Source organism: Serratia sp. NGAS9 (assembly GCF_009905295.1).
Lineage (GTDB): Bacteria > Pseudomonadota > Gammaproteobacteria > Enterobacterales > Enterobacteriaceae > Serratia > Serratia bockelmannii.
This window is the reverse complement of sequence record NZ_CP047605.1, coordinates 3,028,988-3,259,673: the sequence shown is the minus strand read 5'-3', so window position 1 is coordinate 3,259,673 and position 230,686 is coordinate 3,028,988. Positions and strand designations below refer to the sequence as shown.

Annotated in this window: 204 protein-coding genes, 3 tRNA genes, 4 pseudogenes and 1 riboswitch (2 of these 212 cut by a window edge); of the genes and pseudogenes, 90 read left to right on the top strand and 121 right to left on the bottom strand. The window is 59.4% G+C overall.

The genetic code is table 11. The features are described from left to right. Together GUC32_RS15545 and GUC32_RS15540 are read right to left on the bottom strand one after the other, a co-directional pair. Positions 1-490, bottom strand: the 5' end (the start) of a protein-coding gene (locus tag GUC32_RS15545) for an integrase arm-type DNA-binding domain-containing protein (RefSeq protein ID WP_014229917.1). 779 nt of this gene lie to the left of the window's left edge; only the first 490 of its 1,269 coding nucleotides appear in the window; the start codon lies at positions 488-490; its stop codon lies beyond the left edge, outside the window. Between the two features lie 161 nt (positions 491-651). Next, positions 652-727: transfer RNA gene (locus GUC32_RS15540), tRNA-Asn, on the bottom strand. A 338-nt stretch (positions 728-1,065) separates the two neighbouring features. Here GUC32_RS15540 and nac point away from each other — a divergent pair. After that, positions 1,066-1,989, top strand: a complete 924-nt coding sequence (gene nac, locus GUC32_RS15535) for a nitrogen assimilation transcriptional regulator NAC (RefSeq protein WP_049209467.1) — start codon at positions 1,066-1,068, stop codon at positions 1,987-1,989. 36 nt (positions 1,990-2,025) lie between these two features. Here nac and GUC32_RS15530 read toward each other — a convergent pair whose 3' ends face one another. Further along, on the bottom strand, positions 2,026-3,489 hold the full coding sequence (locus tag GUC32_RS15530; RefSeq protein WP_025303406.1) for an AMP nucleosidase: 1,464 nt from the start codon (positions 3,487-3,489) through the stop codon (positions 2,026-2,028). Positions 3,490-3,626: 137 nt separating this feature from the next. Beyond that, positions 3,627-5,930 (bottom strand): phosphatidylglycerol--membrane-oligosaccharide glycerophosphotransferase, encoded by a 2,304-nt coding sequence (gene opgB / locus GUC32_RS15525; protein ID WP_049209465.1) that lies wholly within the window; start codon positions 5,928-5,930, stop codon positions 3,627-3,629. 285 nt (positions 5,931-6,215) lie between these two features. Here opgB and GUC32_RS15520 point away from each other — a divergent pair, with 285 nt between their 5' ends. Further along, positions 6,216-6,956, top strand: a complete 741-nt coding sequence (locus tag GUC32_RS15520; protein WP_049205539.1) for a transporter substrate-binding domain-containing protein — start codon at positions 6,216-6,218, stop codon at positions 6,954-6,956. On the opposite strand, the gene GUC32_RS15515 is transcribed toward GUC32_RS15520, so the two are convergent. From GUC32_RS15515 to GUC32_RS15500, 4 genes are read right to left on the bottom strand one after another with little or no spacing between them, the layout of a single operon-like run. After that, positions 6,957-7,892, bottom strand: coding sequence for an ABC transporter substrate-binding protein (locus tag GUC32_RS15515; RefSeq protein ID WP_049205541.1), 936 nt, complete (start codon positions 7,890-7,892; stop codon positions 6,957-6,959). A gap of 35 nt (positions 7,893-7,927) precedes the next feature. Beyond that, positions 7,928-8,695, bottom strand: coding sequence for an ABC transporter permease (locus GUC32_RS15510; protein ID WP_043140003.1), 768 nt, complete (start codon positions 8,693-8,695; stop codon positions 7,928-7,930). Further along, positions 8,692-9,432: an ABC transporter ATP-binding protein gene (locus GUC32_RS15505; RefSeq protein WP_025303401.1), complete on the bottom strand. Its 741-nt coding sequence runs from the start codon at positions 9,430-9,432 to the stop codon at positions 8,692-8,694. The genes GUC32_RS15510 and GUC32_RS15505 overlap by 4 nt, the downstream gene beginning before the upstream one ends. Further along, positions 9,429-10,112 (bottom strand): TenA family protein, encoded by a 684-nt coding sequence (locus GUC32_RS15500; protein WP_043140011.1) that lies wholly within the window; start codon positions 10,110-10,112, stop codon positions 9,429-9,431. Before GUC32_RS15500 ends, GUC32_RS15505 begins: the two co-directional genes overlap by 4 nt. A gap of 62 nt (positions 10,113-10,174) precedes the next feature. Beyond that, a riboswitch (TPP riboswitch) is annotated at positions 10,175-10,277 on the bottom strand. 149 nt (positions 10,278-10,426) lie between these two features. Here GUC32_RS15500 and GUC32_RS15495 point away from each other — a divergent pair. The 4 genes from GUC32_RS15495 (at position 10,427) to gap (ending at position 14,386) form a co-directional block, all read left to right on the top strand. Beyond that, positions 10,427-11,449: an LLM class flavin-dependent oxidoreductase gene (locus GUC32_RS15495; RefSeq protein ID WP_025303399.1), complete on the top strand. Its 1,023-nt coding sequence runs from the start codon at positions 10,427-10,429 to the stop codon at positions 11,447-11,449. Between the two features lie 13 nt (positions 11,450-11,462). Then, positions 11,463-12,197 carry an SDR family NAD(P)-dependent oxidoreductase gene (locus GUC32_RS15490; RefSeq protein ID WP_369435314.1) on the top strand — a complete coding sequence of 245 codons (735 nt, stop codon included), beginning with the start codon at positions 11,463-11,465 and terminating at the stop codon, positions 12,195-12,197. 126 nt (positions 12,198-12,323) lie between these two features. Further along, positions 12,324-13,298, top strand: coding sequence for a GlxA family transcriptional regulator (locus tag GUC32_RS15485; protein WP_060447871.1), 975 nt, complete (start codon positions 12,324-12,326; stop codon positions 13,296-13,298). Between the two features lie 77 nt (positions 13,299-13,375). Continuing rightward, positions 13,376-14,386 (top strand): type I glyceraldehyde-3-phosphate dehydrogenase, encoded by a 1,011-nt coding sequence (gap, locus tag GUC32_RS15480; RefSeq protein ID WP_369435313.1) that lies wholly within the window; start codon positions 13,376-13,378, stop codon positions 14,384-14,386. Between the two features lie 54 nt (positions 14,387-14,440). Here the strand turns inward: gap and GUC32_RS15475 are convergent. Both GUC32_RS15475 and mtfA read right to left on the bottom strand, forming a co-directional pair. Next, a tRNA-Asn gene (locus GUC32_RS15475) sits at positions 14,441-14,516 on the bottom strand. A 99-nt stretch (positions 14,517-14,615) separates the two neighbouring features. Then, positions 14,616-15,416 (bottom strand): DgsA anti-repressor MtfA, encoded by an 801-nt coding sequence (gene mtfA, locus GUC32_RS15470; RefSeq protein WP_025303395.1) that lies wholly within the window; start codon positions 15,414-15,416, stop codon positions 14,616-14,618. 92 nt (positions 15,417-15,508) lie between these two features. On the opposite strand from mtfA, the gene GUC32_RS15465 reads away from it, so the two are divergent. From GUC32_RS15465 to GUC32_RS15450, 4 genes are all read left to right on the top strand, one after another. Beyond that, positions 15,509-15,598, top strand: a tRNA-Ser gene (locus tag GUC32_RS15465). A gap of 476 nt (positions 15,599-16,074) precedes the next feature. Next, positions 16,075-17,562, top strand: a complete 1,488-nt coding sequence (locus tag GUC32_RS15460; RefSeq protein WP_043140020.1) for a UbiD family decarboxylase — start codon at positions 16,075-16,077, stop codon at positions 17,560-17,562. Then, positions 17,552-18,022 (top strand): MarR family winged helix-turn-helix transcriptional regulator, encoded by a 471-nt coding sequence (locus GUC32_RS15455; protein ID WP_049203986.1) that lies wholly within the window; start codon positions 17,552-17,554, stop codon positions 18,020-18,022. The genes GUC32_RS15460 and GUC32_RS15455 overlap by 11 nt, the downstream gene beginning before the upstream one ends. Positions 18,023-18,178: 156 nt before the next feature. Beyond that, the gene (locus GUC32_RS15450) at positions 18,179-18,811 is read left to right on the top strand and encodes a helix-turn-helix domain-containing protein (RefSeq protein WP_025303392.1); all 633 of its coding nucleotides are present in this window, start codon (positions 18,179-18,181) and stop codon (positions 18,809-18,811) included. Positions 18,812-19,005: 194 nt separating this feature from the next. On the opposite strand, the gene GUC32_RS15445 is transcribed toward GUC32_RS15450, so the two are convergent. Both GUC32_RS15445 and GUC32_RS15440 read right to left on the bottom strand, forming a co-directional pair. After that, positions 19,006-20,055 (bottom strand): hypothetical protein, encoded by a 1,050-nt coding sequence (locus tag GUC32_RS15445; protein ID WP_127146042.1) that lies wholly within the window; start codon positions 20,053-20,055, stop codon positions 19,006-19,008. Between the two features lie 35 nt (positions 20,056-20,090). Beyond that, positions 20,091-20,423: an NIPSNAP family protein gene (locus tag GUC32_RS15440; RefSeq protein ID WP_060447869.1), complete on the bottom strand. Its 333-nt coding sequence runs from the start codon at positions 20,421-20,423 to the stop codon at positions 20,091-20,093. Between the two features lie 183 nt (positions 20,424-20,606). On the opposite strand from GUC32_RS15440, the gene GUC32_RS15435 reads away from it, so the two are divergent. From GUC32_RS15435 to GUC32_RS15425, 3 genes are all read left to right on the top strand, one after another. After that, the gene (locus GUC32_RS15435) at positions 20,607-20,807 is read left to right on the top strand and encodes a hypothetical protein (RefSeq protein ID WP_016927170.1); all 201 of its coding nucleotides are present in this window, start codon (positions 20,607-20,609) and stop codon (positions 20,805-20,807) included. Between the two features lie 76 nt (positions 20,808-20,883). Further along, positions 20,884-21,282 (top strand): type II secretion system pilot lipoprotein GspS, encoded by a 399-nt coding sequence (gene gspS, locus GUC32_RS15430; RefSeq protein ID WP_049209458.1) that lies wholly within the window; start codon positions 20,884-20,886, stop codon positions 21,280-21,282. Between the two features lie 113 nt (positions 21,283-21,395). Then, positions 21,396-22,829 (top strand): EmmdR/YeeO family multidrug/toxin efflux MATE transporter, encoded by a 1,434-nt coding sequence (locus GUC32_RS15425; RefSeq protein WP_025303388.1) that lies wholly within the window; start codon positions 21,396-21,398, stop codon positions 22,827-22,829. Between the two features lie 30 nt (positions 22,830-22,859). Here GUC32_RS15425 and GUC32_RS15420 read toward each other — a convergent pair whose 3' ends face one another. The 3 genes from GUC32_RS15420 to pqqU all read right to left on the bottom strand — a co-directional run bounded on the left by GUC32_RS15420 (position 22,860) and on the right by pqqU (position 28,050). After that, entirely contained in the window at positions 22,860-23,039 is a 180-nt protein-coding gene (locus GUC32_RS15420; protein WP_019453466.1) for a hypothetical protein, read from the bottom strand. A 409-nt stretch (positions 23,040-23,448) separates the two neighbouring features. Beyond that, complete coding sequence (locus GUC32_RS15415; RefSeq protein WP_025303386.1) at positions 23,449-25,821, bottom strand: glucose/quinate/shikimate family membrane-bound PQQ-dependent dehydrogenase; 2,373 nt, start codon at positions 25,819-25,821, stop codon at positions 23,449-23,451. A 147-nt stretch (positions 25,822-25,968) separates the two neighbouring features. Beyond that, on the bottom strand, positions 25,969-28,050 hold the full coding sequence (gene pqqU, locus GUC32_RS15410; protein WP_369435312.1) for a TonB-dependent receptor PqqU: 2,082 nt from the start codon (positions 28,048-28,050) through the stop codon (positions 25,969-25,971). A gap of 362 nt (positions 28,051-28,412) precedes the next feature. On the opposite strand from pqqU, the gene GUC32_RS15405 reads away from it, so the two are divergent. After that, the gene (locus GUC32_RS15405) at positions 28,413-29,402 is read left to right on the top strand and encodes an aldo/keto reductase (protein WP_238969501.1); all 990 of its coding nucleotides are present in this window, start codon (positions 28,413-28,415) and stop codon (positions 29,400-29,402) included. Here the strand turns inward: GUC32_RS15405 and GUC32_RS15400 are convergent. Next, on the bottom strand, positions 29,399-30,292 hold the full coding sequence (locus GUC32_RS15400; protein WP_049209468.1) for a LysR family transcriptional regulator: 894 nt from the start codon (positions 30,290-30,292) through the stop codon (positions 29,399-29,401). The genes GUC32_RS15405 and GUC32_RS15400 overlap by 4 nt on opposite strands. A gap of 172 nt (positions 30,293-30,464) precedes the next feature. On the opposite strand from GUC32_RS15400, the gene GUC32_RS15395 reads away from it, so the two are divergent. Beyond that, a complete protein-coding gene (locus GUC32_RS15395) occupies positions 30,465-30,860 on the top strand; it encodes a cupin domain-containing protein (RefSeq protein WP_060433478.1) in 396 nt (131 codons plus the stop codon). Positions 30,861-30,866: 6 nt separating this feature from the next. Here GUC32_RS15395 and GUC32_RS15390 read toward each other — a convergent pair whose 3' ends face one another. The 3 genes from GUC32_RS15390 to gabD all read right to left on the bottom strand — a co-directional run bounded on the left by GUC32_RS15390 (position 30,867) and on the right by gabD (position 33,246). Continuing rightward, complete coding sequence (locus GUC32_RS15390; RefSeq protein ID WP_025303381.1) at positions 30,867-31,235, bottom strand: glyoxalase superfamily protein; 369 nt, start codon at positions 31,233-31,235, stop codon at positions 30,867-30,869. 22 nt (positions 31,236-31,257) lie between these two features. Next, positions 31,258-31,671, bottom strand: coding sequence for a GyrI-like domain-containing protein (locus GUC32_RS15385; protein ID WP_025303380.1), 414 nt, complete (start codon positions 31,669-31,671; stop codon positions 31,258-31,260). Between the two features lie 99 nt (positions 31,672-31,770). Next, a complete protein-coding gene (gene gabD / locus GUC32_RS15380; protein WP_025303379.1) occupies positions 31,771-33,246 on the bottom strand; it encodes an NADP-dependent succinate-semialdehyde dehydrogenase in 1,476 nt (491 codons plus the stop codon). Between the two features lie 214 nt (positions 33,247-33,460). On the opposite strand from gabD, the gene GUC32_RS15375 reads away from it, so the two are divergent. Further along, positions 33,461-33,676 (top strand): glycogen synthase, encoded by a 216-nt coding sequence (locus GUC32_RS15375; RefSeq protein WP_004935234.1) that lies wholly within the window; start codon positions 33,461-33,463, stop codon positions 33,674-33,676. A gap of 37 nt (positions 33,677-33,713) precedes the next feature. On the opposite strand, the gene GUC32_RS15370 is transcribed toward GUC32_RS15375, so the two are convergent. After that, the gene (locus GUC32_RS15370) at positions 33,714-34,628 is read right to left on the bottom strand and encodes a pyridoxamine 5'-phosphate oxidase family protein (RefSeq protein WP_049203979.1); all 915 of its coding nucleotides are present in this window, start codon (positions 34,626-34,628) and stop codon (positions 33,714-33,716) included. A gap of 4 nt (positions 34,629-34,632) precedes the next feature. Next, entirely contained in the window at positions 34,633-35,250 is a 618-nt protein-coding gene (locus GUC32_RS15365; RefSeq protein WP_025303377.1) for a glutathione S-transferase family protein, read from the bottom strand. Between the two features lie 98 nt (positions 35,251-35,348). Between GUC32_RS15365 and GUC32_RS15360 the strand changes: the two genes are divergently transcribed. The 5 genes from GUC32_RS15360 (at position 35,349) to GUC32_RS15340 (ending at position 40,242) form a co-directional block, all read left to right on the top strand. Continuing rightward, on the top strand, positions 35,349-36,260 hold the full coding sequence (locus GUC32_RS15360) for a LysR family transcriptional regulator (protein WP_148123562.1): 912 nt from the start codon (positions 35,349-35,351) through the stop codon (positions 36,258-36,260). Positions 36,261-36,407: 147 nt separating this feature from the next. Continuing rightward, positions 36,408-37,205 (top strand): alpha/beta hydrolase, encoded by a 798-nt coding sequence (locus GUC32_RS15355; protein ID WP_049209452.1) that lies wholly within the window; start codon positions 36,408-36,410, stop codon positions 37,203-37,205. Between the two features lies 1 nt (position 37,206). Further along, positions 37,207-37,578, top strand: coding sequence for a RidA family protein (locus tag GUC32_RS15350; RefSeq protein WP_025303374.1), 372 nt, complete (start codon positions 37,207-37,209; stop codon positions 37,576-37,578). Positions 37,579-37,636: 58 nt separating this feature from the next. After that, on the top strand, positions 37,637-38,824 hold the full coding sequence (locus GUC32_RS15345; RefSeq protein ID WP_369435311.1) for an aromatic amino acid transaminase: 1,188 nt from the start codon (positions 37,637-37,639) through the stop codon (positions 38,822-38,824). 20 nt (positions 38,825-38,844) lie between these two features. Next, positions 38,845-40,242 (top strand): amino acid permease, encoded by a 1,398-nt coding sequence (locus tag GUC32_RS15340; RefSeq protein WP_301480858.1) that lies wholly within the window; start codon positions 38,845-38,847, stop codon positions 40,240-40,242. Positions 40,243-40,292: 50 nt separating this feature from the next. On the opposite strand, the gene paaY is transcribed toward GUC32_RS15340, so the two are convergent. The 13 genes from paaY to paaA form a co-directional block, all read right to left on the bottom strand. Continuing rightward, positions 40,293-40,889, bottom strand: a complete 597-nt coding sequence (gene paaY / locus GUC32_RS15335) for a phenylacetic acid degradation protein PaaY (protein ID WP_021505794.1) — start codon at positions 40,887-40,889, stop codon at positions 40,293-40,295. A gap of 12 nt (positions 40,890-40,901) precedes the next feature. Further along, positions 40,902-41,840, bottom strand: a complete 939-nt coding sequence (gene paaX / locus GUC32_RS15330) for a phenylacetic acid degradation operon negative regulatory protein PaaX (protein WP_025303371.1) — start codon at positions 41,838-41,840, stop codon at positions 40,902-40,904. A gap of 79 nt (positions 41,841-41,919) precedes the next feature. Further along, positions 41,920-43,227, bottom strand: a complete 1,308-nt coding sequence (paaK, locus tag GUC32_RS15325; protein WP_016927188.1) for a phenylacetate--CoA ligase PaaK — start codon at positions 43,225-43,227, stop codon at positions 41,920-41,922. 15 nt (positions 43,228-43,242) lie between these two features. Then, a complete protein-coding gene (gene pcaF, locus GUC32_RS15320; RefSeq protein WP_260514585.1) occupies positions 43,243-44,448 on the bottom strand; it encodes a 3-oxoadipyl-CoA thiolase in 1,206 nt (401 codons plus the stop codon). Then, on the bottom strand, positions 44,445-44,885 hold the full coding sequence (gene paaI, locus GUC32_RS15315; RefSeq protein ID WP_016927190.1) for a hydroxyphenylacetyl-CoA thioesterase PaaI: 441 nt from the start codon (positions 44,883-44,885) through the stop codon (positions 44,445-44,447). Before paaI ends, pcaF begins: the two co-directional genes overlap by 4 nt. Beyond that, the gene (locus GUC32_RS15310; protein WP_369435310.1) at positions 44,882-46,414 is read right to left on the bottom strand and encodes a 3-hydroxyacyl-CoA dehydrogenase; all 1,533 of its coding nucleotides are present in this window, start codon (positions 46,412-46,414) and stop codon (positions 44,882-44,884) included. Before GUC32_RS15310 ends, paaI begins: the two co-directional genes overlap by 4 nt. 2 nt (positions 46,415-46,416) lie before the next feature. Then, positions 46,417-47,208 (bottom strand): 2-(1,2-epoxy-1,2-dihydrophenyl)acetyl-CoA isomerase PaaG, encoded by a 792-nt coding sequence (gene paaG / locus GUC32_RS15305; RefSeq protein ID WP_025303368.1) that lies wholly within the window; start codon positions 47,206-47,208, stop codon positions 46,417-46,419. 3 nt (positions 47,209-47,211) lie between these two features. Further along, complete coding sequence (gene paaF, locus GUC32_RS15300; protein WP_049203970.1) at positions 47,212-47,985, bottom strand: 2,3-dehydroadipyl-CoA hydratase PaaF; 774 nt, start codon at positions 47,983-47,985, stop codon at positions 47,212-47,214. 8 nt (positions 47,986-47,993) lie between these two features. Continuing rightward, complete coding sequence (gene paaE / locus GUC32_RS15295; RefSeq protein ID WP_197825368.1) at positions 47,994-49,052, bottom strand: 1,2-phenylacetyl-CoA epoxidase subunit PaaE; 1,059 nt, start codon at positions 49,050-49,052, stop codon at positions 47,994-47,996. 13 nt (positions 49,053-49,065) lie between these two features. Next, positions 49,066-49,563, bottom strand: coding sequence for a 1,2-phenylacetyl-CoA epoxidase subunit PaaD (gene paaD, locus GUC32_RS15290; RefSeq protein WP_025303365.1), 498 nt, complete (start codon positions 49,561-49,563; stop codon positions 49,066-49,068). 9 nt (positions 49,564-49,572) lie between these two features. Next, positions 49,573-50,331 (bottom strand): 1,2-phenylacetyl-CoA epoxidase subunit PaaC, encoded by a 759-nt coding sequence (gene paaC / locus GUC32_RS15285; protein ID WP_049203969.1) that lies wholly within the window; start codon positions 50,329-50,331, stop codon positions 49,573-49,575. An 8-nt stretch (positions 50,332-50,339) separates the two neighbouring features. Continuing rightward, complete coding sequence (gene paaB / locus GUC32_RS15280; protein ID WP_004935173.1) at positions 50,340-50,627, bottom strand: 1,2-phenylacetyl-CoA epoxidase subunit PaaB; 288 nt, start codon at positions 50,625-50,627, stop codon at positions 50,340-50,342. Positions 50,628-50,648: 21 nt separating this feature from the next. Next, positions 50,649-51,587: a 1,2-phenylacetyl-CoA epoxidase subunit PaaA gene (paaA, locus tag GUC32_RS15275; RefSeq protein ID WP_025303363.1), complete on the bottom strand. Its 939-nt coding sequence runs from the start codon at positions 51,585-51,587 to the stop codon at positions 50,649-50,651. 317 nt (positions 51,588-51,904) lie between these two features. On the opposite strand from paaA, the gene paaZ reads away from it, so the two are divergent. After that, entirely contained in the window at positions 51,905-53,971 is a 2,067-nt protein-coding gene (gene paaZ / locus GUC32_RS15270; RefSeq protein ID WP_049295901.1) for a phenylacetic acid degradation bifunctional protein PaaZ, read from the top strand. Positions 53,972-54,014: 43 nt separating this feature from the next. Here the strand turns inward: paaZ and GUC32_RS15265 are convergent, their stop codons facing one another. Next, the gene (locus GUC32_RS15265; RefSeq protein WP_043140530.1) at positions 54,015-54,908 is read right to left on the bottom strand and encodes a Kdo hydroxylase family protein; all 894 of its coding nucleotides are present in this window, start codon (positions 54,906-54,908) and stop codon (positions 54,015-54,017) included. A gap of 479 nt (positions 54,909-55,387) precedes the next feature. Next, positions 55,388-56,941, bottom strand: a complete 1,554-nt coding sequence (locus GUC32_RS15260; protein WP_025303360.1) for a sensor domain-containing diguanylate cyclase — start codon at positions 56,939-56,941, stop codon at positions 55,388-55,390. Between the two features lie 160 nt (positions 56,942-57,101). On the opposite strand from GUC32_RS15260, the gene GUC32_RS15255 reads away from it, so the two are divergent. Next, complete coding sequence (locus tag GUC32_RS15255; protein WP_060447861.1) at positions 57,102-57,296, top strand: hypothetical protein; 195 nt, start codon at positions 57,102-57,104, stop codon at positions 57,294-57,296. A 15-nt stretch (positions 57,297-57,311) separates the two neighbouring features. On the opposite strand, the gene yjdN is transcribed toward GUC32_RS15255, so the two are convergent. Together yjdN and GUC32_RS15245 are read right to left on the bottom strand one after the other, a co-directional pair. Continuing rightward, a complete protein-coding gene (gene yjdN / locus GUC32_RS15250) occupies positions 57,312-57,731 on the bottom strand; it encodes a VOC family metalloprotein YjdN (RefSeq protein ID WP_025303359.1) in 420 nt (139 codons plus the stop codon). A gap of 176 nt (positions 57,732-57,907) precedes the next feature. Then, a complete protein-coding gene (locus GUC32_RS15245) occupies positions 57,908-58,828 on the bottom strand; it encodes a Kdo(2)-lipid IV(A) acyltransferase (protein ID WP_197836121.1) in 921 nt (306 codons plus the stop codon). A 628-nt stretch (positions 58,829-59,456) separates the two neighbouring features. Here GUC32_RS15245 and GUC32_RS15240 point away from each other — a divergent pair. The 3 genes from GUC32_RS15240 to GUC32_RS15230 all read left to right on the top strand — a co-directional run bounded on the left by GUC32_RS15240 (position 59,457) and on the right by GUC32_RS15230 (position 60,402). After that, positions 59,457-59,654, top strand: coding sequence for a membrane protein (locus GUC32_RS15240; protein WP_025303357.1), 198 nt, complete (start codon positions 59,457-59,459; stop codon positions 59,652-59,654). 14 nt (positions 59,655-59,668) lie between these two features. Beyond that, complete coding sequence (locus GUC32_RS15235; protein ID WP_004935146.1) at positions 59,669-59,917, top strand: GlsB/YeaQ/YmgE family stress response membrane protein; 249 nt, start codon at positions 59,669-59,671, stop codon at positions 59,915-59,917. Positions 59,918-60,012: 95 nt separating this feature from the next. Then, on the top strand, positions 60,013-60,402 hold the full coding sequence (locus GUC32_RS15230) for a YidB family protein (RefSeq protein WP_025303356.1): 390 nt from the start codon (positions 60,013-60,015) through the stop codon (positions 60,400-60,402). A gap of 3 nt (positions 60,403-60,405) precedes the next feature. Here the strand turns inward: GUC32_RS15230 and GUC32_RS15225 are convergent, their stop codons facing one another. Beyond that, positions 60,406-61,338, bottom strand: coding sequence for a LysR family transcriptional regulator (locus GUC32_RS15225; protein WP_043140541.1), 933 nt, complete (start codon positions 61,336-61,338; stop codon positions 60,406-60,408). Positions 61,339-61,448: 110 nt separating this feature from the next. Between GUC32_RS15225 and GUC32_RS15220 the strand changes: the two genes are divergently transcribed. Then, the gene (locus tag GUC32_RS15220; RefSeq protein WP_197824090.1) at positions 61,449-62,501 is read left to right on the top strand and encodes an SDR family oxidoreductase; all 1,053 of its coding nucleotides are present in this window, start codon (positions 61,449-61,451) and stop codon (positions 62,499-62,501) included. Between the two features lie 44 nt (positions 62,502-62,545). Here GUC32_RS15220 and GUC32_RS15215 read toward each other — a convergent pair whose 3' ends face one another. The 3 genes from GUC32_RS15215 to GUC32_RS15205 form a co-directional block, all read right to left on the bottom strand. After that, complete coding sequence (locus tag GUC32_RS15215; protein ID WP_049203962.1) at positions 62,546-63,553, bottom strand: NAD(P)H-quinone oxidoreductase; 1,008 nt, start codon at positions 63,551-63,553, stop codon at positions 62,546-62,548. A 153-nt stretch (positions 63,554-63,706) separates the two neighbouring features. Beyond that, entirely contained in the window at positions 63,707-63,916 is a 210-nt protein-coding gene (locus GUC32_RS15210; RefSeq protein WP_004935132.1) for a hypothetical protein, read from the bottom strand. Positions 63,917-64,425: 509 nt separating this feature from the next. Then, positions 64,426-64,803, bottom strand: a complete 378-nt coding sequence (locus tag GUC32_RS15205) for a hypothetical protein (RefSeq protein WP_025303352.1) — start codon at positions 64,801-64,803, stop codon at positions 64,426-64,428. Between the two features lie 375 nt (positions 64,804-65,178). Here GUC32_RS15205 and cspE point away from each other — a divergent pair, with 375 nt between their 5' ends. Next, the gene (cspE, locus tag GUC32_RS15200) at positions 65,179-65,391 is read left to right on the top strand and encodes a transcription antiterminator/RNA stability regulator CspE (protein WP_004935122.1); all 213 of its coding nucleotides are present in this window, start codon (positions 65,179-65,181) and stop codon (positions 65,389-65,391) included. Between the two features lie 316 nt (positions 65,392-65,707). Then, the gene (gene dsrB, locus GUC32_RS15195) at positions 65,708-65,908 is read left to right on the top strand and encodes a protein DsrB (RefSeq protein WP_004935117.1); all 201 of its coding nucleotides are present in this window, start codon (positions 65,708-65,710) and stop codon (positions 65,906-65,908) included. A gap of 217 nt (positions 65,909-66,125) precedes the next feature. On the opposite strand, the gene rcsA is transcribed toward dsrB, so the two are convergent. Then, positions 66,126-66,755, bottom strand: coding sequence for a transcriptional regulator RcsA (gene rcsA, locus GUC32_RS15190; protein ID WP_025303351.1), 630 nt, complete (start codon positions 66,753-66,755; stop codon positions 66,126-66,128). A gap of 732 nt (positions 66,756-67,487) precedes the next feature. On the opposite strand from rcsA, the gene GUC32_RS15185 reads away from it, so the two are divergent. Continuing rightward, on the top strand, positions 67,488-68,192 hold the full coding sequence (locus tag GUC32_RS15185; RefSeq protein ID WP_025303350.1) for a GNAT family N-acetyltransferase: 705 nt from the start codon (positions 67,488-67,490) through the stop codon (positions 68,190-68,192). Between the two features lie 12 nt (positions 68,193-68,204). Here GUC32_RS15185 and GUC32_RS15180 read toward each other — a convergent pair whose 3' ends face one another. After that, entirely contained in the window at positions 68,205-69,620 is a 1,416-nt protein-coding gene (locus GUC32_RS15180; protein WP_369435309.1) for an aspartate aminotransferase family protein, read from the bottom strand. 101 nt (positions 69,621-69,721) lie between these two features. Between GUC32_RS15180 and GUC32_RS15175 the strand changes: the two genes are divergently transcribed. Next, on the top strand, positions 69,722-70,597 hold the full coding sequence (locus GUC32_RS15175; RefSeq protein ID WP_043140557.1) for a LysR substrate-binding domain-containing protein: 876 nt from the start codon (positions 69,722-69,724) through the stop codon (positions 70,595-70,597). On the opposite strand, the gene GUC32_RS15170 is transcribed toward GUC32_RS15175, so the two are convergent. Continuing rightward, positions 70,594-71,979 carry a CoA transferase gene (locus GUC32_RS15170; protein WP_049295897.1) on the bottom strand — a complete coding sequence of 462 codons (1,386 nt, stop codon included), beginning with the start codon at positions 71,977-71,979 and terminating at the stop codon, positions 70,594-70,596. The two genes, GUC32_RS15175 and GUC32_RS15170, sit on opposite strands and share 4 nt — an antisense overlap. A 724-nt stretch (positions 71,980-72,703) precedes the next feature. Between GUC32_RS15170 and GUC32_RS15165 the strand changes: the two genes are divergently transcribed. Beyond that, positions 72,704-73,402 (top strand): MgtC family protein, encoded by a 699-nt coding sequence (locus GUC32_RS15165; protein ID WP_025303346.1) that lies wholly within the window; start codon positions 72,704-72,706, stop codon positions 73,400-73,402. A 241-nt stretch (positions 73,403-73,643) separates the two neighbouring features. Continuing rightward, on the top strand, positions 73,644-76,343 hold the full coding sequence (mgtA, locus tag GUC32_RS15160) for a magnesium-translocating P-type ATPase (protein WP_025303345.1): 2,700 nt from the start codon (positions 73,644-73,646) through the stop codon (positions 76,341-76,343). 48 nt (positions 76,344-76,391) lie between these two features. Here mgtA and GUC32_RS15155 read toward each other — a convergent pair whose 3' ends face one another. The 4 genes from GUC32_RS15155 to GUC32_RS15140 all read right to left on the bottom strand — a co-directional run bounded on the left by GUC32_RS15155 (position 76,392) and on the right by GUC32_RS15140 (position 79,361). Further along, on the bottom strand, positions 76,392-77,165 hold the full coding sequence (locus GUC32_RS15155; RefSeq protein ID WP_060447854.1) for a DUF3307 domain-containing protein: 774 nt from the start codon (positions 77,163-77,165) through the stop codon (positions 76,392-76,394). Between the two features lie 2 nt (positions 77,166-77,167). After that, complete coding sequence (locus GUC32_RS15150; protein ID WP_025303343.1) at positions 77,168-77,764, bottom strand: hypothetical protein; 597 nt, start codon at positions 77,762-77,764, stop codon at positions 77,168-77,170. Positions 77,765-77,976: 212 nt separating this feature from the next. Continuing rightward, positions 77,977-78,156: a hypothetical protein gene (locus tag GUC32_RS15145; RefSeq protein ID WP_019453520.1), complete on the bottom strand. Its 180-nt coding sequence runs from the start codon at positions 78,154-78,156 to the stop codon at positions 77,977-77,979. Between the two features lie 95 nt (positions 78,157-78,251). Next, positions 78,252-79,361 carry a YbdK family carboxylate-amine ligase gene (locus GUC32_RS15140; protein ID WP_043140567.1) on the bottom strand — a complete coding sequence of 370 codons (1,110 nt, stop codon included), beginning with the start codon at positions 79,359-79,361 and terminating at the stop codon, positions 78,252-78,254. A 151-nt stretch (positions 79,362-79,512) separates the two neighbouring features. Between GUC32_RS15140 and GUC32_RS15135 the strand changes: the two genes are divergently transcribed. From GUC32_RS15135 to arsC, 3 genes are all read left to right on the top strand, one after another. Then, positions 79,513-79,839, top strand: a complete 327-nt coding sequence (locus GUC32_RS15135) for a metalloregulator ArsR/SmtB family transcription factor (RefSeq protein ID WP_025303341.1) — start codon at positions 79,513-79,515, stop codon at positions 79,837-79,839. A 70-nt stretch (positions 79,840-79,909) separates the two neighbouring features. After that, positions 79,910-81,199: an arsenic transporter gene (locus GUC32_RS15130; RefSeq protein ID WP_025303340.1), complete on the top strand. Its 1,290-nt coding sequence runs from the start codon at positions 79,910-79,912 to the stop codon at positions 81,197-81,199. A 14-nt stretch (positions 81,200-81,213) separates the two neighbouring features. Beyond that, the gene (gene arsC, locus GUC32_RS15125) at positions 81,214-81,645 is read left to right on the top strand and encodes a glutaredoxin-dependent arsenate reductase (protein WP_025303339.1); all 432 of its coding nucleotides are present in this window, start codon (positions 81,214-81,216) and stop codon (positions 81,643-81,645) included. Between the two features lie 26 nt (positions 81,646-81,671). Here arsC and GUC32_RS15120 read toward each other — a convergent pair whose 3' ends face one another. The 3 genes from GUC32_RS15120 to fdhD are packed head-to-tail and all read right to left on the bottom strand — an operon-like array spanning position 81,672 to position 84,487. Continuing rightward, positions 81,672-82,634, bottom strand: coding sequence for a Dyp-type peroxidase (locus GUC32_RS15120; RefSeq protein WP_025303338.1), 963 nt, complete (start codon positions 82,632-82,634; stop codon positions 81,672-81,674). Positions 82,635-82,668: 34 nt separating this feature from the next. Continuing rightward, the gene (locus GUC32_RS15115; RefSeq protein WP_025303337.1) at positions 82,669-83,586 is read right to left on the bottom strand and encodes a bestrophin family protein; all 918 of its coding nucleotides are present in this window, start codon (positions 83,584-83,586) and stop codon (positions 82,669-82,671) included. A 58-nt stretch (positions 83,587-83,644) separates the two neighbouring features. Continuing rightward, positions 83,645-84,487, bottom strand: a complete 843-nt coding sequence (fdhD, locus tag GUC32_RS15110; RefSeq protein WP_025303336.1) for a formate dehydrogenase accessory sulfurtransferase FdhD — start codon at positions 84,485-84,487, stop codon at positions 83,645-83,647. A gap of 894 nt (positions 84,488-85,381) precedes the next feature. On the opposite strand from fdhD, the gene GUC32_RS15105 reads away from it, so the two are divergent. The 6 genes and pseudogenes from GUC32_RS15105 to GUC32_RS15080 all read left to right on the top strand — a co-directional run bounded on the left by GUC32_RS15105 (position 85,382) and on the right by GUC32_RS15080 (position 89,247). After that, positions 85,382-86,326, top strand: coding sequence for a S9 family peptidase (locus GUC32_RS15105; RefSeq protein ID WP_025303335.1), 945 nt, complete (start codon positions 85,382-85,384; stop codon positions 86,324-86,326). Positions 86,327-86,604: 278 nt separating this feature from the next. Further along, complete coding sequence (locus GUC32_RS15100) at positions 86,605-87,546, top strand: LysR family transcriptional regulator (RefSeq protein ID WP_025303334.1); 942 nt, start codon at positions 86,605-86,607, stop codon at positions 87,544-87,546. A 268-nt stretch (positions 87,547-87,814) separates the two neighbouring features. Then, positions 87,815-88,000 (top strand): annotated as a pseudogene (locus tag GUC32_RS15095) (DNA polymerase V); the annotation flags it as partial. Positions 88,001-88,014: 14 nt separating this feature from the next. Further along, the gene (locus tag GUC32_RS15090) at positions 88,015-88,260 is read left to right on the top strand and encodes a hypothetical protein (RefSeq protein WP_049295892.1); all 246 of its coding nucleotides are present in this window, start codon (positions 88,015-88,017) and stop codon (positions 88,258-88,260) included. 84 nt (positions 88,261-88,344) lie between these two features. After that, positions 88,345-88,800, top strand: a pseudogene (locus GUC32_RS15085) (resolvase); the annotation flags it as partial. Positions 88,801-88,875: 75 nt separating this feature from the next. Beyond that, positions 88,876-89,247 carry a hypothetical protein gene (locus GUC32_RS15080; RefSeq protein ID WP_126502249.1) on the top strand — a complete coding sequence of 124 codons (372 nt, stop codon included), beginning with the start codon at positions 88,876-88,878 and terminating at the stop codon, positions 89,245-89,247. A gap of 58 nt (positions 89,248-89,305) precedes the next feature. On the opposite strand, the pseudogene GUC32_RS15075 reads toward GUC32_RS15080, so the two are convergent. Next, positions 89,306-89,539 (bottom strand): annotated as a pseudogene (locus GUC32_RS15075) (resolvase); the annotation flags it as partial. Positions 89,540-89,934: 395 nt separating this feature from the next. Between GUC32_RS15075 and umuD the strand changes: the two are divergent. The 6 genes from umuD to umuC all read left to right on the top strand — a co-directional run bounded on the left by umuD (position 89,935) and on the right by umuC (position 97,117). Beyond that, on the top strand, positions 89,935-90,363 hold the full coding sequence (gene umuD, locus GUC32_RS15070) for a translesion error-prone DNA polymerase V autoproteolytic subunit (protein ID WP_049209475.1): 429 nt from the start codon (positions 89,935-89,937) through the stop codon (positions 90,361-90,363). 213 nt (positions 90,364-90,576) lie between these two features. Continuing rightward, a complete protein-coding gene (locus GUC32_RS15065; protein ID WP_227255664.1) occupies positions 90,577-92,997 on the top strand; it encodes a TonB-dependent receptor in 2,421 nt (806 codons plus the stop codon). A gap of 168 nt (positions 92,998-93,165) precedes the next feature. Then, complete coding sequence (locus GUC32_RS15060) at positions 93,166-93,678, top strand: sigma-70 family RNA polymerase sigma factor (protein WP_025303329.1); 513 nt, start codon at positions 93,166-93,168, stop codon at positions 93,676-93,678. A gap of 17 nt (positions 93,679-93,695) precedes the next feature. After that, a complete protein-coding gene (locus GUC32_RS15055) occupies positions 93,696-94,613 on the top strand; it encodes a FecR domain-containing protein (RefSeq protein ID WP_127146030.1) in 918 nt (305 codons plus the stop codon). Positions 94,614-94,908: 295 nt separating this feature from the next. Further along, complete coding sequence (locus GUC32_RS15050) at positions 94,909-95,595, top strand: energy transducer TonB (RefSeq protein WP_164066254.1); 687 nt, start codon at positions 94,909-94,911, stop codon at positions 95,593-95,595. Positions 95,596-95,800: 205 nt separating this feature from the next. Beyond that, entirely contained in the window at positions 95,801-97,117 is a 1,317-nt protein-coding gene (gene umuC, locus GUC32_RS15045) for a translesion error-prone DNA polymerase V subunit UmuC (protein ID WP_049204968.1), read from the top strand. A gap of 27 nt (positions 97,118-97,144) precedes the next feature. Here the strand turns inward: umuC and aceE are convergent, their stop codons facing one another. Then, the gene (aceE, locus tag GUC32_RS15040) at positions 97,145-99,820 is read right to left on the bottom strand and encodes a pyruvate dehydrogenase (acetyl-transferring), homodimeric type (RefSeq protein ID WP_369435308.1); all 2,676 of its coding nucleotides are present in this window, start codon (positions 99,818-99,820) and stop codon (positions 97,145-97,147) included. A 154-nt stretch (positions 99,821-99,974) separates the two neighbouring features. Between aceE and GUC32_RS15035 the strand changes: the two genes are divergently transcribed. Further along, positions 99,975-100,412 (top strand): MarR family winged helix-turn-helix transcriptional regulator, encoded by a 438-nt coding sequence (locus GUC32_RS15035; protein ID WP_025303324.1) that lies wholly within the window; start codon positions 99,975-99,977, stop codon positions 100,410-100,412. On the opposite strand, the gene GUC32_RS15030 is transcribed toward GUC32_RS15035, so the two are convergent. After that, a complete protein-coding gene (locus GUC32_RS15030; protein WP_369435307.1) occupies positions 100,413-101,492 on the bottom strand; it encodes a pyruvate dehydrogenase (lipoamide) in 1,080 nt (359 codons plus the stop codon). A gap of 485 nt (positions 101,493-101,977) precedes the next feature. Between GUC32_RS15030 and GUC32_RS15025 the strand changes: the two genes are divergently transcribed. The 7 genes from GUC32_RS15025 to GUC32_RS14995 all read left to right on the top strand — a co-directional run bounded on the left by GUC32_RS15025 (position 101,978) and on the right by GUC32_RS14995 (position 130,687). After that, positions 101,978-103,141, top strand: coding sequence for a colicin-like pore-forming protein (locus GUC32_RS15025; RefSeq protein ID WP_369435306.1), 1,164 nt, complete (start codon positions 101,978-101,980; stop codon positions 103,139-103,141). Between the two features lie 304 nt (positions 103,142-103,445). Then, entirely contained in the window at positions 103,446-104,627 is a 1,182-nt protein-coding gene (locus tag GUC32_RS15020; RefSeq protein WP_060447851.1) for an MFS transporter, read from the top strand. Between the two features lie 98 nt (positions 104,628-104,725). Then, complete coding sequence (locus tag GUC32_RS15015; RefSeq protein ID WP_025303320.1) at positions 104,726-105,682, top strand: diiron oxygenase; 957 nt, start codon at positions 104,726-104,728, stop codon at positions 105,680-105,682. Between the two features lie 14 nt (positions 105,683-105,696). Next, entirely contained in the window at positions 105,697-106,608 is a 912-nt protein-coding gene (locus GUC32_RS15010; RefSeq protein ID WP_025303319.1) for a class I SAM-dependent methyltransferase, read from the top strand. Between the two features lie 21 nt (positions 106,609-106,629). Beyond that, on the top strand, positions 106,630-113,760 hold the full coding sequence (locus tag GUC32_RS15005) for an amino acid adenylation domain-containing protein (RefSeq protein WP_369435305.1): 7,131 nt from the start codon (positions 106,630-106,632) through the stop codon (positions 113,758-113,760). Continuing rightward, on the top strand, positions 113,760-129,806 hold the full coding sequence (locus GUC32_RS15000) for an amino acid adenylation domain-containing protein (protein ID WP_369435304.1): 16,047 nt from the start codon (positions 113,760-113,762) through the stop codon (positions 129,804-129,806). The genes GUC32_RS15005 and GUC32_RS15000 overlap by 1 nt, the downstream gene beginning before the upstream one ends. 146 nt (positions 129,807-129,952) lie before the next feature. Then, positions 129,953-130,687, top strand: coding sequence for a thioesterase II family protein (locus GUC32_RS14995; RefSeq protein WP_075201387.1), 735 nt, complete (start codon positions 129,953-129,955; stop codon positions 130,685-130,687). A gap of 50 nt (positions 130,688-130,737) precedes the next feature. Here the strand turns inward: GUC32_RS14995 and GUC32_RS14990 are convergent, their stop codons facing one another. From GUC32_RS14990 to GUC32_RS14975, 4 genes are all read right to left on the bottom strand, one after another. Beyond that, positions 130,738-131,154, bottom strand: a complete 417-nt coding sequence (locus GUC32_RS14990) for an RbsD/FucU domain-containing protein (RefSeq protein ID WP_149570422.1) — start codon at positions 131,152-131,154, stop codon at positions 130,738-130,740. Between the two features lie 48 nt (positions 131,155-131,202). Further along, positions 131,203-131,967, bottom strand: coding sequence for an SDR family NAD(P)-dependent oxidoreductase (locus tag GUC32_RS14985; RefSeq protein ID WP_043138736.1), 765 nt, complete (start codon positions 131,965-131,967; stop codon positions 131,203-131,205). Positions 131,968-131,988: 21 nt separating this feature from the next. Beyond that, a complete protein-coding gene (locus tag GUC32_RS14980) occupies positions 131,989-133,224 on the bottom strand; it encodes an MFS transporter (protein WP_016927236.1) in 1,236 nt (411 codons plus the stop codon). 270 nt (positions 133,225-133,494) lie between these two features. Continuing rightward, on the bottom strand, positions 133,495-134,529 hold the full coding sequence (locus tag GUC32_RS14975) for a LacI family DNA-binding transcriptional regulator (protein WP_281041349.1): 1,035 nt from the start codon (positions 134,527-134,529) through the stop codon (positions 133,495-133,497). A 297-nt stretch (positions 134,530-134,826) separates the two neighbouring features. Here GUC32_RS14975 and kynA point away from each other — a divergent pair, with 297 nt between their 5' ends. Both kynA and sbmC read left to right on the top strand, forming a co-directional pair. After that, positions 134,827-135,669 (top strand): tryptophan 2,3-dioxygenase, encoded by an 843-nt coding sequence (gene kynA / locus GUC32_RS14970; protein ID WP_089196004.1) that lies wholly within the window; start codon positions 134,827-134,829, stop codon positions 135,667-135,669. 23 nt (positions 135,670-135,692) lie between these two features. Then, complete coding sequence (sbmC, locus tag GUC32_RS14965; protein WP_369435303.1) at positions 135,693-136,160, top strand: DNA gyrase inhibitor SbmC; 468 nt, start codon at positions 135,693-135,695, stop codon at positions 136,158-136,160. A gap of 147 nt (positions 136,161-136,307) precedes the next feature. Here sbmC and GUC32_RS14960 read toward each other — a convergent pair whose 3' ends face one another. From GUC32_RS14960 to GUC32_RS14790, 35 genes are all read right to left on the bottom strand, one after another. After that, positions 136,308-136,709 (bottom strand): hypothetical protein, encoded by a 402-nt coding sequence (locus GUC32_RS14960; RefSeq protein WP_089196002.1) that lies wholly within the window; start codon positions 136,707-136,709, stop codon positions 136,308-136,310. A 175-nt stretch (positions 136,710-136,884) separates the two neighbouring features. Beyond that, entirely contained in the window at positions 136,885-137,373 is a 489-nt protein-coding gene (locus tag GUC32_RS14955; RefSeq protein ID WP_369435302.1) for a hypothetical protein, read from the bottom strand. Between the two features lies 1 nt (position 137,374). Then, positions 137,375-141,796: an RHS repeat-associated core domain-containing protein gene (locus GUC32_RS14950; RefSeq protein ID WP_369435301.1), complete on the bottom strand. Its 4,422-nt coding sequence runs from the start codon at positions 141,794-141,796 to the stop codon at positions 137,375-137,377. Between the two features lie 2 nt (positions 141,797-141,798). Then, positions 141,799-142,239, bottom strand: coding sequence for a DcrB-related protein (locus GUC32_RS14945; protein WP_025303306.1), 441 nt, complete (start codon positions 142,237-142,239; stop codon positions 141,799-141,801). Positions 142,240-142,293: 54 nt separating this feature from the next. Next, the gene (locus GUC32_RS14940) at positions 142,294-144,222 is read right to left on the bottom strand and encodes a type VI secretion system Vgr family protein (protein WP_025303305.1); all 1,929 of its coding nucleotides are present in this window, start codon (positions 144,220-144,222) and stop codon (positions 142,294-142,296) included. Positions 144,223-144,364: 142 nt separating this feature from the next. Continuing rightward, positions 144,365-145,810: a serine/threonine-protein kinase gene (locus GUC32_RS14935; protein ID WP_089196000.1), complete on the bottom strand. Its 1,446-nt coding sequence runs from the start codon at positions 145,808-145,810 to the stop codon at positions 144,365-144,367. 49 nt (positions 145,811-145,859) lie between these two features. Then, entirely contained in the window at positions 145,860-148,514 is a 2,655-nt protein-coding gene (gene tssH / locus GUC32_RS14930) for a type VI secretion system ATPase TssH (RefSeq protein WP_043138717.1), read from the bottom strand. Positions 148,515-148,570: 56 nt separating this feature from the next. Further along, positions 148,571-149,641, bottom strand: coding sequence for a type VI secretion system baseplate subunit TssG (gene tssG, locus GUC32_RS14925; RefSeq protein WP_049206010.1), 1,071 nt, complete (start codon positions 149,639-149,641; stop codon positions 148,571-148,573). Next, positions 149,638-151,524 (bottom strand): type VI secretion system baseplate subunit TssF, encoded by a 1,887-nt coding sequence (gene tssF / locus GUC32_RS14920; RefSeq protein WP_049206012.1) that lies wholly within the window; start codon positions 151,522-151,524, stop codon positions 149,638-149,640. The genes tssG and tssF overlap by 4 nt, the downstream gene beginning before the upstream one ends. Positions 151,525-151,528: 4 nt before the next feature. Next, positions 151,529-152,104: a type VI secretion system baseplate subunit TssE gene (locus tag GUC32_RS14915; protein ID WP_043138711.1), complete on the bottom strand. Its 576-nt coding sequence runs from the start codon at positions 152,102-152,104 to the stop codon at positions 151,529-151,531. A gap of 2 nt (positions 152,105-152,106) precedes the next feature. Then, complete coding sequence (locus tag GUC32_RS14910; RefSeq protein ID WP_043138708.1) at positions 152,107-152,928, bottom strand: type VI secretion system accessory protein TagJ; 822 nt, start codon at positions 152,926-152,928, stop codon at positions 152,107-152,109. A 15-nt stretch (positions 152,929-152,943) separates the two neighbouring features. Further along, positions 152,944-153,930 (bottom strand): type VI secretion system-associated protein, encoded by a 987-nt coding sequence (locus GUC32_RS14905; RefSeq protein ID WP_369435300.1) that lies wholly within the window; start codon positions 153,928-153,930, stop codon positions 152,944-152,946. A 28-nt stretch (positions 153,931-153,958) separates the two neighbouring features. Next, entirely contained in the window at positions 153,959-154,732 is a 774-nt protein-coding gene (locus GUC32_RS14900) for a PP2C family serine/threonine-protein phosphatase (protein WP_025303297.1), read from the bottom strand. Beyond that, on the bottom strand, positions 154,732-156,468 hold the full coding sequence (tagH, locus tag GUC32_RS14895; RefSeq protein WP_197827573.1) for a type VI secretion system-associated FHA domain protein TagH: 1,737 nt from the start codon (positions 156,466-156,468) through the stop codon (positions 154,732-154,734). The genes GUC32_RS14900 and tagH overlap by 1 nt, the downstream gene beginning before the upstream one ends. Positions 156,469-156,948: 480 nt before the next feature. Then, entirely contained in the window at positions 156,949-157,284 is a 336-nt protein-coding gene (locus GUC32_RS14890) for a T6SS amidase immunity protein Tai4 family protein (RefSeq protein ID WP_227255704.1), read from the bottom strand. A gap of 69 nt (positions 157,285-157,353) precedes the next feature. Further along, the gene (locus GUC32_RS14885) at positions 157,354-157,692 is read right to left on the bottom strand and encodes a T6SS amidase immunity protein Tai4 family protein (RefSeq protein WP_227255705.1); all 339 of its coding nucleotides are present in this window, start codon (positions 157,690-157,692) and stop codon (positions 157,354-157,356) included. Positions 157,693-157,712: 20 nt separating this feature from the next. After that, positions 157,713-158,189, bottom strand: a complete 477-nt coding sequence (locus GUC32_RS14880; RefSeq protein ID WP_072271555.1) for a type VI secretion system amidase effector protein Tae4 — start codon at positions 158,187-158,189, stop codon at positions 157,713-157,715. A 54-nt stretch (positions 158,190-158,243) separates the two neighbouring features. Further along, the gene (locus tag GUC32_RS14875) at positions 158,244-158,726 is read right to left on the bottom strand and encodes a type VI secretion system tube protein Hcp (RefSeq protein ID WP_004961372.1); all 483 of its coding nucleotides are present in this window, start codon (positions 158,724-158,726) and stop codon (positions 158,244-158,246) included. A gap of 304 nt (positions 158,727-159,030) precedes the next feature. Continuing rightward, complete coding sequence (gene tssC / locus GUC32_RS14870) at positions 159,031-160,536, bottom strand: type VI secretion system contractile sheath large subunit (protein WP_016927259.1); 1,506 nt, start codon at positions 160,534-160,536, stop codon at positions 159,031-159,033. Between the two features lie 3 nt (positions 160,537-160,539). Then, positions 160,540-161,076, bottom strand: coding sequence for a type VI secretion system contractile sheath small subunit (tssB, locus tag GUC32_RS14865; RefSeq protein WP_016927260.1), 537 nt, complete (start codon positions 161,074-161,076; stop codon positions 160,540-160,542). Between the two features lie 122 nt (positions 161,077-161,198). Further along, complete coding sequence (tssA, locus tag GUC32_RS14860) at positions 161,199-162,230, bottom strand: type VI secretion system protein TssA (protein WP_369435299.1); 1,032 nt, start codon at positions 162,228-162,230, stop codon at positions 161,199-161,201. 23 nt (positions 162,231-162,253) lie between these two features. Beyond that, on the bottom strand, positions 162,254-162,973 hold the full coding sequence (gene tagF, locus GUC32_RS14855; protein ID WP_049295867.1) for a type VI secretion system-associated protein TagF: 720 nt from the start codon (positions 162,971-162,973) through the stop codon (positions 162,254-162,256). Positions 162,974-162,991: 18 nt separating this feature from the next. Then, positions 162,992-166,627, bottom strand: coding sequence for a type VI secretion system membrane subunit TssM (gene tssM, locus GUC32_RS14850; protein WP_025303289.1), 3,636 nt, complete (start codon positions 166,625-166,627; stop codon positions 162,992-162,994). After that, positions 166,627-167,829 carry a DotU family type VI secretion system protein gene (locus GUC32_RS14845; protein ID WP_049272050.1) on the bottom strand — a complete coding sequence of 401 codons (1,203 nt, stop codon included), beginning with the start codon at positions 167,827-167,829 and terminating at the stop codon, positions 166,627-166,629. Before GUC32_RS14845 ends, tssM begins: the two co-directional genes overlap by 1 nt. 21 nt (positions 167,830-167,850) lie before the next feature. After that, positions 167,851-169,197 carry a type VI secretion system baseplate subunit TssK gene (gene tssK, locus GUC32_RS14840; RefSeq protein WP_025303287.1) on the bottom strand — a complete coding sequence of 449 codons (1,347 nt, stop codon included), beginning with the start codon at positions 169,195-169,197 and terminating at the stop codon, positions 167,851-167,853. Between the two features lie 40 nt (positions 169,198-169,237). Beyond that, positions 169,238-169,768: a type VI secretion system lipoprotein TssJ gene (gene tssJ, locus GUC32_RS14835; RefSeq protein WP_049206024.1), complete on the bottom strand. Its 531-nt coding sequence runs from the start codon at positions 169,766-169,768 to the stop codon at positions 169,238-169,240. A gap of 29 nt (positions 169,769-169,797) precedes the next feature. Beyond that, entirely contained in the window at positions 169,798-170,298 is a 501-nt protein-coding gene (gene tagV / locus GUC32_RS14830; RefSeq protein ID WP_025303285.1) for a type VI secretion system accessory protein TagV, read from the bottom strand. A 48-nt stretch (positions 170,299-170,346) separates the two neighbouring features. Next, entirely contained in the window at positions 170,347-170,739 is a 393-nt protein-coding gene (locus GUC32_RS14825; protein ID WP_004934933.1) for a DUF4150 domain-containing protein, read from the bottom strand. Between the two features lie 16 nt (positions 170,740-170,755). Further along, positions 170,756-171,391 (bottom strand): DUF3540 domain-containing protein, encoded by a 636-nt coding sequence (locus GUC32_RS14820; protein ID WP_025303284.1) that lies wholly within the window; start codon positions 171,389-171,391, stop codon positions 170,756-170,758. A 30-nt stretch (positions 171,392-171,421) separates the two neighbouring features. Continuing rightward, the gene (locus GUC32_RS14815) at positions 171,422-172,489 is read right to left on the bottom strand and encodes a pentapeptide repeat-containing protein (RefSeq protein WP_151429311.1); all 1,068 of its coding nucleotides are present in this window, start codon (positions 172,487-172,489) and stop codon (positions 171,422-171,424) included. Then, positions 172,486-175,038 carry a DUF2169 domain-containing protein gene (locus GUC32_RS14810; RefSeq protein WP_369435298.1) on the bottom strand — a complete coding sequence of 851 codons (2,553 nt, stop codon included), beginning with the start codon at positions 175,036-175,038 and terminating at the stop codon, positions 172,486-172,488. Before GUC32_RS14810 ends, GUC32_RS14815 begins: the two co-directional genes overlap by 4 nt. A gap of 171 nt (positions 175,039-175,209) precedes the next feature. Next, positions 175,210-175,710, bottom strand: coding sequence for a hypothetical protein (locus GUC32_RS14805; RefSeq protein ID WP_025303281.1), 501 nt, complete (start codon positions 175,708-175,710; stop codon positions 175,210-175,212). 100 nt (positions 175,711-175,810) lie between these two features. Continuing rightward, entirely contained in the window at positions 175,811-176,200 is a 390-nt protein-coding gene (locus tag GUC32_RS14800) for a DUF3592 domain-containing protein (RefSeq protein WP_025303280.1), read from the bottom strand. 10 nt (positions 176,201-176,210) lie between these two features. After that, positions 176,211-178,550, bottom strand: a complete 2,340-nt coding sequence (locus GUC32_RS14795; protein WP_025303279.1) for a type VI secretion system Vgr family protein — start codon at positions 178,548-178,550, stop codon at positions 176,211-176,213. A 512-nt stretch (positions 178,551-179,062) separates the two neighbouring features. After that, positions 179,063-179,995: a LysR family transcriptional regulator gene (locus tag GUC32_RS14790; RefSeq protein WP_369435297.1), complete on the bottom strand. Its 933-nt coding sequence runs from the start codon at positions 179,993-179,995 to the stop codon at positions 179,063-179,065. 97 nt (positions 179,996-180,092) lie between these two features. Between GUC32_RS14790 and pcp the strand changes: the two genes are divergently transcribed. Then, the gene (gene pcp, locus GUC32_RS14785; protein WP_025303277.1) at positions 180,093-180,740 is read left to right on the top strand and encodes a pyroglutamyl-peptidase I; all 648 of its coding nucleotides are present in this window, start codon (positions 180,093-180,095) and stop codon (positions 180,738-180,740) included. Between the two features lie 34 nt (positions 180,741-180,774). On the opposite strand, the gene GUC32_RS14780 is transcribed toward pcp, so the two are convergent. The 3 genes from GUC32_RS14780 to ydgT form a co-directional block, all read right to left on the bottom strand. Beyond that, positions 180,775-181,806 carry an NADP-dependent oxidoreductase gene (locus tag GUC32_RS14780; protein WP_369435296.1) on the bottom strand — a complete coding sequence of 344 codons (1,032 nt, stop codon included), beginning with the start codon at positions 181,804-181,806 and terminating at the stop codon, positions 180,775-180,777. A gap of 85 nt (positions 181,807-181,891) precedes the next feature. Beyond that, on the bottom strand, positions 181,892-182,311 hold the full coding sequence (gene uspC / locus GUC32_RS14775; RefSeq protein WP_025303275.1) for a universal stress protein UspC: 420 nt from the start codon (positions 182,309-182,311) through the stop codon (positions 181,892-181,894). A 197-nt stretch (positions 182,312-182,508) separates the two neighbouring features. Continuing rightward, positions 182,509-182,724 carry a transcription modulator YdgT gene (gene ydgT / locus GUC32_RS14770; protein WP_025303274.1) on the bottom strand — a complete coding sequence of 72 codons (216 nt, stop codon included), beginning with the start codon at positions 182,722-182,724 and terminating at the stop codon, positions 182,509-182,511. A gap of 1,337 nt (positions 182,725-184,061) precedes the next feature. On the opposite strand from ydgT, the gene flhD reads away from it, so the two are divergent. From flhD to GUC32_RS14685, 17 genes and pseudogenes are all read left to right on the top strand, one after another. Further along, entirely contained in the window at positions 184,062-184,412 is a 351-nt protein-coding gene (flhD, locus tag GUC32_RS14765) for a flagellar transcriptional regulator FlhD (RefSeq protein WP_004934891.1), read from the top strand. Next, complete coding sequence (flhC, locus tag GUC32_RS14760; RefSeq protein WP_016927281.1) at positions 184,412-184,996, top strand: flagellar transcriptional regulator FlhC; 585 nt, start codon at positions 184,412-184,414, stop codon at positions 184,994-184,996. The genes flhD and flhC overlap by 1 nt, the downstream gene beginning before the upstream one ends. 145 nt (positions 184,997-185,141) lie before the next feature. Beyond that, on the top strand, positions 185,142-186,032 hold the full coding sequence (motA, locus tag GUC32_RS14755) for a flagellar motor stator protein MotA (RefSeq protein ID WP_015378266.1): 891 nt from the start codon (positions 185,142-185,144) through the stop codon (positions 186,030-186,032). Beyond that, positions 186,029-187,105, top strand: coding sequence for a flagellar motor protein MotB (gene motB / locus GUC32_RS14750; protein ID WP_197832285.1), 1,077 nt, complete (start codon positions 186,029-186,031; stop codon positions 187,103-187,105). The genes motA and motB overlap by 4 nt, the downstream gene beginning before the upstream one ends. Then, complete coding sequence (gene cheA / locus GUC32_RS14745; RefSeq protein WP_197832284.1) at positions 187,102-189,117, top strand: chemotaxis protein CheA; 2,016 nt, start codon at positions 187,102-187,104, stop codon at positions 189,115-189,117. The genes motB and cheA overlap by 4 nt, the downstream gene beginning before the upstream one ends. Positions 189,118-189,149: 32 nt before the next feature. After that, the gene (gene cheW / locus GUC32_RS14740; RefSeq protein ID WP_025303271.1) at positions 189,150-189,650 is read left to right on the top strand and encodes a chemotaxis protein CheW; all 501 of its coding nucleotides are present in this window, start codon (positions 189,150-189,152) and stop codon (positions 189,648-189,650) included. A 195-nt stretch (positions 189,651-189,845) separates the two neighbouring features. Then, positions 189,846-191,516: a methyl-accepting chemotaxis protein gene (gene tsr / locus GUC32_RS14735; RefSeq protein WP_089195993.1), complete on the top strand. Its 1,671-nt coding sequence runs from the start codon at positions 189,846-189,848 to the stop codon at positions 191,514-191,516. Between the two features lie 76 nt (positions 191,517-191,592). Beyond that, positions 191,593-193,209: a methyl-accepting chemotaxis protein gene (locus GUC32_RS14730; RefSeq protein WP_038629515.1), complete on the top strand. Its 1,617-nt coding sequence runs from the start codon at positions 191,593-191,595 to the stop codon at positions 193,207-193,209. Positions 193,210-193,246: 37 nt separating this feature from the next. Next, the gene (cheR, locus tag GUC32_RS14725; protein WP_025159837.1) at positions 193,247-194,119 is read left to right on the top strand and encodes a protein-glutamate O-methyltransferase CheR; all 873 of its coding nucleotides are present in this window, start codon (positions 193,247-193,249) and stop codon (positions 194,117-194,119) included. Further along, on the top strand, positions 194,119-195,168 hold the full coding sequence (locus GUC32_RS14720) for a chemotaxis response regulator protein-glutamate methylesterase (protein ID WP_025303269.1): 1,050 nt from the start codon (positions 194,119-194,121) through the stop codon (positions 195,166-195,168). Before cheR ends, GUC32_RS14720 begins: the two co-directional genes overlap by 1 nt. Positions 195,169-195,270: 102 nt before the next feature. Then, positions 195,271-195,660: a chemotaxis response regulator CheY gene (cheY, locus tag GUC32_RS14715; RefSeq protein ID WP_004934862.1), complete on the top strand. Its 390-nt coding sequence runs from the start codon at positions 195,271-195,273 to the stop codon at positions 195,658-195,660. Between the two features lie 10 nt (positions 195,661-195,670). Then, entirely contained in the window at positions 195,671-196,315 is a 645-nt protein-coding gene (gene cheZ / locus GUC32_RS14710) for a protein phosphatase CheZ (RefSeq protein WP_004934858.1), read from the top strand. Positions 196,316-196,440: 125 nt separating this feature from the next. After that, positions 196,441-196,674 carry a type II toxin-antitoxin system VapB family antitoxin gene (gene vapB / locus GUC32_RS14705; RefSeq protein ID WP_089195989.1) on the top strand — a complete coding sequence of 78 codons (234 nt, stop codon included), beginning with the start codon at positions 196,441-196,443 and terminating at the stop codon, positions 196,672-196,674. Next, a pseudogene (locus GUC32_RS14700) lies at positions 196,674-197,071 on the top strand (type II toxin-antitoxin system VapC family toxin). The gene vapB and the pseudogene GUC32_RS14700 overlap by 1 nt, the downstream one beginning before the upstream one ends. 126 nt (positions 197,072-197,197) lie before the next feature. After that, complete coding sequence (gene flhB / locus GUC32_RS14695) at positions 197,198-198,349, top strand: flagellar biosynthesis protein FlhB (RefSeq protein ID WP_043138644.1); 1,152 nt, start codon at positions 197,198-197,200, stop codon at positions 198,347-198,349. Beyond that, the gene (gene flhA, locus GUC32_RS14690) at positions 198,342-200,420 is read left to right on the top strand and encodes a flagellar biosynthesis protein FlhA (protein WP_127146020.1); all 2,079 of its coding nucleotides are present in this window, start codon (positions 198,342-198,344) and stop codon (positions 200,418-200,420) included. The genes flhB and flhA overlap by 8 nt, the downstream gene beginning before the upstream one ends. Next, positions 200,420-200,824: a flagellar protein FlhE gene (locus tag GUC32_RS14685; RefSeq protein WP_127146019.1), complete on the top strand. Its 405-nt coding sequence runs from the start codon at positions 200,420-200,422 to the stop codon at positions 200,822-200,824. The genes flhA and GUC32_RS14685 overlap by 1 nt, the downstream gene beginning before the upstream one ends. Positions 200,825-200,826: 2 nt before the next feature. Here GUC32_RS14685 and GUC32_RS14680 read toward each other — a convergent pair whose 3' ends face one another. From GUC32_RS14680 to flgA, 5 genes are all read right to left on the bottom strand, one after another. Further along, positions 200,827-201,129 carry a DNA-binding transcriptional regulator gene (locus GUC32_RS14680; protein ID WP_015378258.1) on the bottom strand — a complete coding sequence of 101 codons (303 nt, stop codon included), beginning with the start codon at positions 201,127-201,129 and terminating at the stop codon, positions 200,827-200,829. Continuing rightward, a complete protein-coding gene (locus GUC32_RS14675; protein ID WP_369435295.1) occupies positions 201,122-201,406 on the bottom strand; it encodes a type II toxin-antitoxin system RelE/ParE family toxin in 285 nt (94 codons plus the stop codon). The genes GUC32_RS14680 and GUC32_RS14675 overlap by 8 nt, the downstream gene beginning before the upstream one ends. Positions 201,407-201,715: 309 nt before the next feature. Continuing rightward, positions 201,716-202,150, bottom strand: a complete 435-nt coding sequence (locus GUC32_RS14670; RefSeq protein WP_127146018.1) for a flagella synthesis protein FlgN — start codon at positions 202,148-202,150, stop codon at positions 201,716-201,718. Positions 202,151-202,190: 40 nt separating this feature from the next. Then, positions 202,191-202,502, bottom strand: coding sequence for a flagellar biosynthesis anti-sigma factor FlgM (flgM, locus tag GUC32_RS14665; RefSeq protein WP_004934832.1), 312 nt, complete (start codon positions 202,500-202,502; stop codon positions 202,191-202,193). Positions 202,503-202,631: 129 nt separating this feature from the next. Then, complete coding sequence (gene flgA / locus GUC32_RS14660; protein ID WP_025303264.1) at positions 202,632-203,285, bottom strand: flagellar basal body P-ring formation chaperone FlgA; 654 nt, start codon at positions 203,283-203,285, stop codon at positions 202,632-202,634. A 160-nt stretch (positions 203,286-203,445) separates the two neighbouring features. Here flgA and flgB point away from each other — a divergent pair, with 160 nt between their 5' ends. The 11 genes from flgB (at position 203,446) to flgL (ending at position 213,600) form a co-directional block, all read left to right on the top strand. Next, positions 203,446-203,859 (top strand): flagellar basal body rod protein FlgB, encoded by a 414-nt coding sequence (gene flgB / locus GUC32_RS14655; protein ID WP_025303263.1) that lies wholly within the window; start codon positions 203,446-203,448, stop codon positions 203,857-203,859. Positions 203,860-203,864: 5 nt separating this feature from the next. Further along, positions 203,865-204,269 (top strand): flagellar basal body rod protein FlgC, encoded by a 405-nt coding sequence (gene flgC / locus GUC32_RS14650; RefSeq protein WP_004934826.1) that lies wholly within the window; start codon positions 203,865-203,867, stop codon positions 204,267-204,269. A 12-nt stretch (positions 204,270-204,281) separates the two neighbouring features. Continuing rightward, positions 204,282-204,959: a flagellar hook assembly protein FlgD gene (gene flgD / locus GUC32_RS14645; RefSeq protein ID WP_016927297.1), complete on the top strand. Its 678-nt coding sequence runs from the start codon at positions 204,282-204,284 to the stop codon at positions 204,957-204,959. A gap of 54 nt (positions 204,960-205,013) precedes the next feature. Beyond that, positions 205,014-206,237, top strand: a complete 1,224-nt coding sequence (flgE, locus tag GUC32_RS14640) for a flagellar hook protein FlgE (RefSeq protein WP_025303262.1) — start codon at positions 205,014-205,016, stop codon at positions 206,235-206,237. Positions 206,238-206,249: 12 nt separating this feature from the next. Then, complete coding sequence (locus GUC32_RS14635; RefSeq protein WP_025303261.1) at positions 206,250-207,005, top strand: flagellar basal body rod protein FlgF; 756 nt, start codon at positions 206,250-206,252, stop codon at positions 207,003-207,005. Positions 207,006-207,023: 18 nt separating this feature from the next. Beyond that, complete coding sequence (gene flgG, locus GUC32_RS14630) at positions 207,024-207,806, top strand: flagellar basal-body rod protein FlgG (RefSeq protein ID WP_004934819.1); 783 nt, start codon at positions 207,024-207,026, stop codon at positions 207,804-207,806. A gap of 83 nt (positions 207,807-207,889) precedes the next feature. Next, positions 207,890-208,591 (top strand): flagellar basal body L-ring protein FlgH, encoded by a 702-nt coding sequence (flgH, locus tag GUC32_RS14625; RefSeq protein ID WP_004934817.1) that lies wholly within the window; start codon positions 207,890-207,892, stop codon positions 208,589-208,591. A gap of 10 nt (positions 208,592-208,601) precedes the next feature. Continuing rightward, on the top strand, positions 208,602-209,702 hold the full coding sequence (locus GUC32_RS14620; protein ID WP_004934816.1) for a flagellar basal body P-ring protein FlgI: 1,101 nt from the start codon (positions 208,602-208,604) through the stop codon (positions 209,700-209,702). Continuing rightward, positions 209,702-210,646, top strand: a complete 945-nt coding sequence (flgJ, locus tag GUC32_RS14615) for a flagellar assembly peptidoglycan hydrolase FlgJ (protein ID WP_167324395.1) — start codon at positions 209,702-209,704, stop codon at positions 210,644-210,646. Before GUC32_RS14620 ends, flgJ begins: the two co-directional genes overlap by 1 nt. 285 nt (positions 210,647-210,931) lie before the next feature. Next, positions 210,932-212,581 (top strand): flagellar hook-associated protein FlgK, encoded by a 1,650-nt coding sequence (gene flgK / locus GUC32_RS14610; RefSeq protein WP_033643519.1) that lies wholly within the window; start codon positions 210,932-210,934, stop codon positions 212,579-212,581. Positions 212,582-212,640: 59 nt separating this feature from the next. Continuing rightward, positions 212,641-213,600, top strand: a complete 960-nt coding sequence (flgL, locus tag GUC32_RS14605; RefSeq protein WP_016927302.1) for a flagellar hook-associated protein FlgL — start codon at positions 212,641-212,643, stop codon at positions 213,598-213,600. Between the two features lie 272 nt (positions 213,601-213,872). Here the strand turns inward: flgL and sra are convergent, their stop codons facing one another. The 14 genes from sra to fliF all read right to left on the bottom strand — a co-directional run bounded on the left by sra (position 213,873) and on the right by fliF (position 225,113). Then, a complete protein-coding gene (gene sra / locus GUC32_RS14600; RefSeq protein WP_342122093.1) occupies positions 213,873-214,007 on the bottom strand; it encodes a stationary-phase-induced ribosome-associated protein in 135 nt (44 codons plus the stop codon). 356 nt (positions 214,008-214,363) lie between these two features. Continuing rightward, complete coding sequence (gene fliR / locus GUC32_RS14595) at positions 214,364-215,146, bottom strand: flagellar biosynthetic protein FliR (RefSeq protein WP_043138626.1); 783 nt, start codon at positions 215,144-215,146, stop codon at positions 214,364-214,366. Positions 215,147-215,148: 2 nt separating this feature from the next. After that, positions 215,149-215,418: a flagellar biosynthesis protein FliQ gene (fliQ, locus tag GUC32_RS14590; RefSeq protein ID WP_004934803.1), complete on the bottom strand. Its 270-nt coding sequence runs from the start codon at positions 215,416-215,418 to the stop codon at positions 215,149-215,151. A gap of 21 nt (positions 215,419-215,439) precedes the next feature. After that, positions 215,440-216,201 carry a flagellar type III secretion system pore protein FliP gene (gene fliP, locus GUC32_RS14585; protein WP_025303257.1) on the bottom strand — a complete coding sequence of 254 codons (762 nt, stop codon included), beginning with the start codon at positions 216,199-216,201 and terminating at the stop codon, positions 215,440-215,442. Further along, positions 216,198-216,602 (bottom strand): flagellar biosynthetic protein FliO, encoded by a 405-nt coding sequence (gene fliO, locus GUC32_RS14580; protein WP_025303256.1) that lies wholly within the window; start codon positions 216,600-216,602, stop codon positions 216,198-216,200. The genes fliP and fliO overlap by 4 nt, the downstream gene beginning before the upstream one ends. Continuing rightward, positions 216,602-217,018 (bottom strand): flagellar motor switch protein FliN, encoded by a 417-nt coding sequence (gene fliN / locus GUC32_RS14575; protein WP_038876868.1) that lies wholly within the window; start codon positions 217,016-217,018, stop codon positions 216,602-216,604. The genes fliO and fliN overlap by 1 nt, the downstream gene beginning before the upstream one ends. Beyond that, entirely contained in the window at positions 217,011-218,015 is a 1,005-nt protein-coding gene (gene fliM / locus GUC32_RS14570) for a flagellar motor switch protein FliM (protein ID WP_025303254.1), read from the bottom strand. Before fliM ends, fliN begins: the two co-directional genes overlap by 8 nt. Positions 218,016-218,020: 5 nt before the next feature. Beyond that, positions 218,021-218,506 carry a flagellar basal body-associated protein FliL gene (gene fliL / locus GUC32_RS14565; RefSeq protein ID WP_025303253.1) on the bottom strand — a complete coding sequence of 162 codons (486 nt, stop codon included), beginning with the start codon at positions 218,504-218,506 and terminating at the stop codon, positions 218,021-218,023. A 165-nt stretch (positions 218,507-218,671) separates the two neighbouring features. Then, positions 218,672-219,901 carry a flagellar hook-length control protein FliK gene (locus tag GUC32_RS14560; protein ID WP_141998317.1) on the bottom strand — a complete coding sequence of 410 codons (1,230 nt, stop codon included), beginning with the start codon at positions 219,899-219,901 and terminating at the stop codon, positions 218,672-218,674. Then, positions 219,898-220,344 carry a flagellar export protein FliJ gene (gene fliJ, locus GUC32_RS14555; protein ID WP_043138615.1) on the bottom strand — a complete coding sequence of 149 codons (447 nt, stop codon included), beginning with the start codon at positions 220,342-220,344 and terminating at the stop codon, positions 219,898-219,900. Before fliJ ends, GUC32_RS14560 begins: the two co-directional genes overlap by 4 nt. A gap of 21 nt (positions 220,345-220,365) precedes the next feature. After that, on the bottom strand, positions 220,366-221,727 hold the full coding sequence (gene fliI, locus GUC32_RS14550; protein ID WP_004934781.1) for a flagellar protein export ATPase FliI: 1,362 nt from the start codon (positions 221,725-221,727) through the stop codon (positions 220,366-220,368). Next, on the bottom strand, positions 221,727-222,431 hold the full coding sequence (gene fliH / locus GUC32_RS14545) for a flagellar assembly protein FliH (RefSeq protein WP_025303250.1): 705 nt from the start codon (positions 222,429-222,431) through the stop codon (positions 221,727-221,729). The genes fliI and fliH overlap by 1 nt, the downstream gene beginning before the upstream one ends. Next, positions 222,424-223,416 (bottom strand): flagellar motor switch protein FliG, encoded by a 993-nt coding sequence (gene fliG, locus GUC32_RS14540; protein ID WP_025303249.1) that lies wholly within the window; start codon positions 223,414-223,416, stop codon positions 222,424-222,426. Before fliG ends, fliH begins: the two co-directional genes overlap by 8 nt. Beyond that, a complete protein-coding gene (gene fliF, locus GUC32_RS14535; protein WP_043138608.1) occupies positions 223,413-225,113 on the bottom strand; it encodes a flagellar basal-body MS-ring/collar protein FliF in 1,701 nt (566 codons plus the stop codon). Before fliF ends, fliG begins: the two co-directional genes overlap by 4 nt. 315 nt (positions 225,114-225,428) lie before the next feature. Between fliF and fliE the strand changes: the two genes are divergently transcribed. Together fliE and GUC32_RS14525 are read left to right on the top strand one after the other, a co-directional pair. Next, positions 225,429-225,743, top strand: a complete 315-nt coding sequence (gene fliE, locus GUC32_RS14530; protein WP_025159836.1) for a flagellar hook-basal body complex protein FliE — start codon at positions 225,429-225,431, stop codon at positions 225,741-225,743. A gap of 80 nt (positions 225,744-225,823) precedes the next feature. Then, complete coding sequence (locus GUC32_RS14525) at positions 225,824-226,024, top strand: hypothetical protein (RefSeq protein ID WP_025303247.1); 201 nt, start codon at positions 225,824-225,826, stop codon at positions 226,022-226,024. Positions 226,025-226,197: 173 nt separating this feature from the next. Here GUC32_RS14525 and GUC32_RS14520 read toward each other — a convergent pair whose 3' ends face one another. After that, positions 226,198-226,797, bottom strand: coding sequence for an FMN-dependent NADH-azoreductase (locus GUC32_RS14520; RefSeq protein ID WP_025303246.1), 600 nt, complete (start codon positions 226,795-226,797; stop codon positions 226,198-226,200). Positions 226,798-226,925: 128 nt separating this feature from the next. Here GUC32_RS14520 and GUC32_RS14515 point away from each other — a divergent pair, with 128 nt between their 5' ends. Continuing rightward, positions 226,926-227,855, top strand: coding sequence for a LysR family transcriptional regulator (locus GUC32_RS14515; protein WP_025303245.1), 930 nt, complete (start codon positions 226,926-226,928; stop codon positions 227,853-227,855). A gap of 479 nt (positions 227,856-228,334) precedes the next feature. On the opposite strand, the gene GUC32_RS14510 is transcribed toward GUC32_RS14515, so the two are convergent. The 4 genes from GUC32_RS14510 to fliD all read right to left on the bottom strand — a co-directional run. Then, positions 228,335-229,195 carry a helix-turn-helix transcriptional regulator gene (locus tag GUC32_RS14510; protein ID WP_025303244.1) on the bottom strand — a complete coding sequence of 287 codons (861 nt, stop codon included), beginning with the start codon at positions 229,193-229,195 and terminating at the stop codon, positions 228,335-228,337. Between the two features lie 308 nt (positions 229,196-229,503). Further along, positions 229,504-229,872 carry a flagella biosynthesis regulatory protein FliT gene (gene fliT, locus GUC32_RS14505; protein ID WP_004934765.1) on the bottom strand — a complete coding sequence of 123 codons (369 nt, stop codon included), beginning with the start codon at positions 229,870-229,872 and terminating at the stop codon, positions 229,504-229,506. Further along, complete coding sequence (fliS, locus tag GUC32_RS14500; RefSeq protein WP_025303243.1) at positions 229,872-230,282, bottom strand: flagellar export chaperone FliS; 411 nt, start codon at positions 230,280-230,282, stop codon at positions 229,872-229,874. Before fliS ends, fliT begins: the two co-directional genes overlap by 1 nt. Positions 230,283-230,308: 26 nt before the next feature. Then, a protein-coding gene (fliD, locus tag GUC32_RS14495; RefSeq protein ID WP_127146012.1) for a flagellar filament capping protein FliD crosses the window boundary here: on the bottom strand, positions 230,309-230,686 show its 3' portion. The gene runs 1,023 nt beyond the window's last position; 378 of the gene's 1,401 nt are visible here — the last part of the coding sequence; its start codon lies off the right edge, out of view; the stop codon is at positions 230,309-230,311.

The following is a 230,686-nucleotide window of genomic DNA, read 5'->3' as shown; positions in this document are numbered from 1 at the left end:
TGCGTGCTGCGACTTCCAGCAGACCTTTTTGCTCAATGCCTTTTAGCAGGTCAATAAAGTGACGAGGTTTTAGTTCTGCTACGGGCAAGTGTCCAATCACAGGGAATATATGATTGTTCATGCTGGCAAGCAGACGGGAGGCGTGGTTCTCTGACCATGTTCGGTTGCTTTTATGCCAGTCCAGTGCCACATACTTGAAAGTTTTGTCTGGCGAGGAAGTGGATCTTTCCGCAGAGCGCTGTTGTGCAGGATTGATATTATGCGCCAGCAATTTACGGATACCATCACGCTGTTGACGAGCATCAGCCAAAGACACATCAGGGTATGCGCCTAAGCCAAGGCGAGATTCTTTTCTATTGATACGATATTTGAGATACCAGAGACGTGAACCGCCTGGATTAACCAGCAGATACAGACCATGGGAATCGGAGACTTTAAAGGGTTTTGCGGATGGTTTTAAGTTGCGGATTTTTGAGTCGTTAAGAGACATTTGGGGGTCACTCCGTCATCGAACCAACTTGACCCCAAATCTGACCACCAAATTCTCCCGATGCGGAGGGAAAACTAAAAATACATCGGGAAGACTTTTCACGCTAACTTATTGAATCTAAATTACATAAGGATTCGCAGAGCGGCATGAAAACAAGAGTTTGGCTCCTCTGACTGGACTCGAACCAGTGACATACGGATTAACAGTCCGCCGTTCTACCGACTGAACTACAGAGGAATCGTGTGAACGGGGCGAATAATAGCGGGGCGGTTGCGGCTTGTAAAGCGCGAAAATGCCCGATGCGTCCGTTTGCTGCAAGATTGCCCAACCTGCTGCTTTTTCTCGCTTTTATTGCTTATCCCGCGCGCAGCGCCGCCGGGTTGCCCGTTGTTTGGCGCATTTGCCTGCCGATGGTGCAACGGTTGCCCTGCGCGGTGGCGCGCGCCGCCCGGCGAACGGCCATTTACCGCCTTGTACCCCGCTTCCACGGCCGTTTACCGACTCTGGCCTGGATCTTGCTGTGATTGCATGACCGGATTTCGGCATTCTCAATTTAGCGGCTCGCTGGAGGCACTATGAATTTCAGACGTCTGAAGTACTTCGTGAAAATCGTCGATATCGGCAGCCTGACCCAGGCGGCGGAGGTGTTGCACATCGCCCAACCGGCGCTCAGCCAGCAGTTGGCGACGCTGGAAGGAGAGCTGAAGCAACAGCTGCTGATCCGCACCAAGCGCGGGGTGCAGCCGACCGAGGCCGGCAACATTCTGTATGCCCACGCGCAGACCATTCTGCGCCAGTGCGAGCAGGCGCAGAGCGCGGTCAACAGCGCCGGACAGGCGATGAGCGGTCAGGTGTCGCTCGGGCTGGCGTCGGGCAGCACCGCGGCGCAGCTGGCGCTGCCGCTGTTGCAGACCCTGCGCGATCAGCAGCCGGGCATCCTGCTCAGCCTGCATGAAAACGGCGGCGCGGCGTTGGCCGGGCAGGTGGCCAATCAGACGCTGGACATGGCGATGGTCTACGGCGCCAAAATGCCCGCCGGGCTGCACGCCATCGCATTGATGCGGGAAGATCTTTATCTGGTGGCGACGCGCGCGGTGCCGCATCCCGGCAACAGCGTCGAGCTGCTGGACGTGGCGCGGCTGAACCTGTTCCTGCCGCGCGAGGGCGATGCGGTGCGCAACCAACTGGAGGAGGCGATGGCGCTGCGCAAGCTGGCTGCCAACGTGGTGGGGGAGATCGAATCCTCGGGTGCGTTGAGCGCCGCGATCGCCAGCGGGCTGGGGGCGACCGTGCTGCCGGAATCGGTGGCGCGCGCGATGATCGGCCCGGCCAAGGCCTGGATGGCGCGCATCAATGCGCCGACGATGTCGGTGCCGCTGGCGCTGTGCATGTCGGGTCAACAGGCGCTGTCCGCCCCGGCGCTGCTGGTCAAAGACCTGCTGCTGTCGATCGCCGGCGGTCGAAGCCAGGAAAAACGCGCACTGGCACTGGTGCGTTGAGGAAAAAACGGCCCGCCGCAGCGGGCCTGAGCACCGTTACCGGAACGGCGGTTCGTTGAAGGTGCGCAGCTTGCGCGAGTGCAGACGATCGCCCTCGGCGCGCAGCAGATCGATGGCGCAGATGCCAATCTGCAGGTGCTCGGAGATCGCCCCTTCGTAGAAGCGGTTGGCCTGGCCCGGCAGTTTTATTTCACCGTGCAGCGGTTTGTCGGAGACGCACAGCAGCGTGCCGTACGGCACCCGGAAGCGGTAACCCTGGGCGGCGATGGTGGCGCTCTCCATATCGACCGCCACCGCGCGGCTGAGGTTGAAGCGCCGCGCCGAAGCGGAGTAGCGCAGCTCCCAGTTGCGATCGTCGGTGGTGACCACGGTGCCGGTGCGCAAACGCTGTTTGACCTCTTCACCGGGCATGCCGCTGACCATCTTGGTGGCGTCGTACAGGGCGCGCTGCACCTCGGCGATGCTCGGGATCGGGATATCCGGCGGCAGCACCGCATCCAGCACGTGATCGTCGCGCAGATAGGCGTGGGCCAGCACGTAATCGCCGATCTTCTGGCTTTCGCGCAGGCCGCCGCAGTGGCCGATCATCAGCCAGGCACTCGGGCGCAGCACCGCCAGGTGATCGCAGATGGTTTTGGCGTTGGACGGCCCGACGCCGATGTTGATCAGCGTGATGCCCTGACCGGTGCGTGAAATCAGGTGATAGGCCGGCATCTGGTGGTTTTTCCACGCCAGATCGGACACCGCCTGCTCGGGCGCACTGGTTTCCGGCGTGATGTAGGTACCGCCGGCGCTGGAGAGCGCGATGTACGGGCTGGCCGGATCGGCGATCTGCGCGCAGGCCCAGCGCACGAACTCATCCACATAGCGGGTGTAGTTGGTGAACAGCACGAACGGCTGGAAATGCTCCACCGGGGTGCCGGTGTAGTGCCGCAGACGCGCCAGCGAGAAATCCGCGCGCAGCGCATCGAAATGCGACAGCGGGAAATGGTTGTCGGTGGTGTGATACAGGCCGTCGGCGGTCTCGTCACCGATCTGCGCCAGCTCGGTGGTGGGGAAATGCTGCGCGATGCCGGCGCTCATTGAGCGATCGAGCGCCAGGCTGGAACCGTCGATCACGTAAGGGAACGGGATCTCCTGCTGCGACGGCGCCACTTCAATATGGGCGGCGTAATCGTGTTCCAGCATCGCCAGCTGTTCGGCCAGATAGTGGCGGAACAGCTGCGGCCGGGTCACGGTGGTGCTGTAGCTGCCGGGATGGGTAAAGCGGCCGAAGGCGCGGGTTTTGTTTGGGCCGGATTGCTGCCCGTCCCAGCTGACGCGCAGCTCGGGATACACGAACAGCCCGGCGGCGCGCGCCTGCGCATCCGGCAGGGTGCCGTGGCTGATAAAGTCGCTGACCGCCTGACGCAGCGCGTCTACCGCGGCGTCATACAGGGCTTCCAGTTGATCGAGTGCCTGATCGGCGCTGAGGCCGCTGCGAGGTGGGGCATAGCTCATACTTTCTCCTTCGATGTCCCGGCTCTGGCGGGATTGGCGGCGTTTCACCGTCACAGGTTAGCCGAAGAAGGGCGTAAAAGCTTGGTTGAAATGACGGGCGCGGCAAAGAAATTACCGCGCCCGTGAAGGCGGAGAGATCAGGAGGCGGGAGCGGCCGCTTCGACCTTCAGCGACACCAGGCCGATGCCCAGCTTCTTCGGCGTGAAGCCGCCGCTGGCGCTCTCTTTCGGCTCGGTGGGGGCCGGCGGGGTAATGCTGATCTTCTGCGCGCCGCGCGGGTTGTCGAAGCGCAGGGTGACGGTGCTGTCCTGTTCGCCGAGCGACACAAAGCGCTCTTCGTCGCCGACGCGCACCGAAATCGGTTCGCCGACGTTGTTGCCGTAGGCGCGGGCGCGCAGCACCAGATCGAAGCTTTTCGGCAGCGGGTCGACGTAATCGATGTCGACCGCCGGCGCCAGATTGGCGTCGGACCAGCGGCCCCATTCCTCGACGGCGGAGACGCCGGTAATGGCCTTCACCTGTTCCGGCATGCCGGGCAGCATGAACTCGATGGCGTCCGCCCGGTATTTCACCGCCGCGTCGTCCACCTGCAGGCGGGCGACGGCGTTTTGGTAATCGGCGACGCTGTCCGCCGCCGGGCCGGTGAAGTTCACCTTGCCGTTGAAGCGTTCGCCGCTGGCCTGCGCGATCTGCGGCGGCGAGGCGAGGGTGCCGGAGGCCACGCAGATGTCGGTGCTCAGCGCCAGCTGCGGCGCCCAGACCCGGCCGATCTCGTAGCATTTATCGACCCAGACGAATTTCTCCCCCGCGCCCAGCCCGGCCAGCTGTTTGCGCAGCGGGGTGGAGAGGTAGACGTTGAACATCGGTTCGATGCGGTTGTCGCCCACCCGCAGGATGAACGGCACCTTGTAGGTGACGCCGGAGAAGCTGAAGCTGCGTTGGCGCGTGTCCACGCTGTAGTCGCTGATGCGGTTCGGCAGGCCCCACTGGTTGATCACCGCCGGTTTCCAGCCGTTAATTTTCTCTTCGATATTCAGGAACACCGTAGACAGCGACGGCGCCGACAGGCTGCTGCGGCCGAGGCCGATGTAGTTGTCGCCGCCCATCACGTCCAGCACCGTGGCGCCGTTGTCCAGCGTGCTGCGCTTCTCGTTGCGCTGCTCCGCCTGCGGCCGGGTGCCGTCGATGATGAAGAACAGGTTGCGGCGCTTCTGTTTGGTCAGAATGTCGTAGGCGGTGTTGTTCATCGCCAGATGATCGGAGGACACCACGATCACGGTGTTGCTGAAATAGGGCGAGCGTTTGATTTTGTCGATCAGCGCGGCGATGTGTTGCTGGCTGCAGGCCACCGCGCTCAGCGAGCGGTTTTCCTTGTTCTGCCAGGCGTAACTTTTCTTGCTGCAGCCGGCGGAGATAAAGCCGTCCGGGTGATGGGTATCGACGGTCAGGGTAAACAGCGAGAACGGTTGGCGCTGCTTGGACAGCTCGACGAACTTGCCGTACACCACGTCCAGCACGCTGTCGTCGTACCAGCCCCAGTCGTTTTTGTAGCTCGGATCGGCGACCTGTTCGCGCAGCTCTTTGAAGCCGTAAACGTGGTCGAAGCCGTGGGATTTCAGGAAGGTGTCTTTGCCGGCGAACGCCAGCTCGGCGCCCTGATAGAAATAGTTGCTGTAGCCGGCGGCCTTCAGCACGTCGCCCAGGCAGACGTTCTCCGGGTAGAAGGTGGAGACCGCGCTGGAGGCGTTGCCGTCGAAGGGCGCGAACAGCGGAATGCCGCACTGTGAGGCGACCATGCCGGCGATGGTGTAACCGGTGCCCGGCAGCTGCTGGGTGTTGCTGAAATCGATGCTGTCCGCGCGCAGGGCGTTCAGCTCGTCGGCCAGGCCGGGAAACAGCTCGGTATCGAAGTAGGTGCGCTCCAGGCTCTCGGCATAGATGTACACCAGGTTCGGCCGCTTGCCCTGCACGGTCTTTTTCGGCGCCTTGTAGTAGGTGGTGAAATCGGCGGTATCGCCGACGATCTGGCTCTTGACCAGCAGCGAGATGTCCTGAAATGCCGGGGTGGTGCCGACCGAAAACAGCGCCAGCAGTACGGCGACGAGGCTGTAGGCCACGCTGCTGCCTTTGGCTTTGCGGCGCAGCAGGCTGCGGGCCAGCACCGCGAAGATAAGCCCCAACGCCGCCAGCAGGCCGATGAACGGCAGCACGTATTTGCTGATGCCCGCGCCTTTGAGGCTGCTGGTGACGGTGTAAATCACCGCGTCGGTGATGCCGTCGCCGGTGAAGTAGTTGCTGGCGATCAGGATGACGTTCAGCACCAGATAGCTGCCGAGCAGCGTCAGCAGAATGGCGAACCACCAGCGGTTGGCGGCGGCCCGGGTGCGATAAATCAAAATCGACGCCAAAAAGAGAACAAAAGAAACGACTGCTAAAACCATCCGCCAAACCCTGTCTGATTGAAAAAACGTTGCTGCCCTGGTCTGCGCCGCCGACCGTGCCGCGGCGCGAAAAGTGAAGGGTATAGCCTATTGCCGGCGGCGGAACAACGCGCGATCTCCCGCTACGGCCGACGAACGGCGGCTATTGTACATTTTTATGACAATAGTGTGACGTTAATCACGCCGACGGCGGCCTCGGCGGCGAAAGCTTGCTGGTCGGAGGTTTCGCTCTACGCTTAATGAGCGCCACGACGGTGCGCCCATCAGCCCTTCACAGGAGGAAGTATGCAGACGATTCCCGCCGCCGTACTCGACGATCTGGCCCCGCAAGGCGTGTTGCGCGCGGCGATCAACTACGGCAATCCGGTGCTGGCGCAGGCCGGGGCCGGCGGTAAACCGCAAGGCGCTTCGGTGGAGCTGGCCGCCGCGCTGGCCCAGGAACTGGGCGTGGCGCTCGAACTGGTCACCTATGACGCGGCGGGCAAGGTGTTTGCCGACCTGGACAGCGGCGCCTGGAACCTGGCGTTTATGGCTATCGAGCCGGTGCGTGCGGCGCAAATCGCCTTTAGCGAACCCTACGTGATCATCGAGGGGACTTACCTGGTGGCGAACGACGCGCCTTACTTTGAGGTGGCGCAGCTCGACAGGCCGGAGGTGCGCATCGCGGTCGGTCAGGGGGCGGCGTACGATCTGTTTTTATCGCGCACGCTGCAGCAGGCGCAGCTGGTGCGGGCGGCAACCTCCGCCGAGGCGATCGCGCTGTTTTTCGAACGGGGGCTGGAGGCGGCGGCCGGCGTGCGTCAACCGCTGCTGGCCGCCGCGGCCGCCCATCCCGGCTACCGGGTGCTGGACGGGCATTTCACCGCCATCCACCAGGCGATGGCGGTGCCGCGGCAAAAAACGCAGGGCGCCGCCTACGTGAACGCGTTTATCGAACGCTGCAAGGCCAACGGGTTGGTGAAGGCGGCCTTGCAGCGCAGCGGCCAGGGCGAGGTGACGGTAGCGCCGCCGGCCGCCTCGGCGTGATCAGTCGAGCTCCACCGCGTACTGTTCCACCGGGGTGATTTTCTTGATCAGCTTGTTGTCGAACAGGAACTGTTCGTAAGCCTGGTAGCGCGCGCGATCCAACTTGGCCGGATCGCGGGCGAACAGCGGCAGGCTGGCTTGCCACGCCTGTTTGTTCAGCTCGGTATTCAGCTCTGGGTGCGCCTTGGCGAATGCCAGCCAGGTGTCCTGCGGGTGGGCGTGCAGGTAGTCACTGCCTTGCTTCAGCGCGGCGAGAAATTTGCGGATTTTCGGCTCGTTCACCGCATCGCGGTTGGCGACGATGATCAGCTCGTCATAGGCCGGCACGCCGTAGTCTTCGACGTTGAACACCACCGGTTCTTTACCCTGTAGCTTCAGCTCCAGCGCTTCGATGTTGCGGTAGCCGCCGATCACCGCATCGACCTGGCCCGCCAGCAGGGCGCTGGTCAGCTGGAAGTTGACGTTGATAAGCTTGATGTCCTGCGGCTTGAGGTGCTCGTGTTCGACCATGGTGGCCAGCGTCGCCTGTTCGATGCCGCTGACCGAGTAACCCACCGTTTTGCCCTTGAGATCCGCCGGCGACGTGATGTTTTTGTCCAGCGCGATCACCGTATTCAGCGGCGTGTTGATCAGGGTGCCGACGCGCATCAGTGGCAGGCCCTGATCGGCGAAGAAGTGCAGCTGCGGCTGATAGGTGATGGCGAGGTCGGCCTGTTTGGCGGCCACCAGCCGCGGCGGCAGCGCCGGATCGGACGGCGGCACGATCTTGACGTCCAACCCTGCGGCCTTGAAGGCGCCGATCTGCTCGGCCACCATAATTGGCGCGTGATCGGGGTTGATGTACCAGTCGAGCACCAGCGTCAGCTTGTCGGCCGCGCCGGCCTGGCCGGTGAGGGCGGCGCCGAGCAGCAGCCCGCAAACGGTTTGTTTGATCATGGTCGTTCCTTTATCCCTGGTTATGGTTGCAATCATCAGTCGTTTTCCGGCGCCCAGGCGATCAGGCGCCGCAGCAGCGCATCCACCGCGGCCCACAGCAGCACGGTCATCAGCACCAAAATAAACAGCGCGGCGAAGCAGACGTCGGTCTGCATGCGCGCGTTGGCGTTCAGCATCACATAGCCCAGCCCTTCGGCCGAGCCGACCCATTCGCCGATAATGGCGCCGATCGGCGCGACGGCGGCGGCCATGCGCAGGCCGGAGCCGAAGGCCGGCAGCGCCGCCATCAGCCGCACGTGCCGCAGCTGCGCCCAGCGCGAAGCACGCATCGTGCGCGCCAGATCGAGATAGTCGTTGTTGACCCGGCGCAGCCCGTCGAAAAAGGCCGACACTACCGGGAAGAAAATCACCAGCACCGCCATCGCCACCTTGGCGCTCATGCCGAAGCCGAACCACAGCACCAGCAGTGGCGCCAGGGCGAACACCGGTATCGCCTGGCTGGTGAGCACCAGTGGCATCAGCCAGCGCTGCAGCCGCGGCGAGAAGATCATGCACAGCGCCAGCGCCGCGCCGAGCAGCACGCCCAGCACCAGCCCGCTGACGATCTCCGAAGCCGTGACCAGCGTGTGCCAGGCGAGATAGCCGCGCCCGTCCCACAGCGCCTGCGCCACCGCGCCCGGCGTGGGCAGCAGAAAGGCCGGAATGCCGCTTTGCGCCGCCAGCCACCACAGCAGCAGCAGGCCAGCAAACACCGTCAGCCCACGCCGCAGGCGGGTGAGGCCACGCTCTTCGGCAATCTTCATTGCGCGGCCCTCACCAGCTGTTGCAGCAGCTCGGCCTGGCTTTTCAGCAGGTCGGCGTCATCCGGCGCGCGCGGCGGTTGCCCGCTGATACGGTGGGTATCGTCGAGGCCCAGCGGCCAGGGCGACAGTACCAGCAGCCGGTGGCTCAGGCGGCAGGCCTCCATCGGATCGTGGGTGATCAGCAGTACGGTATTTTGCGCCAGCAGCTCGGCGGCCAGGCTTTGGATCTCGGCGCGGGTAATGGCGTCCAATGCGGAGAAGGGTTCGTCCATCAGCACGATCGGCTGGCGTTCGTAGAGCGTGCGGGCGATGGCGGCGCGCTGGCGCATGCCGCCGGACAGCGCGGCGGGCAGGCTGCGGCCATGCGCGGCCAGGCCTACGCGTTCGAGCAGATGCGCCACCCACGCCCGATCCGCCACTTCGCCGCGCAGCCGCGAGCCGAGGGCGACGTTCTCTTCGACGGTCAGCCACGGGTAGAGCAGGTCTTTTTGCCCCATGTAGGCGATGCGCCCGGCGATCGGCAAACCGTCGCTGCCGGTCACCGTACCCGAACTGGCCTGCGCCAGGCCGGCGATGATCTTCAGCAGGCTGGTTTTGCCGGCGCCGCTGGCGCCGAGCAGGGCGACGAAGCTGCCGCCGGCGATGTCGAAGCTCAGCCGGTCGAAGACGATTTGCTGACCGAAACGCAGGCTGAGATCCCGCACCTGGATGCCGGGTGGGAGAAGCGGGGAGGTCATGAGGCGTTCAGCCCCATCTGCCAAAATGCCGATTCCAGCTGGGTGGCGGTGGTGAAAATCTGCGCCAGCTCGGTGAAGCGGCCTTGTGCGCCGCGCTGGTGGCCGACGGTTTCCAGCAGTTCGATGGCGGCACGCACGCCGGCCAGATAGCCCTCGTCGCCGTAGTTGCGGATCCAGGAGGCGTAAGGATTGCCCTCCATCTGAGTGGCGGGATCGTGCAGCAGCCGCAGGCCGATTTCGGCATAGCCGGCCACGCAGGGCAGCAGGCCGGCCAGCAGATCGAGGGCGTCGCCGGCATGGCCGATATCCAGCACGTAGCGGGTGTAGTTCATGGTTTCCGCCGCTTCCGGCTGGGCGGCGATCTGCGCTTCGCTCAGCCCCCATTCGGCGCAGTAGGCCACGTGCAACGGCAGTTCGGCGACGATGCCGTTGAGCGAGGCGGTGGCGGCGCGCATCTCCGGCAGGGTGCGTAGCTTGCTGACCAGCAGCGCGTAGGCGCGGGCGAAGTGCAGCAGAAACAGATAGTCCTGGGTCAGGTAGCGGCGAAAAGCGCGTTCAGGCAAGGTGCCGGCGGCCAGCTGCTGCAGAAACGGGTGATCGACGTAATCTTGCCAGTGGCTGCCGGCATGGTGGCGCAGCCGGCCGTAAAGACCGCTTTCGAACAGGGTGGTGATGGACATGGGACCTCCTTGAGTCAGTGGAGATCCGGGCACGCTGGGGTATGAACAGGCAACGGGTGAGAGCGTTGTTGCCTAACCGTCCCTTCGCTGGCATGACCCAGATCAGGTTCAAAGGGTTCGGCTTGCGCCATCTCAGCCCGTAACAGGACACCCCTCGGAGCTGCTTGTTATACGACATTTGTTTTTTGATTACAATCGCCGGGCGGTGCGGCGGCAATCGGTTCGTTTAGTGCGATCGAGGGTGATTTTGCTGGCGCAAGGCGCGCGGTTTTTGTCACTGTAGGCTCATGTTTTGCCTCTGAGGATGATGCCCGATGAAAAAGATTGGTTTTCTCTCGTTTGGCCACTGGTCGCCTTCCGCCCAGTCCGGCACCCGTTCCGCGGCGGATGCGCTGCTGCAGTCCATCGATCTGGCGGTCGCCGCCGAAGATCTGGGGGCGGACGGCGCCTATTTTCGCGTGCACCACTTCGCGCGCCAGCTGGGATCGCCGTTCCCGCTGTTGGCCGCCATCGGCGCCAAAACCCAACGCATCGAGATCGGCACCGGCGTGATCGACATGCGCTATGAAAATCCGCTGTACATGGTGGAGGACGCTGGCGCGGCGGATCTGATCGCCGGCGGGCGGCTGCAGCTCGGCATCAGCCGCGGCTCGCCGGAGCAGGTGATCGACGGCTGGCGCTATTTCGGCTATGCCCCGGCCGACGGCGAAACCGATGCGGACATGGCCCGCCGCCATACCGAAGTGTTCCTGGAAGCGCTGCGCGGCGAAGGGTTCGCCGAGCCCAATCCGCAGCCGATGTTCCCGAATCCGCCCGGGCTGCTGCGGCCGGAACCGTTTTCCGCCGGGCTGCGCGACCGCATCTGGTGGGGCGCCGGCTCCAATGCCACCGCCGTCTGGGCGGCGAAGCTCGGCATGCACCTGCAAAGCTCGACGCTCAAGAACGACGAGACCGGCGAACCCTTCCACATCCAGCAAGCCAAGCAGATCCGCGCCTACCGCGCCGCCTGGCAAGAGGCCGGCCACACGCATGAGCCGCGGGTTTCCGTGAGCCGTAGCATCTTCGCGCTGGTGGATCAGCGGGATCGCAACTACTTCGGCGGCAGCGGTAAGGAAGGCGACCAACTGGGGTATATCGATGCGCAAACCCGGGCGATCTTTGGCCGCAGTTACGCCGCAGAACCTGACGCGCTGATCGAACAGCTGGCGCAGGACGAGGCCATCGCCGAAGCGGATACCTTGCTGCTGACCGTGCCTAACCAACTGGGCGTGGATTACAACGCCCACGTTATCGAATCGATTTTAACCCATGTCGCGCCGGCGCTCGGCTGGCGCTAAACGGAGGAGCTGGATGTCACGCATTTTCATTACCGGCTCGGTGGACGGGCTGGGCCGCGCCGCCGCGCAAACGCTGTTGGACGAAGGGCATCAGGTGATTCTGCATGCGCGTGAGCCCGGCCGTCTGGACGCGGTGCGCGATCTGCTGGATCGCGGTGCACAGGCGACGATCGGCGATCTGTCCGATGTGCAGCAGATCCGGCAGCTCGCCGAGCAGGTCAATCGCCTCGGTCGCCCGGACGCGGTGATCCACAATGCCGGTATGTTTACCGGACCGCAGGTGATGCCGGTGAACGTCATAGCGCCCTACCTGCTGACGGCCCTGATCGAACGCCCCAAGCGTATCGTCTATCTGAGCAGCAGTATGCACTTTGACGGCGTGGCGGAACTGAACGGCGTGGATTGGCTTGGCGGCGCCGCAGGCTCTTATTCGGACAGCAAACTGTTCGTCACCGCGCTGGCCGCCGCCGTGGCGCGCCTGTGGCCTGACGTGATCAGCAGCGCGGTCGATCCCGGTTGGGTGCCAACCAAAATGGGCGGCGCGGACGCGCCCGACGATCTGGCGCTGGGGCATGTGACGCAGGCGTGGCTGGTGAGCAGCGATGAACCGCAGGCCCTGGCGTCCGGCGGCTATTGGCACCATCAGCAGCGCCTCGAACCCCATGCAGCGGTACACGACGAGGCGTTTCAAACGGCGGTGCTGGCGCAATTGGCGCGCGCCGGCGGGGTGAGCTTGCCGCAGGTTTGAATGGCTATTCCTCCCAGGCCCGTCGAGGTTATCGGCGGGCTTTTTTATGCCCGCAGGGTGAACCCGCGGCGCTTTTCTTATACAGTGGTTGTCTGGCCTGTTTTGCTCTTTCTTGTAATTATCGCCATGCATACATTCCTGATTATCGTCCCTGAAGGGGGCATGCTGTTCGAAGCGGCGGGCATCGCCGATATCCTGATGCAGGCTAATCGCCTGAGTTCCGCCGAGACGCCGCTGTATCAGATCGCGGTCGCCACTACGCAATCTCACCGGGTGGTGCACGGCCTGTCCGGGCTGAGCCTGTTGGCTGACCATCGCCTGGCGGATCTCGATCCGGCCCTGCCGCGCGATACCGTCATTGTTGCCGGCAAGGGGGCAACCGAAGAAGAGGGCGCCCTGGTGGCGGATTGGCTGCGCCGCGCGGCGCCGCAGACGCGCCGTATCGCTTCGGTTTGCGGCGGGGCTCTGCTGCTGGCCGAGGCCGGGTTGCTGGACGGGCGGCGGGCGACTACCCACTGGCGGCTGGCGGAAACGCTGCAGGCGCGCTTCCCGCGGGTGCAGGTTGAAAACGGCCCGATCTACGTGCAGGACGGGCCGATTTGGACCTCCGGCGGCGTCAGTTCCGGCTTCGATCTGACGCTGGCGCTGGTGGAGGATGATTACGGCTTCGTGCAGGCGCGCGAAGTGGCGCAGGATCTGGTGATGTTTCTGCGCCGCCCCGGCGGGCAGGCGCAGTTCAGCCGCTACCCGCTCAACCAGGCCAAATCGCCGGGCCCGATCCGCGACCTGCAGTCCTGGATCCTGGAAAACCTCGCCGACGATCTCAGCGTCGAACGGTTGGCCGAACGCGTGGCGATGAGCCCGCGCAACTTTACCCGCGTATTCACCCGCGAGACGGGCATTTCTCCCGCCAAATTCGTCGAAGAAGGCCGGTTGCATACCGCCAGGCAGCGCCTGGAGCAGAGTGCGCAAGGCATCGAGCAGATCGCCCTGGCCACCGGCTTTGGCAACGGCCTTAACCTACGGCGGGTGTTTGAGCGCAAACTGCAGCTGACCCCGAGCGAATACCGCGAACGCTTCCATGCGCGCAATTTGGCGTAAATTGATCGGTAAACGTCATTTACGCCGCCTCGGGGCAGGGCTAGAGTCGAGGCAAAGCCCAAAACGAGGAGTGCATCATGGTGAGAGTAGGCATTAATGGATTTGGCAGGATCGGACGCCACGTGCTGCGCGCGGCGCTGGGGCGCAGCGATTTTGAAGTGGTGGCGATCAACGATCTGACGGACAGCAAAACGCTGGCGCACCTGCTGAAATACGACACGCTTTCCGGCACGCTGGCGGCCAGGGTGGAAGCCGGCGACAACCAGCTGCTGCTGGACGGCCGGCCGATTCAGGTGTTTTCGCAGCGCGATCCCGCCGAGATCCCCTGGAGCAGCGTGGGCGTTGACGTGGTGATCGAAGCGACGGGCTTCTTTACCGACAAGGCCAAGGCGGAAGTGCACATCACGCACGGCGGCGCCAAGCGGGTGATTATCTCGGCGCCGGCCAAGAACGACGACATCACCATCGTCATGGGGGTTAACGACCAGCTCTACGATCCGGCGCTGCATAAAGTGGTCAGCAACGGCAGCTGCACCACTAACGGGCTGGCGCCCGCCGCGCAGGTGCTGCATCAGGCGTTCGGCATCGAATACGGGCTGATGAACACTACTCACGCCTATACCAATAGCCAGGCGCTGCACGATCAGCCGGAAAAAGATCTGCGCGGCGCGCGGGCGGCGGCGGAATCGATCGTGCCTTATTCCAGCGGCGCGGCCAAGGCGCTCGGCAAGGTGATCCCGGATCTCGACGGCAGGTTGACCGGTTACTCGCTGCGGGTGCCGGTGCCGGTCGTCTCGATCGTCGATCTGACGGTGACGCTGAAACGCCCGGCGACGGTGGAAGAGATTAACGCCGCTTTCCGCGCGGCGGCGGCATCCGGCCCGCTGAAAGGGATCCTGGGCTACAGCGATGAACCGCTGGTGTCGAGCGACTACCGGGGTGATGCGCGTTCGTCGATCATCGACGGGCTGTCCACGCTGGTGATCGGCGGCAATCTGGTGAAAGTGCTCGCCTGGTATGACAACGAATGGGGCTTCTCCAATCGGTTGGTCGATCTGGCGCTGCTGATGGAAAAACGCGGGCTGTAAACGCCCCATAGCAAAAAGCCCGCTTAAGTTTCCTTAAGCGGGCTTCTCTAAATATGGCTCCTCTGACTGGACTCGAACCAGTGACATACGGATTAACAGTCCGCCGTTCTACCGACTGAACTACAGAGGAATCGTGTGAACGGGGCGCATGATATCCAGCGGCCCCGGGTGTGTCAACGCTAAATTGCCCCAGGCGGTGTGACTGCTCGGTATCTGAGCAATAAGCCCGTCAATCAGCCCATTGCGCGTCGTTTTCCACCTGGCCGCGCAACAGGCGCGCCAGCGGATCCTGGCGGTAGAAGCGGCAAAAGTGCTGATACAGCGCCGGGAAGCGTTCGGCCAGCAGCTCGGGAGCGCTGAAGAAATACTCCGACAGCACGGCGAAGCACTCGGCCGCATCGGTGGCGGCATAGGCATCCATGCTGGCGGCCTCTTCACCGACCATGTCGATCTCGTCCTGCAGGCTTTCCATCGCGGCGTGCAGATCGTGCTCCCAGGCGGCCACCTCGCGCAGTGGGATCGGCGGTACGCCGGTGGCGACGCCGCCGTTGCGCATATCCAGCTTGTGCACCGCTTCGTGGATCACCAGATTGAAACCAGAGAGATCGAAAGAGTCCTGCACGTCTTGCCAGTTGAGCACGATCGGCCCCTGTTCCCAGCTTTGGCCAGACTGCACCACTGGCCCCGAGTGCACCAGGCCGATCTCGTCCTGCCATTCGTCTTCCACCACGAACGGGGTGGGGTAGAGCAGAATTTCGTTGAAGCCGTCGAGGCACTCCGCGCCGAGTTCCAGCACCGGCAAGGCGAACAGCAGGGCGATGCGCGCCTGCATTTGCGAGGTGAGCTGCAGCCCCTGCAGCGGCACGATGCGCTTTTGCTGCAAGATCTGCCCGGCAACGGCCACCAGCCGCTGCTGCTCCTGCTCATTCAGCGGCGAGAGCAGCGGGATCGCCAGCGCGTCCTGCCACTGGGCCTGAGTGTCTGCCTGGGGTTGAGAGGGTTGAGTCGCTTTCCACGGCCATTTAATCATCAGGTTGCTCGTAAAGTCGTCACTTGAACGTTCAGCGGTGTGCTAATGCTGTAAAAATGCCGTAAAAGCGGGCATGATAGCAAGCGTTGTTAGGAGAGATGCCGGAGCGGCTGAACGGACCAGTCTCGAAAACTGGAGTAGGGGCAACTCTACCGGGGGTTCAAATCCCCCTCTCTCCGCCACTTTACCCCTCGTTGTTCCCTATCGAATCAAAATCCTTTTCTTTCGCTAATGCTTGTAAACCGTTCGATCTGAAACCGGTTTGCGTTGGCCGAGATCCTTTTCCGCATTATAACCCGTGCAATATCAACGAATAGCATTTTGCGATTATGTTCTTCATTTTGTGAGCCATGTTGCGCTTAAACCCGGTGCGGCGCTTGTGGTAAGCCCAGTGCCAGGCGCAGGCCAATCATGCTGAAGGTGTGAAACCGCCACGGTGATAATGCCTGCCGGCAGGGGCGTGCATGGCCTGACTCCGCTATCCCTTGAAGCGTTTGCCAGACTGACAACATGCCCCACATCTCCAGGGTAGCGTGTATTTACACGCGATTTTTCGCGCACTAATATGTGTGCACATGCACATGCACATAAAAACGGTCTCCTCTCCGCCGCGATGGGAATAGAAGGGACTGAACGCCCGGAAACTGGAGGATTTGCCATGAGTTTGCTCGATTGCGCACTGGATTTTCGTCACTTCATTGAGGAATTGCGTCGCCGAAACGATTTGGTCGACGTGCATCAGGAAGTTTCCGCCGACTTGGAGATAGCGGCTGTCTGCCGCCGGGTCTATGAGCAACGGCTTTCGGCTCCGCTATTTCATCATGTGGCGGGCGCGATGCCGGGGGCTCGCATTCTCGGCGCGCCGGCCGGCATGCTCGCTTCTGCGGAACATGCCTATTCTCGCCTCGCCCTCCATTTTGGCCTACCGCCAGAGAGCTCCCCGCGAGATATCGTGGCGGCGATTCGCCGGGCGGTGAAGGCGGAACCGCTTGCCCCCGATTATTGTTCGACCGGCCCGGTGAAAGAGAATATTTGGCGAGGTGACGAGGTTGATCTGGCACGCTTCCCGGTGCCTCTGCTGCATGAACGGGATGGCGGGCGCTATTTTGGCACCTACGGGTTCCATGTCGTGCAATCCCCGGACGGGAAGTGGCACAGCTGGGGCATCGGCAGGCTCATGATGCTCGATCGCAATCGTCTCACCGGCCCGGCAATCCCCACCCAGCACATCGGCATGATCCGTGAAATGTGGCGTCGGGAAGGGAAACCTACGCCGTGGGCGATGGTGCTCGGGGCGCCGCCTGCCGCGGTGGCGGTCGCGGGGATGCCGTTGCCGGCCGGCGTCAGTGAGCCTGACTATGTCGGCGCGTTGCTCGGTAAAAGTGTCACGCTCACCCAAGCGGAAACCAACGATCTCTGGGTGCCGGCCAATGCGGAAATTGTGCTGGAAGGTGAAATCAGCCTGACGGAGACGGCGCTGGAAGGGCCGATGGGGGAGTATCACGGCTATCAACACCAGCAGGGTCATGAACAGCCGGTGTTCCATGTGCACGCGATGACGTTTCGCGATGACCCCATTTTGCCGATTTGCGTCGCAGGCACGCCACCGGAGGAAAATCATACGATCTGGGGCACCATGATATCGGCCCAGCTGCTGGAGACCCTGCAGAGCGCGGCATTGCCCGTCGACTTTGTCTGGTGTTCCTATGAGGCGGCGACCTGTTGGGCGGTGGTCTCCGTCGATACCGAAAAACTGGCCGGAATGAAGACCAACGCGGCGGATTTTGCCGGCAAGGTGGCGGAGGCGGTCTTCGGTTCGCATGCGGGCTACCTGATCCCCAAACTGATCCTGGTCGGCAATGACATTGATATTGTCGATATCAATCAGGTGGTTTGGGCGTTGGCTACGCGCTCACATCCGGCGCGCGATCATTTTATTTTCCCGGACGTACGCGAGTTCCCGATGGTGCCGTACCTGTCGGAAGAAGACAAGGCGCGCGGCAGCGGCGGCAAAGCCATCATCAACTGCCTGTTCCCCGAGCAGTTCAGCGGCGTAACACGTGCGGGTACCGCCTCTTTCAGGCACTCGTATCCGGAACAGGTCAGGGTAAAAGTCGAGGCTAATTGGAAACAGTATGGGTTCTGAAAAAAAAGACAGGCATAGCGGCCGACAGGGAATGGGATTGCCCGACGGTGCGCTTTACAGGATGACGGAGGTGGTGCGTCACCGCGAAAAACGGCTGTCTGCGTTACTCGCATTGCAAGGGCTCAGCCTCCATGAGTGGCGCGCGTTGCGTATTCTCTACAGTTTTCCGGGCGACGTGGCCATGAGCGAGGTGATAGCGCATTCGCAGACCGATCGCACCGCGCTAGGCCGTACGATCACCCAACTGGTTAATCGGGGGTGGGTCGCGCGTTTCCCCGATCCGGAAGATAAGCGCGCGGTATATCTGCGCGTCATGCCGGCGTCTCGCCCCATTTTTGACCAGGCGAGGCAATGGGTGGCGGATTATGACGCCCAGCTGATGGCCTGCCTGGATGACGCGGGGCTCAGTGCGCTGGATGACGCTTTGCAACGCATGCTGTTGTTTATCGATACCCCTTAGCAATTCCGGTCCCTGTTGCGGAGAAAACGCTCGGTGGCGGGGGGCGCCGTTTTATCCCGCTTGACCGCATCCTGCTGCACGATGCGGTGTTGTACTGTTGACCGCAGGTAAGGTAATTTGCTGATGGCAATGATGACTGACGCGGGGGCAACGGACATGAACGAAAGAATCGACTACCACATCGAGAAATACCATTTCGCGCCGCTGGATGAAGCCCCGCGGCTCGCGCACCAGTGGAGCGAGGTGTTGAACGAGTGCCGCGAGACGCAGGCCGGGGCGGAAGAGCGTCTGCGCATTGCGCTGCTCAATGTAGACTACGTGACCAGTTTCGAATTGCCATTTCGCTTATTGCTGGTGCGGGCACCGCAGCTGATTGCCGGCCTGCGTGATGAGTTGTCAATCAGTCAAAAAAATGTGGTGTTCAACGGCAAGCGCTTTGGCTGTGTCTACAGCCTGAAAAGCGATTTGAGCGGCGTGCCGGAGGCTTTCCAATACGGCCTGTCGACCCGTATTCACCGAACATCTGCGTCGGGCGTGGATGCGCTGCCTTACCGGGAAATTGCCAAAGCGCTCAAGGCGCCGCGTGAGCGGCTTAAGCTGGCGCTGGAGCAAGGGTTGCCGGTGACGGCGCTGGATGGCTTGTTTTGGTTCGGCATCCAGCGCATTGCTGCCGAGGTGCGCAGGCTAAGAAAAACTGGCATGGCGATCGTGACGGCGGAAACGGAGATCTTCGACACCCTGACCGGCACGACGCGCAAGGTCCCAGTGTACCGCCTGGCCGAGAGTTGATGACTGGTTGGTTACTTGTTCAGAAGTTAAATACTTTATTTCGCATTTATTTATGCGATGCAAAGCCAATAAGCTTGGCGATAAAAATATCAAAGCTGATGTTGTAGCCGTTATTTAACTACATGTGGTTGGTGGCTGGTTAATAATTTATTTGGGGTTTTTTACGTTTTGGTTAAACACCTTTTATTCTATTTTTATATAAATCTATTCAACGTTTTAAGTGCGGATTTATCAAAGAGTATGCATTGGTGCGTATATTTTCTCAATTCTGGTATGGGTTTTTTATTCAAGGGGAATGGACATAATAAACGTTTGCTGCCAAAACTATATAGACTAAACGCTATAATTCGATAGCTGTTTTTATTGATGTTGTCAATATTCCATTCTACTTTGTCAAGGTTGGAGGTGTTATAGCTACTTTGAGATACTTGATAATATCTGGGTTGAAGGTCAATTAACCGGGCAATGCTCATAGCCCTATGAGAAACATGATTAATTAATGATGGCGCGAATAAAATGATCAACATTGTGACGGTGCTTATACCAAGAGAGATTCGTTTCATTTTAATGGCAGTGCTATTGCTTTCGGAATAAAGATAGATCAGTCCAGGTGTAAGAGACAGGAACATAATGGAAAGCCACAGTAATATCAGTAAGAAGGGGGCGCTATCTTGATTGTCGGCATATATCAGTAGTAATGAAGACGTAGAACAGGCGGCTGATATAAATAAAGAACTTCCCGTGATAAACAAGCTTGTCCAAAATCCAGTGGTGAGATAAGGATTTTTTTTCAATAACAACCAAGTTAAAAGTAACGATGATATGGCACCTGGAGCTAGCCAGAGCGCAGAGTTATTTGATGTCCAGGAGTTTAACAAAGATAGGGCGAGTAAAATCATATTTACTACTGTAATAGCTAAAATATACCAGACTGATTTTTTTCTGTTATTATTGCTTATGACCAATCCTAATCTGCCTTGTACAAGAAAGATAGAGGGGGCGAAAATCAAGAAAGTAAAAGCCATCAAAGAGAGTGTTGCAGTGAAAAGTATTAATATCGTTTGTGGGGTTGCCTCAATAGATTCACCAAATATATCAGGTCTGCCAATGTACCGGGTGTAAGTCCACAAGGTTAGGAAGCATAGTAGAATTGATATCGGTGACAAGATACCTATAATCCATCCATAGTTTTTCTTTATTATGTTAATTAGTTTTTCGAATGAATTCTCTGGGCCTGTCTCCATCAGACTATCTCCTATATTTAGTGGGTAAAGTGACTCTATTGATCGGCTCGTAATTGGTTGATAACTCTATCTTCCCACTCCATCACTGATTTAACACTGACGACAATCAATTCGATGATGGATTCTCGCGGACCATTTCTCCACTCAGAACTATTATAGAACTCTTCTTGGGCGGATTTGAGATGCTCCAAACTGTCATAAGCGCGTATTAAATAATAAGAATCAGTAGCGTGTAGGGAATTCCCATAATCGATGACATCTATTCCGTAGCGTATGTGTAGCGGTATACTAATATCTTTCATGATGTTATGAAATCGTAATCCACTATTAGGTTTTAAAGTATATAAAATTATCTCAATAATCTTCATATTCCCTCCTTGGGTTTTAAATAATAATGCCATACTGAGTACTGTATTTACAAACAGTATTTTCGCTGTACAGGTACAGATGCTTAGGTGTCATGGTAGTTTTAGCTGCTGTCCCCGCGACCCAAATCGCGGTAAAATGCAGCAGTTCACCTTATCGCACGTCATCAGGCCGTCGTACTCGCTATGAAAATGCGCAAACCCCGTCGTCCGCCCGGGCGGTGGATTTATTACATCCTGCATGAAGACATGCTGTGGCCCTGCCCGGTCAAATGGGAGTGGGAGAGCGGCTATAACGCCTGGCTGCCGTTTTATTATTCCCCTACGCTGGAATTTGTCGCCGGCAACCCCGCTCGCGCCACCAAGGTCAGCAGCGGCCGGCGCTAAGCGCGCTGCCCGCCTTGCCGCCCGGCATCCGCTCACCTAAGATCATTGCATCACCCACAGGTTTCCGGGAGCGCCCATGTCTACTCTGTTTCGCACGTCTCTTTGCGGCGCGGTGGCGTTGCTGCTGCTTGCGGGTTGTCAGCAGACGGCGCATCGACCGGCGCCGCCGCTGCAGGCGCAATTGGATCACATCGCTCTGATGCTGGCCGGCGGGCATTTCCTGCGCGTGGACTGCGGGCGCAGCGACGTGCCGGACGACGTGAAATTGCAACGCACCGCGATGCGTGCGGCGCAGCATCGCGGCTGGGATACGCATGCGGTAGGGTATCGACAGTTGCCGACGCTCACCCAGGCGCGTTACCTGACTCTGCAGCAGGACAATCAGCTGCTGACGGACAAATGCGCCACGCTCAGCCGCAGTACCGCGCGTTTTATCGCGGCGGCGCAGGCCGATCAGGAAGACTACATGGAGTAGCGTTGGGTAAGCCTGTCGGGCGCTCGTTACGGGCGCCTAAAAATTCTTTGCAGGATAACGATTTATCGATCATCATTTGAAATGATGTTTCACTTTTATCCATCGAGCCCACCTTGAATCTGTATGCCGCACTGCGTCAGCGCGTGGAAAATACGCCCTGGTACGCCAAACGGAAAAGCTACCGCGTGCTGTTCTGGCGCGAAATCACGCCGCTGGCGGTGCCGATCTTTCTGGAGAATGCCTGCGTTTTGCTGATGGGGGTGCTGAGCACCTTTCTGGTGAGCTGGCTCGGCAAAGAGGCGATGGCCGGGGTGGGGCTGGCGGACAGCTTCAACATGGTGATCATTGCCTTTTTTGCCGCGGTGGATCTCGGCACCACCGTGGTGGTGGCCTTCAGCCTCGGCAAGCGCGATCGCCGGCGTGCGCGGGCGGCGGCGCGTCAGTCGCTGGTCTTGATGACCGGCGTGGCGGTGCTGTTGGCGGCGGGCATTCACCTGGCGGGCGAATCGATCATCGATGTGATCGCCGGCGCGGCGTCGCCGGAGGTGAAAGCGCTGGCGCTTTCTTACCTGCAGACCACGGTGTGGAGCTACCCGGCGGCGGCGATTGCGCTGATCGGCAGCGGCGCGTTGCGCGGCGCGGGTAATACCAAGATCCCGCTGCTGATCAATGGTGGCATGAATATCCTCAATATCATCATCAGCAGCATCCTGATTTACGGCATGCTCGGCTGGCACGGGCTGGGCTTTGTCGGCGCCGGGCTGGGGCTGACGATTTCCCGCTATATCGGCGCCATCGCCATCCTCTATGTGCTGGCGATCGGCTTTAATCCGGCGCTGCACATTACGCTGAAAAGTTATTTCACGCCGCTCAAGATGAGCATCCTGTGGGAAGTGTTGGGGATCGGCATTCCCGCCAGCGTCGAATCGGTGCTGTTCAACGGCGGCAAGCTGTTGACGCAGATGTTTGTCGCCGGCATGGGCACCAACGTTATCGCCGGCAACTTCATCGCCTTCTCCATCGCTTCGTTGATTAACTTGCCGGGCAACGCATTGGGATCGGCCTCGACCATCATCGTCGGTCGGCGGCTCGGCAAGGGCGAGATCGGTCAGGCGGAACGGCAGCTGCGCCATATTTTCTGGCTATCGACCCTTGGGCTGACCGCCATCGCCTGGGGCACGGCGCCGCTGGCCGGGGTATTCGCCGCGTTTTATACCTCGCAGGATGATGTGAAAACGGTGGTGAAAACCCTGATTTGGCTCAACGCCGCCTTTATGCCGATCTGGGCCGCTTCATGGGTGTTGCCTGCCGGGCTGAAAGGCGCGCGCGACGCCCGCTTTGCCATGTGGGTGACGATGCTCGGCATGTGGGGCTGCCGTGTGGTGGCTGGCTATGTGCTGGGTATCGAACTGGGCATGGGCGTGGTGGGTGTCTGGTTGGGGATGTTCTTCGATTGGGCGGTGCGCGGCGCCTTGTTCTACTGGCGCATGATCAGCGGGCGCTGGCTGTGGAAATATCCGCGGGCCAAACGCCGGGAGGCCGAGTAACGTCGGCCGCGGGGCACCGGCGAGATGGCCTCAGTATAAAAGCGTCATCGCGCTGAAGAACAACAGCGTCAACGCGATAATAATGACGTTTTGCGTGGCCTTGCGCACCAGTCTGCTGGCGCTCAGTCGGCTGTCGATGACGTAGAGCAGCGGCACCATCAGCAGCACGTAGGCGAACATCAGCATGGCGGTAAAGGGTTGCAGGTTCATTTATGCTTCTCCTGTACGTCATCATGGCCGACTAGGTGCACCAGCACCGCCTCCGTCTGATGGGCCAAGCCAATAAAGGGCGGGGCGACAGGGGGATCCGCTGCGAACGGCAGGCCGGCGCGCCGCGTGTTCACCGCCGCTTGCAGAATTTTCTTTCTATGCTTCCGAGTATGGTCGACCATGCGCCTCCGAATAAGGCCGCCCGCAGGCGGCTGATCGTAGTATTACCATTAAGCTGGAGTAGGATTGCAGGCCGCTGCCGGGGCCATGTATTCATAATATTGCGAATGATAACCATTATCAATAATGAAAGTGAAAAAATTAAGGGTATTGCGAGAGGGGTGTCAGCGGGGAGGGAAAAGAAAAAGCACGCCTTGCGGCGTGCTTTGCGAGGTACTAACGGCGGTGGTTACTTCTGATCGGGCAGGGCGTAAGCGATCACATAGTCGCCCAGCTTGGTGCCGAAGGAACCGTGGCCGCCGGCGTAGATCAGCACGTACTGCTTGCCATTGACCTCATAGGTCATCGGCGTCGCCTGGCCGCCGGCCGGCAAGCGCGCTTCCCACAGTTTTTCACCGTTGGTCACGCTGAAGGCGCGCAGGTAGTTGTCTGCGGTGGCGCCGATGAAGAACACGTTACCGGCGGTGGTTACCGGGCCGCCCAGCATCGGCATGCCCATTTTGAACGGCAGTGGCAGCGGTGAGCTGTCGCGCACGGTGCCGATGCGTTTTTTCCACACGATGTCGTTGGTTTTCAGATCCACGGCGGAAATGTAACCCCAGGCCGGCTGTTTGCACGGCAGGCCGAATGGTGACAGGAACGGGTTCAGGGTAACGCCGAACGGCACGCCATATTGCGGCTGTACGCCGGATTCGGTGCCGCTGCCGCCTTTGTCGCCTTCCGGCGGCTCAATCGGGTTGCCTGGGCCGCGCGGGATCAGTTTGGAGACGAACGGCAGCGCGATCGGGTTGGCGATGGCGATTTCGCGATCGGTATCGACGGCCAGGCCGCCCCACTCGAACATGCCCAGGTTACCCGGGAACACCAGCGTGCCCTGCTCGGAAGGCGGGGTGAAGGTGCCTTCATAGCGCAGGCTGTGGAACATCACGCGGCAGACTAGCTGGTCATAGATGGTCGCGCCCCACATGTCCGCACCGGTCAGCTTCTTCTCAGGACGGAAGGTCAGCTCGGAGAACGGCTGGGTCGGTGACAGGCGGTCGCCTTTGGCCGGGCCCTGAGGTACAGGTTTCTCCGGCGCCGGCACCACCAGCTCGCCGTTGGTGCGGTTCAGCACGAAGATGTTGCCGGTTTTGGTCGGCACATAGATCACCGGCACTTTTTTACCGCTCTTGTCGGTAATGTCCGCCAGGGTCGGCTGCGCCGGCACGTCCATATCCCACAGGTCGTGGTGGACCGTCTGATAGAACCAGGCCAGTTTGCCGGTGGAGGCGTTCAGCGCCAGCAGGCCGCTGGCGTAGCGCTCCATTTCCGGGGTGCGGTTGCCGCCCCAGATGTCCGGCGTGGCGACGCCCATCGGCAGATAGACGATATCCAGCTTGGCGTCATAGGCGGCCGGCGCCCAAGAGTTCGGCGAGTTCGGCACGAAATGGTGCTCGTCCGCCGGGATGGCGTTCGGATCTTTCGCGCCCGGATCGAAGGCCCACAGCAGCTTGCCGCTGTTGATGTCGAAGCCGCGGATCACGCCGGAAGGCTCACGGTTGGAGTAGTTGTCGGTCACGGCACCGGCAACGACGATCACGTTATCGGTGATCACCGGCGGCGAGGTCGGCTCGTAGTGGCCCGGCGTCGCATACGGCATGTTGCTCTGCAGGTTCAGCTCGCCGTTGTTGGCGAAGTCCGGGCACGGTTTGCCGGTTTCGGCGTCCAGCGCGAACAGGCGGCCGTCGTTGACCGGCAGAATGATGCGGCGTGCGCACATCGCCGGTGCGGCATCGCCGGCGGCGCCCGCGGCTGCAGCGGTTTCGTGGTAAGACACGCCGCGGCAGGTGATGTGCTGGAAGGTCGGGTTGTACTTCAGCTGCGGATCAAATTTCCACTTTTCTTTACCGGTGGCGGCATCCAGCGCGAACAGCTTCTGGTGCGGCGTACACATGTAAAGGGTATCGCGGATCTTGATCGGCGTGACTTCGTTGGTGATCTCACCCGGATCGTTGGCGGTCTTCAGATCGCCGGTCTGGAAACGCCAGGCTTCTTGCAGCTGGCCAACGTTTTTGTCGTTGATCTGGCTCAGCGGCGAGTAACGGGTGCCTTCCTGGGTGCGACCATAGGCCGGCCAGTCGGCGCCGGTGGCGTCTTTCGGCTGGACCTGCGCGGCGTCAAGGGTGCCGTTGATCTCTTGCGGATCGTTGAATACGGCATAGGCCAGTGCGATGACGGTGATCGCCAGCGCCGCGCTCAGCGCACCGTAGGCGAATTTGCCGTTGGCGACCAGCTTACGGTAGATAAACGGCAGCACCAGCCACAGGCCGAAGAAGAAGGTGACGTCCAGGCGCGGCGTCAGCGCCCAGAAGTCCGGGCCGACTTCCCACAGGGCCCAAATAGTGGTGCCCAGCAGGAACACCGCGTACAGCAGCAGCGCGGTGGCGCGGCGGCGGAACAGCAGCCAGGAGGTCGCCAGCAGCACCAGCCCGGCGATGATGTAATACAGCGAACCGCCCAACTTGGCCAGCCAGATGCCGCCGCCGAGCAGATAAAGCCCGCTCAGCGCGGCAAACAGCGCCGTTATGACGATAAGCGGCGATAGTGACGCTTTATTTTGCATAGCAATACCCTTACCAAAAATGAAAGTCCCCGATTTAGAGATTAAGCCAAATCGGAAAAAACACGCGGTTTCTCCCTATTATTTCAGCGGGAAGCCGCTAGGGTGACGTAAAACCCATCCCGTCTTTTAACCTTAAGGTGCTTTGCCTTATTCAAAGCGGTAAGACAAGGTGGCGCCGCCACCCCAGTTGCGACCCGGCGCCGGCTCGAAATAGCGGCCATTGCCTTCGTTGACGATCACCGAACCGACGTAACGGCGGTCGAAAATATTGTCCACCCGGCTGAACACGTCCAGCGCCCAGCGGTTCCAGGTAAAGCGATAACCGGCGTTTACGCCGGCCACGGTGTAAGAGGGGGCCTGCGCGCTGTTGGCGTCGTTGGCCTGAATGTCGCTCATGTAGCGCAGTTCCGCGCCGGCGTGCCAGCCTTCCGGCGGTGCAAAGGCCAGCGAGGCGTAGCCCATGTTGCGGGCGATGCCTGGCAGGTGATTGCCGGCGGGGGTACAGCCGGATTTACCGCACATTTCGCTGCGGTAGGTGGCGTCCAGCAGCGTCCAGGCCATATGCAGGCGCCAGTCCAGCGCGAACTCTTGATCCAGCGCCAGCTCCAGGCCGCGCCGCCGGGTTTTGCCGGCGTTGGCGTAGCTGGTGCGTCCGCCGCTGCTTTCCGCCACCACCAGCTCGTTGTCGGTATCGGTCTGGAACAGCGCAGCGCTCACCAGGCCGTTGCCGAGGCGCAGCTTGCTGCCCAGTTCGACGGTATCGCTGGTGGACGGCTGCAGGCCGATATTGAGGCCCGTCTGGCCGTCGGGGCGGTAGGAGAGTTCGTTGATGGTCGGGGTTTCAAAGCCGCGGCCGGCGGAGAGATAGACGTTCCACGCCGGATTGATCTTGTAGTTGAGCGAGCCCATCGGCAGCCACTGGTGGTAGCGTTTGCTGCCGCTGTCGTCGCCGTTGCGCGGCGTGATGTAATAGTCGGTCGAGTCGAAGCTGACGGTGCTGTAGCGCAGGCCGGCGTCCAGCGTCCAGCGCGGCGTCAGTTGCCAGGAGGTTTGCAGGTAAGGATCCAGGTTCCAGATACGGTTCTTCTCGTTGCGCCGCTGGTCGCCTTTCTCGCCGTAGTCCACAGTGCCGTCTCGCAGAATAAAGTTTTCGAACCCCTGGCGGCGTTCGGTCATGGTTTCATAATCCAGACCGCCGATCAGTGTTACCGGTAACGATGCGAGAGTATCCTCATGCTTCCAGCGAGTGTCAATGCCCTGATATTTTCTTTCCAGCACGATCACCCCGCCGGCGTGGGTGGGGTTGAGCTGCGGCCCCATCGGGATGGACTGGTACTGCGTGGTGTGGCGCTCGCCGTGGTAGGCAGTCAGCGTCAGTTCGTCGCGCTCGCTCATCTGGCGCTGATAGCGCAGGCCGGCCTGGGTCTGATCGAGCGACTTGCGGGTGTTAAATTGCTCCGCGCGCGGCGCCTGGCGCGGGTTTTCCTTCCACTCTGCCTCGGTCAGGCCGCCCGGATCGCCGGCATCGATTGAGACGCTGTTGAACATCAGCGTCAGGGTGCTGACGTCGTCCAGCCGCACACCGAGCTTGCCGTTGCCGAGGTTTTTCCGCGCGGCGCTGTGATCGCGGTAGCCCTGAGTGGTGAAGCGGGTGCCCGAGATGGCGTAGTTGACGTCGCCGGCCTGGGTACCGTCGCCGGTGGCGCCAGTCGCTTTCACCCCATAGCGCCAGGTATTGTCGCTGCCGAAATAGCCGCCGGCCTCCAGCGTTGGCGGCTGGGTGCCGGTCTGGGTGTCAACGTTGATCACCCCGCCCGAAGCGTTGCCGTACAGCGCGGAATAGGGGCCGCGCAGCACCTCGATGCGCTCGACGGAGTTGATGTCGATGTTGGAGGTTTGTCCCTGGCCGTCGGGCATGGTGGCGGGAATGCCGTCGACGTACATGCGCACCCCGCGCACGCCGAACATCGATCGGCTGCCGAATCCGCGTATCGACAGCTGCAGATCCTGCGCATAGTTTTGCCGGTTTTGGAGCTGCAGGCCCGGCACGCTGCCGAGGTTTTCCGACAGGTTAATCTGCGGTGCGGCGTTGCGCAGGTCCTGGCCGTCGATCACGCTGACGGACACCGGCGATCCCAGCTCGGTCAATCCGGTGGGTTGCGCCATCACCACTAGGGTGTCGCTTTTCTCTTCATTATTTTCTGCCGCCAGCGCCTGACTGGCAAACATGGGATGTAGCAATAGCATTGCAGCCGGGGTAAGCACGGCGCTTTTCTTATTGGTCATGGAATAAATCTGCCACTGGTATTGAAAGGGAATTGCAAGTCGATTCAGAGTTAGCCATCTGTCGCTCCATCTACATGACGCTAAACGAAAAGGGTAAGGCATCCTGATATCAGTATAGAGTATCTCGGGCAGGAACGTTCCCGCAAAAACACCGGTCCCAGCGACGGTTAACGGATTCATGAGCCTGGCTCATAAGCTCAAGCGTATTTCGCCCCATAGTCATGGCGGCAGTCGCGTTTTACTGTCACCACACCGGAACGGCTCCGCGTCAGGCGGGGCCGGTATCAATCAGTGGGAGAGTGAAGATGCAAACACGCAAATTGGGGCGCGAAGGGCTGGAAGTCTCGGCGTTGGGGTTGGGCTGTATGGGACTGAGCTTTGGCTACGGCCCGGCCACCGACAAACGGCAGGCGGTCGATCTGATCCGTGCCGCGGTTGACGAGGGCGTGACGTTCTTCGATACCGCCGAGATTTATGGTCCGTTCACCAACGAGGAATTGTTGGGCGAAGCGCTGGCGCCGGTGCGCGACCGGGTCGTCATCGCCACCAAGTTCGGTTTCGATCTGCCGCAGCCGGCGGGGCAACAGGTGTTGAACAGCCGTCCGGAGCATATTCGCCAGGCGGTGGAAGGCTCGTTGAAGCGCCTGCGGATAGAGACAATCGATTTGCTGTATCAGCACCGTGTCGATCCTGAGGTGCCTATCGAGGAGGTGGCCGGTACGGTGCAGCAACTGATTCGCGAAGGGAAAGTGAAGTATTTCGGCCTGTCGGAAGCCGGCGCGCAAACCATTCGGCGAGCTCACGCGGTGCAGCCGGTCACGGCGCTGCAAAGCGAATATTCGCTGTGGTGGCGCGAGCCGGAGCGTGAAATCTTGCCGACGCTGGCAGAGCTGGGCATCGGTCTGGTGCCGTTCAGCCCGCTCGGCAAAGGCTTTCTCACCGGCGCCATTACCGAGGACACCCCCTTTGACAGCGGCGATTTTCGCAACCTGGTGCCGCGCTTCAGCGCCGAAGCGCGCCGGGCCAATCAGGCGCTGGTGAGCGTGCTGGGGCAGATAGCGCAGCGCAAAGGCGTGACGCCGGCGCAGATCGCCCTGGCCTGGCTGCTGGCCCAGCAGCCGTGGATCGTGCCGATCCCGGGAACCACCAAGCGTCACCGGCTGGAAGAAAACTTTGCGGCGGCGTCGGTGGTGTTGGCGGCGGACGAACTGGGCGCGATCGAGCGTGCGCTCTCCGCTATCGACGTGATCGGCGATCGTTACCCGGCGTATCTGCAGAAGAACGTCGGGCGTTAAGCCCCGCGTCGCAGCGCCTCAATCAGCAGCGCAAAGGCGGTAGTGTGTTGCCTGCGGCTTGGATAATAGAGGTAATAACCGGGAAACGGCGGGCACCAGTCGTCCAGCGCCATCAGCAACCGACCGTCGGCCAGCGGCTCGGCGACGGTATCTTCCGGCACAAAGGCGATGCCGAGGCCGAGCTGCGCGGCGTCGATTCGCTGGCGCAGGCTGTTGAAGGTCAGTTGCCCCTCCACCCGCACTTTAATCTCCCGGCCATCGCGGGCAAATTCCCAGGCGTACAGCCCGCCGAGGGTGGGCAGGCGCATGTTGATGCAGCGATGGTTTTGCAGCGCTTGCGGCGTAGCGGGGAGGCCGTAACGGGCGAAATAGTCAGGGGAGGCGACGGGCACCATGCGCATGGCCGGCCCGATGCGCACCGCGACCATGTCCTTCGCCACCTGTTCCCCCAGCCGGATTCCGGCGTCGAATCGCCCGGCGACGATGTCGGTCAGGCTGTTGTCGACGGTGATTTCCACGTTGATATCCGGGTAATCGACGAGAAAAGTGCGCAGCACCGGCCACAGTACCGCATCCACCGCGTGTTCGCCGGCGGTGATGCGGATGTTGCCGGCGGGCCGATCGCGCATTTCACCCAGCGCGTTCAGCTCGCTTTCAATCTCCGCCAAGCGCGGGCCAATGCTGTTGAGCAGCCGCTCACCGGCCTCGGTGGGGGCGACGCTGCGAGTGGTGCGCGTGAGCAAGCGCAGCGCCAGGCGTTCTTCCAGGCCGCGAATAGCGTGGCTGAGTGCCGATTGGGAAACCCCAAGCTGCGCCGCCGCTTTGGTGAAGCTGCGCTCCCTGGCCACCATCAGGAAAGCGATCAGATCGTTAAAGTTTTCTTTCAACATACCGGCACCGGAGAGCAAAGTTGGGGCGCTGCCGCGCGTAGATTTATGAATTGAGCTCATAGCTCCTTGCGCATTTTACCCGCTAGTCACCGGAAAAGCATGGCGCTATCTTGGCATCGCTGACTTATAACTATCAGCGTCGGTTGGAAAGCCGACGTGGAGGACACGACAGATGAAAATACAACGCAGCGGTTCTATCCCATCACAGCGCGGTTCGGCGGATTACTTTACCGGGCAGGTACGCATCGATGCCCCCTTCGCCGGTGACGCGCCGGCCAGGGTGGGCGGCGCGACCGTCACCTTCGAACCCGGCGCCCGCACGGCCTGGCATACGCATCCGCTCGGCCAGACGCTGATCGTCACTCAGGGGCGCGGGTGGATCCAGATGTGGGGCGAGAAGACGCAGGAGATGCATCCCGGCGATATCGTTTGGATACCGGCCGACGTCAAACACTGGCACGGTGCGACATCGGACACCGCCATGACCCATATCGCCATCGCCGAAGCGGTGGACGGCAGCCCGGTGACCTGGCTTGAGCCGGTCAGCGAGGCGGAATATCGGCCATAACGCCGATCAGGCCGAGGGGCTCTGTTCGCAAAACCGCAGCCGGTTGCCGAACGGATCGGTGAGGTTCAGCTCTTTGCCCCAGTCGACAATCTCCAGGCCCGGCCGGGCATAGCGATAGTTTTTGGCCGTGAGCTCCCGGTGCAGCGCGTCGATATCGTGCACCGGGATGAAAATGGCGGCGCCGGGCGTGCTGTCGCCGTAGTGTTCGCTCAGGTGCAGCGTCAGCCCGGTGCGGGTCACCTGCATGTACAGCGGTAGGTCTTCGCTGAAGCGGTGCTCCCACGCCAGCGTGAAACCGAGAAAATCCAGATAAAACTCTTTGGCCTTGTCGACGGAAAAGATACGCAGGATCGGAATGGCGGGGGAGAGCGTCATCATTGTTGACCTCACTGTCGCGTTAGCGGCAGCCGATATGGATATCGACCGCGTCGGGGCCGGTATAGGCTTCGAAGTCGGTCAGGAAGCGACGTTCGATTTCCGGGTGTTGCTCGAAGTAGGCCCAGATGGCTTGCCAGCCTTCGATGACCGCCGCCGGCATGGCGCCTCGGGCCTGGAACACCAGATAGCGGCCAGGTTGGATGTGCAAACCGCTCTGTGCCTCACTGCCGGCGGTGACATCAAACGGCCCGCTGGCGTCGGAGGCGTAGTTGGAGTAGACCCCGTAAACCGGCATGGCGGGCGAGGTGGCGAAAAAGTCTGACCACAGCGCGGGGATTTTAGCCGTCTCGGGCTGGGTTTCGTCCTGATTGGTGGTTCTGATTGTCTGGCCGGCGACGTAAAAATCGGGCAGGTGTACCGAGAGGGGCTGCATAGAGGCAATTCCTTTTAACCGCTGAAAAGATGCCTAAAGGTAGCAAAGGCTCCCCAAAACCGCCAGACAGGGCCCCCGCAGGCGCGGGGAGCCCTCACATCAGGCGCCCAAACCGCCGAGGCACAGGTATTTGATTTCGAGATAGTCCTCGATGCCGTATTTTGAGCCTTCGCGGCCCAAACCGGAGTGCTTCATGCCGCCGAACGGCGCCACTTCGGTGGAAATCAGCCCTTCGTTGATGCCGACAATGCCGTACTCCAGCGCTTCGGCCACGCGCATCACCCGGCCGATGTCGCGGCTGTAGAAGTAAGCGGCCAGGCCGAACGGCGTGTCGTTGGCCAGTTCGACGGCGTCGGCCTCCTGGCTGAAGCGGATCAAGGGCGCCACCGGGCCGAACGTCTCCTCACGGAAGATTTTCGCCGTGCGCGGCACATCGGTCAGGATAGTCGGGGTGAAGAAATTGCCGCCCAGCGCGTCAGGCTTGCCGCCCAACAGCACCGAGGCGCCGTGCTCGACGGCGTCGGCGATATGCTCGCGCACTTTCTCCACCGCGTCCGAGTTAATCAACGGGCCGATGGTGACGCCATCATCCAGGCCGTTGCCGACTTTCAGCTTGGCGACGGCGGCTTTCAGCTTGGCGGCGAACGCATCGTATACGCCGTCCTGCACCAGAAAACGGTTGGTACAGACGCAGGTCTGGCCGGCGTTGCGGTATTTTGAGGCGACCGCGCCGGCCACGGCGGCGTCCAGATCGGCGTCATCAAACACGATAAACGGCGCGTTGCCGCCCAGCTCCATACTGGTTTTCTTGATGGTGGGCGCACACTGGGCCAGCAGCTGCGCGCCGACTTCGGTGCTGCCGGTGAAGGAGAGTTTGCGCACGTCCGGGTTGGCGGTGAGTTCGCCGCCGATGCCTTTGCTGGGGCCTGTTATCACGTTGCATACCCCGGCTGGCAGCCCGGCGCGCTCCGCCAGCACGGCGATCGCCAGCGCCGAGAACGGGGTCTGGCTGGCGGGGCGGATCACCCCGGTGCAGCCGGCGGCCCAGCCGGGGCCGGCTTTGCGGGTGATCATCGCCGCCGGGAAGTTCCACGGGGTGATGGCCGCGAACACGCCGATCGGCTCTTTTTGCACGATGATGCGGCGACCGGCCTGCGGCTGTGGAATGGTGTCGCCATATACCCGTTTGCCTTCTTCGGCGAACCATTCGATAAAGGAGGCGGCATAGGCGATTTCACCGCGGCTTTCGGCCAGCGGTTTGCCCTGTTCCGCCGTCATGATGCGCGCCAGATCTTCCTGATTTTCCATCATCAATTCAAACAGCCGCCGCAGCTTGCCGGCGCGCTCTTTGGCGGTCAGCGCGCGCCAGGCGGGCAGCGCTTTTCTGGCGGCGGCGATGGCGCGAGCGGTTTCTTCGGCGCCGAAGGCCGGTACGTGGCCGACCCGTTCTCCGTTGGCGGGGTTATGAATGGCGATCGAACGGCCTTCCTGGGCCGGCAACCATTGCCCGTCGATGTAGTTGGCCTCGCGGAACAGCGTGGGATCCTTGAGGGTAGCGCAGATGCTGGTGCTCATGAGTCTCTTCCTTCTTTCCTGAGTTCAACAGAGTGGTCTATCCCATACGGCTACCCTTTACCCTAGCAAATTTTGCCGCCGCCGTTTGCCCGCGCGGCAACAAGATGGTCGTTTTCTTTATGCGCACCTTCTGTACAAAAAATACCCTCCGTCGGGCCGATACTGAAAGAGCAGGCATATGACCCTTTTCGATGTAATTAAAAGGAGTGTGCGAATGATGAAATCAGTGGACAGACATCTCGCGGCCTACGGCAGCGAAATGGATTTTTTGGCGTCGAGCATCGCTCTGATGGAATGGCAAGGGCGGCAGATTGACGCCGGGCAGGTGGCCGGCAATATGTCGGAGCAGCAAAGCCGCCTGTTCTTTGCGCGGTTGAATTATTTTCGTCAGCTTTATCAGGCCGCATCGGCGGCCGAACACAGCCTGTAATTTCCGATCCAGCCCCGCCGCAGCGGGGCTTTTCATTTCAGCGGTGCCACACCCCGGTCGCCAGCGTTGCCGGCGAATACTCCAGATTTCGTCCCCGCCACGGCAGCGCTGCCGCAAAACGCCAGGCGCGGCGCACGTCAAACCGCCAATAGCGTTCTGCGCCTTCAACGGCGGGATGCCCCTCCGTTTGCCAGAGGATCTGCGTTTCCCCCTGCAGATGCAGCACGTCGCCGCGTTCAAAATCGATGAACAGCAGCGCCGCCCGCGGTTCGGCCAGCAGATTGCCCAGCGTGTTCATGTAGCGGTTGCCGCGAAAATCCGGCATCCACAGCGTGTCGCCTTCCAGATGGATAAAGCCGGGGCGGCCGCCGCGATGGGAAATATCCACGCCGCCCTGCGCCAGTGCCAGGTGCGCGCCGCTGGCGACGAAGCAGGTGTCCGCGGCGCGGATCAGCGCCTGCGCCGCCGCATCCAGCGAGGCTAAATGCTCAACCGGCTGCGGCCGGCTGTCCACCGGGTAGAGTTCTCGGCGCTGAATGTACTGCGGGCAGTTGCCGAAGCTTTGCTGAACGAGGATTTCCACCCGGTTTTTGTCGGTGCGGCTGACGGCGCCGTTGGCGCGGTTGCGCCGCCGGTTGCTGAAATCCAGCCCCAGCGCGCCGACCGGCTTGCCGGGCAGCAACAGCGCCTGGGCGGGATCGTCGCTGCGGCGCGGCGCGCTGATGCGTAAATGCGTGTCGTCCGGCGTGCGTAAAAATCCGGGCGGGCCGGTAAACAGGGTGGCGATGGGCCAGCCTTGTTCATCCAGCGTGGCGACGAACAGGTAGGGCAGCGCGGCGAAAAACGCGCGGTGCTGATCCGGCATCGCGGGGTAGATGCCGCCGCCTACGCCGCCAAACCCGGCCAGCGTCTGTGCGCGCAGCTCATCCGGATGGAACAGTTGCGGGATCATGGCGTCAGCTCGCCGCCGGTTCCGGCAGGGCCGGCATGGCAAAGAAGCCGGGCAGTGCAACGATGCGCGCCGCCCAGCGCCGTATCGCAGGGTAAGGCGCCAACGAAATGCCGCCTTCGGCCGCGACCGCTACGTAGCTGTGGCAGGCCAGATCGGCGATGGTGGGCTGTTCGGTGGCCAGGTAGTCCCGCTCGCTCAGATGCTGTTCCATCTGCGGCAGAAAACGATCGCTGACCGCCCGCGCCGCCTGATAATCCTCCGGCACCGCGAATTGGGCGATCAGTCGGCAAGAGGCCGGGCCGTAGCGAACTTCACCGGCGGCTTTGGAAAGCCAGGCCTGCACCCGCGCGGCCGCCGCCGGCTGTTCCGGCAGCCAGTGGCTGTCCGGCGCATAGCGCTTCACCAGATAGACCAGAATGGCGTTGCTGTCGGCCAGCGTCAGATCGCCATCCTGTAAGACCGGGATCTGGCCGAACGGATTGAGCTGGCGGAAGGCTGCGCTCTGCCGTACGTCCGCCGAGGCTTCGACCCATGCATAGGGCAGCGCCAGCATACGCAGCAGCAACGCCACGCGATGAACGTGGCCGGAAAGCGGGGTGCCGTAGAGTGTGATGGTGGACATGGCGTTTCTCCTCAGTGCTTTTTGTCAGCATACTCTTGCGTTGAACGAGCGAAATCCGGCAATGTGGAAATTGATAATTTCACTTTTCGGAAGAATCTATGGATCGGTTAGACGAGTTGGCGATCTTCGTGGCGGTGGTGCAGCAAGGCAGCCTGGCGGCGGCCGGGCGCAAACTGCGGCGTTCGGCGCCGGCGATCACCCGGGCGATCGCCGCGCTGGAACAGCGTTTCGGTACCCGATTGGTGGAGCGAACGACCCGGCGGCTGGCGCCCACCGAAGCGGGTATGCGGCTGTTGGAACGCGCGCAACAGCTGCTGCAGGATTATCAGGCGGTGGTGCAGGATACCGCCGAAGCGCAGCTGAGCGGCTTGCTGCGCGTCACTTCGCCGGTGCAGTTCGGCCGCCGCTATGTGGCGCCGGTGGTGATGGCGTTTCTCGATGATTACCCGCAGATGCAGATCGAAATGGTATTGAACGATCGCAATCTCGATCTGATTGACGAAGGATTGGATATCGCGGTGCGCATCGGTCATCTGCAGGACTCTTCGCGCGTGGCGCGGCGGCTGGGGCAGGTCAGCCGGGTGACGGTCGCCAGCCCGGATTACCTGGCGCGCTGCGGTGAACCGAGCTCACCGGCGCAGCTGGCGGAACATGCCACTATCGTCGGCACCCAGCGGCCGTCGCTGCGCGAATGGCGCTTCGGCCCGCAGGAAAACGGCGAGCGGGTGCGATTGACTCCCCGGCTATTGCTCAACGACGTGGAAGCGCAACTGCTGGCGGTGCGCGCCGGCAAGGGCGTCGCCCGGTTGCTCTCGTATCAGGTGGCGGACGATTTGGCCGCCGGTACGCTGGTGCGGCTGTTGACGGATCACGAGCCGTTGCCTATGCCGGTACAGCTGGTGGCGCAGCAGGCGCAGCACATGCCGCTGAAGGTGCGCGCCTTTTGGGATTATGCATTTGAACGGCTCAGCGCCTTGCCGCAAATTCATCCGGGTGGGCGGGGGAAATAAGCGCAAAAAGTTTCATGGGTTAAACTTTTTCATTATTCATCAGGTTTTATTTTACCGGGCGCGCATTGCTGATGCGCCCGTCTTGACAATAATGTTGCCGGTGCTAATAGTTAATTCACATCTTAAATAATAAACGAAGTTTAATATATGAAACCACTTGCGGGGAGTTATGACAACGGCGCCACGGTGGATAATGAAGCGGCTATTTTGACTTCATTTCAAACCCGCAGTGCGGCTGTTTATAAACAGACGCGCCATGAAAACAATATTGCTTATGGCAACGGCGAACGCGAAACATTGGATTGGCTCTATTCTGCAAAGCAGCATCAGGGGACGTTAATTTTTATTCACGGCGGCTATTGGCAATTCTGCGATAAGGCAGATTTCGCCTTTATCGCCGCCGGGCCGTTGGCGTTGGGTTTTGACGTGGTGTTGGTGGAATATGCGCTCGCGCCGGCGGTGGATCTCGACGAAATATGCCGGCAGATCGGTATGGCGTTGAATGCCATTCAGCGCCGCCTGCCGCCGCACTATGCCTATCCGGTGCATCTGTGTGGCCATTCCGCCGGCGGCCATCTGGCGGCGTTTTGGCAGCAGCATGCGTTGGTGGATGCGGTCTTTCCCATCAGCGGCCTGTTCGAGCTGGCGCCGCTGCAACAAAGCTATGTCAATCGGGCGCTGCAGCTGACTGCGCGGCAAATTGAAACGCTCAGCCCGGCGCGCCACCTGCCGACGCGCGGCAAGCCGCTTACGCTGTATTACGGCGCATTGGAGCTGCCGGAACTGAGAGGCCAGTCGCAACACTATCATGCGGCGCTGCGCCAACGCGGGTTGTCAGCAGAACTGGTCGTGGTGCCCGGCGCCAATCATTTCACCATTCTGGATGCGTTGTTCGCCGCCGACGGCGCGCTGCTTCGCCAACTTAACCACCACGGGAACCACTGACATGCGCGAGATCGTAGATACCGGGCTGCCGGAGATCGGCCAGCCTTTTTCCTGGGCCACCCGGGGCGGCGGCATGCTGTTTACCGCTCACGGCCCGGTGCGGGCGGACGGCAGCATCGACACCGGCGCGCCGGAGCGACAGATTACGCTGACCTTCGATAATCTGGCGCAGACGCTGAAGGCGGCGGGCAGCCACAGCGATAAGGTTCTGCAGGTGATCGTGTATCTCACCGACGTCAACGACGTTAAATGTCTCGATGATATTTACCGGAAATACTTTAATTATCCTTATCCCAATCGCTCCACGGTCATTGTCGAAAAATTGGTGGTGCCGGGAATGAAAATAGAAATTACCGTCAGCGCCATCGCCTGATTTAATTTCTTATTAAGTTCGCCTTTATATTAATTCAATAACGAGTTAAGGATGTGTCATGTTTAAACAGATTGCACCTTCCGCGGCCGATCCTATTATGTCGCTGATGGAAGCCTATTTGCAGGACCCCAATCCGCAAAAAGTGAATTTAGGCATTGGGCTGTATTACGACCGACAGGGGAATATTCCGCTGATGCAGGCGGTTGAGGCCGCCGAGCAGCGGTTGCTGGCGCTGCGCCGCCCGCACGGCTACCCGCCGATCGAAGGTTCGCCGCAGTTCGCCCGCCAGGTGCAGGCGCTGCTGTTCGGTGAGCAACAGGCGGCCGAGATCGCCACGGTGCAGACCGTCGGCGGCTCCGGCGCGTTGAAGCTGGCGGCGGATTTTTTGCGCCACTTTCTGGCGCGCGGTGAAATTTGGGTGTCCGATCCCACCTGGGCCAATCACTGGGCGATTTTCGAAGGCGCCGGGCTGCGGGTGAATACCTATCCCTACTTTGATGAAGCGGCGGGCGGCCTGCGTTTCGCCGCCATGCTCGACGCGTTGGACAGCCTGCCGCCGGGCAGCGTGGTCCTGTTGCATCCTTGTTGCCATAACCCGACCGGCACCGATCTGACGGCGGAGCAGTGGCGCGCCACGCTCGCCGTGCTGCAGCGGCGTAACCTGCTGCCGCTGTTCGATATCGCCTATCAGGGCTTCGGCGACGGGCTGGAGGAGGACTGCTTTGCGTTGCGCGAAGCGCTGAAAACCGATCTGCCGTTTTTGGTCTGCAATTCGTTTTCCAAAAACGTCGCGCTGTACGGCCAGCGTCTGGGCGCGCTGTCGGTGCGCTGCGCCGACGCGGAAAATGCCGCCAACGTCAAAGGGGCGTTAAAAACGCTGATCCGCCGCAGCTACTCCTGCCCGCCGACGCACGGCAGCCAGATCGTGGAAACCCTGCTCGGCGACGCCGAACTTGGCGAGCTTTGGCGCAATGAGCTGGCAGAAATGCGCTCGCGCATCAAGCAAATGCGTGAACAGCTGGCCGCCGGGCTGGCGCAGGGTGGCTCTTCGCTGGATCACCGGCGTATTCGCGATCAGCGCGGCATGTTCAGCTATACCGGCCTGAACGAAGCGCAGCTGCAGACCCTGCGGCTGCGCTATGCCATCTATCTGGTCTCGCCCGGCCGCATGTGCCTGCCGGGGCTCAATCCCGGCAACATTGACTATGTGACCGCCGCCATTCTCGACGTCACCCGTACCGCCTAACTCCGCTCGGGAACCCAGCCATGCCACAGATGAATGATTTTGAGCATATCGCCCGCCGTCAGGGCGGGTTGAACAAGCATCTTACCGCCGGGCAGATGTCGATGCTGGCGATCGGCGGCGCCATCGGCACCGGGCTGTTTCTCGGCAGCGCCTACGCCATTCAGATGGCGGGACCGTCGGTATTGTTGAGCTACCTGATCGGCGGCGTCATTGCGCTGCTGCTGATGGGCAGCCTGGCGGAGATGACCTCCGAACACCCAACGCCCGGCTCGTTCGGCGACTACGCCGAATTCTATCTCGGCCCGCTGTTCGGTTTTCTGGTGCGTTATTCTTACTGGTCCTGTGTGGTGCTGGCGGTGGGTACCGAAGTCACCGCCATCGGCATGTACATGCAGTTCTGGTTCCCGGCGACGCCGACCTGGCCGTGGGTGCTGCTGTTCTCGGCGGCGGTGATCGTCGTCAACGTGATCGGGGTGAAGTCGTTCGGCCAGGTGGAATACGCGCTGTCCACCGTCAAAGTGACGGCGATCGTGGCGTTTATTCTGATCGGCATCGGCATTCTGGCATTCTCGGGCAACCCGGCCTACGGCCTGCGCAACCTGACCGCCGGCGGCTTCATGCCGTTTGGCGTCAAGGGCATGTGGTTCGCGGTGATCGTGTCCATCTTCAGCTACCTGAGCATTGAAATGATTGCGGTGGCCGCCGGCGAGGCGAAAAATCCGGTGATTGCGGTGAAGGCGGCGTTCAAGGGCACCATCGTGCGGCTGTTCATCTTCTACATGCTGTCGATCGCCCTGATGCTGGCCATCGTGCCCTGGCGCCAGTCCGGCACCGGCGAAAGCCCGTTCCTGATGGCGATGAACGTGATCCATCTGCCCGCCGCCGCCGGTATTTTCAACTTTATCGTGCTGGTGGCAGCGCTGTCGGCAATGAACAGCCAGCTGTACATCACCACCCGCATGATGTTCTCGCTGTCGCGTGCCGGGCAGGCGCCGGCGGCATTGGGGCGCGTCAGCCGGCGCGGCATTCCGGTCAATGCGTTGGCGATGTCGTGCATCGGTATCGTGGTGTCCATCGTGCTGAGCCTGGTGGCGCCGGAAACCTCGTTCGCCGCCATGATGTCTATCTCGGTGTATGGCGCCTGCTTTACCTGGCTGATGATTTTCGTCACCCACCTGTTCTTCCGCCGCCGGCATCGGCATACCCACCTGAAGTTCCGCATGTGGGGCTTTCCCTATACCACCTTGCTCGGCGCCGGGCTGATGGCGGCGCTGATGATCTCGACGGCGTTTACCGAATTCTTCCGCATGACGCTGTGGTTCGGCATTCCGTTCACCTTGCTGCTGGTGGTGGCTTATCACTTCCAGAGCCGCCGCGCGGCTACACCGTCGCCGTTCAAGGCGCCGGAGGTGGAGTAATGAGGTGGAGTAATAAGGGGAGGGGCTGAGGCGCATCTCAGCCCCGGGGATTAAAGCTGGCTTTTCGGGATCAGGTGGTCGCCGAAGCTCAGGCGTTGGCGGCCCGGTTCGATTTCGGTCAGCGGCGCCACTTCGTGCAGCGAGGATTTGCAGCGCTGTACCAGATCCTGATACTCGCGGGTGCCGGCGATCTTCCAGGCCAGCTCCTGTTCGGTCAGATCGCGCAGCACGCGCGCCGGGCTGCCGACCACCAGCTTGTTGGCTTCGATCACCGCCGCGGCTTTGACGAACGCCATCGCGCCGACGATGGTGTTCTCGCCGATCTCCGCACCGTCCATCACCACCGCGTTCATGCCCACCATCGCGTTGCGGCGAATGCGGCAGCCGTGCAGGATGGCGCCGTGGCCGATATGGCCATCTTCTTCCACCACCGTGTCCTGCTGCGGGAAGCCGTGCATCACGCAGTTGTCCTGAATGTTGGCGCCGTCGCAGATTACCAGGCGGCCAAAATCGCCGCGCAGGCTGGCGTTCGGGCCGATATACACGTGTTTGCCGACGATCACGTCGCCGATCAGCACCGCCGTCGGGTGCACGTAACTGCTGGGGTCAACGACCGGCGTCAGGCCGTCAATCTGATACACAGGCATAGCGTGAGTTCCTTAATATGTAGGGTCGCGCGGCAGGCCGCCGAAGCGCCGATAGTAGCCGGCGGCCGGCGCGGGCAGGGCGCCGATGGTGGTCTCCGCCAGCGCACTGACGTACTCCGTCGCGGCGCGATCGACCTGCTGATAGAGATTGATGCACAGATTACGGGCGATTTGGCCCTCCCACTGGGCGGGCAGCAGCGCGTCCGGCAGCAGCGGATCTTTCAACACCACGCGACGGAAGAAGTGAATCAATAATAGCTTAATCTGGAAACCGCGCAGCGGCGTCAGCGCCGCCGGGTCGACTTCGCGCAGCAGCGCCATCAGCGGCCGGAAGGAGACGATAAACTCGTGATAGCCGGCCGCCACATCGCTGAGCGACCAGCAGTCGGCCACCAGTTTCTGCAGCGTTTGCTCGGAGCGGTTGTAGGGGTAATCGGCGCGAAAGTAGATCACCTGCTCACTGGCGTTCAATTCGCCGAGCAGCGCCGTCACGTCGGTTTGCGCATGGGTGGGGGCGGCCATCAGATTGTTGGCGATCTGCCCGAACCCGAGCCAGCCCAGCTCTTTTTTCAGCCGCGCGCGCGCGTTTTTTTCGGCGCATTCCAGCAGCAACAGCTCCCACTTGCCGTCCCAGGCGGGCTGCTCGCGCAGATAGATTTTCGATTCGGCGTGGCGGAACTGGCGCATTCCCTGCTCGGTCACGCGGTAGAAGCTGCGGCGGCCGATTTTCTCCACCGCCAGCCAACCCTCTTTCTGCAGGCGGAACACCGAGGTGCGCACGAAGCGATCGCCGAAACCGAAGGCCTCCAGCAGCGCGCTCAGGCTGCCGAGCCACACTTCGCCGCCGCGGTGGCTGAGCGCGTCGCCGTACAGCGAAATGATCAGCGAGGTACCGCTGATCGGCTGCGCGTCGACGGCATGGCGAATGAACTCATCCAGTTTATGTTCCATATTTTTCCATGGGTTAGCCTTCGATGAGCCATAACATTACGCCTAATTTGGGGCGGCGTCATCCGTGACGCCGTGCGCCTCAGCGCGGCCGCAGATCGACCACGCGCTGCGCCTTGCCTTCCGAGCGCGGAATATCGCCGCAGTTGGCGATGCTGACGTCGGTGCTGACGCCCACGATCGATTTGATGTGGTGGCGCAGCTGGTGGCAGATATCGCAACGCTGCTGGTGGCTGAGGCTGAGCGCCGACTCCTTGAGCTCGACGCGCACCGCCAGCGTGTCCAGATGCCCGCTGCGGCTGACCTGCAGCTGGTAGTGCGGCGACAGCTGCTCGAACTGCATGATCTGCTCTTCCACCTGCGACGGGAAGACGTTGACACCGCGAATGATCAGCATGTCGTCGGAGCGGCCGGTGATCTTGCCCATGCGGCGCATCTGGCGCGCGTCGCCCGGCAGCAGCCGAGTAAGATCGCGGGTGCGGTAGCGGATCACCGGCAGCGCCTCTTTGGTCAGGGTGGTGAACACCAGTTCGCCGTGCTCGCCGTCCGGCAGGGCAATGCCGGTTTCCGGGCAAATGATCTCCGGCAGGAAGTGGTCTTCCCAAATGGTCGGGCCACCGCCGCTCTCCAGACACTCCATCGCTACGCCCGGCCCCATCACTTCCGACAGGCCGTAAATATCCAGCGCCTTGATGCCCATGCGGGTTTCGATCTCGTGGCGCAGGGCTTCGGTCCAGGGTTCGGCGCCGAACACGCCGAGCCGCAGCGAGCAGCCGCGCGCATCGCCGCCCATTTTGCGCTCCAGTTCGTCGATCAGCGTCAGGCAATAGGACGGCGTCACCATGATGATGTCGGGCTTGAAGTCGAGGATCAGCTGCGCCTGGCGCTCCGTCTGGCCGCCGGACATCGGGATCACCGTCGCGCCGAGCCGCTCTGCGCCGTAGTGCGCGCCGAGGCCGCCGGTGAACAGGCCGTAGCCGTAGGCGACGTGCACCTTGTCTTTGGCGGTGGCGCCGCCGGCGCGCAGGCAGCGGGCGACGATATCGGCCCAATTATCGATGTCGCGCTGGGTGTAACCGACCACCGTCGGGCGGCCGGTGGTGCCCGAGGAGGCGTGGATGCGCACCACCTGTTCCATCGGCACCGCGAAGGTGTCGAACGGGTAGTTGTCGCGCAGATCCTGCTTGGTGGTGTAGGGGAAGCGCGCCAGATCGCTCAGCTGTTTGAGATCGTCGGGGTGTACGCCGGCCTGGTCGAATTTGCGTTTGTACATCGGCACATTGTCGTAGGCGTGGTGCAGCGTCCACTTCAGACGCGCCAACTGCAACGCTTCAATCTCATCGCGCGAGGCGAATTCGATCGTTTCGAGGGGCTGTGGATTTATTGTCATGGTTAGCCTCAGGGGTCAGACACGCTCAATGATCATGGCGATGCCTTGGCCTACGCCGATGCACATGGTGCACAGGGCGTAGCGGCCGGCTCGCCGTTCCAGTTCAAACAGGGCGGCTAGCGCCAGGCGCGCGCCGCTCATGCCCAACGGATGCCCCAGAGCGATCGCGCCGCCGTTGGGGTTAACCTGTGGGGCATCGTCCGGCAGGCCAAGCTGGCGCATCACCGCCAACGCCTGGGCGGCGAACGCTTCGTTCAATTCGATGACGTCCATCTGCGCCAGGCTCAGCCCGGCGATCTCCAGCACCTTGCGGGTGGCCGGCAGCGGGCCGATGCCCATCAGCCGCGGTTCCACGCCGCAGGTGGCGGTGGCAACGATGCGCGCGCGCGGCGTCAGGCCTTGGCGTGCTGCCATCGCTTCAGAGGCGACGATCAGCGCCGCCGCGCCGTCGTTCAGGCCCGAGGCGTTGCCGGCGGTGACGCTGCCGGGCTGACGGAACGGGGTTTTCAGCGCCTGCAACTGCTCGAAGGTGGTGTCGGCGCGCGGGTGTTCATCCTGGCTGAACAGGGTGACCGCGCCTTTTTTGCCGGTGAGGCTGACCGGCGCTATCTCCTGCGCCAGGTGGCCCAGCGCCTGCGCCCGGGCGGCACGCTGCTGGCTGCGCAGCGCAAAGGCGTCCTGATCGGCGCGGCTGATGTTGAACTGCGCCGCGACGTTTTCGGCGGTCTCCGGCATCGAATCGGTGCCGAACTCGGCCTGCATCCGCGGGTTGACGAAGCGCCAGCCGAGGGTGGTGTCGTACAGCTGCGCCTGGCGGCTGAAGGCGCTGTCGGCCTTGCCCATCACCAGCGGCGCACGGGTCATCGATTCCGCGCCGCCTGCCAGCAGCAACCCGGCGTCGCCGGCCTTGATGCTGCGCGCCGCCATCGCCAGCGCATCCAGGCCCGAACCGCACAGGCGGTTCACCGTGGTGCCGGAAACGCCGATCGGCACTCCGGCCAGCAGCAGCGCCATGCGTGCCAGGTTGCGGTTGTCTTCCCCGGCCTGGTTGGCGCAGCCGAGGATCACGTCGTCCAACTGCGTCCAATCCACCTGCGGATGGCGTTCCAGCAGCACGCGCAGCGGCAGGGCGGCGAGATCGTCAGCGCGCACCTGGGCCAGCGCGCCGCCATAGCGACCGATCGGGGTGCGCACGCCGTCGCAGATAAATGCCTGATTCATGCCTGATCTCCTAAAATACTGTGGCCGAGGCGGTGCGCGCGGCCGCGGAACCAGGCGACGGTTTTGCCCAGTTGGTTGACGATCTCGACGTCGTACAGCCCGGTGGCTTTGCCCTGGTGGCGCACCGCCGCGCTGGCGGTGAGGCGATCGCCGGCCAGTGCCGGGCGGACGAAATCGATGCTGCAGCCGGAGGCCACCGCCGCCAATCCCTGGCTGTTGCAGGCGTAGGCGAAGGCGGTATCCGCCAGGCTGAACAGCTGGCCGCCGTGGCAGGTCTGGTGGCCATTGAGCATCTGCGGGCCGACGGTCATGCTGACCTGTGCGTACCCGGCATCGACGGCGTCGATATGCATCCCCATCGCCTGAGCGCAGGTATCTTGCTGGAACATCTGTTCGGCGCAGCGCTGAGCCAGCGCGCGCGGCGTATTGGCGTTCATCGTTCGGCTCCTGAGAAAGAGGCGGGGGAAGCGTAGCGGCGCAGCAGCGGCATCGGGCGATAGCGCGCTTCGCCGTAATAGCGTTGCAGGTTTTCCAGCGTCGTCAGAATGTGGCGCCAGCCGAGTGCGGCGCCCCAGGCCAGCGGGCCGCGCGGATAGTTGACGCCGCGCAGCATCGCCAGATCGGTATCTTCGGCGCCGGCGACGCCTTTGTTCACCACGTCGAGCGCTTCGTTGGCCAGCATGGCCAGAGTGCGCATCGTCAGCAGGCCGGGATAATCCGGCAGTTGAATGACCTGCTTGCCGAGGGACTGCAGCAGGCGAATCGCGTTGGCATTGTGTTGCGCGCCGTTTTGCGCAGCGCAGCTGATGGCGATGGCGGAGGCATGCGCATAGTCGGCACAGAGATCGAACAGCACCACGGGCGTTCCACGTTCGTCGGCCAGTTGGCCGGCGGTTTTACCATTGGTTAACATCATTGTAACGTCGTCGATCGTGAGGTACGGGCTGGTCTGGCCAGGTTGTTTGATCCCCCCCGCATTTTCGATCAACAGTTCCGCCAAATCGGCCAGCGAAGACCAGTCGCCGTGCAGCGTGACGCGTTGCGGCGGCGCGGACTGCGCCGGCGGCGCAAAGGCGATCATCTCTGCGGCGGGGCGTTGCGCGTCGTAGCGGTAGAAGCCGCGGCCGGATTTGCGGCCGAGATGTCCGGCGGCCACCAGCTCCTGCTGCACCAGTGAGGGGGTGAAGCGCGGATCCTGGTAGAAGGCCTGATACACCGAGTCGGTCACGGCGTAATTGACGTCCTGGCCGATCAGATCGGTCAACTGCAGCGGGCCCATGGCGAAGCCGCCGGCGTCGCGCATGACTGCATCCAGGGTGGCTGCGTCGGCCACCCGTTCCTCCAGCGCGCGCAGGGTTTCGGCGTAGAATGGCCGCGCTACGCGGTTGACGATAAATCCCGGCGTCGAGCGGCATACAACGCTCTGCTTACCCCAGCGCTGCGCCAGGGCCTGCAGCGCGGCGAGGGTCTCGGCGCCGGTCTCCAGACCGCTGACGATCTCCACCAACTTCATCAGCGGCGCCGGGTTGAAGAAGTGCAGCCCGGCCATGCGCGCCGGGCGCTGCAGTGCCCCAGCGATAGCGGTGATTGACAGCGAGGAGGTATTGCTGGCGAACAGCGCCGTGGGCGAGCAGACCGCTTCCAGATCGCGGAACAGGCTCTGCTTGATCGCCAGATTTTCCGCCACCGCTTCAATCACCAGCGCGCAGTCGGCCAGTTGCTCGAGCGAGTCGGCGCGTTCGAGGCGCGCCAGCAGCGCTTCGATGGTCGCGGCGTCGGCCTTGCCGCCGTCGACCCGCTGCCGTAGGCGGCGAGCGAGATCGTCGATCGCGCGCTGGGCGGCGGCGGGCGCGATGTCGAACAGCCGCACCGGATGGCCGGCGGCAGCGGCCACCTGGGCGATGCCGATGCCCATGGTGCCGGCGCCGATCACCGCCACCTGGCCATTAAGAAGGGGCGCGTTCATGGCTATTTCCCGCTGAAATTTGGCGTGCGTTTGGCGAAGAACGCGCTGACGCCTTCGCGATAGTCGTCGCTGCGGCCCCCCAATCGCTGCAGATCGCGCTCCAGATCGAGCTGTTGATCGAGGCTGTTGGTGGCCGAGCTGTAGAGGGCTTTCTTGATTAGCCCCAAACCGTAGGTCGGCTGGGTGGCCAGATGGCGCGCCAGCGTTTGCGTGCGGTCGGCCAATTCATCCGCCGGCACCACCTGCCAGATCATGCCCCACTCCAGCGCCTGCTGGGCGCTGATTTTGTCACCCAGCAAGGCCATGCCCATCGCGCGGGCGTGGCCGGCCAGCCGCGGCAGGAACCAGCTGCCGCCGGAATCCGGCACCAGCCCCAGGCGGCAGAACGACTGAATAAAGCCGGCGTTGTCGGCGGCAATGACGATGTCGCACGCCAGAGCCAGCGCGGCGCCGGCGCCGGCCGCCACGCCGTTGACCGCGCACACCACCGGTTTGGGCAGGGCGGTCAGGCGGCGGATCAGGGGGTTGTAGAAACGTTCGACCGACAGGCCGAGATCCGGCGCCTGTTGATCGGCGCTGACGTTGCGATCGTTGAGATCCTGCCCGGCGCAGAAACCGCGCCCGGCACCGGCGATCAGCAGGCAGCGCACGCTGTCGTCGCGCTCGGCTTGCGTCAGCGCTTCGCTCAGCTGGCGATGCATCTCGTCGTTAAAGCTGTTGAGCCGATCCGGCCGGTTGAGGGTCAGCGTCAACACGCCGGCGTCGAGATGGCTGAGAATCAATGCGTTATCCATAAATCAGCGCCCCTGATAGTTTGGCGTACGTTTTTCGAAAAAGGCGGCGATGCCTTCGCGGCGATCGTCGGTGGCGGCCAGGGTGACGAACTGCTGACGCTCCATCGCTAGCCCCTGGCTAAGGCCGGTTTCCTCGGCCTGTTTCAGCGCCTGCTTGGCGGCGCGCAGCGCCAGCGGCGCCTGACGGCTGATGCGATCGGCAATCTGCTGCGTGCGCTCCAGCGTCAGGGCATCGACGCACACTTCGCTGATCAGGCCAGCCTGCAGCGCGGTGCGGGCGTCGATGGCTTCGCCGGTCAGCACCATCTGGCTGGCGCGCGCCTTGCCGACGCAGCGGATCAGGCGCTGGGTGCCTCCGGCCCCCGGCATCAGGCCGAGGGTGATCTCCGGCAGGCCGAAGCGGGCGCTTTCGCCGCCGATAACGATGTCGCAGGCCAGCGCCAACTCGCAGCCGGCGCCCAGGGCATAGCCGTTCACCGCCGCCAGCAGCGGCTTGCTGAACTGCGCCAGCCGCTGCCACAGCTGCGGACGGCGATCCGCCAGCGCGGCCGGCAGATCCTGCTGTTGCAGTTCGCGCAGATCGGCGCCGGCGGCGAAAAAGCGCGCCGCGCCGGCGATCACCACGGCGCCCACGCCGCTGTCGGCATCTGCCTGCTCCAGACGGGCAACCAGCTGTTCCAGGCACGGCGTGCTCAGGGCGTTGCGCGCCTCCGGGCGGTGCAGCGTCAGCGTGACCACGCGGTGTTGCTGCTGATGCAGAATAAAGGGGGTATCCATCGCGGCTCCTAGACGTCGAAGTCCAATACCACGCCGTCGCCTTTCGGCCACGACTGGCAGCTCAATACGTAGCCCGCCGCCAGCTGATCCGGCTCCAGGCTGTAGTTGACGCCCATCTCCACCTGGCCGGCCTTCAGACGGCATTTGCAGGTGGCGCACACGCCGCCTTTGCAGGCGTAGGGCAGATCGGCGCCCTGGCGCAGCGCGGCATCGAGAATGCTGTCGTCCTGTTCGCCGATCTCGATATCCAACCGGCGGCCGTCGAGCAGGATCGCCACCCGGGTAGCGTTGCGATCGCCGCTGTGGCGCGGGCGGGTGACCAGGCCGCTGGTGTTGAAGCGTTCGCTGTGGATGTGATTGGCCGGTACGCCGGCCTGCACCAGCACGGTTTGCGCGTCGTCCATCATCGATTCCGGCCCGCAGATAAAGGCGTGGTCATAGTCGCGGAAATCCAGCAGCGCGCCGCCGATCGCCGCCAGGCGTTCACGGTCGATGCGGCCGCTGAGCAGCGGGCTGTCGAGACTTTCCTGGCTGAACAGGTACAGCGGCTGAAAACGCTGCGGGTAGCGGTTTTTCAGATCCGACAGCGCCTCTTTGAACATCATTGAACGGCTGTTGCGGTTGCCGTAGATCAGGGTGAAGCTGCTGCCCGGTTCGAGCAGCAGCGTCGCCTTGATGATCGACAGCATTGGCGTGATGCCGGAGCCGGCGGCGATCGCCAGGTAGTTGCCGTGGCGCTCTGCCTGCGGCTGGTAGCCGAAGCGCCCCTGCGGCACCATCACCTCCAGTGCGTCGCCGACTTTCAGCATGCGGTTGACGAAGCCGGAGAAACGGCCCTGATCAATCGCTTTTACGCCGATCTGCAGCAGGCCTTCCTGCGGCGAACTGCAGATGGAGTAGCAACGCCGCAGTTCTTCGCCGTTGACTAGCGCCTTGAGCGTCAGGTGCTGACCGGGGGTATAGCGGTATTGGTTTTGCAGCTCTTCAGGCACCCGCAGGGTGATGGCTACGGCGTCAGGCGTTTCGCGCTCGATGGCGGCGACGCTCAGGCGATGAAAGACCGTCATGGTGTCAGCGCTCCTATATGCATTTGAAATAGTCGAACGGTTCCCGGCAGTCGCAGCAGCGGTACAGCGCTTTACAGGCGGTGGATCCGAACTCGCTGATCTTCTCGCTGTGGGTGCTGCCGCAGCGCGGGCAGGCGACCGGGCCGTGGGCATGCGGCCGATCGCAGGTGTGGCCCTGCGGGGGCGCTACGCCGTATTGCCGCAGCCGCTCGCGGGCGTCGGCGTTCATCCAGTCGGTGGTCCAGGCCGGGCTGAGGCGAATGTCCACCTGCACAGGGCTGAAACCGGCGGCCGCCAGCCGCTGCTCGATGGCGTTGAGCAAAAACTCGGTGGCCGGGCAGCCGGAATAGGTTGGGGTGAAGGTCACGCGCCAGCCGCTGCCGTCGCGCACCACGTCGCGCACCATGCCCAAATCGGTGATCGACAGCACCGGCAGCTCGGGATCGCTGATCTGCTGTAGGCAGTGCCAAATCTGCGGGATTTCGGCGGGTTGCAAACGAGTGACGTTCATCGCGGCCTCCTACCACTGACTGTTTGGGTAGGCGCGCTGCAGGAACTGCATCTCCGCCAGCAACGGGCCGAGGTGTTCGCTGTGCTGACCTTGCTTGCCGCCGTGACGGAACGCCTGCTCGGCGGGCAGCGCCAGCGTCGCCTGCCGCAGCGTCTCTTCCACCTGCGCTAGCCAGGGGGCCTGCAGCGTGCGCGGATCGACGGCGATGCCTTGTTCCGCCAACACCAGTTCCAACGCGTCGGCGTGGAACAGCTCGGCGGTAAAGCGCCACAGGTTATCCAGCGACTGTTGGATCTTGCGGTGGCTGATGTCGTTGCCGTCACCGAGGCGGATCATCCAGCCGTGGCTGAAGCGCAGGTGATAATCGGCCTCCTTCAACGATTTGGCGGCGATGGCGGCGATCTGCGCATCGCGGCTGCGGCTCAGCGCCTGGTGCAGCTGTACGTGGTAGGCATCGAGCAGGAACTGACGCACCAGCGTGTCGTTGAAACCGCCGTTCGGCTGTTCCGCCAGCAACAGGTTATGAAACTGGCGTTCGTCGCGGCCGAAGGCCAGGCTGTCTTCGCTGCAGGGCGGCCCGGCCAGTTCGGCGGCGTAGCCCAGGAAGTGGCGCGCCTGGCCGAGCAGATCGAGACCGATGTTGGCCAACGCCAGATCGATTTCCAGTTCGGGCGCGTGGCCGCACCAGGCGCACAGACGCTGGGCGAGGATCAGAGGCGTGTCGCCCTGGCGGAGCAAATAGCTGATGCGCGGATCGTTAACCGTCATGGTCGCCTCTACATGTTCTTGATGCCGTCGGGGATGGTGTAAAACGTCGGATGACGGTAGATCTTGTCTTCGGACGGATCGAAGAACGCGCCGCGATCTTCCGGCTGCGAGGCGATCAGATGGCGCGATTGCACCACCCAGATCGAACAGCCTTCGTTGCGGCGCGTGTAGGCGTCGCGGGCGTTTTCCAGCGCCATTTGGTCGTCGGCGGCGTGCAGGCTGCCGACGTGGCGATGCGCCAACCCTTGTTTGCTGCGGATAAACACTTCATACAGCGGCCATTCAACGTGGCTCATGATCTCGGTTCCTTATGTTGGCTATGCGGCGGAAGCGGCGTTTTTCGCGGCGTGGGCCATGGCGCCGTCGCGCACCCAGGCGCCGTCTTCCCAGGCGCGGCGTTTGGCCTGCAGACGTTCGTGGTTGCATTGGCCGCGTCCTTTGATCACTTCATGCAGTTCGCTCCAGTCGATCTCGCCGAAGCGATAGTGGCCGGCGGCCTCGTCCCAGGTAAGACTCGGGTCTGGCGCCGTCATGCCCAGCGCCTCAAGCTGCGGCACGGTGTTGTCGACGAATTTCTGCCGCAGCTCATCGTTGCTGTGGCGTTTGATTTTCCACGCCATGCTCTGGGCGCTGTGAGGGGAGTCGGCGTCGCTCGGGCCGAACATCATCAGCACCGGCCACCAGAAGCGATCGATGGCGTCTTGCAACATCGCGCGCTGCGAATCGCTGCCGTGGGCCATCGCCATCACCGCCTCGTAGCCCTGGCGCTGGTGGAAGCTTTCTTCTTTGCAGATTTTCACCATCGCCCGCGCATAGGGGCCGTAGGAGGCGCGGCACAGCGCTACCTGGTTGACGATGGCGGCGCCGTCGACCAGCCAGCCGATCACGCCGATATCCGCCCAGTTGAGCGTGGGGTAATTGAAGATGGAGGAATACTTCATCTTGCCGTCGAGCATCTTTTGGTAGATGTCCTGGCGCGAACAGCCGAGGGTCTCGGCGGCGCTGTAGAGGTACAGACCGTGGCCGGCCTCATCTTGCACTTTGGCCAGCAGCACCGCCTTGCGGCGCAGCGTGGGGGCGCGCGTCAGCCAGTTGGCTTCCGGCAGCATGCCGATGACTTCCGAGTGGGCGTGTTGGCCGATCTGCCGAATCAGGTTCTGACGGTAGGCGTCCGGCATCCAGTCTTTGGCCTCAATGGCGATATCCGCCGCGATCTTGTCGTCGAAATGCTGCTGATATTGTGCGTCAGTTGTCATGCTCGCCTCTTGGTGATTCGTGTTTTTCACATTGGATATAAAAATGTGAATCACTTTAACTAACCATAAGGCTACAAACTGATAACAAAAAGATCAAACGAGATTCATGTGGTTTTTCGAGTTCACTCACAAGGTTTTTTGTTATTTTGTTGATTTAATTTGATAAATAAAACCATCAATTCCGTATTAATGACAGGGTAAGCGGCTTGAAAACGGGTTTTGTTCTGTTTTTGTTAAAATTTGATTTGGCGTTGACTGGCATTTATGTGATACGTAATTAAGCTGTAGGGTGAAAATTTATGAATTTTGGAGGGCACATGCAGCAGTTACACAGCTATCTATCTGGCGCCTGGGTGTATGGGCAGGGAGAGGGCCGCGAGATCCGTCACGCCGTGACCGGCGAAGCGCTGTACCAGGTCTGCTCCGACGGCCTGCCGTTAGCGGCGAGCCTGAGCTATGCCCGCAGCCACGGCGGCCCGGCGCTGGCGAACATGACATTCCAGCAGCGCGCCCAGATGCTGAAAGCGGTGGCCAAACACCTGCTGGCGCATAAAGAGGCGCTGTATCAGATTTCCTATCAAACCGGTGCGACGCGCAGCGACGGGTGGGTCGATATCGAAGGCGGCATCGCCACGCTGTTCGCCTATGCCGGCATGGCCGGCCGCGATCTGCCGGATGATACGCTGTGGCCGGAAGACGAGTTGATCCCGCTGTCGAAACAGGCGCAGTTCGCCGCCCGCCACGTGCTCACTTCGCGCCCTGGCGTGGCGCTGCACATCAACGCCTTCAACTTCCCGTGCTGGGGCATGCTGGAAAAACTGGCGCCGACCTGGCTGGCGGGCATGCCGGCCATCATCAAGCCGGCCACCGCCACCGCGCAGCTGACGCAGGCGATGGTCAGGCTGATCGTCGACAGCGGGCTGGTGCCGGAAGGGGCGTTGCAGTTGGTTTGCGGCGGCGTCGGCGACATGTTTGCGCACCTGGATTATCAGGATGCGGTGACTTTCACCGGCTCGGCGCAGACCGGGCAGCGGCTGCGTGCGCATCCGCGCCTGCTGGAAAAATCGATCGCCTTCACCATGGAGGCGGATTCGCTCAACTGCTGCGTGCTGGCGGAGGACGTGACGCCGGAGATGCCGGAGTTTGCGCTGTTCATCAAAGAAGTGTGCCGTGAAATGACCGCCAAGGCGGGGCAGAAATGTACTGCGATCCGCCGCATCATCGTGCCGGCGGCGCAGGTGACGGCGGTGCGTCAGGCCTTGTTGCAGCGCCTGGCGGGGGTGACGGTGGGCGACCCGCAGCTGGAGCCGGTGCGCATGGGGGCGTTGGTCAGCCACGAGCAGCGTGAGGATGTGCAAAGCAAGGTAGAGTTCCTGCTGCGCAATGGTTGCGAACCGCTCTGTGGCGCGGCGCTGGATAAGCTGGAGATCCTGGGCGACGGCGCGCGCGGTGGGGCGTTTTATCCACCGACCCTGCTGTATTGCGCCGATCCGTTCACCCATCAGGCGGTGCACGGCACCGAGGCCTTTGGGCCGGTGGCAACGCTGATGCCGTATGCGGATACCGAGCAGGCGATCGCGCTGGCGTTGCTGGGGCAGGGCAGCCTGGCGGGATCGCTGGTGACCGCCGATCCGGCGTTGGCCAAGCGCTTCATTCGCGCGGCGGCCTGCGCCCACGGCCGAATGCTGATTTTGGATGAACAGGCGGCGGCGGAGTCCACCGGCCACGGTTCGCCACTGCCGATGCTGGTACACGGCGGCCCGGGGCGCGCCGGTGGCGGGGAAGAGCTGGGCGGACTGCGTGCGGTGAAGCACTATATGCAGCGCACGGCGATCCAGGGCAGCCCGGCGATGCTGGCGGCCATCGGCGGTGAATGGGTGCGCGGCGCGCCGGTCGCCGAGCATCCGGTACATCCGTTCCGTAAATACTTCGAGCAGCTGCAGCTGGGCGACAGCCTGTTGACCGCGCGCCGCACCGTGACCGAAGCGGATATCGTCAACTTCGCCTGCCTGAGCGGCGATCATTTCTACGCGCACATGGACAAGATCGGCGCCGCCGATTCCCTGTTCGGCGAGCGAGTGGCGCACGGTTACTTTGTGGTGTCCGCCGCGGCCGGGCTGTTTGTCGATGCCGCCGTCGGGCCGGTGATCGCCAACTACGGCATGGAGAATCTGCGCTTTATCGAACCGGTGAAGATCGGCGACACCATTCAGGTGCGGCTGACCTGCAAGAAGAAAATCCGCAAGCCGCAAAAAACCGCCGAGGATCGGCCGCACGGCGTGGTGGTGTGGGATGTGCAGGTGTTGAATCAGGAACAGCAGCCGGTGGCGCTGTACAGCATCCTGACACTGGTGGCGCGCCAGCAGGGGGACTTCGAGGCGTAATACGCGTTTGCCGCCGCCGGCAGCCCCGGCGGCGGCAATCTATTCAGATCAGCGGCTGACCGCGCAGCTGTTCCAGCACTTTCAGCGGCGAGCGCTGCGGATCCTGCATCTTGTTCACCGGCAACAGGAAGGTCTGTTCCAGCATAAACTGGCCGCCCATCGCGGCGTGCGGCGTTTGATCCGAGAAGCAAATCCAACTGCTGCCCGGCGGAAACGCCAGCGCCAGCTGCGGCCCCTGCTGCTGATAATCGCCGTCGGCCTTCATGGCGTCATGCAACTGCAGCATCAGGTGGTCATAATGGCTGCGGCGGGTTTTGGTGATGCGTACCCGGTGCTGCAGCCAGCTGCTGAAGGCGGAGTAGCGCGCCAGACGCGGCATGAAGCGTTGCGCCAGCTCAGGGAACGGTTCGCCGACGCGCCATTGGCGATGTTCACCGTGCGGATTGATGTTGGTGAAAATGCGCAGAATGCGTTCGCCGTAGTTCGGGCGCGACGGGAAAGCGTCAACGTGCAGGCGGCTGTCGTCTTTGCGCCAGGAACTGGTCGCCCGCCAGGCGGAAACCGGGTGCAAACGCAGGCTGCCGGTCGGATGGTGCAGCGCCTCCTGATACTCGGGCAACAGCCCGGCGATCAGCTGGCGGCACGACTGGTAATAGCGCTCCAGCAGTTGCTGAACCTGCTGCCGGCGTTCCGCGACGGCGACGCCGGTCAGCTTGCCGGACAGCGGCTGATAGCTGATGTTTTTGCGCTTCGGATCGACCAACGTCGGATCCAGCAGTGGCATTTCCTGTTCAGACAGGGTGAAGGCCAGCTCGGGCAGAAACAGTACCTTGCCCTGTTCCAGTTCGCTGACCGCGCTGGATGCTTCCGCTGCCGCCCATTGTCGCAACGGCAGCGTCAGGACGGCCTGTTCACGCATAATATCGCCAGTAGGCATGAGATCTCCTCGCAAATCTATATCGCTTTATTCCCGTCTTTCAGGTTGCCGCGTGATTGGCTGCACTGGCTTGCGCAGTGGCTGGCTGGAGCGGCGTCAGCAGGCCGCTCAATTGCAACGTGAAATTTGTGGGTTCTATTATGGATGTATCAGCAGGGCGCAGTGCGCCGAAGCGTGCGATGGCTTCCTGATAGAGAGAATATTCCCAATAAGGATATCACCGGCAATACCAATGAAAAGTAAACGAGGGCTAAACGGGGCTGCGCGTAGGCACGAATAATCAAAAATGGCACGAATTGTCTGCGGAATGGTGTATTTTTTATCTTATTGAATTGTAATGGAAATAAATATGCTGCTTATTTATTGGCGTTATTTCATTCAAATAGCAGGGCAAACCGGGGAAATAATGTTGCGGAGTGGAATTATTTCATCTTGTCGGGAATAAATCGGGCCGCCAAATTTGGAGACCCGATTATTGATTAAGCACCGTAAATGCAGTTTTTGCCTTTTTTCTTGGCCTGATACAGCGCGCTGTCCGCCTCATTGATAAAGCTGATCGGCGTATCGTTATACATATGTGGCACTTTGGCGCAGATGCCGATGCTGATGGTGACGATGCCGTGCGGGTTGCCCTGATGCGGGATCTTCAGATCGCGTACCGCCTGGATGACGCGTTCGGCGAAAATCAGTGCGCCCTGAATGTCGGTATCCGGCAGGATAATCCCCATCTCTTCGCCGCCGTAGCGCGCTAAAACGTCGTTGCTGCGGCACGCCAACCCTTTGAGCGTTTGGCCGATCTGCTGCAGGCACTGGTCCCCGGCGACGTGGCCATAGCTGTCGTTGTACTGTTTGAAATAGTCGATATCCAGCATCAGCAGCGCCACGCTGCGGTAGTTGCGCGAAGCCCGCGCCAGCTCGTTCTTCAGCGCGATATCAAACTGGCGGCGGTTGGCCAGCCCGGTCAGGCCGTCCAGCAGCGCCAGTTCTTCGAGCATCTGGTTGATGCTGGTCAGCTGATCGCGGGTGCGCATCAGCTCGGCTTCGGTTTGCATGCTGTGCTTGATTTGCCGCAGCAGCACCATGCCCATCGCCAACAGGATCATCAGCAGCGAGAGGCCACCGGCGGCGAACAGCCCGGCGTCGGTGCGCCAGTCCGCCAGCGCGTCGCGTTTCGACAGCCCGGCGGCGATCACCAGCGGAAAGCGGTTGACCCGCGAATAGCCGTAGATGCGCTCCACTTTGTCGTACAGCGAGGTGATGGTGGCGTTGCCGAATTCCGAATGCGGCAAAATTTCGCTGAACAGCACGCCCTTGGCGATGTTTTTACCGATCGACGCCGCCGAGTAGGGGCGGCGGTAAAGGATGGTGCCGTCCGCCAGCAGCAGGTTCAGCGAGGCGTCAGTGTTGAGGGCGAAGCTGTCGTAAAACTGGCGGAAATAATCGACGTACAGCGTCGCCAGCACCACGCCGCCAAAGCTGCCATCCGGGTGGTTGAAGCGCCGCGAAACGGGAATGATCAGATCGCCGGTGGTGCGGCTGCGGATCACCTTGCCGATGTACAGGCCGCCGCCGTCGCGGTTTTGATGGTATTTGAAGTAATCGCGATCGGCGTTGTTGGCGTTCTTGATGAATTTGCCCGAGGAGGTCGCCAGCCAGCGGCCGCGCGCATCGTAGAGAAACAGCCCATGCAGCTGCGGCAGGTTGCCGACCTGCGTCTGCATGACGCGCTGCAGCCGCGTCAGCTGCGATGGACCTAGCCCGTCGTTCTGGAGACGTTCGGTCAGATCGAGCAGATTGCCGTCCACCTGCATGAAAGTATCGTCGGCATGCTGCGCCAGCGAACGGGCGAGGTTGGCGGATTCATGCTCGGCGCTGCGCAGATCGCGCTGGTGCGCGTTCCAGATTTGCCAGCTGTTAAAGAGGATCAGCGTGGCGGCAACGATGATGACAAACACGCCGGCCTGAAATAATAATGGGGAGCTTTTAACGCTGCGCGGCGGCACGGCATCCTGTATGGGTTGCTGCTGAGTCATGTCACCCTTGTTGTTTGATTACTATTTAGTTCGAGTTAAGAGCAATCTTATATTTTATGCATAAACGCGCCAGACCTCTAGCCCTTAACGAGGCGATAAGGCGAAAGGGCGATCGCAACCCGCATTTGCGGCGGCGTGAACGCGAAGGAGTAAAAGGGCCATGTCGGATTACATCATTATCGCTTTACTGACGCTGGCGGTGTATTACCCCCTCACGCTGGGGGGGCTGGCGGTGATGATGTTCTTCGCCTGGCGGCGGCGCCGGTCGCCCTATTGGCGGTTGGGGTTGGTGCTGTTGACGGTGCTGTTCGTGCTGTTCGCCAAGGTGGCGTATGACTGGCACCGCTACAGCTAGCGGCGCCATGACGGGTTATTCGACGTTGATCATCCAGTTGACGCCGAATTTGTCGGTCAGCATACCAAAGCCTTTGGCCCAGAAGGTGGCTTGGTAAGGCATCGTCACCTGGCCGCCCTGCGCCAGATTGTCGAACAGTTTGCGTCCTTGCTCCGCATCGCTGGGGTTCAGCGACAGCGAGAAGCCTTTGTGAGAAGCGCCGCCGCTGTCATCTTGTGGGCAGCCATCGGAGGCCATCAGTACACCGTCGCCGATCAGCAGACGCGCATGCATGATCGCTTCAGGATTGGCGTCCTGCGGCCCGCCTTGGCGGGCTTCTTCGGGCATGTCTTTGAAGCGCATGACCATTTCAATTTTGGCATTCAACTGCTGTACATAGAAGTTAATCGCTTGCTCACAGTTACCGCTGAAAAACAAATAGGGTTGTACCAGCATGACATTGACCTCGGTTGTGGCCCGACAGGCAACGACCGGCCCTCGGGCAGGAAGAAATGGTTGCTGGCGGCAATAATTGCCGTCGGTGACTTATTAGTGTAGTTCCCCTGACGCAGAATGCTCGTGCGAGGTGAGCGCCTTCGCCGCCGGCAGGGCGGGCGAAGGCGCGAAGGCGGTTAATACAGCGAAGGTTCGCCGGGTGGGCGGGTTTTAAAGCGGCGGTGCAACCACATGTATTGATCGGGTGCCAGCAGCACCTGTTCTTCCACCACGCGGTTCATCATGGCCGCCGCGCGCGTTTCATCGTCCAGCGGGAAGTCCGTCAGCGGTGGCTGTACGATCAGCTCATAACCCTGCGCATGCGGCAGGCGGCGCGGCACGAATGGCACGATCGACGGCCGCCCCATGCGCGCCAGGATATAGGTGCCGGTCGTCGTGGCGGCGTTTTCCACGGCGAAGAACGGTACGAACACGCTGCTTTGCGGGCCATAATCGTGGTCCGGCGCATACCACAGGATTTCACCCTGTTTCAGGTTGCGGATCATGCCTTTGATATCTTTACGATCGATCATGAATTTATTCGAGCGTAGCCGGCCGCGGGTCTGCACCCATTCCATCAGTTTGTTATTGTGCGGGCGATGCACGCCGATGCCGGGGTTTTGCATGCCGAAGATGCGCGCACCCAGCTCCAGAGTGAGGAAATGCAGGCCGATCAGCAGCACGCCTTTCCCGTCCTGACGCGCCAACTGCATGTTTTCCATGCCGCTCACCTTAAACCAACGGGCGATGCGCCAGTCAGGCCAGAACCAGGCCATGCCGACTTCGAACAGGCCCATGCCGACGGACTCAAAATTTTTGACAATCAGCGCCTCGCGCTCGGCGGAGAGCATCTCAGGGAAGCAGAGTTCTACATTGCGGCGTGCTATTTGTACCCGGCGTTTCATCAGGCGCATGGCTATTCTGCCAAGGCCGTGTCCGAGTCGATAAATGAGCGGGTAGGGCAGTAACACCAAGAGATAGAGTATTCCCAGCCCTATCCACAGCAACCAATAACGAGGGCGCAAGAATTTGCGCTCAAAGCGTTGGTTAGAAAGCATTTTTTCTATGATTCCTTTTCTTTCCCAATGGGACCTTAACCCAAATTTTTATAAGGCGAATAGTAGAACATTTCGTGCTAAATAGGATTTTCCATTAATGCTTTTTTTTCACTTTATTTAAGCGCAGGCGAAAAATGGAGTGAGATAGGATTTTTACCGAGGGAAGGGAAGATATTTTCCGCTATTTCAACCGGCTGGTGCAATTGAAAAATAAAGACACAATTAAGCGCATCGCAAAAGTGACAACTGCTATGTAACCTTAATGAAACAGTAACGCGACGGAACCGTCCCAAACGGCGGCCAGTGCGTACAGTAGCGCGAGAATCAGGACAAGGGGGGCATTGAACATGGTTGTTTCCTCCATGAGGATTTGTTTAAAGTTTAGCCTCTCGAGATGACGGCAGGATGAAGTTAGATCGTTTTTTGTACGGTGAAATTCAGACGGACGGAAATGGGTAAACCGCTGATTTTTTACTATAGTCATAGTGTGAAGTTGTGCGTTTGTCGGCGTACGCCTCTGCATTGAGCGGCAGCGGGCAGGTTGCCCAGAGCAAGATCGCGGAGCGGACGGCGCCTGGCGCGAAACATGTGACGAGATTCTCAGAGGGTTGGTCTGTAAGGATTTGACATGTCATATGAAAATGACGAACTAAACGGTGTTGAGCAACCGAGCGACTACGTGAAAGCCACCGCCTGCGAAGTGCGCAGCGGTGTAAAAGCGGCGCTCGAGCAATCATGTGCCTGCCTTAAGGATAACCCTTGGGCGGGGATAGGCGCCGGCGCCGTCGTGGGCCTGGTAATAGGATTTCTGTTAGGCAAAAGGTAATAGGGAGAGTAAAGATGGGCATCATTTCCTGGATCATTTTTGGTTTAATCGCCGGTATCCTGGCCAAGTGGATTATGCCGGGCAAAGACGGCGGCGGCTTTATTGTGACCGTTATATTGGGGATCGTGGGCGCCGTCGTCGGCGGCTATATCAGCACCTTCTTCGGTATGGGCCGCGTTGACGGTTTTAACCTGGGCAGCTTTGTGGTGGCGGTAATCGGTGCCCTGGTGGTGCTTTTTGTCTACAGGAAGATCAAAGGCTAAGCAGCCGTTGCTCAACAGGGTCGCCGCGGCGGCCCTTTTTCGTGAAATCAATCCGGCGGTGCGGCGCGGGCCGTACCGGCTGAAAGGGGAATATCATGGGTCTGTTCGATAGCGTATTGGGTAACATTCTGGGCGGCGGCGCCAACGGTAAAGGCATCGACTACATCGCCATTATGCAGTGGGTTGAGCAACAAGGCGGCCTACAGGCCATTTTGGACAAATTCCGTCAGGGGCAGTTCGGCGATATCGTCGGTTCCTGGCTCGGCAATGGCGAAAATCAGCAGATTACCGGCGATCATGTGCAGCAGGCGTTGGGTAGCGATGCGATCAACCAACTGGCTGAAAAGCTGGGTATCGATCCTGCACAAGCCTCCAGCACCATTGCACAGTTCTTGCCAACGGTCGCTGATGCCGCCTCGCCAAATGGTGAAGTGCAGCAAGACAGCAACGAACTGGGCGACATGGTCGGCAAACTGTTCAAATAATGATTAGGCTCCCGGCATCTGGCCGGGAGCATTCACTCCGCTAATTCCCTCGATCGCCGTCAACGCTTGCTGCAGATGCGCCACCCAGGCGCGCACTTTCTCCGGAATAAATCGTAAGGCGGGATAGACCGCGTGCAGCGCCATGGGCGGGTAGCGGTATTCCGGCAAAACGGGCACCAGCGCCCCCGTCGCCAACTGCTCGGCGATTAAAGGCCGTTGGGCGCCGCCGATACCCACTCCAGCCTCGATGGCGGCCAGCAGCGATAGCGTATTGTTGGCGCGGAACGTGGGCCGCAGAGCAACCATCTCGGGGCCGTGCGGCCCGAACAGAGTGAGCGTATCGCCGTCGTTCAAACCGCTGTAACGAATGTGCGCATGTTTCGCCAACTCCGCCGGCGAACGGGGCGTGCCATGCTTGTCCAGATAGGCCGGCGATGCCACCAGCAGGCGTTGCAGCTCGCCCAAACGTTTCGCCACCATGCCGGGCGCATGGAGTTCACCGAAGCGCAGCGCCACGTCGATGCCTTCGCCGATCACGTCGGCGCGGCGATCGTCCAGCAGCAGTTCGATGGCGAGGTTCGGATGACGTTGCTGGAAAGCGATGGCCAGCGGTGTGACGTGCAACTGCCCGAATCCGGTAGGGGCGTGAATGCGCAGATTGCCCTGCAACTGGTGGTGCTGGTCGTGCAGTGCGTCTTCCGCTTCGTCGACCGCCGCCAGAATCGGTTTGAGGCGCTGATAATAACCGCTGCCGGCATCGGTCAGCGTGACCGCCCGGGTGCTGCGAAACAGCAGCTGGGCCCCCAGTTGCTGCTCCAGGCCGGCGATTTGCTGACTGACCGCCGGCTGCGTCAAACGCAGATCGCGAGCGGCGGCCGATAGACTGCCCAGTTCGGCCACTCGCATAAAGGTTTTCATTGCGTTCAGCTTATCCATGTCGATCTTGCCTATAGATTTTTCTTATAAGTGTTAGTGGAAAGCCTCTTCTACCGCAAGCATTACTAATCAATAACACTCAGGGTATCGATAACCTGAGGAGTGGCAAGATGAATGCAAAGCGACAGGCATTGGTGATCGGCGCCAATGGCGTGATTGGGCGCCGATTGATTGAGGAGCTGATTGATCAAGGTTGGCAAGTGGTGGGCGTCTCGCGCCGGGGGGGCGAACCGGCATCTGGGGTGCGCCACCTTCAGGTTGATCTGCTGGATGCGGCGGCGACGCGGGACGCGCTGCGGCCGCTGAGCGCGATTAGCCACGTTTTCTATGCCGCCTATCAGGATGCGCCGGACTGGGCGGGGCTGGTGGCGCCCAATCTGCAGATGTTGCAACACGTCGTCGAGGGGCTGGAGCCGGTCGCGCCGGCGTTGGAGCATATCAGCCTAATGCAAGGTTACAAAGTGTATGGCGCGCATTTGGGGCCGTTTAAAACGCCGGCGCGCGAAAGCGACGCCGGGCATATGCCGCCGGAGTTTAACGTGGCGCAGCAGCAGTATCTGGCGCTGTGCCAGGCAGGCAAGCGCTGGCGTTGGAGCGCCATTCGTCCGAGCGTGGTGGGGGGCTTCTCTCTTGGCAATCCGATGAACCTGGCGTTGAGCATCGCGGTTTATGCCTCAATCAGTAAAGCGCTCGGGCTGCCGCTGCGCTTTCCCGGTAAGCCAGGCGCTTACCACAGTCTGCTGGAAATGACCGACGCCGGGCTGTTGGCGCGCGCCACGCTTTGGGCGGCGACCGAGCCGGCGGCGGCCAATCAGGCGTTTAATATCAACAACGGCGATCTCTTTCGCTGGAGCGAGATGTGGCCGAAAATCGCCGCTTACTTCGGGCTGGAATGCGCGCCGCCGCTGCCGATACCGCTGGAGAGCACGATGGCGGACAAAGCGCCGCTGTGGCGAGAGCTGGTGCAACGGCACCAATTGACCGAACCAGACTATCGCGCGGTGGCCGGCTGGCGTTTCGCCGACTTCGTCTTTTCCTGGGACTATGACATGTTCGCGGATGGCAGCAAGGCGCGGCGTTTCGGTTTCCATCAGTTTGTCGAAACCGAAGCCATGTTTTTCTCGCTGTTCGAGGAGTTCCGCCGCCGCCGCATCATTCCCTGAGCGTGGCATCGGTTTCCCCGCAGCACAGGCTGCGGGGAATGGCCTCAGAACGTCAGCATGATCTTGCCGATGTGCTCGCTGGACTCCATCAGCGTATGCGCGGCGGCGGCCTGCTCAAGCGGGAAGGTTTTAAAAATTTGCGGTTTCAGCACGCCGCGCTCCAGCAGCGGCCAAACCTTCTCGCGCAGCTCGGCGGCAATCTGCGCTTTGTCCGCCACGCTGCGCGAGCGCAGCGTCGACCCGGTATGGGTCAGGCGTTTCAACAGCAGCGGCATCAGATTGAGCTCTTTTACCACGCCGTTTTGCGTGCCGATTTGCACGATGCGGCCTTCCATCGCCGCAGCCTGATAGTTTTTGGCGACATAATCGCCGGCGATCAGGTCGACGATGACGTCGGCGCCTTTGCCGTTGGTGGCGTCTTTGGTGCGTGCGACAAAGTCTTCGCTGCGGTAATTAATCGCCACGTCGGCGCCCAGCGCCAGGCTGGCCTGACGTTTCTCTTCGGATCCGACGGTGGTGATCACCTGGGCGCAGAAGGCTTTCGCCAGCATGGTGGCGACCGTGCCGATACCGGAGGTGCCACCATGGATCAACACGGTTTCGCCGGCTTTGAGATGACCGCGCTGGAACACGTTGACCCAGACGGTAAAGAAGGTTTCCGGCAGTGCGGCGGCCTCGGTCAGGCTCAGACCCGCCGGTACCGGTAGCGCATTGCTTTCATGCACGGTGCAGTATTCCGCATAGCCCCCCCCGGCGATAAGGGCGCAAACCCGATCGCCGAGCGCGAAGTGGGTCACGCCTTCACCGATGGCCACCACTTCGCCGGCAATTTCCAGGCCGGGGATATCCGAGGCGCCGGGCGGTGGCGCATAGTTCCCCTGGCGCTGCAGCACGTCGGGGCGGTTAACGCCAGCGGCGGCGATTTTCACCAGCAGTTCGCCCGCCTGTGGCTCGGGTACCGGGCGTTCGGTGACAACCAGAACCTCGGGGGCGCCCGGTTGGCTAATCTCAATCGCTTTCATCGTGCCGGGCTGCGCTGCATTTGTTGACATGGTCACTCTCCTCATCGTGGCGGACGTGGTTATCAGGCTGAACGCCCGCAATAAAGTCTGCTGTTAGCTTAGCGAAATCGAAGGAGGTGCGCGTGGTCGAATAGAGCGGTTTTGCGAGGAGGAGAGGACGCCGCCGCGATGGGAGGCTGGATATCAATCGTTAGGGGGGATGCGGAAGCCTTTCAACGAGACGATAAAATGTTCTTTCCCTTTGGAGATCTTGGCGCCTTTATCGCACCACAGGCTGGCAAGCTGGAAGAAGTCATCGCTGCCGATATCGTAGGCCAGTTCGATTTTCTTGGCTGTGCCGGCGCGGATGAGCTTTTCTGCTTCCTGATGGTTTGCAGCTTTAATTATGGTCATGGGCGAAATCCTTGGTGTTAAGCCAGAGCGGATAATCGCGAATCATCATATGGCCATAGTGTGACAATTTTGTGATGAAAACATGACGGTCCACGAAGGTGCGGCGTGCGGCGTGCCGCGCCTTCGCGGTGAAAATGCGTTATCGATTACCGATCGTGCGGGCGAACGAATGTGCTTTTTTTCTGAGATTTGAAATGCTTATAGAGCGAATAGCCCGCAATGCCGGCTAAGACAGCCAAGAGGGCAAGGGATCCTGTGGCCATGAACATCACCTCCGAATAAGAATGGCAAGGAGGCGTATTTGTGACATTCATCACTTTACGGGGCAATGAGAGCAATCTGTAATCGGGAAACTGGCATGAGGGAGGAGCAAAAAAAAGCGCCTATAGGGAGGCGCATAAAGATTTGCAACACAGCTTGTTGTGTTCAACACCAGGAGGAGTGGTGAACCGGCGCTATTCTATGCAGCGGCGAGGGCGGCTGATATAGGTATTACTCCGAAAGCGGCGCTACCACTCATAGCCCAACTGGATGTTGTAATCGGGATCCTGGTTGGTGGAGTAAGGATCGGATTGGCGGCGGCGATCGGTTTTCTTCACCGGGCCTTCATACGCGGGATAAGGTTTGGTGCGCGGTTTGCTGCAGCCCGGATGATCGCATTCGATATCGACGCGAAAGCCGTTCTTGTCGCGTGCCTCTGCCCAAGTAATCGGCGGTTTCGCCGCCTTAGGGGCTGGCCCTGACGGTGCTGTCGGCTTGGGAGCGGGAGTCACACTGGGTTCTGGAGCTTGATAATTCAGCTCCAGTGCACTCTGCGGAGCGCTGTAAGCGGCAAAGGCCAGCAGGGCGGCGGCACTGGCAGTTGGTAAGGTAAGCCATCTCGGCATGATGAATCTCCCTGAATGATTTCTGTAGGCAACTATAAAACAGCAGAACGAGAATTACTATCATTTACCTTGGCTGTTACGGGGGGCCAGGCGGTGATTCCATCGACCGACAGGGTCAAATCCTGTGCGTTTAGCCGAGATTCACGCCCCATCACGGCGAAAAAGGTTGCTATTGCCGCTCGCTCATGAGTTAATGATGTCGGCCTGTGGTACAGACCTATTTATGCACGACATTTTGAGTAAAGTAGTTCAAATTTAAAGCGTTATCCCGGATAGCCCTTCTCTGACGAATTTCCTTTCCAGTGCCTCCATAAGTAACTGATGACCGGCTATCTCGCCCATGGCGGCTAACATTATTATTGAAGGAAATTAGACATGTCCAACATGATCAAAGGTCAAGTGAAGTGGTTCAACGAAGCTAAAGGTTTTGGTTTCATCACCCCAGCAGACGGCAGCAAAGACGTATTCGTACACTTCTCTGCTATCCAGGATCAAGGCTTCAAGACCCTGGCTGAAGGCCAGAACGTACAGTTCTCTATCGAGAACGGTGCGAAAGGTCCATCTGCGGCTAACGTTACCGCTATCTAATTGGCGTCTATCGCTGATTGAAAAGAACCCGCTGCGGCGGGTTTTTTTATGCCTGCAATTTGGCAGCGCGTAAAAAAAGCCCGCAAGTCTGCGGGCAAAAGTTCCTTGTTACTTCATTTGCGAGCGCTTCTCTGGGGGGGAAACGCCTGAAGACAGGCTACGCGAGACCGGCTTAAGATTCTGCGGCCAAACCGTTAAGAAAGTGAAAATCCAGGCGGCTGCTACGCTGATAGCAGAGGCCGGCAGGGCTGGAGTGGTGTCCATCGCCCTCGCTTTTGTAATACACTGACGGCAATCGCAAATAATGGGGAAGGGTATGCAGGTTAACGATCGAGTGACGGTAAAAACAGACGGAGGCCCGCGGCGTGAAGGCGTGATTTTGGCCGTAGAGGTGTTCAACGAAGGCACCATGTATCTGGTTTCTCTTGACGACTACCCGGCGGGCGTATGGTTTTTTAATGAAATCGACAGCCGTGACGGCACGTTTGTGGAGCCCTGCCGCGAGCACGGGCAGTAACTTAGGTTAATCTCATTAATTTGCTAATGAAATTGTCCATTTTGAGATTATTTCATTGCGGTAAGATTTTTTTTATCGGCGGCAAAAAAATACCCGTTGCGCTAGCGGGGGATAACGCAGCAGGTATTTTTTTGTGGTTCCAGCGGCTGCTATCCAGATGACATTATCACCGGGTATTTAACGGCTGGTAAAACAGAGCGGGGGCGTTCTCTGTGGTTCAGCGGCTATTGACGAATATTCCACTGGTCAATGTATCGGTCAAACGAACAACGTGATAAATGATCTGCTTGTTGTGCGTTTTTATTTTCCGCTTGATGTTTCCCTTGTGGGAAGAGACCGTTTTGGCCTTTATTTGCATCTGGTCTGATATCTGGATGGTACCTTGACCGGACATCCACATGCGTAGCATGTTCGATTCAGTCTGGCTCAGCGTTACCGGCGTTTGATCCAGAGAGGATTTCTCCGTACGGAGGGACGTTCTCTCGAGATAGTGACTAAGTAGCTGATTCATAGTCTCTGGTTTGATGGATTTTGACGATATGATGACGTTCTTGCGAACATATAAATAATCGTCGAAATGTACGTTGGTAATGGCCATGAAGATGAAGAATAACGTATCCGGGTGCAGTGAAATCACCCGTTTTATTCGCTCGGTGGCGTTTGCTTCGTGGATGAAGCAGTCCTCGTTAATAAACACCAGGCTCGGATTTAACTTGCTGCATTTTTCATGCAGGCTGTCAATGTCCTCGATGGCATTAATATGGCGCCTCTTCACGCCATGCGAAGTCAGATAGTCGGTTAACCCCAATCTGGTATAGCTACATGAATCCATGATAATCGTTGGCATATCGCACCCCCACTTAAATCCGTTTTACTGCGGTAATATGAGAAAAAGCCTAAAAAGCCGAAAGGCAAAATGGAACAATAATTCAGTGTAGCGAGTGTTCTATCAATAAACACGACGGCACTCAATGATATTTTCATACTAAACTTATTAATTGCATGAATCTATAAGTTTGGCTTAAGTCAGGGCGATCTGCTGCTCGTCCAGCTTAGGCATGTTGAGCCTGATTTGCGCTTGGCGCCCGTGCCTGTCTGCATTGCTTGCCGCTAATCTGTTCATCATGTCACGAAACAAAATTTTAGTTTGCTAGGAAAAGTCTTAAAAAAAATTCATGTGTCGTTTTTTTGATGTCTTTCAGCGCGTTTTTTGAGTGGTCAAAAAGCGCTCACCCTGGTGTTTTTGACTTTTTACATATAAAAATCATTATCTTATAGATATTTTTGCTCTCCATGCTAATGATAAGCACTTCTTTTTTTATCATAACAACAAACAAAAGTTAACATTATGACCGGAATGTGTAGCTTAATTGTTGCTATAAATCACCGTTTTACAATGAGTTATATAGATATTTATTTCGCATGAAATAGTTTTCGTGAATGTTTAACGGTGATTGAGTGATTTCTCTAAACTATCATCCTGCAGTCCGATCCACGGGGAGGAATGGCAGGTCGGAGTTGTCTCTGGCCCGCGTTGGTTTTAACTTGCCTCTCCACCTTTCAAAAACAGGATGTCGCGGTGAGACAGAATCAGTATGGGCAGCCGATAGGTGAGGCCCTTCCTCATTGGCAGCCGGCAGGCATACCCGGGCACACGCCGCTGCAAGGGCGGTTTTGCCGCCTCGAACCGCTTAACCTCGCGCGCTGGGGGGATGCGCTTTATCAGGCTTACCAAACCGCTGAGGACGATCGTGACTGGACCTATCTGTTTTGGGAACGGCCGCAGTCGCACGCAGATTTCCAGCGTTATCTTCAGGCGCAGGTGTCCAGCGCAGACAGAAACACGATGGTGGTGATCGATCAGACGAACGGGCACGCCGTGGGAACCTGCGCTTTTTTACGCATCGATCCTGGCAACGGCGTGGCCGAACTGGGCACCATCAACTGGTCGCCGCTGATGAAGCGCAGTGCGCTGGGCAGCGAGGCGATTTTCTTGATGCTGCGGCATCTTTTCGACGATCTTGGCTACCGGCGCTGCGAATGGAAATGCGATAGCCTCAATCTGCCTTCACGCCAGGCCGCCGAGCGCTTGGGTTTCCGCTATGAAGGCACGTTCCGCCAGGCCGTCGTTGTTAAAGGACGCTCGCGCGACACCGACTGGCTGTCGATCGTTGATGGAGAATGGCCGGCACGATACGCGGCGTTTGCCGCCTGGCTGTCGCCGGATAACATCAGCGAAGACGGGCGGCAAGAACGTCGTTTGCAGGCCTTCCAACTCGGGTAATCGCCGCGCGCGTTAGGCCGTTTCCGCCAGGCAATGGCGCAGCGAGTCCAACGTCAAGCGGATGTCCTGTTCCTCTGTCATCCAGTTGACCAGCGCGGCGCGGATCCCCGGCTGGCCGTTGTAATGCGTAGGGGTGCAACGCACCACGCCATGCCGGCTAAGGCGTTCGAGAAAGCGATCGCGCGCCGCTTCGCTCTCACCCTGTGGATGACTGAGGGCGAAGCACACCACGTTCAAATTCACCGGCGCCAGCAGATGGAAACCGTCATCGGCCGCTAACGCCGCCCCCAGCGCCTGCGCCAGTTCGACGTTGCGCTCGACGATATCTCGTATACCGCTGCGGCCATAGGCTTTCAGCGTCAGCCAAAGCGGCAAGGCGCGGAAGCGGCGCGAATTTTCTGGCGTCAGATGCAGATAGTTGTCTGGCCGCAGCGTCGGTGCTTCCAGGTAAGCCGAATGGTTCTGAAATACCTGCATTTGCAGATCCAAATGGCGGGTAAATTGGATCGCGCTGTCATAAGGCACATTCAGCCATTTATGCGCATCGACGGTGATGGAATCGGCATGCTGCCAGCCCTCGAGCTTTGAGGCGTATAGCGGTGAGCAGGCCGCCACGCCGCCGAATGCCGCATCGACATGCAGCCAAAATGGATAACGCTCCCGCAGCGCCAGCAGCTGCGGCAGATCGTCGAAAGCGACAGTGTTGACCGTACCGGCGCTGGCCAGTACCAACGTTGGCTGGCCAGCGCCGGCGGCGAGCTGCCGCGCCAGCGCTTCCATATCCATGGCTTCAGACTCCGGCAGGCTGGCGACGATCGTCAACGCCTCGCGGCCGATGCCGAGCATGCTGAGCGCCTTCACGCTGCTGGAATGCGGATTGGCCGCCAATACCCGGATGGGGCCCAGCGCCGCCAGGCCTTGTTGGGCGATATCCACGCCTTGCTGTTGTCCCAACCACTGCCGGCCAATGGCCAACCCGGTGAAATTGGCCATGGTCGCGCCGCTGACCAGGCTGCCGCTGAACGTTTCCGGCAGGCCCAGCAGGGATTTCAACTGCGTCACGGCCGCCAGCTCGATCGTGGCTGCAATGGTATCATGGCTGAGCAGGCTATTTTGGTCTGTCACGCTAACCAGCCAGTCCGCTGCGACCGCCGCCGGGGTGCCGCCGCCGGTGACGAAGCCGAAATAACGCGGGCCGGCGCTGGCGGAAATGCCGGCCTGATAACGTTGCCAAAAGCGCTCCAGCGCTGCCAGGGCGCCTTCGCCGTTTTCCTCCAGCCGATCGTCGCCCGGTTGCAGCTGCTGATGCTCGAGCGGTGGGCAGACCGAGCGTTGCTGCAGCCCGGCCAGGAAATCCTCCGCCAACTGGCGGGTGTGGTCGAGGATCTGCGGAAACTGCGCGAGGTCCTGTTGTAAACGTGGGTGCATGGTGGCTCCGAAAGCGTCAGGGATGATGGGGTAAACATAGAGCATTTGCCTGCCGGTCAAAATCGATGAAAAATAACCTTTTTGGATAGCCTGGTTAACCAATGATGAATGAACGCATTCCCTTGCATGTCTTGCCGACCTTTGCGATCGCCGCCAGGTTGGAAAATTTGCGCGCTGCGGCGCAACAGGTGCATTTGACGCACGGCGCGGTCAGCCAGCAAATTCAGTTGCTGGAGCAGGCGGTCGGCTATCCGCTGTTTGAACGGCGCGGGCGCGGTGTACGCCTGAATGCCGCCGGGCGAGAGTTGTTGGCGGCGGTAGAGCCGGCGCTGCAGGCACTGCAGCAGGGCGTCGCCCGCGCCCGGCGTGCGGCGACAAGCCAGACGCTGCGTATCAGCGTGTTGCCGTCTTTTGCCCATTATTGGCTGTTGCCGCGTCTGCCTGCTTTTCATGAGGCCTGCGCCGATATTGCGCTGGATATTGATGCGTCGCTGGCGCTGCAGGATCTGTCGCAGCGAGGGTTCGATGCGGCGATCCGTATCGGCAGCGGTCAATGGACGGGGCTGCAGGCGCAGCGCATCGCGTCGGGTGACGTGCTGCCGGTCGCTTCGCCGGATATGGCGCGAGAATGGAGGGCGGCGTTCGAGAACGGTGGCGATATTCCGTTGCTCGAGCACGACGTCAGTCCTTGGCGCGACTGGTTCAACGCGCAGGGGCGGCCGTTATGCGGGCGACAACAGGCGTTATTCAACGATGCCGGATTGCTGATTCGCGCGGCGGAGCAAGGGTTTGGCATCGCGTTGGCGAAAAAGCTGCTGGTGCAGGATGCGCTTGACGCGGGGAGACTGGTGGCGTTGGCCGCGCCCCGTCGTCTGAGCGATGACGACGTTTACCTGGTGTGGCCGCAGACCGCCGGGTTGACGCCGGCGGTTACCCGCTTGCTGCAGTGGCTTCAGCGACAGTTGGCGGCGATTTAGCGGCGTAGCCATTCCGGTTGCGAGGTGCCGAGCGTAGTCGCCGGCAGCGCCCATTGCAGCGCCGTACCCTGCAGGCTTAACGGGGCGCGCAGGCGTTGCGCGGCCCCCCAGTAAGTCAGTTCTGTTTCCGGGTTCTCGTCGGCGGGGCCGGCCGGTGCCAGCGGTTCCGGTCGATAATCTGCCGAACAGGGGTGCGCCAGCAGCAGTTGCGCCGTGCGCGCCAGCGACAGCCGCGCGTGGTAGCCGGTACCGCGGCTCAGGCGCTGTGTCATACCGGTCAGCACCGCTGCCGCCATCAAATAGCCGGTGGCGTGATCCAGAGCCTGTACCGGCAGCGGCACCGGCAAACTGGCGCTGCGCCAAACCATACCCGCCTCCGCCAACCCGCAGCTCATCTGTACCAGGCTGTCGAAACCGCGCCGGGTCCGCCACGGCCCGCTCCAGCCGTAGGCATTCAGGCAGACGTCGATCAGGCCCGGCGCCAGCGCGCGTCTTTCCTCCGCGCCATAGCCCAATTTCTCCAACGCACCGGCACGGTAGCCGTGCACGAGCACGTCGGTGTTTTTCAGCAGATGTTCAAACGTATGGCGATCGCGCGCATTGGTCAGGTTGAGGCGTGCGCTGCGCTTGCCCAGCATCACCTCGTGCTCGACGCCGGGTTCATCCCAGCCGTAGGGGTCGATGCGCAGCACGTCGGCGCCCAAACCGGCAAGAAAACGGGTGGCGATCGGCCCGGCGAGAATGCGCGTCAGATCCAGTACCCGCACGCCGTGCAGCGGCCGGGCGACGGGTAGCGCCCAGCCCGGCGGTGGCGCTTCCGGCTGCAGCGAGGCGTGGATAAGCGGTTCGAGCGCTACGCTTTTGCCTTGAATATGTTGTCGCCACGCGGCCGCCGAGCGCATTTGGGCCGCGCAGCCGCCGGCCTCGATCACGGCTTCCTCCAGCTCGCTTTTTTTCCAGTCCAGCACACGTTCCGCCAGCGTGCCTTTATCCGATGCCGAACCCAGCACCTGTTCCACCGCTCGCCGATGGTGCGGCGCATTGGTATGCAGACGTATCCAGCCATCCGCCGTCGCGTAGTCGCCGGCCAGTGCGTCCCAGGCCGCAGGCAGCGTCCATCCCAGCGGCCGCAGCGTCCAGCCAAACCAGAGTGAGGCCAGGCGTTGATCGATCCAGACCTGCGGCGCGTCGGCGGCCTCGCAGCGAAGCAACTCGGCGCAGGCCAAACCGGCGGCGCTCCAGGCGGCGGTCGCCAATTCTGTGACGGGAAAAGCCGAAGGCAATGCGCCGACGCCGCTAACGGTTAACCGGTCGGTAGGGGCGGGGCGCTGCCCCAGGCTTTGCCAAATCTCGTCGAGCAGAGTGTGGATCAGAGGCGTCATCGGCCACTCCTTGCGGATCGTCGGAAATATAGCCTAGCGTAGCCCACCGCCGGCGACCTTGCTAAGGCGTAACGTCGAATGTGCGGCCGTCGGCCAGTTTGGCGCGCAGGCTGTGGGCCGCGATGCCAGCGAAAGGCTGCGCGTAAAGTTGGCGGCCAGCGTCGAACCGTCGCTGAAGGTCGTCTGCTGCACCCAGCCGTCCCGATCGAGCTAGCGGAAGTCCAACAACGCTTTGTCCCACAGAGCCTGATGCAGCGGCCGGAAGGCGGCGTCGGCGCCCAATGTTGGCACCTTCTATTTGTGACATCGAAATATAATCGCCGTATTCCAGTTTATTTTTCGTTTAATAAATTAGCCTTTACTTCATTATCCGACGTCACTATACTCAGCCAAAATTTCGGTGGAGAAACTCAATTGGACAGTTGTAGTTGTAATAAAACAAATAAGGCAAGCTGACCAATTCTCTTCTGATTTGTTGCTTGCCGTTATCGGCGGGCAGCACCCCTCTCCAGTTATTTCTGAGCTGTGCATACCCGAGTAATAAACGTTTCCTGATGCCTGACGGTTTCAGGTGAATCGAGTTGGACGTTATTATGGTATTTTGCAGCCACAGCCTTTTCCCTCCAGGCACGACACGCTGATTCGCTGATTTATTTTCAGCGCGCTTTCGCGTGTGCTAAACAGCACATGATTTTATCTCCTGCGGTTAATTAAGGGGACAGTCATGGCTATGACTCCTTTCGTTTTAAATTTATTGCTGGCGATGTGCCTGGGCGCGGTCATTGGCGCCGAGCGCCAGTGGCGCCAACGCATGGCCGGCCTGCGCACCAATGCGCTGGTGGCGACCGGTGCGGCGGTCTTTATTCTCAGCTCCATGTCCACCGATCCGGCCAGCGCCGGCCGGGTGGCTGCGCAGATCGTATCCGGTATCGGTTTCCTCGGCGCCGGCGTTATCATGCGTGAAGGGCTGAACATTCGCGGCCTTAACACCGCCGCCACGCTGTGGTGTTCGGCGGGGATCGGCGTCCTGTGCGGCCTGGGCCAGCATTGGGATGCGGTGGTTGCTACGCTGGTGATCCTGTGCGCCAATATCCTGCTGCGCGAAGCCGCGCAGCGTATCAATCTGCAGCCGCACCAGCAGGCAACCGATCTGGAACTGTGCTATCGCATTCAGGTGACCTGCGGCGAGCAGGACGAAATTCTGGTGCGCACCCTGATTCTGCAGGCGCTGAACGGCGTGGCCTTGCGGCTGCAATCCTTGCGCAGCGCCGATATCTCCAGCCCGGGGCAATTGGAAGTGTGCGCGGAAATTACCGCCACGCCGGCCGCGCAAAAAGAAATTGAGGGTATTGTCTGCCGCGTCAGCCTGGAGAAAAGCGTGAGTGCCGTTCGCTGGCGCGTCGCGTCCGAATTACCGGTCTGATTAATTATATAAATATTTATTAACTTGATTATATGCTCAGGTTATTCGGGCTCGCCTGAATAACGCGGAGCATTAAGGAGGCGTTATGGACGATGACCCCGGAAGGAAAATGATTCCAGCGTGGCTGACAGGGTAATTCCGCCATTTAGTCACGCTAATAAAAAATTCCAAGCTGCGCAGAGTCACCTGTTTATCGGGCGGGGCTTCGCTGTGCGCAGAACGAAAATAAGAGAATAGCGTTATGACTCAGATTAATGAAAGAACGCGTCGCCGTGATAAAGACGCGGTGACCTACGCCATTGCGCAAGAGGCGACCAACAGCATCGCTCAAACGCTGGCGAACCTGAAGTGCAACCGCAACGGCTTGACCCAGGACGACGCCGATGAGCGGCTGGAACAGTTCGGCGCCAATCAGGTCGCCCATGACAAGGCGCCGCATGCCCTGATCCAGCTGATCAAGGCCTTCAACAACCCGTTTATCTTCGTGCTGATGGTGCTGGCTGCGATCAGTTTCTTTACCGATTATTGGCTGCCGCGCCAGAGCGGTGAAGAAACTGAACTCACCGGCGTCATTATCATCCTGACCATGGTCACGCTGAGCGGGCTGCTGCGTTTTTGGCAGGAATACCGCACCAACAAAGCGGCGGAAGCGTTGAAGTCGATGGTGCGCACCACCGCCACGGTGCTGCGCCGCAGCAGCTACAGCGCGCATCCGCTGACGTTGGAAGTGCCGATCCGCGAACTGGTGCCGGGGGATATCATCCAGCTCTCCGCCGGTGATATGGTGCCGGCCGACGTACGCCTTATCGCCTCGCGCGATCTGTTCATCAGCCAGGCGATTTTGACCGGCGAAGCGATCCCGATCGAGAAATACGATGCCATGGGCAACGTGGCGCAGAAGTCGAGCGAAGGGGAAGTGTCCAGCGAGAACGCGCTGCTTGAGCTCTCCAACATCTGCCTGATGGGCACCAACGTCGCCAGCGGCACCGCTACGGCGGTGGTGGTGGCGACCGGCGGGCGCACCTACTTCGGCTCGTTGGCCAAGTCAATCGTTGGTTCGCGGGCGCAAACCGCGTTCGATCGCGGGGTGAACAGCGTCAGCTGGCTGTTGATTCGCTTCATGCTGGTGATGGTGCCGGTGGTGTTGCTGATCAACGGTTTCACCAAAGGTGACTGGAGCGAGGCGGCGCTGTTCGCGCTGGCGGTGGCGGTCGGCCTGACGCCGGAAATGCTGCCGATGATCGTCAGCTCCAATCTGGCGAAAGGGGCGATCGCCATGTCGCGTCGCAAGGTGGTGGTGAAGCGTCTGAACGCCATTCAGAACTTCGGTGCTATGGACGTGCTCTGCACCGACAAGACCGGCACGCTGACCCAGGACCGCATCATTCTCGAGCACCACATCGACGTCACTGGCGCCAGGGATAACGAAGTGTTGCACCTGGCCTGGCTGAACAGCTTCCATCAGAGCGGCATGAAGAACCTGATGGATCAGGCGGTGATCCGTTTCGGGCGCGGCAAACCGGGGATTGAAGCCCTGGGGCGTTTCAGCAAGGTGGATGAGCTGCCGTTCGATTTCGTGCGCCGCCGTCTGTCGATCGTGGTGGCGGATGAGAATGGCAAGCAGCAGCTGATCTGTAAGGGCGCGGTGGAGGAGATGCTGGAGATCGCCACCCACGTGCGTGAAGGCGACAAGATGCTGGAGCTGGACGACGCGCGCCGTGCGGCGTTGCAGGCGCTGGCCCGCGAGTACAACGAAGACGGTTTCCGCGTGCTGGTGCTGGCGACGCGTGAGTTGGATGCGCAGCGCCCGGCCGAACCGCTAAGCGTGGCCGACGAGCGCGATATGGTGGTGCAAGGGCTGCTGACCTTCCTCGACCCGCCGAAGGAGAGCGCGCAGCAGGCGATCGCCGCGCTGCAGGAAAACGGTGTGACGGTGAAGGTGCTGACCGGCGACAACCCGGTGATCACCTGCAAGATTTGCCGCGACGTCGGCCTGGAGCCGGGCGAACCACTCTCCGGGCTGCAGATTGAACAGATGGATGACGAAGAGCTGGCGCGCGAAGTGGAACAGCGCACGGTCTTCACCAAGCTGACGCCGCTGCAAAAATCGCGAGTGCTGAAAATGTTGCAGAGCAACGGCCATACCGTCGGCTTCCTCGGCGACGGCATCAACGATGCGCCGGCGCTGCGCGATGCTGACGTCGGCATTTCGGTCGACACCGGCACCGACATCGCCAAGGAATCGGCGGACATCATCCTGTTGGAAAAGAACCTGATGGTGCTGGAAGAGGGGGTGATCAAAGGGCGCGAGACCTTTGGCAATATCATCAAGTACCTGAACATGACCGCCAGTTCCAACTTCGGCAACGTGTTCTCGGTACTGGTGGCGAGCGCCTTCATCCCGTTCCTGCCGATGCTGGCGATCCACCTGTTGATTCAAAACCTGATGTACGACATTTCCCAGCTGTCGCTGCCGTGGGACAAGATGGACAAAGAGTTCCTGCGCAAGCCGCGCAAGTGGGACTCCAAAAACATCGGGCGCTTTATGCTGTGGATTGGGCCGACCTCGTCAATCTTCGATATCACGACGTATGCGCTGATGTGGTACGTGTTTGCCGCCAACAGCGTGGAACACCAGGCGCTGTTCCAGTCCGGCTGGTTCATTGAGGGGCTGTTGTCGCAAACGCTGGTGGTGCATATGCTGCGCACCCAGAAGATCCCGTTCATTCAGAGCACCGCGGCGCTGCCGGTGTTGCTGACCACCGGGTTGGTGATGGCGCTCGGCATCTACATTCCGTTCTCGCCGCTCGGCGCCCTGGTTGGCCTGCAGCCGCTGCCGTGGGAATACTTCCCGTGGTTGGCCGCTACGCTGGTCAGCTACTGCGTGGTCGCGCAGTTGATGAAGCGTTTCTACATCCGCCGCTTCGGCGAATGGCTGTAAGCCGCCTCGGCGTTCACTTCGGGGGCGAAATTCTTCGCCCCTGCACTACTACAGCAGTTTGTTGACCAGCAGGCCGAGCATGATGGTCAGCGTGAAGGAAAACAGCGTGCCGAGCAGCACATACTCGGTGCGCATCTTATCGTCGCTCTGGCGCAGATCGCCGAAACGGAAGATAGATTTGGCCGCCAGCAAAAAACCGATCGCCGGAATTTGCCCCAGCAGCACGAAGGTCAGGATCAGCGTTCTCTCCAGATAGCCAATCTGTTTGCCCGCGCGCAGCAGCGAATCGTTGTCGGCCTTGGCCGAAGGCGGCATTTGCGGCGTCCAGTGCGCCAGTAGTTGCCCGATCAGCAGGCTCATCGGCAGATAAATCAGGCTGTAGGCCACCAGCACCAGGCCAATTTGCCAACGCCCCAACTGCTGCCCCAGCGCGGCGAGCAGTTCACCGGCATTCGGCGTCAGCCCCAGCCACAGCAAGGCGATCACCGCCAGATGCAACCCCTGATCGAGCAGGAAACTGCGGGCCGGGCTCAGGCGGGTCATGACGGTGACTTTCAGCAAATCGATCAGGTAGTGGCTGACGGCGATGACCAGCAGGCTGACCAGCACCTGAAGTGAAGAAAGCCCGCCGTGCAGCAGGCCGAACCCGGCCACCACCCAGGCGGCCAGCACCCCGTGCAGCAACGCGTGCAATACCAGAAAACGCGAACGCGCGCGATGTTGGATTTTGTCTTCCACCCAACTCAGCGGCTGCAGCGGAAAATCCGCCAGCAGATGGACGAGCAACAGCCAGGCCAGCAAAGGCGCATAGGTCAGATCCATAGTCAGACGATCCTGTTAATGGCGTGAATAAACCGCATGATTTCCTCGTAGGCCGCGCGTTTCAGTGCGGCGGAGACCGTGGAGGCGGCTTTTTGCAGCTGGTCCGCCACGGCGGCGCCGCTGTCGGCGAACATTCTCATCTGGACGATGCGCGCTTCGGTCTGCGACAGGCGGCCAATCACATGATCTAACATCGGCAGCAGATCGCTGACAATGGCGTTTGTCCGATCGTTGTCGGTTTTCAGAGCCAGGCGGCAATTTTTCGCCATGGCGTCCAGCGCGCTGCCGGAGTTGATAAAGGCACTGCCGTAACCCGCGGCGTCGGGCCGTTGGCTGCCCAGCCCGACGGCGACGCGCGCATCCCAGTGCGCGGCGCCCATCGCCCGCAGCGCGAGGCGAATATATACCGCCAGCAGCAACCCGTCCTCCGGGGCGGCCTGCGCCTGGAAGGCGTCGCCGCGAAAGATTTCCACCTGATGAAGCTGCCCGTCGCGCTGCAGCCGATCGAGCAGGCTGTGCAGCTCGTTGAGGTAGTTGACGGTATCTGATCGGCGAGAATCGACCAGATCGCCGCTGATTACGCTGATTGGTGTCGACATAGCGTGTTCCGTTGCTTACCGAGGGATGACTATAAATTCGCACCTGGATACGAATATGTCAATAATTCGTCTTTGGATACGAATTTGTAGGGAATTCGCCTGTGAGAACGAAATGCGGTGGCGTGAGGAAAGGGGACGAACGGCCGGGAATGCGCGGGCCTGTCAGGCTCGCCACCGGCGGCGTAGAGGGAAAATGGCCGGCAACCGGCCGTTCAGAAACTTTTAACCAGCACTTCACGCGGCATTTCGCTGCCGTGCTTCAGCAGGTGCTCAAACGATCGTTCGCTGCTTTTCAGCTGTTGCAAAAACTCCTGCGGCGACAGATCGTGTTTTTTGCCGCTCATGTAAGCCAGCGCCAGTTCTTTTGCCTGATAGCGGGAGAAGTTGTACATGGTGTCCTCGATACGGTGAATGTCAGTGCTCACGATTGTAGCGAAAGAGCACATAATGAACAGTGGCTTTGGCGTATGGAATCGATAGCCGAAACTTAACTTGCCGGTTGCAACAGCTCATCGCACAGGCGTTTGATCACCTGAGCCTGCGGCAGGCCGTTGTGCAACATCTGACGGATATGCTCCGAATCGCTGATGCCCTGGCGGACATGGCGCTCGACGGCCTGTAACACGGCCCGATCCTCCCGCCGCTCGGCGAAATCGCTCAGCGCCTCGAGGGTGTGCAGGATGTGGGCGGTCAGGCTGCGGCGGCGCAGCGTCGTGGGATCGACGTATTCGGCGGCAAAACCGCTGCGATAGGCGTTGATCTTGTTGTAGTGGGTGAAGGCATCGTATTCCGGCGCGATCGGCGTCCGGCGTTGCAACAGAAAATCGGCCAGCAGACGGCAGTAACCGACCAGCAGCACGGCGTGCGCGAGGCGCAGCGGCGTATCGCAGATGCGGATCTCCACCGTGCCCAGCTCCGGTTTCGGCCGTGCATCCCAGTAAATATCCTTGACGCTTTCAATCACGCCGGCGGCGTTCAACCGTTCGTAGTAAGCGTTGAATTCGCGCCAGCTGTAGATGTGTTCCAGGCACCCGTAGTTGGGGAAAGAATTCTGGGCGCTGAAGCGAGAGCTGGCAAAGCGCGTGTCGACCCCCTGATACAGCGGCGACGAGGCGCTGAGCGCGATCAGCTGCGGAAAATAGGGCGTCAGCGCATGGCACAGGTACATCGCCTCGTCCCCGTCGTTGACGCCGAGGTGAATGTGTTGGCCGAATACGCAGGCCAGCTTGGAGAGATAGCCAAAACGGCTGGCCAGCTGCCTGTAGCGCGCGCTGTCGCTGATGACCTGCTTGCGCCAGTCGTTGCTCAGGTGCCGACCACCGCCGCAGACGTCACAGCCCAGGCGCTGCGCGCTGCGCCGGACGGTATGGGTCAGGGCGCGCAGCTCGGCGTGCAGCTCATCGAGATCGCGGTGCACCGAGCTGTTCAGCTCCACCATCGATTGGGTGAGCTCATGCTTGACGCGCCGGCGGTCGCCGACCGCGCTGACCACCCGGTCGGCCCGATCCGCCAGATCGTAGTGCTCGGCATCGACCAGCTGTAACTCTATTTCGGTGCCGATGGAGAGCCTTTCCGAACGTTTGAATGTGAGCGGCATGGTACCTCCTTCCTGCAAGAACGGCATAAAGATAAGTATATGTCTCGGTGAGGAGGGCAACGTTTTGCATTTTATATTTGTTTTTTCGAATATGAAGATGGTATCTTCACGAGCGATTTGTGGAGAAGATAAAGGTTAACGGGAGTGCGACATGACGTCATTGACGCCGCTGAAGCTGTTTAAAAACCTGTCTGACGAGACGCGTCTGACGCTGGTGCTGTTGCTGCGCCACGCCGGCGAGCTGTGCGTTTGCGAGTTGTCGGGCGCACTGGCGCTGCCGCAACCCAAAATCTCAAGGCATCTGGCGATGCTGCGCGAAAGCGGGCTGTTGCTCGATCGGCGCGATGGTAAATGGATACATTATCGCCTGTCGCCACATATGCCGGCTTGGGCCGCGGCGATTATTGAGCAGGCTTATCAGTGTCGGCCAGAACAGATGACGAAGTTAGCGCAACGTGTGGCGAAAGGTTGTCCGTAACAGTAAAAAAATTTACGTAAATACATATGAAAAATCGAATATGTAAACTTAAAAGGGCGAAAGAGCAGCGATGATAGTGGCAGGGGCGATCTTTATTCTGACGTTGATCTTGGTCATCTGGCAACCGAAAGGGCTGGGCATCGGTTGGAGTGCGTCGTTCGGGGCGGGATTGGCATTATTGAGCGGCGTGGTGCACGTCGGCGATATTCCCGTGGTGTGGCAGATAGTCTGGAATGCGACCGCGACCTTTATCGCCGTCATCATCATTAGCCTGTTGCTGGATGAAAGCGGCTTCTTCACCTGGACCGCCTTGCATGTCGCACGTTGGGGCAACGGCAAAGGTCGATGGCTGTTTACCTATATGCTTCTACTGGGGGCCGTAGTGGCGGCGCTGTTCGCGAACGATGGCGCCGCGTTGATTCTGACGCCGATCGTGATCGCCATGCTGTCGGCGCTCGGTTTTCGTCCTGCTGCCGTGCTGGCTTTCGTCATGGCGGCGGGCTTTATCGCCGATACTGCCAGCCTGCCGCTGGTGGTGTCCAACCTGGTAAATATCGTTTCCGCGGATTTCTTCCGGCTGGGCTTTACGGAGTATGCGGCGGTGATGGTGCCGGTCAACCTTGCCGCCGTCGCGGCGACGCTGGTGATGTTGCATCTGTTCTTCCGCAAGGATATTCCGCAGCGCTACGCATTGACGCGTTTACCGGTGCCACGGGAAGCGATTCGCGATCGTGCGACTTTCCGAACCGGCTGGGCGGTATTGGCACTGTTGCTGATTGGCTTCTTCGCCCTGGAACCGCTCGGTGTGCCGGTAAGTTTGGTCGCTGCCTGCGGCGCGCTGGTTCTGTTGGCGGTGGCGAAACGCGGGCTAGCGATCGATACCGGTAAGGTGTTGCGCGGAGCGCCCTGGCAGATCGTCATTTTCTCACTGGGCATGTATCTGGTGATCTACGGGCTACGCAACGCAGGCTTGACCGATTGGCTTTCCGGTGTGCTGGACGCATTGGCGCGGCAGGGGCTGTGGGCAGCGACGTTTGGCACCGGCTTCCTGAGCGCATTTCTCTCTTCCATCATGAATAACATGCCAACGGTATTGGTGGGGGCGTTGTCTATCGACGGCAGCAGTGCGGAAGGCGTCATCAAACAGGCGATGATTTACGCTAACGTTATCGGTAGCGATCTCGGCCCCAAAATTACCCCGATTGGCAGCCTGGCGACGTTACTGTGGCTGCATGTGTTGGCAAAAAAGAACATCGTCATTACCTGGGGCTATTATTTCCGCGTGGGACTGGTGATGACGCTGCCGATCCTGTTCGTCACCCTGGCCGCGCTGGCGCTGCGGCTGTCCGTTTTGTCCTAACCGGAGAAACCGTCATGAGCAGTATCAAGATTTACCATAACCCGGCCTGCGGCACGTCGCGCAACACGTTGGCGCTGATCCGCAACAGCGGCGCTGAGCCTGAGGTGATTTTGTATCTGGAAACGCCGCCCAGCCGCGAACGGTTGATTGCGTTGCTGGCCGAGATGGGCATGACGCCGCGCGCGTTGCTGCGTAAAAACGTCGCGCCTTACGCCGAGTTGAAACTGGACGAGACTCGTTGGAACGATGATCAACTGATCGACTTCATGCTGCAACAGCCGATCCTGATCAATCGCCCCATTGTGGTGACTCCGCTTGGTACGCGTTTGTGCCGTCCGTCGGAGGCGGTGTTGGAGATTCTGCCGGATCCGCAGCGTGGCGCTTTCAGCAAAGAGGACGGAGAGCCGGTGATTGATGCGCAGGGCCACAGGATAACCAATGGCTAATCGCTGTGGCCCCGCATTTCATTCAATCAGTGCAGTTCGGCGCCGCTGCGGTCGGCCAGCGCTTCCAGCAGCGGGGCAGAAGGCACGAAGAACAGGGTGCCGGTCACCGCGTGGCTGAAATCGAGCAGCCGATCGTAGTTGCCGGCCGGGCGGCCGATGAACATGTTTTCCAGCATCTGCTCGATCGGCTGCGGGGAGCGTGCATAGCCGATAAAGTAGGTGCCGAATTCGCGCAGGCCGGGGCGGCCGAACGGCATGTTGTCACGCAGAATTTTCACCTCGTTGCCTTGCTCGTCGGTGATGGTGGTCAGCGAACTGTGCGACGACGACGGTTTGACCGCTTCATCCAGCTCGATGTTGGACTGCTTATGGCGGCCGATGATCTTCTCCTGCGTTTCCACGCTGAGCGAGTTCCAGCCCTGCATGTCGTGCAGGTATTTTTGCACCAGCACATAGCTGCCGCCGCTGAACGCCGCGTCTTCGTCGCCGATCACCGTGTAGTCGAAGGCTTCGTGCCCCTCCGGGTTCTCCGTGCCGTCGACGAAGCCGATCATGGCGCGCTGATCGAAATAACGGAAGCCGTGCACCTCTTCTATCACCGTCACGGCGTCGCCGAGCTTGGCGGTCAACTGAGAGGCCAGTTCAAAACACAGATCCATTTCATCGGCGCGGATGTGCAGCAGGATGTCGCCGGGCGTGGCGACGGCGACGCGCTCCCCGCTGCCGATCGGGCTGAACGGATGCAGCTGGCGAGGGCGCGGTGCGCCGAACAGCGTATCCCAGGCTTCGGAGCCGAAGCCGCAGACGCAGGTGAGATTGCCTGCCGGCGCGCGTTTGCCGACCGAACGCACCACGGCGGCAATGTCGCCGCACCAGGCGCGCACCGCCGCTAGATGGGCGGGAACGGGCGACAGGGTAGCGACGATGAAGATGGCATGGCGCGTCACCGGTGTGAATACGGCTTGCGGCAGAGGGTTATTTGCATTCATTGCATTCGGCTCCAGTGTGTTCGGGTGAAATCGGTCAGATCAAATTAAAGTGCTCGTCGGGTTTCATCGGCGGTGGCAGCGGGCTTTGGTCGTTCATTTCCAGCAGGTTGCGCTCGATGGTGTTGCAGATGGCGTTTAACGGCAGATGGTTAGCCGACACGCCAAACGGATCCTCCAGCTCTTCGGCCAGTGAGTCCCAGGATAAGAAGGTATAGGAAATGAACACTGAAACAAACGGTGTCATGTAATGCAGATCGGTCACCAGGGCAAAAGGCAACAGGCTGCAGAACAGGTAAACGGTGCGCTGCAGGATCAGGGTATAGGCGAACGGCACCGGCGTGCTGGCGAGCCGTTCGCAGCCGCCGAGGGCGTGGGACAGTTCGCTCAGCTTGTTGTCGAGCAGCTCGAAAGTGATGTCGCTCAGCAGCCCCTGTCGGCGCAGCTTGCCGATCTCCTGGCCCAGCATCAGCAGGATGCGGTTGGTCGGCATCGGGCTGGCGATCACCTCGGCCAGCTCTTGGCTGCTGAGATTGTGGTACAGATCGGCGGTCGGGTCGGTGCCGCGCAGCTGATGCTTCAGGCTCCAGCTGAAGGCGATCAGCAGCTTGGCAACCTTTTGCTGCACCGCCGATTCGTCCGGCAGCAGGCTTTTGATCTGGCGCAGCAGGGAGCGCTCGGTAATCAGCAGCGAGCCCCACAGGTTGCGCGCTTCGACAAAGCGGCTGTAGCCGGCGTTATTGCGAAAGCCGAGAAAAATGGCGATGGCGATGCCCAGCAGGCTGAACGGTGCGATGGTTAAATGCACGCCGAGCTGTTCGTACCATTGGTAGCTGATCACCGCCACTATCGACATCAGCACGTTCAGCGACAGGCGAAAGGTGATCTTTGATAGCACGGAACCGTGCCAGGCGAACAGGCGAAAAAACCAGTTCTGATTCGGGCGAATTATCATGACGTGGGTGCTTCCTGGTGTCCTGCTATTGAGAATAGTCGATTCTTATCCGGCGGCGTTAGGCCGCCGTTGTCGATTGCCAGAGCCGCTGCGGATGCGTATAAACGGTGGCGCGCCCCGGTTTGCTGAAGCCCACCAGCGTCAGGTTGCTGCGTTCGGCCACTTCCACCGCCAGGCGGGTGGCGGCGGAAACGGCGAACAGGATCTCGACGCCGCACATGGCGGATTTTTGCACCATTTCATAGCTGGCGCGGCTCGACACCAGCGCCGCACCCTGCAGCCACGCCTGTTGGCTGCGGTAGCCCAGCAGCTTGTCGAGCGCCACGTGGCGGCCGACGTCTTCACATCCGCCGCTGAGCGCGCCGTCCGGCTGGATCCAGGCCGCCGCATGGGTGCAGCCGGTCAGTTTTCCTACCGTTTGCACCTCCTGCAGCTGCGCTAACGCCCGGTCGAGCAGCGCCAAATCGAAACGTTGCGTGAAAGGCAGTGGTGCGATGGGCTGAGCAACCTCCTGCAGTTGTTCCACCCCGCAGACGCCGCAGCCGGTGCGGCCGGCCAGGCTGCGGCGCTTCTCTTTCAGCTGCATAAAGCGGCGGCTCGAGAGTTCCACATGCACTTCAATGCCGTTGCAGGCCGGTTGCTGGCGGATGTCGTAGATGTCGTCGGGGGAGGCGATAATGCCTTCGGACAGCGAAAAACCGATGGCGAAGGCCGCCAGATCTTTCGGCGTCGCCATCATCACCACGTGGGAAATGCCGTTGTACACCAGGGCGACCGGTACTTCTTCCGCCAGCCAATCCTGTTGCGCCTGAGCCAGATCGTTGCGCTGCCAGACCGCGTGGCGCGACAGGCATTCCTGTTTGATATCGTCGGTTTCTGCGAGGAGTAGGTGCTTGTTCATAACGTTCTCGTGACTGTCGGTGACGAGGCGCCGACGGGGATGAATTCTTATTAGCAGGTGTGGGGATTATACAGGATTCTGATCCCGCTCGCGTAGGGAATCACGCCCTGCAGGTTATCCACAGTTTTGGTGGATAACGTGTGTGCAAGGCAGAGTGAAACCGTTAGCAGGCGTAAAAAAATCGCTAAGAAAATTATTATATTACGTAGAGGACTGCAGCGTATGGCGACTTTTGGCGATGGATGCCGCTTTGCGCCACGAACACAATGACGGTATTAAAATACAGTGCTTTAGAAAGTCAGGGGGCATGGAGAAGAGGCGCATTTTTTAATCAGCAGGTTTATCCTGTCGTCGTTTGCTCTGGCAATGAGCCTTACGTGATTAAGCGCCGGTGCAAAAATGTCAAAATTGGTACTCGACGATGCGGCATTGCGGCGAGTCTGCGCTTGAACAGCCGCGGCACTTTTTCTTCTGACAAGCCACCAGAGTGAACATAACCCTATCGATATAGTCACCGTGATTTCAAATGAGCCGCTGACTTATCAAATTGAAACGTTGTCGGCATTTTATGTGGGTTTTTACGTCATGGCATTTTTTGGCGTTATTAATAATGACTTGTGACTTGTGACTTGTGACTTGTGACTTGTGACTTGTTATTGGTGTAAGTGATTTTTTTATTATCGCTGAGGTCAGCCTCTGTTTGATTGCTGCTTCTGTCTTTTTCTCATTGCCCCCTATTGTTGTTTAGTGAAACAATACGTTTATATTTTTGCTATTTATCGCAAACAATATCCTTACTAGTATCCATCTCAGCTAAGCAATACAGCGCATCTGCGAACTATTGATTAACTAATATGCACTTTAACCAATATATTATAAATGGAGCACAATATCATGACACAGACAACGTCTACGCCAAGCCGTGAAGAAGCCGATGCCATCGTTGAAAGCATGGTTGCTATTTTCAGTAAACCTATCCGTTCTCCGGTCATCGGCAAACCCACTGACTTCGGCTTGCAGTATGAAGACGTCTTTTTCCCAGCGTTGGACGGCGTGCCGCTGGAAGCGTGGTTCATCCCTTGCGTAGGTTCCGACAAGGTCATCATCTGTAACCACCCTGTGTGGTGCAGCCGGACTGGCCTGCCTGCCGACCGCGAGCCGTGGCGTTCCATCGGCGCTGCAGGCGGTAACGATTTTGCTTTCAGCTTCCTGCCGGACTATAAAATTCTGCACGATGCAGGCTACAACGTACTGGCTTACGACCTGCGCAATCTGGGTCTGAGCGGCGAAGCTAACGGTGGTATCGGCAGCATCGGCGTGCTGGAAGCGCGCGACGTCGTGGGGTCATTGAACTATGTCCGCAGCCGTCCTGACCTGAAAGGAAAGAAAATCGGTTTGTTCAGTCGCTGCATGGGCGGTAACGCGACGTTCTTTGCGATGGCGAAATATCCGGAGCAGTTCAATGATGTCCGTTGTGTGGTTATGCCACAGCCGATTTCCATGCGTGCCGCCGTCGGCGTCGCGACGGAATTGGCCGGTATCCCGGACCGTCTTGATGAAATTGACGAACGTCTGGCGATGGTCACCAGTTTCCATCTGGATGACATGGATCCTTCCGTGCCTGCGCGGACCAACACCAGCGTTCCCACCTTCATCTATCAGGTACATGACGACGTGATGACCCGGCCATCCGATGTGCAGAACATTTTCGACAGCATGCCGGTTAAAGAGAAACAGCTGCACTGGATCCGTAATACCACCCACCGCTGGGATGGTTATCTGTACTTCCAACGCGAGCCAAAGCTGATGTTGGACTGGTTCAATAATTACATGAACTGAGGGTGAATGGATCTTTTAAGCAGTATTTATTTTTAATGTGATGAATAAGTGAGTGTGTCCACATGGAGTTATAAAAACTGCATTTCGCCATCACCTTTTTATTTCACGGAATTCTCCTAGGGCATCGCTCGTTTTGGCGGTGCTTTTCTTTCTTTTTTTTGTTATTCAATTAATATATTTATTTCTGGTTGTGACGGAATAGTCGTTCTGGATAATATTTTGCGGTGGCATAACGTCTAGACCTCCCCATGAATATGCAAAACGTTAGGAGATATCGCATGAATACCCTGGAAAATCTGAGGATTTTTTTGCGTGTGGCCCAGACCTGCAGCTTCACAAAAACGGCAGACGATCTGGGGGTGAATAAGAGTCGAATTTCCATTGTTATCCGCCAGCTGGAAGACGTGCTTGGCGTACGCCTGTTACATCGAACCACCAGGGCAGTGCATCTGACGGAAGACGGCTTGGCGTTTTACGAACGCGCAGTAGAAATACTCTCTTCGGTAGATGACCTGCAGACGATGTTTGTCGAAAGGACGGAACTGAAAGGCAAGCTGAGGGTGGATATGCCTACGGATATAGCCAACAGCATTATTATCCCTAAACTCCCCGATTTTTTTTCCCGCTATCCCGGCATTACGCTGGAATTATCTTGCACCGACCGGCGGGTGGATCTGGTACAGGAAGGCTTCGACTGCGTTGTCCGGGCGGGTGCCGTTTACGATAAGAACCTGGTGGCGAAACTGATTGGAGAAATGCCCGTATTCAACCTCGCCAGCCCGGATTATCTGGCGAGAAAAGGCACGCCATACAGTATCGATGACCTTCTCAAGTATCAGCATGTGGCCGTGCACTATACGCCGAATATTGGTAGTAAGCCGATGGGCTGGGACTACCTGAAAAACGGTAAATATGAATATTTAAATCTGCCAGGATCGCTGAAGCTGAACAATGCGCAGTCGTTTATTGCTGCTGGGTTGGCGGGGATTGGCTTAATCCAGTCACCGATGCTTGGCGTGCATAACCACGTCGAGCGTGGCGAGCTGCTGCAGATTCTGCCTGATTGTGAGCCTGAGCCGATGAAGTTCTGGTTCGTCGTCGCGCATCGTCATAATTTGTCCCGTAAAGTTAACGTATTCATGGATTGGATAACCGAGCAGCTCGCACCGTGGCTTACGAAGAAGGGCGCGGTACGGGATAACACGCCGATTAATCGCTGAATATCACGGTCTTCGGCACCGTTCGCCATGACAGTGCATGACTCACCATGGCTATCGATATGCCGTGGGGGCGAGTGCCAGGTTATCCACAGTTTTGGTGGATAACGTGTGTGCAAGGGGCAGTAAAACACTTAGCAGGCGTAAAAAAAAATCGCTCAGAAAATTATTATATTACGCGGCAAAGTGCGATCCGCAGGGGGATAGGGGGTTGCACGCGTTCGCGTTTTGTTTATGCCTTGCTGTATAAATATACAGCCTGGTTGTGATTATGCTGAGTACTTTAAGGTTGTATGCTTTTTCACCAGGTGAGCCCCTGACGTTACCGCTGTTTGCCGATCGCGTGGCCTGCGGTTTTCCTTCCCCGGCGCAGGACTATGTCGAGAGCCGGCTGGACATCGGCAAGCTGCTGGTGCGGCACCCCAACGCCATCTATTTCGTGCGCGCCAGCGGTGAGATGGAGCGAGCAGGATGGATCAGGCACTGAATTTTTCACTCAGCTATGCGCAGCTGACCCGGGAAGCAGAAGATGCGATTAAAAAATGCAATCTGAACCAGGGCGGGATGGGTTACACCCTAGAGTTGGGTAAGGCTTCTGTCATTCTGAGTTTCTGGTACGGTCTGGCGCTGCAGGGCTATCCGGGCACAATAATGGATGAACGTGTTGATGCCGACCGGCTGCGCCTGCATGTCCTCATCTATAAGAGAGAGGAGTGACATCGTGGCAACGGTTAACGTTCGCCGGCCGTCGCCGCTGCAGCGACGGATGCTGATTGTGCTGGCCGCCCCCAAACGGTAACTGATATTTTGCTGGTTGAGCAGATAGACCGCCTGACCCGTCTCAGCAACAGTGACTGGATGACGTTGAAAAAGCAGATTGAGCAGCATGAGTTACGGATTGTCAGCCTGGATGTCCCTACCTCATGGCAGGCGCTGTCAGAGAAAGATCCTTCACAGGCGGGCCCGATCACCCGTGCAGTAATAACCGCCATCAATAACATGCTAATCGACCTGATGGCCGCGATGTCACATAAGGACTGGTTGAGTCGCCGCTAACGGCAAAAGCAGGGAATTGAACGGGCGCATACGTTGGGTAGATACCGGGGAAAACAGGCAGATCAGGAACGACATCAGAAAGTCCTGTACTACCGACAGATTAAGAAACTGAGCATCCGAGAAACAGCAGACGCGACAGGCTACAGTACTTCCCAAGTTTGTCGTATTCAGGCCTTCTATAAAGAAGTTGAGACTGATTAAAAAGCAGCCTTAATGTACAATAATTTTCGATATCCCAACTGACCCCATGAACAATCAATGAGTTAGAGGTGAAAGATGATTTCATACAAAAAAATCATACCTGCTCTTGTCATATTCGCTTTATCTAATGCTGTGGCATATGCGAATGATTTCGACAAATCAAATGAAGCGATGGCAATTTCAGCAATAGGTTTTTCTGGCTCAAATGCTCGTGTTGCACATGATGTTTGTGGGGCAACCAATGAGAAAATTGATAAATATAAAAAACAAATAAAAGACTCATTAACTAGAACATTAAAGTATGAACAGTCAGGATTCGATACGCATTGGGATAATGGTTGGAAAAATGCTGATTTTTTGGTTAAGTCATTAAGTAATGATGAAGCCTATAAAAAAGAATATTGCCGAGAGGTTTTAGATGGAATTAATAATCCTGAAATGAATTAAGGATTATTCCTTATTCGGGGTTCTACGCCGGAACCCCAGATTTTTCCGTCCGCTAAAATTATCCCCGGTTGAGCAGCTTTATACCGTCAGCTCGCAGTGGATTATCAGGGGAAATGTGGCGGTACAGCGTTTGTCGGGTTATCCCAAGCTCCTGGCATAACGTACTGACTTTCGTCTCTGGCCGTCCCATTGATGCCATTGCCAGTCGCAATTTTATTGGCGTCATTTTGTAAGGCCGTCCGCCGTTCCTCCCGTGGGCTCTTGCTGAGGCAAGGCCTGCCGCTGTTCTTTGCGGCGCTGTACGCAGCAGAGACCGACGGCCGCGCGCGACTGGCTCGACACCCGCTTAGTCCCGCCCTCTGGTCAAATGCAGGCTGACGTGTGCAGCCTGCAGGCAGAGGATTTCGTCTGGCAACCGGTATCGCCCGCCGTCGGCGCCGTTCGCAATGACAACCCCTCACTCATCCTGCCCATCGATACGCCAACGGTCTGAGTGCCGCATTATCCACAGTTTTGGTGGATAACGTGTGTGCAAGGGGCAGTAAAACACTTAGCAGGCGTAAAAAAAAATCGCTCAGAAAATTATTATATTACGCGGCAAAGCGCGATCCGCAGGGGGATAGGGGGTTGCACGCGTTCGCGTTTTGTTTATGCTTTACTGTATAAATATACAGTTTGGTTGTGATTATGCTGAGTAATTCAAGGTTGTATGCTTTTTCACCAGGTGAACCCCTAACGTTACCGCTGTTTGCCGATCGCGTGGCCTGCGGTTTTCCTTCCCCGGCGCAAGACTATGTCGAAGGTCGGCTGGACATCGGCAAGCTGCTGGTGCGGCACCCCAACGCCACCTATTTCGTGCGCGCCAGCGGCGAATCGATGATCGACGGCAATATCCGGGATGGCGATCTGCTGATTGTCGACAGCGCCCTGACGCCGGAGCACGGCAATATCGTGATCGCCGCGGTGGACGGCGAATTCACCGTCAAAAAACTGCAGCGTCACCCCGATGTGCGGCTGTTGCCGATGAACCCCGCCTACGCGCCGATCGTGTTCGACGACGAAGCGCAACTGGAGATCTTCGGCGTGGTGACCTTTATCGTCTACGCGGCCCGGTGACTTCGGCCCTTTTTTTCATTTTTTTTCTGCCCGATCTTTTCGTTGGCGTGACCTCTCTACTGAGTTTCCAGTTCATTACACTCAGGGGAATCCTTCATGGCCATAAAAAACAAGAACGGCGCAGGGCGTACGTTCACATCAGCCAAACGTACCGCCGGGAAGCGGGTCGCTATCGGGGTAGGGTGCGCATTATCGGGCATGCTCACCTCCGCGATGGCGGCGCCCGGTGCGTCGGTGCCACCGGCGGCGGTCGAGCAGTCCGCTATCCTGCCTTTCGCCATTCCCGCCGGTGACCTGGCGCCCGCCTTGCAGACGGCGGCCGCTAAGGCCGGCGTGATAGTGATTTTCACGCCCGAACAGACGCGTGGAAAAAACACCGCGGGCCTGCAGGGGCATTATCGCCTCACCGACGCGTTCGATACGCTGTTGGCGGGCAGCGGATTGCGCGCTCAGCAAACCGCACAGGGATATCGGTTGGTCGACGCCGGGCCGGTTCAGCCGTTGACGATACCGGAACTGTCGGTGGTCGGCGGTTTGTCCGACAGCGTCGCCGCCGGCCGTTCGGTGTTGGATAAAGAAGACATCGAACGCGTGCAGGCTGACAATATCGCCAGTTTGCTTGATCGCTTGCCTGGCGTAGGGATGGCGGGCTCGCCGCGCCCGGGCGGCCAAAGCCTGAATATCTGGGGCATGGGGGACATGGAAGATGTGAAGGTCGTGCTGGACGGGGCGCCGAAGGGATTTGAGAAATATCGGCAGGGCTCGGTATTCATCGAACCCGAACTGCTGAAAAAGGTTGAGGTCGATAAGGGGCCGCACAATCTGTTGAACGGCAATGGCGGCTTTGGCGGGACCATTACGCTGGAGACCAAAGATGCTGGGGACATGCTGCTGCCGGGCGAAGATTTTGGCGGCTTGCTGAAGTACAGCTACCACACCAACGATCGTCAGGGCATTTACAGCGGTGCCTTGTACGGTCGTACGCCGGAAGGATCCGCCGACGGTTTGCTCTACATGAGCAAGCGTGACGGCGGCAACCTGAAGCGGCCGGACGGCACGCGTTTTGCCTATTCTGCCAACGATCAGGCTTCCTACCTGTTAAAAACCAATATTTATCTGAGCGAGGCGCAAACGCTGACGCTGTCGGCGATGCGATCCGATTCCGATGGCTGGCAGCCTTTTGCCGCCAAGCGGGACGATATCGCCGCGCCCAGCCAGGCGGATATCGATAAATATGGCCGGGAAGAAGCGTGGCGCCGCATTCTGGTGTATCGCGACCAGACAGACACCAATTACTCGGTGAAATGGAATCTGGCGCCGGAAGCGCAGCCGTTGCTGAATCTGACGCTGTCTTACGCCTATTCGAAGACCGAGCAGCATGACAAGCGGCCGGATTCCGCTTCAAAGTTCAGCTATCTCGGTACGCTGGGCAATGAAAGTTGGGTGAACTATACCGATCGGCAGTTTGACGTCAGCAATGAAAGCCGTTTCGCCAGCGGTCCGCTGGAGCACAAGCTGTTGCTCGGTGCGCGTTGGCATAAACATCAGCGCGATACCCTGATGTATTACCCTTCGCAGGTGAAAAACGCCAGTTACAACTACGGCTATTTCCAGCCGTACTACATGCCGGCGGGCGAACAGGAAACCCGCAGCGTTTATCTGCAGGATGCGGTCAGCTTCGGCAGCCTGACCGTGACGCCGGGCGTGCGTTACGATCATGTGACCAATACCGGGCAACCGAACCGGGCGCCGCGCTATAACGACAGCGATCCGCTCGTGGGCCATGATTACAGCAGCGTGACCTATACCGGCTGGTCGCCGCATTTGGGCGTGATGTGGAAAGCGACGTCGAATCTGTCCCTGTTTGCCGACGTTAGCCGCACCTGGCGCGCCCCGGTGATCGACGAACAGTACGAAGTGCAATACGCCGCTTCCAGCGTGCCCGGTACCAGCCGCGGCCTGCAGGTGGAACGCATGACGGGCGTTCGTCTCGGCGCGGTGCTGGACTTCAACGATGTGTTGATGGCGCGGGACAGCCTGCAGATCCGCACTACGCTGTTCCGCAATCGCGGCAAGGACGAGATTTTCTATCGTCGCGGCGTAGTGTGTGACGCCGCACGGCACGGGGGCCAATGTGGGCAACCGTTGTCGAACTATCGCAACTTGCCGGGCTATACCATTGAGGGCGTGGAGCTCGAATCGTTTTATGACAGCGAAAGCCTGTTCGGCAGCCTGTCGTTCTCCTCGATCCGCGGCAAACGCGACGCTTCACCGCGCGATCCGTGGGGCAACGAAACCTGGATTGCCGAAATTCCACCCGTTACGGCACACGCGATGCTGGGCATGAAAGTGCCGCAGTGGGACATGGCCTTCGGCTGGACCGGCGATTTCGTACGTAAACAGGATCGTTCACCGGCCGACGGCGATCCGATGGCCGTTGTCTGGGCCCTGCCGAAAACCTCGGGTTATGCATTGCACGGCCTGTTCGCCTCGTGGCAGCCCAGCGGTTTGCACGGCTTCGAAGCCCGCGTGGCGGTGGACAACCTGTTCAACCGCGATTATTACCCTTACCTGGGCGAATCGGTGTCTGGCGTAGGGCGCAACATCAAGTTCAGCGTCAGTCAGCGTTTTTGACGATCCTGTCTGCAGGGGGCCATTTAGGCCCCTTTTCACGTTTCCTCCCCCGTATTTCCCTACTTTTTCGCCGTTTATAAATCATCAGCAATCGCTTGACACAGAAGTTACAATTTTAAAATAATAATAATTATCATTTTCAATCTCATTATCAATTGGTGTCACCGAATGGCAAGGAAAGAGGCCGCGGCAGCCAACGGGTTTGCTCAACAGCTTTACCTTGAGCATCACAGTTGGCTATGCCATTGGCTGCGACAGAAGGTTGGGTGTGCGCATCACGCCGAAGACCTGGCGCAGGATACTTTCATCAGTATTTTACTGAGCCCGCAGTTGCTCGCCATTCGGCAACCACGCCCCTTCCTGGCGACCGTAGCGCGCCGGCTGGTGGCGAATTATTACCGGCGTAAAACAATCGAAGAGAGCTATCTGCAGGCCTTGAGCGAGTTGCCTGCGATCGAGGCGCCCTCGCCGGAAGTTCGTCAACAAACCCTCGAAATGCTCGAACAGTTGGATCAGGCGTTGGACGGATTGCCGGCGCACGTCCGCGAGGCTTTCCTGTTGGCGCACCTGCAGGGCATGCGTTATTGCGACATCGCTGAACGTTTACGGGTGTCGACCAGCTCGGTGAAACAATATCTGCAGCGCGCTAATTTGCACTGTTTCTTTGCATTGGCGGCGTAACGGCAGGTGCGGAACCCATGATGGAATCGGATATCGATCGGCAGAGCGCGCGAGAGGCCGCCGCGTGGTTAACGCAGCTGATGTCGGAAGAGGCAAGCGACGCGGATAGGGAAAACTGGCGACGTTGGTATCAGGCGAAACCGGAAAATGAACGCGCCTGGCGGCATATCGCCGCGTTTTCATCCCGTTTTTCTCTGCTTAACGGGGCGGCGGCGCAGCGTAGTCTGTCGCAGTTGCCGAACCCGCAACGTCGCCGGTTATTGAGAAGCCTGGCGGCCATCGGCGTGGTGGGGACGGTTGGTGTCGGTTCGGGCGCGCTGCCATGGCGCCCCTGGCTGGCGGATTACCGTACGGCGGTGGGGGAGCAGCAAACCGTCGCGTTGGCGGATGGCGCGCAGTTGATGCTGAACACGCAAACGGCGGTCAACGTCAGCCGTCAGCAGGCCACATTGCTGGAAGGCGAAATGATGGTGAATCTGCCGCCGGAAAGCGGTGCGTTGACGGTGAGATTGCCGCAGGGCGAGATCATGGTGCAGGCTGCTCGCTTCAGCATTCGCCTGTGGGAAACTTACAGTGATATCGCCGTTTATCTTGGTCGGGTCACGATCCTTTCACCGGCGCATCGGAACGCGGTGCTCAACGCCGGTCAGGGCGGCAGATTAAGCCGGCAAGGCATTGGCGAACCGTATCGCGTGACGCAAGAGCCCGGTTGGCGGCAAGGCATGCTGCTGGCCGACAACATGCGGCTGGACGACTTCCTGATGGAACTGGGGCGTTATCGTCAGGGCGTTATTCGCTGCCGGCCGGAGGTCGCCGGCCTGAGGCTCTCCGGTGCGTTCCCGCTGGCTGACCCCGAGCGCGTCATCGCGGCGCTGCCCGGCGCGTTGCCGGTTAGGGTAAATATGCTGTCAAAATACTTCATCACCGTATCCTAAAGTTTTTTACTCTGCCATTAGGGTATTTCCTTTTCTATTGACCTGTTCTTTCTCGTTACCTGCCCGGTGCCGCGTGCCTAAACGACCTTTCTGACATACCCCGACTGCCGTTGACCGCTGCGTACGTTGGTCTGTTTTGCGCTTAACCTGAGTACCGTTTTCTATGTTCAATCACAACGTATTATCTGGCGATTTCTCTTTACCCCCTACAGGCGGGCGATGGCGCTGGGCTACCGCCAATGTGTTGGCGTTGGGTCTGCATGGTGCGTTGTGGTTTGGGCTCGGTTATCACCTTATGCCACCGTTGCTGCCTGCGGCACAACCGATGGTGTTGATGATGGTTGCCGAGCAGGCTGAATCGACACCCAATACGGAGCCGATGCCAACCGGCGTGCGCCAGGTGCAGGCGGTGGCGCAACGGCAGGCCAATCGGGAACCGGAGGCGGCGATGCCTCCGCTGATTCATGCACCGCGTGCAACGGAGCGGCAGAGCAAGGCCAAAGGGCAACGGAACGACCCCATCAAACCGAAGACGGAACCGCCGCGCCCAAGGCAAGAAGAACAGGAAAAAATGGCGTCTGCAAACTCAAGAGCATCAAGCACCAGCGCGCCGCCGTCTATGGACGGAAAGCGTGTTGCCGCGCCGCAAACCAGCGTGGCGTCGCAGCCGAGTCAGGATGCCTCGGTCTGGAGCGGCCTGCTGTTGGCGCATTTGAGCCGTTTCAAACGCTATCCCGCCCTGGCGGTACGCCAGCAGCGCCAGGGTATTGTTCAGGTTGCCGTGACGTTGGATCGACAGGGAAACGTGCTGGGCGTGAAGCTATTGCGATCGAGCGGCGTTGCTTCGCTCGATCGGGAGGCGCTTCAGTTACCGCAGCGCGCTTCTCCACTGCCCGCACCCGGCAACGAGATCGCAGCGGGGCAGGCGGAATTCAGCGTGACCATTCCGATTCGTTTCGATCTGCGTGAAGTTCGCCGTTAATGAAAAACTCGGCTCCAGGTAAACGGAGGGCTGAGTTAAAAGCCAAAGTGCATCAAACGGATAGCAGCGATGAGATGGTTTCTACTTGATCGTCGCCAGAAAAATACAAATACTGTATGCATGAACAGTAACCTGGTGCCGTTATGAATAACAACCCACTGACGATAACGCCAGTCTGGCCTCTGGCGATGAAGGGGCAGTAGCCATGTTCGCCCTGGTAGACGTCAACAGTTTCTATGCTTCCTGCGAGACCATCTTTCGGCCCGATCTGCGGGGGCGGCCGGTGATTGTACTGTCCAACAACGATGGCTGCGTGATCGCCCGTAGCGCCGAGGCGAAGGCATTGGGCGTGCCGATGGGGGCGCCTTATTTCAAAATCAAAGAGGAGATGCGCCGCCGCAACGTTGCGGTGTTCTCCTCCAACTACGCGCTGTACGCCGACATGTCCCGCCGGGTGATGGACACGCTGGAAGAGATGGCGCCGGCGGTGGAGATTTATTCGCTGGACGAAGCCTTTCTGCGGCTGGACGGCGTGGCGCACTGCGAGGCGCTGGAGCCATTCGGCCAGCGGGTGCGCGATCGCATCCGGCGCGAGCTGCATTTGACGGTCGGGGTCGGCATTGCGCCGAGCAAAACGCTGGCCAAGCTGGCCAACTTCGCTGCCAAGAAATGGCGCGGCACCGGCGGCGTGGTGGATTTATCCGATCCGGCGCGCCAGCGCAAACTGCTGGCGTTGCTCCCGGTGGAAGAGGTGTGGGGCGTGGGGCGCCGCCTGACTCGCCAGTTGCAGGCGATGGGTATTCACACCGCGCTGCAGCTGGCGGACTGCGATACCCGGCTGGCGCGTAAAACCTTCAGCGTGGTGCTGGAGCGCACGATACGCGAGCTGCGCGGCGAATCGTGCCTGCAGTGGGAAGATGAGGCGGCCGCCAAAGAGCAGATCATCTGTTCCCGCTCGTTCGGCCAGCGGCTGACGCACTACCCACACATGCGCGAGGCGATCTGCAGCTACGCCGAACGCGCCGCCGAAAAGCTGCGGCAGGAAAAGCGCTATTGCCGCAACGTGTCGGTATTTATCAAAACCAGCCCGCATTCGGCGGGCGAAGGGTATTACAGCAATATGGGCACCGCCCGGCTGCAAACCCCGAGCAATGACAGCCGCGACATCATCGCCATGGCGGTACGTGCGCTGGAAAGCATCTGGCAGGAGGGGCGACGTTACCTGAAGGGCGGCGTGGTGCTGGGAGATTTCAGCGCCGCCGCCATGGCACAGATCGATCTGTTCGACGACTGCCCGCCGCGCCGCAACAGCGAGCGGCTGATGGCGACCCTCGATCGCCTGAATCAGGAAGGGCGCGGGCGCGTGTGGTTCGCCGGGCAGGGGATCGTCAAGCCGTGGCAAATGAAGCGCGACATGCTGTCGCCGGCCTACACCACCCGGCTGGCGGACATTCCGGTGGTGCGGCTGGGGGAGCGGGCGCCGTGCTCCGCCGAATCGAAGGAAGAAAAACGCCGCGGGTGACAACCGGCGGCGTGGGTAGGCTGAGTGTTACTTCACCGCCGCCGGATCCGGCTTATCGGGGGCGATGCCATACAGCGCCATGGCGCGGTTGACCTCGCTGCGGGCGATACGGCCTTCGTCAGCCAGCAGTTTCAACGCGGCGAGCGCGATGAAATGGCGGTTGACCTCGAAGAACTCACGCAGCGCCTCGCGGGTGTCCGAGCGACCAAAGCCGTCGGTGCCCAAGGCGATAAAGGTGCGGTCGGGCAAGAACGGTTTGATCTGATCGCCGACGATCTTCATATAGTCCGTCACCACCACCACCGGGCCGGGATGCGCCGCCAGCAGGCTCTGAATATAAGGAACTTTCGGCGGATCTTCCGGATGCAGCAGGTTCCAGCGTTCGGCCGCCATGCCGTTGCGGCGCAGCTCGCTCAGGCTGGTGGCGCACCAGATATCGCTGGCGACGCCAAAGTCCGCCGCCAACAGCTCCGCCGCCGCCAGCGCCTCGCGCATGATGGCACCGCTGGCGACCAGCTGAGCGCGCGGGCTCTCTTGGTTTGTCGTTTCGCTCTGTTTGAGCAAATAGGCGCCCTGGATAATCCCGTCCTCCACGCCCGCCGGCATCGGCGGCTGCGGGTAGCCCTCGTTGAGCAAGGTGATGTAGTAGTAAATATCCTCTTGTTCAACGAACATCCTGCGCATGCCGCTCTGGACGATCACCGCGAGTTCATAGGCATAGGTCGGATCGTAGGAGACGCAGCTGGGGATCACCGAAGACAGCACGTGGCTGTGGCCGTCGTCATGCTGCAAGCCTTCGCCCATCAGGGTGGTTCTGCCGGAGGTGGCGCCGAGCAGGAAACCCTTGGTGCGTGCGTCGGCCGCCGCCCAGGCGAGATCGCCCACCCGTTGCAGCCCGAACATGGAGTAGAAGATATAGAACGGGATCGTCGCGACATCGTGGTTGCTGTAGGCGGTGCCGGCGGCGATCCAGGTCGATATCGCACCGGATTCGTTGATGCCTTCCTGCAAAATCTGGCCGTCTTTGGCCTCTTTATAGTAGCTGAGCTGCCCGGCGTCTTGCGGGGTATACAGCTGGCCGAGCCAGGAATGGATGCCAATCTGGCGGAACAGGCCTTCCATGCCGAACGTGCGCGACTCGTCCGGCACGATGGGCACGATCAGTTTGCCGATGTTGACGTCTTTGAGCAGCGTGCCGAGGATATTAACGAAAGCCATGGTGGTCGACATGTTGCGTTCGCCGCTGCCCTTCAGGAGGCCGTCGAAGCGCGATAGTTCCGGTATCGCCAGCGGAGCGGATTGGCCGAAGCGGGCAGGGATGTAGCCGCCCAGCGCGGTGCGCGTCGCGGTGATGTACTTCGCCGCCGCGCTGTCGGGTTCGGGCTTCAGGTAAGGGATCTCTGCCAGTTGGGCGTCGGAGATGGTCAGCCCTAAACGGTCGCGGAAGGCTTTCACCGCATCCTGGCTCATTTTTTTCAGCTGGTGGTTGATGTTCTGCCCTTCACCGGCTTCCCCCATGCCAAACCCTTTGACGGTTTTGGCCAGCACCACCGTCGGCCTGCCCGGGGTATGCACCGCCTGATGGTAGGCGGCGTACACCTTTTGCGGATCGTGGCCGCCGCGGTGCAGCGCCCAGATCTCATCGTCGCTCAGGTCGGCGACCAGCTCGAGCAATTCCGGATACTTGCCGAAGAAGTGCTCCCGCACATAGGCGCCGCTTTGCGACTTGAAGGTTTGGTAATCGCCGTCGACGCACTCCATCATGCGCTGCATCAGCAGCCCGGAGCGGTCTTTTTGCAGCAGTTTGTCCCAGCCGCTGCCCCAGATCACCTTGATCACCTGCCAGCCGGCGGCTTTGAAGGTGCCTTCCAGCTCCTGAATAATCTTGCCGTTGCCGCGCACGGGGCCATCCAGCCGTTGCAGGTTGCAGTTCACGACGAAGATCAGGTTATCGAGTTTTTCTCGCCCGCCCAGCGCAATCGCCGCCAGCGATTCCGGCTGATCCATCTCGCCGTCGCCGAGAAACGCCCACACCTTTCTCCCCTGGTGCGGTTTCAACTCGCGGTATTCCAGATAGCGCATGTAGCGCGCCTGGTAGGCGGCGGTCAGCGGCCCCAGCCCCATCGAAACGGTGGGATATTGCCAGAAATCCGGCATCAGCCGCGGGTGCGGGTAGGAGGAGAGGCCGCGGCGCGCGGATTCGCGGCGAAAGTTGTCGAGCAGCTCCTCGTCGATGCGGCCTTCGAGATAGGCGCGGCCATAAATGCCGGGGGCGGAATGGCCCTGGATATACACCATGTCGCCGGCGAAATCATCGGTGCGCCCACGGAAGAAGTGCGTGAACCCCACATCGTAAAGCACCGCGGCCGATTGGTAGGTGGCGATATGCCCGCCGACGTTGGAATGTTTGCCGGCACGCAGCACCATCGCCATGGCGTTCCAGCGAATAAACGCATTGATGCGCGCTTCAGCGGCCAGATCGCCGGGATACGTCGGTTGCTTATAGGCCGGGATCGTATTCACGTAGGGCGTGGTGACCATGCTGAAGAAATCACCGTGTTTTCGCTGATCGGCTTCGGCCATTCTTTCCAACAAAAAATGCGCGCGTTCACGGCCGTCGATGTCAGTGACACCTTCAAATGCCTCAAGCCATTCAGCCGTCTCTTGTGGGTCGAGATCTGCTTTTACCGCAGGTTGGTTCATAAAAGCTCCAAATGTACTTACCTGATAAGGCGCTGAGCGATACAGGGATTCAGTGAATTGCAAGTGCAAGAGTTGCAAATGCAACAATGGCGAAAGCCACTCTATCCCTTTACAATTGCAATTGCAACTCACCGGTTTTGACGAGAAAAATGACATGACAGATAAACAACCCGACCTGTGGTTCTCCTTTGTGCGCGCGCATCGGGCGATGATCAGAAAGATAGAGGCGAAGTTGTCGGAAGCGGGGCTGCCGGTTTACGCCTGGTATGACGTGTTATGGGGATTGGAAAGCGGGGAAAACGGCACACGCCGCATGCATGAGCTGGCGGACGTGTTGGTGATTGAGCGTTACAACCTGACCCGCCTGATGGATCGCCTGGAAAAAGAGCGGCTGGTCACGCGTTTTCGATCGGATGACGATCGCCGGGCCTCCTTCGCGACTATCACCGAGGAAGGCAAGGCCCTGCGGAAAAAGATGTGGGAGATCTACCGTTCGGTGGTCAACACCCACTTTCTCAACCAGTTCAGCGAAGAAGAGGTCGCACGCTTCTCCGACGCGTTGAACAATGCGATGCAGCTGGCCAGAGAGTGATCAGGCATCGGGCGTGATGTGCAGAACGCGCAGCGCATCGGCGATCAGCGCCGAAGGGATTTTCTGCTCGTCGGCCAGCAGTTTAAGGGCGCAGAGCGCAATCCATTCCGCCTGCGGGTAGTGGATTTCGCCGCGCACCCGTGAATCTGAGCCCACCGCGGCAAAGCGCGCGGGAATGAATCGCCTGAGCTGATTGGCAATCAGGTGCGAGTAGTCGGTAACGGCGACGACGGGGGCATTCCCGGTACCCAGGCACGTTTTCAGATGGCATTCGCCGCCGCTGTCCTGGCGCTGCATGTCGGCGAGTTCGGCGTCCTGCGCCAACCGTGTGTAGCTGGGGCAACTCCAGATTTCAGACACAATCCCCCAGTTTTTCAACACTTTGGCCGCCTGCTGAACGCGGGCGAGCGCTCGGCCGGCGCCGCACAGACGAACCTGCAACGGCGAGTCTGCCGCGGCGGCGACACGATACATTCCCTTGAACGCCTGTTCTGCGACAAACGGTTCCCCTGAAGAGAGGGGGCCATTGTCTGCGTTGGTCGCGAGATACACCATCTTCCTCGTTCCCTCCAGATAGAGCGCGTGGAGGGCGTGATGGAGTATCGCGCCGGTTTCTCGGGCATTGGCCGGATCGAAAGGCAACCAGCCCGGCATGGCCGTGAGCTGAAGCGGGAACCAGGCCTGAACGCCTTTGGGCAAATCGGCACTGCCAGTATCCGCATCGCTGATGAAAATCCCTTTACGATTGGTTTCCGGCTCAAGCCCGCGAAGCATGTCCACCGAGGGCGTGTTGACGAAGTAAAACAGCGGCTTCTCATAACGCTCTGATTGATGGCCAAACCAGAGCGGCCAGGCGGTGGCGTAGTGGGAACTCGGTGGCTCGGTGCGCCTTCTGCCGTCGATAAGCCAGATGTCGCCGCTGGCGTTAAGTTCGTCCAGCGTTTGCGCCGTCCAGGCGCTGGAAGAAGGGCGCGAGGCGCCGGCTTTTTGGCTGACGGAGGTCATCTTGCGGATACAGGCTTCGGCCAGGGTTTGGGTTCTGGCCGAAGCGGCGGGCAGTGTTATACGTTGAGGCGACATGCGGAGTACCCTTTTTTAGTTGCAAGTGCGATGATTGTAATTGCAATTCATGGCGTATGCCAATGACTTCTGAACAGGCCGCCGCCGTCCAGGCATGACCTGCGCCGGTATATTCAGGTTCTGCGGAAGGGAGCCTATTTGTTTCACCGACCAGACAGCCGTCATCCGTTGTCCTTATTTCTGCGGTTTTTTATAAATGGCGGGCAGCTAAAAACGGTTTGCCGATATTACTCAGGCACGCGTTAGTGAACGCTAAACGAGGATATCGGCATCTTAAAAATAAAACGAAATAAGGATGAAAGCATATGCCTGGATTTAATTATGGTGGTAAAGGGGATGGAACTAATTGGAGTTCTGAACGCGGTACGGGCCCAGAGCCGGGGGGCGGCGATAAAGGCCATTCCGGCGATCGCGGCGGCGCCGGCGTTGGCAGCAGCCCGGAACAGCAACAGATAGCGGCGATCCAAAACGATCCGGCGCTGCGCATGAAGCTGGCGGCGGTGATTAAGGCGGCGCGCAGAATTAACCCGGATGCGAAATTGCATATTGAAAGCGTCAGCCCATCCGGCACGCTGAGCCTTTCCGCCACCGGTTTGACGGCCGATCAGGCGAAGCACATTGGCCTGGGGGGACTGGTGATGGGGGTCAACGCCAAGGGGGTGACAGTGGCGATCGGGGATATCGAAACCGGCCATGCGCGCAAGCCCTCAACCCCTGGCAAAGGCGGCAACAATGGCCTGAATGCCGGGCAGATCGGCGCCTCTTCGTTAGGCAGTTTCGTGACAGACTCGCATCGCGATCGGCCCGTCAGCGGCTGGCATGGCAACGGCAAAACCGGCGAATTCTCGACGACCCGCACGACCGGGAGTTACTACGGTTTTCATCATTTGAAGGTGGAAAAGCAAGACGGAGTGGCGACCTACAGCCTCTACTATAAGGCCAATAAGAACCGGCCCGCGTTTATCGCCGTGGTGAGAGGGGATAACCTGAATGCCATGGAGGTGAAATATGCCAACGGCAAGCCGGTAAAATCGCCCGGCTCGGTAAAAACGATCGTTAAGGACTTCGTCGAATATCAAAATGCGGAATTAAAAGCCATCAAGGATGGCGTCAGCCTGGCCGCAGGTATCAATAAAGATATCGCGGAAAAGATCGGCGCGAAATACGCCAAACTCGCCAAGGATTTGGAGGCGGGAATTCAAGGAAAATATATCCGCAACGTGCAAGATGCGGAGAAAACCTACGAGCAATTGACGAAGGGCCTGAACAAAAAGCTCAAGGCGCAGGACAAAGCGGCGATTGTCGCCTGGCTGAAAATGATCGATGCGGAACAGTATGCCCGCAATGCGCGGGTATTGGGCAAGGTCTTCACCGGGGTGGACTGGGCGATCAAGGGCGCGGATCTGGTAAACGCTGTGATTGAAGGTTTCTCTACCGGCAACTGGAAAGCGTTCCGCAACCAGCTCGAAGCGCTCGGGTTGTCGATCGGCGCAGGGTATACGCTCTCCGTTATCGCCGCGTTTTTCGCGCCGACGCTGGTGTCGTCGACGGTGGGCATTTTCGCCTTCGCTTACCTGTTTGGCTGGGCCACCAGCTATATCGATGCGGCCCTTGCAGGAGAACTGGAAAAATTCATCCTCGAGATGTAACAAGCTCATGATAGAAGAGGGGGCATGCCCCCTCTTTTATGGGGTATGAACGCGCCCTGAACAATGCATTAGCATGTCTCATGTAGTTCTTAAGTTGATGATTTTTATCTGTGTAGTTCGTCTTATGTAGCCATCTCCCCGTCATCGGATAATTTCATTATTTTTCTTCCTGTTATGTGATTTTCTTCACGTAAAACACTATTTATCATCCTTTATTCATTAGTGATATTTACATATAACAATTGTTCTCCTAGTTTGTTCATGGTTATTAACATTCGGATTAATGTTCTGTTGGAGTATGGATATGTTGACAGGAAAGTGGGTGCCTCTGCCCTTTATCCTTGTGGTTTCCTTATTGGCTGGGTGTATTGAAGTGGATATGTCCGTTCCCAGCTTTCCGGATATGGCTGCCAGTTTCGGTGTTTCTGAAGGGCATATTCAGCGTACGATCACCTATAACTTCTTGGGATTTGTGTTTGGCGCGTTGATTTATGGCCCACTGTCAGAGTCGATTGGTCGACGTAAAACCATGTTGATCGGTGGGGCTATCATGCTGTTAGGTGCTCTGGGATGTACCTACGCCACTTCAATCGATCTTTTGATGTTGTCCCGCTTTATTCAGGGGTTGGGGGCTTGCACGCCGGTGGTAGTGGCTTACGCGATCATCGCAGACCGTTATCAAGGGGCGGCCATGTACAGCATGATCGGTCTGGTTAATGCCTGTATCTCGATTTTCATGTCGCTAGCGCCGATCGCCGGTGGTTGGATTAATGAGCATTGGGGGTGGAGAGGAAACTATGCGGTTGTCGCGGTGATCACCGCAGCGGCGGTACTGCTGGAATTGTTGTTCCTGCCGGAAACGAAGAAAGAAAAAACGCCATTCGATCTCAAAGCCATTGTGGGAAGCTATGCCCGGCTGACGGCGAGTTTCCAATTCATGCGATTATCGTTGATTCCTTCACTTTTCTTTGCTGCTTATATGGTATTCATCGCCTCCAGCGCTTTTCTTTACCGTGAAACCTTTGCGTTCTCGCTGTCGGCATTTGTCGTTCACTTTTTTATTATCGTGGCGTCATTTTCAATCCCTAGCCTCTTTTCCGCCCGTATTATCGCCGCGTTTGGTGGCGATCGGCGCGCTGAGAAAATCGGTATGGCGTTAGCCATCGTCAGCATTCTCGCTCTACTGACGGCGACAACACCTTGGGCTATTACCCTGCTGATGAGCCTGTTCTGCTTCGGTTTTTCTATCTGCTATCCGACGCTGTTCGCACGTTCCATGAGTGTCTACCCGGAAATTTATGGTGTGGCGGCCTCCTATATCATGAGCATGCGCTCGCTGCTGGTTGTGGCTATCACGGGGATGGCCAGCTACGTCTTTATCGGGCGGCCGGAGGAAATGAGCTATGTGATGGCGAGTGTGATAGGCGTTGTCGTGTTGTTGTCTATGTTGAGTATCGTGGCATCCCCAAGCAAAGTTGAAGAATAAATAATCGTTTTCGCGTGACCCCCGGATAAATATTTATATTTGGCCGGGCTCGGCATGACTTTTTTAAATACATGTATTCCTTCATCTGGAGAATATCTATGGAAAATGAAACCATGGTTTCGAAGGGCGGTTTGTCTGCCGCCTATACTGATAAATGGGAACAGCGCGCATCAATAAGAACTCGCCCCGGTAAATTTATCGACTTTACTATTCCTGGCGCATTTTTCCCCGAGGAGAATCAGCCGATATTTTTGGCTGACATGATGAGCGGCATGGACAATGAGAGGAAGTCAAAAATACTTACTCAGTCATTGTTTAAATACCTCAATGATATCGTTAATCTTGAGATCAAACTCATTAACTCAGCATGCAATAAAATTATCTACGGCGATCTCGCTGTCAAATTTGACGAACAGATTAAATTGAATGCCTATACCGTCATCATCGATGAGTATTACCATGTTTATATCGCCAGACATATGATCAATCAACTTAGAGAGCATGATGCCGATCTCGGTGCGCTGAGTTACCCGGATTCTGACGCCTATGTGGCCGTTACAGAGGTGATGAAACGGTTACCTGAGCGCTGCCATGACATTTTCGAGATCATTGCGGTGTGCATTTTCGAAACGACCCTGGTGAGAGAGCTGGTGGAGTTCTTTAATAGTGACGGCGTTCATCCATCGATTAAATACTATGTTAATGACCATATGAACGATGAGTCCAGACACTATATTTTCTTTCTCGAATTACTTGGCTATATCTGGACGAGGTTGGATGAAAACGATCAGGCGATGATCGGCGGGCAGATCGCTGATTTCGTAAAAATGTATTTGAATGTTGAATCAGAGAAACAGTTTAACATTGAGCTGTTATCGAAGATAACTCATGATTGCGAAGCCAGCCGGGAGTCAATCAATAAGGTTTATCGCGGTTTTGAAGTGACGCCTGATGTCCCCATTGTTAAAAACGTGCTAATGGCTTTGAAACGAACCGGCATTCTGAATTCGCCGATAGTGCGCCAGGGATTCGAAAATATTGGTTGGATAATTTAATCATGGAGATGGGTATGGATAGTTTCGCCTCGCATAAAACACATTCTAAACTGGCCTATTTGACTGAAACAAAGATGTTGGCCGATGAAATAAAAGCGCGTTTACGGAATAGCAATTCGCTTATTCTTCCATTAGAGAGAAATCTTGAACTGGTCGATCAATTGACGGAGTTTGAGCTTGGTCGTTTCCTCCTGCATAACCGCGGCCTCAATGGCTACTGGACGTCTTACATTTTCCAGCATCCCGCCGGAAAACCCGCCGAACATGTTTTGGAAGACTGGCTTCTGAATCGCTCGTTGCTGTGCCGGGCGCGCGAGCGTTACTACCGTTATCAGACCTTGCTGGCTGAGTTGATTACGCAGGCGGAGACGCTGGCTTCAATCCCGTGCGGGGTGATGGATGATTTATTGGATTTGGATTACAGCGGCCATGGCGCGGTGCAATTGACCGGCATTGATCTTGACCCGGAGTCACTTTATCACGCCAACGAAAAGGCCAAGCGCGTTGGCATGGCGAACCGTTGCCGATTCTCGCAGCAGAATGCCTGGGAGTTAAAAGAAAAAAACGCTTTCGATGTGATTACCAGTAACGGCCTGAATATGTATGAGTCTGACCCGGACAGGCTGGTGGCTTTGTATCGTCGGTTCTTCGAGGCATTAAAACCAGGGGGAACCTTGTTGCTCAGTTTCCTCACGCCACCGCCGGAAAAGAACGCGCCCACCGGGGAGTGGGATAAATATGAAACGCCAATGGCGGACCTTTTGCAGGAGTTCGCGATCTTTGGCGACATTATTCAGGCTACCTACCTTAATTTCACTTCAGAAGCAGAGATCAGGCAACAGATAACCCAGGCAGGGTTCACGGTTAAAGATATCAACTACAGCTCACGCGGCGTGTTGCCGATCCTCGTGGCGGTAAAACCCTGATAACCCAAAAGAGTAATATCCATGAAGATTCTGAACATTCTTGTCAACCACACCGTAGAACCGTTGCGCAGCCATATTGTCCGTTACTTGCTGGATGCCGGCCACTTTGTCTACTTAATCGGTCTGAGCGACGCTGAGCGAACGCGCTGGACAGGTTCGCAGCACAACCTCTTTTGCTATTCCGACGTTGGCGATCAGCGTATCGACTATGAGCTCTGTCTCGAAGAAAGCGCCTCGGTGAGAGGCCCCATCGTCCGGTTAGCCGTTTTCGCCGATCGACAAAATGTGTTGTTCCAGATTCATGCTGAAGAAGACGGGAATATCAGGGCGTTAGCTGAGCGTGAGCTGCCGTGGCGGGAAGCCCGCCGAGCGTTGTCGCAGACGGTGTTGGGCGAGTTGTTCATCGATGGCGTGGTCATGCTCAGCCGTGAGGCGAAAGATCTGGATATTGCTCTGCCCGAAGGGCCAAACCGAGTTACGGATTGGCTGGTTGCCCAGCAGAGGGTACAGCAAGAGCAGCGAGCGCTGGAAAACGATGAACCGCGTTATGGCTGCTTCAACCTGACGGATGAAGTGTCTGCCGTTAACGATGCTGCAGTGGTTCAACGGACCATCGATGGCGTTGCGCAGCCGCAACAGGCTTTGCTGTTGGCTTTCCAGTTGCAGTTTCTGCTCAATGCACGGCGGCCTGGGCTTTATGCTCTGCAATTGCAAGATAGGCAACGCAGCAGCAAAGTATTACGGTTACTCAACGGAACGGAAACATACGCCGAGCTCTCTCCTTGGTTAGTGCGGGTACTGCAGGGGGACCCGGCGAACCCATTCTACGAATCCCATCATGACGGCCGTTTTTTATCTGTGGTTGGCGTAGATGTCATCATGGATGAGGGGGATGTCGACGCGGCAGCGGCCCCGATCAGGATCGTATGGAACAGCACGCGCTGTACGCTCAGTTTGCAATTTTACGGCGAAAACCCCTTTTTCGACGTTGTAGCCGCAAATATCGATGAGTTTATGGCGGCGCTCGCCACATTCATGCGTAATGAAGGGGATATAGATGCGTTGACCGGCGTGTCTGAAAATAGCTACCAACGTTATTATGCGAAAATTAATGCCACGCAATGTGAATATCCGAGACAGACTATCGTCGGGATGTTTGAACAACAGGCACGGGCGCTTAACGATCACCCTGCAGTGATAACGAAAAATGAAACGCTCAGTTATCGAATGCTGCAGCAACAGGCCAGTCGCCTGGCCGACTATCTGCAACGGCAATATGGGGTAGCGGCAGGCGACAAAATTGCCTTGATGATGCCGCGTGAGGCGGAGTTGGCAGTATGCCTGATGGCCGTGCTTAAGCTGGGGTGCGCCTATATTCCGATCGACAAAAATGCGCCCGTAGTGAGGACCTATTCTATTTTGGCCGATGCCCAGCCGGCGTTAATCATCGGTGCGCATGCTCAGTCAGCTGGCAGCCTGCCGCAAGGGCTGAGTTATTTGGATTGGCGTGAATATGCCGCTTCTCCTTTCGCTGGGGCCGACGGTTGCAACGAATTCCCCTCCCAGGCTGAGGCTTCAGCATTGGCCTATATTATTTACACCTCGGGAACGACAGGTAAGCCTAAAGGGGTTGCCGTAGAACATCGCAGCTTTGTGAATATCGCCAGCGATATTTCTCGACGCATGTCTGTGACGCATCAGGATCGTTTTCTGGCGATCACGACGTTGGCATTTGATATTTCAACTCTGGAAATATTTATGCCGCTCATGTTTGGCGCCACGGTGGTATTAACCGACCAGAAGACGTTGTTGGCGAATAATGACTTGCCGCACTTTATCGCGAGTCATTCCGTGAGCCTGATGCAGGGGACGCCTTCTTTTTGGCATCAGGTCGCGCAGCAATATGCCGAGACAACGCTACCCGTTCGGGCATTGTGCGGGGGGGAAGCGGTGCCGCATGCGGTGGCGCGTTGGTTGTCAGAAAACACCGAGCGTGCGTGGAATGTGTATGGGCCAACCGAAACGACGGTTTGGTCTACCGCGGATGAACTGTTGCCTGGGGTTGATAGCGTCACCATTGGGCGCCCGCTGGCGAATACCCAGTGCTTTATCTTGGACGAACGGCGGCGTTTACTTCCTCCCGGCGTGATCGGGGAAATGTATATTTCGGGGTTGGGCGTTGCGCGCGGTTACTACGGCAATGCGCGTCAGACGCAAGCAAGCTTTTTGCCGAACATATGTTCCAGCACGCCGTCAGCCTGGTTCGGTCGCATCATGTACAAGACGGGCGATCGCGTGCGTTGTTTGCCCGACGGCAGATTTGAATACCTCAGCCGATGGGATAACCAGATAAAATTGCGGGGACATCGGATCGAACTGGGTGAAATAGAGTCGGTTTTGCGAACCTACCCCGGGATGCAGCAGGTTGTTGTAAATTTACAGCCGGCCAAGGAAGAACAACAGGCGTTCCTGGTTGCCTATTATCAGGCCAAATCGCCGGTGGCACGCCAGCAACTGCAGGATTATCTGGTGACGCTGCTTCCGGACTACATGCTCCCCAGCGCTTATATGTACCTGCCTGAGATCCCCTTGAATATGAATGGCAAAGTGGATCGTAAAGCCTTGCCGCAGGTACAAGCGCAAGATAAAGCGCATTACGTAGCGCCGGGAAACGAGTTCCAGCGATGCCTGTGCCAGCTATTCCAGGATGTATTGGGGAGCGAAAGCGGACGAATCGGCATTACCGACGACTTTTTTGCTTTGGGAGGCAACAGCCTGTCGGCCATTCGCTTGGTAAATCGCATAAACGGTACGCTTCAGTGCGATCTGAAAGTTAAAGATATTTTCGAAAGAAAAAATGTGGCCAGGTTAACGCCATTGGTGGCCGCCGGGCGCGGCAGTTTTCTTTACCAAGACTACCAGATTGCACAATGTGATGAGACCCATCTGTACCATCCTTTCCCGCTGAATAATGTTCAGCAATCTTATTATCTGGGACGAATGAAAAGTTTCGATCTCAGCGAGGTCTCTACCCATATTTATAATGAATTTGTTTTCGACCATATTGATCACGAAAAATTGGAGCGTGCCTATAATCAACTTATTGCACGCCATCCTGCGTTGCGCACCGTATTTGAAGAGGGCGAACAGCGATTTTTAAGTGCGGCAGCGCATTACAAAATAGGCTACCACCCCCTGAGAAATGAAGACGAGCTATTGGCTTTGCGCGCCGAGTACTCGCACAAGGTTTACAAACCGGATTGTTATCCGCTGTTCGATATTTTCCTGAGCGAGTATCAAGGGAAATACCTTCTGCATGTCAGCTTTGATGCCATTATCATTGACATGACCAGTTTTGAAATATTATTCGGCGAGTGGATTGCGTTATATCACGACGAAAATCTGGCGCTGCCGCCGCTGGATATCAGCTACCGCGATTATCAGCTGCAGTACGAGCGCCTGCGCGGCAGCGCATTATTTGAGCGGGCGCAGCAATATTGGCTGCAGAAAATCGATGATTATACGCTGGAGGTCGGATTGCCGCTGGCCGCGCATCCCGCCAGGATCGATAAGCCGAGCTTCCGGCGTTTGTCTGCGACGATACCCATGTCGAGTTGGCAAAAGATCGTCGACAAGTGCCAGCGCTTCAATATTAGTCCGACCGCTCTGATCCTTGAGCTCTACAGCAGAACGTTATGTTATTGGTCTGGTCAAGAGAGCCTTTGCCTTAATTTAACGCTGTTCAACCGTTTGCCGTTACATTCTCAGGTCGAGCAAATTATTGGCGATTTTACCGTTTTAAGCCTGTTCAATTACCAACGTCAAAATGGCGTTGCGATGAGCGAACAGCTATCGGCTATCCACCGCACCTTGCTTAATGACGTCGATAATAATTTATTTGACGGCATTGACGTACAGCGTTTGTTGAAACAGCGGCGGAATCTGCCCGCCAATACGGTTATCGCGCCGGTGGTGCTGACCAGCGTGCTTGGCATGAACAATAAAGCGAGCATGTTTGAATTGCCGCTTAATGAAGGATATCGCGGCGTTCAATACGCAATCTCCCAAACGTCTCAGGTGTGGCTCGACCATAAAGCCTACGAAAACGATGAAGGGTTCGTTGCCGAGTGGGATTATGTCGAACAATTGTTTGATGAGAAAACCATCAAGGCCATGCACGAAGGCTATTGTTCTCTGATTCGATGGGTGGCAGAACACGATTGGGAAACCATGTCATTCCCGCAGCCTGAACTGCCGGCGGAACATGCGGAAGCGGTCATGCGCTGGAATGCCACGCAAAGTACGGTGTCGGAGCAAACGCTGCACGGGTTGTTCCTTTCCAGTCTGGAAACGCCGCAAACGGCCGAGCGCATTGCGGTGATCGAAACCGAAGGCGAACGCCACTTTACCTACGCCAGGCTGGAACAGGACAGCAACACGCTGGGGCGTGCGCTATTGCGGCATACCAAGGGCGAAAAGGGACATATTACCGCTATTCTGCTGGAGAAAGGGTATGCGCAGGCCGTCTCAACCCTTGGGATCATGAGAAGCGGCGGCGCTTATCTGCCGTTGCACATCGAATGGCCATGGGAGCGCATACGCGACATTCTGCAGCAAGCCCGGTGCGATATCTTGCTGCTCTCTGCTCAGCAGCGTCATGACCTGGCACATGAGCTGTCGGCGTTGCCTTCGGATATCACGATTTTGGTGTTCGACGAGATAGTGGCGCCGGCGCAGGAACGTGCGTCGACGGAGGTTGCCTGGCCGATCGTCAGGGCTGACGATCTGGCCTACATTATTTTTACCTCTGGCTCTACCGGTAAACCGAAAGGGGTAGCGATCGATCACCAGGGGGCGGTCAATACCATCCTGGCTGTTAACCAACGTTGGTCGGTCGGCCGGGAAGACCGGATACTGGCGCTGTCCGAGCTGAGCTTTGATCTGTCCGTTTACGATCTGTTTGGCTTGTTGGCCGTGGGGGGCGGTGTGGTGATCCCTTCCCAGCGAGAGACCAAAGCGCCGCAAGCTTGGGTGGCCGCGCTGCGCCGACATAACGTGACCCTCTGGAACTCGGTGCCGCAATTAGCGGGCCTGCTGGTTGACGAAGTCGAACCTGCGACGCAGGCGCTAACCCGGTTACGGCTGTTCCTGTTGAGCGGCGATTGGTTGCCGCTCAATTTGCCTCATCGCCTGAAAACCCAATCGCCAGACAGCAAGATGGTGAGCCTGGGGGGCGCGACGGAGGGCAGCATCTGGTCCATTTGGCATGAAATCGATCGGGTAGACGCGAGGTGGAAAAGCATTCCTTATGGCGTCGCCATGCCGAATCAACAGATGTGGGTGCTGGATGAGTGGGGGAGTGCTTGTCCTTTCGGCGTAACCGGAGAAATACATATCGGTGGGCTCGGCGTTGCTCAGGGATATTGGCAGGCTGAAACGCTGACTCGAGAACGCTTCATTTATCATCCAACCTATGGACGCCTGTACAAAACCGGCGATCTGGGCCGCTGGTCGGCGGAAGGCTATATCGAGTTCCTCGGCCGAAGAGATGCCCAGGTCAAGCTTAACGGTTATCGCGTGGAGCTGGAGGATATCGAGAATAACTTGAGCCAATTACCTGGGATCCGGCAGACGATCGTGCGGCTCAGCGAGGGTGACCTCATGGCTTACGTTGTTCCCGAGGCGCAACAGCCGGTGCCGCTCTATTTTGCTAACCGCGACGCATTCGTGCTTTCGCTGCCGGCGTTACGTCAAGATCTGCAACCTTCGCGAGCGATACCCTATCCGCTGGATGAAGCGGTTTACCGTGCCCGCAAGAGCACTCGCCAGTTTACCGCGGAGGCGTTATCCGCCGAAACCATCAGCAGTCTGTACGAAGCGCTGCCGGGGTGGTTGACGCAACAGATGGCGCAAGAGGGAAGCGCGCTGCCGCCTGCATCTTTGGCCGGGCTGTTGGCCGTATGCGCCGCTTTCCGTTCGCCGCAGCGCGCGTTGCCAAAATATCGCTATCCTTCGGCCAGCAGCCTCTATGCGGTGCAAGTGTATCTCGGGCTCCCGGCGGCGATGGGAGAATATGCCGCGGGTTATTACTACTACCATCCGCTGGAACAGCATTTGTACCAGGCAGAAGCGTCGGGAGAACACACCGGGCCTTATCTGGACTTGGTGGTTCGGTGGGAAACCATCACCGCGTTATATGCCGAGCGCGCATTCGCTTTGGCGCAGATAGAAGTCGGCCACATGTTGGCCTTGCTGACTGAGCATCTCCAGTCTTTGGGCGTCGCTTATTACGTCAAGCCTGCTGACGCCGTTTCACCTGACGAGGGGGCATTAGCGTGTCGGATCCACCTCGGCGTTTGCGCCGTCACTTCACCACCGCAAGTCAGCGTCGATTTCAGCGTGATGGAAAACGAGGGGGGAACCTATGTCGCTCGCGCGTCAGGACGACACTATTGCCTCGGTGAGACCTCCGTGCTGGCCGAATCATCAGACGTGTACGGGGTGTTGCAGTCGTCTCAGGTGTTGTTGCAGGTCCATGGCGCTAAGAACGCGTGCCATTATCAGGCCAGTGGCTGGATGATGCAGCGATTTGGCGCGCTCGCCGCCCAGCGGCGAATTGGCGGCTGCATTCTTGGCGTCACACCGGCCGAGGACACGTTGTGCAGCATGGCGATAGGGTATGCGCGGGTCGAGGATGAACCGGCCTTTGACGTTCCTGCGCTCACTGTCTCGATGACCCAGGCGATCAGACGGCATTTGGCGCGTCGTTTGCCGGACTATATGTTGCCGCAGCACGTTACTTTGATCCCGGAAATCCCCTTGTCTAACAACGGTAAGGTCGATACATCACGCTTGCCGAAAGTCGTCAAGCACAGCGAATGTCTGGCTCCGCGCAGCGATGATGAGATACGGATGCGCCGACTTTGGGCGGAGCTTCTGGACAAGCGTGAAGAGCGAATCGGTTGTGACCAAAGCTTCTTCACTCAAGGGGGGAATTCGCTTCTGGCTATGCGACTGGTACGCAAGATCAACCTCGCGACGGGAACCGAGATGCGTCTGGAAGACCTCTACAACAACAATACGATTCAGGAAATGGCGGCGTGGGTCGCCGGGCAACCTTGTGGCAACGGCAGAGAAGAAGGGGCGCTGTAATGATGTTGACGGATTTATTGAACAACCTGAAAAAAAATAACATTTTATTGTGGGCTAAAGCGGACGATCGGTTGGGTTTTTCTGTCGACAAGGATATCGGCTTTGATGCCGATCTGAAGGCTGAAGTGGCGGCACGCAAAGACGAATTGTTGACGCTGTTACAGGACAATGGCGTGACCAGCGAACAACTCGCGAAGGAAACGTCTTTTCTGAGGCTACCGCCAAGTAGCTGGCCACTTGCGCTGGACTCAATTCAGCAAGGCATGTATCTGCAAAGCGACATCGACGGCTTGCCGTATACCTATACGGTACCGTTGTTCATTGGATTGCCGCAGGTGGATATCGCGCGGTTGCGAAACGCGCTGCAAACCTTTTTACGGCATCAGCCCCTGTTGCGTCAGTCGATTGATAGCGATATGAAGCGCGTTTTTCTGGCGCCTGAGCAGTTTGCACTGGAAGTAGAAAGGATTTCCTGGTCCGAGCTGGAAAGTAAGAAACGGGCGTTGGCACAACAAGCCTTCCCTATGCCGGAAGGGCAGTTTGCGCGCTTTGTGCTGCTGGTGCGGGCTGAGACGCAAGAGGCCGTTTTGGCGTGCGTTCACCATCATATGCTGTCTGATGCCCCTTCCGTCCAGCATTTTGCTCATCAACTGTTGAGTGCGTACGCCACACCGTCTGTATCGGCGCAGCCTGAAGCGGGGTACCTGGATTACTCCGCATATCAACAGTGGCGGGTGCGGCAAGATGATGTTCAGGCGTTCAGAACATCGTTGGCCGCCCGTTTGAATCAGGCGGAACCGCCGGCATTGCGACAGCGCCATCTCTCTGGCGTGGAGAATCGTGCCTTTGCCGTGCAGGCAGGATTGACGTCGGAGGTTGTCGAGCGTTTGACGCAGGCATGCGGCGAACGGGGACTGACGCTCTATTCTCTGTTGTTTACGACGTTCGCCCATGTATTACGGACCTTTAGCGGCCAGGACAGCGATTTCCCTATTGGACTGACAGTGATGAATCGCCCCGAGGCGTTCAGCCGCGCCATTGGGCCGTTTATCAGCACCCTGCCGGTCATCGCCGCATTGCGCGCAGACCAAAGCGTGTTGAGCAATGTCAAAAGCATTCAGCACGATATTTTGCAGTTGCAGGAACATCCGTGGGTGAACATTGGGCACTTGGCGCCGGAGATCGACGGTGGCGCGGTGCGCATCAATGAACTGGTTCAGCTGCTATTTACCTTCCATAACTTTGAAAACGGCGATATCGCCGTCCCCGGCGTGGAATATCGTCTGGAGCCTTATCCCGATCTGGCGGAAAAGTTTGGCATGTCCTTATTTGCCGCTCAACGAGACGGTCAAATCGATTTCACGTTAACCGCGGCGGAGAATCGTTACGAAGAGGACTACGTTCGCAATATTCTCGAGGCGTTAGTTTATGCGCTGGGCCAGTTTGATCGGCAATCCTGGGAGACGCCGCTCGAACAAATCGATTTAATCACGCCAGCCCAGCGTCGGCAGGTGCTGTCTGAATGGAATGACACGCGCTGCGATTATTCAGAAGATGAGCATATCGCGTCTTTATTGGAAGCGCAGGTAGCGCTGACGCCGGACAATATCGCCTGTGCGGATCGGCATCGGCAATTGACGTATCGCCAGTTGAATCTACAAGCCAATCAGTTGGCGGCCGCCTTATCGTCACGTGGGGTGGGGCATGGCGCCTGCGTTGCGCTGTGTCTGGATCGCAGCGTCGAGCTGTTGGTCGGTATTTGGGCGATCCTGAAATTGGGGGCCGCCTATTTGCCTGTCGACCCGGCATTCCCCGACGATCGTCTCGATTACATTCTACAGGATAGCCGGGCCGACGTAATTATCTGCCATCAGGCCTACCGACACCGGGTGGCGGCGCCAGGGCGGCGGCTGGTGGTGTTGGATGATGAATCGCTGCGCCACGAGCTTGAGTTGTTGAGCGATGAAAACATGGCGCGTCAGATATCACCGAACGATCTGGCCTATGTCATCTATACCTCCGGGACCACAGGGCAGCCCAAGGGCGTGATGTGCACGCACCGCGGTTTGATCAACCGTATCCAATGGATGAATAAATCCTATCCGCTGACGGCAGCCGATCGGGTGTTACAAAAAACGCCGTACATTTTTGACGTCTCCGTATGGGAACTGATTTGGGCCTCTCTTTACGGCGCCAACATCGTTTTTGCCGATCCGGATGGCCACAAGGACGCGGATTATCTGATTGAGCTGATCGAGCGCGAAACCATCACCGTACTGCATTTTGTGCCATCCATGCTGGCGGCTTTTACCGAGACATTACAGGGCATTCAACGCGATCGAAACGTCAGCTTGCCGAGCTTGCGCTACGTGTTCTGCAGCGGTGAAGAGCTCAAACTGACCCAGGTCAAAGGGATTAAGCAGTGTTTGCCTCATATCGCCCTGCACAATCTTTATGGGCCAACCGAAGCCTCCATCGATGTGCTGTATTTCGACTGTAACGATCCGGATATAGATAACGTCCTGATCGGGCGACCGATTGATAACATGAAAGTGTTGGTCCTGGACAAAGGGCAGCGGCTTTTGCCGCCCGGTGCGGTGGGTGAACTCTACCTTTCCGGCGTCGGACTGGCGCGCGGCTATCTGAATAAAGCGGCGCTGACGGCGGAGAAATTCATCGTCAATCCGTATTGCACCGAATGGGATGAGCGGGCGGATGACTATGCCTGTTTGTATAAAACCGGTGATTTGGTGTATCAGCGGAATGATGGGCAAATCGTTTATGTTGGCCGCAATGATTTTCAGGTGAAAATACGCGGATATCGCATTGAGTTGGGTGAAATCGCCCAGCGTCTCGAAGCGTTTGACTTGGTGCGCCAGGCGGTGGCGCTGGTTTATCAACAGCCCCATCCCCGCCTCGTGGCCTATTACACGGCGCAGGCACCGTTGCCGGAGGCGACGCTACAACACTTTCTTGCCGCCGCCTTGCCCGAGTACATGGTGCCGGAGACCTTTATCTGGTTGAAAGAATGGCCCGTCACGGTGAATGGCAAACTGGATCGGCGTGCGCTTCCTGAACCGTCTCTGCCGGTCGTACAGGAACGTGTCGCACCGCAGTCGGAGAGGGAAGCGCAGATCGCCGCCATTGTTGCGGAAATGATGGGGATCGATGAAGCGCACTTCAGCTGTGAGGCTAACCTGTATCAGTTGGGGCTGGACAGCATCATGGCGATCAAGCTGGTGAGCAAATTGCGCCAGGCGATGGGCGTATCGATCCGGGTGAAAGACGTGTTCGCCAGCAAAACCGTGCATGCACTCCATTTACGTCTCGCTCAGCATCAGCAGCAGGTGATGATTGAAGGCAAACGGGAGCAGGGCGTATTGGTTGGCGAGCTGCCGCTGCTGCCTGTCCAACGCTGGTTCTTTGACTGCGCATTCCCTTATCCGAGTTATTGGAACCAGGCGTTTCTGCTGGATGTGCCGGCGCTGGACGTCGAACGCCTGCGCGAAGCGCTGCACGCATTGATTCAACATCACGATGCGCTACGCCTGACGTTTACGTCTGAGGATTCGTCGCATTGGCGCCAAGGCTATCAACCGATGACGGACGCCATCGAACTGCGGTGTCATCATGTCGAACGCTCGGCACCGCAATGGCAAGAGGCCCTGTCCGCCGTGCTGACCGAATGGCAAAGCGATATCGATCTGGCCGACGGGCCGCTTTATCGTTTTGGTTATGTCACGGGGTTCGACGAGGGGCGAGCCCGTATTTTCTGCGCTTGCCACCATTTGGTGCTCGATAGCGTCAGCTGGGGCATTCTGGCCCGCGATCTGGCGAACGCCTACCACGGTGAAAGCCTTGGAGATAAGGGAACGAGTTATCGTCAGTGGACTGAGCACTTCGAGCAATATTGTGCCAATCACGCGGAAGAGGCGTCTTACTGGCGGGCCAGGATGGCGGACTACCGCCCCGTTGCGTTGCCGGCTGCGCGCGGCGCTACGATGGCATGCAGTCGCCTCGCGTTATCAATAAAAGTGACGCAGGCGCTGCAAACCGAGGGTTTACGTGCCTTCAATGCGAAAGTCGACGAATGTTTGCTGGCGTGTGCAGACGGCATGCTCGCTCACTGGTTTAACGGAGAGCTGACCCATGTCACCGTTGAAGGGCACGGACGCGAAGAGATTGATGCCGCTCTGGACGTTCATCGTTGCGTCGGGTGGTTCACGTCACTTTATCCCTGTGCGCTCTCATCCTCTCCCGATCCGGCAATGCGTTTGCAGGCGGCCAAAGCGCAACTGCGCGGCGTGCCTCATCAGGGCGTAGGGTTTGGCGCGTTTGCCCGTGAGCTAGGGTTGCCGCTGCCCAATGTTTGTTTCAACTACCTGGGACAGCTGACTTCGCCGGATGAAAAGGATTGGGCGCTGGTCATGTCGCCGGTCGGTGAGACGCGCCATCCTGACAACGGCTTGCCTTTCGGTATTACGCTCTTTAGCTACATAGAGCAAGGTCGGTTGCAGCTCGAAGTCGTCAGCGGTCTGTCCGGTGAGCAAAATCAACAGTTGCTGGAGGCCTGGGAGGCGGCTATAGACACGCTGATAGCGTGCTGTGAACGGCAGGGAAGAACCCAATACGGCCTTGGCGATTTCATCAATGTTGCGGATGAACGCGACTTACAGCATTTACCTCTGCAGGGCGGTGCCGAAAACGGCGACTGCTTTGCCATGACCGAGATTCAGAAAGCCTATCTGGTTGGGCGCTTTGAAAACTATGAGATCGGCAACGTCGCCAACCACATCTACAACGAGTTCGTGTATCCGCGCCTTGATGACGAACGTCTGGAGCTGGCGATTAACCGATTGATCGCCCTCTGTCCGGTGCTGCGCACCGTGTATGACGCGGAAAGCATGACTCAGCGCTTCATTTCGGTGTCGCAGGCCGGCCATTATGCCTTGGCGGTGAATGACCTGCGCTTCGACGATGAGGCTACCGCGCTGGCGCGCGTGCGCAAGCGTCTGTCCCATCAGGTCTATCAGGTCGACCGTTTCCCGTTGTTCACTTTTGAAATCAGCCGGCTGCGCGAGCGCGACGTGCTGCATATCAGTCTCGATCTGATTTTGCTGGATGTGCAAAGCCGTCTGGCGCTGTATCAACTGCTTAATGCGCTGTATCGGGGAAATGTCTTGCCGCCGCTGGCAACCGTGAACTTCAAAGACTACCAGGAGCATCTGGCCCATCTGAAGGCCTCCCGTTGGTATCAACGAGATTGCGCTTATTGGCAGGACAAGCTGGCCGATATGCCGCTGCGGCCAAACTTACCACTCAAGGTACCGTCGGCCACGGTTGAACACCCGCGCTTTGCAGAGCATACGCTATATATAGACAAACAAATTTGGCAGGATTTCAAACGGCAAGCGCAGCATTATCAGGTCTCATACTCGTCGGTATTGCTGAGCCTCTATGGCTACCTCATCGCGCGATATTCCGGCAACAGCGAGTTTCTCATTACCATGACGCTGTTCAACCGCTACGCGGTTTGCGAGGACGTAAACGACATTTTGGGTGATTTTACCTCGACCAACCTGTTCCACTTTCGCGATGCCGGCGAGGATCTGTTCACCACCATCGAGACGACGCATAAGCGCATGTGGGACGACATTCAGCATGCGTTGTACAGTGGGTTGGATGTGCAGCGCGATCTGGTGAAACTGCACGGCCTGGATCGCCATTCGGCGGTGTCGCCGTTGGTCTTCACTGGCGTCGTAGGGCAACAAACCGGCGATTGGGATAAACAGGCGTATCTGGAAGACAGCGAGGCGCGCGAGCAGCGATATTGGTGTGCGCAAACCTCTCAGGCTTGGATCGACCTGCAGGCTATTGAAGTCGATGGCCGCTTTATGAGCAAGTGGCTTTATGTCGACCAGCTGTTTGATGAAGAAACCATTGCGCATCTGAATCGTGCCTATTGCCGTCTGATCTCGCTATTAGCGCAGCAGCCTTGGGAAACGCCGGTGGGATGCGAAAACTATTTGCCTGAAGCGCAAAGAGAAATGATGCAGCGGGCAAATGCCGTCACTCAGCCTCTCAGTGAAGAAACCCTGTTCAGCGCGTTCGATCTGTTGGCGACGCAAGCACGGCATCGAGAAACGATCGCGGTGTATGACGGGGAAGCGGCGATCGGCATGACCTATGGCCAATTGAAACAAGACAGCGATGCGTTGGCGCAGCAGGGGATGGGCTCATCTGCGCCGCTGATTGCCGTATTGGCGGAAAAAAGCTACGCCCAGGTCTGTGCCTGTCTGGCGATCATGAAGGCCGGCAAGGGCTATCTACCGTTGCATGTGGAGTGGCCGGCGGGGCGCATCGCCGATATTTTACAACAGGCCGGTGTAGAACAGCTCTGGCTGACCCGGGCACAGTCGGCGCGTGTGGATATCCGGACACTGAGCGAAGCGGGTTATCAACTGCTGGTCATCGAGGATATGCTGGATGAGGCGACCGCTTTGCCACCGTGTTTCGGCTTGCCGCACGTCAGCGCCGCCGATGTGGCCTATGTCATTTTCACTTCCGGTTCCACCGGGCGGCCAAAAGGGGTCACCATCGATCACCGTGGCGCAGTGAATACGCTGCAAGCGGTAAATCGACGCCTCTCGCTGACCGCTGAAGATGCCTTGTTCGCGCTGTCTGAATTGAGCTTCGATCTCTCCGTCTATGACATCTTCGGCGCGCTTAGCGTCGGTGCGGAGATCGTCTTACCGGCTCAAGAGAGCGTAAAAGATCCGGAGCGGTGGTTGCCGCTGCTTGCTGAGCGTGAAGTCACCGTCTGGAACAGCGTTCCACAGCTTGCCGGGCTGCTGGCCGATGCCGTGGCACGGCAGGGATGCTCACTGCCAAGGCTGCGCGCATTTTTAATGAGCGGTGATTGGATCCCGCTGAATCTGCCGGAGACGTTGCGCACACTTTGGCCGCACGCTGACTGCATCAGTCTGGGCGGGGCGACTGAGGGCAGCATTTGGTCCGTTTGGTACCCGATAGAGGCGATCGATCCGGCCTGGCGCTCCATCCCTTATGGCACCGCGATGCCTCATCAGGCGCTTTATGTTTTGGATCCGCAGGGACAGATGTGTCCGGTTGGCGTGACCGGTGAGCTCTATCTTGGCGGGATGGGGGTGGCATTAAATTATTGGCGAAATCCACAGCTCACGGCGGAGCGTTTCATTTCGCACCCTCGTCACGGACGCCTCTACAAGACGGGCGATTTAGGGCGCTGGCATGCGGCAGGTTATGTCGAATTCCTGGGGCGCAACGACTTCCAGGTCAAGCTGCGCGGGCATCGAATTGAGCTCGGGGAGATTGAAAGCCGGCTTCTGCAATGCGGCGGGATCCACCAGGCCGTGGCACTGGTGATGGCGCAGCCGGCACCGATGCTGGTGGCTTATTACGTCGGCGAAGCGAACGCTGACGAGAAAATGCTCCGTTCGCGACTGGCTGAACAATTGCCGGAGTATATGGTACCGGCGCATCTTATCGCTTTGGATGCCTTGCCGCTGACGGCGAATGGCAAACTGGATCGCAACGCCTTGCCGCTACCCGCAGCCGAAGAGCAGGCGACTTATTGCCCGCCGCGTGACGACCGTGAACATCAACTGTGTCGGCTGTGGGGCGAGATCCTGCACGTGCCGGCGGATGAACTCAGTACCCAGGCGGATTTGTTCCAGTTGGGTATCGACAGTATCGCCAGTATCCAAATGGCGGGGCGGTTAAGGCGCGAATTGCAGCTGGATGTCACGCTGAAAGAGTTGCTGACGTATCGCACCATCGCATCGTTCTACGACACTCTGCTCGGCCGTCAAACCGTTGGCGGCATCCAGACCGTGCAGCGCGAAACGGGGGCCTTGAGCGGCGCAGTTCCGCTGCTGCCCATCCAGCAATGGTTCCTGGCACATGATCTGCCGCATCCGCAGCAGTGGAACCAGTACGGGCTGTTGGTGGCGCCTGGCATGACAATGGCCCGTCTGCAATGCCTGTTGCCGCGCCTCGTGGCGCAGCACGACGCGTTCAATCTGCGCTTCGAAAAAGATACCCAGGGAGAATGGCGCCAATGCTACCAGCCGCAGGCTGCGCTGCCGCCATGCCACGCTTTGGACATTCGCGCATTGTCGCTGCCGGAAGACCACCCGGATTTTGACGCCGCGCTGTTGCAGCGTTTTGCCGACTGGCAGCAGGCGTTCGATCTGCAGAGCGGGCCTTTGGCCGCGTTCGCCGTTCTTGAAGGGTACGCGGACGGCAAGGCCAGGGTGTTCGTCGCTTGCCATCACCTGATTGTCGATGCGGTCAGTCTGCAGGTGATCGTCGACGATTTACGACGCCTGAGCCAAGAGGAAACGCTGCCGGAGAAGGCCAGCAGCTATCGCCAATGGGTGAACCATCTGCGGCAACGTGCGCAAATTACCTCTCATGAACGTGAAGAGTGGCTGGGGCAATTGCCGGGCAGCGAAGTTCATGCGTTGCAAGCGCTGGGCGGAACCGCGACGACGCGTCATGCCCTTGCGTGGGGAGAAGGGCCATCCTGTCGCTTGATGCAGCACCTCGCCATGTTCGGCATGCAGCCGCAGGACATGGTGGCCTGGGCGGTTGGCCGCGTTTTGCATGATTTGACCGGACAAACCGCCTTTAGCCTATGGTTTGAGGGGCACGGTCGGCAAGCGGATGAGCGAACGCTGGATATCTCCAGGACGATGGGCTGGTTCACCAGTCGTTATCCCGTGCGTTTTAGCTATCAACGCGATGCCAGGGAGCATTTGCTCGCGGTGAAAAATAATCTGAGACGTTGGTCGCAGCGGGCGGAAAACTTCGGTGTCCTGTGTGGTTTGCCCGTGGTGAGAGAGGACGGCATCAGCATCAACTACCTGGGCAAGATGGAGGCGGCGGGAGACTGGGCGCTGGATCACCACTTTGTGGGGCTGCATCGCCATGCCTCCCAGGAAGGGACGCATCTGATCGATATCGTCGTGTTGAACGTTGGCGATCGTCTTGAATTGCGGGTCGAAAGCCGGCTGCGGGAGCATGACGCGGCCTGGTTGACGCAGCGGCTTATTCGAGAGTTGGAAGATGGCCTGGTATCAATGAATTGGCCATCCTGGCGTTGGTTAACCGAATCGGATGTCGATTTCGCCCTCCCGCAACCCCATCTGGATCGGCTGCAACATGCGCAGGCGGTTGATGCGGTCTTCATGGCCAATAGTCTGCAGCAAGGGATGTTGCACCATTCGCTGGCCTTTGGCGACGCCGATCGGGTGTATCGCGTGGCTACGCGCTGGGATTATCACTGTGCGATCGAGCCCGAGACGTTCAAGCGGGCGTGGCAATGGGTGCAACAGCAGTTCTCCTGCCTGCGGTTGCGGTTCGATTGGCGCGGTGAAATCGTGCAGGTCGTGGATCATGAAGGGCGCTTCCCTTGGCACGTCCATGACATCAGCCATCTGTCGCCTGAAGAGCGGGAACACGCCTTGCACAGGCTGCAGGAAAGTGAGCAGCAGGCCAGCTTCGATCTCCAACAAAGCGGACTGTACCGTGTCTGCCTGGTCAAACTGGCGGATGATCACTTCGCTTGCCTGTTCTGTGTACATCACGCCATCCTCGATGGTTGGAGCAGTCCGCTGCTGGTGGGGGCGCTGCATGACGCTTACCTGGCGTTTTCTCACGGACGTGAGCCGGCGGACAGACCGGATCTCTTTGCTTCAGTGCAGCGCTACATTCAACGGCATCGCGATAGGGACACGGATTTCTGGCGCGACTACCTGAGCTCGGTCGACACCTCGCCGGATCTGAGCGGATGGCGCCGTCCGGATGCGGAGTCATCGGCGTTAGCAGCCATTAAGAGCGTCTCTGCTGCAGGGATTTGCCGCTGTGAACTGAGCGCCGAAGAGCGCCGGTGCGCGCTCGAAGCTGCCCAGCGCCAAGGCATGACCCTGAACGCCTTGCTGCAATACGCCTGGCACAAGGTGCTCGCACTCTACTCCGGTGCTGCCGTGACCGTGGTGGGCACCGTGGTGGCGGGAAGGATGCTGCCGTTGAATGGTATCGAAAACACGCTGGGCATGTTCCTCAATACGCTACCGTTGAAGGTGGAGCATCAAAGCGATGTGCCTCTGATTCAGCAGGCACATCGGTTGCAGCAAGATATTAATGAAGCCAATACCCGATGCCTGGTCGATCTGGCTCATCTGCAGCCTGCGGGCCAGCGCCTGTTTGACTCGTTGTTCATTTATGAAAATTACCCGCAGCCTGATGAAGACCGCTACCGCGAACTGCGTCATCAATTCGTCGGTCGCAATGAGCAGAGGGATTATCCATTGGTCGTCAGCGTGGAGGAGGAGCCGGACGTTCTGCTGATTAAGCTGGAATATGCGGCAGAGTACTTTGATGCGGCGATGATGCGGCAAGCGATGGCACTGTTAAAGGACATCGTCGGCCACATGGCGAAAGACGCGAGTACGGAGACGGTGGCGATAGCTCCGGTTTATTGTGAGCCGGAGCAACCCTTGTTGCTTCCTGCGCCGGGGAATGCCGCCACCTTATCGCAAGTGTTGGCGCACTACGCATGCAGCCGGTCAGACGCTCCGGCGCTGAGTGACGGTGAGCGCAGCTGGAGCTACGCCCAGCTTGACGCAGAAGTGACGCAACTCGCCAATCTCATCGCCGGCCGCCTTGAGAAGACGCCGCACGCGCCTATTGCCTTGCGACTGCACAGCAAAGTCTTGACGGTCATGGCCTTGTTGGCGATAGGACGACTGGGCGCAGCTTATGTGCCGCTGGACAAAGACTATCCGCAGGAGCGTATCGATTTCATTCTGCGTGACAGCCAGGCTATCGCCGTATTGACGATGTCTGGGGATGAAGGGGCCGAGTACGGTATTCCGTCTATTCCCTTGTTCGGCACCGCGGGAGAAGCGCTGTGGCGCAAACAGGCCACGATGCCGACGTTCACACCTGCGGCGGAGAAGACCGCTTACATACTTTACACGTCCGGCACGACGGGTAAACCCAAAGGGGTTAGCGTGGGGCATGGGGCGCTGCTCGCCACATTGCGAGGTTTCTGGCAGCAGTACTTCCAGGGCAGGGAAGCGCTGAAAACGTACAGCATGACCAACCCCGTTTTCGACATTTTCGGTCTTGAATACGGTTTGCCGTTATTGAGCGGCGGCTGCGTTACCTTGGGAACTCACCATGTCACTGGGCTGGATTGCCGTAAGTTCGATTTCATCCAGTCAACGCCCAGCATGCTGGAAATTGTCCTACCGGTATTGCAGGGGGACGAGGAATGTTTACTTCTGGTCGGCGGTGAAAAGCTTGAGCCGCATTTGGCGCAGAAGGCCCTGGCTGTTTTCACGGGGCTCGTCAATGTCTACGGTCCGACGGAAACCTGCATTTGGTCAACCGGTAAACATTATCGGCGTGCCGCGACGGATCGCGTTTTAACGATAGGCCGCCCTTTGCCGGGAGAACGTTGTCTGGTGTTGGACCCGGCCGGCAGACCTTTGCCTGTCGGGGCCATCGGCGAGCTCTATATCGGGGGCAGCGGCGTGGCCGAGGGTTATCACAACCAGCCTGAGCTGACCGCCTCACGCTTTGTCTCACTGTCGTTTGCTGAGGGGATATGGTATCGCAGCGGCGATCGCGCACGCATTTTGCCAAATCGTGAAATAGCATTCCTTGGGCGGCAGGATCAGCAAGTCAAGTTGCACGGCCATCGTATTGAGAAGGGCGAGATTGAGCAGGTTATATTGCAGCACGAGTCGATCTTGCAGGTTACCGTGCAAATATGCCAAGTGGCGGGGGATGGGAACGTCGGTCAGGCGTTGGTTGCCTATTATGTGGCGCAGGGCGAAATTAACGCCGGGCAGTTGAATGAACACGTCGGTCGACAACTGCCGGATTATATGGTGCCTGCCTATTGGATTGCGTTGTCTGCCTTGCCGCTGAACGCTAACGGCAAACTGGATGTGCGTGCGTTGCCGTCGGTTGACGCCGGTGAGGCATCTCCAGCGGCGCAGAGCGAAATCGCTACGCCGCTGGTGAAGCAGTTGCAGGTTATCTGGCAAGAATTGCTCGGTTGCGAGGCGGTGGGCGTCAATACCTCGTTCTTTGAACTGGGTGGGAACTCCATCATGTTGACCCGGCTCTATGGCATGTTACCCGACCAGGTTCAGCAAAAAATCGGTCTGATAGATCTCTTCCGTCTGCCGACCATTGCCCGCATTGCCGCGCATATCGAAGGCCGCCAACATGAAGCGGCGCCGGCACCGACGACTGGACCGATCAATGCCCGGGACGATATCGCCATTGTGGGGATGGCGGGCCGTTTCCCAGGCGCGCAAACGCTGGCGGCATTCTGGCAACGGTTATGCGATGGCGAGGCGTTTATTACGCATTACTCGCGCGAGGCGCTGGCGGCATCGGTTGACTCCGCACTGCTGGATCATCCGCATTATGTTCGCGCCCAGGGGATGCTCGACGATATCGATCGCTTTGACGCCGATTTCTTCGGCTGTACGGCTCAGGAAGCGCGTCTGATGGATCCGCAGCAGCGAATTTTCCTGGAATGCGCCTGGCATGCTTTGGAAGATGCGAACTGCGATCCGCAGCGCTTTGCCGGTGATATCGGCGTCTATGCGGCCATCGGCAACAGCAACTACGAAAGAGACGTTGTTCTACCGAACATGCCTCAGGCTGATTTGATCGATCATTACCAGTTGATGATTCATAACCAATCCCACTTCCTGGCGACAAAAACGGCGTACAAGTTGAATTTGACCGGGCCGGCGATGACGATCCAAACGGCTTGTTCATCCTCGCTGGTCGCTGTTCATCAGGCTTGTCGCGCCTTGCAGGCGGGCGACTGTCAGGTCGCATTGGCAGGCGGCATCTCCATTGGTCAATTAGCGCGCGGTGGTTACCTGTACCAGCCAGGGATGATCTTCTCACCTGATGGTCACTGCCGTCCGTTTGATGCGCAAGCGGCGGGAACCATTGAAGGACAAGGGGTAGGTGTTGTCGTGCTGAAACCTTTGGCGCAAGCGCTGGCGGACGGTGATGCTGTGTATGCCGTTGTGAAAGGGTCGGCCGTAAATAATGACGGGCGGGATAAAATGGGATTCACTGCGCCAAGCGAGAGCCGTCAACAGGCGGTGATTGCCAAGGCATTGGCCGATGCCGATGTCACGCCGGCGGACATTTCCTATGTCGAAGCGCACGGCACCGGCACGCCATTGGGCGACCCTATTGAAATTGCCGGGTTGAAAGCGGCCTTCGCCGGACAACAGGCGGAACACGCCTGCGCAATCGGCTCGGTGAAAAGTAACCTGGGGCATTTGGATGTCGCGGCAGGCATCGCCGGCTTGATTAAAACGGCGTTGTGCCTGCAGCATCGCACGTTAGTTCCCACGCTACATATGCAGCGTGAGAATCCGGCATTAAAACTGGCTGAAGGGCCGTTTTATGTGAATGTTGAAACCCGCAACTGGGAAAGCGCCACAGGGCTCCGCACCGCCGGCGTCAGCGCTTTCGGCATTGGCGGCACCAACGCACACGTTATCCTTCAGCAGGCGCCGAACACGCCGACAACCGCGCCACGGTCCGCTCAGCGCAATATGCTGTGCGTTTCTGCGGCGGATGACGCAGCTCTCGAACGGATGAGTGAGGCTTTGGCCGATCATTTGGCAACGCATCCTGAGCATTCGATGGAGGCGGTTGGCTATGCCCTGATGGCGCAGCGACACCGCTATGCATGCCAACGGTGGGTATCCGGAGATTCACGGGAAGCGGTCGTCGCGCGGTTGCGCGAGAAGGGCGAAACGATGGCCCGACCTGCGTTCGAGGCGCAGGTGGCCTTTATGTTCCCGGGCCAGGGCGCACAATTCGTCGGCATGACACAGGCGTTATATGACGCCGAACCGCAATTCCGAGTGGAGGTCGATCGTTGCCTCGCATTGCTCGAGCCGATGATGGGCGGTGAAATAACGCGGGAAGACGTATTGGCGAACGGGGAGAGCGTACACCACACCGCAATCACTCAAGTGGCGCTGTTTGTGTATGAATATGCGTTGGCGCAGTGGTATCGCTTCCTCGGTGTTGAGCCGACGGTGATGATTGGTCATAGCCTGGGCGAATATGTTGCCGCATGTATCGCCGGCGTATTTTCACTGGAGGATGCGCTCAAGTTGATGCTCAAACGCGGTGCGCTATTGGCGCACACCGCACCGGGGGCGATGCTGGCTATCAAACAGTCGGCGGAGGGCGTAAGCGAACAGGCTGCCGCGTTGGGCGTCGATATCGCCGTCGTTAATGATTCGGGAAGCTGTGTCATTTCCGGCGCGGCGTCGGCAATCGCCTCTTTGCAGGCGAGCTTGATCGCCCAAGGGGTATCTTGCCATCCGGTTAAGGTTTCGCACGCGTTCCATTCGCGTTTATTGGAGCCTGTGTTGGCAGAGTTTAAGGCCGCGCTGCAAGAAATTGCCTTCAACGAGCCGCAGTTACCGTTTATCTCCAATTTGACCGGCCAGTGGGCAACGGCGGAACAGGTTTGTCAGCCCGAATATTGGGTGCAGCACCTGCGGCATACGGTGCAATATGACGCCGGCCTGCGTACCTTGCTTGAACGCCGTGCCGATGACAACTGGGTATTGCTGGAAGTAGGGCCGCGTCAAATTCTGAGTACGTTGGCGTCGCGCCATCCGGCATTGGGGAATGCGGCCGTTGTCGTTTCTTCACCGCGCAACGCTACGGATGAGCGGCAGGCTGCGCAGATGCTGTGGCGTTCCGTTGGCGTGCTGCATATGTCAGGTGTGGAAATCAACCAGGAGCGTTTCTGGCGGTGTACGGGGCAAGCGTCTTTGCGTCTACCGGCATATCCTTTCGCGCCTCAGCGGCATTGGTTCGGTGTGATGAATTCACCCGCTCATTCGCGGCCGGCCCCGGTTCCGGCGGAGGCAGCCGTGCACCAAGGAGATATGCAACAACGGGTGGCAATGTTGTTCAACGAGGTTCTGGGGTGTGAGTCGGTCGATCCACAGCGCGGGTTCTTCGAACTGGGCGGCGACTCGCTGAGCGCATTGCAACTGATTGGCCGCCTGCAAAAAATGACCGGTATACGTCTTGAGCTTATGGCCATGGAACAGCCGAGCGTCGTGCAAATAGCGCAATCGCTGGAGGCTCATGCGACAGCGAAGCCTCAGGGCGAAAGCGGTTTGGTGAAGCTGCGCGACGGTGAGGATGAGGGGATGATGCCACTTGTGTTGATCCACCCCATCGGCGGCGACATCTATTTCTACCGGGAGTTGGCTCAATGCTTGGGAAGCAGCAGAACGATTTATGCCATACGTTCACCTCTGCTCAATGGCTCGGGCGCCTTCGAGAGCATCGAACAATTGGCGGGAGAGTATCTGGCTTTGCTGAAGCCGCATCTTGAGCGAGGCGAATGTTGCCTGGCCGGTTCTTCGTTCGGCGGTATTATCGCGTTTGAAATGGCGCGGCAGTACCAAGAGGGAAAACATGTGTCTCTGCCGGTAGTGATGATTGATTCCCCAGGACAGGGAAATCTGCCTGCGGCCATGACGGATGAACAGATTTTGGACTACCTGCTTTCATTTGGCCTGGTGTCACTGGACATTGATTGGGATGCCTGGAAGGCGATGACCCAAATGGCGGATAAAATCCATTATTTATCTGAGATCACCAAAGGAACTGCGGCCGAAACGCTCTTTTCCTCGGCGTTCTTACCTCGTTACTTGAGCACCTGGCAACGGCATAACGTGATGATGCAGCGTTACCACCCGCATGCGTTGATGAGTGATGTGCTGTTTTTCTCTCACCGTGAGGTGATTGCAGATTTTCCTGAAAATCAAAGCAAGTTCTGGCATCCCTGGGTGTTGGGCCGCTTCGAGGTGCAGGTAATTCCGGGGAACCACCTGACGATGAACGCGGGGAAAGGCGCGGCAATGATGGCGGAAAAAATGACTTCGTGGTTAGGGCATTGGACGCTGGCTTGATGGCGCAGCGTGTTCGCTATACCTGAGGGGAAATCAGCGGGATAAACTATCCCGCTGATCCCGCTACGGTATTGATTTTGATTACGCCGCTCCCGTTCTCCGCGGTGGCGGATAGCGTCATATTCTTGCAAAGCAGAGGAAGCCGTATGTGGTTTGAGCAAATAAAAAGGGGTACCGGTGGGGATGATGAGCATATTTTATTTTGTTTCCCTTATGCCGCCGGAAATGCCGAGGTATTCGTGCCATTCTCTCACTACGTCAATAGCAATACGTCCGTGTACGCCATGCAACTGCCCGGCAATGGGCGCCGCTTTTCAGAGGCGTTGTGCAATGATGTCTACAAAATTTTGGATGAGGTTGAACGAGAAGCCACGAGCCTGATGTCGGGAAAACCGTACTCATTTCTTGGTCACAGCAATGGCGGATTATTCGCCTTTGAATTGGCGAGTCGTTTTATCGCTCAGGATAAACCGCCGGCGCGAATTTTTATCGCCGCAGAAGCACCGCCGCACATTACGGATTTTAAGCATGATCCGATGCATTCAGATGATGATGAAATGGCCGAAGTATTGCGTCGTTATGGCGGAACTCAACCTGATATTTTGGATGACGTTGATTTCAGAAGCTTATTTTTTCCTATTATACGCAACGAGCTGTCGATTAATTTTCATATGAAACGGGCGTTGAAGGAGAAGACAATCAATTATCCTTTGGTGTTGATTCACGGCAGCCGCGACAGCACTGTTTCCAAGACGGACATGGCGGCTTGGGCGCGCTATACAAGCGCGCATATCGGTCTGCACACCGTTTCGTCGGATCATTTCTTCATCAATCATCAGCCGAAAGAAGTGGCGGATATCGTGAATCAGCAGCTGGCGTAAAGCGCAGGTATGGCGGTTGGGGCACAACCGCCATTAACGCAATGGCGTCATCACACCACCGGCGCCACCGTCAGCAGCAGGTTGGCGAAGCGGCGCTGTTCGCCGGAGGCGATCACCAGCAACGTCCGATCCGATTTGACCGCGGCGTAAAACGCCTCGCGCGGCAGGTATTCGATCGGGCAATGTTCAGGCAGCAGCTGCCGGTATTCGGCTTCGATAGCGTTGGTGAAGTCCGGCGGGCAGGCCATCAGCGCCGCGCTTTCCACGTTGATGCAGGCCAGCAGTTTTTCCAGGATTGGCGGAGCGGCGAGCGTGCCGGGCGCCAGGTTCAGATAGACCACGGTGGCGTCTTTCGGCGCGTGGGTCACGCAGGCGTAGTTGCCGTCGGCGATCAGCACCTGGGTTTTATGCCCGCATTGCGCCAGCGCGGCGAGCAGCGGCGGGTGGGTGATGGCGGATTTAATCATAAGGCGATACCTGAATAGGGGGCGGCAGCCGTGCCGCCCGCAGCTGAATTACATGCGGTAGATGCCGCCGTTGATATCAAGAGTGGCGCCGGAGATGAAGCCGTCGTATTCCGCTGCCAGAAAGGCGATGGCGCGCGCCACGTCGTCCGGCGTGCCTGCGCGGCCCAGCGGGATGGCGCGAACGGTTTCCTCCGCCGATTCTTGGGTGGTGTGGCGATTATGGAAGCGGGTGCCGAGGATCAGGCCGGGCGCCACCGCGTTTACCCGGATGCCGTGCTCGCCCAGCTCCGCCGCCAGCGAGCGCGTCCAGGTGAGCACCGCGCCCTTGGTGGCGGAATAGACCAGCGAGCCGGAGTGGCCGCCGGCGCGGCCGGCCTGCGAGGCCAGGTTGACGATGCTGGCGCCGTTTGCCGCCGCCTTCAGGAACGGTAGCGCGCTCTGCGTCACGTTCAGCATGGTGGTCATGTTCACGTCGATCACGGTTTGCCAGAAGGCGCGGTCGATCTCGCCCAGCCATTTGCGCCCGACGATGCCGCCGACGTTATTGACCAGAATATCGATGCCGCCGAGAAACTCGGCGCCGGCCGCGACGCAGCGCAGCGTTTCGTCGGTATCGATGAGATCGGCGTAGCCGTAAGCGGCTTTTTGCCCCAGAGAATGGGCCAGCGCCACCAGCGCCTTGGGGCCGCTTTCGTCGCTGTGATAGTGAAAATAGATGTCGCAACCGGCCTTGATCAGCCGCTCCGCAGTGGCGCGGCCAATGCCCTGTTCCGCTCCGGTGATAAAGACCTTTTTGCCCGCAAGATCGCCCATGATTGACTCCTTATTGGTTCGTTAAGAATTGATGACGCCTTCACGCTGTTTGGCGCAGTAGAAAATGCAGATCAGCCCGGTGGCCAGCAGGCACGAGGCCAGGAAAAACAGCCCCGGCGCGCTGCTGCCGGTCAGATCGTTCAGCACGCCCACCGCATAGGGGGCGACAAAACCGCCGATATTGCCGATGCAGCTGACCACCGCCAGTCCGGCGGCCGCAGCCGCGCCGGTGGAGATATTGGCGGGCATGGATAAAAACGGCGGCACGGCGGTGTAGATACCGATGGCGGCGATGCACAGGAACGACAGCGCGACGAGCGGGTCGTATTTAAAAAACGTCACCGCCCCCATCAGGCCGATGGCGGCAACCACCATGCTGAGGCCGGCAAATACGCCGAGCTTTTTGGTTTTGCTGGCCCACAGGCTCCACGGATAGACCAGCAGCGCGGCCAGGCCGTAGGGAATGAGCGCCAGTAGGCTGACGCGGAAGATATCGCCGCCGGAGAGGGCGCTGATGATCGACGGCAGCCAGGTGCCGAAGCCATAAATGCCGCACACCATGCCGAAGTTGAGCAGCGCGTAGAGCAGGTATTTCTTGTTTTTAATCCCCTTCAGGAAGTCAGCCAGCGTGATTTTAGAGCCGGATTTGGAGCGGCCGGCGTTGCTCATCAGCCAGGCTTTTTCCTCCACGTTCAGATAGCCGACGTCTTTGGGGGAGTTCTTGATCAGGAACGGGATCAGCAGGCCGATGACGATCGGCGGTAGCCCTTCGAGGATAAACAGCAGCTGCCAGGGGGCGAACCCGAACCAGTCATGCTGAATATTGAGAATAAAGCCGGAAATCGGCGAGCCGACCGCGTTGGACAGCGGCTGGACGATGATAAACATGCCGAGAATTTTGGTGCGGTATTTCTCCGGAAAGAAAACCGTGAAGTAATACACCACCGAGGGAAAGAAACCGGCTTCGCACACGCCCAGCATAAAACGGCAAATATACAGCTCCAGCGGCGTGCGCACAAAACCGAGCAGGGTCGCGAAGATGCCCCAGGAAATTAATATTCTGGCGAACCAGATGCGCGGGCCAAATTTAATGGTGCCGGCGTTGCTGGGTATTTCAAACAGGAAATAGCCGATAAAGAAAATCCCGGAGGCGAAGCCGAAGGCCGAGGCGGTCAATCCCAGATTATCTTCCAGCGCTTTGGCGGCGTAGGCCATATTGTTGCGGTCGAGAAAGGCCAGGAAATACAATAAGATCATGAGGGGGACAATATGCAGCGTCAATTTCCTGATGGCGCTGCGTTCAATATCCGTTGGCATTGTTTTTTTCATCATGGTTTTTCCCATGTGGTTAATCGGAATAATAGCGGCCCAGCCCAAAGTCATGAGCGGCGTGCTGAATAACGACGTTGCGTGCATAAAAGCGTCGCGCCGTTTATTTATTGCGACGATTCTATTTTTTCTGCTTTTAGCTGCGACGATCCGGACGATGCCGGCTGCGCATCGTCTGGGAAAGTCGTTTTTACCGTATTAACCGGCGGCTTTGACCGAGCGCCGGCTGATGACCGACGGCGGGAAGAGAAACTCGCCGGGCGGTTGCAAATCATTGTTGATACGGCCGATCAGGCGTTCGACCATCAGCTGCGCCATCTCCGCCAGCGGTGGGCCAATCGACGTCAACCCCGGTTCGGCCAGGCCGGCCAGCGCGATATTATCGATGCCGATCACCGAGATGTCTGCGGGCACCTGGATGCCGGCGGCACGCAGGCCCACCATCAGCCCGATGCCCAGCGCATCGTTAATCGCCACGATGCCGTCCGGGCGCGGTGCCAACGCGAGAACGCGCGGCGCCAGCGTCAGCCCCAATTCGAACATTTCCGTGTCGCCGTAGGCGCTGTTGGCTTTGCCTTCCATCACCCGTTGGCGTTCGCTCAGGCTGTGCCCCAGCGCGCTCAGAAAACCGTCGATCTTGTGGCTGCGCCCGACGGTCAGCGTCGCTTCGGTGGCGAACACGATGTGTCGGCAGCCGCGCTCGAGCAGGTGCTGCGCGGCCAGGCGCCCGGCGGCGATATTGTCCATCGACACGCTGTCGAACAGTCGGGTATCGGTGGCCATCGGCTCGGCGAACGGGCTGTCGTAGCTGACAATCTTCATGCCTCGCTCGGCGGCCCGAACAAAATGAGTCTGGCGAATGTCGCTCGCCGCTACGATGATGCCGCGCACGCCGTGCAGGAACATATCGTCGATAAACGCGGCTTCTTCCTGTTCCTGGCGGTAGGCGTTGCCGAGCAAAACGCGGTAACGGTGAACCCGCGCCGCGCCGTCGACCGCATGCGCCAGCGCCGAAAAGCTCGGGTTGACGATCGACGGCAGCAGCAGGCCGATGATCTTCGCCTGCGGCGCGGGCACCGCCGCTCGGGCCGGCCGGTATCCCAGGGTTTCCATCGCCCGTTCGATGCGCTCACGGGTCTGCGCGCTCATCTGGTGGCTGCGATTGTTCAGCAGGTTCGACACGCTGCTGATGGACACGCCGGCCAACCGCGCCACATCACGAATATTTGCCATTTGCCGATACCTTGCTGCCTGCCGTTAGCCTGCAATCTATAAGGGAAGCCGGCCGCAGGCAAGCCGGAACCGGGGCGCTGCGCGCATGGGATTGCGCATTTGTGAGAATCGTCAGGCGGCAGCCGTGTTGTTTACTAAACAACACAGGGGGAGAGGGGCAATGTGTTAACGCAGATGAGTGAGATCTGCGAAGCACCTCTCGTTTATCGCCCTTCGGGGCGGCGGGTTCTGTACTATTGTTTTCTCTTTGCGGCACGTTCCAGGCCGATGGGGCGCTGGGCGCAACGGAGAGAACAGATGAACAAACGGGAATTAGAAAGCGCGATTGTCACCGATTTTTCCAAACGCATGAGCTATGGCGATTACCTGTGCCTGGACTCGCTGCTGGACTGCCAGCACCCACTCTCCAACCCGCCACATCATGACGAAATGCTGTTCGTGATACAGCACCAAACCTCCGAACTGTGGATGAAGCTGATGCTGCACGAGCTGCAGGCGGCGGTGCGGCTGGTGCAACAGGACAAACTCAGCCACTGTTTCAAAATCCTCGCGCGCGTCAAACAGATCCAGCGGCTGCTGTTCGAACAGTGGGCGGTGCTGGAAACGCTAACGCCGTCGGAGTACGTCGAGTTTCGCGACGTGCTGGGCAGCTCATCGGGCTTCCAGTCGCACCAATACCGGTCGATCGAGTTCCTGCTCGGCAACAAGAATGCGGCGATGCTGGCGGTGTTTAACAGCGATGCGGAAAAGCACGCCGCGCTGAAGGCGATCCTCGAAGCGCCGAGCCTGTACGACGAATACTTGCTGTACCTGGCACGCCACGGCCTGCCGATCCCGCAGGAGTGCCTCGAGCGTGACTGGACGCAGCCCTACCAGCGCAACCCGGATCTGCTGCCGGCGTTCAAAGTGATCTACGACAACCCGCAGACCTACTGGGAAGCCTATGAAATGGCGGAGAAGCTGGTGGATATCGAGGAGAGTTTCCATCTGTGGCGTTTCCGCCATATGAAAACGGTGGAGCGGATCATTGGCTTTAAGTCAGGTACCGGCGGTTCCAGCGGCGTCAGCTTCCTGAAAAAGGCGTTGGATCTGACCTTTTTCCCCGAGCTGCTGGACGTGCGCACCGAAATCGGCGCCTGAAATAACGTGGGAGGATAAGGGCGATGAGCGTGAGGATTATCGATAAAGCGGCGGAGAAGGTGGTGGGAGTGAGAGTCGTGGGGCCGTATCCGCAGACCATCCCGCAGGGCTCGCAGCAACTGCTGGCATGGCGGAAACGCCACGGCGTGCCGTTTGGCAAATGGCTGGTGCTGTATTGGGACGATCCGGCGGAAGTGGCGCTGGAAAAGCTGCGTGCCGACGTAGTGATAAGCGTGGCGGACGATTTCGCGCTGCCGGCGGGCAGCGAGGGCGTGACCGTGCAGACGCTGCCCGCCGGGCAGTATGCGGTCTACCACGTGCGCATCAGCGATGGCGATTTCGAGCGGGTGTGGGGCGAGTTCTATCAGAAGCTGCTGCCGGCCAGCGGCTACCAGCCGGTTGAGGGGGTGAGCTATGAGCACTATCTCAACGACTGCGAAGCCGACGGCTATTTCGACCTCGATATTTACCAGACGGTGAAGAAGTGGTGAGACGGCGCGGTAGCGTATCAAAAGGCTCTTTGGGAGCCTTTTGATGGGATATTTAAAGATTCATTTAAAAGAGGAACAGTCATAAGATAATTATTCCATGTCTATATCATAGAATGTATATTTAAGGTTTTTATAAACCTACTGTTTTCAGCAAGCGCCCCTAATAGAGCGCCAGTGAAAAATGAAACCCAGCAACTTTATCTTATATCTTGCTGGTTGTGATTCACCCGTCGCCGTGATTATTGTTATTCTGTTTTTGTGCATTTCCGACTCTACATTCTGAATGTAGATATCCAGATTTTCATTTTTATATGAAGGTATTGGGTCATATGGGTACTCTATGACTTTTATCCCGCTTATTTTTTCTGCGATCGCCTTCCTGATGTTTTCATCTATATCCCATATGGGTATCGCAGAGCTGTTATCATAAAGTACTTTTTCGTTAGAGTTAGGGATGGATACTTCTTTTTTAAATAAACGAAACTGCTCTTCGTTACCATCAAATAGTTGCCTGTTTGATGGGGTAATGACAATTTTCTCTTTGTTCATAATATTTAAATAGATCTAGTGAATAAATGATTCATGCCTTTATTGATTGTTAGTGTGCGAAGTGAAGATGTAGTTATTTGCGATATTCGAGGGGGAGTGAAAAATCACACACACTCTGCATTATGGAATGAGTGTGTGAATTTTTATATAATAATGTGGATGAGTTTCCTCTTTTTTAATAAATTATGTTATTCCTTTTGCAATATTTTCGCCATTCATCCTCAGTATGAAATGCACTGCGATAGTTGCATACTATTGTTCCCGTTAAATTATGTGGGTCATAAGCAGCGTCAATATGCCCCCATGAACCACTAACTGGAAGTTGTATATGAGTTTTTTCATAAAACCATGTTCGAAGATTTTTGGTAATAGCACCTTCTACTTTTTTTTGTATTCCCATCATGAGTTTTTCAGGCGCAAAACGCCAACTGCAAAGCACTGCATCTGTAATGAAGGCCCCGGAGAAGTCGGCAATTATATATATATCGCCGGATTTTTCTTTTTTTGTACTGATTATTGTTCTGTATGATGTAGTCCTACCATCTGACTTTTCTGGCCAACCCTCCCACAATCTGGAGCCTTTTATTAGCATTTCTCGGGTTGTCGCTGTACCTAGCGTTATTCCCGCGAGTTCTAGTGTTCCGTCATAAGTATCTAGTTGCATTTTACAATCCAATTTCAAAAGGCTTATCAATTGGCTCAAGAACAGTTTTATAGTTAGAAAGGAAAAATTGAGTTCCTCCGCCTTCGCCGAATCTCGTTGGGTCTTGAGATATCGCTTTACCTGTTCCTGCAATCGTTTCTCTTTTTACTCTATATGCTTGTATTTTAGATCTATAACCAAATTTTTCATGTGGAAGCACCTGCAAACTTTCCCATAGCTTGGCTCTACTGCCACCTGCAGCATCTAGCGTCGCCTTGTTGAAGTAAAAACCAGATTGCCCTGGAGCGCCGCCATAAACAATGTCACCTTCTTTCAACATGATATTTGACCAAGAGTCTCGTCCTTTGTAGATACCTCGACCTTGCCATTGTCGACCAAAAGCTGCCTGATTATGATCGTTGGCTTTGGTTGCTGCGCATCGTGGCTTCCATCCCCAAGGATCCACCCAACCCAGCGGATTCGGCGCGTATTGGTACAGGTTGATCCCGCCGGCCAAACCTATCGGATCGTGCTGGGTAAATCTGCCGATATCCGGATCGTAATAGCGGAACAAATTGTAGTGCAATCCCGTTTCCCGATCCAGGTATTGACCCTGCAGGCGCAGGTTTTGGAAATAATCCAGATCTTGCTGATTTTCCTCATACTTTATGCGGCCCCAGGCGCTGCTGTGACTCTGCCAGCGCAGCGTTCCGTCGCTATCGGTCAGGCTTTCCGGTTCGCCGTTCGGCGCCGTGTGGAAGTAAAATACTTGGGCCGGCGTGTGGCCGTCGATGCGCGCCAAAGGTTCATAGCTGCCCTGATCGGCATAGACATAGGTGAGGGGCATGCCGTCGCGAGTTTCCTGCAGCAGCCGGAAACCTTCCCACAAAAACGTGGTGGTTTGGCATTTGCCGGCCGGTTGGCGCAGATCCTGACTTTGCTGCCACACCCGCTTTTGCGTGCGCCGCCCGAGCGGATCATAGTGGAACTGCACATGCTGCTGGGCTTCGCTGCGATGTTGGCTGTAGCGCACCACCTCGCAGAGGCGATGATCGGCGTCGTAGAGATATTGCCAACGGTAGTGGCCTTTGCGTTTTTCCACCGTGCGGCCAAAGACATCGTATCGGTAATCAATTCCCTGATAATGCAGTACGCGGTTGTGCCGCTGGCGGAATTGCCCCTCATCCAGCAGGTTGGATGCCGGATCGTACCGGTAGCGCTCGGTATCCGGCAGCGTGCCGTCCCGGCTCAGCAATCGACCGGTGGCATCGTACTGATAACGCTGGTAGGAGAACGGGTTGGCGTTGTGTTCTTCGCGCGTCAGGTTGTTTTGATAGTCGTAGGACCACTGGCGCGAGCTGCTGGCCGGCGCCGGGCGCTGGCGGTTGTCATTGAAGATCTCCCGCCGGTCTTTGCGCCCCAGCCGATCATAATGCACTCGGCTGGTCAGGCGACCCTGCGTACGGCTCAGCTCGCGGTGCAGATTGTCACGCTCGAATTCGCTGAGGGTGATATCGTCCAGCGCCAGCTGCAGCAGGTGGCCGCTGCCGTAGTACAGCGCGCGCAGCGCGCGTCCGTCGGGCAAGGTGGTTTGCGTGCGGTTACCCATCGGATCGTAATCATAGCGCAGCGTACCGTTGGCACCTTGTTCACGGGTTACCCGCCCCAGCAAGTCATAGTCAAAACTGACCTCGCTCTGAGCCGTTGTCGGCTCGTCATGCCATGCGTTGCCGCGGTCACTGGCGGCATGCAGCAGTTGGCCGAGCGGACTGTAGCGGTAGCGGGTTTCTCCATCGGGCGTCTGTTTGCTCACCAGTTGGCCGGCGCCGTCATGGTTGAAATAGTGCGAGAAGGCGGCGGAGGTATTGGCGGCGAAGCGGCGCTCGACGACCCGGCGGCATTCGTCGTAACGATAGCGGGTGCTGACGCCGTCCAACCCGATTTCTTCCTGCAACAGATTGCAGGCCGTCCAATGGAACAGGTAACTTTCGGCATTCTCGTTGCGCAGCGCCGTTAATCTGCCGCGGGCGTCGTAGTGGCGCACCACCTCGCCATCGAGCGGATTGCGCGTGGCCAGCAGGCGGCCGGCTGCGTCATAGCGATAATGCGTCAGGCGCCCATCGGCCCCCTGATAGCGATCCAGCTGGCCCTGCGCGTTCCAGCTCAGCGTCTCTTGCCAGCCCTCGGCGCGCTGCAGCTGTGTCAGGCGGCCGGCGGCATCGTAGCGGTAATGGACGCGTTCGCCGGCGGCGTCGGTCACCTCGCTGAGCCAGCCTTGAGCCGTATATTTGTAGAGAGTTTGTTTGCCGGAGCAATCGCGGGCGCGCAATAATTGCCCGTGCTCATCATAAGCGAAATGGCTGATGCCGCCGTTGGCGTCGACGGCTTGCACCACCTGGCCATAGCCATCGCGCAGGTAGCGCTGGGTATGGCCGAGCGCATCGATCTCGGCAATCAAGGCATGGCGCTCGTCGTAGTAGAAATGCTGTGTGGCGCCGTTGGGCTCCTTGACGCTGATCGGCAGTGCGCGCTGCGGTAGCCAACCGGTGAGGCGGATATGGCCGAGCGGATCCTCTTCCTCGACCAGATTACCGGCTTCATCGTAGCGGAAATGCCAGCCGTGGCCGAGCGGATCGCGCGTGGCGATCAGCATGTCTTCGTCATTCCATTGGTAATGCCAGACCTCACCACGCTCGTCGGTATATTCGACGATCAGCCGTTGGGCGTTCCAGCGGTGCTGGTGCCGCAAGCCGTCATTCTCGGTGACCGTCGTTAACCCGGCGGCCAAATCGTAGTCGATTGTACAGCCGCCGCCGGCGCTGTCGCGGTGTTCCACCACGCGCCAGTCGTCGAACATCGCCCAGTGATACTCGAAGCTGGGCCCACCGGCCTGTTGGTGGCGGGTCAGCAGGTGTTGGGCGTTATAGTGAAATTCGCGTGTGACCAGGCCGCCGGCGTCGATCACCTGATGCAGATCGCCGCCGTCGTCATAACGGTAGCGCACGCGTGGTTCGTCGTTATGCCGCAAGGCGGTGACGCGATCGTCGAAGCGCGGATCGCCGTATTCCAGCCGCAATGTCATGGTGCCGGCGCTGTCGACGATGTGGCTCAGGCGCTGTCGTTCGTCGTAGTTCAGCAGCAGCGCATTATCGTACTCATCGCTCAACGACACCAGCCTCAGGCGGGAAGGGGTCTGCGGCAGCGGCACGAACAGCCGCCAGACGCTGCCGTCGGTGTCGGCGATCAGCAGCTGTCCCTCTTCACCGCGGCGGAACATCAGCCCTTCACCGGCGCTGAAGCTCGGCTGGTTCACCTCAGGCAGCGGGAAGCGTAGCTCACGACCGGTTTCATCATGCAGGCAACACTCAATGACGCCGTCCCGGTCGTTAAGATCGACCCAAATTTCAAAAGGCGTGCGCCAGCCGTGGCCAAACAGTCCCTGATAGCCATTGCGGCTGTTGTAATTGCGCTGCCAGATCAGCGGAAAGCGCGCCGGCAGCAACAGGTCCAGATCTTCTTCGTCGTTCAATACCTTGGCGCCGGTGGCGGCATGCACCGGGTTAAAGGCGGCGTGGATCGCTTCGCCGAGGGCGTTAACGCCCGCCGCCGCCAGACCGCCGCCGATCATGCAAGGCAGGTTCTTAACCAGCTTGGCCGGATTACCGAGCAGCAGCGGCAGCACGGTCAGCGCCAAACCGATACCCGGCAGCTTGCCGCTCTTGATGTCGCGTACCACCACCGTGCCGCCGCCGATCTGCACATTTTTGGAGACGTCGGTCGAGACTTTCGCCTCGCAGGTTGAACGGTCATTGCTGCGTACGGCCGGTTGGCCGTTGATAAATACTTTACTGGAGCCTTCCGCCAGGTATTGCGGAAGCGGGTGTTTGTCGCAGCTGATTTTATCTTCTTCCAGCGGTTGGCTGGGCTGGCTGGGGCCGGCGACGCCGGGCTGCCATAGCTGCGAGAGGATATTACCGCCGGCGGCCAGCAGCTCGGCGCCATAATCCCAGAAGCTTTGCGGCGGCTGTGGCGCCGGTAACGCTTTGATCTCTGCGGGCGTGAGTAAACGACCTGCGGCGCGTGCCGCCGGTTTGGCGTTGGTGAAGACGTTGGGGGAGCCCGTGAGAATGACGCCGGAGACGGAAGGCGGGAAGAGCCAGTTGGCCACGGCGTCGCAGCCGTTGCTGATATGTTCTCCGACGCCGGTCAGGCTGGTGGCAAAACCGACGATCAGCCCGGCGCCGACGCAGCCGGAGGCCGCCGTCGCCGCTGCGCCGAGCACCGCCACCCCTGCCAATGCCGGCGCTGCGGCGGCGGCTGCTGCGGACACGGCGGCGGTCGCCACCGCATACACCGCGACTTCGGCGACGGCGCTGGCGATGTCCGCCAACGCGCTGGTGTGGATCAGTTCATCATCCTTTCTTGCTGCCCAGATCTCAGCCATGGCTATTGTTCACTGTGTTCGGTCAAGACCAGCGACGCTTTCACCTGCTGCCAGTGAGCGTCATCCTCGGGGGTGAAGGGGCGCATGGCGGCATAGGTGACGATCAGTAACGTCTGGCTCTCGTCCGGCTGCACCGCCAACTGATGCTGATGATGGTGGTGTCCGGCGCGGATAAAGCGACTGGTGACTTCAATCGCCTTGAGATGGCCCTGCGGCCCGGCGCTGATGCGCCGGCGCGGCGACTGTTGCAAATCGCTGATCTGTGGCAGCAGTGCTTGCCACTGCTTCTCGAATTCGTCCTCCAGCGTGGCACCTTGCGGAATGATGCCGCGGGTGATGACCAGCGAGGCGCCGGTTTGCGGGTTTTTGAGAATATTGACCGTGCAGTCCTGCCAGGCGATGGCGGGGAGGGTGAAATGGCCTTCCTGGAAAAGGTAATCCATGGATGTCCTTGCAAGTAATCAGGGGAAAGGACGCGGCGCAGGGCCGCGTCGGCATCAGGATTTCGGGAACAGCTGATCGACGGCGCTCTGGATTGCCGCCTGATGGCCACCGCCCGGTGCGGCGGTGCGCGCGGCGCCGCCAGGCTGGTTGAGATCCAGCTGGCCGCCGGTATTGATCTCTCCGTCCTCTTTCACCGTGATATTGAAGCTGGTGCCGGTGATGTTGATTTGGCCGTTCGCCAGCAGTTCGATCACGCTTTCGCCGCACTCGAGCCGCAGCGATTCGCCGGAGCCGAGGGTAAAGGCGTTAACCACGGCGTCGCTGCGCGTTTTGCCGGTCAGCGCGGAGGATTCGCCTTTGACGCCGGTTGCCTGATTGAGCACCACCCGTTTGATCTGGTTACCGCCCACCAGATGCGTGTGGTCGTTAGCGATGGTGTGGCTTTCATCGTTTTTCACCTGGGTGTCCATGTTGCGCTCCGCCTGGATCCACACCTGTTCGGCGCCGGCCTTGTCTTCGAAACGCAGGGCGTTGGCGTTGTCGGCGGTGCCGTCCTTGGTGCGGCTCATAAAGCCCATCTGGGTGGCGGCGGCCGGCAGCGCCCACGGCGGCATGCTGGCTTCGTTATAGACGCGCCCGGTGACGATCGGCCGATCCGGATCGCCGTTGATAAAGTCCACCACCACTTCGTCGTTCACGCGCGGGATCTGCACGCCGCCGTAGCCTTGGCCGGCCCAGGCGCTGGAGACGCGCACCCAGCAGGAGCTGCCGTCGTCTTTCGGCCCGAAGCGGTCCCAGTGGAACTTCACCTTGATGCGGCCGTATTTGTCGGTCCAAATCGATTCGCCGGCCGGGCCGACCACCCGGGCGGTCTGCGGCCCGTGGGTTTTCGGCCAGGTAGCCTGCTGCGGCGGGTGCCAGGGCACGTCCGCCGGTAGCACGATGAAGTCGATACGGTGTTCGCTGCTCTGATCGTCGCCGCTGGCATAGCGGTTCTCTTTCAGATGGTAGTTGGCCTGCAGCGTCAGGTACTCGCGGTTGTCGTCGGCGTGCGGGGCGTTATACAGCGTAAAGGTGCTGCCGGGAGCAATGCCCAGCGCGGTGGCGGTACCGCGGATCTGCTGATGTTCGGCCTGCCAGGCCTCCTGGCGCACGCGGGCGTAGAACTCCCCCTGCTGATGCTCGGTGTAGCGGCCCGGCCAGTCGTAAACGTCGATCTGCCCCGGCGTCGGCGAGACCGGGTTTTGCCGTGCCTGGAACAGCCAGGCGTTCGGCTTGCGGAAATCGTAGTCGTCCAGGCTGTAGATACCCGGCGTGACGCGATCGGACAACGTCCACTGGCTGATGCCTTCCTCGCTGGTGCTGCCGCCGGACGGCGTCAGGTGGTAGGGGATCATCTCATAGCCGGGATAGGGCTGGTGGTGGTGGGGGGCGTCCCCGAGCACCAGCGTGTGTTTGCCCATCTCGTGTTTGAAATAGTAATAGATGCCCTCCAGCTCCATCAGGCGGCTGATGAAGTTGAAACTGCTTTCGTTGTACTGCACGCAGTAGCCCCACAGGCGATAGTCGCCGGTCAGCTGATCTTCCAACTGCACGTTGTGCTCCGCCAGCAGGGTCTTGACGATCTGCGGCACCGTCTGTTCCTGGAAGATGCGGAAGTTGCGGTCCTTGGTCATCGGCCAGAGATCCGGCTGCACGTGCAGGTTATACACCGCGTAGCGCGTGCCGCCGATCTCTTCGCTGCTGACGGCGATGGCGGTGATCTTGCCGTTCAGGTAGCGCGGGGCGCTGAGGAAGCCCTGGGTTGGGATCTCCAGCGTCAGCGGTTGGCCGAGCAGCGCTTTGCGATCGAGCCGCGCGTCGGTGCTCAGCAATTCAATAGAGAAGTCAAAAGGGGTGGAAAGCGCTTCGATACCGTCCAGTGAGCGGAACAACAGTTGCTCCTGGCCCAGCGGCGTGTGCGCAATAATGCGGTCCAACATGAGAACGTCCTCTGTGATTGACGTCATGCCCTGCATACTCCGGCGTTGCAGCGGCCTTGCCGCGCGGCCAATGAGGATGGGCAGTGGTGCGTCAGTCTCATGAAATAGGGAAACCCCGCCGAGGCGGAGTTTCAGAACGGGATTAACCGGCGGTGGCCGGATTGACCAGCCAGGTGCCGGCGGTGTCGATGCTGAGTTGCTGCCGGCGGAGTCGATCGTCGTGGCGGATTTCCAGCTGATAGCGGCCCGGCGCCAGGTTCAGGCTGGCGAAGCCGTTTGCGCCCGGCGTCACCTGCTGCGGCTTGCCGTCGAGGCTGACCTGTTCGCCCGGTTGCAGTTTGAAGTACACCAACGCCACCGGCTGCGGTGGCGGTGCCACCTTTTCAGGTTCCGCGGCTGCAGGCTGCGCGGTTTGCGGCGCGCTCGGCTGCTCCGTCAGGGTTTTCTGCGCCGGCGACGCCTCAGTGTTTTGGGTCACGGCCTGGGTATCGTCCTCGCCGCCGCTCAGCCAGGCGACGGCACCGATCACCAGCAGCGCCGCGACGCCGGCGCCGGCCATCATCGGGCGCGAGAATTGGGTGCTGCGCGCGGTAACGGCGCCGGCGGCGGCTGCAGCGGCAGCCGGGTTGGCGGCGACCAGCAGGTTCTCCGGCGCAGCCGCAGGGGTGCTGATGATTTCGTTCTCATCGGCGATTGGCAGATGCAGCAGCTCGGCCATTTCATCGATGGTCTGCGGGCGGTCTTCCGGCTTCAGCGCCAGCGCGCGATCGACGGTGCGCAGCAGCTCCGGCGAGTAGCCGGCGGGGCGGCGCTCGGCCAGCGGCTGGTAGCTGTCTTCGATGCTGCGCACCACGCTGACCGGCGGCGGCGAACCGACGATCAGCGTGTGCAGCACGGCGCCCAGCGCGTAGATATCGGTCCAGGGCCCCTGTTCGCCGTCGCTGTTCTCGGTGTACTGCTCGATCGGCGCGAAGCCCGGTTTGAGCATGATCTCCGTTTCGTCTGACAGGTTGCCGATCTCTTTACGTGCCGATCCGAAGTCCAGCAGCACCGGCAGCTGGCTTTCCTGGATCTGGATATTATCCAGCGAAATGTCGCGGTGCAGATAGCCTTCCTGGTGGATAGTGTTGATGGCGCTGAACAGCGGCGGCAGCAGCCGCCGGATCCACGCCTCGTCGATTTTCTCCGGTTGCTGCGCCTGCAGGTTCTTCAGCGTGGTGCCGCTGTAAAACTGGGTGCCCATGTAGGCGGTGCCGTTCTCTTCCCAGAAGCGCAACACGTGCAGCAGGCCGGGGTGCGAGAAGCGCGCCAGCAGACGCGCCTCCTGAATAAAGCTGTTCAGCCCGGCCTGGAAGGTTTTGCTGAAGCGTTCACCGCGCAGCCCGATGCTGAGATCGTCGTTGCGTTTCGCCAGCGAGGTTGGCATGTACTCCTTGATGGCGATGGTGCGTTCCAGTTGGTGATCGTAGGCGCGGTAGACGATGCCGAAGCCGCCTTCGCCGATCGCTTCCTGGATCTCGAATTCATTGAATCGATAGCCGCTCGGCAGGCTGTTCGAATTCGGTTTGGTTATCCCGGTTCCCGACATAGTGATGACTCTCTGTGTTCAAAGGGCCGCCGTCTCGGCGGCCGCGGCGTTATGCCTGAAATTGACAAATGAATTCGTGGTTCTGCAGCGCGATATGCAGCTGGCGATAGCGCTGGTCGTTGGCGCTGCCGGTCAGCAGGGTGTGGCTGATCTGTGGCAGCAGGGTGTTGGTCAGGATGGCGTCGACCATGCGGCCGCCGGACTCCACCTCGGTGCAGCGGCTGACGATCTGCTCGATGACCGCGTCGTCGAAGGTGCAGACGATGTCGTGATTCTCCGCCAGGCGACGCTGGATGCGGCCCAGCTGCAGGCGCACGATGTTGCCCAGCGTGGCGTCGGTCAGCGGGTAATACGGCACCACCAGCAGGCGGCCGAGCAAGGCGGCCGGGAACACCGACAGCAGCGGTTGGCGCAGCGCGCCGCTCAGCGCTTCCGGCTCCGGCAGCAGCTCCGGATCGCTGCACAGCCCGGCGATCAGATCGGTGCCGACGTTGGAGGTCAGGATGATAATGGTGTTGCGGAAATCGATATGGCGGCCTTCGCCGTCCTCCATCCAGCCCTTGTCGAACACCTGGAAGAAGATCTCATGCACGTCCGGGTGCGCCTTCTCGATTTCGTCCAACAGCACCACGCTGTAAGGGCGGCGGCGCACCGCCTCGGTCAGCACGCCGCCTTCGCCGTAGCCGACATAGCCGGGGGGCGCGCCTTTGAGCGTCGAAACGGTGTGCGACTCCTGGAATTCGCTCATGTTGATGGTGATGACGTTCTGCTCGCCGCCGTACAGGGTTTCCGCCAGCGCCAGCGCGGTTTCGGTCTTGCCGACGCCGGACGGCCCGGCCAGCAGGAACACCCCGACCGGCTTGTTCGGATCGTCCAGCCGCGCCCGCGAAGTGCGCACCCGGCGGGCGATCAGATCCAGCGCATGGCGTTGGCCGATCACACGCTGGTTCAGGGTGTCGGAGAGCTGCAGCACCGCCTCAATCTCGTTTTTCACCATGCGGCCCAGCGGGATGCCGGTCCAGTCGGCCACTACCGCCGCCACGATGTTGGCGTCGACGGCGGCGAAGATCAGCGGCGCTTCGCCCTGCAGCGCGCTCAGCTGCTGCTGAAGTTCGCCCAGCTGGGCGCGCAGCGCGTCGGCGTCAGGGGCCGCCTCTGTTTCTTCGCCGGTAGGCTCCGCTTCCTGCTGGTGCAACTGGGCGCGTAGCGTGATGATCTCTTGGATCAGCGCCAGCTCCTGCTGCCAGCGGTCGGTCAGCTGTTCCAGCGCCTGGCGCAGCGCGGTCAGCTGGGTTTCAATTTCCTGCGGGCGCAGGGGATCGCCAATGCCGACTTTGGCCTCGCGGCGGGCGATATCCAACTCTATCTGCAGCGCATCGATGCGGTGGCGGCAGTCTTCGACCTGGGCAGGCTCGGCGTGTTGGCTGACCGCCACGCGCGCGCAGGCGGTATCCAACAGCGCCACCGCTTTGTCCGGCAGCTGGCGGGCAGGAATATAGCGATGCGACAGCCGCACCGCGGCGTCCACCGCTTCATCCAGCAGCAGCACGCGGTGGTGTTGTTCCAGCGGACTGACGGTGCTGCGCAGCATCAGCAGCGCCTTGTCTTCGCTTGGCTCGTGCACCTGCACCACCTGGAAACGGCGGGTGAGCGCCGGGTCTTTCTCGATGTATTTCTTGTATTCCGACCAGGTGGTGGCGCCGACAGTGCGCAGTTGGCCACGCGCCAGCGCCGGTTTCAGCAGGTTGGCGGCGTCGCCGGTGCCCTGGGTGCCGCCGGCGCCGATCAGGGTGTGAATTTCGTCGATAAACAGGATGATCGGCGTCGGGCTGGACTGCACTTCGTCGATCACCGCCTGCAGCCGTTTTTCAAACTCGCCTTTGACGCCGGCGCCGGCCTGCAGCATGCCGATGTCCAACAGGCAAAGTTTCACGTCGCGCAGCTGCGGCGGTACGTCGCCGGCCACGATGCGCAGCGCCAGGCCTTCCACCACCGCGGTTTTGCCGACGCCGGCCTCGCCGGTCAGCAGCGGGTTGTTCTGGCGGCGGCGCATCAGGATATCGATGATTTGCCGGATTTCCTCATCGCGGCCGGCCACCGGGTCGATCTCGCCGTTGCGCGCTCTGGCGGTCAGATCCTGGGCATACTGCGCCAGCACGCTTTCACCGCTGCGCGGCGCGCCGGATACGTTCTCGGCGCCGCTTTCCGCCGGCGCATCCTGGGCGTTTTCCGCCGAGTGAGCGGTGATGGCGGCGAACTGATCCATCAACAGATCGGCGTTGATGCGCTCGAACTGCGGGGAAATGGCCTTCAGCAGATGGCGCAGGCTGTAGGTTTTCAGGATACCGAGCAGCAGGTGGCCGCCGCGGATGCGCGCCGCGCCGAATTTCAATGAGCCATAGACCCAGGCGCGTTCTACCGCGCTGTCGATGTGCTCGGACAGATCGGAAATGGCGCTGGCGCCGCGCGGCAGGCGATCGAGCGCCTCGACGATGTCGCGCGCCAATTGCGCCTCGTCCAGCGCGAAGTGGCGAACGATTTGCTGCAGATCGCCGTCCGGCGATTGCATCAGCTGATGCAGCCAGTGCGCCAGTTCGACGTAGGGGTTACCGCGCAGCTTGCAAAACGCCGTCGCACTTTCCAGAGAGGTGAATAACAGGCTATCCAGTTTGCCAAATAATACCGAGCGGCTGATTTCAGACATGGTTTTCCTCAGGTCTCAGAGTGGCCTGGCGCCGCAGGGCGCCGGCCGAAATAGGGTCAGAACGGGTTTTCCAGCGGTTCAGGGCTGAAGATCAGATCGTCGAGATCGCGCTGTCGCCGATGGTCGGCCAGCCAACTGCTCAGGCCCAACCGCTGCGCGCCGCCGAGCTGGATGCCGTGCGCCTGTTCCTTCGCCAGGATCAGGCGCACTTCCCAGACGAACTCGATGCCCAGGTATTGGCGCACCCAGTCGCGCAGTTGCCGGCACAGATCGGCGCCGGGCAGAAAGCGGTCATAGTCCCGCTGCGGCATCGGCCCCAGCTCGATGCGGAACTTGTGCTGGATATCCCGCACCGCGATGCCGAGAAAAGCCGACTCGCCGAGCCGTGGCGCGCCGCGTCCGGCCTTGAGCCGCGCCTGCTCGCGCGGCTCCACCCGCAGCCAGTGCGGCACGTTCTCGACGATGCGCACCGGCACCTTGAAATACTGCTGCAAAATCTTGCTCAGGCCTTCCGGATCGCGGCTGTGGCGAATCAGATGACCGGCCATAAAATGTTTAGCGTGGGCGTTGATGCTGTCGCGTTCCTGCTGCGCCGGCTGGCCGAGGCCGATCAGGCTCGACAGGTACTCGTCGAAGCGCCGGTTGTCCGGGCGATCCAGCGATACCGTCGGTTGCGCGTCGGCCCAGGCGCGGTAAAACAGCAGCGTCAGCCGGTGATGGAACAGATTGGTGAACGCCAGCAGGGTGGTGTCCTGATGGTGATACACCCGTTCGCGCACGTATTCGGTCAGGTGCAGCGGCAGCGGCCCGTTGGGGCCGAACAGACCGAAGCTGAAGATCGAAACGTCGTGCAGCGGGCTGTTGGCGCGCGGCGTCACCTGCGCCAGCGTGGAGGGTGCGAACGACAGCGAAGGTTCCTGCCCCAGGCGCAGCATCTCGTGGCGCGGCAGCGGCGCGCGTCCCAGCAGGTAGGGCTGGCCGCCCTGGGCGTCGATGCGGCGCAGCAGCTGAAACAGATCGTGCTTGTAAGGCGCGCTGCGCAGCCGCGGCCAAAAGTCGTCCGGCAGGCGATACAGCGCGTTGATCTGCGGCGGCGCCAGTTCGGTGGCGATCATCTCCGCGTTCATATCAGCGTCCTTTTGCCCATGCGCGCCTGCCAGTGGGCGATTTCGCCGCGTTGCTGGCTGGAGAGCGTCATCTCGGTGAAGGTGTTCATCGCCACCAGGCGCGAGAACAGGCGCTCCAGCACGCTGCCGAGCAGGTAAGGGCTGTTGCCCGAGAACGCCTGCTCATCGACCGTCAGATCGATGGCGATGCCGCGCGCGAACACGATGGGGCCGGGTTCAGGCACTCGCCGATAGACCGGCCGCAGGTTACAGTGGCGCACGCCCTGAATTTGTTTGGCGATCGCCGGTTCGCTCAGGTTGCCGTACAGCCCCAGCAGCTGGCGCAGGCTGGCGGCACCCTGTTCCGGATCGCCGTCCATCATGCTGAGGTAGTTCAGCTGCAGCTGGCTGATCAGCCGCCAGGTGATCATCCCTTCGGCCAGCGCCGGGCGCGGCGGGGTGGGGCCTTTGCGCAGCGAGACCTGCTTGATCGGGATCGAGTCGGGCATCACGAAGTTGCCCTGATCTTGCTGCAGCAACATCAACGGCAGGTCGCGGCTGGTGCACAATACGTCGGCGGTGAGGTATTTCAGATCGCTGTGCCACGGCGATTGCCGTTCGTCCACCAGCGATACGAACACTTCCGAACCGGCATAGCCGGTGCGGGTGCCATAGCGGCGGGCGTGTTCCGACAGGGTGCGCTGTTCGCGCCGCAGCGAGAAGTAGGCGCCATAGTTGCCGTCGTCCGCGCTCAGGGTGCTGTAAAACGGCCGAAACTCTTGCTCGTAGCGTTTTTCGCTGGCGCTGCCGCCGAGCCGCTGCACCGAGAACACTTCGTAATCCAGCGGCCGGATATTGTCGACCACCAGATGGTATTCGTGGTTTTTTTCGTTGATCGCGATGCGTTCGGCGATCTTCGGAAACAGGTTGATCACCGGCGTACAGTGCAGCGCCAAATGGGCAACGTCGACCACCCGTTCCAGCGCGGCGTCGTGCCGATCCAGCAGCACCACGATCTCGAACTGGCGCAGCGCTTTTTTCCCTTCGCGCACGCTCTGCAGCAGCGGACGCAGGCCGTTGACGCTGAAAAACTGGAAGCGCGCCGGGAAGGCGAAATACTCCTGCAGCAGCCGGTAGCCTTCAAAGTTGCGCAGGTCGTTGGGCAGCAGCGCCTGCTCGGCGGCGAAGCCCTCCTGCCGCAGCCCGTCCAGCGCCAGCGCCCGCCGCTGCGGTTGCGCCTCCACCGTTTGGCAGACAAGCCCGACGCTGTGCTGCATCAGCAACTCCAGCAGCTGCTGCGCCTGCATGTCCGGCCCGGCCAGGTAAAACATCAATTGGTCCAACTGCAGGTTGTTGAGCGTCACGCTTTCGTAGCACTCGAGCCGAATGCGCAGCGCGCTGACGCAGCCGCTGTGCTGCAGCCCCAGCGAGGCCAGCGGGATATCGGCCGGAATGCCACCCAGCTCGACGCCGGCGATGCGCACCGGCTGCAGCGTGACGTCATGGGCGGTGGTGTAGCTGCAGGTGATGCCGCTTTTCTTCAGCGTCTGGCTGTCCATCATGGTGCCGCGCGGCACCACGAAACCGTTGCTGATGTCGCCTTTGCTGCTGTCCGGCTGCAGCTCGGCGATCGCCATCGACGGCGTCGGCGACAGGTAATTGGGGTAGATGATCTCCAGCAAGCGCTGAGAAAAGCGCGGGAACTCGGCGTCCATTTTCAGCTGCACGCGCGAGGTGAGGAAGGCGAAGCCTTCCATCAGGCGCTCGATATAAGGGTCCGCCACGTCGATGCCGCGCATGCCGAGACGGCCCGCGACCTTCGGGTACTGTTCGGCGAACTCGGCGCCCATCTCACGCAGATAGGCCAGCTCGCGGTTGTAATAGTCTAACAGTTTACTGTCCATCGCCTTACCCTATGTCTTTCAGATCGAAGTGGCCGTTTTCCAGATCCACGTCGGTACGGAACAGAAACTCCAGCGGATAGGGCACGCACCACAGGCGGCCCTTGATTTCGATCGACAGCACGTTGTGCAGTTCCAGCGAACCGGTGTCCGAGATGCAGCGCACCTGCAGCCCTTCGGGCAGAATGCGCGGTTCGAAATGGAGGATGGAATCGGTCAGCGCGCGCTGAATGTCGAGCCATTCGATGTCCGACATGCGCTTGCCCGCCAGCGAGGCGATGCCGTAATTCAGCGTGGAGCGCCGCACCTGCGGAAAATCGCCGAGATCCAGATTGGATTCGCTGTTGACGCAGTTGAACAGCCACTGCAAATCGCGCAGCACCCGACGGCGCAACTCGCTGTGCGACACCAGGTTGCGCACCTGCGCCTCCTGTTTTTTCTGCGGTTCGTCGTCGGTCAGCATGTCGAGCAGCACCGGCTGCATTTTGTCGCGTGAAGTCAGGCGCTCGCTGTCCTGACGATTGCGATAGCCCTGGCGGCGCAGATCGCCGCCGTCGTAGTGGGGTGGGCGTTTATCGTTCATGTTCAGGCGCTCGCGTCGAAGCTCAGCTGCCGCAGGCTGTGCAGCGGGAATTCGTCGCTTTCGCTGAGCCAGGTCTTCAGGCCTAGCCCCGCATAGTGGGTGCCGTCGCCCAGCGGTTGCCATTCGGTGCGTTTGCCCAGCAGCAGCGCGTCGTCGCTGCCTTCGGCCAGCGGGTAACGGGCGGGCAGTTGGCATACCTGTTCGCGGCCGTCGGTCAGGCGCACCAGTGCATGGCTCCACACCAGATCGATGGCGCTCTGCGGCGCCTGGAACTGGATCGCGGCGATATCGGCGAACGGCAGCCAGTAGTAAACGCCGTTCAGCGCCAGCTCGCATACCGGCCCGAGGCGGCCGTCACCGTCGGTCAGCCAGTCGAAACTCAGCTGCCGCTCTTGGTTCCCTTCAGCCAGCGTTAACTGCCCGGCGCCGGCCGGTGCGGCCTCCAGCGCTTCGTCGCGCAGCGTCTGGGCCTGTTCGGCCGCCCCTTGCGCATCCTGATGCAGCGCCTGCACCAGCAGTTGCAGCCAGGGCTGATCCTGCCGCAGCAGCGCCGGCGCGGCCGCGCCGGCAAACACCGCCTGGCGTTGCAGCTCGGCGTTGACCGACTGCATCAGCAGCAGCGTGGTCGGTTGAGCGATCGGTTTCAGCGCCTGCCAGGATTTCAGCTGCGCGTTGGCGCGCGTCCAGTTGCCGCTCAGGCACAGCAGTTGCACCAGCGCAGCGCGCAGGTCGGCATCCGCCGGTTTCGCCTTGATATCGTTTTCGACGGCGGTGATGGCCGCGGCGATCGACTGGCCTTGCAGCATGCTTGCTAATGATTTCACAGGCTTTCCTTATAATCAGTGAGTGGCGCCGTTAACCGACAGGTAGCTGCCGCTGGCAGGATCGACGCGGTCTGCGGCCAGCTTTTCCACCAGCTTGAAGGTCAGCGGGGCGGGGGCGCTTAGCAGCGGCTGCCAGGCGGTTTGCGCCTGCTGTACGCGCTGTTTGACCTTGTTCTCGTCGACGGCATCGACGCGCGGCATTTCAACGATCGCTTCACCGTTGAACGCCCAGGCGTGCAGCTTCGGTTCGAAGCTCAGCAGCAGGAAGCTGCCCGGCGCCTGCGGGTTGCCGCCCAAAACCAGCCGTTGGGCGTTGGCGCTGACGACGGTCAGCGCGCGATCGCCGCCGTTCACCTTCGCCAGCGGGTAACCTTGCAGGAACCACAGCGTCGGCGAGAGGGTTTGGCCGCCCTGTTGCAGCGTGACCGCGCCGCTGCCCTGCAGCCAGCCGTCCTCGCCGCAGCGCAGCGCCTCACCAGCGGGAATGAATAGCGCGCCGCCGTTGGCTTCGTCACCCCAGAAGGTGCGGAAGTGGCAGCCCTGCGGCAGGCTGAAACGCTGAGGCGGCGCGGTGTCCGCCTGCGGAGAAGTCACGGCCACTGCAGCAGGGATAGCCGGCTGCGGCGGGGTTTCCGGCTGCTCGACGGCCTCCTGTTTGACCACCGGTTTCCAGCCGCGCACTTTGGCGGCTTCGCCGCTGGCCAGCTTCTCACCGCGCTTGTCGGTCAGCGTCCAGGGCAGGTGGCCGGCTTTCGGGCACTGCTTTTCCAACAGATTGCCGACGCGCGGCAGGAAGTCGTTCAGCACCGCCGGATCCTGGCTTTGCGCCGAGACGATGCGCAGCGGGATGCTCTTGCCGCACCAGCTTGCCGGATTGCTGTTTTTGACGTTATCGATAAACACTTCCAGCTTCTGGCTGGGGGAGTAAACCAGGCGATAGTTCATCGCCTGCGCGGTCGGCACCGCCATCAGGGCGACGAGCCCCGGCATCCAATATTTCATAGTGAACCTTGCTGTGAATGTGCGCTGCTCAGTCGCGGCTCAGAAACCGCTCCGCATCCGCCAGCGAATGCAGCAGGGTGGTTTCCTGCGGTGAGCCAATCCAGACGGCGATAGCGCTGTAGTTATCGCTGTTATTGTTTTTCTTCCATGCCTGCTGCATCAGGGCGATCCACTCGCTGGGGGAGTTGACCATATGCAGCGACTGTTCCAGTTCGGCCTGGCTGAAGCTGTGCCAGAAGCCGTCGGTGCACAGCAGGAAAACGTCGCCGTCTTCCAGCTGCAGCACGTCGCTGTAGGTGGCGTCGCGCTCTTCGTTGAGCCCCAGCGCGAAATACAGCAGGTTGCTGTTGATGCCGTTGGTCTGGTAGCCGGCGTCCTGCATCTGTTGGATCAGGCTGTGGTCGGTGGTGACGGTATGCAGGTAGCCGCGGCGGAACAGGTACAGGCGGCTGTCGCCGGCGTGCGCCCAGTAGGCCAGCTGGTAATCGCGATCGATAAACAGACTGACCAGCGTGGTGCCCATCTTGCTGTATTCGTCCGACTGCCGCTGCTGCTGGTGGATGGCGGCGTTGGCGCTGGTGATGTGCTGGCGAATGCTCTGGGCGTTCAGGTGCTTTTCGCCGTCGAAGTTTTGCAAAATGGTGTCGCGTGCCAGTTTGGCGGCGATATCGCCGCCCGGAAAACCGGCGATGCCGTCGCACACCACGAAGCAGGCGGCGCGGTTGCCGAGCACCTCGCCGGTCTGATCCTGGTTGGAGGCGCGGCCGCCCTGGTTGGAGGTAGAGGCTATGGTGATATTCATTACGCGTCCGGTTTGGTCTGTGAGTCTTTGTATTGATTCACTTCAACGTCATAGGCGTGCAGGAAGGCTTCGCCGAACAGGGTGTGGAAATCGTCCTCGATTTCGCCGGAGGTTTGCTGATAGTTCTTCACGAAGTAGTCCCACAGCGCGGCCTTGCGGTTGGCGGGCAGCGACAGACGCGGCGCCACGCCTTCCTTGCGCGCTTCCTCTTCGAGGCGCTCCGGGTTGAACGACTGCAGCATGGCGGCGATGATGGCGCGAATACCGGCGATCATCCCCAGCTGGTGCGCCTGCAGGTCGATCAGCGCGTCACGCACCGCCTGTTCCGGCGGCATAAAGCCCGGCATCTGGCTGCCGAACATCTGCATCAGCACCGTTTTTCCCGAAGGCAGCAGCTTGAACGGGTTGTTGGCTTCGTCGAGGATCATGGTCATCTCTGCCTTCACGCCGCGCTTGAGGATCGAGCGGGATGAGAGCAGGGCGACGGTGCCTTGCGAGAACAGGCTCAGCAGGCGACCGGCCTGGCGGATCTGTTGTTCGTCAAAGTGCGGCTGCGGTTGCAGATCGTCGAGACCGATGCCTTGCAGCAGCGCCGCCAGCAACGGCCCTTCCAATGCGTCGCCACTTGGCGCGGCGGCGTGCTGCCGCTGAGCGGATTGGTAGGCGACTGGATCGATGCCCAGGCGGCTGCCCTGGCGCGGGCGCGGCGGCTGTGCAGGCGGTTCCTGCTGGCTGAACTGCGGCGCAGGTTGGGGCTGTGGCTCAGGCGTCTGCACGGGCGCCGGCGTCGGCTGTGGGCGCGGCGCCGCCGGTTGTGCGGCGATCGGCGCCGGTGACGGCGACGGCGGTGCGGGCGGCTGTACCGGCTCCTCCGGCTGGGCCAGCGGCACAGCGCCGCCCATCAGCAGCCCCAGCGGATCGTTGCTGTTTAACGTCTCTGGCGAAGCGGGCGCGGATGAACCGCCGAACAGCGCCAGCGGATCCAGCTCTTGCTCCGGTTGCTGCGCATTCTGGACGGGGGGAGCCGGGCGCGTCGGCGCAGCCTGCTCCGCCAGCAGCGCGCTGGGGGTGGTGTCGGCCAGAATGTGTTCGCGCTCAAAGGTGGTGTCGGTGTTGAACAGCGCCGCCGGATCGGTTTGTTGCTGCTGCAGCTGGCGCAGATCGACCTCGCCCGCCAGCTGCGCCAGCGGATCGGCCGGGTTCAGCTCGCGAGCGGGGGTCTCCAGCAGCGGATGATTGTCCGGATTGGTGATCGGCGGCGGTATGACGGCGGCCGGCGCGTTCGGCGTAAATTCTTCCACCAGGCTGTCCCAGATTTCGTTGGGGATCGGCGCGGCGGATTTTTCTTTGGCGGCGGCTGCGGGGGCCGCAGCCGCGGCAACGGCCTTGGCCACCGGTTGAGCCTGCGGCGCGGCGTGCTGTTGCAGCGCGCTGACTTCAATCTGGTAATCGTCGATGCCGAGCACGTCGCCGTCCTGCAGTTCAACCTGGCGGCCACGTTCCAGCGGAATGTCGTTCAGCAGCACGCGGGTAACGTTGCCGCGATTGGTGATGCGGCATTCGCCGTCAGCGGAAATGTGCACGATCGCCTGCAGGCGGGAAATGGCGCGCTCTTCGTCCGGCAGCACCAGGTTGTTGTCCACGCTGCGGCCGATGGTGCCGCCCGGCGGCAGAAAATCGCAACTGCTCTGCGGCGGAACCTGGCCGCTTTTATTTTTTACAATGGAAAATCGCATAAGGCATTCCTGCTGATGGGGATTTTAGACTGCTTTGGGCGTATGTTGATTTAGTCATCTAATCTGATGGCTAACTTCTATTCTGTTCTTTTTTGTAATAGGTGTTTTTTGGTAGTTGAGTTAAGTAGATAAAGGTGAATATCAAACTGCCATAGTGTATAGAGTCATAGTCATCGTTGCCTAGTGGGTAGAAGAGATTAAGAAAATCATTCCCGTATGCAAAAATTGAGAGCTGTATGACGCCCATGACAACTACAATGAGACAGTTGAAAACAAAAAATGGATAATTGTGTTTGCGAGCCGATAATTTTTTTAAGTAATATAATGCCACTAAAGTTATGAGTGACAATGAAAAATAGGAAGGTAAGAATCCATATGAGTAAGTTGATAGCGTGACGTCTGGAGTCATGTTAATAATCAATAAGTTTTAATTCTCTTGAGTTGATAACTTTATGAAATTGGATTCAACAATCCTGACTATTACTTAGAGTAACGTTCAAAAATGGTTTCAGCTTCACTGGCGTTCTGCAGTGAAAGACAATCTAAAGTATGGTAAGTCCCTTGAACTGAGCCTTGGCTATTTTTATTTGCGTACTGTTCAGCCAGTTTTTCACCTTGTTCAAATGCATCCATCGGCAGTTTACTCAATTCTAAATAGGCGGAAGCGGAACGGAAGGCGTCTTGCTTGGTTCTTTCTGAGTCAGTGGACTTCCCAATGCAGCGGCTGGTTAACCAATTTTTATAAAGTGCCTCTTGCGATAAAGCATTGAGCGAGTTTTCAGCAAGGACTACATGGCTTCCGAGCAGCAGAGACATTAAAAAGTACGTGTATCTTCTCATCCGAGATAACCTTTGATATGAGCCGTCGTTTGAGCAACTCTGATATCAGTTGTCGTCTTTTCCTTGGTATTTCTTGATGATGGCTTGCAGCTCTTGGCTGTGTACAAGATCGATGCACTTGGCCATCGTCATCGGCTCCCCTGACATACTGTCATAGGGCTTTGCCAGAAATTCTTTTGCCAGCGCCCTGACGGCGGTATGCGCTTCCAGAGAATAATCGCCGAATTCCGTGTAACCCCGAGCGGCGGCGGCGGCATCGTTTTTGACTTCTTTTGCTGAGTACCCCTCGGCGATGCAAACGCTAAGCGCGTAGTTTTTGAGGTACTCTTCGGGGGTATAGGTTTCTTTGGCTTGAGCCGATTGAATACATCCCAAAAATATCATGCTTGCAACACACAGGGATTTTATTTTAGTAACCATATAGATGCCTCGCTGGATTTTGGAAAGTAACAATGATCTGAGCAGGTTGTACCGTTCCATAATGTTGCGTGTCCGCTGGCATCATTCCATCCTGGAACAGTGAAAACCAATATCCCTTTGTCTTTTGAAAAATCACTAGGGGTAGGGTTTTTAATCGTTTTATCAGGTTTGCCGAACTTATAATTCAAAAAGTTAATAATATCTCTGACGCGATAAATGTACCAATTTTTATCTTTGCCTGAAACGGTCTTCCATGCTCCTCGTTCAACTTTAAAACCAGAATAATTGAGCGTGTAACTCATGCGTATTGCGCAGGCATTGGTGAATCCTTGCAATGGGTCATTGACGCCAAGCTCAATGTTAAGACCTACATTTCCACCTATCTTTTTGCCAACGTCAGTAATATCTACGTTGATTTCGCTAAATCGTTGCCACGCTTGTTGGAATGAAGGGCGACTCATTATAACGTCCTCTGTTGATAGATGCCCCTAAGTCGGGGCATCTGTGTGGGAAGATTAAGCTTCGCGGTTTTCCTTGATGTTCCAACCTGCGCTGCTTTCGGCGCCTTTGCCGCCTTTGTCGCTCTGCTCCCAGTATTGCTGTTTCACTTTCGCCGCCTGGAAGGAGTAGGTGACGCCCACGGTGTCTTCGCCGCCTGCGCCGGTGTACTGCACGGCGGTGACCAGCACGTCGTCCAGGGTGATTTTAACGTACTCAACCTGAGTACCGCCCGCCTTGCAGACAGACAACTCAACCTTGGTCAGATGCTTACCGCTGGAGCAGTGCTTCAGCAGCGCCGGGGTTGACTTGTCGACCAGCGCGTTAACGTGCAGATCGTTGAAGCACACTTTGCCGGCGCCACCGCCGCCGCCAACGCCCATATTGCCCGGTTGAGAAGCGCCCCAGGAGAAAGAAGTAATGTCGGTCCAGCCTTTGTGATTCGAATCTTTGGATTCGCCGCTGGCACCTTCAACTTTCAGGAACATATCAATAGCCATAGTTTCTTCACTCTTTATTAAGGGTTAACAGTAGTATTAACGTTACGTTGAAAAACTCAGGTAATAGCAGCAGGAATTGCAAGTGTGGTAATGCATTACCAATTTATATCCTTGTGCCATGCACCTTCTTAAATACCGAAAACTATCGGTACGGGTTACCGAGCCACTATTAAGTGCTAATGGCTCAATGCTTAATTATTTCGCGTTATCTTGATTCCACGTGCGATCTGGGTTTTCTACGATAGGCTGACGATGAGGTTGATACATCAGCCAGGCCGCACTACCGCGGCCTGACTTCAGTCCATCAGGACGCGTCGTTTTGCTTCAGCGAAGGCAGCTTCGACACCAGGCGCAGGGAGACGGTCAGGCCTTCCAGCTGGTAGTGCGGGCGCAGGAAGAACTTGGCGCTGTAATAGCCCGGGTTGTCTTCGATCTCTTCCACCTGCACTTCCGCCGCGGCCAGCGGTTTGCGCGACTTGGTTTCCTGCGAGGAGTTGGCCGGATCGCCGTCCACGTAGTTCATGATCCAGTCGTTCAGCCAGCGTTCCATGTCGTCGCGCTCGCGGAAGGAGCCAATTTTGTCGCGCACGATGCACTTCAGATAGTGCGCGAAGCGGCAGCAGGCGAACAGGTACGGCAGGCGCGCGGAAAGCTGGGCGTTGGCGGAGGCGTCGGCGTCGTAGTATTCCGCCGGCTTCTGCAGCGACTGCGCGCCGATAAAGGCGGCGAAGTCGGAGTTTTTGCGATGCACCAGCGGCATAAAGCCGTTTTTGGCCAGCTCGGCTTCACGGCGGTCGCTGATGGCGATCTCGGTCGGGCACTTCATGTCCACGCCGCCGTCGTCGCTCGGGAAGGTGTGGCACGGCAGGTTTTCCACCGCACCGCCGGATTCCACCCCGCGAATGGCGGTGCACCAGCCGAACTCTTTGAACGAACGGTTGATGTTGGCGGCCATGGCGTAGGCGGCGTTGGTCCAGGTGTAATTGCCGTGGGTCGCGCCGTCGGTGTCTTCTTCGAAGTCAAACTCGTCTACCGGGTTGGTGCGGATGCCATACGGCAGGCGCGCCAGGAAGCGCGGCATCACCAGCCCCAGGTAGCGCGCGTCTTCCGATTCGCGCAGGCTGCGCCAGGCGGCGTACTCGGTGTTCTGGAAAATCTTGGTCAGATCGCGCGGGTTGGAGAGCTCTTGCCAGGACTCCATCTGCATCACGCTCGGCGCGGTACCGGCGATGAACGGGCAGTGCGAGGCGGCGCCGATCTTGGCCATTTCGCCCAGCAGCTCCACGTCCTGCGGGCTGTGATCGAAGTAGTAGTCGCCCACCAGGCAGCCGAACGGTTCGCCGCCGAACTGGCCATACTCTTCTTCGTAGACTTTCTTGAAGATCGGGCTCTGGTCCCAACCCACGCCTTTATAGCGCTTCAGCGTGCGGCCCAGCTCCTGCTTGGAAATGCTCATGAAGCGGATCTTCAGCATCTCGTCGGTTTCGGAGTTGTTGACCAGATAATGCAGGCCGTGCCAGGCGCCTTCCAGCTTCTGGAAGTCGTCGTGGTGAATGATCTGGTTGATCTGCTGCGACAGCTTTTCGTCGATTTCCGCGATCAGCGCCTGGATGGTGCGATAGGCGTCGGAAGAAACGGTGACGGTGTTTTCCAGCGCCTGCTGCGCCAGGGTTTTCACCGCGTTCTCGACCGCTTCTTTGGCCTGATCGGTCTTCGGCCGGAACTCTTTGTTCAGCAGCGCGCTGAACTCATCGCTGGAAAAAGTCTCGGTGGTTTGCAACGCATTCTGTTGCTGAGGCGAGTTGCTCATCGATTAATCCTCACGCTCGTTGTTGTCGTCGTTAACCGCCGGCTTCGGCGCGTCGGTCAGGGATTGCAGCAGCGCCGGGTTTTGCAGGATCTTGGAGATCAGCTCTTCGGCGCCGTTCTTGCCGTCCATGTAGGACAGCAGGTTGGAAAGCTGGGTGCGGGCATCCAGCAGATTGTCCAGCGCGTCGACCTTGCGGGCGATAGCGGCGGGGGAGAAGTCTTCCATGCTTTCGAAGGTCAGATCGATGTTCAGCTTGCCTTCGCCGGTCAGGGTGTTGTCGACCTGGTAAGCGACGCGCGGCTTCAGCGATTTCATACGCTCGTCGAAGTTGTCGACGTCGATTTCCATGAATTTGCGCTCTTCCACGCTGGCTTGCGGGTCGACCGCTTTCCCCACCAGATCCGCCATCACGCCCATCACGAACGGCAGCTGGATTTTGCGCTCTGCGCCATAAATTTCGACATCGTATTCAATCTGTACGCGCGGCGCGCGGTTGCGGGCGATGAATTTCTGCCCGCTGCGGGATTTCGAGTTTGACATGATTTACTCCATCTAATGGCGATTGGGAACGCGCCTCGTCCGGCTGGGAGAGTCAGGTTCTGATTCGGGTCTGCGCAGGGGCAGACGGTATCGGGTGTCGTCAAGAGAACAAAGGTCGGCGGCTAGCTGTTCTCCTCGTTGTCGGGGCGACCGAGAATGGTCTCCAGTTGGTTAAGCCCATCGGGTGCCAAATCGCGGACGATTTGCATAAAGTCCAGCGTAATCAGTCGCTGGACCCGATCGATCATCAGTGGCGCCGGGTGGCTCGGTTCATGAAGACGAAAATAGTTTTTCACCTTGTCCAGCATCAACTGGGCGTCGTCGCGCGACTGGATCTGCGCGCTGCGCCAGTTGAGTGGAGCGGTGGCGCTCTGTACGGCGGCCGGTTGCTGCATGGCAGCCGCTTCAGGCGTCGCGTCTGGTTCGTCGGCGGCCGGGGCATCGCTCTGGCCGGCGAGCGCCACCAGAGAAAACACCTTGGTCAGCGCGCTCATTTCCGGCAGCGCGCTTTCCCCCAGATGGCGGGTCACTTCGCTGCGAATGGCGCTCAGGGTGTTGGCGATGCGCGTCACCAGGGCGCCTTCGGGGCGATCCTGCTGCGCCAGCTCATCCTGCAGCCGCGCACGGCCGCCGGGAAAGTTGGGGCACTCCTGCTTGCTGCCGTCGAGCAGGGCGCCGGCATCGCGCAGCGAGATTTCTCCGGCGGCGCTTTTCAGCAGCGGCGCGGCGCGTACGCTGGCGGCCAGCGCCGCTTTGTCGCCAAGGTCGGCCAGCGCGTTGATGCGAAACAGCGGGTCGGCTTCCCCATCGAACTCCAGCGGCGGCTGCAGGGTGTCCCAGTAACGGGTCATCGACTGGTGGACCAGCGTCAGTCCGTCGGCGTAGCCCGGCAACCCGCGCAGCTGGGTCCAGGCGCGGGTGAGATACAGCATGACGCGCAGGTCTTTGGTGCGCGTTAGCAGCGAGGTCGCGAGGCGCTCGACCTGCACCCAATCCGGCGCTTCTTCCGGAATGATGGTGCTGCCGAACTGTTGTTCGGCCTTGCCGGTGGCGGCTTGTTCCATCGCCAGAAAGTCGGCGTCGTATTCCAGGTTGTCGCCGCAGGGATTGTCCGCGTCAACCGGGGCCAGCAGGGTATCGGTATCGATAGCCATAGAATTTCCTTCAACGAACGATGTTAATCAAACATTTGCGGGTACTGGCCGCCGCGGCCGGGGCGCGCCCAGCCGTTGGGTTCGAACAGCAGTGAAAACAGCTGCACGGTGAGGTTGCCGCTGTGCACGTGGGTGTAGAGCGGATGTCCGTCGGCTTGATTGGTCCACCAGAAGCTGGTGTACTGCGCCGGATCGAAGCAGTCGGCGGCCTGTTGCCAGCCGAGGCCCGGTACGTCCGGATGCTGGAAACCGATAATCGACAATATCTCGGAATCCGCTTCCGCCGGTGGGCTGGGCAGCGCCGGGATCGCCTGCAACGTGCGGTCGATCTGCTCGACGGAGAAACCGTTGCGCACGCCGTTCAGCAGGGTATGGCCGAGCTGTTGATACCAGCTCGCCGCCATGTTCAGCTGTTGCGGGCGCCATTCTTGCAGGCTGAACAGGCGCAGTGCGCAGATGGGGTAGCGCCGCCCGACGCGATCGCGCGCCGGCAACAGGCAACCCATCTGCACGTACGGGCTGCCGAGCGTGGCGGGGATCACGAAGTTCCACACCGGTGCGTTGCTGAACGGGTGGCCGTTCGGCCCCTGTGCATCGCGCTGTAAATTCACCAGCCCGTTATGGAACCAGTGGGCCCAGTTGTTGACCACCGGGTCAGGCAAACGGCGTTGCAGGAAGTCACCGGCGGAAGGAAGTTTGCCGTACCAGCCGATGCTCGTCGGGGCGCTTGAATCAGTGCTCATGGTCATGTCCTTTCGGGGCTACGGGCACGAGAAGGCCGGCAGTTGGAACGGATTGCGGATGCTGTTGGGCGTGAACTCCAGCGTGACGCGGTGGCCGTCGAGATTGAACGTCGCCTGGCGGCCGAGGCCGCCGGTGCCCGACGATTGCGCCATGTCGACCAGGCGATTCAGCGCCCATGGTCCGCTGGTCACCAGGCTGGCGGTGGTGCCGTTGGCCAGCGCCAGCTGCAGATGCACCTGGTTGGTATTGCGGGTGCCCGGCCAACTGACCACCAGCGGTACCTGTGGGCCGTGGCTGTATTTGAACAGCTGCCCGTCGATATCCAGCGTCAGGTTGAGGATGTCGTTATCCATCCGCACCGGCCGCACGGTCACGCGGTAGGAGGGCGTCGCCGTGCCGTTGGCGAAAAAGGCGTCGCGGATGCGCTGCGCCTGCTGGAACGACCGCAGGATGCCTTCGCCGCCGGGCAGCGTCTTGCCGTCCACGCCGGGCGTGAAACGCCAGTTGGCGCGGGTGGTATCGACCTTGCCCTGCAGATTGTCGCGGAAGAAGCTGTCCATCAGCCCGCTGTTCGGCGCGAACATGCGCGCCAGATCGTCCGGCGTCACTTCCTGCCGCGCCCGGGCCACCAGCGGATAACGGCCGGCGATCGCCTGGCGGCAGAAGCTACCGACCTCGAAGCTGATGCGCTTTTTCACGTTCTCCATCTCTTTGCGCTGGGTATCGCTGCTGGCGCCGATCGCCAGCGACAGCAGCATCTGTTTGAACGGCACCGGCAAGCGGCCGGATTCGGCCTGCAGACGCGGGATAATGTCGCTCGGCGGCGCCGACATGCCGCTGTTGGCCGCGCCCTGCACCGCCGTCAGGTAACTGTACAGTTCATCGACCTGTTTCAGCACGCTGTCGAAAGGGATCGCCTTATTGCCTTCGCCCTGGCTTTGCGCCAGCTCCAGCAGCGGCGCGAAGTGCGCCATCACCAGCTGTTCCGGCTGGGCCGACACGTCACCGTCGGCGTTGGCCGGTCGGTTGGTGAACAGCGCTTCCAGCGTGCGGTTGGCATTTTGGTTCAGCTTATCTTCGGTTTTTGCCAGCAGCGAGCGCGAATCGGCGTCGTTTTTTTCGTCGCGCAGGGTGACGTTTTTGCTGACGTTGACCAGCAGATTGCGCATTGGCGACGGGTTGCCGGACAGCAGGCGCGCGCTGCTGATGCGCTGGGTCAGGTTGCCGATGTTGGCCAGTTGGATATCCCCCAGCAGCTCATCCCAGGCGCTGATGAAATCTTGCATGTACAGCTGGCGGATGGTCTTGGTCAGATCGGCGCTTTTCTGCTCCGGCGTCTGGCTGTTCAACACCCAGACGTCTTCCTTGCGCAAGGTGTCGGTCACCGGGTCGATGTTGTCGTTGAACGCTTTCCAGTACCCTTGTGAGGTGAACAGGCCCGGTACGCCGTCGGTGACCGGTTTGCCGCTTTTGCGGCTGAACGCCAGTTCGGTCTGCGGGCCGGCCAAATCGACCAGGCTGACCGGCTTGATGTCGGTCTGTTTCAGCAGCAGGCGCTTGAGGCGGCCATAGACGCGCTGCGACAGCGGCGCCCGATTGAGTGCGGCCTGCGCCTGCGCCACCAGCTGTTCGTCTTTGGCGTAAGGCGAGGCCTGGATCTGCGCATCCAGCAGTTGGCTGAGGTGCCATTCGATCTGCTGCAGCTGTTTCTGCGTGCTGCCCTGCGGCAGGTTGCGTTGCAGGTTGAGCATCACCCAGGCGCGCAGGAATTTACCGTCGTACTGCTTTGGCAGATACAGCATCTGATAGGCCTTCAGCGCTTCGTAGCTGAAGTCCGCGTCGCCGTGGTTGTCGTTGCGCAGCGTGGTGGCGATCTGTTGCGCCACCTGCGGCAGCAGCAGCTCTTTCAGCGCTTTTTGGTACAACGCATTGCCGGCGTCGCCCACCTGATCGCCGCGGAACAGCCCCATGCGGTAGGTGAACGGCGGATCGTCCAGCGAAAAGTTCTGGCTGTCCGGCAGATGCAGCAGGCTGTTGAGGAACGGCAGCAGCGAGAACATGTCGCCGTTGCCCAACTGGGTCAGGCTTTGCCCCTGTCGCTCGACGCCGGGCACCTTGGCGGCCACTTCCGCCAGATAGGCCTTGTTGTTGCCGTAGCTGGTGAACCACAACATCGCCAGCACCGCCAGGATCACCGCCAGCGCGATGTACCCTGCCCAGTGCAGGGCGCGGTTGCGGTATTCCCACCAGCGGTTGCTGCCCGCCAGCCCGGACTCCTGGAAGACCACCGATTCCAGCGTCTCTTTCAGGAAGAAGCTCTGGCCTTTGGCTGCCGGGATCGGCGTTTCCTGCCCCACGCTGTCCCAGGCCGCGTTGGCCTGCACCCCTGAGTTGGCCGTCGGCAGCTGCAGGTAGCGGTTCAGTTCGCCCATCACCCGGTCAAACGGCAGACCTTCCTGCGTGCCGCTGGTGAAATAGATGCCGCGCGGGGTAAAGCGGGTTTCAAAACTGGAGGTGGCGAACACCTGTTCCAGATATTGGCCGAGCAGCGGGCGCAGCGCGGCGAACTCCTGCGGGAACAGGTAGCTTTCGGCGCGTTGGCGCGCGTCGTGCTCCATCAGCAGCGTATCCGGCAGCGCCGCATCCAGCCGTTGTTGCAGCAGGGCGTATTGTTGTTCGAAGGCGGCGTTCAGGTTGAAGTCCGGCTGCCGTGAGCGCTCGTAAGGGAAGGTGAATCCCCAGATCTGGTCGCGCTGCGCTTTGTCGAAGCTGCCGAAGTAGGCCATAAAGCCGTTGAGCAGGTCGGTTTTGGTCACCAGCACATAGACCGGGAAGTGAATGCCCAACTGTTCGTGCAGTTCAATCAGGCGTTTGCGCAGTGCGCTGGCCTGGGCGGCGCGTGCTTCGGCGCTGTCGCTCAGCAGATCGGCGACGCTGATGGTCACCATCACGCCGTTGATCGGCTGGCGGGTGCGGTATTTTTTCAGCAGCGCGACGAAGCTTTGCCATTCACCGGCGTCTTCTTCGCGCTGGCTTTCCTGGGTGGTGTAGCGGCCGGCGGTGTCGAGCAGCACGGCGTCGTTGGTAAACCACCAGTCGCAGTTGCGGGTGCCGCCCACGCCGCGCAGCGCGGCTTTGCCGAAGCGATCCGCCAGTGGGAAGTGCAGGCCGGAGTTGACCAGCGCGGTGGTTTTGCCGGCGCCGGGTGCGCCGATGATCACATACCACGGCAACTGGTACAGATATTGACGGCTGAAGCGGGTCATCCAGCGATGTTTACCGTCGCCCTGGCCCGGTGCGAAGCGCGCCTTTTTCAGCAGCTGCGCCGCTTCGTCGAAACGCTGCGCCAACTGATCGTCTTGTTTGACCTCGGGCTTGCCGTCTTCCGCCGGCACCGCTTCGGCGGCGCGCAGATTGCTCAGCAGGCGGCTGTTGAACCAGGCACTGTAGAGGCGCGGGATCAGGCGGCACAGGAACCAGATCAAGTAAATCACGCCGATGGCGATCTGGCGGTTGAGTTCCGGCTCCAGCGGGCGATAGTCGCCGATGGCCACCAGCGGGCCGATCGTCCAGATGATGAACGCCAGCGCGGTGATGCCGACAAAGCCCCACAGCAGGCGGCTGGTGATGATGGAGAATAACGTACTGAGCATTACTTTCCGGTTCCTTGCGGCAAGCCGTTGATTTCCGCCTGGGTATTTTCAGGGGCGACCAACAGCGTAATTTCTACCCGGCGGTTCAACGCGCGGTTCACTTTGTTATCGTTCGGCGCGACGGGGTTGCTCTCGCCGCGGCCCTCGGCCTTGACCCGCTGCGGGTTGGCGAGGTGTTTTTGCAAGCGGGCGCTGACCGCTTCGGCGCGCGCCAGCGACAGCTCCCAGTTGGAGGCGAAACGGGCGCTGCGGATCGGCACGTTGTCGCTGTAACCGGTGACCAGGATCTTGCCGCTGACGCCGTTCATGGCGGCGGCGATGCGGTCGATGACCGGAATATAGTTGGCGCGTACCGTGGTGGCGGCAGAGTCGAACAGCCCGTCGCCTTTGAGGATCACCACGCTTTGCTGCGCTTCGTCGCGCACCACCACCAACCCCTCGGCGATCTCTTTGCGCAGGAAACTTTTCAGGCTCAGCGTCGGCGGCGCGGCCGGCGCCGGGTTACCGATCGCCACCTGCGGCAGATTGGTTTGGTAAATCGCCGCCAGCACCGGGCTGGTGTTGTCGCCCAGTCGCCAGTTGAGGGCGATGAACAGCAGCGAAGCCAGGAAGCCGGTCAGCGCCACGCAGGCCCACAGCGGCACCAGCGGCCGCCACAGCTTCTGCTGTACCGGCAGATCCAGCGCATGAGGCGACAGCGGCGGGGCATAGCCGCCACGAACCGACCGGATCAGTTGCAGCAGGCGCTGCTTCATGGTTTCCAGCTGTGAGCGGCCGTTTTCCATCACCCGGTAGCGGCCTTCAAAGCCCAACAGCAGGCAATAATTGATCAGCTCCAGCAGGTTGATGTGCTCGCGCGGGCTTTGCGACAGCTTGGCCAGCAGCTGGAAAAACTTCTCGCCTCCCCAGGTTTCGTTATGGAAAGTCACCAGCAGCCCGCTGCCGGACCACACGCTGTTGCTGCCCCACGGGGTCAGCGCCGCCGCTTCATCCAGCGCGGTGCACAGACAATAACGCGCGCCGATGATCACCTCGTAAGGCAGGTTGGCGCGTTGGCCGCGGATCTCGAAGCGGCGCATTTCGTCAATCAGCTGTTGGCGCAGCTGCGCCGGGTTGGCGTGCGTGGCCGATTGGCGGATCTGCGAAATGGCGTTCAGCAGCGGGTTGGCGGCGTCTACCAGCGGGTTGGCCGCCGGCGCCATGCTATTTTCCTGAGTCATAGGTTACCGGTCCGTATGGCTGCGAATCGCCCAAAATTCCATGTCCAGCCCCGGGAATTCGCCGGCCAGGTGCAGGGCGAAGGCGCTGGATTTTTCCATCTGTTTCCACAGGTCGCCGCCTTTTTCCAGCTCGAAGTAGGTGTAGCCGGCGTGATAGGGGATCTGGCGCGGCGCAGCGGGCATGGTGCGCAGACCGATGCCCGGCAGCTGCAGCTGCACCAGATCGCGGATGCGCGTGACCGGGGCGATCTTCATCTGCGCCGGGAAGTGGGTCAGCAACACCTCGGCGGCCACGTCGGCGCGCACTGCCAGCACGAAGCCAAAATCGCGCATCATTTTGGCGTCCTGCACGGTGGCGACGTTCAGCCCGTGGGAGCGTTCGACCAGCGTCAGCTGAATGGCGTTGTCTTCCAGCACCACCGACAGCCCCTGACGCAGCAGCAGCATCAGCTTGCCGAAGCACAGCGCCAGGTTGTCGTGGTCATACACCGGCAGGCGGCCTTCCGGGGTGCGCTGCGCCGAGAAGCTGGCGAGCTCGGTGGCGAACTGCAGCCAATCGGCGAACAGGCGCTCCGGGTGCAGATGATCGAGGTGGTAGGCGTGGCTCACCTGGCCGAGATGGCGGTTGATCAGCTGCAGCAGCATGAAATCGACCATTTCGGAACTGCCGCCGCGGCCCGGCTGCAGCAGGCGCTGGCTCATCTGCTGGCTGCGCTGTTGCAGCAGGCCCTGCAGATCGTTGATGAAGGTTTTCAGTACCGGGTTGCCCTGGCAGTTCAGCATCGGCGGGATCTGCGTGGTATCGAGACGCAAGCTGTTGTCACCGCGCTTTTCCAGCACGCGGGTAACGCCGAGCGCCGTCCATTCGGCGTTGAGCTCACTCTCCAGCATCAGCCGCAGGCGCAGGCGACCGAACTGCAAGGCCGCGCTGCCCACCGAGACGGCGTTGAGATCGTCGACTTCGTTCTCATAAGCCAGATAGCGCGCCAGCGCCTCCGGGCTTTCCTGAAAGATCACGTCTTCACGCCCCGCGCGGTAGGTCGGCAGAGCCAGCACCACGTTTTCACCGGTCTTGTTTTCAGCGATGGTCAGCGGCGCGGGCGCCTGCTGGGCGCCGGAGAAGCGAAACGGCGTGCCGTCCGGCATGATGCCGCTGGCGGCGTTGAGCGCAATCTTGCCCTGGCGCAGCAGCGTTTGGTCCAGATCCAGGGTGAGGAACCCCCAGAAACAGCCGCTGTGGGCCTGGCCCCAGTTGCGCATATAGCCTTCGAGATAGTTTTCCGCCTGCTGGAAATGGTGAGGGCGCAAAAACATCCCCTCAGTCCAGACAACCTTATGAGCATCTTTCATCATCACACCTATAGTTACTTCGCTTCAGCGCAGCGGTAGGTCAGTCGACCTTTTTTACGGGGCGCAGGCCACTCACGCCCGCGACGATATGCGCTTCCAGCTCATCCGGCGAGAATTGCCATACCTTGTAGAAATTGGTTTCGGTAGGTTCCGGCAGCGGCAGTGAAATGCGCCAGGTCTTGCCGTCCAGATTTTGATATTCGGCGATCACGCCGATGTAACGTGCGTCCAATGCGCTTTGCCCACCGAGCTTCTTGCCGGTCTGGCCCGGCGTCAGGAAGAACTGATCGCTGTCCAGCAGGCTGTTGCCGAGCACGCTTTTGGCGTCGTTTTGCAGACTGAAGAAGTCGGCATCCATGAATTCCGCATCCGAACGCAGCAGCAGCACGCGAATTTTGATCGGCGCCGGTTGCGCGCCGGCGGCGGCGTTGACCTGGCGGTCAGCGTCAAACACCAGACTGTAACGCGACGGCACGCTTTTGGCGGAAGACATGCAGCCGCCGAGCGCCAGCGCGCCCAGCAGCAGAAACAGCATCCCGCACCAGCGGGAAGCGATAGGGGTCGTCATCATAGGAATCTCGTCGCCCGCAGGCGTGCTGACTACTGGAGGATCCAGGTGGCTGAGCCGGCGTTTTTACACGCCTTGCTGTCGCCGCCGACTTTGACGCAGTCCTGTTTGGCGGCGCGCGCGCGACGCGGCAGATCTTTGCGCAGCGTTGATTTGTAGCGCGCTTCCGGCACGCCGGCGTTGGCCTGGATATACCCCATCAGATCGCCCCCGCGGATGGCGGAGATCGCCAGCCAGTTGTTTTCCACTTCGCCCAGCGCGTAGAACGCGGCGGCGTTGTCCAGGCTGCCGACGGCGGTGCCGGTATAATTCGGGCTACTCATGATGCTGGCGGCATACAGGCTGCGGTACTCCTCACCGATCGGCTTGAACTGTTTCGGCGCGCTTACCGCGGCGCGGTGCTGCAGGGTGACGCCGTTGACTTCACTGCTGATGAGGGCGTCGTTATTGAGCGCCGGCGGCGGTGGCGGCGGGGTGGAACAACCGGCAAGCGTCAGGGCGGTCAGCAGCGTCAGGGTAATCCGTGTTTTCACAATGTCCTCTTTTTCTTGATTGAATGGCTGTGTAATAAGGCGCCGTCATCAGGGCGCAAGCAGCAACACTTTTAATTGGCTCGGCACGATGCGCATGCCGAGCGCGTTGGTGGAATTCTGCAGGCTGAGGCTGGTCAGCCGGGTGGCCGGAGTGCCTTTGAGCAACACGGTAAAGGCGCCGGTCAGGTGGCGGGATGGCCCCATCACCGTCCCGGAAGCGACACCGGTGGCTACGCCGGGGTTGTCGCCGTTGGTCAGGGGCGTTACCGTCGCCATGTTGTGCGCCGGGGTACCGACGAACAGAATGTTGAACGCGTTCGGGATGGCGGTCGGCGCGAGGGCGATATCCGGGTAGGGTACGGGCACCGGCGCCGGGCTTGGCGTCAGACAGACGTCGGGAAACGCCAGGTCCACGCCGATCATTTGGCTGTTGGCAAACATAAAAGGCCTCCGCAGGTTATCCGACGTGGATTTGTTCTGAATCCAGCTTGGTGATGTCTTTTGAGGTAATGAGCGTGTTGCGGGCATGAATGCGGGCGTAATCTTCCGCCTGATAATCCAGCTGCCCGGCGCGCACGTGCTCGGTTTGGCGCACTTTGCGGAACAGCGAATGGCTGATCTGGCTGACCGAATGCCACAGCGACTCGCAGCGTTTACCGACCAAACGGCTGATGCTGACGAAGGCCGACAGCTCTTCGCCGCTGTATTTCATCTTGTCGACGTGGCAGTCGCCGCTGTTCGCCTGCAGCGTCATGGCGTCGCCGCTCAGTTTCAGCGCCTGCGCGCTGTGCAACGACAGCGAGCCGTTCGGCGTTTCAATCTGCAGATCGCCTGCGACGCAGAGCCGCGCCGTGCTTTGCGGCTCTGCCCGCTCGAGGACGGCGATCGCCCACAGCTGGTGGCCGCAGCCGGCGACCAGCACGTTATCGCCGAGGGCCGGCGTCAGCAGGCAGCTCGCCGCCCGGCGACAATGCCAGCCACGACCTTCACATTCCACCACCAGACTGCCGTCCGGCAACAGGTTGACGACCTGGCCAGCGGCCTGTTGGGGCGGTGCGATGTTGACGGCGCGAGTTGTGTTGGCAACGCTCATGGTGATCCCCTCGTGAAGTGGTCAATGCATTCAAATTCGGCTCTGGCGCTGTGCGCTCCAGGTTTCGGCGGCGTACAGCTCTTCGTCGCTCTCGAGGATCCCGCTGCGATCGCTCCAGCGCGTTTGCTGCTGGTGGGCGCGATGCATACGGGTGCGCATAAAGCGCGCGCGCCGGAAATCGGCGGCGCCAATGTCGGCATAACAGAAGTCGGCGTAGGTCAGGTCGCTGTCGCTGTAATCACAGCGCGCCGATCGGCTGTGCTGAAATACGCATTGATACAGGCGCGCCTGGCTGAAGTTGGCGGCATCCAACGTCGCTTCGCTGAAGATCGCCTGATCGAACTGCCCGCCGCGACACTGCGCCTGAGTCAGATTGGCCTCCAGCCACAGCGACTGCTGCGCCTGTACGCTGGTCAGGTTGGCGCGCCGCAGCGAAGCGCCCTTGAAATTGCTCTGGCGCAGCGTCGCCTGGCTGAAGTCGACGTCGTCCAATTGGTTATCGGTAAACTGGCAGGCGATCAGGCTCTGCCCGGCGTAACTTTTGCCGCGGTGGTCACATTCGAAAAACGTGACGCGGTCGAAGTTCACGCCTTCAAACTGCGTTTTACAGAGATTTAATCGAAAGAACGTGACAAGGCATAAGCGCGCCTGATTCAACATGGCGCCGTCGAGCGGGCTTGCGTAAAAGGTAGTGCGATCGTGCTGAGTGGCGGAAAAATTCGCGCCGGCCAATTGGCACGACATCCAGTGACTTTGGTTGAGCGACAGCCGGCTGAAGTCGCTCTGTTCAAGCCGACAATCGTTGAACATCGTCAGTTCGATATGGCTCTCGCTGAAGCGGCTGGCCGACATGGCGCACTGATTGAAGGCCGTTTGCTTCAGATCCGCCCGCGTAAATTGTGCGTGTTCGAGCTGGCAATCGCTGAAAACGCTGTCGCGCAGATCGCAGTCAGAGAAGTTCACGCCGTTCAGGTTCAGTTCGTTGAACATGCCGCCGGCCAAATCCAGACCGGCGAATGACAGACCGTGCAAGTCCTCTCCGGCGATCGGCTCGCCGCGTTTTACGCGCTGGCGTATCTGCTCTGGTTTTGAGGTCATACTTCCTTCCCGTTGTGGCGAGGCAATGTTTTCACCCTGGCGGTATAGGCTCTCTCTAGCCGGGTTGCCTGATCCACTTGCGACTGCGACAGGTCAGCCCGGAACAGATTGGCGCCCTGCAGGTCGGCGCCTGACAGCACGCATTTTTGCAGGATAGCTGCAATGAAATTGGCATCGCGCAGGCTGGCGCGAGACAAATCGCTGCGGATGAACAGGCTGCCACTGCCGTTGGCCTGGCGGAAATCGGCCTCGTTCAATCGGGTTTCCGACAGATCGCAATTATTGAGACGCGCCCGGCTAAAATTGGCCCGCTGCAACGGCATCTGGCGTAAATTGCACTGGTTTAGCGTCGCGTCGCTGAAATCCGCCTGCGGCAACAGTGTCTTCGCTGCAAAGGCGCAGGCCGTGAGACGTGCGGCGTGGAAGCTGAGGCTTTGCGTCTCGGTGTCAACCCAGGCGCAACTTTCCAGCCGCGCCTGACTGAAGTTCACCTCCAGCAACCGGCATTTGACGAAGCTGACTTTGTCGAGCCGGGCGTGGCTGAATGTCAGCTGCTCCAGCTGCAGTTCCATCAGGGTAATGTTGGCCAGCGTGGCGCGGCTGAAATCACATTGTCCGAGCAAGGTTTCGTATCCCAGCAAATCGCGTAATGACGCCATCGTGAAATCGCAGCGTTGAAACAACGTTTGCTGAATATTGGTCTCATGCAGCTGCGCGCCGCCGAAATCTGTCGCTTCGCATTTCGCCAGGGCCAAAGAGGCGTGGCTCAGATCGGCCTGCTGCAAGACGGCGCCGCTGAGATCGGCGCGCGCCAACATCGCCTCGCGAAGATCGCAACCCACCAGTCGGGTTTGGCGTAGATTGGCGTTTTCCAATAACGCGCCGCGTAAGTTAGCCTGGCAGAGCTCCATGCCGGACAGATCGGCGCCGGTGAGATCAAGGCCGCTGAGATCTTTATCGCGCAGCATGGCGGCGGCGACGCGTTGGCGAATGATTTGCGCCAGATCGCCACTTAAGCGCAGTGCAGGGCTTTGCGCCTGCGCTGACATTAAATACATTTGGTGCAGCGCGCGCTCGCTTTCCCCCAGCTGCTTCTCGCTGAACGCGTCGGGATGCTGGCGCGCCTCCTGGAACAGCAGATCGCGCTGCTGCTGGTAGCTTTCCGCACCGGAGGGCGACACGTGATCCCCTCCGGGGTTAAGCGGGTCGATACCCTCGGCGTGCGCCAGCTTGAGCATGTCCTGATACTGCACCTCGGCCTGGCTTTCCAGACGCTCGACGAATTCGGCGAGTTGGTCCAGCTTCGGCGGCGCTTCTTGCGACGGTAGCGGGAACAGTTCATCGATGTCCTGGCCTTCACGCAGCAGGCGCTGGCGATGCTCTTCGCGCTGCTGGTGCTCGTAGGCGGCGATATTTTCCGCCATTGGGCTTTGCTGCGTCGGCGTTTCCGTATCCAGCCAGGCACCGATGCACGCCTCCGGCAGCAATTCTTGTTCGCGAAAAGCGTGCAAAGCACCCTGTTCTTTATCCAGCCGCTGGGCCAACACCTGCCGATAATGCGCGGTGGAACGGGGCTCCCCTTCGGTTTCCAGGGCCGGCATCAGTTGCATCACGTCGGCGGCATCGTCCTCATTGATGCGCGAGCTACCCTGATAGATCAACAGCATCTGTTCCCGATGCGGGAAGAACCAGACGGTGGTATGGCGCATCGCGATCTCTTCGAAATGCGTTTCACCGCCGCGCAGTCGGTTGATGAAGCAGCGCGCGCGCCACGGCGGTAAATGCCCTTGCTGCACCGGTTCTGAAGGGTGCATATTCCAAATCCGATAGGCAGCCCGCGGCGGCAAGCTATCACGTTGAGGAAACTGCTGATCGCTTTCTGCCATGTTGAACAGGCGCCAGTCGATATCGTTGGCGAAGCCGGGAAAGCCGTGCTTCAACCAGTCGGCGTCGTAGTTTTTACCGATGCGGGAGAAGCGACGCGGCCAGGTGATATCCAGCGCGTCAAAGCTTGCCGGCTGGGCGCTTTGCCGAGGAGACGCAAGGCGTCCCTGCAGCGGTTCAACATTGGGTAGGCGATGGATGCGGCCCTGCGGAAATGTTTCGGGAGTGGCGCCGATGCCGTGCGGATTATCGGCGAACTGAGTACCGCCGTAAGCCCGGCGCCAGTCCAGACGCATTTCTGCAAAGGGTAGAGGCGTGGAGGGGCGATCGTTGATCCAATGGCGATCGCCGAAAACCACCAGCGTTTTCTCCAGCGAATCAAACTGGATCTTCACGGCGCAGGCGGTTTTGTCTTGTTGATGGTGGGTGTAGGCGTTGCCAGTGGCGAGAAACTCCGCACAGGCTTTTGGGATAGCCAGATCGAGCACGCCGCCACTTAACGTAAGTTCGTCGGCGGCCAACTGCCACAGTTCCGGTTCGGGGCGCAGACGCGGGGAGGCCCCCATGTCGGCCAAGGCCAAAACGGAAACGCCCAGATGATTTTGCCCTTGCCAAGAGAAGGGGCGATGAAGCGCGCTGAGGCGCAGAGGTTTTACGACTTTCATTGTGTGTGTAAAGCTTCCTGTGGATATCAGCTGGCAGCCAGGCTGCTTGCTCAAAAACAATCCGTTTTTCGGTTTAATAGATATCAGGCTATGTCACAACAGATGAAGAAAACGATGCGGCGTTCAGCGCCGATCGCTAATGCGGGGAGAGTCCCACTTCGAAATGGATGATCAAGAGGACAGTGCGTTGTCCTTCCCGTTTATTCCGCGAGCCAGCAGCACGGCGGCGACGGACAATGACGCGGCGATCGCCTTGGCGGTAAATTGGCCGGTGCTCTCCAGGTGATAGGGCGCAAAAAATCCGACGCCGGCGGTGCTCAGAACCAGCAGCGCGACGAGCGCCGCAAAACAGGGCAACTCTATCGCCAGCGTCAGTCTGCCGGGTGTCGCCGCACCGAGGTAACGCATCAAAAAACCGGGCAAAATCAGGAACCCGATCAGCTCTGCGGGAGCATTCACCGCAGACATCACCTGCTGATTGTATTTCAGGAGCGCTAGCATCAGCGCGACAAAGATCAGCAACCGCATGGGTAAGGCGGCCGCTCGGCTTGCCGACAAAAAGGTTTTGCCGATCGCAGCGAGCAATACGCAGCCGACCAGGATGCCAAAGACGGTAAACAGGATCTGTCCCCAGAGGCTGTCCTGCGTCGAAAAGGCAATGAACGCGCCCATCGTGACACTTCCTTATGCAAGGTGATTTAGCGAACTGATGAACGATAAGCCGTTTGCAGAACGTTGAAATCGGATCGCGTGATTGAGGGATCCTTTTCGCTTAAAGCCGGGAAAGCTCTTCGATCACCGCTTTTTTGGGGTTCTTCGGGTCGTACTTTATCGCGGTGAAATGGCCCGGTTGATAACGCGGCAGATCCACGACGCTGATCGGGCCTTTCGCCACGGCCGTATGGTTTTTTCCGTCTTGGGCGATGTACTTGACTTCGACTTCGCAGACCGGCCGATTTCCGTCCCACAGGTTGGTCTGGCGAATGCTGACGATTTGCCCAGAGGCGGAAATACCGTTCTCCATCACGCTGAGGGAAGAACCGATATGTTTGAAATAACCCCAGATATCGACCGTGATGAATTTGAAAAAGCCCACCAGACTGAGGATGGGAGCCAATAAAATCAACCCGATAACGGTGAAAACATTTTTGGCCTTCGACATGGGAGTCCCTTTACAAGAAGATCGCCAGCGCCTTGGTGCTCAGCCGTAAGGCGCCGTTGGTGACCAGCGCGCCAAGCTGAGTGAACGTCATGGGATCATTACTGAGCTTGAAATTGGTTTTGCTGATCGACAGTGGGTTATGCGAGATATCCAACATCGTGTGTTTAAGGCTGGTCGCCGTCAACGAAAGATTGGAGCCGTAGAAGGCAAAATTGGCCCCGGTCGCCACCCATTTCCAGCCGTGGCAGTTATCTTTCCAGTTCGGCGTTTGTACCGAGACGCCGTCCGCACTGGTGATATCAATGGTTTTCGCCTTGATGGTCAGCGTGCCGGTGATCGTCGTGTTCTGGTTATTATTATAGGTTTCGGTGACATCCCCGGTCACGGTAGCGGTCTGGCCGCCCGCTTCAATCGTCAGGACTTGCCCGCCGGCAGTAATGGTGGTGTGCTGACCGCCGGCGGTGATGTTGACGGTCTGCCCCTGCTTGATGGTGCTGGTCTGTTGCCCTTCGGTAATGTCGAGGGTCTGGTTGCCTTTCACCGTGACATGCTGGGTTTGCGTAATGTTTTGCGTCTGCGCGCCGTCAAGCTTGAAAGACTGATTGCCGGTGATGTCGATTTTATCGCCGCCGTCGATAATCGTCAGGTCGCGGCCGCCTTTGATGTTCACCGTCTGGTGAGCGTTCAGGTTGGCGGTGTCCAGCCCATTGACGGTCGTCGTGCGTTTCGCTTTGTACAGGAACGTGGCGTCGCCGGTGACGGTGTCGTCCTGCTGGCGCCCGATGGTGGTGGTGCGACTGCCGTCAATATTGACGTTCTTGTCGTTTTCCACCGTCATGTTCATGTTGCGTTCGGCATGCATGTCGAACGATTCGTTGCCGGGCGAGTCTTCCAGGAACAGGAAGCTGGCGTTGTCGGCGCCGCCGCCTTTACTGCGGCTCATAAAGCCCATTTTAGTGGCGTCGCCGGGCAGATCCCACGGCGGCATGCTGTCTTCGTTGTAAACGCGGCCGGTGATGATAGGGCGATCCGGATCGCCGTTGATAAAGTCGACCACCACTTCCTCACCCACGCGCGGGATCTGGATCCCACCGTATTTCCAGCCGGCCCAGGCGCTCGAGACGCGCACCCAACAGGAACTGGTTTCATTGCCGCTGCCGTGGCGATCCCAACGGAATTTGAGTTTCACCCGGCCATATTTATCGGTCCAGATGCTTTCGCCTTCCGGGCCCACTACTTCGGCAGTTTGCGGGCCGTGGGTTTTCGGCCAAGGCGTGGTGCGCGCCGGGCGCCAATTGATGTCCGCCGGAACGACCTGAAATTCGGTTCGCTGCTCGCCAACATCATTATCGTTGCTGGCGTAGCTGTTTTCCTGCATGAAGTACTGCGCGCTGACCACCAGGTAGGCGCGGTTGTCTTCCATACGCGGCGCCTGGGTCAGTTGAAAACGGTAGCCGGGCGCAATGCCCTGCGAATTGCCTTCGCCGCTCATCTGCTCGTGCTGCGCTTCGAACTCCTGTTGGCGAACCTTGACGTAAAACTGGCCGTGGGCGTGATCGGTATAGCGACCGGGCCAGTCGAACACCTCGGCTTTGTCCTGCGCGAACGAGGCGGGATTCTGCCGGGCCTCCAGCAACCGCGCGCGCGGCTTACGAAAATCGTAGTCATCCAGGCTATAGAGGCTGGGCGTGATGGCGTCAGAAACGCTCCAGCTATTGATGCTGTCCTTGTTTTCCACCAGGCCGCCTTCCGCGAGCTGGTAGGGAATGCTGGCGTAGCCGGCGAGTTCCTGATGGGCCGCCGGCGCGTCAGCCAGCACCAGCGTATGGCCGTCTTGCTGGTGCGTGAAATAATAATAGATGCCTTCGTGTTCCATCAGACGGCTGATGAAATCGAAATCGCTCTCCTGATACTGCACGCAGTATCCCCAGATGCGGTAGTCGTAACTCAGGCGGTTATCGATTTTCACCTGATACTGCCCCAGCACCTGAGTCAGGATGTCGGGAACGGTTTTTTCCTGGTGGATGCGAAAATCGCGGTTTTGCGTCAGATACCACAGCGTGGGGCGCAGCACGGCGCGGTAGATATAGTAACGGTTGCCGCCAGCTTCTCGGCCGGAGAGGGTCATGCGCGTGATATTGCCGTTGAGATAACGCGGTGCCAACGGATTGCCCCGCAGCTCCAGCGTGATTTTTTGTCCCAGCAGCGCTTTCAGATCGAGCCGATTGTCGGGGCTGAGCAACTCGACGTCGAACTCGAACAATCCGGCCAGTTTTTCCTCGCCGGAAAGGCTTCTGAACAACAGCTGATGGGAGGGCAAGGGCGTGTGCGCAATGATAAGACGATCCATACTATTCCCCGCTTTAGGCATAGCTACCGCACGAGAATTGACGCGCGATCCCGATGGCGTATCTGTCACGAATAGAGACAGGAACTGACGAAAGATTTAACAAAGTTTACACAAAGGCACGATTTGTGCAGTCTACAATAGAGCTCTGCATTTGCAAAATAGCCTTGTGGATCAATGCTCAATTCGTTAACTTGCTCACGATCTTGTTTTTTATTATCTAAAACATATAGATGCGAGCAGATCATTTTTTATCTCAAATTATTGGGAAATTGGTAATACCAAAGAATAAATGTGTAACACATAAGTCAACGTGCTTATAAAACAACTCTTTTTTTACGTAAAAAAAGTCGCTGACTGTTTTTTATCCTTACCATTTGCCAGTTAAAGATGATCAAATATATAAATTTGGCGAATGTTAATTCGGATGATTCCTATTTGGTGGGCGTCCCAGGGCCCACCGACGGGCCTGGGAACATGCGTTTGAACGGTTGAAAATGCAGCGAATACCGTCGTTAACGTGGAGAGGAGTCGAAGGAGAGTTGACCTACCAGCTCGCAGAGCCAGATTAAAGCCGGGTCGCGTTGCGCCTGCCGGCCGGCGATCAGCTCAATGGGGAAAGGCGCGATGGCCAACTCGTCAGGCAGCGGGAGAATGCGTACGCGTTGCGGATCGGAAAAATGCCGGGCCGCGCTGGCGGCCAGCGTGGCGATCAGATCGCTGTCGGCGACCACGGCCGGCAGAGCGGCAATATGTGAAAAGGTCACGGCGACTCGCCGCTGACCGCCGATTTCCGCCAGACGCCGGTCGACCAGCCCTCTGGCAGAGCCATCGTCTGCCGGTGCGTACAGCCCATGCGGCAGGCTGAGGTAGCGTGCCAGATCCCAGCGGCCATCCGCCAGCTGGGGGTGTGAACGGCTGGCGATACACACCAGGTGCTCTTCAAACAACGTGCGCACATAGCGGCTTTCCGCACCGGAAAGATGTCCTCCCAGCGCGATATCCACCTCGCCGCGATCCAGTTGCCGATAAATATTGTGGCGATCCAGACGCGAAACGCGAATATCGATGCCGGGGGCGGTCTGACGCAACCGGCTGATGAGGGTGGGCAGCAGCAAGATATCGGCATAGTCGCCGGCCGCCAGCGTAAAACGCCGCTGCCCGGCGGTGGCCGGATCGAAACGGGCAGGGGGGGCCAACGCCAGATGGATCTGTTCAAGCACCTGCTGTATTTGCGGCATCAATTGGTGGGCGCGCGGCGTGGGTGACATGCCGCCGCCGCTGCGCACAAACAGGGGATCGTTGAGAAGAATGCGCAGCCGCGCCAATGCATTGCTGACGGAGGGCTGAGCGCGGTTAAGACGCCGGCCTGCGGCGGTGACGTTGCGCGTCTGATACAACGCCTCAAACACCACCAGCAAGTTGAGATCGACGCTGGCTAAATTCATTTTATGAATACTCTATATACAGATAATCCATTTCCAGAATCATACTGTGTTCTTTAGGCTGAAAGCACACAAATTTAGCCTTCAATCAGGGGAAATGATGAACAAAGTCTTGGTCACCGGCATTGAGCCGTTCGATGGCGATGCGGTGAATCCTTCCTGGCAAATTGCGCAGGCGCTGGCCGGTGAACATATTGCCGGCGCGGAGATCGCGGTGCTCGAGCTGCCCTGCGTATTGGGCGTGGCCAATCAGCAATTGATCGCGGCGATTGAGGCGCTGCAGCCGCTGGCGGTGATTTGTCTGGGCCTGGCCGGCGGCCGGGCCGAGATTTCGCTGGAACGGGTGGCCATCAATCTGATCGATGCCCGCATTCCCGACAATGCCGGTAAACAGCCGATCGACGTACCGGTGGTGGCGGGCGGGCCGGTAGGGTATTTTAGCACGTTGCCGGTGAAGGCAGCAGTGCAGCAGCTGCGCCGACAGGGGATCCCGGCGGCGGTCTCTTATACGGCAGGTACCTATAACTGCAACCATATTTTTTACGGTCTGCGGCACTATCTGGAGACGCAGCACGTGAGTGTCAGGGGGGGATTCGTACATATTCCGTACAGTCATGAACTGGCGGCGTCCCATCCGGGCAAGCCGAGCATGGCGCTGGCGACGATGGTGGAAGCGGTGCGCACGGTCGTACAGGTGACGCTGACGGTAGAGGAAGATGTGCGATTCGGCGACGGCGCCGTACATTAAAAGCAGGGCGTGGTGTACCACGCCCTGCTACGGGTTATTCGTCGGCGACGCGGATCACCAGTTTGCCGAAGTTTTTGCCCTGCAGCAGGCCGATAAACGCCTGCGGCGCCTGCTCCAGCCCATCAACGATGTCCTCGCGGAACTTGATTTTCCCCTGTTCGACCCAACTGCTCATTTGTTGCAAGAATTCGTCAAAGCGTGAGCCGTAGTCGTCGAAGATGATAAAGCCCTGTATGCGGATGCGTTTGCGCAGGATCAGCCCTTCCAGCAGGGGCAAGCGGTCCGGCCCCGCAGGTAATCCGGTGGCATTGTAATGGGCGATGATGCCGCACACCGGAATGCGTGCTTTGGTGTTCAACAGCGGCAGCACGGCGTCGAACACCGCCCCACCGACGTTTTCGTAATAGATGTCGATGCCTTTTGGGCAGGCGGCCGCCAGCTGTTCGGCAAAGTCAGGGGCGCGGTGATCGAGACAGGCGTCGAAACCCAACTCTTCCACCACATAGCGGCATTTTTCCGCACCGCCGGCGACGCCGACGACGCGGCAGCCTTTCAGCTTCCCGATTTGGCCGACCACCGAACCGACCGCACCGCTGGCGGCGGCGACCACCAGCGTTTCACCTGCCTGCGGTTGGCCGATGTCGAGCAACCCCATGTAAGCGGTAAATCCCGGCATGCCCAGCACGCCCAGCAGGCGGGAAGGATGCGGCAGGTGCGGGCCTAGGTTGCGCAGGCCGCTGCCGTCAGACAGGGCGTAATCCTGCCAGCCGTCATAACCCAACACCCAATCGCCGACGTTGAAATCGGGATGCTGTGAAGCCGCCACGCGCGATACCGTACCGCCCACCATGACCTGACCGATCTCCACCGGCGGCGCGTAGGAGGGGGCATCGCTCATGCGCCCGCGCATATAAGGATCCAGCGACAGATAAACAGTGCGCAGCACCAGCTGCCCGGCGGCGGGCTGCGGTGCGGGGACGGTATCGAGACGGAAGTTGGCCGCCGTCGGTTCGCCGTGCGGACGCGAAGCCAGCAGGAAGCGGCGGTTCTGTTGAGAAGGGGACATCGAAAGCTCCTTTGCGTTGCGACAAACAAGATTCGTTAAGCCTAGTCCAGGGGCGGCAAGGCAACGTTACCGAATGTGCTTAGCCTTAGAGCGGAACGATCAGCACGTCGATATGGCTGATATTGATAAAGCGGGCGGCGGAACAGGAGACCTTATTCATCATGCCGTCGCGATGGTTGCCGCAGAGCAGCAGGTCGAACGGCTGACGGCGGCTGGCGTATTCCAGGCTATCACCCAGCTCGCCGTGCACGATCAACGTATCGGCGATCGGGTAACCGGCGCGTTGACGCAGTTCCTCCATAAACAGCCGGGTTTCCTCCTCCATCAACGTGCGTAAATCGCCCAGCATTGGCCCGGCGAAATTATTGTACATTTCCGGGTTGGCGAGCGTGCTCAGCAAGGTGATGCTGCCGCTGTAAGGGCGGACGATGGAGACGGCCTTTTCCACCAGACGGTGGCTGTCAGGGGCAACGGCAACGGTGACCAGAACGTTTTGATACCCCATATCCTACTCCTTGTTGTATCCATCGTGTTTCAGGCTGCCGCATCGGTGGCCTTGGTGGAAGTCTTGCGTCGGATAAAGGGTAGAACCTGGTGGGTGGAATAAATGTGTTTCGCATCACGCGCGGCAATAAAAGCTGAATTTGCACCGGTTATATAGCAATAAAAGATAAAACCGTTGCCGCACGTAATTTCACTGAATTAAAGCACCTGCGTCCACAGCGTTTTCGGCACCTTGCCCAGATCGAACAGTTTACCGGCAACCAGCTCAGCGCGACGGTGGTCGGCAGCGCGGTACATATTGCTCATTTCTGTATCATTTTCAATGGAGTAGTTCAGTTTGTCGTACACCTTCTCCAGGCTGTCCAAAGAGGAGCATTTACGGAATGTCAGCAGATATTCGAGCGTATCGGTCATGATTAAAATATAGCCTGTTAATAGTTAAAGCCGGGTGAATAACACATCGGCGGCTCACGGCGACGCCGTCGAGGTAGCGATGTACGACCTGACAAAAATCATTTCAAGTAGATAAATTGCACTGGGTAATGATGTCACGCCGCCCGTAGCGGCGCTTTGATAAATCATAATATGCCCGTGCGCCGTCAGCAATCTCATCCTGCTGATAAATGGAGAAATAGGGAAAGTCTCAGGGCGGCTGACGGCAGACGCGTCGTCGTCGCTGCTGTGCACAAGCACGCGCTGCCGTGCCAGGCCTCATTCTGCAGTGATTTTTTCACCCGGCCGCGGCATTGGGTGGTGTTTTTCGCCGCCGCTGACGTTAAAACGCCGTTTTTCTCGATGGAGAAATATGAAGAGTAAAACAAAACTGCGTTTTATTTTATGACCATCAGGGGATGAAATCGTAAGCCATGTAAATAATCATCTGGGGATGAGGGGAAATTATCACGACGACAAAAAAGAAATAAAAAGCATTAAAGTTTTATGGCGTGCTGCCGATATATCGTTTTGGCGGAATTTAACGCAAAAAAAGTATTCTTGCATCGTGCTAATACGGAAACATATCGTTACGTCTGTGAGCTTGTTCACTACGCCCGCGAATCATTGATAAGCCATAATCACCTGATGTTGAAAATTAAAACAGCCTCAGGCTGGGGGCTTAAGTCAAATCCGATAGCTAATAACCTTATAGTTTACACTGGTTATTTTTCAGCTTGGATATTTTTTAGTAACTCAAATGGTTATTTATACTGAGTTTGTTGCCTATATACAGATTTTTGTTCTGTTATTTTGGTTTGGTGATGCTTTTGTTCGAATTGATCTAAAAAAGATAATTTTTTGGCGGATAAACATTGTTTTTAAGACGTTTTTTTACCTATGGTTGTTTTGTGTACAAAATGGCGGTCAATAAGTGAGCGTATTTGGGGGTATTTGGCTTAATTATTTTTTATTTTTGTGATCTATGTCACATTGTATTTAAAATTGCCTCTCACTTACATTGTGTGTGCTAATGGTTCGGGGGTAGAGTTGCGCTGCTTTAGGAATAATCTTATTAAATTTGTAAAAATAGTTTCATGGTGACTAAACACTATCGAAGCAGAATGCTGTACATCCATACACGTAGGTTTACGCTCGTAGCAAATACTGAACAGTGGTCGAATTTAGCGATTGTAGAAAATTATAGCAGTCGTTTTTGAGAGATTAATTTGCCAACTTTGGGAAACAACCCAAGTCACGGGCGATAAAATTTATCACCCAGCGTATGTTTTTAAACATAGTCTGTCGGGATGGGGAATATGGGTACGTCTGAATTACTTAAGCATATTTATGACATCAATTTGTCATATTTACTTTTAGCACAGCGTTTGATCAACGATGAAAAAGCGTCTGCGATGTTCCGCCTGGGTATTGATGAAACCATGGCCGATGCGCTGGCGCAGCTGACTTTGCCGCAAATGGTCAAACTGGCCGAGACCAACCAGCTGGTTTGCCACTTCCGCTTTAACGAAAGCCAGACCATCGAACGCCTGACCAAAGAGTCGCGCGTCGACGATCTGCAACAAATCCATACCGGCATTTTGCTATCAAGCCATTTACTGCAAGAGCTATCGAGTAAAGACGCTAGCCCGACGAAGAAAAGAGCCTGATGATGGTTGAGAAAAGTATCGTTCAAGAAGCCAAGGACATTCAGCTCGCTATGGAGCTGATTTCGCTGGGAGCCCGACTGCAGATGCTGGAGAGTGAAACTCAGCTCAGCCGCGGGCGCTTGATTAAACTTTACAAGGAGTTACGCGGCAGCCCGCCGCCAAAAGGAATGTTACCGTTCTCAACCGACTGGTTTATGACCTGGGAACAAAATATTCACTCGTCGATGTTTTACAACGCCTACCTGTTTCTGATGAAAAGCGGGCAGTGCAGCGGAGTGGAGGCGGTGATCAAAGCCTATCGCCTCTACCTGGAACAGTGCCCGCAGCAGGCCGGCGAGGCGCCGCTGCTGGCGCTGACCCGTGCCTGGACGCTGGTGCGTTTCGTCGATAGCGGCATGTTGCAGCTCTCCGCCTGCAGCTGCTGCGGCGGCGCATTTATCACTCATGCGCATCAGCCGCTGAATGGTTTCATCTGCAGTTTATGCCAACCTCCATCCCGCGCCGTAAAAAGACGTAAACTTTCGCCGCAACTGGCCGATATTATTCCTCAACTGCTGGACGAGCAGGTCAAACGCGCCATTTGAGCCGCCACGTTGCCGGCTCTCGGCAATGAATACCGACGTGTGATACGCAGGGGCGGCATGCCGCCCCCAGACACGCAGCCTGGTCTGTCGCGCCAGGGCGCGTTTGCCCCACCTTCCATCCACATTGTTAATTTAAGGAATGCGTGTGCTAGTTATTTTGGGTTATCTCGTGGTATTGGGTGCGGTGTTTGGCGGCTACCTGATCGTGGGCGGTCATCTCGGTGCGTTATACCAACCGGCGGAGTTTCTGATTATCGGCGGGGCGGGTGTCGGCGCTTTCATCGTCGGCAACAACGGCAAGGCGATCAAGGCCACGCTGCGCGCGCTGCCGCGGCTGATGCGCCGTTCCAAATACAACAAAGATCTGTACATGGATCTGATGGCGCTGTTGTTCCGCCTGCTGGCCAAATCGCGTCAGCAAGGCATGCTGTCGCTCGAGTTCGACATCGATAATCCGCAAGAAAGTGAAATTTTCTCTAATTATCCGCGCATCCTTGCCGATAACACCCTGGTGGAGTTCATTACCGACTATTTACGGCTGATGGTGAGCGGCAATATGAATGCGTTCGAGATCGAAGCGCTGATGGACGAAGAGATCGAAACCTACGAGCAGGAAAGCGAAGTGCCCGCCGGCAGTTTGGCGATGGTGGGTGACTCCTTGCCTGCGTTCGGTATCGTCGCGGCGGTGATGGGGGTGGTACACGCCCTGGCTTCGGCCGATCGGCCGGCTGCGGAACTGGGGGCGCTCATCGCTAACGCCATGGTTGGTACTTTCCTCGGTATTCTGCTGGCCTACGGCTTCATCTCGCCGCTGGCCACGTTGCTGCGCCAGAAGAGCGCCGAAAACGTCAAGATGATGCAGTGCATCAAGGTCACGCTGCTGTCGAGCCTGAACGGATACGCACCGCAGATCGCGGTCGAGTTTGGCCGCAAAACGCTGTATACCACCGAACGTCCTTCTTTCGTTGAGCTGGAAGAACACGTGCGCCGCGTGAAAGCGCCGGCGCAGCAGGCGACGGAAGAAGAAGAAGCATGAAACAGAATCATCCGGTCGTTCTGGTCAGAAAGCGCAAGTCGCATCATGCCGCCCATCACGGCGGCTCCTGGAAGATCGCTTATGCCGACTTTATGACGGCGATGATGGCGTTCTTCCTGGTGATGTGGCTGCTGGCGATCGCCAGCCCGCAGGAGCTGACGCAAATCGCCGAATATTTCCGCACGCCGCTCAAGGTTGCCCTGACCAGCGGCGACAAGAGCAGTTCCGAAAGCAGCCCAATCCCGGGCGGCGGCGACGATCCTACGCAACAGCATGGCCTGGTGAGAAAGCAGGTCGACTCACCGGACTCGCGCGCCGAAGAGCTGCGCCTGAACAAGCTGCGCGAAAAGCTGGATGAGTTGATTGAGTCCGATCCGCGCCTGAAGGCGCTGCGTCCGCATCTGTTGATCAACATGATGGATGAGGGGCTGCGCATTCAGATTATCGATAGCCAGAACCGGCCGATGTTCAAAACCGGCAGCGCGCAGGTCGAGAGTTATATGCGCGATATTCTGCGGGCGATAGCGCCGATCCTCAACGACCTGCCGAACAAGATCAGCCTGTCCGGCCACACCGATGATATCCCTTACGCCACCGGCGAGCGCGGCTACAGCAACTGGGAACTGTCGGCCGATCGCGCCAACGCCTCCCGACGCGAGCTGATTGCCGGCGGCCTGGCGGAAGGCAAGGTGCTGCGGGTGGTGGGCATGGCGGCCACCATGAGCCTGAAACAGCACGGCGCCGATGATGCGATCAACCGTCGTATCACCGTGCTGGTGCTGAACAAGCAAACGCAAGAGGGCATCGAACACGAAAATGCCGAAAGTAACGCGATGGATATCGCCCAGCCGGATAGCCTGAAGCAGCTGGCGCCGTCGGCGACTGCGCCGGCCAGCCAAACGCCGGAACCCCAGGCGGTAACGCCGACCGATCAAGCGACGCCGCCGGCGATGGACCCTGTCGCCCAATCGCAGACATCCCCGGCGATAGCCCCGGCCGGCCAAACGCCGGAACAATCGGCGGCTGCGCCCGCACCGACTAACCGCGACTCACAGCCAGAGGTGACCCCGTGAGCATGGACATTAGCGATTTTTATCAGACCTTCTTTGATGAGGCGGACGAGTTGCTGGCCGACATGGAGCAACACCTGCTGGAGCTGGATCCGCTGGCCCCCGATATCGAGCCGTTGAACGCCATCTTCCGCGCGGCACACTCGATCAAGGGCGGTGCGGCGACCTTTGGCTTTTCGGTGCTGCAGGAAACTACCCACCTGCTGGAGAACCTGCTGGACGGTGCAAGACGCCAGGAAATGAGCCTGAGCACCGAGATTATCAACCTGTTTCTGGAAACCAAAGACATTATGCAGGAGCAACTGGACGCCTATAAAACCTCGCAACAGCCTGACGCCGAAAGCTTTGAATACATTTGCCAGGCGCTGCGCCAGCTGGCGTTGGAAGCGCAACAGCAGCAGGAGGCACCCGCGGTTCAACCGGCCGTTCAGCAGCCCGTTGTTCAGCACGCAGCCGCGCCGGCGGCGATCGAAGGCGGCATGCGCATCAGCCTGAACGGGCTAAAAGCCAGTGAAATCCCCTTGATGTTGGAAGAGCTGGGTAACCTCGGCGAGGTTAAAGACCCGCATCAGACGGAACACAGTCTGGACGTGACGTTGCTCACCTCCGCCAGCGAAGACGACATCAGCGCCGTGCTGTGCTTCGTGCTGGAACCGGAACAAATCAGCTTCTCGACGCCGACGCAAAGCGTGCCGGCCGTCGCGGAGGCGAACTTACCGGAAGCGGTCGCCGTGCCGGAACCTGCGCCGGTCGCCAGCGCCGTGCCGCCTGCCGCCAAACCGGCGGCCGCAGCGGCGGAAGCGCCGAAAGCGCGCGCCAAGGCGAGCGAATCCACCAGCATTCGCGTGGCGGTGGAAAAGGTGGATCAGCTGATCAACCTGGTGGGCGAGCTGGTGATCACCCAGTCGATGCTGGCGCAACGCTCCGGCACGCTGGATCCGGTGAACCACGGCGATCTGCTGAACAGCATGAGCCAGCTGGAGCGTAACGCGCGCGATCTTCAAGAGTCGGTCATGTCGATCCGCATGATGCCGATGGAATATGTCTTCAGCCGCTACCCGCGCCTGGTGCGCGATTTGGCCGGCAAGCTGAACAAACAGGTGGAACTGACGCTGCAGGGCAGCTCCACCGAACTGGACAAGAGCCTGATCGAACGGATTATCGATCCGTTGACGCACCTGGTGCGCAACAGCCTCGATCACGGTATCGAAGAACCGGCCACCCGCATCGCCGCCGGTAAATCGGCGGTGGGCAATCTGGTGCTGTCGGCCGAACATCAGGGTGGCAACATCTGTATTGAGGTCATCGACGATGGCGCCGGCCTGAACCGCGAAAAAATTCTCGCCAAGGCCGCGTCGCAAGGGCTGGCGGTGAGCGACAGCATGAGCGACGAAGAGGTCGGCATGCTGATCTTTGCTCCGGGCTTCTCTACCGCCGAGCAGGTGACCGACGTTTCCGGCCGTGGCGTCGGCATGGACGTGGTGAAACGGAATATTCAGGAGATGGGCGGCCACGTCGAGATCCGTTCACAGGCCGGTAAGGGCACCACCATCCGCATCCTGCTGCCGTTGACGCTGGCGATCCTTGACGGCATGTCGGTCAAAGTGAACGACGAAGTCTTTATCCTGCCGCTGAACGCGGTGATGGAATCGCTGCAGCCGCAGGCGGAAGACTTGCACCCGCTGGCCGGCGGCGAACGCGTGCTGCAGGTGCGCGGCGAATACCTGCCGCTGGTGGAGCTGTATCGGGTATTTGAAGTGGAAGGCGCCAAAACCGACGCCACGCAGGGCATCGTCGTTATCCTGCAAAGCGCCGGCCGCCGCTATGCGCTGCTGGTGGATCAGCTGATCGGCCAGCATCAGGTGGTGGTGAAGAATCTGGAAAGCAACTACCGCAAAGTGCCGGGCATCTCCGCCGCGACCATTTTGGGCGACGGCAGCGTAGCCTTGATCGTCGATGTCTCGGCGTTGCAAACCTTGAACCGTGAAAAGCGTCTGACGGACGCCGCCGCATAATAATGAGTTTATTGATTTAAAAGGTGAATGATATGGCAGGATTGGCAGCCGTCAGCAAATTGGCTGGCGAAACGGTAGGGCAAGAGTTTCTGATTTTCACCCTGGGCAACGAGGAGTACGGCATCGATATCCTCAAGGTGCAGGAAATTCGCGGCTACGATCAGGTGACCCGCATCGCCAACACCCCGGCGTTCATCAAGGGGGTCACTAACCTGCGCGGCGTGATCGTCCCGATCATCGATCTGCGGGTGAAATTCTCGCAGCAAAGCGTGTCTTACGATGAGAACACCGTGGTGATCGTACTGAACTTTGGCCAGCGCGTGGTGGGCATCGTGGTTGACGGCGTCTCCGACGTGCTGTCATTGACCGCCGAGCAGATCCGTCCGGCGCCGGAGTTCGCGGTGACGCTGGCGACTGAATACCTGACCGGCCTCGGTTCGCTGGGCGAGCGCATGTTGATCCTGGTGGATATCGAAAAGCTGCTGAGCAGCGAAGAGATGTCGCTGGTCGACAGCGTGGCGAAAAGCGTCTGATTCATGATCCCAGGGGGCAGGGCGCTGCTCCCTTCATCCATCACTCTTCCTGACCTGTCGCGATGCCGCAGACCGTACCAGTAACCCCCACTAAAAATAGTTACTTTCCCGCATAAAGTTTTGCCGCGCGGCGCCGATAACTCTCACATTCAACGTCATCAGAGCCTGTCTGCGCGGGCTTCAACAAGGGAAATCATGTTAAATCGTATGAAGGTGGTCACCAGCCTGTTGCTGGTGTTGGTGCTGTTTGGCGCCTTGCAGTTGATTTCGGGCGGACTCTTTTTCTCCTCGCTGAAAAGCGATAAGGAAAACTTTACCGTCCTGCAAACTATCCGCCAGCAGCAGCTGCAGCTGAGTGAAAGCCGCGTTGACCTGCTGCAGGCGCGCAACTCCCTGAACCGTGCCGGTATTCGCTACATGATGGATACCAACAAGATCGGCAGCGGCGCCACCATTGATGAACTGCTGGCCAAGGCGAAAGAAGAGCTGGGCGAAGCGGAAAGACACTATGCCGCTTACGAAAAAATCCCGCAGGATCCGCGTCAGGACCCCCAGTCGGCGGAACGCGTTAAACAGCAATACGACATTCTGTACGGCGCGCTCTCCGAGCTGATCCAACTGCTGGGCGAAGGCAAGATCAACGCCTTCTTCGATCAGCCTACGCAGAGCTACCAGGACAACTTTGAGCAGAGCTACAACGTTTACCTGGAGCAAAACGGCAAGCTCTATCAAATCGCAGTCGACGGCAGCAACAGCTCCTATAACTCGGCCATCTGGACGCTGATCGTGATCCTGGTGGTGGTGCTGGCGGTGATCGTACTGGTCTGGACCGGTATCCATCACATCCTGGTGCGCCCGCTGAACCGCATGATCGATCACATCAAACAGATCGCCGCCGGCGACCTGACTCAGCAAATCGTCGTCAACAGCCGCAACGAAATGGGCGTGCTGGCGGCCAGCCTGAAACACATGCAAGGCGAACTGATTGAAACCGTCAGCGGCGTACGTCAGGGCGCGGATGCCATCTACAGCGGCGCGTCAGAAATCGCTGCGGGCAACAACGATCTCTCCTCCCGCACCGAGCAGCAGGCCGCGTCGCTGGAAGAGACCGCCGCCAGCATGGAACAGCTGACCGCGACGGTGAAACAGAACGCCGAAAACGCCCGTCAGGCTTCACAGCTGGCGTTGAGCGCCTCCGAAACCGCACAGAAAGGCGGCAAGGTTGTGGCCAACGTGGTGCAGACCATGCATGACATCGCCGGCAGCTCGCAGAAAATTGCCGATATCACCGGCGTGATCGACGGTATCGCCTTCCAGACCAACATCCTGGCGTTGAACGCCGCGGTGGAAGCGGCGCGTGCCGGCGAGCAGGGCCGCGGCTTCGCGGTGGTGGCCGGCGAAGTGCGTAACCTGGCGCAGCGCAGCGCGCAGGCGGCGAAAGAGATCAAAGGCCTGATCGAAGATTCGGTCAGCCGCGTCGATATGGGCTCTGTGCTGGTCGAAAGCGCCGGTGAAACCATGGGCGACATCGTCAATGCCGTCACCCGCGTGACCGACATCATGGGCGAAATCGCCTCGGCGTCGGACGAGCAGAGCCGCGGTATCGATCAGGTTGGCCAGGCGGTAGCGGAAATGGACCGCGTCACCCAGCAGAACGCCTCGTTGGTGGAAGAATCCGCCTCGGCGGCGGCGGCGCTGGAAGAACAGGCCAGCATGCTGACCCAGTCGGTGGCGGTATTCCGCCTGAGGTCGGAAGGCCAGGAAGAGTTTAAAGCGCCTGTCACCAACAAGGCGACGGTAACACCGGTAATCAATCATAAGAAAATGAACGCCAGCGATCTGCAGGATAACTGGGAAACGTTCTGACCGGTATCGGGCCTCTCTCGCAGGGGCCCTTTTCCCTACGTAGGCCGGTCGCCGGCCGGCTGCAAGGAGGTTCACAGTGTTTAACCGAATCCGTATCTCTACCAGCTTATTCCTGTTGTTGATGACCTTCTGCGTTCTGCAGTTGGCCAGCAGCGGCCTGTCGTATTCCGCGTTTCGCTCCGATAACCACAACCTCGACATCATCACCCTCGGCAGCCAGCAGCGCGATTCGCTCAGCCTGAGTTGGGTGTCGCTGTTGCAGGCGCGCAATACGCTGAACCGCGCCGGCACCCGCGCGGCGCTGAAGCTGCCGCAGGAGCAGGTGAACGAACTGATGAGCAGCGCCCGCAGTTCGCTGCAGAAGGCCGATCTCTATTTCAATCAGTTCATGGCGGTTGAACGCAGCAGTGAACAGCAAAGCCAGCAGACGGCCACCACCAAGGCCAGCTACGAGCGGCTGCGCGGCGCGCTGCGTGAACTGATCGGTTTCCTGGAAAAGGGCGAGCTGCAGGCGTTTATGGATCAGCCGACGCAGAAAACCCAGGACCTGTTCGAGGCCGACTTCGTGCAGTACCTGCAGTTGGTCAACGGCGACATCAGCGAAGCCAGGGACGCCAACCAGTTCTCCTTCACGCTGGCGGGCCTGATGCTGGCGGGGGCGGTCTTGATGCTGATCGTGGTGACCGGCAGCGCCATGTGGTGGTTGCGCACCATGTTGGTACAGCCGTTGAACCAAATCCGCAGCCACTTTGAACGCATCGCCGCCGGCGATTTGGCGACGCCGATTCAGGTGTACGGCCGCAATGAAATCAGCATGCTGTTCGCCAGCCTGCAACGCACGCAGCAGTCGCTGATCGGCACCGTCGGCGCGGTGCGCGACGGGGCGGAGTCGATTCTGATCGGCCTGCAGGAAATCTCCGAAGGCAATAACGATCTGTCTTCCCGCACCGAGCAGCAGGCCGCTTCGCTGGAAGAGACCGCCGCCAGCATGGAACAGCTGACCGCGACGGTGAAGCAGAACGCCGACAATGCGCGGCAGGCCTCTCAGCTGGCGCGTGACGCCTCGGCCACCGCGGCCAAGGGCGGCGAGCTGGCCGGCGATGTGGTCACCACCATGCACGATATCGCCAACAGTTCGCAGAAAATCGGCGCCATCACCAGCGTGATTGACGGCATCGCCTTCCAGACCAACATTCTGGCGCTCAATGCGGCGGTGGAAGCGGCGCGCGCCGGTGAACAAGGACGCGGTTTCGCCGTGGTCGCCGGCGAAGTGCGCAACCTGGCGAGCCGCAGCGCGCAGGCGGCGAAAGAGATCAAGGGGCTGATCGACGAATCGGTCAGCCGCGTCAAACACGGCTCGGTGCTGGTGGAAAACTCCGGCGCCACCATGCAGGACATTGTGCGTTCGGTGACCCGCGTGACCGACATCATGGGCGAGATCGCGTCGGCGTCGGATGAACAGAGCCGCGGCATCGAGCAGGTGACGCAGGCGGTGACCCAGATGGATCAGGTCACCCAGCAGAACGCCGCGTTGGTGGAAGAGTCCGCTTCTGCCGCCACCGCGCTGGAAGAGCAGGCCATTACCCTGGCCGATGCGGTCGCGGTATTCCGTCTGGCGGACGATAACTTCGTCGCGCCAGGTAACAGCAGCAACGCAGTTTCACCCGTGGTAAAGGAAGCCCAAGATTGTTAAACCGCATAAGCAGCACGTTTTTCTCCGGTGAAGCGGCATGAAACAGGCGCCGTCAACTTCTAACCGGGATACAGCGTCGATGTTGACGCAAATGGTGCAGCGTCTGCCGCTGTCGGACGTGCATTTTCGCCGTATCAGCCAGTTGATTTATCAACGCGCCGGCATCGTGCTGGCGGAGCATAAGCGCGAGATGGTTTACAACCGCCTGGTGCGCCGGCTGCGGCTGTTGGGATTGCACGATTTCGGCGACTACTTGGCGCTGCTGGAAAGCGATCCGAACAGCGCGGAGTGGCAGGCGTTCATCAACGCGTTGACCACCAACCTGACGGCCTTTTTCCGCGAGGCGCATCATTTCCCGATCCTGGCGGAGCATGCGCGCTCGCGGCCGAACGGCTACAGCGTCTGGAGCACCGCGGCCTCGACCGGTGAAGAGCCGTATTCGATCGCCATCACGCTGAGCGATGCATTGGGCCAGCGGGCCGGCAGTTGCCAGGTCTGGGCCAGCGACATCGACACGCAGGTGCTGGAAAAAGCGGAAGCGGGCGTTTACCGCCAGGAAGATCTGCGCACCCTGACGCCGACCCAAATGCAGCGCTATTTCCTGCGTGGCACCGGGCCGCATCAGGGGCTGGTGCGCGTGCGGCCGGAACTGGCGGCGCGGGTGAACTTCCAGCCGTTGAACCTGCTGGCGCCAGAGTGGGCGCTGCCGGGGCAATTCGACGCCATTTTTTGCCGCAACGTCATGATCTATTTCGATAAGGCGACGCAGGAGCGCATTCTGCGCCGCTTCGTTCCCTTGCTTAAGCCGGGGGGGCTGATGTTCGCTGGCCACTCCGAGAACTTCAGCCAGATCAGCCGGGATTTCTACTTGCGTGGGCAGACCGTGTATGGGCTGACCAAGGAGAGGTAATGAGTAAAATCAGAGTGTTATGCGTAGACGATTCGGCACTGATGCGTCAGCTGATGACGGAAATCGTGAACGGCCATCCCGACATGGAAATGGTGGCGACCGCGCCGGATCCGCTGGTGGCGCGCGATCTGATCAAAAAATTTAATCCCCAGGTGCTGACGCTGGACGTCGAGATGCCGCGCATGGACGGGCTGGATTTCCTCGAGAAGCTGATGCGCCTGCGGCCGATGCCGGTGGTGATGGTCTCTTCGCTGACCGGTAAAGGGTCTGAGATCACGCTGCGCGCGCTGGAGCTGGGCGCGGTGGATTTCGTCACCAAACCGCAGCTCGGTATCCGTGAGGGCATGTTGGCCTACAGCGAACTGATTGCCGAGAAGATCCGCACCGCCGCCAGAGCGCGCCTGCCGCAGCGTTCCAACAGCCCGGCGCCGGCGATCCTCAGCCACGCGCCGCTGCTGAGCAGTGAAAAATTGATCGCCATCGGCGCTTCCACCGGCGGTACCGAAGCGATCCGCCAGGTACTGCAGCCGCTGCCGGCCACCAGCCCGGCGCTGCTGATCACCCAGCACATGCCGCCCGGTTTCACCCGTTCGTTCGCCGAACGGCTGAACAAACTGTGCCAGATCACGGTGAAAGAAGCGGAGGACGGCGAGCGCGTGCTGCCGGGCCACGCCTACATCGCACCGGGGGACCGCCACCTGGAGCTGGCGCGCAGCGGCGCCAACTATCAGGTGAAGCTGCATGACGGCCCGGCGGTCAACCGCCATCGTCCGTCTGTCGACGTGCTGTTCCGTTCGGTGGCGCAATATGCCGGCCGCAATGCGGTGGGGGTGATCCTCACCGGCATGGGGAACGACGGTGCGGCGGGGATGCTGGAGATGCACCGCGCCGGGGCGTATACCCTGGCGCAGAACGAGGCGAGCTGCGTGGTGTTCGGCATGCCGCGCGAGGCGATCGCCAGCGGCGGCGTCAGCGAAGTGGTCGAGTTGGACAGGATGAGCCAGCGCATGTTGGCGCAGATTTCCGGCGGCCAGGCATTGCGTATTTGATTTTAGTCCGCAGGGTTTACCCGGCGGCGATATGACCCTGGTTCGCCGCGCGGCGGCCTGCGGTTTTGCATTATTAAACGGTTAACTATTTCAGGAGTAACAATGGCAGACAAGAACCTCAGATTTCTGGTTGTGGACGACTTTTCCACCATGCGCCGCATCGTCAGAAATTTGCTCAAAGAGCTAGGCTTCAACAACGTCGAAGAAGCTGAAGATGGCGCGGATGCGCTGAACAAGCTGCGCGCCGGCGGTTTCGACTTCGTGGTGTCCGATTGGAACATGCCGAACATGGACGGACTCGAACTGTTACAGACCATTCGCGCCGATAGCGCGCTGGCCGCGATGCCGGTACTGATGGTGACGGCGGAAGCCAAGAAAGAAAATATCATCGCGGCGGCGCAGGCCGGCGCCAGCGGTTATGTAGTGAAACCATTTACGGCGGCGACGCTGGAAGAAAAGCTCAACAAGATTTTTGAAAAATTGGGCATGTAAGGAGAGGGCGATGAGAGACATTCCAATGCCTGCCAGCGATGCAGCGACCGCGGGAGAGATCATCTCCCGCATCGGCCAACTGACCCGAATGCTGCGCGACAGCATGCGCGAACTGGGGCTCGATCAGGCGATCGCCCAGGCGGCAGAGGCGATCCCGGATGCGCGCGACCGTCTTGACTATGTCGTAACCATGACGGCGCAGGCGGCGGAACGGGCGTTGAACTGCGTGGAGGCGGCGCAACCGCGCCAGGCGGAGCTGGAATCCGGCGCCAACGCGTTGAAAGGGCGCTGGGACGAGTGGTTCGCCAATCCCATCGAACTGGACGATGCGCGTTCTCTGGTCAACGACACGCGCCAGTATCTGGATCAGGTGCCGGGCCATACGGCCTTCACCAACGCACAGCTGCTGGAAATCATGATGGCGCAGGACTTCCAGGATCTGACCGGTCAGGTGATCAAGCGCATGATGGATGTGGTGCAGGAGATCGAAAAGCAGCTGCTGATGGTGCTGATGGAAAACATGCCGGAGCAGCCGGTGAAGGAAAAACGGCCGAACGACAGCCTGCTGAACGGCCCGCAGCTCGACCAGAACGGCGTCGGCGTCATCGCCAACCAGGCGCAGGTCGACGATCTGCTCGACAGCCTCGGTTTCTGAGGCTTTTCGGGGCGCGCGACGGCGCGCCCCGAAAGTTGCGCGGTGTCCCGCAAAGATTAATGTATATAGCATTACTATATACATCATGGCGGTTATAATTTGTACTCCAATTTAAGGAGGTCGCCATGACGTTAGGTTCTGTCTTTACCAATAATCGGACACAGGCTGTACGCTTGCCCGCAGAGGTGCGTTTCCCTGATACCGTTTCTAAAGTGACCGTTCGCGTAGTGGGCAAAGAGCGCATTCTTGCCCCCCTGGAGAATACTTGGGACAGTTTCTTCTGTGCGGCAAATGAGGTGAGCGATGATTTCCTCAATGAACGTGCAGGACAGCACCAGGGTGAGCGGGAAGATTTTTGATGTTCAGTCATATGCTGGACACCAACATTGTTATCTATGTCATCAAGCGCCGGCCGCTGGAAGTGCTGGAGGCATTCAATCGCTATGCAGGTAAAATGGTCATTTCGTCGATCACCTATGGCGAATTGGTTCACGGGTGGAGAAAAGCGCTCGTCCAGCGGTGAACGCCAGAGTCGTTGAAGATTTTGTCTCCCGATTGGACATTCTCGATTACAGCGCCAAAGCGGCATCGCACTATGGCAATATCCGGGCTGCGCTGGAACGCCAGGGAACGCCTATTGGCGTAAACGATCTACATATCGCCGGGCATGCGCGCAGCGAAGGATTGATCCTGGTGACCAATAATCGACGCGAACTTGAGCGCGTTGAGGGTTTGCGGCTGGAAAATTGGTTGTAACGTCTCCCTGATGGTCTCATCCCCTAAATAACCCGCCTTTTTCCCCGTTGTTCCGCCAATGACATCGCCAATTTTTTGGCATGCTGACCGCCATTCTTTACCCTCCCGACACAGGAACGGCGTTTCGTGGCTGAAGACAGCGATCTGGAAAAAAGCGAGGCCCCCACGCCCCACCGGCTGGAGAAGGCGCGTGAAGACGGCCAGATCCCGCGCTCCCGCGAGCTGACCTCGGTACTGATGCTGCTCTCGGGCCTCGCGATCATCCTGATGTCCGGCAGCAACATGGCGCAACAGCTGGCGGCGATGCTCACGCAGGGGTTGAACTTCGACCATGGCATGGTCAGCAACGATAAACAGATGGTACGCCAACTCGGCATGTTGCTGCGTCAGGCGGTGCTGGCGCTGTTGCCGATCATGGCGGGGCTGGTACTGGTGGCGCTCGCCGCGCCGATGCTGCTGGGGGGCATTCTGTTCAGCGGCAAGTCGATTAAATTCGACTTGAAGCGGTTGAACCCGTTGTCCGGGTTGAAGCGCATCTTTTCCACCCAGGTGCTGGCCGAGCTGCTGAAAGGGATCCTCAAAGCGACGCTGGTCGGTTGGGTGACCGGTCTTTATCTGTGGCACAACTGGGCGGCGATGCTGCATCTGATGACTCAGCAGCCGCTCGACGCGTTGGGCAATGCGCTGCAGATGATCCTGTTCTGCGGTTTTCTGGTGGTGCTGGGATTGACGCCGATGGTGGCGTTTGACGTGTTCTACCAGCTGTGGAGCCACTTCAAAAAGCTGAAGATGACCAAGCAGGATATTCGCGACGAATTCAAAGACCAGGAGGGGGATCCGCACGTCAAGGGACGCATTCGCCAGCAGCAGCGGGCGATCGCCCGGCGCCGCATGATGGCCGACGTGCCTAAGGCGGACGTGATCGTCACCAACCCGACGCACTACGCCGTCGCGTTGCAGTACAACGACAAAAAAATGAGTGCGCCGAAAGTGCTGGCCAAAGGGGCCGGCGAAATCGCCTTGCGCATTCGTGAGCTCGGTGCGGAGCACCGCATTCCGATGCTGGAGGCGCCGCCGCTGGCGCGTGCGCTGTATCGGCACAGCGAGATTGGACAACATATTCCGGCCACCCTGTATGCCGCCGTCGCCGAAGTGCTGGCCTGGGTGTACCAGCTGCGCCGCTGGCGGCGCGAGGGCGGCCTGATCCCGAAAAAACCTGAACGTTTACCGGTGCCGGAAGCACTGGATTTTGCAAGAGAGAGTGACTCTGATGGCTAATTTGGCCTCCCTGCTTCGTTTGCCGGGCAATTTTAAAGATACGCAGTGGCAGGTGTTGGCCGGCCCGGTGCTGATCCTGTTGATCCTGTCGATGATGGTGCTGCCGCTGCCGGCGTTTATCCTCGATCTGCTGTTTACCTTCAACATCGCGCTGTCAATCATGGTGCTGCTGGTGGCGATGTTCACCCAGCGCACGCTCGAATTCGCCGCCTTCCCGACCATTCTGCTGTTCTCCACATTGCTGCGTTTGTCGCTCAACGTCGCGTCGACGCGCATCATCTTGCTGGAGGGCCACACCGGTTCCGCCGCCGCCGGGCGCGTGGTGGAAGCCTTTGGCCACTTCCTGGTGGGGGGCAACTTCGCCATCGGCATCGTGGTGTTCATCATCCTGGTGCTGATCAACTTTATGGTAATTACCAAAGGTGCAGGGCGTATCGCCGAAGTGGGCGCGCGCTTCGTGCTGGACGGCATGCCGGGTAAACAGATGGCGATCGACGCCGATCTGAACGCCGGGCTGATCGGTGAAGACGAAGCGAAGAAACGCCGCGCTGAAGTGACCCAGGAGGCCGATTTCTACGGCTCGATGGACGGTGCCAGTAAATTCGTGCGTGGCGATGCCATTGCCGGCCTGATGATCATGGTGCTGAACGTCGTCGGTGGCCTGTTGGTCGGTGTCGTGCAGCATGGCATGGAGCTGGGGGCGGCGGCGGAAAGCTATACGCTGCTGACCATCGGTGACGGCCTGGTGGCCCAGATCCCAGCGTTGGTGATCTCCACCGCCGCCGGCGTCATCGTCACCCGCGTCGCGACCGATCAGGACGTCGGCGAGCAGATGGTGGGCCAGCTGTTCAACAATCCGCGCGTGATGTTGCTGAGCGCCGGGGTACTGGGGCTGTTGGGCCTGGTGCCGGGCATGCCGAACCTGGTGTTCCTGCTGTTTACCGCCGCTTTGCTGGGCCTGGCCTGGTGGCTGCGTGGCCGTGAACAACAGGCACCGAAAACGGTGGAAGAACCGGCGATGCCGGAGAATCCGCAGGCCGCCGAGGCCAGCTGGGCCGACGTTCAGTTGGAAGATCCGCTGGGGATGGAAGTGGGCTACCGGCTGATTCCGATGGTCGATTTTCAACAGAACGGCGAGCTGCTGGGGCGTATCCGCGGGATCCGCAAGAAATTCGCGCAGGACATGGGCTATTTGCCGCCGGTGGTACACATCCGCGACAATCTGGAACTGCCGCCAGCCAGCTACCGCATCCTGATGAAAGGCGTTGAGATCGGCAGCGGTGAAGCGCAGCCGGGCCGTTGGCTGGCGATCAACCCCGGCAATGCCGTGGGCGAGCTGGCGGGAGACAAAACCGTCGATCCCGCCTTTGGGCTCGAGGCGGTATGGATCGACAGCGCCTTGCGCGAGCAGGCGCAGATCCAGGGCTTTACCGTGGTGGAAGCCAGTACCGTAGTAGCGACGCACCTTAATCACCTGATCGGCCAGTTCGCCAGCGAGCTGTTTGGCCGCCAAGAAACTCAGCAGCTGCTGGACCGTGTTTCACAAGAGATGCCGAAGCTGACCGAAGACCTCGTGCCGGGCGTGGTGTCGCTGACGACGCTGCACAAAGTGCTGCAAAACCTGTTGGCCGAACGCGTTTCTATCCGCGATATGCGCACCATCGTCGAAACGCTGGCGGAACATGCCCCGGCGCAAAGCGATCCTTATGAGCTGACGACCGTGGTGCGGGTGGCGCTGGGCCGGGCGATCACGCAGCAGTGGTTCCCGGGCAACGGCGAGATTCAGGTTATCGGCTTGGATACCCAGCTGGAGCGCCTGTTGCTGCAGGCGTTGCAGGGCGGCGGCGGTCTGGAGCCGGGGCTGGCTGACCGTCTGCTGGAGCAGGCGCGTCAGGCGCTGCAACGGCAAGAGATGCTCAGCGCGCCGCCGGTACTGTTGGTTAACCATGCTCTGCGTCCTTTACTGGCGCGCTTCCTGCGTCGCAGCCTGCCGCAGCTCGTGGTGCTGTCCAACCTGGAGATCAACGACGATCGCCAGATTCGCATGACCTCGACCATTGGAGCCGCCTGATGAAACGCTGTCTGTCCTTGTTGTGTTTGCTGGCGCCGCTAGCCGCCGGCGCGGTGTCCGGCTCCTGGGTGGCCGAAGGGGCGGGCGTGACGCTGGAACAGGGCGGGATGCGCGATGAATCCGCCGGTTTGCGGCCGCCGAACGCGCTGCCGGATGCCAATGCGCGCATCACCAGCGTCAGCTGGCGCTACCGTTTGCTGGGGCCAGAGCCCGTGGGGCTGCAGGCGCAGCTTTGCACGGTCAACCGCTGCATTCCGCTGGGCGGCGGCAGCGGCAGCAGCAACGGTCTGCAGGGCGAGCCGGCCAATGCGGAATTGCGTTTCGTCTATTACGTGCAGTCGCAAGGCGGGTTGAACCCGCCGCTGCGGGTGATTGGCAATCAGGTGATCGTCAATTATCAGTAAGATCAGGCCAGAATTTGCAGGCCGTTGCGTTCCACCAGCGTCAGCAGCTTCATCGCGGCGGAGTTCGGTTGCGCTTCGCCGCGCTCCCATTTCTGTACCGCCTTTTTGCTGACGTTGAGATACAGCGCAAACACCGGCTGACTGACGTTTTCCCGTTCGCGCAGCGCGCGGATCTCGGCCGGCCCGAACTGCTTCACCGGCCGCAGGCACAGCATGTCGAAAGTGCGCATGGTCACGTCGTCGACGAAACCGGCGCGGTGCAGGCCCTGAACTTCCTGGTGGATCTCGGCAAGAATTTTACTCATCGCTTAGCCTCCGTAACTCCCTGTTGTTGACCAGCTGGTAGAGTCTGAATGGCGAATAATCCAGATACAGCGCAGCCAGATGTTTCAATCCCTGTAACTCATCCGCACTGATGTTTTCTCTCTCGCTTTTGGCAAAGCCGCGCATAAAAAACAGGCGGTCTTCATCGCGAAAAACGATCAGCACCCGATAGCCGCCACGTTTGCCCGCACCAGCCCGAGCGATGCGCTTTTTGTATACGCAACCGCCAAGATTGGCGTCGTACCGCTGATGCTGCATTTCTCGCGCTCGTGGCGTCGCTAATGCGCTCGCGTGCGGCAAAACCCTGAAAGGTTTTGGTGAGATAGATATCAGCCATTCGCTCTCCCTGCGAATCTATACCCGTTAAGGGTATATTTCAAGTGATTTAAAAATCACCACAGGGTGACAAGTGGCCAAAGGGAAAGAAACAGCCAAATTCACGTTCTGCGCAGCCTGACGCATAACGTTAAGGGAACTCAGGAGGTGATGAGGTGAAAATGCGAGGGGATGCGCAAAAGTCGGCTAATGCGTGCCCGGTGATAGGCTCACCGGGCGAAATGAGTCAGGTCAGACGCCGATTTTTCTGCCGAGCAGGCTGCCGGCGTGCGACTGGCCGTCCGGGCCATACAGCGATTTGTTGTTCTTACTGAGGATAGCCAGCGCCTGAGCGTTGTGGTCGATCTGCTGATTGAGCAGCAGGCCGTTGTGCTGGTTCTTCTCACGCAGCGTTTGGCTCAGCAACTGAACGTGTTGCCAGCGATCGGCCAGAGGCGCATGGCTGGCATAGGGCGCGCGTTGCCCGCAGGTTTTTTCCTGCCCCAGGCGCTGTTGCTCGAGGTAAGCGACCGTCGCCAGCAGTTGGCTTTTGGCATCGGTGACGCGCTGCAAGGCCACGCCGGGCAACTGGCCGGAACACAGCAAGTCGTGCTCTTCCTCCAGCACGCCATTGAGCGCCTGCAGTGTTTCCAACAGTTTGTCCAGCAGTTGTACCAGCTTTTCCATAGTGATGACTTATCCTTTATCGCTACCCGCCGCCGCGTTGTCAGTCGCGTCCGGCGATCCATTGAACATCGCTCTGCGCGTCTTGCAGCAGTGCGTCGGCGATTTTGCCGGCGTCCATCTTCAGTTCACCGTTGCGGATCGCCTGTTTGATGGCCTCGACCCGGCCCATATCGATATCCTGGGTGCCCGGTTGCATCAGGCGCGCCTGCGCCTCGCTCAGTTTGACCTGCGTGCCGCTGACGGCGGTTTCGGCCACGGCGGCCTTGCGCGGTTGGAGCGGGTTGTCGGCCGGGGTTTCACGCGGTTGCACAGTGGAAACCGGCTGTAACCGCTGGGTGCGATCGATACTCATGGTCCATCTCCGTTTACGCCGTGGCCGCTCGGGGGCGACGACGCTGCAATGAAAGTTTTGCGGCCCTGGTGGCCAATAAAATGCTGCTTGATTTGTCTTATCGGCAAGGTTTGCGGAACCTTTACTTTTTTATAACGTAATGCGGATCGCGCCGTCGTCCCCGACCACGCCGCTGACGATCTGCCCGGACGCCATGCGCACCCGCACGCTGTCTTCGGCGGCGGCGTTGTTCATCGCCTTACCCGCACCGCTGATGCTGAATCCTTCGCCCTGTGCATTGACCTGTACCGATTGCCCGGCCTTGATAATCCAGGCGCGGCGCAGCATGGCGAGGGTCAGCGGCTGACCGGGGCTAATGTTGCGCAGGCTGACGGCGCCTAACGCTTTGCTCGCTTCGGTCAGCGCACGCGGCGGCAGGGTATCGAGCCGGCCTGCTTTCAACGTCAGATCCGCCGCCGTCAACCGGCTGCCGGCGCTGATGCCGCGCGCCGAAACGAGATAGCGGCCAAACACCTGCACCTGCGTCTGGATAAAACGCCGCTCCTGGCCACAGCGCGCCGAAATGCTGACGTTGCCGCCGATCCGCGCGTTGGGCGGCAGCGACAGCTGCGGCAGTTCGCAAGCGGGCCATTGGTTCGGCGGCGTGCGCACCCGCACTTTTACCTGTACCGGTTCGCCGCTGAACTTGCCTTGGATGAAGCTTTCGATTTGCGTCGCCAGATCGTCGGCGCGCGCGTTCAGACTGCACAGCAGGCCGATAAGCAGCAGCATTTTACCTTTCATCGTCATCTTCTCAAGCTTCATCGGGATACGCGTAAGTGTACCCGCAGCGCGCGCAGGCTAAGCAGATAAATAGCGCCCCATTTTGCGTTTATTCCCGCGATAGGGTAGCGCGGGGGGCGTTTATGCTGTCGACTCCAAATTCTAACCTCGCGGAGGGAGCATGCTCGACAAACTGGACGCGGCTCTGCGCTTTGGCCAAGAGGCGCTGAACTTGCGCGCCCAGCGGCAGGAAATTCTGGCCGCCAACATCGCCAACGCAGACACACCGGGTTATCAGGCGCGGGATATCGATTTCGCCAGCCAATTGAACAAAGTGATGGAGCAGGGGCGCGTCAGCGGCAACGGCATGTCGCTGAACCTGACGGCGGCGCGCCACATCCCGGCGCAGACCCTGCAGCCGCCGCAGCTCGATTTGCTGTTCCGGGTGCCGGATCAGCCCTCGATGGACGGCAACACGGTGGACATGGATCGCGAACGCACCAACTTTGCCGATAACAGCCTGAAATATCAGACCGACCTGACGCTGCTCAACGGTCAGATCAAAGGGATGATGTCCGTGCTGCAACAAGGATAAGGCGCATGTCTTTACTGAATATTTTTGATATCTCCGGCTCGGCGTTATCGGCGCAATCCCAGCGCATGAACGTCAGCGCCAGCAACATGGCCAACGCCGACAGCGTGACCGGCCCGGACGGCGAGCCTTACCGCGCCAAGCAGGTGGTGTTCCAGGTCGCGGCGGCCCCCGGGCAGCCGACCGGCGGCGTACGCGTCGCTCAGGTGGTGGACGATCCGGCGCCCGAGCGTCTGGTCTATCAACCGGGCAACCCGCTGGCGGACGCCAAGGGCTACGTGCGCATGCCGAACGTCGACGTGGTGGGTGAAATGGTCAACACCATCTCCGCTTCCCGCAGCTACCAGGCCAATGTCGAGGTGCTCAACACCACCAAGTCGATGATGATGAAAACCCTGACGTTGGGTCAGTAACCGGAGGTTCCCATGGCTATCGCCGCAACCACGAACGAGTCGTTGGACAACACCGTCATCGGTAACAATAGCAAAAATACCAACAGCCAGGATCTGCACAACAGTTTCCTGACGCTGCTGGTGGCGCAGTTGAAAAACCAGGATCCGACCAATCCGATGCAGAACAACGAACTGACCTCGCAGCTAGCGCAGATCAACACCGTGCAGGGCATCGAAAAACTCAACACCACGCTGGGGTCGATCTCCGGCCAGATCAACAGCAACCAGTCGCTGCAAGCCACTGCGCTGATCGGCCACGGCGTGATGGTGCCGGGCAATAACATTCTGGTCGGCAGCAAGGACGGCAAGGTCAGCACGACGCCGTTCGGCGTGGAACTGGAGCGCGCTGCCGATCAGGTGACCGCTACCATCACCAACGCCAGTGGGCAGGTGGTGCGCACCATCGAAATCGGCGGCCTGACCGCCGGTGTGCATGCCTTCACCTGGGACGGTTCGTTGGATGACGGCTCTACCGCACCCGACGGCGCCTACAAAGTGGCGATTAACGCCAAAGGCAATGGCGAGCAACTGGTGGCGCGCAGCCTGCACTTCGGCCTGGTGAACGGCGTGATCCGCGACGGCAACGGCGCCAAGCTGGATCTCGGTCTGGCGGGCAACGCCACCCTGGAAGACGTGCGACAGATCTTATAACCCTAAGCATCAGGCTCAATCGGACGATAGCCTGACCACTATTCGGAGAATAACATGGCCTTTTCTCAGGCAGTCAGCGGCTTAAACGCGGCAGCAACCAACCTGGACGTGATCGGTAACAACATCGCCAACTCCGCGACTGCGGGCTTCAAATCCGGCAGCGTCTCCTTTGCCGATATGTTCGCCGGTTCACAGGTCGGTCTGGGCGTCAAAGTGTCCGGCATCACTCAGAACTTCAAGGGTGGCACCACCACCGGCACCAGCCGTTCATTGGATGTGGCCATCAACGGCAACGGTTTTTTCCGCATGCAGGATAAAGACGGCGGCATCTTCTATACCCGCAACGGTCAGTTCAAGCTGGACGAAAACCGCAACCTGACCAACATGCAGGGGCTACAGCTGACCGGCTACCCGGCGGCCGGCTCTCCGCCGACCATCCAGCAGGGCGCCAACCCGGTGCCGCTGAGCATTCCTGAAGGTATGATGAACGCCAAGGCGTCCACCTCCGGCGAGATGGTGGCCAACCTGAAGTCCACCCATAAAGTGCCGGAGAACAAGACCTTCGATCCGACCAAGCAGGACAGCTACAACTACGTCAACACCATCACCGCTTACGACTCGCTGGGTAATGCGCACAACATCAACGCCTACTTTGTGAAGACAGCAGACAATAAATGGCAGGTCTACACCCAGGACGGCAGCGCCGCGCCGGTTGACGCCGGCACCATGGAGTTCAGCCCCAGCGGCAACCTGGTGAAAACCACCAGCACCAACGGCGCACCGGGCGAGTTCAGCATGGTGATCCCGATGACCGCCAAAGACGGTGCTCCGGCGCAAAACTTTACCCTGAGCTTCGCCGGCAGCATGCAGCAGAACGTGAGCAGCGACTCGGTGAGCAAGGTATCGCAGGACGGTTATGCCGCCGGTGAATACACGGGCTACCAGATCAACAATGACGGCACCATCGTGGGCGTCTATTCCAACCAGCAGACCCAGCTGTTGGGCCAGATCGTCATGGCCAACTTCTCAAACCCGGAAGGGCTGGCGTCGCAGGGCGATAACGTGTGGCAGGAAACCGGTGCGTCCGGTCAGCCGCGCGTTGGTCTGTCGGGCGGCGGCGGCTTCGGTAAGCTGACCAGCGGCGCGTTGGAGTCTTCCAACGTCGATCTGAGCCAGGAGCTGGTGAACATGATCGTCGCACAGCGTAACTACCAGTCCAACGCCCAGACCATCAAGACGCAGGACTCCATCCTGCAGACGCTGGTTAGCCTGCGCTAATAAGGCCGAGTTATGGATCACGCGATTTATACCGCGATGGGCGCGGCGCGCCAAACGCTGGAACAGCAGTCCATTACCGCCAACAACCTGGCCAATGCGTCGACGCCGGGCTTTCGCGCCCAGCTCGCCGCATTGCGCGCGGTGCCGGTCGACGGGCCGAGCCTGGCGACGCGCACCTTGGTGACCGCGTCGACGCCGGGCGCCGATATGAGCCAGGGGGCGCTGAATTACACGGCGCGTCCGCTGGACGTGGCGCTGCAGCAGGACGGTTTCCTAGCGGTGAGCCTGCCGGGTGGGGGGGAAGCCTATACCCGCAACGGCAACATTCAGATCTCCTCCACCGGGCAGTTGACGGTGCAGGGATTGCCGGTGATGGGTGACGGCGGCCCGATCGAGGTGCCGCCGTCGGCGGAGATCACCATCGCGGCCGACGGTACCATTTCGGCGCTGAACGCCGGCGATCCGCCGAACACCATCGCGCAGATCGGCCGTCTGAAGCTGGTGAAAGCCGATGCGCGCGAAGTGATGCGCGGTGACGACGGGCTGTTCCGCCTGACGCCGGAAACTCAACAGCAGCGCGGCAATCAGTTGCAAAACGATCCGCAGGTGCGGGTGATGCCGGGCGTGCTGGAGGGCAGCAACGTCAAGCCGATGGAGACCATGGTCGACATGATCGCCAACGCCCGCCGTTTTGAAATGCAAATGAAAGTCATCCACAGCGTGGATGAAAACGAACAGCGTGCCAACTCACTGCTCTCAATGAGTTAAGCAGCAAGGAAATAACCGATGATTCCATCCTTATGGATTGCCAAAACCGGTCTGGACGCGCAGCAGACCAACATGGACGTGATCGCCAACAACCTGGCGAACGTCAGCACCAACGGCTTCAAACGCCAGCGTGCGGTATTTGAAGATCTGCTGTACCAGACCATGCGTCAGCCGGGGGCACAGTCTTCCGAGCAGACCACGCTGCCTTCCGGTCTGCAGATCGGCACCGGCGTGCGTCCGGTGGCGACCGAGCGTCTGCACAGCCAGGGCAACCTGTCGCAGACCAACAACAGTAAAGACGTCGCCATCAAGGGGCAGGGTTTCTTCCAGGTGATGCTGCCGGACGGCACCCAGGCCTACACGCGCGACGGCTCGTTCCAGATCGATCAGAACGGCCAGCTGGTCACATCCAGCGGTTTCCAGGTGCAGCCGGCGATCACCATTCCGGCGAACGCACTGTCCATCACCGTCGGCCGCGACGGCATCGTCAGCGTCACCCAGCAGGGGCAAACCGCCGCCCAGCAGGTGGGTCAACTGACGCTGACGACCTTTGTCAACGACAGCGGTCTGGAGAGCGTGGGCGAGAACCTGTATCAGGAAACCGAAAGCTCGGGCGCGCCGAACGAGAGCACGCCGGGGCTGAACGGCGCCGGTCTGCTGTATCAGGGCTACGTGGAGACCTCCAACGTTAACGTGGCGGAAGAGCTGGTCAACATGATCCAGACTCAGCGCGCTTACGAGATCAACAGCAAAGCGGTTTCGACTTCCGATCAGATGCTGCAAAAGCTGACGCAACTGTAATCTGTCATTGACGGGCCCGGCTTGCCGCGCCCGTCATTCTCTTTCGTGAAACAAAGGCGATACCCGTGGTAACCACATATTCGATGGCAATCCTGCCGCGGCAGGGACAACGCTGGCTGGCGGGAATGGTGATGCTGACGCTGAGCGGCTGCGCTTATATTCCGCATAAACCGCTGGTGGACGGTGCGACCACGGCGCAGCCCGCGCCGGCCAGCGCGCCGATGCCGAACGGCTCGATCTTCCAGACGGTGCAGCCGATGAACTACGGCTATCAGCCGCTGTTCGAAGACCGCCGTCCGCGCAACGTCGGTGACACCCTGACCATCGTGCTGCAGGAAAACGTCAGCGCCAGCAAGAGCTCTTCCGCCAACGCCAGCCGCAACGGCGCCAGCAAGTTCGGCGTCGCCACCTCGCCGCGTTACCTCGACGGTCTGTTGGGCAATGCGCGCGCCGATATGGACATTTCCGGCGACAGTACCTTCGGTGGCAAGGGCGGCGCCAACGCCAACAACACCTTCAACGGCACCATTACGGTGACGGTCAACCAGGTGCTGGCCAACGGCAACCTGCACGTGGTGGGGGAAAAGCAGATCGCCATCAACCAGGGCACCGAATTCATTCGCTTCTCCGGCGTCGTTAACCCGCGCACCATCAGCGGCAACAACTCGGTCACCTCGACGCAGGTGGCGGACGCGCGTATCGAATACGTCGGCAATGGCTATATCAACGAAGCGCAGACCATGGGCTGGCTGCAGCGCTTCTTCTTAAATGTTTCACCGTTCTAAGGATTGACTGATGCTGAAAAAATGGTTTATCGCGCTGTGCGTCGGGCTGGTGTGCTTGCCGGCGGCGGCGGAGCGCATCCGCGATCTGGTGACGGTGCAGGGCGTGCGAGACAACGCCCTGATCGGCTACGGCCTGGTGGTGGGGCTGGACGGTTCCGGCGACCAGACCATGCAGACGCCGTTCACCACCCAAAGCCTGAGCAACATGCTGTCGCAGCTGGGCATCACCGTGCCGCCGGGCACTAACATGCAGCTGAAAAACGTGGCGGCGGTGATGGTGACCGCCAAACTGCCGCCGTTCTCGCGCGCCGGGCAGAACATCGACGTGGTGGTTTCATCGATGGGCAACGCCAAGAGCCTGCGCGGCGGCACCTTGCTGATGACGCCGCTCAAAGGCGTGGATAACCAGGTCTATGCGCTGGCGCAGGGCAACGTGCTGGTCGGCGGCGCGGGCGCGGCGGCCGGCGGCAGCAGCGTGCAGGTCAACCAGCTGGCGGGCGGGCGCATCAGCAACGGCGCCACCATCGAGCGCGAGCTGCCGACCACCTTCGGCAGCGGCGGCGTACTCAACCTGCAGCTGAACGACGAAGACTTCACGCTGGCGCAGCAGATCAGCGACGCCATCAACCGCCAACGCGGCGGCGGCACCGCGACGCCGCTCGACGCCCGCACGATCCAGGTGCTGGTGCCGCAGGGCAACAGCTCTCAGGTGCGTTTCCTGGCGGAGATTCAAAACATCACCGTCAACGTCGGCGCGATGGACGCCAAAGTGATCATCAACTCGCGCACCGGGTCGGTGGTGATGAACCGCGATGTGATCCTCGATTCCTGCGCCGTCGCCCAGGGCAACCTGTCGGTGGTGGTCGATCGGCAGAACACCGTCAGCCAACCGACGACGCCGTTCGGCGGCGGCCAGACGGTGGTGACGCCAAACACCCAGATCTCGGTGCAACAGCAGGGCGGATCGCTGCAGAAGGTGAACGCCAGCGCCAACCTGAACAACGTCATTCGCGCGCTGAACGCGTTGGGCGCCACGCCGATCGATCTGATGTCGATCCTGCAGGCGATGCAGAGCGCCGGCTGCCTGCGCGCCAAGCTGGAAATCATCTGATGGCCGGCGATCTGATGGCAATGTCGGGTGCGGCCTATGACGCCCAGGCGCTGAACGGTCTGAAGCGCGATGCGGTGGCCGACCCGCAGGGCAACCTCAAGCAGGTGGCCCAGCAGGTAGAAGGCATGTTCGTGCAGATGATGCTGAAAAGCATGCGATCCGCCTTGCCGCAGGACGGGGTATTGAGCAGCGATCAAACGCGGCTCTATACCTCGATGTACGACCAGCAAATCGCCCAGCAGATGTCGCAAAAAGGGCTGGGGCTGGCCGACATGATGGTCAAGCAGATGAGCAACGCCAACGCGGTGCCGAGTGAAACGGCGGGCCTGTCGCCGATGGCGCTGGACAACGAGGTGCTGCAAACGCTGCCGAACCAGGCGCTGGAGCAGATGGTGCGCCGCGCGATGCCGAAAGCCCCGCCGGCCGCCGCGCCACTGTCGCTCAACAACGGCAACTTCGTCGCTCGCCTGTCGATCCCGGCGAAGGTCGCCAGCCAGCAGAGCGGCATTCCGCATCAGCTGATCGTCGCGCAGGCGGCGCTGGAGTCCGGCTGGGGGCAGCGCGAGATCCCGACCTCAGACGGCACGCCGAGCTACAACCTGTTCGGCATCAAGGCCGGCGGCAGCTGGAACGGGCCGGTGACGGAGATCACCACCACCGAGTTCGAACAGGGCGCGGCGAAGAAGGTGAAGGCGAAGTTCCGCGTCTACGGGTCGTATGTCGAAGCGATTGCCGACTACGTCAAACTGCTGACCAACAACCCGCGCTATGCCGACGTGGCCGCCGCGCGCAGCCCGGAGCAGGCGGCGCATGCGCTGCAACGCGCCGGGTACGCCACCGATCCGCAGTACGCCAGCAAACTGGTCAGCGTGATTCAGCAGATGAAGAACGCGGGGGAACAGGCGGTGAAAGCCTATACCCACGATCTGAAAGATTTGTTCTAAATCCCCGTCATTCTTGACGCCGCAGCGGCGTTGACTGCACAAGCTCGCCCCGGTCACTTGGCTTAACCAAGCGCCCGGGGACGCCCTTGCTTGTCGCCTTGCTGCGACGCCAATTATTTAGGGGATAGGCGGTAACGAAGGCTAGCTGGATGCTGACCGCGTTGCCGCTTTTTTTCCTCAAGTTCTTCTCATTTTGGCCGATAACCGAAACAGGCTGAGCGAACAGGCTCAGCAGCTCAATTAAGAACCCTGTGGGCCACCGGCGCCGCAGCATAAGGAATTCCGATGTCCAATAGCTTAATCAATACCGCGATGAGCGGGCTGAATGCGGCTCAGGTGGCGCTCAGTACCGTCAGCAACAACATCTCCAACTACAACGTGGCGGGCTACAACCGCCAGACCGCGATCCTGGCGCAGAACGGCGGCATGGCCACCATGAGCGGCTTTATCGGCAACGGCGTGACCGTCACCAGCGTTAACCGCGAGTACAACCAGTTCATCACCAACCAGCTGCGCGGCGCACAAAGCGCGTTCGGGGCGCAGAACGCCTATTACGAGAAGATTTCGCAGATCGACAATCTGTTGGCGAGCAAGACCAACCCGCTGTCGACCAACATGCAGGATTTCTTCACCAACCTGCAGAACCTGGTGAGCAACGCCGGTGATGATGCCGCGCGCCAAACGGTGCTGGGCAAGGCCAACGGCCTGGTGAACCAGTTCAACAACACCGACAAATTTCTGCGCGACATGGACAACGGCGTCAATCAGCAGATCAGCGATACGGCGCAGCAGATCAACAGCTACGGCCAGCAGATCGCCAAGCTGAACGATGAGATCACCCGTTTGCGCGGCAGCGCCGGCGGCGAGCCAAATGCGTTGCTGGATCAGCGCGATCAGCTGGTCACCGAATTGAACCAACTGGTGGGCGTACAGGTCACGCAACAGGACGGCGACGCCTATACCGTCTCCTTCGCCAACGGCTTGACGCTGGTGCAGGGCAGCAATACGTATCAGGTGGAAGCCGTGCCTTCCAGCAGCGATCCTTCCCGTCTGACCATCGGCTATAACCGCGGCAACGGCGCCAGCGAAGTGCCGGAAGGCCAGATCACCAGCGGCACGCTGAGCGGCGTGCTGAAATTCCGCAGCGAAACGCTGGACGGCGTGCGCAATCAGCTGGGCCAGTTGGCGCTGGCGATGGCGGACAGCTTTAACCAACAGCATCGCGCCGGCTTCGATCTGAACGGTGACGCAGGCGGCGACTTCTTCAGCTTCAGCGGTGGCCGGGTGGTGGATAACACCCGCAACACCGGCGACGCGTCGCTGTCGGTTTCTTACACCGATACCGGCAAGGTGAAGGCTAACGATTATCGCGTTGAGTTCGACGGCAGCAACTGGCAGGTCAGCCGCCTGCCGGACAATGTGAAAGTCAACGCCACGCCGGGCACCAGCGCCGACGGCAAACCGACGCTGAACTTCGACGGGTTGGAAGTGAGCATCGACGGCAATGCGCAGGCCAAAGACAGCTTCACCGTGAAGCCGGTCAGCGACGTGGCGGGCAACCTGAAAGTGGCCATCACCGATTCGTCCAAGATCGCCGCCGCCGGTAAAGACGACAGCGGCCGCGGCGATAACGAGAACGCCAAGAAGCTGCTGGATCTGCAAACCAAAAACCTGGTGGACGGCAAAGCGACCCTGAGCGGCGCTTACGCCGGCATCGTCAGCGGCGTCGGCAACCAGACCGCCGCCGCCAAGGCCATCGCTACCTCGCAGGCCAAAATCGTCACGCAGCTGGGCGCGCAACAGCAGTCGATGTCCGGCGTCAACCTTGACGAAGAGTACGGTGAACTGCTGCGTTTCCAGCAGTACTACATGGCCAACGCGCAGGTGATTCAGACCGCCAGCTCGCTGTTCGACGCGCTGCTGAATATTCGTTGATTTCATTGTTAATCGGCGCCGATAACGGCGCCGGTCGCTCAGAGTAAGGAACCCACAGCATGCGCATGAGCACCAGCATGATGTACCAACAGAACATGAACGGCATCACGGGCAACCAGTCGCTGTTCATGAAGGCGGCCGAGCAGCTTTCCTCGGGCAAGCGGGTGATCAACCCGTCCGACGATCCGCTGGCGGCGTCGCGCGCGGTGATGTTGTCGCAGTCGCAGGCGGAAAACAGCCAGTACACGCTGGCGCGCACCTTCGCTCGTCAGAACGTGTCGATGGAAGAAACGGTATTGGCCGGCGCGACCTCCACCATCGCGGATATGAAGGCGCTGATCGTCAACGCCGGCGGCACCGAAAGCGATAACGATCGCCAGTCGCTGGCCACCCAACTGCAGGGGCTGAAAGATCAGCTGCTGAACCAGGCCAACAGCACCGACGGCAACGGCCGCTATATGTTCGGCGGATATGTGAACGACAAGGCGCCGTTCGTCGATAACGGCGGCACCGTCAGTTATCAGGGCGGGGACAAGACGGTTCAGCAGAAAGTGGACGCCAACCGCACCATGACCATCGGCCATACCGGCAACGCGGTGTTCATGTCGTTGACCAGCAATCCGAAGCCCGAGCCGGACGGCAGCGCGCCGGTCAGCAACGTATTCGAGAGCATCGATATTGCGCTGAACGCGTTGAAAACCCCGCTGCAGGGCGCCGACGAGGCCACCAAGCAGCAGGTGAACGATGCCTTGGCGAAAGCCAACCGCGGTCTGGACAACTCCTACAACAACGTGTTGAGCGTGCGCGCCGAGCTGGGCAGTCAGCTGCAGGAAATGGATCAGCTGGACAGCATCGGTAAAGAGCGTGACATGACCAACCAGATCCAGATGAGCGCGTTGACGGATGCCGATCTGGCCGAGTCTATCTCGTCTTATTTCATGCAGCAGGCAGCACTGCAGGCGTCGTATAAAACCTTCAGCGATATGCAGGGCATGTCGCTGTTCCAGATGAATCGTTAAGAGCAATACCCCGTTGCCTGACCGCGACGGGTTTCCCTTTAGTGCGCTTAGAAAATGCCTTCTCCGCCTCGCGGGGAGGGAGGCTTCTTGAAACCGGGTGCACTCGTTTGGCGCGTCGCTCGTTCTCCCACTACTGACTGAGTGACGCGCCTTTTTTTCATCAGGAAAGAAATAATACGATTGTCACCCCTGTTTAATGCGCAATGGCATTATTGAAATCAGCGGTGGAAGAATCTCGATGGATATTATTTCCCTGACGATAAATAGCGCTACTATTTCTTTTTCTTCTCCACTTTCCATTTTCCGTCGTCGGCCGTCTCGGTAAACGAAACTCTAAACTTGTTGCTTTTCCAGTGGGTCAGACCGAATAACCGGCGTGCTTTGCGGTTGCTTTTCGCTTTAATCATTTTCTCGCTCCTGTGGTTAGCAAAGGTCGATGCTGCGCCCTGCAGCCGGCAGGCGCCGGACGCATTTATTCAGGGTGTAAGTTATCTGTCGCGCATTTTACCCTGCGTGACTGCGTTATTTTTTATTTCCAATTGGGAGCCAGCGTTTTTATCGCCGCTGATGGCTAGCGTGGTACAAGCGATATTTCTGTTGCCGGGTCTATTCTAGGTCGGGGTTTTATTTATTCAAGCCGCCGGAGACATTTGAACCTTAATCCGGATAAAAGGCGTTTCTCAGGCTTTTGTCCCAAGAAAGCGTTTTTATTGCCATTTTGTCTCAGGCAGATAAGGGGGAAAGGGAGGGGCGTTGCAGGGGCTTAGAAGGTCATGCCGCCGATTACCGCCGCCAGTCGATCGAAGATTTCACCGAACAGATGTTCACAGAACGGCGCCAGCATCGGCATCATCATACCCAGCGTCATGATGCCGAAGGTCATGGTGACCGGGAAACCGATCACGAAGACCGACAGCTGCGGGGTCATGCGATTGAGCAGGCCGAGCGCCATGTTCAGCGTCAACAGCAGGCAGATCAGCGGCAGCGCCAGCATCATGCCGTTGATGAAAATCAGCGAGCCAACCTGGGTCAACACCAGGAAGCCGTTGCCGTTCAGCGGCTGCGTTTGGATAGGCAGGGTATGGAAGCTGTCCGCCAGCAGTGAAATCAGCCACAGATGGCCGTCGAAGCTGAGGAACAGCAGCATCGCCAGCAGGTTAAGCAGGCGCGCCAGCACCGGCATGTTCGGGCCGCCGCTGGGATCGAAGAAGGTGGCGAACGACAGGCCCATCTGCATGCCGATCACTTCGCCCGCCAGGCGCACCGCCGCGAAGGCGAACTGCATGGTCAATCCCAGCGCCACGCCGATCAGAATCTGTTGAACCGCCAGCCACAGGCCGGCGGCGGAGAAGATCGGGATATTGCTGGCGGGCAGCGTCGGCGCGATCAGGATGACGATCAGCCCGCCAAGGCCGATTTTGACCTTTTTGCTGATTTGTTTTTCGCTGAATATCGGCGCGGTGCTGATCAGCGCCAGAATGCGCAGCAGCGGCCAAAAGTAGTGGCTGAGCCAGACGGTGAGCTGGGCGCTGTCGAAGGTGAGCACGGTCAGCCGATCAGGGTGGGCAGGTTGCTGAACAGAGTGCGCATGTAGTCCAGCAACAGATTCAACATCCAGGGACCGGCGATGATGATGGTGGCCACCACCGCCAGAATTTTAGGGATGAACGACAGCGTCATTTCGTTGATCTGGGTGGCGGCCTGCAGCAGGCTGACGACCAGGCCGCTGATCAGCGCCGCCAGCAGCAGCGGGGCGGCCAGCGCCAGCGCGACTTTCATCGCTTCGGTGCCGAGCGCCATAACCGATTCAGGTGTCATCTCGCGTTCTCCGGTCAGGGGTTACGAATAGAAGCTCTGCGCCAGCGAGCCGAGCAGCAGCTGCCAGCCATCGACCAGCACGAACAGCATCAGCTTGAACGGCAGCGAGATGGTGGCGGGCGGCACCATCATCATCCCCAGCGCCATCAGCACGCTGGCGACCACCAGGTCGATAATCAGGAACGGAATGAACACCGTAAAGCCGATCTGGAAGGCGGTTTTCAGTTCGCTGGTGACGTAGGCGGGCAGCAGGATGCGCATCGGCACCGCCTCCGGGCCGGCCAGCGGCGGCTGATTGGCCAGTCTGGCGTACAGCGCGAGATCGGTTTCGCGCGTTTGGCGCAGCATGAATTCGCGCAGCGGCTGCGCGCCTTTATCCAGCGCGACTTCCAGCCCGATTTTGTCCTGGCTGAACGGCAGGTAGGCGTCCTGATAAACCTTGTCGAACACCGGCGACATGATGAAGAAGGTCAGGAACAACGCCAGCCCCAGCATCACCTGGTTCGGCGGCGCCGAAGGCGTGCCCAGCGCGTTGCGCAGCAGGCCGAGCACGATGATGATGCGGGTGAAGCTGGTCATCATCAGCAGCATGGCCGGCAGGAAGGTCAGCGAGGTCAACAGAACCAGCGTCTGCACCGGCAGCGACCAGCTTTGGCCGCCGTTGGCCAGCGGCTGACTGATCAGCCCCGGCAGTTGTGCCAAAGCCGCCGGGCTGATGAACAGCAGGGCGGCAGGGAGCCAAACCGCCGGACGGCGGACGAGGGTATGAAGAGTCGAGGTCATGCCGATTTTTCCGGGCGTTTCAGAACTTTTTGCATCAGTTGGCGGAAGTCCGCCGGCGTCGCCACGTCGGCCGCGCCCTCGTCTTTCGGCGGGGCGGGCAGGGTGTGCAGCGGGGTGATCTGCTGGGCGGTGACGCCCAGTACCAGCAAGGTGTCATCGACTTCCACCACCACCACGCGCTCGCGCTGCCCGACCTGGCAACTGGCGCGCAGGTTGAGCAGTTTGTTGTTGCGCGCCTGCGGGGCGAAACCCAGCCGACGGAACAGCCAACCGGCCAGCAGGATCAGCAGCAGAATGCCGCCGAGCGCGCTGCTGACCTGCATCAACACCGAACCGGCCGGCAGGGCCGGCGCGGCGGGGGATTGGCTGCTTTGAACGGTTACGGGCGCCGCAACGGTCATCAGCGGCTCAGTCGACGCATGCGTTCGGACGGGGTGATAATGTCGGTGATGCGCACGCCGAACTTGTCGGCCACCACCACCACTTCACCTTGTGCGATCAGGTAACCGTTAATCAGGATGTCCAGCGGCTCGCCGGCCAGGCCGTCCAGCGCCACCACCGAGCCTTGCGACAGGCGCAGCAGCTCTTTGATGGTCATCTTGGTGCGCCCCAGTTCCACGGTCAGCTTGACCGGAATATCCAGGATCAGGTCGATATCCTGCAGGCTGCCGAGCGCATCCTGAGCTTCCAGCGACTTGAACACCCCTTCGGTGCTCGCGCCGGATTTCTCTGTCGACTGCTGCTCGTTAAACGCATCAGCCCACAGATCGTCTACGGATTCCTTTCCTTCGCCAGACGGTTGCTTAGGATCACTCATTGGGCTGTTCCTCACTCAGAGCATTCAAAATAGGGTTAATCAAATGTTCAACACGCAGGGCATATTGCCCGTTTAACGTGCCGTATTGGCTGGTCAGAACCGGTACGCCGTCCACATGGGCGATCAGGCGTTCCGGCTTGTCTATCGGTAATACATCGCCCGGTTGCAGCTTCAGGACTTTCGACAGCCGCATCGGGATATCGACGAAGTTGGCGATCAGCTCCAGTTCGGAGTGCTGCACCTGCTTCACCAGCGTTTCGCGCCAGTGGCTGTCTTCCTGCCGCGAATTTTCCAGCGGCGGGTTGGTCAACAGCTCGCGCAGCGGTTCGATCATCGCGAACGGAATGCAGATGTTGAACTCGCCGGTCAGCGCGCCGATCTCCACCTGGAACGGCGTGGTGACCACGATGTCGTTCGGCGAGGTGGTGATGTTGGTGAACTTCACCTGCATTTCGGCACGCACGTACTCCACGTCGATCTTGTAGATGGCGCTCCAGGCGTCGCCATAGGCGTCCAGCGCCAGGCGCAGCATGCGTTTGATCACCCGCTGTTCGGTCGGGGTGAATTCGCGGCCTTCGACTTTGGTCGGGAAGCGGCCGTCGCCGCCGAACAGGTTGTCGACGGCGATGAACACCAGACTCGGCGCGAACACGAACAGGGCAGTGCCGCGCAGCGGATTCAAATGCACCAGGTTCAGGTTGGTCGGCACCGGCAGGTTGCGGGCGAACTCGTGATACGGCTGGATTTTGATCGGGCCGACGGTAATGTCCGGGCTGCGGCGCAGCAGGTTGAACAACCCCATGCGGAACTGCCGGGCAAAACGTTCGTTGATGATTTCCAGCGCGTGCAGACGCTCGCGCACCACGCGGCGCTGGGTGTTCGGATCGTAAGGCTTAACCTCGCTCTCTTTGCCGACTATCGCTTCGGGTTCATCACCCGCGCTGTCGCCGTTGAGCAAGGCGTCGATCTCTGCCTGTGAAAGAATGCTATCGCCCATAGTGATTACCGCAGTATGAAGGCGGTGAACAGCACGTCGCTGACCACCTGCTTCGGTTGTCCCTTAACCAGCGGCGGGCTGAGCACGTCCTTAATCTGCGCCACCAGCTGTTGCTTCCCTTGTTCATTGGCCAGCTGGCCCGCTTCCTGACGGGAGAGCAGCATCAGCAAGCGGCTGCGCACTTCCGGCAGAAAATCGTTCAGCTGACGGCGGGTACTTTCGTCCGGCAGACGCAGCGTGAGTCCGATATACAGCACGCGATCCGGGTTGTTGTCCGGCGTCACCAGGTTGACGGTAAAGGTGTCGAGCGGCATGAACACCGGCGCGGCCGGCGGTTGCTGTTTGACGGCGGCCGGTTCGGCGCCGTTTTTATGCTGTTGCAGCAGCCACCAGCTGTAGCCCGCGGCGCCACAGGCGACGACGCTGATCAATACCAGCAGGATGACCAGAAGGGAGCGTTTCGGTGCTGCCGGAAGGGTGTTCTGAGACATAGCCAAATCTAATTCCTGTTGTTCCACCCGCAGCCTGCGAGGCGGCGGGCATGGCGCGCGGCAAAGCCGCACGCATGACATGTAAAGGTATTATCGCGTCTATCACGGCGTGCAATAGCCTGAATAGACGCGCAAATGGGTGCCAGCTTGGGCGTTTGCGGCGGCTCAGGCGAAAATATCGACGCCGTTGACCGCACTGGCCATGCGCTGCAGCGCCACCGGCGCGCTGACGCCGTCGGCGGCCGCAGCCTCACCGCCAGCATGTTCAGCATAGCTGGAACGCCCCTGGCCGTTGGACGCCTGCTGCTGCCCCTGTTGCCATTGCGGGGTGGACTCGCCGCCCACGCTGCTTTGCCCCAGGTTGATGCCGCTCTCCGCCAGCGCGTGACGCAGCTGCGGCATCGCTGCTTCCACCGCCGCGCGCACCTGACCGTGGGCGGAAGCAATGTGCAATTGCGCCTGCTGATCGTCCAGTTTCAGCGTGATCTGCAAGGCGCCCAGCTCCTGCGGGTGCAGGCGCAGCTCGGCACTTTGCTGGCCGTTGCGGTGGAACATCAGCACCTGTTGGTTCAACGCCTGCTGCCATTCCGGGCTGCCCAACTGCGCGTTGAGCTGCGGCGTAGGCGGTGCGGTCACCAGTGCGCTGGCCGGTGCGGCCGTTTGCGTTGGGCTGGCGGCGGCCAGGGCGACGGCATGGTTGAGCGTCGGTTGCTGCTGTGCATCGCTCGCCGGCAGCGGCTGTGCGGCACTTGCGCGCTCACCGCTGGTCGGTTGCGGGAGCGCCGCCTTGGCATTATCGTCGCCGGTGGCCGGCGTTTTCGCCCCTGTCAGCGACGGAGCAGGGGATGCCGATGAACGCGCGGCGGTTTTATCACCGGCCGCCGCAATGTTCAGCAGGCCATTGCCGGGCTGCAGTGCAGTCGCCTCGTCAGCGTTTTCCACCGGCAGCGAACGTTGGCCTTCGGTCGGTTGCGCCTGGGCGACGAGCGCGGCCGGCAGCATGGCGTACAGCGCCTGCAGCGTTGCGGCATCCAGCTCTTTGGCGGCGGCGATCGGTGGTTGCGCCGGTTTGTCGCCGGCGGTGGGTGCCTCGGCTTCGGCGCCTTCAGGTGAAAGCGCATCGGCTGGGGTGGCCGGGTTCTGCAGCAGGCCGCCGCGCTCGCCGAAGGTGGCTAGCAGTTGATTGAGCTGGTTGCGGCTCAGGGCCGGGGCGCGTTCCTCGTCCGCGCTCAGCGCGACCGGCGGCTGTTTGCCATCGGCGGCGGGCGCGAAACGTGCGCCGAGCAGCTGGGCGAAGGCCGACGACAACTGGCTCTCATCCAGCGCCGACGTCAGTTCGGCCAGGCCGCCGGCGTCGCCGGGTAAGGCCAGGCCGGGCAGGGCGTTCAGATTCATGGGTTGATATTCCTTTGTGCACTGCGTTGAGCGAACTCATCCATCAGTTTTTGATCCCGTTTGTTCTCCTGCTGCTGCTCCGCATTTAAGGCGCGGGTATGCAGGGTCTCGAAAGCGTTCAGCCGCTGTTGTTTGTCTTGCCATTGCTTCACCGCATGATCCACTTTCTGCCCCCACTGCAGCAGCTGCTGGCGGTGCTGGTCGATGGCCTGTTCCAGCGTGCCGATAAACTGCTGGTAGTTTTGCCAGCTAGAGCTGTCCATGCCGTCGCAAAGCGTATGATTCAGCTTCTGGCGGTATTCGTCCTGATAGTTGAGCAGCATCGACAGCTGTTGCTCTGCCGCCTGCTGCGCCTGCCGTACCTGGCCCAGCTGTTGCGCGGCCTGTTCCACCGCATCCTGCGCCAGATCTCGCAGGGTAATCAGGGGAGATTGTGATTTCATCGCTGTGCGCCTCTGGTGACGTTAAACAATCAACTGCTGCAGCTGTTGACAGGCTTCATCGTAGCCGCTGCGTTCAAAGATGCCCTGTTGCAGGTACGCTTCCATCTGCGGGTACAGCGTCATCGCTTTGTCCAGCAACGGATCGCTGCCGGCCGCGTAGGCGCCGACGCTGATCAGATCGCGGTTGCGCTGATAGCTGGCCAGCATCTGCTTGAAGGTGCGTACCCGGCGATAATGCTCTTCGTCGATCAGCGACGTCATGGCGCGGCTGATTGACGCTTCGATGTCGATAGCCGGGTAATGGCCGGCTTCCGCCAGGCGCCGGGACAGCACCACGTGGCCGTCGAGGATGGCGCGCGCCGAGTCGGCGATCGGGTCTTGCTGATCGTCCCCTTCGGTCAATACGGTGTAGAAGGCGGTAATGGAACCGCCGCCGCTGATGCCGTTACCCGCGCGTTCCACCAGCGCAGGCAGTTTGGCGAAGACCGAAGGCGGATAGCCTTTGGTCGCCGGCGGTTCGCCGATGGCCAGGGCGATCTCACGCTGCGCCATGGCGTAGCGGGTAAGGGAGTCCATGATCAGCAACACGTGCTGCCCGCGATCGCGGAAATCTTCGGCGATGCGGGTGGCGTAGGCCGCCCCCTGCATGCGCAGCAACGGCGATACGTCCGCCGGCGCAGCGATCACCACCGAGCGCGCCCGGCCTTCGGCACCGAGAATGTTCTCGATAAAGTCTTTGACCTCGCGGCCGCGCTCGCCGATCAGGCCAACGACGATCACATCCGCCTGGGTATAACGGGCCATCATGCCGAGCAACACGCTCTTGCCGACGCCGGAGCCGGCGAACAGGCCCATGCGCTGGCCGCGACCGACGGTCAGCAGACCGTTGATGGTGCGCACCCCCACGTCCAGCACCTGCTCGATCGGCGTGCGCTGCAAGGGGTTGAACGGCGCGGTGATCAGCGGCGCGCGGTAACCGGTTTCCGGTGAAGGCAGGCCGTCGAGCGGTTTGGCGCTGCCGTCCAGCACCCGTCCCAACAGGGCTGGGCCGAGCGGCAGCTGTTTGCCGGCGCTTTGGCCTTCCGGCGCGATGCGGGCGTAAACCCGCGCGCCCGGCACGATGCCTTCGACTTCTTCCAGCGGCATCAGGAACAGCCGCTGGCCGTTGAAGCCGACCACTTCGCTTTCCACTTCCTGCACTTCACCGGCGTCGTGCCGTTCGATGAGGCAGGTCGCGCCGAGCGGCAGCTGCAGGCCGGTAGCCTCCAGCACCAGCCCGGTGGCGCGGGTCAGGCGGCCGTAGCGGCGCACCGTCGGCGCGCGGGCGATGCGTTTTTCCAGCGTATCCAGAGAACTCAGCCAGCGGCCGAGACGCGCGGTCATCAGACTTCTCCCGGTGCCGCCAGGCGGCACAGTTCATGCCAGCGCGTCGCCAGGCTGGCGTCGAGATCGCCTTCCTCGGCGCTGACCTTGCAGCCGCCCGGATGCAGTTCGCCGTCCGCCAACAGGCGCCAGCCGTGCAGGCTGAGGGTAACCCCCAACTGTTGCTCGACGCGGGGGTAGTCGTCCGGGTGGACCCGCAGCTGCGGCTTGCCGTTGAACATCGGCTCCTGCTGGATCAGCTGTTGGATCTGCGCGAGCAGGGCGGTGCCGTCGCACACCGGCGGCTGGCCCAGCACCTGTTTGGCGGCGGTCAACGCCAGCTGCATCAACCGTGAAGCGATCACGCTGTCGAGCGCGTCCAGCGTGTGCTGGAATTCGGTAACCAACTGCTGCCAGTGGGCGGTCAGCGGCTGTTGCTGCTGCTGCGCTTCCAGCAGCCCTTGCTGACGGCCTTCTTCCAGACCGGACTGAAAACCGGCTTCATAGCCTTTTTGCTGGCCGTCGGCATAGCCCAACTGCTGGCCCTGTTGCTCAGCCTGCAGCCGCAGCGTCGCCAGCTGCTGTTGCAATTCGGCCTGCGCGTCCGGCGACGGATCGCTTTGTTCGAGATCCGGCAGCGGCGGCAGGTCGAACGCCGGTTTCTGTTCGCCCAAATCGTTGAGCGACCAGGGCTGCCAGGGCAGGGTGTTAATGCGATCAGACATAGGTGTCCTCGCCGCCGCCAATGATCATTTCGCCGGTTTCCGCCAGGCGTCTTACCACCAACAGGATGGCTTTCTGCTCGTTCTCCACCTGCGACATGCGCACCGGCCCACGGTTGGCCAGATCGTCGCGCAGGATGTCGGCGGCGCGTTGCGACATGTTCTTGAGGAACTTCTCGCGCAGCGGCTGTTCGGCGCCTTTCAATGCGATCAGCAGCGACTCGCCTTCCACTTCCTGCAGCAGACGCTGGATGCTGCGATCGTCGACTTCCACCAGGTTTTCGAACAGGAACATCTCGTCGATGATCTTCTGCGCCAGCTCGCCGTCGTATTCGCGCATCGCGTCGATGACCGCTTCTTCCTGCTGGGTTTTCATCAGGTTGATGATCTCGGCGGCGGTGCGCACCCCGCCCATTTTGCTGCGCTTGAGGTTCTGGCCGTCGAGCAGGTTGTTCAGCACTTCGGTCAGCTCCGCCAACGCCGCCGGCTGCACGCCGCCGAAGGTGGCGATACGCAGCATCACGTCGTTGCGCAGACGTTCGTCGAACAGGGCCAGGATATCCGCCGCCTGGCCGCGTTTGAGGTGCACCAGAATAGTGGCGATGATCTGCGGGTGTTCGTCGCGGATCAGATCGGCAGCGCTCTGCGGCTCCATAAAGTTGAGCGTTTCCATGCCGGTGGTGGTCTCGCGCGATTCGAGAATGTCTTCCAGCAGGCTGGCGGCGCGCTCTTCGCCCAGGGCCTTGACCAGCACCGAGCGCAGATAGTCGCTGGCGTTGACGCTCAGAGCCGCGTATTGCTCGGCGTCGTCTTCAAACTCGGTCAGTACTTCGCCGAGCTGTTTGTGCGAAACCTGGCTCATGCCGGCCATGGTGCCGCTCAGCAGCTGTACTTCGCGCGAGGAGAGGTGCTTGAACACCTCCGCCGCGCGATCTTCACCCAGCGTCATCAGCAAGATGGCGCTTTTGTCGGTTCCGGTCAGGCTCATATCTCGTTACTCATCCATTGGCGGATTACCAGAGCGACCACGCGTGGGTCTTTATCAGCCAGATCGCGGATCCGCTGGCTCTGGACTTCTGCGCTGACGCGCTGCTGCGATTTACGACGCTGCGCCAGCTCCTCGTTGCTCGGTTTGCCGCTGTCGGCCGGTTTGGCGGCAGGGGCATTGGCGGCGGCGATGGCGGCCTGTTGCGCCGCCTGGCGCTGTTGCAGCTGTGGCCGCACCAGTTTGCGCCACAGCAGCCAGGCCACCAGCAGCACCAGCAGATAGCGGCCCGCGTCGATCAGGCGATCGATAAACGACTGGCTTTGCCAGAACGGCAGTTCGCCACCGGTCACCTGACTGTCGGTAAACGGCGTGTTGACCACGTTCAGGGTATCGCCACGGCTGCTGGAGTAGCCCATCGCTTCACGCACCAGCGCTTCGATCTGCGCCAACTGCTCTTTGCTCATCGGCTGCGGTTTGCCGTCTTTATCTACGCCGAGGTAGTTGACTACCACGGCGACCGACAGACGCTGCACGGTGCCGGCTTTTTGCTGGGTGTGGCGAATGGTGCGGTCGAGTTCGTAGTTGGTAGTCGCGTCGCGACGGGTATTTTGCGGTACGCCGTTGGCCGCCGCGCTGCGGGTGGTTGCGGCGTTTTGCGCGGTGGCATTGGCATTGTTGCCTGCGGCGTTGGCCGGCTTGGCGGTCTCAATCGGCGCGGTGGCCGGTGCGCTTGGCTGATTGGACAGCGCGCCTGGCACGCCGCCCACCTGTGGCCCGCCGATCTGCTCGCTCAGGCTGGTTTGCTGAGAGCGAATAGCGGCTTTGTCAGGCTGTTGGTTAGGTTGGTACTGTTCATCGGTTTGTTCGCGCGTGGCGAAGTCGATCTGCGCCGTGACCTGCGCGCGCACGTTGGCGCTGCCGACCACCGGGGCGAGGATCGCCTCGATGCGGCGCTGGAAGCCGTTTTCCACTTCGTTGGCGTATTTCAGCTGCGAGGCGTTGAGATCGCGCCCGGTGCCGTCGGACTGCGTCAGCAGGCGGCCAGCCTGGTCGACCACGGTCACGTTGCCCGGCGGCAGGCCGGCGACGCTGCTCGACACCATATAAACGATGGCGTTGATCTGGCCGTCGTCCAGCGCACGGCCGGGTTGCAGGGTCAGCGTCACCGACGCGGAAGGGGATTTCTGTTCGCGTACGAACAGCGAAGGTTTCGGCAACGCCAGGTGAACGCGGGCGTTTTGCACCGGCCCCAGCGACTCGATGGTGCGCGACAGCTCGCCTTCAAGGGCGCGCTGATAGTTGATCTGCTCGCTGAACTGGCTGATGCCGAATTTTTCCTGATCCAGCAGTTCGAAACCGACGGCGCCGCCTTTCGGCAGCCCTTGCTGCGCGAGGCGCAGACGGGTTTCATGCACTTTTTCCGCCGGGATCAGCAGCGCTGCGCCATTTTCGGCAAAGCGATAAGGGATATTCATCTGCGTCAGCTGGGTGACGATGGCGCCGCCGTCGCGGTCGTTCAGATTGCTGTACAGCACGCGGTAGTCGGGGCTTTTCACCCACAACAGCAGCGCGACGACGATCGCGATCGCGGCGGAAGCGGCGACCAGCAACGGAATTTTCGGGTTGGCGCGCAGACGATTCCAGATGGCTTGCAGGCCGTTGTCGCGGCTTTCGCCGGCGGTTATCGAAGCACTCATTTTAGGTCTCGTCCTTCAATGGCGCTCACGATCCCGTATGGGCGGCTGAGCAGCTCCCTGCCAGGCTGATGAACGGTATGGTTAGCGTTGTGTGACAAAACAGACTCCCTGATACACATATCTTCTAAATAGCGGCGCTCCCATTTCTGGGCAGGCCATTATTCGCCTTATCAGACGATTCCGATTGCCCGATAAGCCGGGTTTTTTGCAGTTAATTAACCGCTTTAGGTCTGAAAACGCTGTGCTAGGGTGTGCATCATTGGAGAAGTGCAGGGTGAAAACGTCACCCGGCGAGACGAGATGATTGAGGATCAGATGGCGATTCAGGGCATTGAAGGGGTACTGCAGCAGATGCAGACCATGGCGGTTCAGGCCGGCAAGATGGGGCAGAATGCGGCGCCGCAGGGCGTCAGCTTCGCCAGCGAACTGACCGCGGCGCTCGGCAAGATCAGCGAGACCCAGCAAACGGCGCGCAAACAGGCGCAGGATTTCGAACTGGGCGTGCCGGGCATCAGCCTGAACGATGTGATGGTCGATCTGCAGAAATCGTCGGTGTCTTTACAGCTGGGCGTACAGGTGCGCAACAAGCTGGTGGCGGCCTACCAGGATATTATGAATATGCCGGTGTGATGAACGTGCCGATCATTTTTCAGTGAAATTTGGGTCGGCGCTGTTACCCTATAGCGACGGTCATTTATCGGGATAGGATGATGTACAAATCGCTGTATCTTGCTCTGGGTATCATGGCGTTGTCTGGATGCGCCGGGCAAAACGATGACTATTCATCGGCACAAAAAAATGCGGCTCATCAGGACGCCGGCAAAGAATGGAAAGCGTTTGTCGCACCACTGTCGGTGAAAACGCAGTCGCCCGGCGAGCGAGAAATGAAACGCGCTGCCCGGCAATACTGAAGTCACGACTTCAGCCAATAGGCAAAAAAAACCAGCTATCGAAATAGCTGGCTGAAGGTGCGATAAAACATTTATGTATGTGATGTAGGAGCGTCGACGCCCGCTCGAAGTGGTGCCGACGCGGTTATCATATTTGTTATGTTATAACAAATCAATGCTGCTGTGCGTTTGCTTCAGCCTGCCAATTCTGCGATCCGCTCGCGGGCGTTCGCCAACCCCTGAGCGAGGCCGTGCGGTTTCATATCCAGCCCTTCGGCATAGATAAACTGCACGTCGCCGATCCCCATCAGCCCCATCACCGAGCGCAGGTACGGCGTCACGGCGTCGGTCGGCTGGCCGGCGTGTATGCCGCCGCGTGAACTGAATACCAGCGCATTGACGCCTTCTACCAGCCCCACTGGGTAAGTGGCGGTATAGTTGAACGTCACCCGGGCGCGGGCCACCAGATCGAACCAGTTTTTCAGCTGGGTTGGAACGTTGAGGTTATACATCGGCGCGCCGATCAGCAGCAGATCGCTCCCTTTCAGTTCGGCAATCAGCCGGTCGGAGAGCGCTACCGTCGCTTTGGCGCGTGGGCTGATGTTTTCTGCGCCTCGCAGCGCATCGAACAGCTCGCCGTCCAATACCGGCAGATCCAAGGCCGTCAAATCGTGTTCGACGATCTGATCTTCATATCCTTTGGCCCGACGCGCCGCCAGATAGTGGTCAATCAGGTTATTGGTCTGCGAGTCGTTTCCCATAATGCTGGATTTGAGTACCAGTATTTTTTTCATGCTGTTGTCCTCTGACGGTAATCTGTGGTTTTCACCGGGACTCCGGAATGACTGCAGGTTACCATTGCCTGATGCTCACCAGTGGTGATAGGTTTTCACTTAATTGATTCCAATTTGGAAGCATTAAGATGAAAAGCGATCTCAGCGCACTGCCGGCGTTTGTTGCCGTAGCGGAAGGCGGCAGTTTTGCCGCCGCCGCAGAAAAACTGCATCTGACACGTTCTGCGGTCAGCAAAATCGTGTCGCGTCTGGAGGCGCGGCTGGGCGTGATGTTGTTTATGCGCACGACGCGCAGCCTGAGCCTGACGGATGAAGGGGCGTTGTACTACGAGCACTGCCGGCAGGCGTTGGCGAACGTTCAGGCGGCGGAAAACCAGTTGGACAGTGGCAAGATGCAGGTCCGAGGCCGGCTCAGGATCTCGATGCCGGTGTTGTTCGGCCATCTGTGCATTGCACCCTTGATGACGGCACTGGCGAATGAGCATCCCTTACTGACGCTGGAAATTTCGTTCAACGACCGCAGGATCGATCTGATCGATGAGGGGTTCGATCTGGCGGTTCGCATCGGCGAACTGGCGGACAGCGGCAGTTTGGTTGCCCGGCGCTTGGGCGAACACGGCATGCTGCTGTGCGCCTCGCCCGACTACCTGCGGCGCAGTGGTGAACCGAGCACGCTGGACGCGTTAAGCCAACACCAGGCGGTGGGGTATCTGCACGCCGGCGCCGTGTTGCCCTGGCAACTTCGCGGCGAAAACGGTGAGCTGCAGTCGTTCAGGCCACCGGCCAAGATGATGATGGATGACATGCAGGGGATCGTCGATGCCGTTTCCGCCGGAGCCGGTATTGCCTGGCTGCCGGAGTGGCTGGTACGCGAGCGGCTGATGGCAGGGACGCTGGTGGAAATCATGCGCGGTGGATCCAGCCTCAGTTTTCCGGTGAATGCCGTGTGGCCCTATATGCCTTACCAGCCGCTCAAGGTGCGGCTGGCGGTGGAAAAACTGGTGGCGGAGCTACCGGGGAAATTGGCGCTTGTGGCACCACCGGTATTGCCGTGCTAATGGCCGGTGTCGCAACCGACAAGGAATGGGCGCTAATCTACCGAATAGAGGGGCGAAAACGGTGCTGTCAGGCTTATTGAATACGCAGGTGACCGTTTATTATAGCCTGATTAGTAGGGTTATTATTCGAGGCAGGTCAATGAGCACGAAAAGCGAATCCAGATGGCGTCTGATCAGTATTTTAATGCTGACGGTACTTGCCGTATTAATTGGCGTTCTGGTTAAACTAGACTGAAGTCTGACCAGGCGATAAAAAGCCTGGCCGTTTTATTGTGCGGCAAGTAAACGCATCATGTCTTCTTCATACAACAATACCAACAGCCACAGCCCCAACAACGTGATTGCTAGAGAAAATAATCGCTTTTCATTACGCATCATTTATTTCGCTCTTCGGCGGATGAACGTTGCGTAGCGTATCTCGGCGGTGTGACAATCGTTAGGGATCTGTGTCAAATAAAGCCATTTTGTTACGCGTCTATTTAGGTTTCTCCGGCGACCAGCGACTCAATGCCTTGAGAGCCGGGTTCCATAATCCTTTGATGACCGCGAATAGCGGTAGGGGCGAAACCGAAACGTTTGCGAAAACGTTCGGCGAAACGTGATGCGCTTTCATAGCCGACATGTTGCGCAATGGCGGAGATCGGCCAGTCGGTCGACTGCAGCAGGGCCAGCGCGCTACTCATGCGCACGTCGATCATCAGATTACGCAATGCGGTATTTTCCATCGACAGTTTGCGGCGCAGCATCACTTCACTCATCGACAGGCTTTCCGCCACTTTGGCCGCCGTCCAAATGCTGTGCGGATCGGTTGCCAGGCAGCGACGCACGCGTTGGGTGAGGTCTTTGGCTTCGTTGTGGATGAAGCGAATGCCGAACTGGGCCAGCCACAGTAGAATTTCCAGCATTTTGTGCCGCACGATGATGGTGGGAAACCGCTGCCGGAGCGCCAGCGCCAGGCTGGTCGTCTCAAAACTGTGCTTCAGGGCGCAGGGCAGGTTGCGCAGCGCCAGGACGGCATCGAACGGCATTGGCGTCGGCGCTTCCTCAGCCGGAGGCTGAATCGTGAGCAGCCGTGGATCGCAGGTCAGCAACTGGCAGCTGAAAACACCTTCTGCGGATGGGCCATTAATAATATCCACCGTTTGCCCCCCGTCGATAATCAACAGCTCGCCGGCATGAGCCACCACCTCGTGTTGTTGCCAGCGTACGCGCTTATGGCCTTGTTGTATCAGATACAGATGTGGTTGCTCAAAATAGACTGAAGGGAATAATAATTCAGTATGCTGAATGATGTGCGCTGAGGCGCCAATTCCTGGACAGAGATTAATTGTACGTTCCATCGATATTCATTTCGCAGCCATTATCTGAGAATATCTTTACGCTTTGATCCGCGTTGGAGCAACATTTTTCCATGGGCCGTGAAACACAGCGGCGTGTTTTATCTATCAAAAATCAATTTCCTGCTGAACAGAAAACGTCCGTGTCGGGATAATGTTTATCCATTAAAGTGAGAGCCAGGCTCGAAGCGCGCATTTTACCAATTACCCATAAACTGAATAATTCAAATGCCATAGATTAATATCCTAACGTAACCCGAGAGTAATAGCGCATAGTGCTATTTAATCCATTTTCGTCAGTATTGTCGATCTTATCGGACCTGTGGTTCCCCCAGCAACAGCGCACGATCATGAAACTGGCCGTAGGTATTGTTGACCACGTTCTGGCGCGTGGACTGTTCGATCAGCATCTTCAGCTCATCCATCCGCTGCTGTAACAGACGTTTGAGCTCGGTTTCGTTGTCGAGGATCTGTTGCAGCTTATTGCGCAGCATTTCCTGCAGCGCCATTGACGGGCCGGCTTGCCCGGTGAAGGCGGCGGTTTTTTCCACCGCCGTCACGTAAGCGAATTCGAGCTCGACGAGCTCCTCCCAGCGCCCGGTTTGCGCCAGCGCGATCATCTGGCTGCTCAGGCTATAAATTTGTTGATAAGCGGCTAACAGCTGCTGTTGACGTTCCATTACATGGCGTCCTGCGAAGGTTGGTAGTTAGGGCCAATCTGGCGCCAGGCGTCGGCGATGTTTTCCAGCAGTTTGACCACTTCGGCGATCGCCGCTTCGTCGTTGTGCAGGTTGGCCTGCATCAGCCGACGCTTCATATAGTCGTACAACGCCGCCAGGTTTTCGGCGATCTCACCACCCTGCTGAGGGTCGAGGCCGCTTTTCAGGCCGTTGTCGATGATATTGATGGCTTTGGACAGCGCCATACCTTTGCCGGCGATATCGCCCTGGTTCATCAGGATGCGTGCGCGAAGCAGGGCGCTGAGCGCCCCGTCGAACAACATCACGATTAACTGGTGCGGGCTGGCGCTCATGGCGCCGCTTTCCAGACTGACCTGCGCATAGGCCTGAGTGCCGCTACGGTTATACATGCTGTTTTCTTTACCTTGTTAAAGGGTTACTTGAACTGTTGAGCCAAATAGTTACTGGTGCCGTTCATTTTCGACATCATGGTATCCAGCTGAACGAACTGTTGTTTATAACGATCGATGGTGTTCTGAATGCTGGCGGTGACCGTGGTGATCTGGCTGTTCAGGCGATCGAGGTTGGTGTTAATGCTTTTGGTCGAGTTCTCGATGATGCCGCCGGATTTGATGTAGCTTTGGATCTGGTTGTGGATCTCGGTGGCCATGCCGGTGTCTTTGCCGTTGCCGACGAAGAAGTTGCTGACCTGATCCGGCTTCTCATCCATCGCTTTCTTCAGCTTGGCGCTGTCGATTTCCAACTTGCCGGTTTTGGTGTTGGTGGAAATGCCGAGGTTGCCCAGGCCTTTCAA

Bases quoted from the DNA above. Each gene is read 5' to 3' on its own strand.
- GUC32_RS14635 (WP_025303261.1), top strand. From the start codon at position 206,250: ATGGATCACGCGATTTATACCGCGATGGGCGCGGCGCGCCAAACGCTG.
- GUC32_RS14945 (WP_025303306.1), bottom strand. From the start codon at position 142,239: ATGGATTACCTTTTCCAGGAAGGCCATTTCACCCTCCCCGCCATCGCC.
- GUC32_RS15395 (WP_060433478.1), top strand. From the start codon at position 30,465: ATGAAAATACAACGCAGCGGTTCTATCCCATCACAGCGCGGTTCGGCG.
- umuC (WP_049204968.1), top strand. From the start codon at position 95,801: ATGTTCGCCCTGGTAGACGTCAACAGTTTCTATGCTTCCTGCGAGACC.
- GUC32_RS15310 (WP_369435310.1), bottom strand. From the start codon at position 46,414: ATGAACGCGCCCCTTCTTAATGGCCAGGTGGCGGTGATCGGCGCCGGC.
- GUC32_RS15150 (WP_025303343.1), bottom strand. From the start codon at position 77,764: ATGTCGACACCAATCAGCGTAATCAGCGGCGATCTGGTCGATTCTCGC.
- GUC32_RS14890 (WP_227255704.1), bottom strand. From the start codon at position 157,284: ATGTCTCTGCTGCTCGGAAGCCATGTAGTCCTTGCTGAAAACTCGCTC.
- yjdN (WP_025303359.1), bottom strand. From the start codon at position 57,731: ATGCTGGTACAACCCTATTTGTTTTTCAGCGGTAACTGTGAGCAAGCG.
- GUC32_RS14560 (WP_141998317.1), bottom strand. From the start codon at position 219,901: ATGAATCTGAACGCCCTGCCCGGCCTGGCCTTACCCGGCGACGCCGGC.
- tssB (WP_016927260.1), bottom strand. From the start codon at position 161,076: ATGTCAAACTCGAAATCCCGCAGCGGGCAGAAATTCATCGCCCGCAAC.
- pcaF (WP_260514585.1), bottom strand. From the start codon at position 44,448: ATGAATCAGGCATTTATCTGCGACGGCGTGCGCACCCCGATCGGTCGC.
- GUC32_RS14995 (WP_075201387.1), top strand. From the start codon at position 129,953: ATGTGGTTTGAGCAAATAAAAAGGGGTACCGGTGGGGATGATGAGCAT.
- flgB (WP_025303263.1), top strand. From the start codon at position 203,446: ATGCTCGACAAACTGGACGCGGCTCTGCGCTTTGGCCAAGAGGCGCTG.
- tssH (WP_043138717.1), bottom strand. From the start codon at position 148,514: ATGTCTGAAATCAGCCGCTCGGTATTATTTGGCAAACTGGATAGCCTG.
- pcp (WP_025303277.1), top strand. From the start codon at position 180,093: ATGAACAAAGTCTTGGTCACCGGCATTGAGCCGTTCGATGGCGATGCG.
- fliM (WP_025303254.1), bottom strand. From the start codon at position 218,015: ATGGGCGATAGCATTCTTTCACAGGCAGAGATCGACGCCTTGCTCAAC.
- paaX (WP_025303371.1), bottom strand. From the start codon at position 41,840: ATGGAACATAAACTGGATGAGTTCATTCGCCATGCCGTCGACGCGCAG.
- GUC32_RS15345 (WP_369435311.1), top strand. From the start codon at position 37,637: ATGTTTAAACAGATTGCACCTTCCGCGGCCGATCCTATTATGTCGCTG.
- GUC32_RS15080 (WP_126502249.1), top strand. From the start codon at position 88,876: ATGATTTCATACAAAAAAATCATACCTGCTCTTGTCATATTCGCTTTA.
- GUC32_RS15165 (WP_025303346.1), top strand. From the start codon at position 72,704: ATGGCTATGACTCCTTTCGTTTTAAATTTATTGCTGGCGATGTGCCTG.
- paaZ (WP_049295901.1), top strand. From the start codon at position 51,905: ATGCAGCAGTTACACAGCTATCTATCTGGCGCCTGGGTGTATGGGCAG.
- GUC32_RS15120 (WP_025303338.1), bottom strand. From the start codon at position 82,634: ATGAATGCAAATAACCCTCTGCCGCAAGCCGTATTCACACCGGTGACG.
- tssF (WP_049206012.1), bottom strand. From the start codon at position 151,524: ATGGACAGTAAACTGTTAGACTATTACAACCGCGAGCTGGCCTATCTG.
- paaC (WP_049203969.1), bottom strand. From the start codon at position 50,331: ATGACGGTTAACGATCCGCGCATCAGCTATTTGCTCCGCCAGGGCGAC.
- GUC32_RS15030 (WP_369435307.1), bottom strand. From the start codon at position 101,492: ATGTCGCCTCAACGTATAACACTGCCCGCCGCTTCGGCCAGAACCCAA.
- flgJ (WP_167324395.1), top strand. From the start codon at position 209,702: ATGGCCGGCGATCTGATGGCAATGTCGGGTGCGGCCTATGACGCCCAG.
- GUC32_RS15105 (WP_025303335.1), top strand. From the start codon at position 85,382: ATGACACAGACAACGTCTACGCCAAGCCGTGAAGAAGCCGATGCCATC.
- flgA (WP_025303264.1), bottom strand. From the start codon at position 203,285: ATGAAAGGTAAAATGCTGCTGCTTATCGGCCTGCTGTGCAGTCTGAAC.
- GUC32_RS15390 (WP_025303381.1), bottom strand. From the start codon at position 31,235: ATGACGCTCTCCCCCGCCATTCCGATCCTGCGTATCTTTTCCGTCGAC.
- tagF (WP_049295867.1), bottom strand. From the start codon at position 162,973: ATGAGCACTGATTCAAGCGCCCCGACGAGCATCGGCTGGTACGGCAAA.
- GUC32_RS14980 (WP_016927236.1), bottom strand. From the start codon at position 133,224: ATGATCTTATTGTATTTCCTGGCCTTTCTCGACCGCAACAATATGGCC.
- GUC32_RS15065 (WP_227255664.1), top strand. From the start codon at position 90,577: ATGGCGGCGCCCGGTGCGTCGGTGCCACCGGCGGCGGTCGAGCAGTCC.
- GUC32_RS14990 (WP_149570422.1), bottom strand. From the start codon at position 131,154: ATGATTAAATCCGCCATCACCCACCCGCCGCTGCTCGCCGCGCTGGCG.
- tssC (WP_016927259.1), bottom strand. From the start codon at position 160,536: ATGAGCAACTCGCCTCAGCAACAGAATGCGTTGCAAACCACCGAGACT.
- fliO (WP_025303256.1), bottom strand. From the start codon at position 216,602: ATGACCGTTGCGGCGCCCGTAACCGTTCAAAGCAGCCAATCCCCCGCC.
- cspE (WP_004935122.1), top strand. From the start codon at position 65,179: ATGTCCAACATGATCAAAGGTCAAGTGAAGTGGTTCAACGAAGCTAAA.
- fliT (WP_004934765.1), bottom strand. From the start codon at position 229,872: ATGGAACGTCAACAGCAGCTGTTAGCCGCTTATCAACAAATTTATAGC.
- GUC32_RS15445 (WP_127146042.1), bottom strand. From the start codon at position 20,055: ATGGAGACAGGCCCAGAGAATTCATTCGAAAAACTAATTAACATAATA.
- opgB (WP_049209465.1), bottom strand. From the start codon at position 5,930: ATGGTTTTAGCAGTCGTTTCTTTTGTTCTCTTTTTGGCGTCGATTTTG.
- paaB (WP_004935173.1), bottom strand. From the start codon at position 50,627: ATGAGCCACGTTGAATGGCCGCTGTATGAAGTGTTTATCCGCAGCAAA.
- mtfA (WP_025303395.1), bottom strand. From the start codon at position 15,416: ATGATTAAATGGCCGTGGAAAGCGACTCAACCCTCTCAACCCCAGGCA.
- cheY (WP_004934862.1), top strand. From the start codon at position 195,271: ATGGCAGACAAGAACCTCAGATTTCTGGTTGTGGACGACTTTTCCACC.
- GUC32_RS15055 (WP_127146030.1), top strand. From the start codon at position 93,696: ATGATGGAATCGGATATCGATCGGCAGAGCGCGCGAGAGGCCGCCGCG.
- fliL (WP_025303253.1), bottom strand. From the start codon at position 218,506: ATGTCTCAGAACACCCTTCCGGCAGCACCGAAACGCTCCCTTCTGGTC.
- GUC32_RS14720 (WP_025303269.1), top strand. From the start codon at position 194,119: ATGAGTAAAATCAGAGTGTTATGCGTAGACGATTCGGCACTGATGCGT.
- GUC32_RS15255 (WP_060447861.1), top strand. From the start codon at position 57,102: ATGTCGGATTACATCATTATCGCTTTACTGACGCTGGCGGTGTATTAC.
- fdhD (WP_025303336.1), bottom strand. From the start codon at position 84,487: ATGAACAAGCACCTACTCCTCGCAGAAACCGACGATATCAAACAGGAA.
- GUC32_RS15415 (WP_025303386.1), bottom strand. From the start codon at position 25,821: ATGCAAAATAAAGCGTCACTATCGCCGCTTATCGTCATAACGGCGCTG.
- motB (WP_197832285.1), top strand. From the start codon at position 186,029: ATGAAACAGAATCATCCGGTCGTTCTGGTCAGAAAGCGCAAGTCGCAT.
- GUC32_RS15385 (WP_025303380.1), bottom strand. From the start codon at position 31,671: ATGCAGCCCCTCTCGGTACACCTGCCCGATTTTTACGTCGCCGGCCAG.
- GUC32_RS15230 (WP_025303356.1), top strand. From the start codon at position 60,013: ATGGGTCTGTTCGATAGCGTATTGGGTAACATTCTGGGCGGCGGCGCC.
- fliI (WP_004934781.1), bottom strand. From the start codon at position 221,727: ATGACCGCGCGTCTCGGCCGCTGGCTGAGTTCTCTGGATACGCTGGAA.
- GUC32_RS15215 (WP_049203962.1), bottom strand. From the start codon at position 63,553: ATGTCAACAAATGCAGCGCAGCCCGGCACGATGAAAGCGATTGAGATT.
- GUC32_RS14800 (WP_025303280.1), bottom strand. From the start codon at position 176,200: ATGTCGAAGGCCAAAAATGTTTTCACCGTTATCGGGTTGATTTTATTG.
- GUC32_RS15175 (WP_043140557.1), top strand. From the start codon at position 69,722: ATGATGAATGAACGCATTCCCTTGCATGTCTTGCCGACCTTTGCGATC.
- GUC32_RS14940 (WP_025303305.1), bottom strand. From the start codon at position 144,222: ATGTTGGACCGCATTATTGCGCACACGCCGCTGGGCCAGGAGCAACTG.
- flgD (WP_016927297.1), top strand. From the start codon at position 204,282: ATGGCTATCGCCGCAACCACGAACGAGTCGTTGGACAACACCGTCATC.
- flgC (WP_004934826.1), top strand. From the start codon at position 203,865: ATGTCTTTACTGAATATTTTTGATATCTCCGGCTCGGCGTTATCGGCG.
- paaI (WP_016927190.1), bottom strand. From the start codon at position 44,885: ATGAACGCCAATACGCCGCGCGCGCTGGCTCAGCGCTGCGCCGAACAG.
- GUC32_RS15140 (WP_043140567.1), bottom strand. From the start codon at position 79,361: ATGCCGCTCACATTCAAACGTTCGGAAAGGCTCTCCATCGGCACCGAA.
- tssG (WP_049206010.1), bottom strand. From the start codon at position 149,641: ATGAACGCGGAGATGATCGCCACCGAACTGGCGCCGCCGCAGATCAAC.
- GUC32_RS15015 (WP_025303320.1), top strand. From the start codon at position 104,726: ATGGAAAATGAAACCATGGTTTCGAAGGGCGGTTTGTCTGCCGCCTAT.
- GUC32_RS15025 (WP_369435306.1), top strand. From the start codon at position 101,978: ATGAAGCTGGCGGCGGTGATTAAGGCGGCGCGCAGAATTAACCCGGAT.
- GUC32_RS14525 (WP_025303247.1), top strand. From the start codon at position 225,824: ATGTACAAATCGCTGTATCTTGCTCTGGGTATCATGGCGTTGTCTGGA.
- GUC32_RS14790 (WP_369435297.1), bottom strand. From the start codon at position 179,995: ATGAATTTAGCCAGCGTCGATCTCAACTTGCTGGTGGTGTTTGAGGCG.
- GUC32_RS15180 (WP_369435309.1), bottom strand. From the start codon at position 69,620: ATGCACCCACGTTTACAACAGGACCTCGCGCAGTTTCCGCAGATCCTC.
- kynA (WP_089196004.1), top strand. From the start codon at position 134,827: ATGAACAAACGGGAATTAGAAAGCGCGATTGTCACCGATTTTTCCAAA.
- fliE (WP_025159836.1), top strand. From the start codon at position 225,429: ATGGCGATTCAGGGCATTGAAGGGGTACTGCAGCAGATGCAGACCATG.
- GUC32_RS14805 (WP_025303281.1), bottom strand. From the start codon at position 175,710: ATGGGCGCGTTCATTGCCTTTTCGACGCAGGACAGCCTCTGGGGACAG.
- GUC32_RS15205 (WP_025303352.1), bottom strand. From the start codon at position 64,803: ATGCCGAGATGGCTTACCTTACCAACTGCCAGTGCCGCCGCCCTGCTG.
- paaG (WP_025303368.1), bottom strand. From the start codon at position 47,208: ATGGATAACGCATTGATTCTCAGCCATCTCGACGCCGGCGTGTTGACG.
- GUC32_RS15010 (WP_025303319.1), top strand. From the start codon at position 105,697: ATGGATAGTTTCGCCTCGCATAAAACACATTCTAAACTGGCCTATTTG.
- GUC32_RS14675 (WP_369435295.1), bottom strand. From the start codon at position 201,406: ATGCAGCATCAGCGGTACGACGCCAATCTTGGCGGTTGCGTATACAAA.
- GUC32_RS15515 (WP_049205541.1), bottom strand. From the start codon at position 7,892: ATGATCAAACAAACCGTTTGCGGGCTGCTGCTCGGCGCCGCCCTCACC.
- flgH (WP_004934817.1), top strand. From the start codon at position 207,890: ATGGCAATCCTGCCGCGGCAGGGACAACGCTGGCTGGCGGGAATGGTG.
- umuD (WP_049209475.1), top strand. From the start codon at position 89,935: ATGCTGAGTAATTCAAGGTTGTATGCTTTTTCACCAGGTGAACCCCTA.
- GUC32_RS14935 (WP_089196000.1), bottom strand. From the start codon at position 145,810: ATGTCGGGAACCGGGATAACCAAACCGAATTCGAACAGCCTGCCGAGC.
- GUC32_RS14515 (WP_025303245.1), top strand. From the start codon at position 226,926: ATGAAAAGCGATCTCAGCGCACTGCCGGCGTTTGTTGCCGTAGCGGAA.
- aceE (WP_369435308.1), bottom strand. From the start codon at position 99,820: ATGAACCAACCTGCGGTAAAAGCAGATCTCGACCCACAAGAGACGGCT.
- cheW (WP_025303271.1), top strand. From the start codon at position 189,150: ATGGCAGGATTGGCAGCCGTCAGCAAATTGGCTGGCGAAACGGTAGGG.
- GUC32_RS15370 (WP_049203979.1), bottom strand. From the start codon at position 34,628: ATGATCCCGCAACTGTTCCATCCGGATGAGCTGCGCGCACAGACGCTG.
- gabD (WP_025303379.1), bottom strand. From the start codon at position 33,246: ATGAGCACCAGCATCTGCGCTACCCTCAAGGATCCCACGCTGTTCCGC.
- tssA (WP_369435299.1), bottom strand. From the start codon at position 162,230: ATGGCTATCGATACCGATACCCTGCTGGCCCCGGTTGACGCGGACAAT.
- GUC32_RS15455 (WP_049203986.1), top strand. From the start codon at position 17,552: ATGGGTTCTGAAAAAAAAGACAGGCATAGCGGCCGACAGGGAATGGGA.
- paaK (WP_016927188.1), bottom strand. From the start codon at position 43,227: ATGACAATAAATCCACAGCCCCTCGAAACGATCGAATTCGCCTCGCGC.
- fliQ (WP_004934803.1), bottom strand. From the start codon at position 215,418: ATGACACCTGAATCGGTTATGGCGCTCGGCACCGAAGCGATGAAAGTC.
- sra (WP_342122093.1), bottom strand. From the start codon at position 214,007: ATGATTAAAGCGAAAAGCAACCGCAAAGCACGCCGGTTATTCGGTCTG.
- GUC32_RS14685 (WP_127146019.1), top strand. From the start codon at position 200,420: ATGAAACGCTGTCTGTCCTTGTTGTGTTTGCTGGCGCCGCTAGCCGCC.
- fliF (WP_043138608.1), bottom strand. From the start codon at position 225,113: ATGAGTGCTTCGATAACCGCCGGCGAAAGCCGCGACAACGGCCTGCAA.
- fliS (WP_025303243.1), bottom strand. From the start codon at position 230,282: ATGTATAACCGTAGCGGCACTCAGGCCTATGCGCAGGTCAGTCTGGAA.
- GUC32_RS14520 (WP_025303246.1), bottom strand. From the start codon at position 226,797: ATGAAAAAAATACTGGTACTCAAATCCAGCATTATGGGAAACGACTCG.
- rcsA (WP_025303351.1), bottom strand. From the start codon at position 66,755: ATGCCAACGATTATCATGGATTCATGTAGCTATACCAGATTGGGGTTA.
- paaF (WP_049203970.1), bottom strand. From the start codon at position 47,985: ATGGATACCCCCTTTATTCTGCATCAGCAGCAACACCGCGTGGTCACG.
- GUC32_RS15485 (WP_060447871.1), top strand. From the start codon at position 12,324: ATGCATACATTCCTGATTATCGTCCCTGAAGGGGGCATGCTGTTCGAA.
- fliH (WP_025303250.1), bottom strand. From the start codon at position 222,431: ATGTCTGATCGCATTAACACCCTGCCCTGGCAGCCCTGGTCGCTCAAC.
- paaD (WP_025303365.1), bottom strand. From the start codon at position 49,563: ATGAACGTCACTCGTTTGCAACCCGCCGAAATCCCGCAGATTTGGCAC.
- GUC32_RS14915 (WP_043138711.1), bottom strand. From the start codon at position 152,104: ATGAACGATAAACGCCCACCCCACTACGACGGCGGCGATCTGCGCCGC.
- nac (WP_049209467.1), top strand. From the start codon at position 1,066: ATGAATTTCAGACGTCTGAAGTACTTCGTGAAAATCGTCGATATCGGC.
- tagH (WP_197827573.1), bottom strand. From the start codon at position 156,468: ATGCGATTTTCCATTGTAAAAAATAAAAGCGGCCAGGTTCCGCCGCAG.
- fliP (WP_025303257.1), bottom strand. From the start codon at position 216,201: ATGACCTCGACTCTTCATACCCTCGTCCGCCGTCCGGCGGTTTGGCTC.
- GUC32_RS15245 (WP_197836121.1), bottom strand. From the start codon at position 58,828: ATGCTTTCTAACCAACGCTTTGAGCGCAAATTCTTGCGCCCTCGTTAT.
- GUC32_RS14960 (WP_089196002.1), bottom strand. From the start codon at position 136,709: ATGAACAAAGAGAAAATTGTCATTACCCCATCAAACAGGCAACTATTT.
- GUC32_RS15005 (WP_369435305.1), top strand. From the start codon at position 106,630: ATGAAGATTCTGAACATTCTTGTCAACCACACCGTAGAACCGTTGCGC.
- flgK (WP_033643519.1), top strand. From the start codon at position 210,932: ATGTCCAATAGCTTAATCAATACCGCGATGAGCGGGCTGAATGCGGCT.
- GUC32_RS15145 (WP_019453520.1), bottom strand. From the start codon at position 78,156: ATGTACAACTTCTCCCGCTATCAGGCAAAAGAACTGGCGCTGGCTTAC.
- fliG (WP_025303249.1), bottom strand. From the start codon at position 223,416: ATGAGCCTGACCGGAACCGACAAAAGCGCCATCTTGCTGATGACGCTG.
- GUC32_RS14875 (WP_004961372.1), bottom strand. From the start codon at position 158,726: ATGGCTATTGATATGTTCCTGAAAGTTGAAGGTGCCAGCGGCGAATCC.
- GUC32_RS15420 (WP_019453466.1), bottom strand. From the start codon at position 23,039: ATGAACCTGCAACCCTTTACCGCCATGCTGATGTTCGCCTACGTGCTG.
- GUC32_RS14825 (WP_004934933.1), bottom strand. From the start codon at position 170,739: ATGTTTGCCAACAGCCAAATGATCGGCGTGGACCTGGCGTTTCCCGAC.
- GUC32_RS15130 (WP_025303340.1), top strand. From the start codon at position 79,910: ATGATAGTGGCAGGGGCGATCTTTATTCTGACGTTGATCTTGGTCATC.
- dsrB (WP_004935117.1), top strand. From the start codon at position 65,708: ATGCAGGTTAACGATCGAGTGACGGTAAAAACAGACGGAGGCCCGCGG.
- flhC (WP_016927281.1), top strand. From the start codon at position 184,412: ATGATGGTTGAGAAAAGTATCGTTCAAGAAGCCAAGGACATTCAGCTC.
- GUC32_RS15495 (WP_025303399.1), top strand. From the start codon at position 10,427: ATGAAAAAGATTGGTTTTCTCTCGTTTGGCCACTGGTCGCCTTCCGCC.
- gap (WP_369435313.1), top strand. From the start codon at position 13,376: ATGGTGAGAGTAGGCATTAATGGATTTGGCAGGATCGGACGCCACGTG.
- GUC32_RS15440 (WP_060447869.1), bottom strand. From the start codon at position 20,423: ATGAAGATTATTGAGATAATTTTATATACTTTAAAACCTAATAGTGGA.
- cheZ (WP_004934858.1), top strand. From the start codon at position 195,671: ATGAGAGACATTCCAATGCCTGCCAGCGATGCAGCGACCGCGGGAGAG.
- GUC32_RS14880 (WP_072271555.1), bottom strand. From the start codon at position 158,189: ATGAGTCGCCCTTCATTCCAACAAGCGTGGCAACGATTTAGCGAAATC.
- GUC32_RS15220 (WP_197824090.1), top strand. From the start codon at position 61,449: ATGAATGCAAAGCGACAGGCATTGGTGATCGGCGCCAATGGCGTGATT.
- paaA (WP_025303363.1), bottom strand. From the start codon at position 51,587: ATGACAACTGACGCACAATATCAGCAGCATTTCGACGACAAGATCGCG.
- GUC32_RS15510 (WP_043140003.1), bottom strand. From the start codon at position 8,695: ATGAAGATTGCCGAAGAGCGTGGCCTCACCCGCCTGCGGCGTGGGCTG.
- fliJ (WP_043138615.1), bottom strand. From the start codon at position 220,344: ATGAAATCACAATCTCCCCTGATTACCCTGCGAGATCTGGCGCAGGAT.
- GUC32_RS15050 (WP_164066254.1), top strand. From the start codon at position 94,909: ATGCCACCGTTGCTGCCTGCGGCACAACCGATGGTGTTGATGATGGTT.
- GUC32_RS14820 (WP_025303284.1), bottom strand. From the start codon at position 171,391: ATGAGCGTTGCCAACACAACTCGCGCCGTCAACATCGCACCGCCCCAA.
- pqqU (WP_369435312.1), bottom strand. From the start codon at position 28,050: ATGTTTGCCAGTCAGGCGCTGGCGGCAGAAAATAATGAAGAGAAAAGC.
- flhA (WP_127146020.1), top strand. From the start codon at position 198,342: ATGGCTAATTTGGCCTCCCTGCTTCGTTTGCCGGGCAATTTTAAAGAT.
- GUC32_RS15115 (WP_025303337.1), bottom strand. From the start codon at position 83,586: ATGATAATTCGCCCGAATCAGAACTGGTTTTTTCGCCTGTTCGCCTGG.
- GUC32_RS15100 (WP_025303334.1), top strand. From the start codon at position 86,605: ATGAATACCCTGGAAAATCTGAGGATTTTTTTGCGTGTGGCCCAGACC.
- GUC32_RS15000 (WP_369435304.1), top strand. From the start codon at position 113,760: ATGATGTTGACGGATTTATTGAACAACCTGAAAAAAAATAACATTTTA.
- GUC32_RS15355 (WP_049209452.1), top strand. From the start codon at position 36,408: ATGAAACCACTTGCGGGGAGTTATGACAACGGCGCCACGGTGGATAAT.
- vapB (WP_089195989.1), top strand. From the start codon at position 196,441: ATGACGTTAGGTTCTGTCTTTACCAATAATCGGACACAGGCTGTACGC.
- GUC32_RS15400 (WP_049209468.1), bottom strand. From the start codon at position 30,292: ATGTTGAAAGAAAACTTTAACGATCTGATCGCTTTCCTGATGGTGGCC.
- GUC32_RS15060 (WP_025303329.1), top strand. From the start codon at position 93,166: ATGGCAAGGAAAGAGGCCGCGGCAGCCAACGGGTTTGCTCAACAGCTT.
- fliN (WP_038876868.1), bottom strand. From the start codon at position 217,018: ATGAGTGATCCTAAGCAACCGTCTGGCGAAGGAAAGGAATCCGTAGAC.
- paaE (WP_197825368.1), bottom strand. From the start codon at position 49,052: ATGACGGTCTTTCATCGCCTGAGCGTCGCCGCCATCGAGCGCGAAACG.
- flgL (WP_016927302.1), top strand. From the start codon at position 212,641: ATGCGCATGAGCACCAGCATGATGTACCAACAGAACATGAACGGCATC.
- uspC (WP_025303275.1), bottom strand. From the start codon at position 182,311: ATGGGGTATCAAAACGTTCTGGTCACCGTTGCCGTTGCCCCTGACAGC.
- GUC32_RS14795 (WP_025303279.1), bottom strand. From the start codon at position 178,550: ATGGATCGTCTTATCATTGCGCACACGCCCTTGCCCTCCCATCAGCTG.
- ydgT (WP_025303274.1), bottom strand. From the start codon at position 182,724: ATGACCGATACGCTCGAATATCTGCTGACATTCCGTAAATGCTCCTCT.
- mgtA (WP_025303345.1), top strand. From the start codon at position 73,644: ATGACTCAGATTAATGAAAGAACGCGTCGCCGTGATAAAGACGCGGTG.
- GUC32_RS15490 (WP_369435314.1), top strand. From the start codon at position 11,463: ATGTCACGCATTTTCATTACCGGCTCGGTGGACGGGCTGGGCCGCGCC.
- GUC32_RS14985 (WP_043138736.1), bottom strand. From the start codon at position 131,967: ATGGGCGATCTTGCGGGCAAAAAGGTCTTTATCACCGGAGCGGAACAG.
- GUC32_RS15135 (WP_025303341.1), top strand. From the start codon at position 79,513: ATGACGTCATTGACGCCGCTGAAGCTGTTTAAAAACCTGTCTGACGAG.
- sbmC (WP_369435303.1), top strand. From the start codon at position 135,693: ATGAGCGTGAGGATTATCGATAAAGCGGCGGAGAAGGTGGTGGGAGTG.
- GUC32_RS14680 (WP_015378258.1), bottom strand. From the start codon at position 201,129: ATGAGTAAAATTCTTGCCGAGATCCACCAGGAAGTTCAGGGCCTGCAC.
- gspS (WP_049209458.1), top strand. From the start codon at position 20,884: ATGTCTACTCTGTTTCGCACGTCTCTTTGCGGCGCGGTGGCGTTGCTG.
- GUC32_RS15450 (WP_025303392.1), top strand. From the start codon at position 18,179: ATGAACGAAAGAATCGACTACCACATCGAGAAATACCATTTCGCGCCG.
- GUC32_RS14815 (WP_151429311.1), bottom strand. From the start codon at position 172,489: ATGACCTCAAAACCAGAGCAGATACGCCAGCGCGTAAAACGCGGCGAG.
- GUC32_RS15260 (WP_025303360.1), bottom strand. From the start codon at position 56,941: ATGACTCAGCAGCAACCCATACAGGATGCCGTGCCGCCGCGCAGCGTT.
- GUC32_RS15170 (WP_049295897.1), bottom strand. From the start codon at position 71,979: ATGACGCCTCTGATCCACACTCTGCTCGACGAGATTTGGCAAAGCCTG.
- arsC (WP_025303339.1), top strand. From the start codon at position 81,214: ATGAGCAGTATCAAGATTTACCATAACCCGGCCTGCGGCACGTCGCGC.
- tssJ (WP_049206024.1), bottom strand. From the start codon at position 169,768: ATGATGACGACCCCTATCGCTTCCCGCTGGTGCGGGATGCTGTTTCTG.
- GUC32_RS15155 (WP_060447854.1), bottom strand. From the start codon at position 77,165: ATGGATCTGACCTATGCGCCTTTGCTGGCCTGGCTGTTGCTCGTCCAT.
- GUC32_RS15210 (WP_004935132.1), bottom strand. From the start codon at position 63,916: ATGACCATAATTAAAGCTGCAAACCATCAGGAAGCAGAAAAGCTCATC.
- tssK (WP_025303287.1), bottom strand. From the start codon at position 169,197: ATGAAAGATGCTCATAAGGTTGTCTGGACTGAGGGGATGTTTTTGCGC.
- GUC32_RS15405 (WP_238969501.1), top strand. From the start codon at position 28,413: ATGCAAACACGCAAATTGGGGCGCGAAGGGCTGGAAGTCTCGGCGTTG.
- GUC32_RS14975 (WP_281041349.1), bottom strand. From the start codon at position 134,529: ATGGCAAATATTCGTGATGTGGCGCGGTTGGCCGGCGTGTCCATCAGC.
- GUC32_RS15035 (WP_025303324.1), top strand. From the start codon at position 99,975: ATGACAGATAAACAACCCGACCTGTGGTTCTCCTTTGTGCGCGCGCAT.
- GUC32_RS14780 (WP_369435296.1), bottom strand. From the start codon at position 181,806: ATGTCCCCTTCTCAACAGAACCGCCGCTTCCTGCTGGCTTCGCGTCCG.
- tsr (WP_089195993.1), top strand. From the start codon at position 189,846: ATGTTAAATCGTATGAAGGTGGTCACCAGCCTGTTGCTGGTGTTGGTG.
- GUC32_RS14955 (WP_369435302.1), bottom strand. From the start codon at position 137,373: ATGCAACTAGATACTTATGACGGAACACTAGAACTCGCGGGAATAACG.
- GUC32_RS14950 (WP_369435301.1), bottom strand. From the start codon at position 141,796: ATGGCTGAGATCTGGGCAGCAAGAAAGGATGATGAACTGATCCACACC.
- GUC32_RS14905 (WP_369435300.1), bottom strand. From the start codon at position 153,930: ATGAAATATTGGATGCCGGGGCTCGTCGCCCTGATGGCGGTGCCGACC.
- GUC32_RS15240 (WP_025303357.1), top strand. From the start codon at position 59,457: ATGTCATATGAAAATGACGAACTAAACGGTGTTGAGCAACCGAGCGAC.
- GUC32_RS15435 (WP_016927170.1), top strand. From the start codon at position 20,607: ATGAAAATGCGCAAACCCCGTCGTCCGCCCGGGCGGTGGATTTATTAC.
- flhD (WP_004934891.1), top strand. From the start codon at position 184,062: ATGGGTACGTCTGAATTACTTAAGCATATTTATGACATCAATTTGTCA.
- GUC32_RS14670 (WP_127146018.1), bottom strand. From the start codon at position 202,150: ATGGAAAAGCTGGTACAACTGCTGGACAAACTGTTGGAAACACTGCAG.
- GUC32_RS15020 (WP_060447851.1), top strand. From the start codon at position 103,446: ATGTTGACAGGAAAGTGGGTGCCTCTGCCCTTTATCCTTGTGGTTTCC.
- GUC32_RS14810 (WP_369435298.1), bottom strand. From the start codon at position 175,038: ATGAAAGTCGTAAAACCTCTGCGCCTCAGCGCGCTTCATCGCCCCTTC.
- GUC32_RS15360 (WP_148123562.1), top strand. From the start codon at position 35,349: ATGGATCGGTTAGACGAGTTGGCGATCTTCGTGGCGGTGGTGCAGCAA.
- GUC32_RS15090 (WP_049295892.1), top strand. From the start codon at position 88,015: ATGGATCAGGCACTGAATTTTTCACTCAGCTATGCGCAGCTGACCCGG.
- GUC32_RS14620 (WP_004934816.1), top strand. From the start codon at position 208,602: ATGCTGAAAAAATGGTTTATCGCGCTGTGCGTCGGGCTGGTGTGCTTG.
- GUC32_RS15235 (WP_004935146.1), top strand. From the start codon at position 59,669: ATGGGCATCATTTCCTGGATCATTTTTGGTTTAATCGCCGGTATCCTG.
- GUC32_RS15505 (WP_025303401.1), bottom strand. From the start codon at position 9,432: ATGACCTCCCCGCTTCTCCCACCCGGCATCCAGGTGCGGGATCTCAGC.
- flgM (WP_004934832.1), bottom strand. From the start codon at position 202,502: ATGAGTATCGATCGCACCCAGCGGTTACAGCCGGTTTCCACTGTGCAA.
- GUC32_RS14900 (WP_025303297.1), bottom strand. From the start codon at position 154,732: ATGAATATCACCATAGCCTCTACCTCCAACCAGGGCGGCCGCGCCTCC.
- paaY (WP_021505794.1), bottom strand. From the start codon at position 40,889: ATGCCTGTGTATCAGATTGACGGCCTGACGCCGGTCGTTGACCCCAGC.
- cheR (WP_025159837.1), top strand. From the start codon at position 193,247: ATGAAACAGGCGCCGTCAACTTCTAACCGGGATACAGCGTCGATGTTG.
- GUC32_RS15365 (WP_025303377.1), bottom strand. From the start codon at position 35,250: ATGTCCACCATCACACTCTACGGCACCCCGCTTTCCGGCCACGTTCAT.
- GUC32_RS15375 (WP_004935234.1), top strand. From the start codon at position 33,461: ATGATGAAATCAGTGGACAGACATCTCGCGGCCTACGGCAGCGAAATG.
- GUC32_RS15340 (WP_301480858.1), top strand. From the start codon at position 38,845: ATGCCACAGATGAATGATTTTGAGCATATCGCCCGCCGTCAGGGCGGG.
- GUC32_RS14510 (WP_025303244.1), bottom strand. From the start codon at position 229,195: ATGGAACGTACAATTAATCTCTGTCCAGGAATTGGCGCCTCAGCGCAC.
- GUC32_RS15520 (WP_049205539.1), top strand. From the start codon at position 6,216: ATGCAGACGATTCCCGCCGCCGTACTCGACGATCTGGCCCCGCAAGGC.
- flgG (WP_004934819.1), top strand. From the start codon at position 207,024: ATGATTCCATCCTTATGGATTGCCAAAACCGGTCTGGACGCGCAGCAG.
- GUC32_RS15530 (WP_025303406.1), bottom strand. From the start codon at position 3,489: ATGAGCTATGCCCCACCTCGCAGCGGCCTCAGCGCCGATCAGGCACTC.
- GUC32_RS15350 (WP_025303374.1), top strand. From the start codon at position 37,207: ATGCGCGAGATCGTAGATACCGGGCTGCCGGAGATCGGCCAGCCTTTT.
- GUC32_RS15265 (WP_043140530.1), bottom strand. From the start codon at position 54,908: ATGCCTACTGGCGATATTATGCGTGAACAGGCCGTCCTGACGCTGCCG.
- GUC32_RS15500 (WP_043140011.1), bottom strand. From the start codon at position 10,112: ATGTCCATCACCACCCTGTTCGAAAGCGGTCTTTACGGCCGGCTGCGC.
- GUC32_RS14885 (WP_227255705.1), bottom strand. From the start codon at position 157,692: ATGATATTTTTGGGATGTATTCAATCGGCTCAAGCCAAAGAAACCTAT.
- GUC32_RS14845 (WP_049272050.1), bottom strand. From the start codon at position 167,829: ATGGCGCCGGCGGCCAACCCGCTGGTAGACGCCGCCAACCCGCTGCTG.
- GUC32_RS15225 (WP_043140541.1), bottom strand. From the start codon at position 61,338: ATGGATAAGCTGAACGCAATGAAAACCTTTATGCGAGTGGCCGAACTG.
- tssM (WP_025303289.1), bottom strand. From the start codon at position 166,627: ATGCTCAGTACGTTATTCTCCATCATCACCAGCCGCCTGCTGTGGGGC.
- flgE (WP_025303262.1), top strand. From the start codon at position 205,014: ATGGCCTTTTCTCAGGCAGTCAGCGGCTTAAACGCGGCAGCAACCAAC.
- GUC32_RS15460 (WP_043140020.1), top strand. From the start codon at position 16,075: ATGAGTTTGCTCGATTGCGCACTGGATTTTCGTCACTTCATTGAGGAA.